We start from the raw sequence: 220,208 nt of genomic DNA, 5'->3' as shown, positions 1-220,208 counted from the left end.
GCCGGATGCGCTCTCGCATCGTGTTGAAGGCCCGCGCGGCGCGGCGCACCTCGACCGGGCCGTTCTCGGGAAGCGGCTGCGGCGTCTGGTCGAGGCTGAAGCGCTCGGCCGCCACAGCGAGATCGCGCAACGGCCGGGTCGCCCAGCGTAGTAGCAGGAGCGCGACGACGACGATGGCGACGGCGAAGCAGATCATGATCGCGGTCAGGCCCCAGTCGAGCTGCTGCGAGGCGCCGAGTGCGGAGGAGGAGAAGTTGACCCAGGAGCCGTCATCGAGCCGGACCGAGACCAGCATCATATGCCGGTAGGCATTGGCCTCGCCGGCGCCGAGCGCCCCGTCATCGGCGAAGCCGACCCGGAAGGATTCCGCCGCCAGTTCCGGAGCGAGCTCCTTGAGCCGTTGCTCCATCGCCCGGGTCCGCTCGGTCATCGGAGCGGTGCCGAGCACCAGGCTGATCTTGCTCCAGTGCACTTCGATGCTGGCGCTCGACAAATCATGCGCGACGCGGTCGCGTTCCGGCGCCTGCGGCAGGCTCGCGATCGCCCGCTTGATCGAGACGATGCGCTCGGCGAGGCCTCGGTCCTGGCCCGCCGTTGCGAGGTTCTCGACGCCGACGCGATAGGCCCAGTAGCCGAGCAGGTGGAAGGCGAGCAGCGCCGCGACCAGGATCAGGATGGCGCGGCTGGCGACGGTATCGGGCCAGAGCCGCTTGGCCAGGTTCGTCAAGCGGGCTGTCCTTGCTGATGGTTGACCTGTGAGGCGAACAGGTAGCCGGCGCCGCGGATCGTCTTGATCAACTGACCGCCACGAGCGTCGGCTTCGAGCTTGCGGCGCAGGCGGCTGATCTGGACATCGATCGTGCGGTCGAACGGGTTGTCGTTCACTCGCGTCTTGGCGAACTGCATCAGCGCTTCCCGCGACAGCACCCGATTGGCATGCTCGACGAAGGCGACCAGCAGGTCGAATTCGCCGGTCGAGAGGTCGATCAGGGTGCCGGATGGCGATAGCAGTTCGCGCCGTCGCAAATCCATGCGCCAGCCGTCGAAGGTCACGATCGCGCTCGCCTGCGTGACGGCCGCGCCGCGTCCAGCCCGCGCCCGGCGCAGCACCGCGCGGATCCGAGCCAGCAATTCGCGTGGGCTGAACGGCTTGGCGACGTAGTCGTCCGCTCCGCCTTCGAGGCCGCTGATGCGCTCGCTCTCCTCGGTCCGGGCGGTCAGCATCACGATCGGCACCTGCGAGGTCGCGCGCACGTCGCGGCAGAGCTCGACGCCGGAGCGCCCGGGCAGCATCAGGTCGAGGACGATCAGGTCGATGGCGCTGTGCGCCAGCGCCGCCATCATGGCGCGTCCGTCCGGCGCGCCGGTGACCTGGTAGCCATGCCGCTGCAGGAAGCGCGCGACGAGCAGCCTGATCTGCGGATCGTCGTCGACCACCAGGATATGGCCATGGTCGTCGATGGCCGTTACGGCGGGAGCCGGGTCCATCTCTGGCTGTGGTTCGGTCGGAATGTCCGTGCTCCCGCGAGCGGGCTCCTGCGATCTGGTCAGAAGAACATAGCGCGCTCGCGGCCCGGCTGCCCGCGCCGCTTTGAAACAATTTGTAACGGACGCCCGCGAAAGGCCGCTGCTACCCCTGTCGCATCGAAATAGGGGATGCCGAATCGTGACGTTCGTGAAGGTGCCGTTGCTGACGGCGGTCGGTCTGGCGCTGGGCGCCTGCTCCGCCACGGTCCCAGACCATCTGGCCCGGCCGGCCGATCCGAACGCCCGCGTTCCCACCGTCGCCTATCGCAGCGTGACGGCCGGCGCCGCCAGCTTCCGCCCGGCCGAGCCCAAGGACTGGCGCGAGCTCAACCGCCAGGTCGGGCCGAAATCATGATGTTGCCCTCCTATCCGACCGCTCTGCGCCTTCCGAATGGCCACCGCCTGCTGCGCTGGAGCTTGCTCGCCGGGACGACGATACTGCTCGGCGGCTGCGCCGGTTTCTCCGCCGATGGCGGCATGGCGCCGATCCAGGCCGCGACTTACGCCGAGATCGGCAAGGACGTCGTCAAGATCGGCGACGACAAGGTCGCGCTGACCGCGAAGACGCGGGTCGACCAGCTCCTGCGCAAGCCGCTGACGGCGGACAGCGCGGTTCAAGTTGCGCTGCTCAACAATCGCGGCCTGCAGGCCGCCTTCAACGAGCTCGGCATTGCCGAAGCGCAGATGGTCGCAGCCAGCCTGCCGCCCAATCCGCGCTTCGGCATCTCCAAGCTCTCCGGCCGCTTCGAGGTCGAGATCGAGCGCCAGATCGTCGGCAGCCTGCTCGCGCTGATCACCTTGCCGGCCAGGGCCGAGATTGCCGGCGACCGCTTCAAGACCGCACAGTTGCGGGCGGTCGAGGCGGTGCTGCAGCTCGCGGCCGACGCGCGCCGTCAATATTACCGTTCGGTCGCCGCCAATGCGCAGGTCGCCTTCTACCAGGAGGCCAAGAACTCCGCCGACGCGGCCTCCGAACTGTTCAAGCGGCTTGGCGAATCCGGCGGCGTCAACAAGATCGACCAGGCGCGCGAATTCGCCTTCGAGGCCGAATTGACGGTGCAACTCGCCCAGGCGCGCCAGCAGCAGCGCCAGGAGCGCGAGCGGCTAGTCCGCCAGCTTGGGCTCTGGGGCGACGGTCTCAAATTCAGGCTACCGGGCACCTTGCCGCCGCTGCCGCGGCTGCAATCTGTCAAGGCGATCGAGGCCGAGGCTCTGCGCAAGCGCGTCGATATCCAGATCGCTCGCGCCGAGCTCGACGCGCTGGCGAAGTCACTTGGCCTCGCCAATGCGACGCGCTTCGTCAACGACATCGACCTGCTCGGGCGCCGCACCTATGACCGCGGCCGCAGCATCGGCGCAGACGGGCATGTCGAGCGCGAGGCCAGCCGCAGCCGCACGCTGGAGCTGGAGATCGACATTCCGATCTATGATTTCGGCCAGTCCAAGGTCGCGCTCGCCGAGCAGACCTATATGCAGGCCGCCAACAGGCTGGCGGAGAAGGCGGTCAATGCCCGCTCCGAGGCGCGCGAGGCCTATACCGCCTACCGCGCCAATTACGACATCACCCGGCAGTACCAGAACAACGTCCTGCCGCTGCGCAAGATCATCCAGGAGCAGTCGCTGCTGCACTACAGCGGCATGCTCAACGACGTGACCGATCTCATCACCGATGCCCGCAACCGCATTCTCTCGAATGTCGCGGCGATCAATGCTCGCCGCGATTTCTGGCTCGCCCATACCGACTTCAAGCATGCGCTGATCGGTGGCGGCAGCGGAGGCGGAGGCGCGGCCACCGTCGCGGCTGCGGGCGGCGGCGATGCCGGCGGCGGCGGGCACTGAGCGGGCGGAAGGAGCGGAACAATGACCACGCTATCGCGCAGAGGCTTCATCGGCTCGTCCGGGCTCGTCTTGGCCGGAGCAACCGCAGTGTCGGGACGCACAGCCTTCGCCGCTGTGCCGGAGGCACCCACCATGGCCGAGGCGACGACGCAGGCGCCTCTGGTTCCGACGACAGGGCCGGATTACCAGCCGGTCGCGACCTTGAACGGCTGGTCGCTGCCCTGGCGCATGAACGGCGACTGGAAGGAGTTCCACCTCGTCGCCGAGCCGGTGGTGCGCGAATTCGCCCCCGGCATGAAAGGCTATCTCTGGGGCTATAATGGTCAGTCACCCGGCCCGACCATCGAGGCGGTCGAGGGCGACAAGGTCCGGATCTACGTCACCAACAAGCTGCCGGAGAGCACGGCGGTGCATTGGCACGGCCAGCGCCTGCCCAATGGCATGGACGGGGTCGGCGGATTGACTCAGCCGCATATCCCGCCGGGCAAGACCTTCGTCTACGAATTCCAGCTCCGGCGCTCGGGCACCTACATGTACCACCCGCATTCGGACGAGATGGTCCAGATGGCGATGGGCATGATGGGCTTCTTCGTCGTCCATCCGAAGGACCCGGCCTTCCGCCGCGTCGACCGCGATTTCGTCTTCCTGCTCAACGCCTTCGATATCGAGCCCGGCTCCTATGTGCCGCGGGTGGCCGAGATGACCGAGTTCAACATGTGGTGCTGGAACAGCCGCGTGTTCCCGGGCATCGACCCGCTCGTCGTGGGCAGGAACGACAAGGTCAGGATCCGCTTCGGCAACCTGACCATGACCAACCACCCGATCCACATGCATGGCTACGAGTTCAAGGTCTCGTGCACCGACGGCGGCTGGGTCGATCCGGCGGCGGCCTGGGACGAGGTCTCGATCGACTGCGCCGTCGGCCAGATGCGTGCCTTCGACTTCGTTGCGGACGAGCCGGGCGACTGGGCGATCCACTGCCACAAATCGCATCACACCATGAATGCGATGGGGCATTCGGTGAAGAACTATATCGGCGTGAACAAGAAGGACCTGGCCAAGCGCATCGCGAAAATCGCGCCGGGCTACATGCCGATGGGCTCGAACGGCATGGGCGAGATGGGCTCGATGGAGATGCCGCTGCCCGACAACACCCTGCCGATGATGACCGGCTTCGCCCAGTTCGGCCCGGTCGAGATGGGCGGCATGTTCTCGGTGGTCAAGGTCCGCGAGGGCCTGGCGAAGAACGACTACAAGGATCCCGGCTGGTTCAAGCACCCGGAAGGCACCGTCGCCTTCGAATACAAGGGCCAGAAGCTCGCCGAGGCGCCGCGAGGGGCTTCGCCGGACAGTGGCGTCGAGCCGACCGAATGGCGGGTCAAGGACCCGCGCAAGCCGAGCCTCGGGCCGGATGGCAAGCCGCGCCCGGCGACCAAGAAGTCGCATTCCAACCACTGAAGACGTTGACCTTCCAGCTGGAGAACTTCATGACGACAGCAGCATTCAAGCTCGCCGCAATCGCGGTCCTTTTCTCTGCCGGCGCCGCTCTGGCGGGCCCCGGTGGAGCCGGCCACGGCCATGGTGGCGAGACCGCCTATGGCAAGCCCGGCGACCCGAAGAAGCCGGCCCGCATCGTGCAGGTCGCGATGGCCGAGCGCGACGGCAAGATGTCCTTCATCCCCGACCGGATCGAGGTGCGCCGCGGCGAGCAGGTCCGCTTCCAGCTGCGCAATAATGGCGAGCTCGACCATGAACTCGTCCTGGCGACGCTCGAGGAGAACCTCAAGCACGCCGTCGAGATGCAGAAGAACCCCGACATGGAGCACGACGATCCGAACGCCAAGCGCCTCGCACCGAAGAAGACCGGCGAGATCGTCTGGGCCTTCACCAAGGTGGGCGAGTTCGACTTCTCCTGCCTGATCCCCGGTCACCGCGAAGCCGGCATGACCGGCAAGATCATCGTCAAGTAAGCCTCACGAAAGGAGCACCTATGCTCAGGACGGCAGCCACAATTGCACTTCTCCTCCTCGCTCTGCCGGCCGCGGCGCAGTCGGCCAGCGGCACGGTCACCAAGGTCGACGAGCCCCAGGGCAAGCTCACCATCAATCACGGCCCGATCAAGAACCTCGATATGGACGCCATGACCATGGTGTTCCGCGCCGGTGAGCCGGCCATGCTCAAGGGGCTGAAGGCGGGTACCAAGATCAAGTTCGACGCCGATCGCGTCAACGGCCAGATCACCGTCACCAAGCTCCAGAAGGCGAAGTGATCGATATTGTCTCAGTCCGGAATTATGCCTTGGCAGCCAACCGAGACGTGGCCCGGCGCATGAGATCGAGCAGGTGCAGGGCGGCGGGGGTCAAGGGCAGGTCGGCACGCTGGATCAGGACCAGCGGCGGCGCCGTCAGCTCTTCCCCGACCTTGATCGTGGTGAGGGCCTTCCCGGTCATCTCGAAGTGCTCCCATTGGGCCGGGACCATTGCCAGGAGGTCGCTGTTGGCGAGGCAGGTCAGCAAGGTCAGCGCCGACTGGCTGCGCACGGCCAGGCGCGGCGGCGGCAGGCCGTGGCGGGCGAAGAAGGCGTTGATCTCGTCGCTGGCATCGGCAGTGATCGATGTCGTGACCCAGTCCTGGCCGACGAGCTCGCGCAGCGAGGTCGCCGCAGCCAGCGGATGGCCGGCGCGGCAAAGCACTATGCGGCGATTATGGAACAGCACCTCCCGGCTCAGTTGCGGGACCGGCTGGGCGCCGCCATCGGGGCCGATGTAGAAGTCGACCGTGCCGTCGCGCAGGCGTTCTTCGAGCGTGGGGTAGAAGCCCTCGATGATATGCAGCCTGATATCGGGATAGCGCGCGCGGAACGGCCGCAAGCTCGGCGGCAGCAAGGCGAGATGCGCAGCGATCGACAGCCCGACCGTGACCGTGCCGGTGCCGGCGCCTCTTAGCTGCTCGACCTCTTCGCGTGTCCGCCTGATCTCGGTCAGGATCGACCTGGCGCGGGCGACGAAGGCCTCGCCCAGCGGCGTCGCGACCACGCCGCGGGCGCGGCGTTCGAACAGCGGTGCGCCGAGCTCGCGCTCCAACAGGGCGAGGCTACGCGTCAGGGCCGGCTGGGCGATCTGGAGATGCCGGGCCGCGGCCCGCATGCTGCCGCGTTCGGCGATCGCCACCACCTCCTCGAAATGATGCAGCTTCATCGCGCCAGTCCCGCAAGTCGGTCTAGCGATACCGGTTTGTTATCGCTCCTGCAATTTTGATATCTGTTCAGGTATCTATGCCGGCGTTAGCCATTCCTCACGAACAAAGCAGCGGCCGCCCCGGAGAGCCGGGAGACGGCCCTTTCGGGAGGAAGGCATGGAGATCATCAAGCCCGCATTCCATCACGTTACCTTCAAGACGAGCCGGCTCGCAGAGATGGTGGCGTGGTACGGCACGGTCGTCGGCGCCAGGCCGAACTTCCAGGACGCCAACAATGCCTGGACCACCAATGACGAGGCCAATCACCGCGTCGCCTTCCTCTCGGCGCCCGGGCTCGGCGACGATCCCGACAAGCGCAGCCATAACGGCATGCACCACAGTGCCTTCGAATATGAGAGCTTCACCGACCTGATGGCGTCCTATGCCCGCCTGCGCGACGAGGGCATCCAGCCGGCCTTCAGTCTCGACCACGGCATGACGATCTCGATCTACTACCGGGATCCCGAGGGCAATTTCGTCGAGCTCCAGTCCGACACCTATGGCGATTGGAAGCGGTCGAGCGAATGGATGCGCTCCTCGCCGGATTTCGCGGAGAACCCGATCGGCACCTTCTTCGATCCGGAACGGGTCTACCAGGATCACAAGGCGGGCAAGAGCTTCGACGACCTGCACGTCGCGATGCGCCGGGGCGACTACCAGCCTGCCGGCACGCCCGATCTCGGATTGCCGGCGTGACCGGCGCCGCGCAGATCGCGATTTCGGGGCTCGACCCGCGGGATCGCGCCGCGATCGAGCAGCTGATTCAGCGCCATGCCTGGCTGATCGATCATGGCAAGGCGGATCGGATCGGCGAGCTCTTCGCCGAGGATGCGGTGCTCTATGGCATCGGCCCCGACAAGATCGGCCGTGCCGCGATCGCCGAATGGGGCAGGCAGCGCGCCGCTTTGACCGAGCGCCGCTCGCGCCATCTCCAGAGCAACATCCTGATCGAGCCGCTCTCGCCGGAGACGGCTCGGGGCTGGGTCGCGCTGACGCTCTACCGCCATGACGGGCCGGGCGAAGGCCTGGCCATGCCGCTGCTGATCGCCGAATACGCCGACCATTACCGCAAGGCGCCGGACGGCGCCTGGCTCTTCGCCGAGCGGCGCCTCTCGGTGCTGTTCGGCGCCGCCTGACGACCCACGACAATCGCCTCGCTGCAGTGGCTGGAGGCGTCCGAAGAGGAGGAAGTCCATGCGTCTCGCCACCATCCTGAGGGGCGGCAAGCCCACTCTCGCCGCCTATCGCGGCACCGATCTGATTGACCTCGCCAAGGCCGGCTCAGGCCTGCCCGAGACCATGATCGCCTTCATTGAAGGTGGCACGGAGGCTCGCAGTGCCGTCGCCCGGGCGATCGACGCTGCACCGGCTGCTGCTGTGCTCGCCCCCGAAGCCGTGACCTTCCTGCCGGTCGTGCCGCGCCCCGGCAAGATCATCTGCGTCGGGCTGAACTATGCCGACCATTCGGCCGAGAGCGGCTTCAAGCAGCCGGACTATCCGACGCTGTTCGGGCGCTTCGCCACCAGCCTGATTGGTCACAAGGCGCCACTGATCCGCCCCAGCCTTTCCGACCAACTCGACTATGAAGGCGAGATCGCGGCCGTGATCGGCCAGCGCGCTAAGCATGTCCCCAAGGCGAGTGCGCTCGACCATGTCGCCGGCTACGCCGTCTTCAACGAGGGCTCGGTCCGCGACTACCAGTTCAAGGCGCCGCAATGGACCGTCGGCAAGAACTTCGACGGCACCGGCGCCTTCGGCCCGGCGCTGGTCACATCAGATGAGCTGCCGCCCGGCGCCCGCGGCCTCAGGATCGCGACCAGGCTCAATGGCGAGACCGTGCAGAGCGCCAGCACCGACGACATGGTCTTCGACGTCGCGACCTTGGTCTCGATCATCAGCGAGGCGATCACGCTGGAGCCCGGCGACGTCATCGTCACCGGCACGCCGGCGGGTGTCGGTGTGGCGCGCAAGCCGCAGCTCTTCATGAAGCCCGGCGATGTCTGCGAGGTCGAGGTCGAGGGCATCGGCCTCCTCGTCAACCCGGTCGCGCAGGAAGTGGCTAGGCGAGCCGCGGCGTGAAGATGAAGATGACGATGGCGGAGCGAGCATCGTGAGCAAGAGCGGCAACGACATCGACGTCCTGATCGCCGGCGCCGGGCCGGTCGGCCTCGCGGCCGCGATCGAGCTCGGCCAGCGCGGCGTCCGCTGCCTGGTGGTCGAGCGTAACGACCGCGTCGGCTATTCGCCGCGCGCCAAGACGACCAATGTCCGCACCCGCGAGCATTTGCGGCGCTGGGGCATTGCCGACAAGCTGCGCGAAGCCTCGCCGATCCCGCCGGACTATCCCTCCAACGTCGTCTTCGCGACGCGCATGAACGGCCCCGAGCTCGCCCGCTTCGCCAATGCGCTGAACGGTAGCCGCGCCCGCAACGACCTTTATTCGGAAGAGGCGCAATGGGTGCCGCAATATGTGCTGGAGGAGGTGCTGCGCCAGCACGCCTCCTCGCTGCCGGGCGTCACCGTCGCCTTCAACACTGAGCTGGCCTCCTTCGCCGATGACGGCCGCGGCGTCGTCTCGCAATTGAAGGATGTCGCGAGCGGCGCGGTGCGCGAGGTCGCCAGCGCCTACCTGATCGGCGCCGACGGCGCCCGCAGCGCAGTGCGCCAGGCCATCGGCGCGAAGATGCAGGGCGAGGGCGCCTTCTCGAAGAACTACAACATCATCTTCCGCGCGCCCGCGCTCGCCACCCGCCATGGCCATGGTCCGGCGATCATGTACTGGATGGTCAATGAGGAGGTGCCGTCGCTGCTCGGACCGATGGACAGCGAGGGTCTCTGGTTCTTCATGGCGACCAAGCTGCCCAACGACGTCGACCCGGCGAGCGTCGATCCGGTCGAGCTGATCCGCGCCGGCACCGGGCTCGCCGATCTCGAGATCGAGATCGTCGGCCTCGACCCCTGGGTGGCGCATCGCCTCGTCGCCGATCGCTACGAGAAGGGCCGTGTCTTCCTCGCTGGCGACGCCTGCCACCTGCATCCGCCCTTTGGCGGCTTCGGCATGAACATGGGCATTGGCGACGCCGTCGACCTCGGCTGGAAGCTGGCTGCCGTGCTGCAGGGCTGGGGTGGGCCGGAATTGCTCGCGAGCTACGCGTCCGAACGGCGGAAAGTGCATGAACGCACCATCGCCGAAGCGGTGATCAACTACGGCGCCGTCGGCAACCAGCTCGTCCGCCCGGGGCTCGAGCAGCCCGGCCCGCTCGGCGAGGCGACGCGGCGCGAGGTCGGCGAGATCATCGAGGCGACCAAGCTGCGCGAGTTCCGCACGCTCGGCATCGTGCTCGGCTCGCGCTATGAGGATTCGCCGATCATCGTCCCGGATGGCAGCGAGCCGCCGGTCGAGCACTTCATGCTCTATGTACCCTCGGCCCATCCCGGCTGCCTCGCACCGCATCTCTGGCTCGCCGACGGCTCGTCGCTCTACGATCATTTCGGGCTGGGCTTCACTTTGCTCGCGACATCCGGCGACGGCGCCGACGCTGCGCCGCTGACCGCCGCCGCCGCCCGACTCGGCCTGCCGCTGAAGCTGCTGTTGCCGGGCGATCAGCGCCTGCCGGCTCGCTATGGCGCGCGCCTCGCGCTGATCCGGCCGGACCAGCATGTCGCCTGGCGCGGCGACGCGCTTCCGGCCGATTGCGAGGCTTTGCTGGCCCAGGTGACGGGCGGGACGACGAAGGCAGCCACTGCACGGGTCCCAGCTACGGCGGCTTAACAATCAAAACAACAAACCGGGAGGAAGACATGAAACGGGGAATCATCGGTGCCTTGATCGGCGCCGCATTCGCGGTCTCGCTGGCGAGCCTCGGCGCCGCCGCGCAGACGGTCGAGCTCAAGGTCTCGCACTACCTGCCGCCCAACCACCAGATGCACAAGAACCTGGAAGCCTGGGGCGAAGAATTGTCGAAGCGCTCCGATGGCCGGCTCAAGCTCGCCATCTTCCCGGCGGCGCAGATGGGACCTATGCCGCGGCAATACGACCTCGCCCGCACCGGCGTCGCCGACATCGCCTTCTTCCTGCATGGCGCGCTGCCGGGCCGCTTCCCGCTGACCGAGATCTCGCATCTGCCCTATGCCTTCAACCGCGGCGAGGGCGCCGCCGCCAAGGCGCTCTCGACGGCCGAGGCCTCCGGCATCCTGACCGAGCTCTCCGGCAAGCTCGCCGCCGAGCACGAGGGCACCAAGCCGCTCTACTTCATCGCGACGCCGACGCTCAGCCTGTTCTTCAACAGGCCGGCGGTGAGGAGCCCTGCCGGCATGCGCGGCCTGCGCATGCGCCATAACGGCCCGATCGCCTCTGCGATTCTCGAAGCCTGGGGCGCGACGCCGGCTGCCGTGCCGCCGGCGGAACTGTCCGACTCGCTCGCCAAGGGCACGATCGCCGGCATGTTCTTCAACTACGAGGCGGCGAAGTCCTTCCAGATGGCCGAGAGCGTCAAGTCGGTGACGCAGCTCGATGCGGCCGCCGGCACCTTCGCGCTGGTGATGAACGCGGAAAAGTACAAATCCCTGCCTGACGACCTGCGCAAGCTGATCGACGAGACCACCGGCCCTGCGGCCGCCCGCAAGGTCGGCGCGATCTACGATGAGGCCGAGGATGACGGGAGAAAGTACCTGCGCGCCGCGAATGTCGAGATCCTCGAGCTGACGGGGCCGGAGCGCGCTGCCTTCGAGGAGTTGGCGAAGCCGATCACCGCTAGCTTCATCGCCAGGGCTGAGGCCAAGGGCGCCAAGGCGAAGCAGTTCTATGACGAGCTGCGCGCTGCCGTCGGTTCCGCGAAATGAGCTTCGGGAAGCCCCGCCGTTTCGACCCCGTACGCCTCCTGACCATCGCCGGTGCGCTTGCGCTCGCGGTGATGCTGCTCTGGACGATGGTCGACATCGGCGCCCGGATCGCCTTCAACAAGCCGCTGCACGGAACGCTCGACCTCGTCGAAGTCACGCTCGTGCTCGTCGCTTTCCTGGCCCTGCCGGAATGCTTCCGCCGCGACGAGCAGATCAAGGTCGATCTCTTCGACACGATGGTTCGCCCACGGACACTGGCGCTGATGCGGCTCGCCGGCGAGATCGCGACGCTCGCCTTCCTCGCCTTGCTGGCGGTGACGTTGATCCAGCCGCTCGCCGACGCCTATCGCTTCGGCGACCAGAAGCCTGACCTGCCGGTACCGGTCTTCCTGCTGCTGCTGGCGATCGAGCTCGCGCTGGTCGTCTCGGTCTTCGTCGTGCTCGGCCGCGCGATCGGGCAAATACGCGCCTTCGCGCGCGCGACCGACGCTGTCGCCTCTCCCCCCGCGGCGCTGCCCGGCAACAACGGGGCAGCGTCATGAGCGCGACCTCCATCGGCCTGATCGGCATGGCGACGCTCGTCGGCATGATCATGGCGCGCATTCCCGTCGCCGTGGCGCTCGGCCTCACCGGCTTCGTCGGCTATGCCGCGATCGACGGCTTCGCCAAAGCGCGCCTCGTCTTCGGTGCGGTGCCGCTCGAGCTCTCCTCGGCCTATACGCTCTCGGTGCTGCCGCTGTTCACGCTGATGGGCGCGCTGGCGACCATGGCCGGCCTGTCCGGCGACCTGTTCCGGGCGAGCAACGCCGTCTTCGCCGGCATGCGCGGCTCGCTCGCCATGGCAGCGGTCGGCGCCTCCGCCGCCTTCGGCGCGGTCTGTGGTTCATCGCTGGCGACCGCCGCGACGATGAGCCGGATCTCGATCCCGCAGATGCTGAAGGCCGGCTATTCGCCGGCGCTCGCCGCCGGCGTGGTCGCCGCTGGCGGTACGCTCGGTATCCTGATCCCGCCTTCGTTGATCCTGATGATCTACGGTATCATCGCCCAGCTCTCGATCATCAAGCTCTTCGCCGCCGCCCTGATCCCCGGCCTCGTGCTGACGGCGCTCTACCTGCTGACGGTCTGGATCTGGGTGCGCCTGCGGCCGCAGGCGGCGCCGAAGCTGCCGAGCGAGAGCAAGGCGCAGGCGCTGCGCCTCGTCCTCAACATCTGGGATGTGGCGGCGCTCTTCCTCGTTACCTTCGGTGGCATCTATCTTGGCTGGTTCAGCCCGACCGAGGCCGCCGCCGTCGGCGCCTTCGGCGCGCTGCTGCTCGGTCTGCTGCGCAGGGGCTTCGCCCGCGGCGACGTCGCGACCGCCTTCACCGAGACGACGCGGATCACCGCCAATCTCGTGCTGATCGTGCTGGGGTCGACGATCTTCTCCTATTTCGTCGTGCAGACCGGCATGGCACAATCGGTGGTCAAGGGGATCACGGCGCTCGGCTTGTCGCCGCTTGCCGTGATGCTGTTGCTGATCGCCTTCTACGTCTTCCTCGGCTGCTTCCTCGAAGGCATCGGCATGGTGCTGGTGACGGTGCCTGTGCTGCTGCCGCTGGTGTTGTCGACCGGCTATGATCCGATCTGGTTCGGCGTGCTGCTCGTCATCGTCGTCGAGATCGGGTTGATCCATCCGCCCGTCGGCATGAACCTCTTCGTGATCCGGACCCAGGCGCCTGAGATCAGCCTGGGCGAGATGTATCGCGGCGTGCTGCCTTTCCTGGTCGCGCCGTTCGTGCTGATCGCCATGCTGCTGGCCTGGCCGGATCTGGCACTGTGGTTGCCCCGGTCGCTGAATTAGCGCGCCTGAGATCAGCAACAACCCAGGAAACTGTGGCGCCTTCCCCAAGAACGGAAGCTGGTTCTTAGCCAGGACGCAGAGGTTTGCGTGTCATTCGAATGCGACGACGAGCAATTCGGCGCCACATACCGACGTCACGTTCTTGCTGCAGTCGTGACCACCTCGATCAAGGCACCTCCGCCGAGATCGGCGACACCGACTGTCGCCCGCGTCGGCATGTCGTCGCCGAAGAAGCCGGTCCAGGCGGCATCCATGTCCTTCTTCTGCGAGAGATCGGTGACGAAGATCTGCGCAGCCACGATCGCCTTGCGGTCGAGCCCGACCTCGCCGAGATAACCCTCGATCTTGGCCAGGATGCTCTGGGTCTGCGGGCCCATCGACTGGGTCGTGTCGTCGGCGATGACGCCGCCGACGAAGACGAGGCTGCCGGTCTCGACGATGCGGTTCTGGATCGGCGTGCGGATGGAACGCTTGATGGTCATGGCTTTTCTCCTGGGGTTGAAGTGGTCAGTGTGCCTGCTGCGTGAAACGGGCGATGCCGAGCCCATCGATCGGGACGTTGCTGGCGCCGGTCGCGATGATCTCGGCCATGACCGCGCCGGCCCCCGGCCCGAGCTGGAAGCCATGGGCCGAGAAGCCGAACTGGTGATAGACGCCCTCGTGCCTGGCACTTGGGCCGAAGATGGGAAGGTCGTCCGGCATGCGGGCTTCGATGCCGGCCCAGGCCCGTACGACCGGTACGCCGCGCATGATCGGAAACACGTCCCGGACCGTCCCGGCATTGGTCGCGAGCTTGCGCCAGTCGAGGATGGTGCGGTTCTCGTCGCGCAACGCCGTGCCGCTATAGCCGCCACCGATCAGCACGGTGCCATTGCCGAACTGCTTGAAGGAGAGTTTGCGGCTGCGCATGATCACCACCGGCTTGATGAAGGCCGGCATCGGCGTGGTGATCATCAGCATCGGCGCGATCACCTCGAGCGGCACCGGCTCGCCAAGATCCGCCGCGATGCGGTCGGCCCAGGCACCGGCGGCATTGACGATGCGAGGAGCGAGGAAATCACCGGCATCGGTGGCGACGCGCCAGCCTCCGCCGACCTGCGAGACCTTCTCGACCTTCACACCCTCGCGGATCACGGCACCTAGGCTCTCGGCCTTGCGTTTGAAGGCCTGCGTCGCCCGCAAGGGGATGGCTGCGCCGTCGCGGCGCGAGACCACGCCTCCGGGACATGTCTCCGAGACGGCGGGAACGAGCCGGCGCAGTTCCGTCGCGTCGATCAGTTCCTCGTGGTGGAAGCCGCGCAAAGTGAGGTCGTCGACACGCGCTCGGCAGTCCTCGAGATCAGCCTCTGTCTCGGCGACGAGCACCTGCCCATCACAGGTGAAGCCGCAATCGTCGTCGACCAGCTCGGCGATGCGGTGCCAGATTACCATCGAGGCGTTGGAGAGCGGGATCTCGGCGACATCGCGCGCGAGTTGGCGCACACCGCCGGCATTGACGCCCGAGGCATGGCGGCCAGCATGGTCCTTCTCGAGCAGGATCACCGACATGCCGCGCAAGGCGCAATGCAGCGCCGTCGAGCAGCCATGGATGCCGCCGCCAATGACGATCACGTCGGCGCTGCGGCGTTCGGCGCTCACCGCACGACCGCCTTCACCGCAGCTTCGCTCTGCGGCAAGGCTGCGAGTTCGGCCAATGTGACCGGCTTCACCGGCGGGCGCAGGCGGTAATAGCCGACCTCGGCCGGCGTCGTGCCGTTCGCCTCGGCGATCAGCTCGACCACCGTCGGCCCGCAGAGGCGGCCTTGGCATGGCCCCATGCCGCAGCGCAGGAAGGCCTTCATCTGGTTGGGGCCGGTCACGCCGAGCCTGATCGCAGTGTCCCGCACCTGGCCGGCGGTGACCTCCTCGCAGCGGCAGATGATCGTCTCGTCCCGCTGCGGGGCGAGGAATTGCGGCGCCGGCTTGTAGAGCAGATCGAGGAAGCGCCGGCCACGCAGGGCACGCGCCAGTTCGGTGTGCAAGGGGGCCGCCTGGCGATCGCGCTCGCGGGCATCGAGCCGGCCAAGCCTGTGCGCCACGCCGAGTGCCGCGACCTCGCCACGCAGCGCAGCGCTTTCGGCTCCGCCGATGCCGGCGCCGTCGCCCGCAATGGCGATCCCAGGCACGGATGAGCTCAGCCAATCATCGAGACGCGGCGTCCAGCAATGCTGGATACCATCAAAATCATGAGCGCAACCGGCGGCATTGGAGAGATTGACGCCCGGGATGACGCCGTGGTGCAGCAGCAGCGTGTCGCAGGCGATGGTCTCGGCGCCGCCGCCGCTTTCGACCTGGACCGCTGCGAGCCTGCCAGCCCCCTCGGCGGAGAGCCCGGTGACACCACCGACGAAGCGTAGCGAGCGCCGCGCCTTCGCCATCAGCCTCACCCCCTTGGCGAGATAGGGCGAGCGCAGGAAATCCGGCAGCGCGGCAGCGGCCTTCAGCCAGTTTCCGCGCGGCGTCGTGTCGAGCACGGCGACGATCTCGGCACCCGCCGCCGCAAGTTGCCCGGCGAGCAGATAGAGCAGCGGGCCGCAACCGGCGATCACGGTGCGTCCGGCCGGGACGATCGCGGCACTCTTCAGGGCGATCTGCGCCGCGCCGGCGGTCATCACCCCGGGCAAGGTCCAGCCGGGGATCGGGAACGGCCGCTCCTGGGCACCGGTCGCCAGGACGAGCTGCTTCGCGCCGATCAGCCGGGCGCGGCCGTCGAGCGACAGGCCGATCTCGAAAGCCTCGCCATCGGGCGCGGTTTCGTCCGGTCCGATCGACCAGAGCGTGCAGCGGGCGGCGTAGCTGGCTTGCGAACGCTCGAAGCGCGCGACGATCTCCGCGCCGCGCCAGTAATCGGCGCCGAGGACATCGCGATCGCTGACCGGCGTCGTTGTCACCGCGCGATAGATCTGGCCGCCCGGCGCCGGGTTCTCGTCGACGAGCAGCACGTTAACGCCCAGCTCGGCCGCGCGGGCAGCCGCCGACAAGCCGGCCGGTCCAGCGCCGACCACCACGAGATCGTAGCTTTCAGCGAGTTGGTCGATGGTGGCCACAGCCTTCATCCCTGCATCTCCTCGGGCTGGCGCCGGCCATGCTGGGTCTCGATGCGCATGCCGTCGCGCAGCGGCACGAGGCAGCCCTGCCGATTGCCGACGCCGTCGATCACGACGAGGCAATCGAAGCAGACGCCCATCAGGCAATAGGGCGCGCGGGGAACGCCCGAGACCGGCGTCTCACGGCAGGCCGTGACGCCGTTCGCCAGCAAGGACGCCGTGACGGTGTCGCCCTCGCGCCCGGTCAACGGCCTTCCATCGAAGGTGAAGCTGAGCCTGGCGCCAGCTTTGGCGTCACGCATGGACCGGAACATGGAACCTCCGTGCGGAAAAGCTCGCGACTGCCGCGGGCAGTTCGCCGGCGAGGATGGCGGGGGCGAGCGTCAGGACATGGTTGGCGGCGAGCGTCACACCGGAATGGCAGGTGACGACGAAGGCGCCGGGATGCTTCTCAGACTGCTCGTAGATCGGGAACCCGTCCGGGCTCATCACGCGCAGCGCCGACCAGGTGCGCACCACGTTGAGGCCGGCAAGACGCGGGAAGGTGCGCACGGCGCGCTCGGCCATCACCGAGATCACCGGCTGACCGACGATCGTGTCGAAGCCGCGATCCTCCTGGCTGTCGCCGATCATGACGCCGCCCTCGTCCGTCTGGCGGATCGTCCCCATCGGATGGTGCAGGAACGGGGCGGTCTTCTCGGTGACGATGATCTGGCCCTTGCTCGGCTTCACCGGCGCATCGAGCCCGACCATCGGCGCGAGCCGCGCATTGCCGAGGCCAGCGGCGAGCACGACCTTGGCCGCGGCAATCTCGCCCCAGGCGCCGCGGACACGAAAGCCGTCATCGCGGGGCTCGATCGCCTCGGCCGCGTGGTTCGGGCGGTAGTCGACGCCGTGCCGCGCGCTCGCCTCGCGCAGCGCCCGGAAGAGCTTGAGCGAGTTCACATGGCCGTCGAGGGGGCTGTAGAGCGCGCCGACGACGTCCTTGCCGATATCCGGCAACCGGCGCTTCGTCTCGGTGCGGCCGAGCACCTCATAGGGGAAGTCGGCCAGGCCCTCCTGATTGTGCAGGCGGCGCATCGCGGTGGTGCGCTTCTCCAGCTCTGCCTCGGACAGGCAGGGGACGAAGCCGCCGGGCTGGCTGTGGACGACATCGATGCCGGCCTCCTCCCTCAGAATTGCAGCGAGCCCATGCCAGTCCTGCGCCGAGCGGCGCGTCCACAGCGCGTATTCGGGCATGCCGAGGCCCTTGGACTGGACCCAGACCAGCGCGAAATTGCCGCGCGAGGCGCGGAAGGCGACATCGCCCTCGTCGAGAACGATGACCCGCGCGCCCGAGCGGGCAAGCCCGAGCGCGACGGCGGCGCCGACCACTCCGCCGCCGATGACGACGATGTCGCCTTCGTTCCGGTTTGCGTTGGTGGTCACGATCAGCCCTTCCCGGATCCGACGAAGAGGCGGTCGAGTCCGTAGAGCCGGTCGAGCGCGAAGAGCAGCCCGGCGGTCAGCACGATGAGGCAGGTGGAGACGGCCGCGATCAGCGGATCGATATTGTCCTGGATATAGAGGAACATCCGCACAGGCAGCGTGGTCGTGGCCGGCGAGGCGATGAACACCGTCATCGTGACCTCGTCGAAAGAGTTGATGGCGGCGAGCAGCCAGCCCGAGACGACACCGGGCAGGATCAGCGGCAACGTCACCCGCCGGAATACCGTCATCGTGTCGGCGCCGAGCGAGATCGCCGCATGCTCGATCCTGCGGTCGATGCCGTAGGAGGCGGCGAGCACGAGCCTGAGCGCGAAGGGCATGATGACGATGACATGGCTCAGCACGAGACCGGTGAAGGTGCCGGACAGGCCAAGCTGCGTTAAGAAGCGCAGGAAGGCGATGCCGAGCACGACATGCGGCACCATCAGGGGCGACATGAACAGCGCCGTGATCGCCTCGCGGCCGGCGAAGCGATAGCGCGCGATTGCCAGCGCCGCCGGCACGGCGAGCGCGATCGCCACGGTCGAGGACAGCGCCGCGAGCCAGAGCGAGGCATAGAAGGCGCGCAGGAACTCAGGGTAGCCGAGGATCGCCTTGAACCAGCGCAGGCTCGGCCCCCGCGTCGGCAGCGAGAGATAGCCCTCCGGCGTGAAGGCGACGACGCAGACGATCGCGAGTGGCGCCAGCATGAACACCACGAAGAGCGCGTGGAAGGCGAGCGCGAGGGGGCCATTGCGTCTCATACGCAGCCTCCTCTCACCCCGTCCTCCTCAGCCCTCATCCTGAGGAGCGCCGCAGGCGCGTCTCGAAGGATGTTCCAGATGGTTCCGGAGCCTCCTGGACCATCCTTCGAGACGCCATGTCTACCGACATGGCTCCTCAGGATGAGGGCTGAGGTCGGGAAGACGGCGGACATCACGAGGGGAGCGGGCACGAGCGTCATTCGAACACCTGTGCGTAGCGGCGCTCGATCAGCCGGTTCGAGCCGACGATGATCGCGACGAGCGCGACGAGCAACAGCATCGCCACCGCGGCGCCGAGCGGCCAGTTCAGCGTGTTGAGGAACTCGTCATAGGCCAGCGTCGCCGCGACCTTGAGCCGGCGCCCGCCGATGATCGCCGGCGAGGCGAAGGCGCTCGCTGCCAGGGCGAAGACGATGATCGAGCCCGAGAGGATGCCGGGCACGATCTGCGGCAGGATCACGCGCCGCCAGATCGTCCACCAGCCGGCCCCGAGCGACATCGCCGCATTCTCGATCTGCGGGTCGAGCTGCTGCAGCGAGGCCCAGACCGCGAGGATCATGAAGGGCATCAGGACATGGGCGAGCGCGATGACGACGCCGGTCTCGGTGAACATGAATTCGAGCGGCGCGCCGATCAGCCCGAGCGCGATCAGCCCCTGGTTGACGAGCCCGGTCGAGCCGAGCAGCAGCGCCCAGCCGAGCGTGCGCGCCACGACGGAGACCAGCAGCGGGCCGATCACCACCAGCATGCAGATGCTGCGCCAGCCCGGCGACATGCGATTGAGGATATAGGCCTCCGGCACGCCGATCAGGATCGTCGCGACCGTCACCAGGATGGCAATGCGGAATGTGCGCAGGAAGACTTCGAAGAAATAGGAATCGGTCGCGATCTCGACCCAGTTCTTCAGCGTGAACGTCGGGACGATGCCCTTGTACTGGCCCCAGTCGTAGAAGGAGAGCAGGGCCGTCATCCCGAGCGGGATGATGACGAGACCGAGGAAGACGAGCAGCCCCGGCGCGGCGAGCCAATAGGGCGCATTGCGTTCGCTGGCGACGAGACTCATGACGCCGCCCCGTCCCTGAGCAGCGCGGCATCGCCGGGCGCGAAGGAAGCCATGACGGTGTCGCCCTCCACCGGGACGTCGCCGCCGTCGTTGCTGCGCATCAGGATCAGCGGCCCGGCGGCGCTCTCGGCGTTCAAGAGCCAGTGTGCCCCCTGAAAGACGCGGCCCGTGATCCGCGCTGGAAAGCCGGAGGCGCCGGGCGGCGCGATGGCGAGACGCTCGGGCCGGACGGCGAGCGCGACCTCTCCGGCTTCCGCCCCGGGGATCGTGACGGCGAACCCGTCGATCACGACCCGATCACTGCCTTCGCAGCACCCCTTCAGCACATTGGTCTTGCCAAGGAAGTTGGCGACGAAGGCGCTGAGGGGGCGGCCATAGACCGCATCGGGCGCTCCGATCTGCTCGACCCGGCCCTGGTTCATCAGCACGATCCGGTCGGACAGGGCCATCGCCTCGTGCTGGTCATGGGTCACGAGGATGGTCGTGGTGCCGATCGTGCGCTGGATCTGGCGCAGCTCGCCCTGCATCTCCTCGCGCAGCTTGGCATCGAGATTGGAGAGCGGCTCGTCGAGCAGGAGCAGCGCCGGCTTGATGACGAGCGCTCGCGCCAGCGCGACACGTTGCTGCTGGCCGCCCGACATGCGCCGCGGATAGCGTTCGGCGAAGCCTTTCAGCCCGACGAGTTCCATTGCCTGCAGCGTCCGCTTCTCGCGTTCGTCCCTGGCGACGCCGCGCATCTCGAGCCCGAAGGCGATGTTCTCCGCCACGGTCATGTGCGGGAACAGCGCGTAGCTCTGGAAGACGATGCCGAGGCCACGCTTGTTGGGGGCGACGGCGGCGAGATCGCCGCCGTCGAGCAGGATGCGTCCGCGATCGACGGAGGCGAAGCCTGCGATCATCTGCAGGGTCGTGGTCTTGCCACAGCCGGAGGGGCCGAGCAGCGAGACGAACTCGCCGCGCTCCACGGTTAGGTCGAGCCCCTCCACGGCCGTGACGCTGCCATAGGACTTGCCCAATCCTTCGAGGACGAGATGCGACATGAGCCTGATCCGATCAGCCGGGGCAGCTCAGCGCTCGATCTCGCGATTCCAGCGGCGCGTCCATTCCTCGCGCTTGTCGTTGGCGACATCCCAGTCGACGGCTTTCAGCAGCTTGACCTGCTCGCCATAGGGCAAGCCTTTCTGCTGCTCGGGCGTCAGGCTGACCTTGGTGTTGGCCGGCCCCGACCCGCCGCCGACCGCCATGACGACCTGGACCGACGGCGTGAGCATGTATTGCAGGAAGGCGTTGGCTTCGGCGGCGTTCTTCGAGCCCTCGACCGGGCAGCCGGCGATGCCAAGCGCGTAGCCGCCTTCCTTCGGGTAGACGAACTCCGCCGGAAAGCCGGTATCGGCGAAGGACTTGACGCGGCCCGAGCCCCAGACGCCGATCACGGCCTGGCCGTTCTGGAAGAGCTCGGTCATCTTCGCCGGCGACGGCTCATAGGCGAGGACGTTGGCGTTGATCTCGTCCTTGATCGTCTTGAAACCGGCTTCGATCTTGGCCTCACCACCGCCGCCGAGCTGCGCGAAGGCGATCAGCGCGTGCAGGCCGTAGGTGTTGTTGATCGGCGGGATCACCAGCTTCTTGCGGAACCTGGCGTCCTTGAGGTCGGTCCAGGAGGTCGGCGCTGGCCACTTGTTCTCCTCGAAAACCTTCTTGTTGTAGAACAGGCCTGTCGCGACCATGCCGAGGCCGACCGCCTTGTTCGACTTGAACTTCATCACCGAAGCGACATCGGCATAGATCGCCGCATCGGTCAGCGTGCCGCAGAAGCCGAGCGAGATTGCCTGATAGGCCGGGCCGTCATCGACGATGATGACGTCGATCTGCTGATTGCCCTTCTGTGCCTGGAGCTTGGCGAGCGTGTCGGTCGAGTTGCCGGCGACATACTCGACCTTGACGTTAGCCTGCTTCTCGAAAGCCGGGATGACCTCCTTGCGCATGACCTGCTCGTAGGAGCCGCCATAGCCGGCGACATAGAGCGTTTTCTGCTGCGCGAATGCGGCGGAACCGCCGAGGGCGGTACTGGCGACGAGCGCAAATGTGATGGTCGATTTCATGGCTTCCCCTCCTCGTTTTCGAGTGATGCGCCAAGGTCGGGGGAAGTTTCGAACTGGTCAAATCGAATGATTCGAGTGATCCATACCGGAATGTTATGATTTGGACCGAGGCTTGAACCATGCTGAATCCGCGCCAGATCGAGGCTTTCCGCACGGTGATCGTCACCGGCGGCGTGACCGCCGCGGCTCACGCGCTGCACATCAGCCAGCCGGCGGTGACGCGACTGATCCACGACCTGCAATATGCGCTCGGACTGAAGCTGTTCGCGAAGCGCGGCACGCGACTCGTGCCGACCAACGAGGCCCTGTCGCTCTATCGCGAGGTCGAGCGCCAATTCGTCGGCCTCGACCGCATCGAACGGGCTGCAAAAAACCTGCGTGAGGGGCAGTCCGGGCGGCTGAGGATCGCAGCCCTGCCGACCTTCAATGTCGGCTTCCTGCCGCGCATCCTCGGCCGGTTCATGCTGGACAGACCGGGGCTGGAGACGGCCGTCTACGGCAGCATCTCGTCGCAGGTGGTCGAATGGGTCGCGAGCGGCTTTTGCGACGTCGGCTTCGCGCAGGGCCCGCTCGACTTCCCGAATATCGACGTGGACATGCTGGCGCCCGTGTCAGGCGTCGCGGTCCTGCCGGAAGGCCATCGCCTGACGGAGAAATCCGTGCTGGAGCCGCCCGATTTCATCGGGGAGCCCTTCGTCTCGCTCGAGCAGACGACGCCGATGCGGTATCGCATCGATGCGATTTTTACATCCGCCGGCATTACCCGGCAGACGCGCGTGGAAACGCCGCTCTCGATGATCGCCTGCGGGCTCGTTGCCGCCGGCGCGGGCGTGACGATCGTCGATCCGTTCACCGCTTTCGAATTCCGCGGCCGCGGCATCGTGGTGCGACCGTTTCGGCCCGCTGTCCTCTACGAGATCGGCGTGGTCTGGGCGAGCGGTCGTTTCAGGTCCGCCCTGGCGCTCGACTTCGTCGACGCAATGCGCACGGCCGTGGGTGAGCGGGCCGACGAAAGAGCCGCGGCGGCCGCCTGCTTCTCACCGGACGAATAGTCACACTCCAAGGGAAGATGCGCCAGTTGCGGATTCTCGCGGGCCGCCTTCGAGCGGACATTCAGGTCGCCCCATAGCGACGCCGAGATGCCGTCCCGAGAATTTTCTCCAATCCGTCGGAGCCAAGACGTCTTAGCTCAGCACCATCGTGCTGGGTGAGGCTGCCATGTCGACTGTTCCGATCATCATCGCCAATCGTGCCGACAGGTCCGGCGTTGGGCCGCTGTCCGAAACCGATCCGTTCGCTGCTGGCCGAGAGGTCGCCTGGAGCGGCGCGGAGAATCTGGCGGTGGGAAGCGTTGCGTTCTCCGGCGCAACGGACATCGCGGCTTTCCCGCACACGGAAATCCTCGTCGTGGCTGCCGGGCGCCTCGATCTGTCGGTCGAGGGCGGCGACGGCCGCACGATCCAGCCCGGCGAGAGCATCGTGATCGCGCGCGGCACGGCCTTGCGCGTCGAGGCTGCGCCAGGGACCCGCTGGGCCTTCTGCGCCAGCATCGGGGCCGCCTCCACCGCCCCTGGCATGACGGAACTGCCGGCAAACGCGCCGCTGTCGCCGTCGTCGTCGCCGCCGGCCGAATTCCTCGACGGGCCGGTGCCGCAATGCCGCAGCTTCAACGCCTTCACCGACGAGGCGTCGCGCCTGCGGGCCGGCATCTGGGATTCGACGCCCTATCGGCGCATCGCGCGCCCGCATCCCGTCAACGAGCTGATGCACATCCTCGTCGGCAGCGTCACGCTCACCGGCGAGGACGGGCGCCCGGTCCGGATCGGGGCGGGCGAGAGCGTGTTCGTTGCCCATGGCACGCTTTGCGCCTGGGACAGCGACGAGCATGTCGTCAAGGTCTATGTCGTCCAGGAGGTCGGAGCGTGAGCGCCCCGGGGCATGACGCCATGGCAGGAATCGCCAATGGCTGAGGTCGCAGCCCCGGAGGCGTTGACGCTGCGCGCGATCGGCATCGGCGACGCGGCGCTCGGCGCGGAGCTGTCGCGGCGCGTCGGCTGGCCGTATCGCCGCGAGGACTGGGAGTTCGCGATTGGACTCGGCCACGGTGTCGTCGGGGTACGAGACGGCAAACTCGTGGCCACGGCGCTGTGGTGGCCCTATGGCGACAGCCACGCGACGCTGGGGATGGTCATCGTCGCGCCCGAGGCGCAAGGGGGCGGCATCGGCCGGCGTCTCATGCAGGCCCTGCTCGTGCAGACCGAAGGGCGCTCGCTGATGCTCAATGCCACCGCCGCTGGTGAGCCGCTCTACACTCGTCTCGGATTCAGGCCCCATGGCGGCGTGCGTCAGCATCATGGGAACGTGTATTCCGTTGCCGCACCGGATCTCGCTGCGGGAGAGCAGCTGCGCCCCGGCAATACGGCCGATCTTCCCATTTTGGAGCATCTCGACCGTGCGGCGACCGGCCTGGAGCGCGGGCCGACCCTTGCGGCCCTGCTGGGATGTGGCGAGTGCCTGGTGTTGGAGAGGGCCGGCCAGCCCATCGGCTTCAGCATCCTGCGGGCATTCGGCCGTGGCCATGTGATCGGTCCGGTGGTGGCGACGGATGAAGCCGATGCGCGCACGCTGATCGCCTGCTGGCTGCATGGCCGGGCCGGCCAGTTCATCCGGGTCGATCTGCCGCTCGGCTCCGGGCTCGGCGATTGGCTGGCGCAGCATGGTCTTGCGCCGGCCGGAGACGTTGTCGCAATGGTGCGCGGTGATCTGCCGGCCGCGCCCGGCCCGGCGCGCCTCCACGCCCTGATCAACCAGGCGCTCGGCTGATGTCCGCGAGGTCGACACGATGACGCTGCTGTTGAAGTCCGATGCCGCCCGCGCCGAGGAATGGACGCGGCTGTTGGCGCAGAAGGCGCCCGAGCTGCCGTTCCGGATCTGGCCGGATATCGGCGACCCCGCCGATATCCGCTATCTCGCCGCCTGGCTTCCGCCCGACAACCTGCTCGACCAGTTTCCCAATCTCGAATTGCTGGTCTCCGTCGGCGCCGGTGTCGACCAGCTGAACCTGGCGGACATCCCGGCGCACCTGCCGATCGTGCGGATGATCGAGCCCGGCCTCGTCGACAGCATGGTCGAATACGTCACCATGTCTGTCCTGGCGCTGCATCGAGATCTCGTCCCCTACATCGCCGCGCAGCATGAACAGGCCTGGAAGCCGCTCCGGATCAGGCCGGCATCAGAGCGCCGCGTCGGCGTGCTCGGGCTCGGCATGCTCGGCAAGGCCTGTGCTCTGAAGCTCGCTGAATTCGGTTTCGGGGTCGCCGGCTGGAGCCGCTCGCGGCATGAGGTCGACGGGATCGTGACCTTCGCCGGCGATGAAGAGCTGCCGGACTTCCTCGCCCGCAGCGACATTCTGATCTGCCTGCTGCCTCTGACCGATGCGACGCGCGGCCTGCTCGGCGCCGAGCTCTTCGCCCGGCTGCCGCAAGGCGCGATGCTGGTCAATGCCGGCCGGGGCGGCCATCTCGACCAGGACGCCCTGCTGGCGGCGCTGGATAGCGGCCAGCTCGCAGCGGCGGTGCTGGACGTGTGCGAGCCGGAGCCGCTGCCGGCAGGGCATCCGCTCTGGAGCCATCCCAACGTCCTGCTCACGCCGCATATCGCCAGCCGCTCGCGCTCCGAGGCCTCGCTCGACATCGTCCTCGAGAACCTGCGGCGCCACCAGGCCGGCGAGCCCCTGATCGGCCTGATCGACCGCGATCGCGGCTACTGAAAAAAGAGGTCCTCCATGCCGATCGTTGCTCTCGAAGACCGCACCCTTTTCATCGGCCGCGCCCTGATCGGCGGCGAGTGGGTCGGCGCTGCCTCGGGCGAGGAATTGCCGGTGCGTGATCCGGCGACCGGCCTTCAGATCGGCACGATTCCGGCTTGCGGCGAGGCGGAGACCAATGCCGCCATCGCCGCAGCGCAGACCGCGTTCCCGGCCTGGAAGGCGCGGTCGGCGGCCGAGCGCGCGGCCCTGCTGGAGCGCTGGCACGACCTCTTGCTGGAACACCGCAAGGACCTCGCCCGCATCATGACGGCCGAGCAGGGCAAGCCGTTGGCGGAAGCCGAGGGCGAGGTGCTCTACGGCGCCGGCTTCATCAAGTGGTTCGCCGAGGAGGCGCGGCGCGTCTATGGCAGCACCGTGCCGGCGCCGACCGCCGACCGGCGCATTCTCGTGCTGAAGGAGCCCGTCGGCGTCTCCGCCGCGATCACGCCCTGGAACTTTCCCAATGCGATGATCACCCGCAAATGCGCGCCTGCGCTCGCCGCCGGCTGCACGATCGTGGTGAAGCCCTCGGAACTGACGCCCTATTCGGCGCTGGCGCTCGGCGTGCTGGCTGAGCGCGCCGGCTTCCCGCCCGGCGTGATCAACATCGTCACCGGCCTGCCGCAAGGTGTCGGCGCGGCCCTGACGCAGAACCCCGCGGTCCGCAAGCTCTCCTTCACCGGCTCGACCCGGGTCGGCGCGCTCTTGATGCGGCAATGCTCCGACACGCTGAAGCGGCTGAGCCTGGAACTCGGCGGCAATGCGCCCTTCATCGTCTTCGACGATGCCGATCTCGATGCAGCGGTGGCCGGCGCCATCGCCAGCAAGTTCCGCAATGCCGGCCAGACCTGCGTCTGCGCCAACCGCATCCTGGTGCAGGACGGTATCCACGATGCCTTCGCCGATCGCCTGGCTCAGGCGGTGGCGGCGATGCGGGTTGGCGACGGCCGGCAGGACGGCGTCACCATCGGGCCGCTGATCAATGCGGCGGCGGTCGAGAAGGTCCAGGCTCATCTCGACGATGCGCTCACGCTCGGCGCGACGCGGTTCGCCGGGGCACAGGGAGAGGTCGACGGGTCCCGCTTCGTCGTGCCGACGGTACTGACCGGCGCGACCACGCGGATGCGGCTGGCCAATGAGGAGACCTTCGGCCCGGTCGCGCCGCTGTTCCGCTTCAAGCACGAGGACGAGGCGATCGAGGTGGCCAACGGCACGCCCTATGGCCTCGCCGCCTATTTCTACACGGAGAATCTGAAACGCTCCTGGCGCGTCGGCGAGCGGCTCGAGTTCGGCATGGTCGGCCTCAATACCGGCTCGGTCTCGATGGAGGTGGCGCCGTTCGGCGGCATCAAGCAGTCCGGCATCGGCCGCGAGGGCGGCGCGACCGGCATCGAGGAGTATCTCGAGCTGAAGAGCTTCCACATCGGCGGGCTGGCGTCCGCCTGACCGGCGAGGCCGAAGCACGATCTGCCGATCGCACGTCCGAATTGGGCAGGGGATACCAAAGCGGCGCACCAAAGCCGCCGCACTCCCCGGCCGGCCGCTCCTAGCCTTCCTGATAGCGCCATCGCCGTCAGCGGAGGACGAAGCGGTCCATGTTCCAGTCTGTTTCCAGCCCTGCCGTCCGAGCGGCCGAGCCGCAGAGCCCCGGCATCCGGCGGGCGCTGGCCCATATCGAGCGGCACTTCGCCGAGGCCGTCTATCTCGGCGAGCTGGCGGCTGTGGCAGGCCTCAGCGTCTGCCGTTTTGTCACGGTCTTCCGTCGCCAGGTCGGGTTAACGCCGCACCGTTTCATCTGCCGGCGCCGGGTGCGCCACGCCACGGCGCTGCTCGCCGACGGTGTCCCGGCCGCGCAGGCCGCGCTCGAGGCCGGCTTTTTCGACCAGAGCCATCTCTCACGCCACTTCAAGAGCGTCTACGGCGTCACGCCTGGGCGTTATCTGCGCGAGCAGGTGCACTCCTCGCCGTTGCAGCCCGGCCGGATCAGCTATCCGGCGCGAGCTGCGTTCTCTCCCGTTTCCAGCTCCCGTCCCGCCTGAGGTCCCGTCATGAGCGTCAACTCCCTCGAAGCCCTCGATCGCCGCCATTGGGTCCATCCGGTCGCCAACTGGGCCGGCCACGAGAAGCGCGGCGTCACCGTCATGAAGTCGGCCAAGGGCGCCTTCATCACCGACATCGACGGTCACGAACTGATCGACGGCTTCGCCGGCCTCTGGTGCGTCAATGTCGGCTACGGCCATGACAGCATCGTCGAGGCGGCCGCCCGCCAGATGCGCGAGCTGCCCTATGCCACCGGCTATTTCAGCTTCGGCAGCGAGCCGACCATCCGGCTCGCAGCCAAGCTGGCCGAGCTCACCCCCGGCGATCTCGACCACATCTATTTTTCGCTGGGCGGCTCGGACGCGGTCGACAGCGCGCTCCGGCTGATCCGGTTCTACTACAACGTCACCGGCCGGCCGCAGAAGAGGAAGATCATCTCGCTGGAGCGCGGCTATCACGGTTCGAGCTCGACGGGCGCCGGCGTCACGGCGCTGCCGGCCTTCCATGCCGGCTTCGACCTGCCGGCAAAGGGCCAGCATTACATCGCCTCGCCCTACCCCTACCGCAACCCGACCGGAAGCGACGATGCGACGGTGATCGCGGCCAGCGTCGCCGCGCTGCGCGCCAAGGTCGAGAAACTCGGGGCCGACAATGTCGCGGCCTTCTTCTGTGAGCCGGTGCAGGGCTCGGGCGGCGTCGTCGTGCCGCCGAAGGGCTGGCTCAAGGCGATGCGCGAGACGGCCGCCGAGCTCGACATCCTCTTTGTTGCCGACGAGGTCATCACCGGCTTCGGCCGCACCGGTCCGATGTTCGCCTGCGAAGCCGAAGGCGTCGTGCCAGACATGATGACCATGGCCAAGGGGCTGACCTCGGGCTACGCGCCGCTCGGCGCGCTCGCCATCGGCGAGAAGGTCTATCGCGCCATCGCCGACAACGCCCCGGCCGGCGGACCGATCGGCCATGGCTACACCTATTCGGGCCATCCGGTCAGCGCAGCCGTGGCGCTCGAGGTGCTGCGCCTCTACGAGGAAGGTGGCATTCTCGCCAACGGCCAGCGCGTCGGGGCCTATTTCGAGGGGCGCCTGGCGACGCTCGCCGACCATCCGCTCGTCGGCGAGGTCCGGGCGCGCGGCCTGCTCGCCGGCATTGAGCTGGTCGCTGACAAGGTGACCAAGCAGAAGCTCCCGCGTGAAGCGAAACTGCCGGACCATCTCTTCGCCCGCGGCTACGCCAACGGCGTGATCTTCCGCGCCTTCGCCGACGACATCATCGGCCTCGCGCCCCCGCTCTGCTGCAGCGAGGCGGAGATCGATCTGATCGTGACGCGGCTGCGCAAGACGCTCGATGAGGTCCTGGCACTGCCGGAGGTGGCGGCGGAGTTGAAAACCGCAAAAGCGGCGTGATCCTTGCTTGGCCCGGACCGCATCAAACGACTAGTCTGATGCGGTCCGGGCGCGCTCTGCGGGCCCGGTTCCATAAGAGGCACCCAAGGCAAGAGGCCTTCGTCGTGACACCGGGCGTGCGGCTCGACCGCATCGACATGAAGATCCTGATCGAGCTGCAGAACAACGGCAGGATGACGAATGTCACCTTGGCCGATGCAGTGGGCCTATCGGCGAGCCCGTGCCTGCTGCGGGTCAAGCGGCTGGAACAGGCGGGATTCATCTCCGGCTACGGCGCGATCATCAACCTGCAGAAGCTCGGCGAGACGATCACCGTCTTCACCGAGATCACCCTGGCGGACCACACCAAGGAATACTTCATCCGCTTCGAGATGGCGCTCAGACGCGTCGACGAGGTGGTGGAGTGCCACATGGTCAGCGGTGGCTACGACTACCTCGTCAAGTTCGTCACGCGCGGGCTGACCCACTATCAGTCGCTGATCGAGACGCTGCTCGACCGCAATATCGGCATCTCCAAATACTTCAGCTACATCGTGATCAAGTCGCCGATCCAGAAGCCGGGCTATCCGCTGCCTGTGCTGTTCGACTTGTAAAGTTCAGCCCAGCGCCTGGGTGACCAGCCCGAAGGTCCGCGCCTTGCCGCGCGGGCCGTGATTGCGGCCCCTGACCATCGTGGTGACCGTGTCGAAGACGGTCATTCCGCAATCCTCGAGGAAGCCGCCGAACTTGCCCTGCTCCTGGGCGGTGTCGACGCGCAGGAACTGGCCGTCATGGGCGAGCACATGCGGCCGCACCAGCGCGATCGCGGCCTCGTCGCTCTCGGCGACGATCGGGCCGACGACATGGCCGCGGCCGAAGCGGCGGCAAAGCGCGAAGCCGACGAGCGCGCCGTCCCGCTCGATCACCGTCCCGGTTGCGAGCTTCATCAGCGCGGCGATCACGCGCGAGCGGTCGGCGCCGTAGGCGTCGGCGTCGAGCTGCGCGATCGCGTCGCTGTCCGCGGCGGTCACCGGCCGGACCTGGAATTCGTCGGGCGCAGAGCCCGGTTGAACCTGAGCGCGACCCTGATGCTGGAAGATGCGGCCGATCGGCTGGAAGTCGAGCGAGCGGTAGAGCCGGTAGCCGGCGCGGGTCGCGTTGAGCCTGAGGTCGCGCTCGCCGGCCTCTTCGAAGATCGTGTCCATCAGCCGCCGCCCGGCGCCCTGCATCTGCAGGCGCGGCGAGGTGATGACCATGCCGATCGTGGCGAAATGCGGTCCGTACGGCCACCACATCGCCGATGCCAGGGCCCGATCGATCGCGTCGCAGGCGACGAAGCCGTGGCCGACCTCCAGCACGAAGCGCCAGTCCTCCGGCCGATGCGGCCAGCTGACGCCGACGGAGAGCTGGTGCGCCTGGGAGATATCCGCTTCTGTCATCGGCCGGATGACGAGCTCGTAATCGAGCCGGCGCCGAGCCATACCGTGAGCCACCGCTATAGGCCTCGTTCCTCGAATGTGGGGCGACTATAGGCAGGCGGCGGGCCGCGGAGAACTGCAAAATTGTCCAATAACCTGCTGGGCGAGGCAGTATTCTCGACGAGCGGAGCCGGCTCATCCGCGAGGTGCGGTCCGTGCCGCCCTGTCCGGAGCGCTGAGGCCCTGTCTTCCATGAAACTCGAACCCTATTGGCTTGCGACGGCGCCGGTATTCACCGCCGGCTCCACGGCTCCGATCGCCGGCAAGGTCGACGTCGCCATTGTCGGCGGCGGCTTCACCGGCCTGTCGGCGGCGCTCGCTTTGGCGAAATCGGGGGCGACCGTCGCCGTTCTGGAGGCAGGGCGCGTCGTCGGCGAGGCGTCCGGTCGCAATGGCGGGCATTGCAACAACGGCCTCGCCCATGATCTCGGCGGGCTTGCCGCCAGCCTCGGCGAGGAGAGGGCGGTCGCGCTCTACCGGGCCTTCGACAGCGCGGTCGACACCGTCGAGGCGCTGGTTGCGCGCGAGGCGATCGACTGCGATTTCATCCGCACCGGCAAGGTCAAGCTCGCGGCCAAGCCGGAGCATTTCGCCAAGCTGGAGAAGAGTGCCGCCCTGCTGCAGCGCACGGTCGAGCCGGATCTGATCGTGGTGCCGCCGCACGAGATGCGCCGCGAGATCGGCTCGGACGGCTTCTTCGGCGGCCTCGTCTATCCACGCAGCGCCCATATGCACATGGGCCGCTTCGGCGTCGGCCTCGCCGAAGCCGCTGCGCGGCAGGGCGCGGCGATCCACGAGAACGCGCCGGTGACGGGGCTCGAGCGGCTGAATGGCCAGGCCCACCGCGTCGTCACCAGCCGTGGCACGCTGGAGGCCGGGCAGGTCCTGCTCGCGACCGGCGCCTCGCGCCGTGGCCCCTTCGCCTGGCTGAGGCGGCGGATCGTGCCGGTCGGCAGCTTCATCATCGCCACCGAGCCGCTCTCGCCAGAGCGCGCCGCGGCGATCATGCCGACGAGGCGGACGGCGACGACGACGAAGAACATCGGCAACTATTTCCGGCTCACCCCCGACAATCGGCTGATCTTCGGCGGGCGGGCGCGTTTCGCGCTGTCGAGCCCGGCATCGGACGCCAGGAGCGGCACGATCCTGAAGACACGGATGCTGGAGCTCTTCCCGGAGCTCGCCGGCACGCGCATCGACTATTGCTGGGGCGGGCTCGTCGACATGACGGCGGACCGGCTGCCGCGTGCCGGCGAGCGCGACGGCGTCTTCCATGCGCTCGGCTATAGCGGCCACGGCACCCAGATGTCGGTCCATATGGGGCAGGCGATGGCGAGAGTGATGGGCGGGGATACCAAGGCGAACCCCTTCGCCGGGCTCGACTGGCCGGCGGTGCCCGGCCATTTCGGCCCGCCCTGGTTCCTGCCCTTCGTCGGGATGTACTACCGCTACCAGGACTGGCGGCACTGAGCCCGCTCTGGAGCGCTACTCCGGCGGCCGCCTGACGCGGCCGTCTGCGCTTCCGGTGCTCACGGACAAAAAGTCCGTTCCGCTCCGGTTCTCGACGACCACGCCAGTCGACTCACCAGAGCGCGCTCCAAAGCGGTCTCTGGTGGCGCCGTCTACACCTCCTTCTTCTGTCCGCTCATGGCGAGCAGGACGAGCAGGAAGGAGGCGACGGTCAGGAGGGTCGAGATCGAGGCGATGGTCGGGTCGATCTCGTCGCGCAGCGCCGTGAACATGCGCTTGGTCAGGGTCTGGTACTGTCCGCCGGAGACGAACAGCGCGATGATCGTCTCGTCGATCGCCGAGATGAAGGCGAAGACGGCGCCGGCGAAGACGCTGGCCTTGATCTGCGGCAGGGTGACGGTCAGGAAGGCGCGCAGGCGGTTCATGCCGAGGCTGCGCGCCACCATCTCCTGCGTCTTGTCGAAGCTCTGCAGGCCGGCGACGACCGAGGTGATGACATAGGGCAGGCCGAGCATGACATTGGCCAGCACCAGCCCGCTCAGTGTCTGGATCAGGCCGAGCTTGGCGTAGACGAAGAAGATGCCGATCGCCACGATGATGATCGGCACGATCAGCGGCAGCATCAGCACCATATGCAGCGACCGCATCAGCCGGTTCTGCGCGTTGCTGATGGCATAGGCCGCCGCGGTGCCGAGCGGCGTCGCGATCAGCACGGTCAGCACGCCGAGCATGAGGCTCATCCGCGTGCCCTGCATCCAGTTCGGATTGCCGAAATACTCAGCGTACCAGCGCAGCGAGAGCGCCGGCGGCGGGAAGGTCAGGAAGCGCGTGCTCGAGAACGACATCGGCACGATGATCAGCACCGGCAGCATCAGGTAGATCAGGATCAGCCCGACGACGAGACCGAAGGCGAGGCGCGGCAGCAGCGAGGTCTTCATTTCTGCCCCAGCATCTTGTCGAGCGGGATGATGCGGCCGACCGCAGCGAAGATCACGAGCACGCAGGCGAGCAGCACGACGCCGACGGCGCTGGCCGCGCCCCATTGCGCGTAGAGCTCGACATTGCGGCTCACCACCATCGAGATCATCACGGTGCGCCCGCCGCCGAGCAGCTCGGGCGTGATGTAGAAGCCGAGCGTCAGCACGAAGACGAGGGTGAGCCCGGCGACGACGCCCGGCAGCGACAGCGGCAGGAAGATGCGCCGGAAGCTGTAGAGCGGGCCGCCGCCGAGGCTGGCGCCGGCGAGCATCAGCTCGCGCGGGATATTCTGCATGGTCGAATAGAGCGGCAGCACCATGAAGGGCAGCAGGATGTGCACGGTCGCGATCACCGTGCCGAGCTCGTTGTGGACCATCGCGAGCGGCTCCGTGATCAACCCGAAGCGTTCGAGCAGCTGGTTGGCGACGCCAGTACGCTGCAGCAGCACGAGCCAGGCATAGGCGCGCACAAGAACGCTGGTCCAGAACGGCAGCATCACGCAGGCCAGGATCAAGACGTTCCAGGGCCGCTTGGCGTGAGCCGCCGCATAGGCGACCGGATAACCGAGGAGCAGAGTGAGGAGCGTCACCATCAAGGCGATGCGGAAGGTCAGCGCGAAGCTGCGCCAATAGACCTCCTCGGTGAAGATGCGGCGGTAATGCTCGAGCGTGAAGCCGTTGTCGTAGACGGACTGGACTGCCAGCCAGCCGACCGGGATCACCACCAGCGCGACGATCACCATCACGGCGGGCGCCGCGAGCAGCGTCATCAGCGCCTGCTCGCGGCGCTGATGACGGAGGGATGGGTCGATCGCCTGGGTAGTCATGTGCTCCATCCTCGCCAGCCCGCCATGCGGGACCTGCCCCCTCTCCCCTTGCGGGAGAGGGCTGGGGTGAGGGGTCTCGCGACCTCGATCGCAAGGCGCCCTTCAACGGTCGAAAGACCGTCGGGACCTGCGCGACCCCTCATCCGACCCTGCGGGCCACCTTCTCCCGCAAGGGGAGAAGGAAAAAGCGACCTCACTTCTGCATGAACTGCAGCCAGCGCTTCTCGGCGGCTTCGCCGGCTGGCGAGGTCCACCAGGCATAAGACATCAGGGCCTGCACCTTGGCGTTCTCCGGCGCGCTCGGCAGCTCCTTGACTCGCGCCTCGGAGATGACCTTGGTGTCATAGGCCTTCGGGTTGGCCGGGCCGTAGTCGATATGCAGCGGCAGGTTGGCCTGGTGCACCGGATCGACCGCCTCATTGAGGAACTTGATCGCGGTCGGCAGGTTGGGCGCGCCCTTGAGCACGCAGAGCGATGTGCTCTGCAGGATGCCCTGATTGTAGGTATAGGTGACCTTGGCGCCTTCCTTCGCGAGGGCGCTGATGCGGCCATTCCAGGCCATCACCATGTCGACCTCGCCGTCGTTCAGCAGCTGCGCCGACTGGGCACCGGAGGTCCACCACACCGTGATGTTCGGCTTGATCTCCTCGAGCTTCTTGAAGGCGCGCTCGACATCAAGCGGGTAGAGCTTGTCCGGGGCGACGCCGTCAGCCATCAGCGCCGCCTCCAGCGTCGCCAGCGGGTGATTGCGCAGCGAGCGGCGGCCGGGGAATTTCTTCACGTCCCAGAAGTCGGCCCAGCTCTTGGGCGCGCTGGCGACATCCGGGAATTTCTTCAGGTTGTAGCCGAGCACGCTCGAATAGAACTCGTAAGCGACCGAATAATCGCTTCGATACTCGGCCGGCATCGCCGCTGCGTTCGGGATCTTGCTGAAGTCGAGCTTCTCGACGATGCCCTGCTCGCCGCCGCGCAGGCAGAAATTGGTGGCGACGTCGACGACGTCCCAGGTCGGCTTACCTGATGCGACCTGCGAGCGCATGATCGGCCAGGCGTCGGGCACGCTGTCCTGGTTGATGGTGATGCCGAGCTTCTTGGCGGCGGGATCGAGGATCGCGATGGTCTGCGCCTTCTGATAGGCGCCGCCCTGCGAGACGAACATGATCTGCTCCGCCGCCATGGCAGAACCGAGCAGCGCGAGGGAGAACCCTGCGACGGCGCAGGTCGTCCGGATCTTCAAGCTCATAGCCATGTCCTGTTCCCCTGTTGTTTTGGATCGGAGCTTCGAGGCCTACCGTCCGATCGCATCCAAAAACTGGTACCAGCCGGCGACCAGACGGACCGCCGGTTCTCGAAGCGGATAGAAGGGCACGGGCCGCATGCGGCCGATGTCGAGCAGCCCGACATCGGGGCGCTCGCCACGCGCGAAGGCGGCGAGGTAGCGCCCCATCAGGCTCGACATGGCGACGCCGGCGCCGTTGTAGCCCATGGCCGTCAGCACGCGGTCGTCGACGCGCCCGACATGCGGTACGGAATCGAGCGTCATCGCCACCAGCCCCGACCAGGAAAAGGCCAGCGGCACATCGGCCGCCTGCGGGAAGATGTCGATCATCGCCTTGTGCAAGGCATTGAAGGCGGCGGCGGAATCCGCCTTGCCGAAGGCGCCGCGCCCGCCGAAGACGATCCGGTCGTCGACCATGCGGAACCAGCGCATCATCCGCTTGCTCTCGGTATAGGTCCGGCCCGTCGGCATCACGCTGGCGGCGAGGCCCGGCGAGAGCCTGTCGGTCGCGATGATGGCGCTGCGGAACGGGATCAGGGTGCGCTGGAACGCGCGGGTCGCGGGCGTCAGATCGGAATAGCTGTTGGTCGCGATGATCGCCTGCTTCGCTCGCACCGTGCCCCGGGGCGTCTCGACCAGCACGCCGTCACGTTCGCGCTTGAGGCCGAGCGCCGGCGTGTGGCTGTGCACGGGGATGCCCTGCGCGGTCACGCTTCGCGCGAGGCCGCGCAGATAGTTGAGCGGGTGGATGCCGCCCGAGCCGGCATTGAGCACGCCGCCGACGAAGCCGGCGGAGCCCGTCTCCTCGCGCACCTGTCCGGCATCGAGCACGGTCATCGTGGTGTCGCCGAGTTCGGCGCGAAGCCACTGCGCTTCCTTCACCGCATAGGCCAGCGTTTCGTGGTTGTGTGCGGCCTTGACCTGGCCGGCGCGGGTCAATCCGGCATCGGCGATGCTGCAGGTATCGACCAACTTGGCGACGATATCGGTCGCCTCATGGGCGATATCGTACATTCTTTTCGCCATGTCCCGGCCATGGGCGGCGGCAATCGCCGGGAAGGACAGGCGGAACTTCGCGGTGACGACGCCGCCATTGCGGCCGCTCGCGCCCCACCCCGGTTCGTTGGCCTCGAGCACCAGCGGCGCAAGGCCGCTGGCGGCGAGATGATGGGCGGCCGAGAGCCCGGTATAGCCGGCGCCGATGATCACGACATCCGCCTGCGCATCGCCGGCGAGCGGCGGCAAGGCAGGCAGCGGCGCAGCCGTCGCCCGCCAGAGCGAGGGCGCGGCATCGAGGGCCTGCCAGGATGTCGGCGCGGCCATCATGCGGGTCAGGCCCGTTCCGCCTCGACCGCGTCGGCAAGCGCCTTCAGCGTCGGGAAATGGTAGTCTGGCTTCGTGATCTCCGGCACCGCCGGCGTGCCGCCGAAGCCGGTCTGGCCCTGGCGCCGCTCGATCCAGCAGGTGGCATAGCCGAGCGACTTGGCGACGCGGATGTCGTGGTACTGGCTCTGCGCGACGTGGAGAATCTCCTCCTGCTTGTAGCCGAAAGCCGATTGGCGGCCGCGGTTGAAGGCGAAGAAAAGCGGATCGGGCTTGGGATGGATCGCCTCGTCGGCGGTGATGCTGTCGTGGAACGGGTTGCCGAGCGTGTGCGAGTAGCAGGTGAAGCTCGGCCGGTCGGCATTGGTCATCGCCACCAGCCGGTAATGCCTGCGCAGCCGCGCCAGCGCCTGCGCCGAATCCGGGAAAGCGGGATGGCGCAGGATGGCGAGCTGGAAGGCATCGGCCGTGGCATCGTCATGCGGCAGGCCGAGTTCCCTGGCGAGGTGGATGTAGACGAGCTTCATCACCTCGCTGGAGCGCTCGTGATGCAGCTCGCGACCCTTGAGGTAGGGCGCGAAGATCTCGTCGTCGGTCAGCTTGGCGGCGGCCGGGCCGCCAAGGCGCCGGACCGCGCCGAGGACGCCGGCCTCGAAGTCGATCAGCGTGCCGACGACGTCGAATGTGAGAACCTTGAAATCGCTGAGGGCCATGGTCTGGTGTCTCTGCTGGGGAGGGGGTCAGGCGCCGGCTTTCGGCACGATGATCGTGTCCTGCGGGTGCAGGCTGAGGGCGAGGCGCCCCCCGACTGGCGGGATGCGGCGCGCGGCTTCGTAATGGCTGGGCTGGCGCAGGCTGAGCGCCGTGCCGTCGTCGAGTACCAGGAAGACGCGCAGGCTCTCGCCCTGGAAGACGACATCGGTGACGCGGGCTTCGAGCCGGTTGCGTTCCGGGCTGCCGGAACCGTCCTCGATCAGCAGCTTCTCGGTCTGGATCGCGAGCACGAGCTCGCCGTTCGGCGCGATCGGCCGGGCGCTCTTCAGCACCGTTCCGGCGAGCGAAACGCTGTCCGGCCCGGCGCGCTCGACCGGCAGCAGCGTCGCCTCGCCGATGAAGCTGGCGACGAAGGCGTTGGCGGGGTGGTCGTGCAGGCGCTCGGGCTTGTCGATCTGGACCAGCTTGCCGTCCTTCAGGATGGCGACCCGGTCGCTCATCGTCAGTGCCTCGCGCTGGTCGTGGGTGACATAGATGATCGTTGCGCCCAGCCGCTTGTGGAGCTGGCGCAGCTCGATCTGCATGTTCTCGCGCAACTGCTTGTCGAGCGCCGAGAGTGGCTCGTCCATCAGGATCAGGCGCGGCTCGAAGATCATGGCGCGGGCGAGCGCGACGCGCTGGCGCTGGCCGCCGGAGAGCTGACCGATGCCGCGCTCCTCGTAGCCGGCGAGGTCGACCATGGCGAGCGCGCCGCGGACCTTCTCGGCATAGGTCGATTTGGGCAGGCGCCGGGCCCGCAGAGGGAAGGCGACGTTCTCGCCGACGCTCATATGCGGGAACAGCGCGTAGTTCTGGAAGACGATGCCGATGTCGCGCTTGTGCGGCGGGGTATAGGTGACGTCGCGGCCACCGAGATGGACCGAGCCGCCGGAGGGCTGGATGAAGCCGCCGAGGATGCCGAGCAGGGTGGTCTTGCCCGAGCCGGACGGGCCGAGCAGCGAGACGAATTCCTGTGGGGCGATGTCGAGCGAGACGTCGTCGAGGGCGCGCACCGAGCCGTAATGCTTGCTCGCGGACCTGATCTCGACGCGTTCGCCGCCTATGTTGGCCATGGCATTCTCCCGTACGGATACAGCGACATCGCGGCACTGCGCAGGCAAAGACCGTTTTCGGGACGGGCCATAAGGTGATCTTATGTGAGCCGCACCGGCGCCGATGCCATCAGGCGGTGCGAGCCTCTGCCGGGCCGTCACCGCAAGCTGCATTCGATCGGCTCATGAAAGGGGATTTGGGGCCCCTGCCGCAATTGCCAAATAATCAGGGAAATCATAACCTCATGTAATGTCAGAACTGCGCCGCATGGTCTCGTCGAGCAATGCGCTCTTCGTCTTCGAGGCGGCGGCACGCAGCGGCAGTTTCACCCGCGCGGCCGAGGAGCTGAACGTCACGCAGCCGGCGGTCAGCCGCATGCTGTCGCGCTTCGAGAGCCATCTCGGCCTGCGCCTGTTCGAGCGCGGCCGGCAGGGTGCTGTGCTCACGCCGCAGGGCGAGGTGCTCTATCGCCGGGTGGCGGCCGGTTTCCGCAGCATCGAGGCCGGGCTCGTCGAGATCGAGCAACTGCGTGCGGGCAAGGAGATCGTGACGATCTCGGTCTCCTCCGCCTTCACCACGCATTGGCTGATGCCGCGCATGGACCGTTTCCAGAAGCGCTTCCCCGGCGTCGACCTGCGCTTCCAGATGATCGCCGGCTCGTTGCGCGGGCCGGTCGACAATGTCGATCTCGGCATGCGCTTCGTCGATGCCGGCGAAGCCGTGCCGGCCGAGGCGATGGTGGTGCGCGAGGTCATGCTGCCGGTCTGCAGTCCCGGCTATCGACAAAGCGAGCCGGAAGCGGGGGCGGTGGGCGATGGCAACACGATCATCAACCTGACCGATTCTGCGCTCGACTGGGCCGAGCACTACCCACCCTTCGCCACCGGCCGGTCGGGGCCGGTCAAGACGCTGAGCTTTTCAGACTATGCCGTGGTGGTACAGGCAGCGCTGCTCGGCCAGGGCGTCGCCTTCGGCTGGATCACGGTCGTGTCCCATGCGCTGATGTCGGGCGCGCTGGTGCCGGCCAGCGGCCGGCTGACACGAGGCGAGCGTGCTTGCGTGCTGCTGACGCCGCGCAACCGCCCGCCGAGCCCCGTCGTTGGCGAGATCCGGCACTGGATCGGCACCGAGCTCGAGGCCGAGATCGAGGCGATCGACGCGCTCCATTCCGGCCTCGGTCTGAGGCAGGCCTGCTACGGCTGAGCTGTGCGGACGCGCCTCAGCTCGCGATGTCGATCAGCACCGTCTTATGCCGCAGGTTTTGCTCGACCGCCTGCCGGCCGAGATCCTTGCCGATGCCGGAACTCTTGTAGCCGCCGGTCGGCAGGATGAAGTCGAGCGTGCGGTTGTAGCGGTTGACCCAGACGGTGCCGGCCTGCAGCCGGCGCACTGCGCGCAAGCCTCGGCCGAGATCGCGGGTATAGACGCCGGCGGCGAGGCCGTATTCGGGATGGTCGGCGAGGGCAAAGCCCTCTTCCTCGTCCGTGAAGGTCTGGATGGTGAGGACCGGCCCGAAGACCTCCTCGCGCACCGCCGCCGTCTCGGCACTGACATTGGCGATCAGCGTCGGCTGGTAGAAGGCACCGCAATGGCCGGCGATGCGGCCGCCGCCCATCAGGATGTCGGCGCCCTGATCGCGGCTATGCGCCAAGATGGCGTCGATGCGCCGGGCCTGCAGCTCGGAGATGATCGGAGCGAAGCTGCTTGCGGCCTTCCAGGTCGGACCGGGCGTGACGGATGAGAGCTTTGCGCGCAGCGCTGCGACCAACGCCTCGGCGACCTGCGCCTGCACGATCAGCCGCGAGCCGGCGACGCAGGCCTGCCCGGCGTTGGCCAAGAGAGAACCGGCGATGCAGGCGGCCGCCTTGTCGAGGTCGGCATCGGCGAAGACGAGCTGCGGGCTTTTTCCGCCGAGCTCAAGCGTGACCGGCTTGATGCCGCTTTCGGCGGCGGCCTTCATCACCGCGATGCCGGTGCGGGTCGAACCGGTGAAGGAGAGCTTGGCGATGCCGGGGTGGCGGCTGAGCGCGTCGCCCGTCACGGCGCCGGTGCCCTGAACGACGTTGAAGATGCCGGCCGGGATGCCGGCCTCGACCGCGAGCTCAGCCAGCCGCACCGTCGAGAACGGCGTCAGCTCAGAGGGTTTCAGGACGATGGCGTTGCCGGCGGCCAGCGCCGGCCCGGCCTTCCAGCTCGCCATGCTGAGCGGGAAATTCCACGGCGTGATCGCGCCGACCACACCATAGGGCTCCGAGACGATCATGCCGAGATGGTCGGCGCGCGTCGCCGCGACCTCGCCGCCGAGCTTGTCGGCCCATTCGGAGAAGAAGCGGATGCCGTCGGCGACGCTGGCGACGTCGCCGGTCACCGCCTGGGCGATCGGCCGGGTCGAGCCGAGCGCCTCCAGCCGGCCGAGCTCCTCGGCACGCTCCTCGATCAGGTCGGCCCAGCGTCGCATGGCGCGGGCCCGCTCGCGCGGTGGCCGTGTCGCCCAGCCGCTCGCCCGGACGGCGCGTGTCGCATCGCTCACAGCCCGGTCGACGGTCGCTGCATCCGCGACCGGCAACTCGGCATAGTCGACGCGGTCGGAGGGGCGGGCGACGGGGATGCGCTCGCCATTGCCGACATTGGCGCCGCCGATATAGTGGCCCGTGGCGAAGGCGACCGATTCAGGCGCGAAATCGGCCATGGTCTAGAGACCGACCAGGCCCGGCAGGCCGCCAATGTCCTTGATCTCGTGCGTGCTGTAGTAGGGGTTGGACGGCTCGTGGCCGCGATTGACGAAGACGCGGCGGGCGATCTTCATATCGTAGGCGGTCATCTGGTCGTAGCGGAAGCTCGACGAGCAGTGCATCACATCCTGCGGACCGCAGCCGAGCATGTCGAACATGTACTCGAAGGCGCGCATGCGCGGCTTGTAGGCCTGGGCTTCCTGCGCGGTGTAGGCGGCGTGAAAGGGCGCGCCGAGCCTGGCGACCGAATGCGGGATCAGATCCGTCATCGAGTTCGAGAGGATGACGAGCGGAATTTCCTTGGCGACCTTGGCGAGGCCGGCAGGCACGTCCGGATGCGGGCCCCAGCTCGGGATCTCGTCGATGATGCGCTGGGCGTCGGCCGGATCATAGGCGATGCCGAGGAGCTTGCAGGTCCGCTCCACCGCATTGCGGACGACGTCCTGATAGGGCTTCCACGGGCCGAGGACCTCGTCGAGGCGATAGTTCGAGAAGGCGTCGCAGAAGGCGTCCATCTGCTCAGGCACGAGCCGACCTGCATAAGCACGCCGGGCCGCCGGAGCCATCTCGAAATAGATCAGCGTACCGTAGCAGTCGAAGGTGATGAATTTCGGCCGGAAGCTGCTCATCGTCTCGCTTTCGATTATTGCGACGGCTGCCTGCCGCTCGGAAAAGGCTAGAGCGCGAGCGCGGGCACGGAGGCGGAATCGCATCGGCGCGACCAAAGATTCTGCCGATGAACGGGGATGCTTCGGCATGGATTGCTGCGCGTGCCGAGGCAGGATGGACAGGCCGGGCGCTCTCACCGCAGCTCGGCCAGCCCAACCTCGTTGCGAAATCTCATGACCGTCGAAACCGTCCTCGCCGACCTCGTCGGCTTTCCCTCCGTCTGCCGCACGCCGAACGGGGCGATCATCGAGCATGTCCGGGCCTATCTCGCCGGCCATGGCGTCGACAGCGTGATCGTGCCGGGGCCGGAGGGCGACCGCGCCAATCTGTTCGCCACGATCGGGCCGAAGGCCCCGGGCGGCATCATCCTCTCGGCGCATCTCGACGTGGTTCCGGCGCCGCCCGAAGGCTGGCTCGGCGACCCCTTCCGGCTGCGACGCGACGGCGAGCGGCTGATCGGGCGCGGTGCGGTCGATATGAAGGGCTTTGCGGCCTGCGTGCTGGCGAGCGTGCCGGCCCTCGTCGCGACGCCGCTGGCGCGGCCGGTGCACATCGCGCTGTCCTATGACGAGGAGGTCGGCTGCGTCGGCGTGCGCCACCTGATCGCCCGGCTGCCGGAGCTCGCCCCGCCGGTGCTCGGCTGCATCGTTGGCGAGCCGAGCGGGCTGAGGCCGGTGCTGGCTCACAAGGGCAAGATCGCTCAGCGCGTCACGGTGCACGGCAAGGCTGGGCATTCCTCACGCACCGATCTCGGCGACAATGCGATCCACTATGCGGCGGGCTTTATTGCCGCGATCCATGAGGAAGCGCTGCGCCATGGTCGGCAGGGGCCTTTCGCCGAGGCCTTCGCACCGCCCTATTCGACGATCCAGGTCGGTGTGATCAAGGGCGGCACCGGCATCAACATCGTGCCGGCGCAATGCGTGTTCGAGGTCGAGGCCCGTGCCATCGCCGGGCGGGAGCCCGCCGCGCTGCTCGGCTTCCTGCAAGGCGCCGCCGAGCGGATCCGGCGCGAAGCTGCCGCGACGGGGCACAAGGTCGATTTCAGCTTCGAGACCCTGAGCGACTACCCGCCGCTCGCGCTCCACGAGGCCGATCCGCTTGTCGCCTTCGCCGAGGCGGCCTCAGGCCAGGCGCGCCAGGCGGCCGTCAGCTACGGCACCGAGGCCGGCCTGTTCCAGCGGGCAGGCATCGCCGCGATCGTCTGCGGTCCCGGCGATGTCGACCGCGCCCACAAGCCGGAAGAGTACATCACCGACGCCGAGCTCGCTGGGGCTATGACGATGATCGCGCGCGTCGCCGAGCGTCTCTGCTGAGGCTCAGAACTCGCCGATCTCGCCGCGGGAGCCGTCGACGAGGCGGGAATGCCTGAACGGGCGTGGATCGACGATCGGCGTGTCGCCGGTCGCAAGGTCGGCGGCGAGATGGCCGGCGGCGGGGCCGAGGCCGAAGCCGTGGCCGCTGAAACCGGCCGCCAGCACGAAGCCGGAGAGGCCGGCGACCGGCGAGATCACCGGCACCGCATCGGGCGTGGAATCGATGTAAGCGCCCCAGCTTTCGCGCACGGCGATGGTCTTCAGCGGCGGGAAGATGGCGTGGGCGCGCTCGATCAGCGTGGTCATGGCGCGCCGGCTCGGTGCCGGGTCGAGCACACGGATCGCCTCGAAGGGCGTGATCTCGTCGAGCTCCCAGCTCCCGAACGCCTCCGGCCCCTTGAAGAAGGAGGTGCCGATGCCGAGCTCGACCGCCTTCAGCCGCTTGATGAACATCGGCAGGAATTCGCGGGCGTAGCGCAGGCCCTGCGGTGTGACCTCGAGCGTGCCCTTGCCGCTGATCGCGACCGTATAGCTGCCGTCGAGGCGACGGGTCAGCGCGATCTCGGGAGTGTAGAAGGCGTCGAGGAGCTCCGGCGCCGGCTCGGTCCGCAGGCTGGTCGCGCGAATGCTCGCCTGCGGGAAGGCGATGCCATGGCGGCGGCAGAAGGCGGAGGCCCAGGCGCCGCCGGCGAGGATTACCGCATTGGTGCGGATCGTGCCCTTCTCGGTGACGACGCCGGTGACGGCACCATTGGTGATGTCGAGCCCGCGTGCGGCGCAGCCTTGATGGACGCTGGCGCCGTTGCGGCGAGCGCCGTCGGCCATCAGCGGCGCTGCGAGCGCCGGCTCGGCCTTGCCGTCGGTGACGGAATGCAGCCCGCCGCGCCAGCTTTGCCCGCTGGCGGCGGTCATTGTCGCGGTTTCAGGTCCGGTGAGCATCGTGGTCTCGACGCCGAAGGCCTTGGCGGTCTCGCGCCAACGCTCCCATTGCGCCAGCTGCGCGGCGTCGTTGCTGGCATAGACCAGGCCGCAGCGACGAAAGCCACTGTCGCGGCCGAGCTCTTCGCTCAGCTTCTCCCAGAGCTCCATCGCGCGGATCGCGAGCGGCAGTTCGCGGGCGTCACGGTTCTGCTTGCGGCACCAGCCCCAGTTGCGGCTCGACTGCTCGCCGCCGACCACGCCCTTCTCGACCAGCGCTACCGAGCGGCCGCGCCGCGCCAGATAATAAGCCGCGGCAGCGCCGACGATGCCGCCGCCGATGACGACGACATCCGCTGCCGCGGGCAGCGCCGCGCTGCTGGCGATGCGTTCGATGGTCGGCGGCATGGAAGGCTCCGGAAAGCGCCGCGTTACAAGGCGGCGGGACTGCGTGGTCAGGGCAGGGCGCGCCTCACATCAGCCCGGGCTCGCCGAGGTCGGTCCCGTCGATGAGGCGGCTGTAGCGGTAGGGATGGGGATCGACGATCGGGCTGTCGCCGGTGACGATGTCGGCCGCGAGTCGCCCCGCCGCCGGTCCGATGCCGAAGCCGTGGCCGCTGAAGCCGGCAGAGACATGCAGGCCCGGCAGCTGGTCGATGGCCGAGATGACCGGCACCCAGTCGGGTGTGAAGTCGATCAGCCCGCCATATTTGTGCTTGATCTCGACATTGGCGAGTTGCGGGAAGATCTCGGCGAGCCGTTTCCTGGCGAAGGTGATCAATTCCTCCTGCGCTGGCGGATCGTAGGTCCGCATCCGCTCGAAGGGCGAGATCGAGTCATTGCTCCAGCGCATCAGCGCCTCGGGCCCGAAGAAGAAGGACTTGCCCGCGCGGATCGTCAGCAGTCTGTGGCGCTTCTTGAAGGTCTGCCAGAACGGCCTGGCATTGAGCATGCCGTGCGGCGAAAGCTCGAGCAGGCCGCGCCCGCTGATCCCGACCGTGTACCCGCCATCGACCCGGCGGCGGATGGTGAGATCCGGCGTCGAGATGCCGCCCGTGGTGATCTCCGGCGCCGGCCCGGTGAAGAACGAGGTCGACTTGATGCCGGCGAGCGGCATGCGGATGCCGTGATGCCGGGCGAACATCGCGGTCCAGACGCCGCCGGAGAGCAGCACCGCCGAGGTCCGGATCGTGCCCTTCTCGGTGACGACGCCGGAGACGCGCCCGGCCGCGGTTTCGAGACCACGCGCCGCGCAGTCCTGGTGGATGGTGACGCCGAGCCGGCGCGCAGCCTCGGCGATGGCCGGAACCGCCATGGCAGGCTCGGCTCGGCCATCAGTCGGCGAATGCACGCCGCCGACCCAGTCACCCTTGGCATGCGGCGCCAGGGCCCGGGCCTCCTCGGCGCTCAGCGTGCGCGTCTGCATCTGGTACTGGCGAGCCTTCTCGCCCCAGCCTTCCCAGGCATCAAGGTCGGACTGGCGGGTCGTCAGATAGGTCAGGCCGCTGCGGCGGAAGCCGACATCGTTGCCGACCTCTTCTGAAAGTCCGTTCCACATCTCGACCGCCCGCATCGCCAGCGGCAGCTCGCGCAGGTCGCGGTTCTGCTGGCGGCACCAGCCCCAGTTCCGGCTCGACTGCTCGCCGGCGAGGTAGCCCTTCTCGACCAGCGCCACCGAATGCCCCTTTTTCGCCAGATGGTAGGCGGCGGTGACGCCGGCGATGCCGCCGCCGATGACCACGATATCGGCCGCTGCGGGCAAGGCTTCGTCGCTTTGGACGCGGTTGACCGGGGGCGACATGGCGGCGTTGTCCTTGGGAGAGGTCGTGCTGGCGCGCAGACCGAAACGGGAGGCCGGTATTCAAGCCCGAACCATCTGGAACCCTATGCCAAAGGAAGGGCTGGATTCGGCAGATTCTTTTGGTTGTCCCGGCAAAGGACAGTGGCCATCGCCGGCCGCGCCCTGCCTATGATGGGGCCGGGCCGCCAATGCGACGGCCGATACGGTCAACCGCCAGGCAAAAGGCGGTGACCGTGCCACGGTCTCACAAGGGCCGTCGACAACAAGGGGATCGACGATGAACAAGCCGTCCACGAAGACGCCTGGCCTCGCTTTGCCTGCCCTGCATCGCCGCGAGGTCCTGGCGCTGGGCGCCGGCGGCATCCTTGCCGCGTCCGGCCTCGGCGCGCGCGCCCAGGGCAAGGCGCCCCCGCCCCCGCCCGCCAAGCCGAGCGGCCAGGTCGTGGTCGGTCTGTCGCAGGAGCCGACTGCCTTCAACCCGCTGATGCCCGGCATCGAGGTTGACGAGACCGTCTGGATGCAGGTGTTCAACACCATGTGGCTGGCCCAGCCCGACGGCTCGCTGGTTCCCGATCTCGCCGCCGAGGTGCCGAGCGAGGCCAATGGCGGCATCTCGGAAGGCGGCCTCGCCTGGAAGGTCAAGCTGCGCGAAGGCATCACCTGGCATGACGGAGCGCCCTTCACCGCCGAGGACGTCAAGTACACGCTCGAGCTGATCAATGCGCCGGGCTTCAAGGCGCGCACCCGCGTCGGCCACTCGCTGGTCAAGGACATCAAGGTCACCGGCCCGCTGGAAATCTCCTGGCGCATGGAGAAGGCCTATGCGCCCTATCTCGCGCTGCTCTCCAACACCTTCATCGTGCCCAAGCACATTCTGGAGAAGGCGGCCGACCCGAACACGGCGCCATTCAACGGCGCGCCGGTCGGCACGGGCCCGTTCAAATGGGGCACGCGCACGCCGGGCGACAACATCCAGCTCGTCGCCAACGAGAAATACCACGGCAAGGGGCCGTATCTGGAGAAGGCCGTACTGAAATACGTGCCCGATCAGACTGCGCTCTATGCCCAGTTCCGCACCGGCCAGGTCGACCTGATTATCGGCACCGGCATCCCGGCCAATTTCTACGCCGAGGCGGTCAAGCTGCCCGGCCGCAAGGTGGTGAAGATCCCGAGCGCCTCGCTCGAGGTGCTGATGCCGAATCTCGAGCACCCGGCCTTGTCCGACAAGGCGGTGCGCAAGGCGCTCTACGCCTCGATCAACAAGCAGGCGATCATCGACATCGTCTTCTACGGCCTGCACATCCCGACCGAATCCTTCATGCCGCAGGAATCCTGGGCCTACGATCCGAGCCTGCCGAAGCAGTCCTACGACCCGGCTCTCGCCGGCAAGATCCTCGACGATGCCGGCTGGAAGCGCTCCGGCTCGGGCGTGCGCATGAAGAATGGTGTGCCGCTCGAATTCGCGGTCTCGACCACGACGGGAGCGGCGCTGCGTGAGCAGTGCCAGCAGTTGATGCAGCAGGACTGGCAGCAGATCGGCATCAAGATGGCGATCAACAACATGCCCGCCGCCGTGATCTGGGGCGAGTTCTACACCCGCTCCAAGTTCCAGTCCCTGCTGGTCGGCACCGCCTTCCGCACGGTGATCGATCCCGATCCGGCGCATCGCTTCGGCTCGGACGCGATCCCGGCCAAGAGCGGCAACGGCGCCAACCAGATGCAGTGGCAGAACGCCGAGGCCGATGCCCTGATGAAGCAGGGCCAGGAGAGCTTCGATCCGGAGAAGCGCAAGGCGATCTACCGGAAGCTGCAGGTGCTGGTGCGCGAAGAATTGCCGATCCTGCCGATCTACCAGTACGCGCCGGTCGAGGGCTACAAGGAGGGGCTGATCGGCTACCAGCCCAACATCAACGCCAGGCAGAACACCTGGAACATGGGCCAGTGGTACTGGGCCAAGTGACGTGATGCGCGATCTGAACCGCGCCGGCATCAAGCCGGCGCTGGCCGGGGGCAGGGCGCCATGATCGCCTTTCTCCTGCGCCGGCTCGGGCAGTCGCTGCTGCTCTTGCTGATCGTCTCGGTGATCGGCTTCGCCATCCTGCATCTGGCTCCCGGCGGGCCGATGTCGCAGTTCGCCGCCGGCGGCGACATGACCCAGGCTGATCTCGACCGCATCGCGGAACAGCTCGGGCTCAACCGCCCGCTGCCGGTGCAATACATCGAATGGCTCTGGCGCATGCTGCGCGGCGACTGGGGCGTGTCCTATCGCGACCAGCAGCCGGTGCTGCACATCATCACCTCGCATCTGGGCGCGACGCTGGAGCTGATGCTGACCTCGACGCTGCTCGCCATGCTGATCGGCGCCTGGGTCGGCATTCTCGGCGCGATCCGGCGCTATTCGCTGTTCGACTCGCTCGCCACCGTCGGCGCCATGATTGCGCTCTCGATCCCGACCTTCTGGTTCGGCCTCGTCATCATCTATGTCTTCTCGGTCGGGCTCGGCTGGCTGCCCGCGGGCAACCGCTACACCATGGGCGACGGCTCGTTCCTCAACCAGGTGCACCACCTGATCGGGCCCTGCATCGTGCTGGCGCTGGTCTCGACCGCGGTGTGGAGCCGCTACATGCGCTCCTCCATGCTCGAGGTCGTGAACCAGGACTATATCCGCACCGCTCGCGCCAAGGGCGTGCCGGAGCGGCAGATCCTGATGCGCCATGCCCTGCGCAACGCGCTGCTGCCGATGATCACCATCACCGGCCTGCACGTACCGACGCTGCTCTCCGGCGCCCTGGTGACCGAAACGGTCTTCACCTGGCCCGGCATGGGCCGGCTCTTCCTCGATTCGATCAGCTATCGCGACTACCCCGTGGTCATGGGCATCCTGATGTTCACCGCCGTGCTCGTTCTGCTGGGGTCGCTGCTCGCCGATCTGCTCTACGGCGTCGCCGACCCGCGCATCTCGAGGAGCGGACGATGAGCGGCGTGCCCTTCACCAGCACCGCCGAGCCGGCGCTGCCGCCGGCGCCGGGCTTCTGGAACAGCCCGGGGCTGCGCCGCTTCCGACGGCACAAGCTCGCGGTCTTCGGCGCGGCGACGATCGTCTTCCTGACGCTCGCCTGCATCGTCGGCCCCTGGCTGCTGCCTTACACCGACACCTTCATCGACATCCGCAACCGCTTCGCGCCGCCCTTCGCCGGTCCGCATGTGCTCGGAACCGATCCGCTCGGCCGCGACATCCTCGCGCGCCTCCTGATGGCGGGGCGGATCTCGCTCGCAGTCGGCTTCTCGGCCATGGCGATCGCGATGGCGATCGGCATCGTCGTCGGCATGGTCGCCGGCTTCTACGAAGGGGCACTCGGCGCGGCACTGATGCGCTTCGTCGATGCGATGCTGTGCTTCCCGTCGATCTTCCTGCTGCTGGCGATCTCGGCGCTGATTTCGCCTTCGGTGCCGTCGATCATCCTTCTTATCGCGATGACCTCCTGGATGGAGGTCGCCCGCGTGGTCGAGGCGCAGATCCGCTCGCTGAAGACGCGCGAATTCGCGCAGGCGGCCGTCTCCTTCGGCGCGAGCAACCGGCGCATCATGGTCCGCGAGCTTCTGCCGAACGCGATCGCGCCGATCGTCGTCGCGGCGACGCTCAATGTCGCCCACGCCATCCTGGCCGAGAGTTACATCTCCTTCCTCGGTTTCGGCATCCAGCCGCCGACGCCGAGCTGGGGCAACATGCTGGAAAGTGCCCAAAGCTATCTCACCAGCGCGCCCTGGCTCGCCATCATTCCGGGCGCCGCCATCACGCTCGCCGTCACCAGCTTCAACTTCATCGGCGACGGCCTGCGCGACGCCCTCGATCCGAGGATGGAAGGCCAGTGACGGGAGAGCTCGCCGAGCTCTGGCGCTATCCGGTCAGCTCGATGGCCGGCGAGCAGCTGGCCCAGCTCCAGGTCGAGGCCGGCGGGGTCGCCGGCGACCGGATCTGGGGGCTGCTCGACGCCGCGACCGGGCGCATCGCCTCTCCCGGCCGCGAGAAGCACTTCATCGGCGTGCCACGCGCCCATGCCAAAGCCGTGGAGGAGGGCGTCGCCCTCTCGCTCGACGGCGAGCGCTGGGTGGGGCCGCAGGATACGCAGTTGCTGGAGAGCCTGTCGCGGACCTTCGGGTTCATGCCGGTGCTGAAGCCGTTCGATGCCGTTGGATCAGGCGGGTTCCGGCCGCGCTACGAGCATGCACCGATCCATCTCGTCACCAGCGCGGCGCTGCGCAGCCTCGAACGGGAGCTGCCCGGCAGCGTCATCGATGCTCGCCGCTTCCGGCCCAATCTCCTCGTCAATTGGCCCGATGGAACGGAGGCCATACCGGAGCATGGCTGGATCGGGCGTGAAATCAGGATCGGAGAGGTCGTGCTGCACGGGCGCGAGCCCTGCGGACGCTGCGGCTTCATCACGATCGCGCAGGAGGGCTTGCCTCAGGACGTCGAGATCCTGCGGACGGTGGTCAAGCGCCACGAACGCAATTTCGGGATCTATTGCGACGTGGTGACGCCGGGCGAGATCGCAGCAGGTGCAGCTGTTACCGTCGACTAGGCCAAACGGTTACTCGGCCGCCTGCGCGATTTCAGGGATATCCTGTCCAACCTCGGGAATCTGCGGATAATCCCGCCGAACGGCAACGAAGGCGGCGGCGACATCTCGTGCGCCGGAACCGTCCCGCATCACGGCGAAGAGCTTGGTCTTGGTGAAGAAGCGCCAATGCACCGGCAGACCCGCCAGCAGCCGTGTCAGCGCGGCGTAGTTGCGCTCCGTCCAGACCTGCTCGAAGGCATCCCGCTCCGGGCCGAAATGGAAGTGTGTCTGGTGGGCCCGCGTCCTCAGCTCTGCCCGCAACGCCGCCGTCGCATCGGGATCGACGGCGCCTCCCTCGATCACCACGCCATAGAGCGCCCGCGCCGCCTCAAGGCTGACATAGCCGCGCTCGACATCGAGCAGGACCCGCTCCGGCTCGCGCTCCAATGGCGAGCCGCGCCCGCCTCCGCCCGGCGAATGGATATGGATCACGTCGCCCGGCTCGGCGACGGCGATGTCGGTGTTGCCGAGAATGCGCTCGTTGGGACCGCCGGGATTGATGATGAAGTTCGAGGTCTCGGCCGAAAGCCCGCCGAGCGTGCCCCACGGCCGGAAATGCGAGCGGTCGCGGTTGCGCACGGTGATGCGCGAGTTCGGCGAGAACACCTTGAACTCCATCACTGTCGCGAGCCCGCCGCGCCAGCGCCCGGCGCCGCCTGAATCCGGTAGGAGCCCGTAGCGCATGAACCGGATCGGCACCTCGGTCTCGGTGATCTCGATCGGCGTGTTCTTGAGATAGGCGGCGTCGGCGCCCGAGCCGTTCGGTCCGTCGCGATGCGGCATGCCGCCACCACCGCCGACCACCGGGTTGATCGCCGCGATGACGCTGCGATGCGTCTTCTCGTCGGTGGTCATCACGTTGACGATCGAGCTCGAGCCGGCCGGCGCCGCCGGCAGGCGCTCGGGCGCGGCGAGGCTGAAGGCGCCGAAGATCAGGCTGCGCAGGCGTGCGCAGGTCAGGCTGCGCATGCCGACCGCAGCCGGGAACGACGGATTCAGCACCGTCCCTTCCGGCGCGATGCAGGTAAAGGGCCGGGTCAGGCCGGAATTGAGCAGGAGCTGCGGGTTCAGCGTGTAGAGTACGTAGTAGACGCCGACGAGCAGCAGCGTATGGCGCGGGTCGGAGCCGGTCGGCACGTTGAGCGAGGAGCCGAGCTGCGGGTCCGATCCCGTGAAGTCGAGGATCGCCTCGTCGCCCTTGATGGTCAGCGTCAGCGCCAGCCGGCAGGGATTGCCGTCGACACCGTCCTCGTCGGCATAATCGGAGAAGACGTACTCGCCATCGGGAATGGAACGCAGGATCTCGCGAGCCTGATGCTCGGCATAGTCCATCAGTCCGCCCAGCCCGTCCATGAAGCCCTTGGCGCCGAACTTGGCGACCATCGCCTGGATCTTGCGCTCGCCGGTGTTGAGCGCGCCGGCCAGCGCCTTGAGGTCGCCCATGTTGAGCGCGGGCTTGCGCACGTTCATCATCATGATGCGTAAAACGGTCTCGTCGAAGGCGCCGTCGCGCATCAGCGTCATCGGCGGGAAGCGGATGCCCTCCTGATGGATCTCGGTGAGCGAGCGCGACAGGCTCGCCGGCACGGCCCCGCCCATGTCGGTGTTGTGGACGTGGCCGCCGACGAAGCAGACGATTTCACCCTCATGGAAGATCGGCTTCCACAGATGCGTGTCGGGCGCGTGGGTGGCAAGATAGCCGCTATAGGGATCGTTGGTGAAGGCGATGTCGCCCGGGCGGTAATCCGGCACCATCTCGATGGCGCGGTTGTAGTTCATGCCCGGATACCAGGTCGCGCCCAGATCCATCGGCACGGCGACGACGCGCCCGCTGCGATCCATCACCATGACGGTGAAGTCCTCGGTCTCCTTGACGAAGGTGGAATGCGCCGTGCGGTAGAGCGTGTAGGCCATGTTCTCGGCCGCGGCCCGGCAATGATTGGCCAGGACCTGCAGGGTCACCTTGTCGACCATGATCAGGCTCCCTCGCGCAGGATGAGATGGAGGTTGAGGAAGGCGTCGACCTCAGCCTCGAAGCCGGCGGGTATGCAGATGGTGGTGTCTTCCTGCGCGACCACGGCCGGGCCGGAGAAATGCTGGCCGCAGCGCAGCGCCTCGCGGTGGAAGAGCGCGACCTCGCGCTCGGCGCCGTCGAGCCAGACCGTGATGGAGCGCGCCGGGATCGCCGCCTCGTCGACCGCTTCGCTCGCCGGGGCGAGCTCGGGCCGCGGCGTCGCGCCGGTGACGACGAGGCGCAGATTGACGATCTGGACCTCCGCCGCCTCGTCGTTGAAATCGTAGATGGCGAGGTGCTGGCGGTGGAAGGCGGCGCGGATCGCAGCGAGGTCACCCTCCGCGAGCCAGCCCTCCGAGAGCGGCACCTCGATCTCGAAGGATTGGCCATGATAGCGCATGTCGGCGCTCAGGCTTTCGACGACCGGCCCGGCGAAGCGCTGGTCCTCGCGGATCCAGGCGAGCCCGTCCTGCTTGAGACGCGCCAGCGCCGCGCGCAGCTGCGGCAGCGAAGCCGGCTCCGCCGCGGCGAAGAGGCTCTGGATGAAGTCGCCCTTCACATCGGCGATCAGCCCGCCCAACGCACTGACGACGCCGGGGCGGCGCGGCACCAGCACGCGTGGGATGCCGAGCTCGCGCGCCAGGAAGCAACCGAGCATCGGCCCGGCGCCGCCGAAGGGCATCAGCGCGAAGTCGCGCAGGTCGACGCCGTAGCGCGCGACGAGCTTGTTGACCTCGACGAACATCTCGGAGACGGCGATGGCGATGATCGCCTCGGCCGTCGCCTCTGCGCTGCGGCCGAGCAGGGCGGCGACCTCGCCGACGACCTTCTCGGCGAGGTCGCGACGCATGCCGATCTGGTCGTAGGCGAGGGCGGTGTGGCCGAGGAGGCCGCAGGTCGCCATCGCGTCGGTGACCGTGGCGCGGGTACCGCCGCGGCCATAGCAGGCGGGACCGGGCGTCGAGCCGGCGCTTTCGGGGCCGACCTTGAGCACGCCGAAGGCGTCGGCCCAGGCGATCGAGCCGCCGCCGGCGCCGATCGAGGTGACCGAGACGCTCGGCACATAGAGCGGGAAGTCGCCGACGACCTCGCCGGTGCCGAATTGCGGCTGGCCCTCGATGATCAGGGCAAGGTCGGCGCTGGTGCCGCCGATGTCGAGGGTGAGGATGTTCTTCGCGCCCGCCTGCTCGGCGAGATAGGCCGCCCCGATCACGCCAGAGGCCGTGCCCGAGAGCAGCATGTTGACGCAGGCGCGCTTGCCGGTCGCGGCGTTCATCACCCCGCCATTCGACTTGGTCAACATCGGACCGGCCGGCACGCCCCGCGAGGCGAGCGCTTCCTCGAGGGCTTCGAGATAGCCGCAGACGCGCGGGTGGACGTAGCCGTTCAGGATCGCGGTGGTGGTGCGCTCATATTCGCGGATAACCGGCCAGACCTCGCTGGTGGTGAAGACGAAGAGCTCCGGCGCCAGCCCGGCGATCAGCGCCCGCGCCTCCGTCTCGTGGACCGGGTTGCGGTAGGCATGCAGGAAGGAGACGATCACGCCATCGACGCCGCGGGCTCTGAGCTTGCTCACCGCATCCTCGAGGGCTTCGCGGTCGAGCGGTTCGGCGACGCTGCCGTCGGAGAGGACGCGCCCGCCGACGCCGAAGACGCGATCGCGTGGGATGAGCTGCTCGGGGCGGGTGCAGAACAGCGAGTACATCTCCGGCATGCGCAGGCGCGCCAGCTCGATCACGTCCTCGAAGCCGGCGGTGGTGACGAGACCGAGCCGACTGCCTTTGCGCTGGATGATGGTGTTGATGCCGACTGTGGTGCCGTGGACGAAGGAGATGATCTCCTCCGGCGCAACGGCATGGCGCTCGTTCAGTAGGTCGAGTCCGGCGAGGAGCTCGCGGCCTGGCGCATCGGGCGTGGTCAGGACCTTGATCGTCTCGACACGGCCGCTGCCGCTCTCCAGCGCGCAGAAATCGATGAAGGTGCCGCCGATGTCGACGCCGATACGCCAGCTCATGATGGGCCCATCCCAGGAAAGACGCGCCAGTCTTGGCGGGCACGCCCTGAGGGGTCCAACACCAAAACCACGGCGCCGGATAAGCCGGCCTTATGCCTCGGGCGCTTCGGGAGCGGGCCGGTCGAGGTCGAGCTGCTGGCAGGCCGTGCGAATGTGGTTGCGCAGCAGCTCGTGGCTGCGCGAGAGCGGCCGGCGCGTGCTGGTGAGCAGGCAGAGCGGCAAGGCGACATGCGGCCGGAACGGACGCGTCACCAGGCCGGGGAAATTGTGCCAGGGCAGGAGGCCGTCGACGACCGCGATGCCGAGCCCCTGCTGCACGAAGGCCAGCGCGATGATCGAGACGTCGATCTCCATCTCCGGCCGGAAAGGCAGGCCTTCCTTGGCCAGCGCATCCCGCAGCAATTGCCCAGGCAACGATTCGGCGCGGTAGGAGATCAGCGTCTCGCCATCGAGATCCTCGGCGCCGACAGAGTCGCGCTCGGCCAGCGGATGGTGGGTCGGCAGCACGCAGACCACGCGGGTGTAGCCGACGACCTCAGTCTCGATGAAGGGCGTCGGCTGGTCCATCATCGCGATGCCGAGCCCGGCCTGGTCGCGGTCGAGCATGGTGAGGATGACCTCGGCCGGCACGACATAGGAGCGCACGCGCGTGTTCGGATGGGCGGCGCGGAAATGGCGCAGTGCCTCCGGGACGAAGGAGAGGGACGGGGGCGCCGAGGCGGCGAGGCGCACGAGACCGGCCTTGCCATGGCGCAGGTCGCGCGTGCGCCGCCTGAGCATTTCGAGGTCGCCGAACAGGCGCTCGACTTCGGGGTAGATCTCCTCCGCTTCCGGTGTGGGGATCAGCCGGCCCTTGACCCGCAGGAACAGCTTGAAGCCGAGTTCGTCCTCGGTGTGCAGCAGGATCTGGCTGAGCGCCGGCTGCGAGACGTTGAGCGCCTCGGCGGCGCCGGTCAGCGTGCCGCAGCGCATGACCATGCGGAAGACTTCGATCTGGCGGGCACGCATGGCGCGATCCTAGAAGCTGGCGCAGCAGCTGTCAGCTGCCGCCGCTCTCGTTCGCGCTGGAACTTCGCGTCCCGTCACTGGTTCGGATTCTCAGGAGGATTTCGCCATGGCTCGATGCAATCAATGCGGAAATGACTACGATAAGACGTTCCAGGTCGTTTCGGACGGTCAAACCTACACATTCGACAGCTTCGAATGCGCGATCCAGAAACTCGCCCCGATATGTCCGCATTGCGGGTGCCGCGTCATAGGACACGGCGTCGAGCAGGATGAAATAATCTACTGCTGCGCCCATTGCGCCAAACAACAAGGCGCGAGCGCTTTAAGGGACCGGGTGTGAGTTGGCCCTGGACAGGCCGAGTTGCTGATCGGGCGCCGAAATCGCTGAACTCCCCCAGAGGATCTTCGCGAGAGGCGTCGGGATTGCATTCCTGGCTAGCGAAGACGCCAGCTTCGTGATCGGCGCCAATATGACGGCCCATGGCGGTGTTTTCCGCGTCAAACGGACAGCCAGTTTGACAACGCGGTTTCCCCCAATGGCTTCCGACTACGGCCCGGGCTTCTCCACCGGCGTATGATGACGATTTTCTTGGAACCGAAGCCCGCTGGGTCAGTTCCACCGAGAACTCCATCGCATCGGAGGAAGACGATGAGCACGATAGGCTTGGATGTCTTCGATCGATCGGCGCAGGCTACCCATATCTGGCTGAACGAGATCACCGATCAGATCGGGCCCGACCGCAAGCTGGCCTGGCACGTCCTCAGCGCGGTACTTCGCGTCCTGCGCGACAGGCTGCGGCCTGATGACGCCGCCCATCTCGCGGCGCAATTGCCGCTCTTCGTGCGCGGCGCATTTTACGATCAATACCGCCCCTCGCAGCAGCCACTGGCGCTGCGCACTCAGGACGAATTCGTGCAGCGCATTCAGGATTCGTTCGGCGATGTCAGGCCGGTCGATCCCGCAGCGGCGACGAGAGCCGTTTTTGCCGTGTTGCAGCACCATCTCGACCCCGGCGAGATCACCAAGGTGCGCCATGCACTGCCTGAAGGGATTCGCGCGCTTTGGCCGGAGCAGAAGAATGCCGGCGATGTTTCGGAAGAGAGGAGACTGAAGCAATGAAAGTATCGGATGTGATGACCAAGGGCGCCGAGATTGCTCGGCCGGACGAGACTTTGCAGCAGATCGCCCGCCGCATGGTGAGTGAGGACATCGGCTTCATGCCGGTCGGCGACGACGACCACCTGGTCGGCATGATCACCGATCGCGACATCGTCATCCGCGCCGTTGCCGAGGGACGCGACGCCCGGACGCCGGTGCGCGAGATCATGACGAAGGACATCAAATACTGCTTCGAAGACGAGGATATGGACCACGTCGTCCAGAACATGGGCGATATTCAGGTGCGGCGACTGCCCGTGGTCAACCGCGACAAGCGCCTCGTCGGCGTCGTCTCGCTCGCCGATGGCGCGCTGAAGGACAGTTCAGAGCAGGCAGGCATTGCGCTGTCCGGGATTGTCCTTCCTGCGCACGCCGCCTGAGAAGGAGCATGCGATCGTTGGCAGAAAGACGCATGAGCAGCAATTGCGCACATTGGAGCGCAAATCCGACGTTCCTGACGGCCGCCAGATGGAGGCACAGCTGAGCTCCGACGGCGAGCCTTATCGCAAACCGGCAGGCTCGGCACGCTCTGCTGAATTTCCGGTGAGTCGCGCAGGCATGAATCAGGAAAGCCGCGATCACAATAAGCATAATCATCGCGGCCAGCAGGGCCACAAGCCGCAGCGGCATCGCCCGGCAGAAGAAAAGTCCTGAGTCCTACGCCGCGACGCGCAAGCACATGCCCGTCATCGATGTGCTCGGCATCACCTTTGGCGAGAACGACCAATAGTTCCCCAGCCAGGGCTCGCCGAACGCGATGGAGCGTGAGTGCGGCCAACGGAGAACACGTCCCCTCGGATTCAAGTGGATGACCATCGTCTTTTCAGATCGACGCGAGGCCGGACGCCAGCTTGCCGGCAAGCTGACTCATTATGGTGGGCGCGATGACGTGATCGTGTTGGCACTGCCGCGGGGCGGCGTGCCGGTCGGCTATGAGGTCGCACGAGCCCTGAAGGCACCGCTCGACGTCTTCGTCGTGCGCAAGCTCGGCGTCCCCGGATACGAGGAACTGGCCATGGGGGCGATCGCAACCGGGAGCGTACGGGTCCTGAACGACGAGATCGTCAGCGCTCTCGCGCTTCCGCCACATGTCATCGACGCGGTCACCACCAAGGAGGAGAAAGAACTTGGTGTGTAGGAGCCCGCTTTACGGAGGCGCATATGGGCTTAGCTTCGACAGTGTTCCTGGACCGATTGCTGGAGCGATCCGCACGACAAGCGTCGTCGTTCCGACATGATCCCAACGATGATGCCCAGCCGTTCGAGACGGAACCCTGGGCTCTCCGGCGGCATCAAAGTGCCATTGGGCAGGAACTTGCGAGACCATGATCGGTTGAATGTTCGGGGGCTGTCGTCGATGGCTCCGACTATCGCGGGATGGCTGCCATGATCGAGACAGACGGCGAGGTATTTCGTTTATTCTCCGAGGATTACCAAAGCTATTCGCAGGAGGAGATGAGCCTGCAGGAATATCTTCTGGCGTGCCGAGAAGACAAGTTGATGTATGCATCCGCGGCCGAACGAATGGTCGATGCAATCGGCGCGCCGAAATTGTTCGATACGAGCCAGGACGAGCGCCTGGGACGAATATTCGCGAACAGGACCATCAAGATCTATCCCTCCTTCGCCGATTTCTTCGGCATGGAGGACACCATAGAGAGGATCGCCGGTTATTTCCGCTACGCATCGCAGGGCTTGGAGGAGCGCAAGCAGATCCTCTACCTCCTCGGTCCCGTCGGCGGTGGCAAGTCTTCTCTTGCTGAGCGGCTCAAGAAGCTGATGGAGGAGCGTCCGTTCTATACGCTCAAGGTCGGCGATCGGATCAGCCCGGTCTTCGAATCGCCGCTGGGCCTGTTTCGTCCTGACCGCATGGGCGATCTCTTCGAAGACAAGTACGGAATCGCGCGGCGGCGGCTGAACGGCCTGATCTCGCCATGGGCGGCGAAGCGGCTCGATGAGCTCTCGGGCGACATCTCAAAGTTCAGCGTCGTCAAGCTAACTCCCTCGCGGCTCCGTCAGATCGGCATCGCGAAGACCGAGCCAGGCGACGAGAACAACCAGGACATCTCGGCACTCGTCGGCAAGGTGGACATCCGTCAGCTCGAAAACTTCAGCCAGTCGGATCCGGATGCTTATTCCTACAGCGGCGGACTGAACCGGACGACGCAGGGGCTGCTCGAATTCGTCGAGATGTTCAAGGCGCCGATCAAGGTGCTGCATCCGCTGCTGACCGCGACGCAGGAAGGTAGCTACAACGGCACCGAGAACTTCGGAGCCTTTCCCTACCAGGGCATCATCCTGGCCCACTCCAACGAGTCGGAATGGCTCCAGTTCAAGAACAACAAGAACAATGAGGCATTCCTCGATCGCATCCTGGTGGTCAAGGTGCCCTATTGCCTGCGCGTCACCGAAGAGCGGCAGATCTACGAGAAGCTGCTGCGCGAAAGCGAACTGGCCGGCAGCCCCTGCGCGCCTGAAGTGCTCGACCTCCTCAGCCGGTTCTCGGTCTCGACCCGGCTGAGCGAATTCGAGAACTCGCCGCTCTATACGAAGATGCGCGTCTATGACGGCGAGAACCTCAAGGAGCTGGAGCCCAAGGCGAAGGCCATCCAGGAGTATCGCGACGCGGCCGGGGTCGACGAGGGCATGACCGGCGTCAGCACGCGCTTCGCCTTCAAGATCCTGTCGCAGACCTTCAACTACGATACCGAGGAGCTTGCCGCCGACCCCGTGCACCTGATGTACATCCTGGAGGGTGCGATCAAGCGCGAACAGTTTCCCAAGGAGACGGAGGCGGCTTATCTCGATTTCATCAAATCGGAGCTCGCGACGCGCTACGCCGAATTCATCGGGCACGAAATCCAGAAGGCCTATCTCGAATCCTATGGCGAATACGGCCAGAACCTGTTCGACCGCTACATCGCCTATGCCGACGCCTGGGTCGAGGATCAGGACTACAAGGATCCAGATACCGGCCAGCTCCTCAACCGGCAGGTCCTGGACAACGAATTGTCGCAGATCGAAAAGCCGGCCGGCATCGCCAACCCCAAGGATTTCCGCAACGAGGTCGTGAAGTTCACCTTGCGCGCCCGGGCCAGGAACAATGGCCGCAACCCGTCCTGGACCAGCTATGAAAAGCTCCGCGAGGTCATCGAAAAGCGGATGTTCGGGCAGGTCGAGGATCTGCTGCCCATCATCAGCTTCGGCTCGAAACAGGATAGCGTGACCGAGAAGCGGCACCAGGGGTTCGTGCAGCGCATGGTCGAACGTGGCTATACCGAGCGCCAGGTTCGGCGCCTGGTCGACTGGTACATGCGCGTCAACAAGGCGGGCTGAACGCGGCCGGAGCGCGCCATGCCGATCTTCATCGACCGCCGCCTGAACCCGAAGGACAAGAGCCTGGGCAACCGGCAGCGCTTCCTGCACCGCGTGCGGGCGGAGCTGAAGCGAAGCGTTCAGGAACAGATCCGGGCCGGCAGGATCGCCGATGTCGACGGCGAACATGCCGTTTCGATGCCTGCGAAGGGAACGGGCGAGCCAAGCTTCCGCAATGCGACGGACAGCGGCCGCCGCCAGCATGTCCTGCCCGGAAACAAGAAATTCGCACCGGGGGACCGGCTGCCGAAGCCGGGCCAGGGCGCCGGATCGGGATCGTCACCCAGCCTGCAGCCGTCCGAGGATGATTTCCACTTCGTGCTCTCGCGCGAGGAGGTGCTCGACCTGTTCTTCGAAGATCTCGAGCTCCCCGACATGGTCAAGCTCAATCTCAAGGAGATTCTCGCCTTCAAGCCGCGGCGGGCCGGATTCTCCGCGAGCGGGTCGCCGACCAACATCAACATCGCGCGCACCATGCGAAACAGCCATGGCCGCCGCATCGCCCTCCAGCGGCCAAAGCGTGAGGAGATCGACGCGATCCTCCGCGAGCTGGCCAGGATGGAAGTCGACGGACCCGCCGTCCGCGCCGACGTCGAAGCCTTGCGCGCCGAGCTCGACCGGCTGGAGCGCCGGCGCCGGGTGATCGCCTTCATCGATCCGGTCGATATCCGCTTCAACCGCTTCGAGGCACAGCCTCAGCCGAACGCGAACGCGGTCATGTTCTGCCTGATGGACGTATCCGGCTCGATGGGCGAACGCGAGAAGGACCTGGCCAAGCGCTTCTTCGTCCTGCTGCACCTGTTCCTGAAGCGGCGCTACGACCGCACGGACATCGTCTTCATCCGCCATACCCACATGGCGCAGGAGGTCGACGAGGAAACCTTCTTCTACAGCACGCAGAGCGGCGGCACCGTCGTGTCCACGGCGCTGGAGGAAATGCAGCGCATCATCGCGCAGCGCTACCCCAGCCGGGATTGGAACATCTATGCCGCGCAGGCCTCGGACGGCGACAATCTCGCTACGGATTCCGAGCGTTGCCTGAGCCTCATGGACGGGCAGATCATGCGCCAGTGCCAGTATTTCGCCTATGTCGAGATCATCGACGAGCGCGAGAGCGAGATCTTCGGCTCCACCGACAACGGCACCTCGCTGTGGCGATCCTATCTCGCAGTCAAGGACAGGTGGTCGAATTTCGACATGAGCCGCATCGCCCGGGCCGCCGACATCTACCCGGTCTTCCGGCAGCTCTTCACCCGTCAACAGGCGCAGCAGCGCAAGTGAGGGAAGCGTCGATGCAGAGGCAAGCCACGGAATCCGGTCTGCTGTTCTCCGGCTCGGATTGGAACTTCGGGACTTTGTCGCACGCCTACGACGTCATCGAGGCGGTCGCGAAGGAGGAACTGCGGCTCGATATCTACCCGGTGCAGATGGAGGTGATTTCCTCCGAGCAGATGCTCGACGCCTATTCGTCCATCGGCATGCCGCTGATGTATCGCCACTGGTCCTTCGGCAAGCACTTCCTCCACCAGGAACTGCTCTATCGCAAGGCCGGCCGCGGCCTGGCCTATGAGCTCGTCATCAACTCCGATCCCTGCATCGTCTACCTGATGGAAGAGAACACCATGGCCCTGCAGGCCCTGGTGACGGCGCATGCCGCCCTCGGCCACAACCACTTCTTCAAGAACAACTATCTGTTCCGGCAATGGACCGATGCCGGCGCGATCCTGGGGTATCTGGATTTCGCCAAGGGCTTCATCACCCGCTGCGAGGAAAAGCATGGCGTTGCGCCGGTGGAAGCGGTTCTCGACGCCGCCCATGCCCTGATGGAACAGGGCGTGTTCCGCTATCGCCGCCCTCCCAGGCTTTCTTCCGAGAAGCAACGCGAGGGGCTTCGCGAGCGGCTGGAATACGAGGAGCGTTCCTACAACGACCTGTGGCGCACGATTCCGCGCCCGCCGGACGACGGCAAGGACGACGAGAGCGACGACTCGATCGCCGAGCGGAAGCGGGCGCTCAATCTGCCCGAGGAGAACCTGCTCTATTTCCTCGAGAAGAACAGCCTGATCCTCGAGCCCTGGCAGCGCGAGATCCTGAGGATCGTCCGGGTCATCGCGCAGTATTTCTATCCCCAGCGGCAGACGCAGGTGATGAACGAGGGTTGCGCGACCTTCGTGCACTATACGGTCATGAATGCGCTGTTCGATCGAGGCCAGATCAGCGAAGGCGCCATGCTGGAGATTCTGCGCAACCACTCGAACGTCATTTTCCAGCCGGCCTTCGACGATCCTCGCTTTTCCGGCATCAACCCTTATGCGCTGGGGCTGGACATGATGCAGGATATCCAGCGTGTCGTGACCGAGCCCACGGCGGAGGATCGCGACTGGTTTCCCGAGATCGCGGGCAAGGGCGACTGGCGCACGATCCTGCTCGACGCCTGGGCCAACCATCGCGACGAATCCTTCATTCGCCAATTTCTCAGCCCAGCCCTGATCCGAAAATGGCGTATGTTCGTGCTCTCCGACGCGGCGGATGACTCCTTCTACGATGTCGCCTCGATCCACAATGAACGTGGCTATGAGCACATCCGCGCCGCCTTGGCCCAGAGATACGACATCGGCGCGAACCATTCGGATGTCCAGGTCGTGGATGTCGACCTGCTTGGCCAGCGGCACTTGCGCCTGCAGCACAAGGTCAATGACGGAATTGTTCTGGAAAGCGCCAGCTGCGATGCGACGCTGCGACATGTCCATGAGCTATGGGGCTATGAGGTCAGCCTGCAAGGCGTCGACACGCAGACGGGGGCCACAATCTTCGAACGGTCCAGCCGTCAGCTTACTGGATAGCTAGCTCATTTGCCGCTTTCGGACGGCAAGCCAGGCGAAGCGGGACCCGCTCGTTCCCTTGGCCGTGGCTGCTTTTCTGTTGGTTCTCGGCTGGGTCCTCGGCATCATCGCGCGATGATCGACCTGCGCAACATCGAGACCTTCTTCTGGGCGGCCGCGCTCGGCAGCCTGCGTGCCGCCTCGGAGAAGCTTGGCACCACCCAGCCCGCGATCTCGCAGCGGATCGCCTCGCTGGAAGCTGCGCTCGGTGTCCGCCTGTTCGAGCGCGATGCGCGCGGCGTTAAGCTCACGGCCAAGGGCCATGAACTGCTCGCCCATGCCGAACGGATGATGCAGGCGCGCCGCGACATGATGCAGGCCGCCCGCGACCAGACCACGATGAGCGGAACGTTGCGCATCGGCGTCGCCGAGACCATCGTCCAGACCTGGCTGCCCAAGCTGATCGAGGAGGTTCACGTCGCCTATCCGGCGCTCGTCCTCGAGATCGAAGTCGACAGCACGCATGTGCTGCAATCGCATCTGATGGCGCGCCAGATCGACCTCGCCTTCCTCCTCGGCCCGGTTTTGGAGGCGCGGGTGGAGAACCTGCCGCTCTGCACCTATCCGCTTGCCTGGGTCGTCAAGCCCGGCGCTGGGCTCGGCCCCGGCCCGGTCACGCTCGCCCGCATCGCCGGGCTCCCCATCATCACCTATCCCTCTAACAGCTCGCCCTACCGGCAGGTCCGCGACATGCTGATGCGCGCCGGCATCTCGACCCCGCGCATGTATGGCAGCGCCTCGCTCTCGATGGTGGTGCGCATGGTGCTCGACGGCATCGGCGCGGCCGTGATCACGCCGGTCTTTCTCGGCCGTGAACTGGCGCGCGGCGAATTGCAGATCCTCGAGGTCGAGGCCGATCCCTTGCCCGATCTCAGTTTCACTGCGAGCTGGATCGACGGCCCCGACAGCTATCCGTCCCGCATCATCGCGCGCATGGCGCAAACGGTCGCGCGGCAGGGCGCGGCGAGCGGGCAAGGGGTATAAATCTCGCTTATACCTCGGTTCCAAACATACGATTGGACAGCAACGCTCCCGATGTCCTGCAATGCCGATGCATAGACGGCTCCAAAGCCGCTGCAGAGGGGTCACGCGTTGAACGTTGCAGACATCGTCGTTCCGGCGCGCCTTGTCTTAGGCGCTGCTTTGATCGTCTCGGTCTGATCCGCCACAATGAGCGGAGCACCGAGCGGCAGCATCGGTCTGCTTGCGGAGCGGCGGGACGCTCTGCTGCATCGCGCGCGCGAGCAGGGGGCTGAGAGCGTCGCCGTCTTCGGCTTCGGCAGCGCTCTTGGCGCTGGTAGCGCCTCGCACGGGGCACTGCGCTTCCTCAGCGGCTGGGACGGGCATGAGAGCCTGTCGCTGCTGCTCATCACCGCCGATGGCGCGCTCCTGCTGGTGGGCAGCCCGTTCATGTTGCCGCTGGCGCGCGAGCTGCGGCCGGACCTCGCAGCCGAACATGTCCAGTCGCTCGACTGGGGCAAGGCGCTCGCGGCGCGGCTGAACGGCGACCGCATCGCGACGGTCGGCTTTGGCGAATTGCCCCGGCAAGTCGACGCCGCGCTGGCGCAGTATGGCTTTGCCGACGCCCCGTCCCTAGACGAGGCCGTGGCGCGGCTGCGCCTGGTCAAGGATGCGGCCGCCCTTCGTCAGCACCGCGCCGCCGCTGTCCTGTGCGACGAGCTCTTCAGCCGGCTCGGCGCTGAGCTGGCGCGGCGGCTTCCGGCCTGGGAAATCCAGCTCAATCTCGAAGCCGAGGCTCGCCGTCGCGGCGCCGACTATTGCCGGACCTGGCTGACCGTCGCACCCGCGGCTGACTATCCACGCTACTGGCCGGCGGAGGCCCGGCAGGTGCCCCAGCGTGGCGATCAGGTCCTGTTCGGCATCGCGCTGACGGTCGATGGCCATTGGGGCCACGGCATCCGGATGGGCAGCATCGGGCCGCAGAAGGCCGAGCATCGCGAGCTTGCCGGCCATGTCGAGGCGATGCTGCAAGCGGGGCTGTCCGCGCTGCGCCCGGGTCTGCCGCTGGCAGGCACCGAGCAGGCCATGGAGGCCGTGCTGGCCGAGCGCGTCGATGCTCGGCAGCGTGCGAGGCTCCGGCGTTTCCGCAACGGGCACGGGCTCGGCTTCTCCTATGAGGAGCCGCTGACCACGGCGGTCTTTCGCCAGCATTTCGATCCCGGCGCGCCGCCCGCCGCGGCGTCCGACCTCGTACTGGCGCCAGGCATGCTCTTCGAGCTGCACCCTAACCTGTTCATGCCCGCCCTCGGCGGCGCGGCGCTCGGCGAGATGGTCCTCGTCACGCCGGACAGCCCGGAATGCTTGCTTCGCTACCCCCGCGCCTGCCAGTCCTGGGACTAGGGCGCGGGGGAATCTCACCACCAACAACCAATGAGGGGAAAAACGATGAAAACTTTCATTCTTGCAGCTGGCCTGCTCGCGGCGACCGCCGCTACCGCGCAGGACCTGCCGAAGGCCAATCTCAAGGTCGTCGGCGGACTGAGCAACCTCACCGCCTACCAGGACTATGAGCAGCCCTTCTGGACCAAGACGATCCCGGAGAAGTCGAAGGGGCAGGTCACCGCCGACATCAAGGGCTTCAACGAAATGGGGTTGAAGGGCCCCGAGCTGCTGCGGCTGATGTCGCAGGGCGTGGTCGAGTTCGGCACTGCCACGCTGTCCTACTTCGCCAGCGACAACCCGATCAACGAGGCGATCGACCTTGCCGGCCTCGCGCCCGACGCCAAGACGGCGCGGACGATCACCGAGGCGTTCGAGCCGGTCTATGCCAAGTTCTATGGAGAGGGCTCGAAGGTCCGCTTGCTCGGCATCTCGCCCTATCCGGCGCAGGTGCTGTTCTGCAACGCCGAGATGAAGGGCCTCGCCGATCTCAAGGGCAAGAAGGTCCGTACCTCGAGCCGCACCCAGGCGGAGTTCGTCGAAGCCTTCGGCGGCTCGAGCGTGACGATGGCCTTCGGCGAGGTCGTGCCGGCCCTGCAGAACAAGGTCGTCGATTGCGCCATCACCGGCTCGCTCTCCGGCTATTCGGCCAAATGGTACGAGGTCTCGACCCATCTCCTGGCCCTGCCGATCAACTGGAACCAGCAGATCCACGCGGTCAACGAAGCCGCCTGGAACAAGATCGATCCGAAGGTCCGCGAGTTCCTCGCCAGCAACATCAAGACCCTGGTCGGCCAGATCTGGGACGCCGCCGCCCAGCAGACCCAGCAGGGCTATGACTGCAACACCGGCGCCGCGGCCTGCACGCTTCCGGTGAAGGGCAAGATGCAGCTCGTCGTTCCGGCCGACGCCGACAAGGCGCTGCTCAAGACCGTGCTGCAGGAGAAGGTGCTGCCGAAATGGGCGGCTCGCTGCTCGGCCGATTGCGTCGCCGGCTTCAACGCCACGATCGGCAAGGAACTCGGCCTGGCCGCCAAGAAGTAATGCCCCAACAGGAGGCCGGCTTGGACCGGCCTCCTCCCCAATTTCCTGGGAGCCGAGGATTCCATGACAAGCCCGCCCCCGCCTAATGCTCTGGCGGCGCTGATGCGCCATGCCGAGACCCTGTCGCGCGCTGCCGTCTGGTGCGCCGGCGCACTGACGATCGCGAGCGTCCTGCTGATCTCATTCGACGTGCTGGCCCGCAAGTTCCTCGGGTTCACCACCGGTGGCGCGGACGAGCTGTCGAGCTACGCCTTCGCCATCAGCACGAGCTGGTCGCTTGCCTTCGCGACCCTGCAACGGGCCAATGTCCGTGTCGACGTGCTCTACCAGTATTTTCCCGTGCGGCTGGCCGCGGTCTTCGACTGGGTCTCGCTGGTCGCACTCGGCGTCTTCATGGCGATGCTGACCTACTATGCCTATGACGTGGTCGGCGCCTCGCTCGCCCAGAGTTCGCGGGCCAACACGCCGCTGGCGACGCCGCTCGCGATCCCGCAAGGGCTGTGGTTTGCCGGCCTCTTCTTCATGTGCGTCATCCTCGCTCTGATGCTGCTGCGTGCCTCGATCGCGCTGGTGACCGGCGATATCGCGACCGTGAAGGCGATCGCCGGCGTGCGCTCGACTCAGGAGGAGGCCGAAGAGGAAGCCGCCGCCGGCGAGCGCATGGTCAAGGGAGAGACGGCATGATCGCCACGACCCTCATCCTCCTGCTCGTCCTGATTGGCCTGTCGATCCCGGTCGGCGCGGCACTCGGCGTGCTTGGCCTGATCCTCGACCCGCTCTATTCGATGCTGCCGCTGACGCGCGGCATCGGCGAGCTCGCCTGGAGCACCAACAACGAGTTCCTGCTCGTCGCGATCCCGCTCTTCATCCTGCTCGGCGAGATCCTGCTGCGCTCCGGCTTCGCCGAGCGCATGTACGGCGCGATGAGCTTGTGGCTCTCCTGGCTGCCAGGCGGGCTGATGCACGCCAATATCGGCGCCTCGGCCCTGTTCGCGGCGACCTCGGGATCGAGCGTCGCGACCGCCGCGACGGTCGGCACGGTCGCGCTGCCGCAGATCAAGCGCTACGGCTACAACGAGCCGCTCTTCCTCGGCAGCCTGGCGGCCGGCGGCACGCTCGGCATCCTGATCCCGCCCTCGATCAACCTCGTGCTCTACGGGGTGCTGACCAACTCCTCGGTGCCGAAGCTCTATCTCGCCGGCATCATCCCCGGCCTGCTGCTCGCCGGCCTGTTCATGCTCACGGTCATCATCGGCTGCGTGCTGAAGCCGGAATGGGGCGGGCGCCGCATCACCGCGAGCTGGGGCGAGCGCTTCGCCAGCCTGGCGCATCTCGCGCCGCCGCTCGGCATCTTCCTCCTCGTGGTCGGCTCGATCTATGCCGGCCTTGCCACGCCGACGGAGGCCGCCGCGCTCGGCGTCACCGGCGCGATGCTCCTTGCGGCCTGGTCGCGCCGCCTGACGCTCGCAATGCTGCGCGAAGCCGTCGAGGGCACGATGAAGGCGACCGCGATGATCATGCTGATCATCCTCGCCGCCGCCTTCCTGAACTTCGTGATGGCAGCGACCGGGATCACCGACGTGATCACCAATTCGATCAGGGGTCTCGGCCTGTCCCCGGTGCAGATGCTGGTCGTGGTCGTGGTCTTCTACCTGATCCTCGGCTGCTTCATGGAGACGCTCTCCATGATGATCACCACGATCCCGATCGTGGCGCCGATCATGATCGGGCTCGGCTATGATCCGATCTGGCTCGGCATTCTGATCATCGTCCTGGTCGAGGCTGCGCTGATCACGCCGCCGGTCGGCCTCAACCTCTTCGTGGTGCAGAGCCTGCGCAAGAGCGGCTCGATGAACGCCGTGATCGTCGGCAGCATGCCCTATGTCGGCGCGATGGCGGTGCTGATGCTGCTGCTCGCGCTGTTCCCGGACCTCGCGCTCTTCCTGCCCCGCGTCTTCGAATAGCCGCGGGCGCATCGCCTTCCCTTCAAAACAATCTGCAGGATGTCATGGAACTGAATTTCGTCGTCGAAGGCGGCGCCGCGCAGGCGCTCAAGGTCGACCTCACCGAGCTGGTCGTCGCCGGCTGGGCCGGGCGCGACCGTGCCGCGATCGAGCATCATATCGAGGAGCTCGCCGCCATCGGCGTGCCGCGCCCGAGCACCGTACCGCTCTATTATCGCGTCGCCGAGAACCTGGTGACGCAGGCCGACCGCATCCAGGTGCTCGGGGCTGAGAGCTCCGGCGAGGTCGAGACCTTCGTCTTCAGCGCAGGCGGCGAGATGTATGTCAGCCTCGCCTCCGACCATACCGACCGCAAGCTCGAGACGCTCGGCGTCGCGCTGTCCAAGCAGATCTGCGCCAAGCCTCTGGCGCGCTCGGCCTGGCGTTTCGCCGAGGTTGCCGGGCATTGGGACAAGATGATCATCCGCTCCCATATCGAGGAGAACGGCGCCCGGGTCCTCTACCAGGAGGGCCCGTTGGCCAGCCTGCGCCCGCCGCTCGAATTGATCGCAGGCTACACCGGCGGCGCGACGATCCTGCCGGAGGGGACCGGCATGATCTGCGGCACGGTCGGCGCGATCGGCGGCATCCGGCCGGCGCCATCCTTCGCCATGGAGCTGTTCGACCCCGTGCTCGGCCGCAGCATCACGCACAGCTATCGGATCGAGCCATTGCCGGAAATCGCCTGACCATGAGCCAGACGCTGATCGAACTGCAGGACGCTCTCGCGGCAGGGCGCACCACCTCCGTCGTCCTGACCGAGGACGCCCTGGCGCGGGCACAGGCGAGCGATGGTGAAGGCGCCCGCGTCTTCACCAGGCTCTATGCCGAGCGCGCGCTCAAGGCGGCGCACGCCTCCGACGCCCTGCGGCAGGCCGGCTTTACCCGCTCACCGGTCGAAGGCCTGCCGATCTCGATCAAGGACCTGTTCGACGTCGCCGGTGACGTCACCCTGGCCGGCAGCGTCGCGCTCGACGATGCGCCGCCGGCCCGGGCCAGCGCAACCGTGGTCGATCGCCTCGTCACTGCCGGCGCGATCATCGTCGGCCGCACGAACATGACCGAGTTCGCCTTTTCGGGGCTCGGTCTCAACCCGCATTGCGGCACGCCCCTGAACCCGTTCGATCGGGCTGCCGGGCGCATTCCCGGCGGTTCGTCCTCGGGCGCCGCCGTCTCGGTCAGCGACGGCATGGCGGCGGCCGCCATCGGCACGGACACCGGCGGCTCGGTCCGGATCCCTGCCGCCCTTTGCGGCTTCACTGGCTTCAAGCCGACCGCGCGGCGGGTGCCGCGCGACGGCGCCTTGCCGCTCTCCACCAGTCTCGATTCGATCGGCCCGATCGGGCGCAGCGTCGCCTGCTGCGCGCTGCTCGACGCCATCCTCTCCGGAACCAGCGAGAACCTGCTCGGCGAAGCGAACGTCGCCGGCATGCGGCTGGCCGTGCCGAAGACGATTGCGCTCGACGGCATGGATATGACGGTCGCGGCCAGCTTCGCGGCCGCGCTCGCCATCCTGTCGAAGGCCGGGGCGCAGGTCGGCGAGATCGCCATCCCGGAATTCGCACAGCTCGGCGCAATCAACGCCAAGGGGGGCCTGACCGCGGCCGAGGCCTGGCACTGGCACCGCGAACCGATCGCTCGCGCCGGCGACCGCTACGACCCGCGGGTGCGGGTACGGATCGAGCGCGGCCGGGAGATGTCGGCCGCCGACTATATCGATGTGGTGACGGCGCGCACCGCATGGATCAACGCAGTCGAGGCACGGGTCGCGCCATTTGATGCTCTGATCATGCCGACCGTGCCGGTCGTCGCTCCCAGGGTCGACGATCTGGCCGAGGACGCGGCTTACGGCGCCACCAATCTGCTGATCCTGCGCAATCCCGCCTTCATCAACTTCCTCGACGGCTGCGCGCTCAGCCTGCCGTGCCATCGCCCCGGCGAAGCCCCGGTCGGGCTGATGATCGCCGGTTCCGCCGGCCGCGATCGCGCGATCCTGTCGATCGGGCAGGCGGTGGAACGGACGCTACGCACAGCGAATGGGGCCTGAGGCCATGGCGAGCAACCTGTCCATCGCCGACCCTTACGAGGCGCGCCTGGCCGCACGCTCCGGCGCCCTCGACGGGCCGACGGCTAATGTCGCGCCCGGCTTCGTGCAGGCCAATCTGGCGATCCTGCCGCGCGAGCTGGCGTTCGAGTTCCTGCTGTTTTGCCAGCGCAACCCGAAGCCCTGCCCACTGATCGGGGTGTCCGAGATCGGCGACCCGATGCTGCCGGCGCTCGGGCGCGATCTCGACATCCGCAGCGACCTGCCGCGCTACCGGGTCTGGCGCGACGGCGAACTCATCGCGGAGCCTACGGATATCCGCGAATTCTGGCGCGACGATCTCGTCAGCTTCCTGATCGGCTGCTCGTTCTCGTTCGAGGAGGCGATGCTCGCCGCCGAACTGCCGGTGCGCCATATCGAGCAGGGCCGGAACGTGCCGATGTACCGCACCTCGATCGCGACGACACCGGCCGGCCGCTTCTCCGGCCCGCTGGTCGTGTCGATGCGCCCGCTGGCGCCGGCCGATGCGATCCGCGCGGTCCAGGTCACCGCCCGGTTCCCGTCGGTCCACGGTGCGCCGGTCCATCTCGGCGACCCGGCCGCTATCGGCATCCGGGACATCGCAGCGCCCGACTATGGCGACCCCGTCGAGATCAGGCCGGGCGAAATCCCGGTGTTCTGGGCGTGCGGCGTCACGCCGCAAGCCGTGATCGCCAATGTCCGCCCCGGATTCTGCATCACTCACGCGCCGGGGTACATGCTCGTCACCGACATCCGCAACGGCACGCTCGCGACGGGCTGAACCGCCGTTCGCGCAGGGATGAGCGATGCCGACTTCTTACGACAAGACCCGTTGAAGGAGGCGATCGCCCCTCTGATGAGGGGAGCTGTTGAAAAGCGGCTCAAGCAGCCACACCCCGGTTCAGGCGAAGATGAGATGGTCGCCGAGTAGAGCCGCGCTGAAGTTGCTGATGATGATACCACCCGAGCCGCCAAGGTGGTGGGTGCTGATCACGAGGCTGCTTCCGACGTCGGTGTAGGTAAGGCGTGCGGGGTGAATGCCCTCAAAGCGCAGATAATCGAAATTGCCGGCCGACGCGCCGAAGTCATTGATGACGTCGAAGACACCCGCCGGCGATGACCAGCCTCGACGGGTCGCGGTGACCGCGAAGTCACCACCATCCGCGATTTTTAGCGCCAGGATGCGAGCCAGCCGACATTGAGCGGTTTCCCAACAGCGGGCGCTGCCTCGGGGGTTGAGCGGCTGCATGATACACCGGCTTGTTTCGCGGCAGAACATGGTCGCCGACCTAGTCTGGAATCTCTCTAAATCATTGGGATTGCGTCTTTTTTTCGAAGTCGCTATGCGTGCTGCGCGCGGCTTCGGGGTCATGCTGAAGTCGTTGACTGACTGTTCATGGGACCGGCATCGGCGCAGTTGCGCCGGTTTCGGCCGCTGGTTTTCGCGCATGCAGGCCGGCGAAGTGCATGAGCGGGGTGAGGTTCGCGCCGATGAATGCCGCTGCCTTCGAGACATTGCATCGCGTCGAGGAGGGGCGCCTGCGGCGCTTCTTCATGCGTCGTCTGCACAACCGCGAGGATGCGGCGGATGCGACGCAGGAAACCTTCGTGCGCCTGCTCGACATCGCGCCGCGGACGGTGATCGAGAACCCGCAGGCCTATCTCTTCCAGATCGCAAAATCGGTGGCGCGGGCGAGCACGCAGCGGACGCGGCTCGACAATGCGCTGTTCCTCGTCGATGCGCAGGTCGAGGATCGTGCGGAGGAGGCGCCGGGCCCTGAGCGCATCGTCCAGAGCAGGCAGGCTCTCCTGATGATGGCTAAGGCGATCGAAGCGCTTCCGGCCCGCTGCCAGGAGGTCTTCATCCTGAGCCGCCTGCACGGCCTTGCCAACGGCGAGATCGCCCAGATGCTCGGCATCTCGCGCAACATGGTCGAGAAGCACATCATCAAGGCGCTGCTGCGCTGCCGCGACATCCGCAACGAGATTTTCTCCTGAGCCCAGGTCAGGAGCCGGCGGCTCCCGCACTCTACCTCGGATAGAAGCATTCGCAGGAGGCCACGCCGTGGTTGGTCGCGCGGCAGGAGCGGGCATGGCTGAACCGGACGATCGATCGCAGGAGGAGCGTCGCAGCGAAGAGGCGGCCGGATGGGTCGCGCGCCTGCAGTCGAGCGACGCGACGGCGGCCGATCGGGAGGGGTTCGCCGCCTGGTGCGCCCGCGATCCGAAGAACGCCGAGACTTATCAGGAGTTCTCCTCGCTCTGGGGTGAGCTCAAGGAGGCTCCCGTTCCCAAGGACCGCTTGCGGAAGCTGCGCGCCACACGCCGTGCGCGCCGCGCGGCAGGGCTAGGCGTGTTGTTGCTTGCCGCGGCCGGGCTCGGCGTTTCGCAGTCGGGGTGGGTCGATCGCCTGCAGGCCGATCACAGCACCGGCATCGGCGAGATCCGCAGCGTCGCCCTGCCGGACGGATCGCGGGCAGTCCTGAACACCGATACGGCGCTGCGCCTGCGCTTCGACGGCTCACGCCGCCAGGTCGAGCTTTTGCGTGGCGAGGCCTATTTCGAGGTCGCGCCGATGCCGGCCCGTCCCTTCGTCGCAGTCGGCGAGACGCTGGAAGCCACAGCGCTCGGCACCCGCTTTGCGATGCAGTTGTCGCATGACGGCCGCGGGCCCGATGTCGCCGTCGAAGAGGGCCGCGTCGCCGTGCGGAGCCGGGATGCGCAAGCCGAGTTGCGAGCCGGCGACGAAGCGACCCTCGGCAGCGACGGCCGGCTCGTCCTCTCCCGCCCCGATGTCGCGGAGCAGATCGCCTGGAAGGACGGCAAGCTCGTCTTTTCCGATCGTCCGCTGTCGGAGGTTCTGGCGACGCTGGGCCGCTATCGGAGGGGGCGCATCCTCGTTCTCGACGACCGCGCCGCCCGTCAGCGAATCTCAGGTGTCTTCGATGTCGCCGACACGGACGACGCCTTGGCGACGCTCGAGGCGAGCCTGCCGGTCAGCGTGACGCGCCTGACCGGGCTGATGGTGATCGTGCGCTCCCGCTGAAAAAAAGTTTCGTTCCCGAGGTCAGGAGAGTGGGCGCGCCGGGCTCTTACCCATCGAGGTGGCGCGCGAATGGCGCGGCCGGGCTGGTGCAAGAGGGTGACGATGGCGGCGGGTGGCGTGGTGCGCAAGGCTACATCTAGGATGCTGCGAGCCGTGGCGGTGAGCGTGTCGCTGGCGGCGATGACGGTCGCCTCCGCCGCTCCGGCCACTGCGCAACAGCGCCGGGCGATAGCGATTTCGGTGCCGGCCGGCCCGCTCGAACAGGCTCTGCTCACACTCGGCCGGCAAGCCGGCTTGCGCCTCGTCTTTCCGACGCCGCTGACGAAGGGCAAGACCACCTCCGGTGTCGCGGGTGAGATCACGCCGGAAGCCGCCGTCGCGGCTCTTCTGGCTGGCACGGGGCTGACCTATCGTTTCACGGCGCCAGGCAGTGTGACCATCGAGCGGCCTGGCGTCGCCGCCGCCTATTCGCAGGCGGGCGGACAGGTCTCGCTCGATACGATCGAGGTGCAGGGCGAGACGGCCTGGGGGCCGGTCAACGGCTATGTCGCGACACGCAGCGCCAGCGGCAGCAAGACCGACACGCCGCTGCTCGAGACGCCTCAATCGATCTCAATCGTCACCCGCGACCAGATCCGTGACACCAAGGCGCAATCCGTCGCGGAATCGCTGAGCTACACGCCCGGCGTCGTGACGCAATCGCCGATCTTCACGCGCATGGTCGACGATTTCACCGTGCGCGGCTTCAACGTCGCAAACGGCAATCTTGGCACCCTGCGCGACGGCATGAAGCTGCAATCCAACGTCTATGATGGCGGCCAGGAGCCCTATGGGCTCGAGCGCGTCGAGGTGCTGAAAGGCGCGGCCTCGGTGCTCTACGGCCAGCTCGGCCCCGGCGGCGTCATCAACGCGATCAGCAAGCGCCCGACCCCGACCCGCTTCGGCGAGGTCAACCTCGAATATGGCAGCTACCAGCGCCGGCAGATCTCGGCCGATCTCGGCGGCCCCCTCACCGCAGACGGCCAGTTCTCCTACCGGCTGACCGGCCTGCTGCGGAAATCGGAGACGAATGTCGACCATGTCGACGACGACAAGATCTACATCGCGCCGGCCCTGACCTGGGCGCCGACCGCGGCGACCTCGCTGACCCTGCTCGGCTACTATCAGCAGATCCGGACGCGTTTCGCGCCGCCGATGCCCTATGCCAACACGCGCTTCAACCAGATCCCGCGCGACCTCTTCATCGGCGAGCCGAGCTATGACCGCTATGACAGCGATCAATACGCGCTCGGCTACCTGTTCGAGCACAATTTCACCGACGCGCTGAAGCTGCGGCACAGCCTGCGCTACTTCCACGCCGATGTGGCCTGGGACTACTTGAGCTTCGGCGGGCTGAGGCCGAACGGGCGCACGCTCAACCGCGGCGTCAGCGACCGCGACGAGACCTCGACCGGCTTCACCACCGACACCTCGCTGGAGGCCAAGTTCGACACCGGCCCGGTCAAGCACACGCTGATCGCAGGCCTCGATGCCTATCGGCGCACCTACGATTCGCACCGGCGCGCCGGCACCGTCGGCCCGCTGCTCGACATCTACGCCCCGGTCTACGGCACCACATTTCCGACGCTGGGTGCGGTAGACAACGGCACCGACACGCTCGGCAACCAGTACGGCATCTATCTCCAGGACCAGATGAAGATCGCCGACAAATGGGTGCTGCTGCTCGGCGGCCGGCACGACTGGGCCGAATCCCGCACCCGCAGCTACGCCAACAACCGCGCGACGAAGTTCGACGACACCGCCTTCACCGGCCGCGCAGGACTGGTCTATCTCTTCGACAACGGCATCGCGCCCTATGTCAGCTTCAGCCAGTCCTTCCAGCCGCAGGTCCAGACCGACAGGCTCGGCAACCCCTTCAAGCCGACCGAAGGCGAGCAGTATGAGGCCGGCATCCGCTACCAACCGCCGGGCACGAACCTGCTGCTCAGCGCCTCGGTCTACGACCTCAAGCAGAAGAACGTGCTGACGCCGGACCCGGTCGCGCCCACCGCCTTTTCGGTCCAAACCGGCGAGGTGCGCTCGCGCGGTGTCGAGCTGGAGGCCAAGGTCAGCTTCGACGCGCTGAACCTCGCCGCCTCCTATTCCTACACCGACGCGCGCGTCACCAAGAGCAACAACCCGGCCGAACTCGACCAGCGCGTCGACCTCGTGCCCTATCACTCGTTCGCGCTCTGGGCCGACTACGACCTCTCAGGCCTCGGCCTGAAGGGGTTCAAGCTCGGCGGCGGCGTGCGCTATCTGAGCGGGGCGAACATCACCGGCTTCGCCTATGACGTGCCGGGCCGCACCATCGTCGACGCGATGATGAGCTACGACTTCGCGGCTGTCGCGCCCTCGCTCAAGGGCATGGTACTGCAGGTCTCGGCCAAGAACCTGTTCGACAAGCAGTACATCACCTGCTCAACCCCAACAGGCTGCCGCTACGGCGATCCGCGCACCGTCTCGGCCTCGCTCAGCTATCGCTGGTAAGCGCGGCGTGCTCTCCCGGCGCACACTCCTGGCGGCCGGCGCGGCGGCGTTCATGCCGGCCGCCGTCCTTGCGCGCGAGGGCGGCCCGCGCATCGTCTCGATGGACCTCTCCTTCACCGAGATGCTGCTGGCGCTGGGAGCGCAACCGACCGCCATCGCCAATGTGCCGCTCTACCAGCGGCTGGTCAGCATTCCGGTGGCGCCCGCCGATGCCGTCGATCTCGGGCCGCTGACCGAGCCGAACCTCGAATTGCTGCAGTATCTCAAGCCCGACCTGATCCTCGCCGCATCCTGGCAGGCCTCGGCACTGCAACCGCTCGAACGCATCGCGCCGGTGACCTGGCTGCCGACCTTCGCGCGCGGCCAGGGTCCGCTCGATTTCACGCGCGATCTCCTCGCGCGCATCGCCGGGCTCGCCCGCCGCGAAGCGCAGGCGGCGGAGCTGCAGCGCGACGCCGATGCGACACTGGCGGAGGCGACCGAGCGTTTGCGGACCCATGCCGGCCGCCCGGCCTATCTGCTTCGCTTCGCCGAGGACGGTCGGCGCACCGCGATCTTCGGCGATGCCAGCATGGTCGGCGACGTGCTCGTCCGGACAGGCCTGCGCAATGCCTATACCGGGCGCGCCAATATCTGGGGCACGGCCTCGATCGGGATCGAGCGGCTTGTCGAAGTGCCGGAGGCACTGATCATCCATTTCGAGCGCGGCGCCGAAACCGTGCGCGCGATGAAGCGGCTGGCCGAGAGCCCGATCTGGAATGCATTGCCGGCCGTGCGGGCTGGGCGCGTGCTCGGCATGCCGGTGATCTATCCCAATGGCGGCATGGTCTCGGCGACGCGCTTCGCCCGGCAACTCGCCGGCCTGCTCTCGGGGGCGGCGGCGTCGCATGGCTGACGTCAGCGTCGCGAGGCGGCTCTTGCTGGCCGCGGCCATGGCGGCTGGTGCGGTTGGCCTGTTCTGGCTCGCACTGGTGGGCGCTGCCCCGCCGGGGCAGCGCTGGATGGCGCTCTGGTCGCCGCTCGCAGACGATCTGCGCCAGCTCTTCGTGCACCACAGCATGATGCCGCGCCTGATCGTCGGCCTGCTCTGCGGCGCTGCGCTCGGGCTCGCCGGATCATTGTTCCAGCAGGTGCTGCGCAATCCGCTGGCGGAGTCAGGGACGCTCGGCGTCTTCGCCGGCGCCAAGCTCGCGCTGGCAGCTACGACGCTCTGGGCACCGGGCCTGTTCATCTACGGCTTCGAAGCTGTCGCCGTCATCGGCGGCGGCGCCTCCATGGCGCTGGTCATGCTGCTCGCCTGGCGCCAGCGCTTCGATCCCCTCGCGCTGATCCTCGCCGGCCTCGTCGTCACGATCTATCTCGGCGGCATCAACGCGATGCTGGCGCTGTTCCACCAGGAAGCGCTGCGCGATCTCTTCGTCTGGCAGGCCGGATCGCTGAACCAGAACAACTGGCTGGCCGTGCGGGCCTTGCTGCCCCTCTTCGTAGTCGCTGCCGGGCTCGCGGCCCTGCTGGTGCGGCCGCTGGCGGTCCTGGCGTTGCATGATGATGTCGCGCGCGCGATGGGTTTATCGCTGCCGCTGACCCGGCTTGCTGCCTTGAGCCTCGCGGTGCTGCTCTCGGCGCTCGTCGTCGCTCATGTCGGGGTGGTCGGCTTCATCGGCCTCGCCGGCCCGCTGCTGGCGCGCTTGGCGGGCGCGAGGCGATTAGGCTCCCGCCTGTTGTGGGGCACTGTCTTCGGCGCGCTGCTGCTCAGCCTTGCCGATCAGGCGCTGCAGGCGCTGGGTCCGGCACTCGACCTGCCGACCGGCACGATGACCTCGCTGCTCGGAGCGAGCCTCCTGCTCTGGATGCTGCCGCGGCTGCGCACCGGCCACGATCCGCGCGGGCGAAGCGAGCCGATCTCCATCCGGCTCGGGCGGCCATGGCTGCTGATCCTGTGCGCCCTGCCGGTGCTCGCCTTGAGCGTCTGGATGGCCTTGTCGCTGGCGCGCGTACCGGCGGGCTGGCACTGGAGCAGCTTCCCGGAATTGCCGCTCTACCTGCCATGGCGCGGGGCGCGCGTCGCCGGGGCGCTGGCAGCGGGGGCCCTCTTCGGCATGGCCGGCACGCTGCTCCAGCGCCTGACCGGAAACGCCATGGCGAGCCCGGAATTGCTCGGCATCTCGTCCGGCGCCGCACTCGGCCTGATCATGGTGCTCTTCGTCGCCGTGCAGCCGACGACGGCGCTGACCCTGGCGGCGGCGACGTCGGGAGCCTTCGCGGTGCTCGCGCTGATGCTCTGGCTCGGCCGGCGCACGGCCCTGTCGCCCGAGCATGTCCTCCTGACCGGTGTCGCATTGAGCACCCTGGTCTCGGCGTTGACGGCGACGCTGCTGGCGACTGGCGATCCGCGCATGATCGTCGTCCTCAACTGGATGGCGGGGTCGACCTATCGCGTCACGTCCGAGCAGGCGCTGATTGCTGCGGCGATGGTCGCGCTTCTCCTTGCGACATCGCCGCTGATGGCGCGCTGGCTGACCATCCTGCCGCTCGGCGAGAGCGCCTCGCGCTCGGTCGGCGTCCCGCTGGCGTGGTCGCGATTCGCCGTCCTGCTGGCGACTGCGGCGGGCACGGCGACGGGAACGCTGATCGTCGGCCCCTTGAGCTTCGTCGGGCTGATGGCGCCTCACGCCGTCCGCCTACTCGGCTTCCGCCAGGCGCTGCCGCAGCTCGTCGCGGCGGCGATCCTGGGCGCGGCGCTGATGGTATTGGCCGATCTCGCCGGCCGCATCGTTGCCTTCCCCTGGCAGATCCCGGCCGGGCTGGTCGCGACGTTTATCGGCGGCAGTTATTTCATCGCGCTGATGTGGAGGCAGAGATGATTCCCGCTTTCGCCCAGCTCTTCAGCGGAGACCTCGCCGTCTACGGCGAGCGGTTTGCATTGGCGAGCGATGTACCGCCATCCTCTCCCGGCAGCGATCTGGTTGATCCCGAGCGCCTGGCGGAGCTGCTGACCCGTTTCGGCAGCCGGCGCTATCCGGGGGCGGATCGACGGGCCGTGGCCTCGCTCTGGGCCAAGCAGCATTTCGCGACGCTGCTGCCGCCTTTCCTGGCGATCGCCCTGCTCGCCGAGCATGAGGTCGATGTCGGCATCGACGCGATAGGCTGCATCTTCTCCGACGAGGGCGTGACGCAATCGATCCATCTGCGCGACGCAGGCAAGCCCGCGGCCTCGGCAGATGCCTTCCAGCGTTTCCTGCCGCTCATGGATGGGCATCTCGTTCCGGTGATCACTGCGCTTGCGACCGTGAGCGGCGTCTCCCGCAAGGTGCTCTGGAGCAATGCGGGCAACATGTTCGACTTCATCGTCAGGCGTGTCGAGCAAGCGGTCGGTGCTCGGCCACCGGTGGCGGATGCGCTGACGCTGATGGCGACGAGGCGGTTGCCGGGCGGCAGGCCCAACCCGCTGTTCGACCCTGTCCGGTATCCCGATGATGGCGGCGGCCCGAAGCGCCTGCGGCGGGTTTGCTGCATCCGCTATCTCATCCCCGAGCTCGGCTATTGCTCGACCTGCCCGCTGCCGGAGGCGAGGCCATGACCTCGCCCGATCGCCTCGCCATGAGGCACGCCCTCGTCGAGTGACCTGAGGCCCTGATCCTTCTCCAGATTTGAGTAGAGCCCGTTGCTCAAGGAGATGGACGATGCCCCTCACGGTTCACGGAAGAGCAATTCCATTTTAGGGCCCCGGGGTCGGATGCCGAGCAATCTCGTATAAGCGACTCGTATTCCAGCGGTTTGATCGCTAGCTTAGTGGGTGTGAGTTGCGTAGCGATGAGGTGGTGTCATGCCGAACGCCGACGCCGTGATGATCTCGTCTTATGAACAGCGGAAGGCTGCTGTACTGCGAGCTGCACAGCTGATCTCATCCCCGAGGGGCTCGGACGGTGAGCGGGAATTCGAGATGCTGACCGAGGCTATAGCGGACTTCGATACTCGCCAGGAAGCTCTCGACTTCATTGAGATCCCGCCAGCTTTCATGCAGTTCCTTTCCAGCGGGCATCAGAGCCGGGGTTCAAGCAGCCGGCGCTGAGACGAAAAGGGCTGTTCGGTAGGCAGCGCGCTGGAGGGCGGTTCTGCGCCTTTTACTGAGGACGGCTGTGCCGCAGCGGTGGCGGCCATGACTGAAGGCTCAGATGCGGATGGGTCACAGGCGCCTTGTGAATTCTGGGGTCGGCTGTCGCAGCGTGAAACCCGGCCGGTGAACTGCGACGCGTGCTAATGGCGCTCTGTCGCCTCTCTCGATCCGAGCTGTCGGCGCCGTCCCTGAAGGCATCCCGGCACAATCCACGAACTTTCGGATGCGAAGACGGCGTGGACCACGCGTCCGCTTGTGGGCAGGTACCGAGTGTCGGCACCTGGCGTATTGCGACGCCGCTCCAGAAACCTGCAAAGCGAGCGAACTCGAAGACTATCGGAGCGCAGCGTTCCGTCCGTCGCCTGGCTGCTGAAACAGGACATGATCGGCCCGGGCGGACTGCTTCGCGCGGCTATGCTGCTGGAAGTGGGAATCAGCCGCGCGCTTGGCTGTTTTTCCGTCAGGTTTCCAAACGATGGGAGACAGACAATGCCACGCGGCGACAAGTCGAAATATACCGACAAGCAGGAACGTAAGGCCGATCATATTGCCGAAGGCTACGAGGAACGCGGCGTCTCCGAGAAGGAGGCCGAGCGTCGTGCCTGGGCGACGGTCAACAGGGACGATGGCGGCGGCAAGAAGTCGGGCTCGGGGCGCGGCAAGAATACGGGCCACCCCGCCGCTCACAAGGGAGGCCGGATGGGCGGAAAGGCGGCCGCGTCCCGCACGGTGGACGAGCGGTCCGCCTCGGCAAAGAAAGCTGCCGCCACACGCAAGCGCAACGCCGAGCATCGCGCGCACCACTAGTCCGCCCGTCGATGCGGCTTCGACGGCCGGCGCAGGCCGTCGATAGCGCAGCTATTTGCTGGAATAGGTCACCGCCTCGATCTTGTTCCCGTCGGGATCGAGGACGAAGGCGCCGTAATAATGCGCGTCATATTCCGGTCGGAGCCCTGGAGGGCCTGCGTCGCGCCCGCCATGAGCCAGCGCGATTTCATAAAATTGATCGACCATCGCCCGCCGCCCTGCTGCGAAGGCGATATGGACACCATTCCCCGGTGCCGCTGGCTTGCCGTCGACTGGTGTTTCGACGCTGAACAGGAATGCACCGGTGCCGTAATCGGCAGACTCCGCCGAACCGTTGAGCAGGCGCATCCCGATCACAGGCAACACAGCGTCGTAGAATACGCGCGCACGGGCGATGTCGTTCGTGCCGACGGAGAGATGATGGATCATTGCAGTGCCTCCACCGCGGATTCTTTCTGTTGGGGTTGGCGAGGGGCATGAACAGGATGAAGCCCGCCAGGATGGGGCGGAAAAAGACGCGGTATCCCTGGTCCGGACGATCCGAACCGCCTGCGGCAGAAAGCTGATCGTCGAACAGAGCGCCGCGGCGAAGCCATCGTGATCCAAGAGATTGTCATTCGGCCGCCCTCGCATGCTGGCCGGTGCCGACCTCTGTCAGCGGCGCAATCGCCGGACCGTTCAGCACGCTGCCGTCCGGCGCGAAGTGCGAGCCGTGACAGGGGCAATCCCAGCATTTCTCGAGACTGTTCCAGTGCAAGTGGCAGCCGAGGTGGGTGCAGACAGCCGATCGCTGATAGAGGGCGCCGTCTTCGCCGCGATAGGCCGCGATCTTGCTGAGACCATCGCGAACGATCGCGCCTTGCCCAGGCTCGAGCTCCTCAACGGATTCAAGTTCACCCGGCATGAGATACTGTGCCAGGTTGGTCGCCGCCGTGCTGTTTTCGGTGACGAAGGTGGCCGCCGCCCCGATCGGTTTGCGGCCGGGATCGTAGACGGCAGCATAGGGGTTGTCCCTGCCGTCGATCAGGTCGGGGATGATGAGGCTGGCAACAACCCCATGCGTCATGCCTTGGCCAGAATCGCCAGTGGTGACGAAGGTGCGTTCGCGCCCGGATTCACGCCCGATGAAGGCGCAATAATCGAGCGTGTCCATGACCTGGCCGGACCAACGATAAAGCTCCGGACCCAGCTCCGGCACCAGCACCCTGATCCACGATTCCAGTGCCGCGAAACGTGCCGGCGCGTCGTTGGCCTCGCCGGTCTTGTGGTCTTCGCCGCCGACGATGAGAACATCCTTGCCATCCGCGCCCGAGGTCAGCCGGACGTAGTGATAGGGATCTTCGGTATCCCAGTAGAGCGCGTCGGCCAGGGCTCCGCGTTCGATCTCGAAGCCCATGGCATAGGTGCGGTAGGGCGCCTGCTTGGTGTGCAAGGCGAAAAGATCATGGATCGGAGAGTTGGTGGCCACGACGACGTAGGACCCATCGACCATATGGCCGGATGTCAGACGAAGATGGACACCTCCTTGGTCTTCGGAAATCTCCTCTACCGCTGAGAACGCGTGCAGCCGCGCGCCCTTCTTCTCCAATGCCTCGGCAAGGCCGCGGAGGTATTTGAGCGGATGAAACGTGGCCTGGCCGGGGTAGCGCAGGAAGGCTCGGTCCTGCAGTGTCTCCAGCGGCAATCCCCTGCCGCGCTCGACCTTTACGCCGATCTCGCTGGCAGCCGAGACCTCGTCGTCAAGGACGGACGGCTCGCTGGCGGGATCGAGAAAGAGAATGCCATCCAGCCGGCGGAACTCGCAGTCGATATCGAGTTCCGCTTGAATTGCCTCGATCCGGTCGACGGCTGCGTTCTGGCTGGCTTGAAAACCGCTCGCCAGTTCTTGGCCTCGCATTGCAAGCAGTTCGGAAAGCGAGTCGTCGCAGGAGGGGGCCAGATGCGCGGTCGTCCTCGCCGTCATGCCGCCGGCGATCGGCCCGCGGTCCAAAACGATCACCGAGCGGCTGCGCAGCGCCAGCTCGTAGGCGATCGATAGACCTGCGATCCCCGCGCCAACGATCGCCACGTCCGCCTTGGTGCTCTCGGCAAGCGGAGCGGCATCGGAGACAACTTCGACATCCATCCAGACTGACCGGCTCTGTTCGCGCATCGCGTTCATCGGAAAGCCTCCTGTGGTTTTGAGCCTCCAACGCTTTTGCGGGCGATCAGTTCGAAGGATTCTAGAGTTAGACAGCAGGATCTGCCTAAGCGTCGCGTGCACAGTGAGATCGCCGAGCCGCCTCAACGCGCCGGGACGCGAAACGTTCGACGCCAGCAGCATGATGGGGAACCAGCGACCAGCCACGCGCATTGCCATGGTTGTCCCTCCCGGAGGATCGCCATGTATCGCTCGATCTGGACCCGCTACGGCTTCGCCTGGGTGACGGCCGGGTTCTTCCTGTTCAGCCTGGCCGGCCATTGGCTCTTCGGCTGGCTCGACTATGTCAGCGAGCAGAGCGCCCACGGACAGCCCATGGTCTTCTCCGGCTTCGCGATCCAGATCCTGCGCGAGACCTTCGAGAACTGGCAGTCCGAGTTCCTGCAATTGCTCTGGCAGGTCGGCGGCCTGGCGATCCTGCTCCATGTCGGCTCGCCGCAATCGAAGGAGGGCGACGACAGGCTCGAAGCCAAGATCGACGCCGTACTGCGCGCGGTCGATCGCGATGATGCCGACCGCCTGATCGAGGAGATCGATCGCGACTATGCCGGCCGTCACACCGACCACCGCTATGTCCGGGAGCACCAGCCTTGAAGCGGAACGACGATCGCGCTCCGGAACATCCCGCCATGCCACCCGTTCCCCGTTCCAACAGCCCGCGCGGCACGCGCCGGAACGGAGGATGCCCAGATGATGCATGTGGACCAGATTCGCGAAGGCCTGAAGGTGGTCGGCTCCGACCAGGGCCACGTCGGCACGGTCGATGCCCTCGTCGGCCAGTTGCTGAAGCTCAAGAAGAACGATCCGGCCTCGGGCGGAACCCACCACTACCTCGATATCGGCCTGATCGCCGACGTCGAGGGCGACACGATTGAGCTGCTGGTTACGGCGGACGACGCCAAGCAGCGCTGGTCGGACGAGAGCGACTAAGCGGAAGCTGAGGGGAACCTGTCCAAGCTCAGGATACGACCTTGGACAGGTCGCGCGGTTCGGCGTCGGGCGGATTGTCGCTGCCGTCCTCTCCGGCCTGCGGCCCGACCACCGGCATGCCGGCATCCATGATCGCTTCGGCTCGGCCCGCATCCTCGGGCTCCGCCTGAACGAGGACGAGCGCCGAGCCGTGCTCCAGTTCCTGTCCATGCCGGCTCGCCTGTTGCTCGGTGACGCCGGCATCCACCAGCGCCCCCAGGATGCCACCGGCCAAGGCGCCAGCCGCTGCCGAGGTCAGGAACCATCCCGCAGCAATGACGGGACCGACGCCCGGCAGGCTGAGCGCACCCATGCCGAGGACAAAGCCAGTCGCGGCCCCGGCCGCCCCACCGACGCCGGCGCCCGCGGCCGCGTTGTCGTCACCACCTTCCTGCCGGCCGACAAGGCCGATCCGGGCGGCGGGAATGCCTGCCTCCGACAAGCGGACAACGACGTTTCGGGCATCTTCGAAGCTCCGGTAGGAGCGGCTGATCGTCCGCAGCATGGCATCGACCCTTTCCGAGGAATCTCGATGTTCTCAGTCAACGATGTGTCTCCGCGGTGGTTCCTTGCTGGCTACGTCAGGAGCAAGCCGGGACGATGAGTACAACCAGCGTCGTCCAGCCGATCGCGAGCAGACTCAACCAGGCGAGCGCGCGGCCGGCGCGGGCCCGAAATCGCCCAGAGGCACTCCGCGGTTGCTCGGGTCTCAGGCGAAACCGGCCTACGATCCACAGCGCGGCCGTGAGCGCAGCGACAACGACAATCGCGCCATGCCAGCCAAACTCGCCCATGCGCGTGCAGACGAGCGATTCCGAGGTGTAGGCGACGACGAAGAAGGCAGCCCAGGCGGCCGGCCCGGCCAGCCAGCCGAATGAACGCCACGCCGCTTTTGCGGCACCGGTCATGACACGCCCACCAGTCGCGGGAATCCATGCGTCAGCGCGAGCCCGATCAGGCCTTGGCCGAGGCAATAGCTCCAGAGCAGAACGAGATTGTCGAAGACGACGCGGCGGACCTGATCGAGCTGACCTGTCAGAACACGGTAGATGGCGAAGCCGGCCATGACCACGATCGCAGCGGCGAGTTCAGCTTGCAGGACAGCATTGGCGTAGACCATCGCGGCATAGCCGCTCGCCTGCGGCCTGAGGCCCGACCGCCAGTGCGACCAGAGATCGAGGCCGAGCGCACCCAACAGCGCCGCGATGCCCGCCGCGACGAGGAGCGCAACGGCGCCGCGCAAGCGGTCGGCGCCAAGCAGGCGGTGCGCCGAAAACAGGCAACCAGCGCTCCCCACCATCAGCAGCAGGCTCGCCCAGACCCATCCGGCCGGCGGCAGGCTACCCCATTCCGCCCACTGCTGTGGCGCGACGGTCCAGAGGTAGAGATAGCCGAACAGATAGGAGAGATAGAGCGCGGCAGCGACCAGGATCAGCACTATCATCGCCCACCAGGAATGTGAATCCGGGCCGGAGACATAGGTCGGCAAACGGACCCTGCCGCCGACATCGACCGTACCGGCCGGCGGCGGGTCGCTGTCGCGCATCCAGACCAGCATCGAGACGACGGCTGCGACGCCGCACGCGAGTGCCAGCGCGATCGCCTTCACCGTCAGCAGCAGGAAGAAACCGGCCGTGAAGACGGCGGCGAGCACATGCACCCAGCCCGGCCCCGACAGGCGCAACAGATAGTCGGGCTTCGCCCCGATTGCCGAGGTGACGATGGTCTCGCGTGTCCCCGTCGCGGTGCCGGGAAGATAGTAGCGGCCGGCCTCGACATCGCGCGCCAGGTCCGGCTGGTCCCAGAGCGGATCGCGGCCAGTGACGAAGGGAATGCTGCGCGCCGCGAAGATATGGTTCGGCAGCCATTCAAGCGTGTTGGCTCGCCAGATGTCGCCGGCCGGCTCTGTGCTGGTCGGTCGCAGGTTTCGCGCGAGATCGATCAGGAAGACGAGCACGCCGAAGGCCAGGATGAAGGCACCGAGCGTGGAGACCAGGTTGAGCATGTCCCAGCCCATGCCCGCCGGATAGGTGTAGACGCGGCGCGGCATGCCGATCAACCCGGTCAGATGCATCGGCAGGAAGGCGATGTTGAAGCCGCCGAAGATCAGGCCGAACGCCCATGTGCCGAGCCGCTCCGACAGCGCCCGGCGGCTGAAGGCCGGTGCCCAGTAGTAGAAGGCGGCGAAGAGCGGGAAGACCATGCCGCCGAACAGCACGTAATGCAGATGGGCGACGACGAAATAGGTATCGTGCGCCTGCCGGTCGAATGGCACGAGCGCGACCATCACGCCGGTCAGGCCACCGAGCGTGAAGATGACGAGGAAGCCGATCACGAAGAGCGAGGCGACCGTCACTTTCAGGCGGCCCGCGGCGATCGTCGCGATCCAGGCGAAGACCTGGATGCCGCTCGGCACCGCCACCGCCATGCTCGCGGCCGAGAAGAATCCGAGCGAGCGCGCCGGGATGCCGGTGGTGAACATGTGGTGCACCCACAGGCCGAAGCTGAAGAAGCCGACCGCGATCAGCGCGACCACGATCAGCCGGTCGCCGACCAGCGAGGCGCCCGTCATCGTCGGCACGATCATCGAGACCATGCCGGCCGCCGGCAGGAAGATGATGTAGACCTCGGGATGGCCGAAGAACCAGAACAAATGCTGCCAGAGCAGCGGGTCGCCACCACGTGCCGCAATGAAAAAGGGCCAGTCGAAGGCGCGCTCGAGCTCGAGCAGGATCGTCGCCAGGATCACCGCCGGGAAGGCGAATACGACCATGAAGGCGAAGACCAGCATGGTCCAGGCGAAGATCGGCATGCGGGCCAGCGTCATGCCGGGCGCACGCGTTCGCAGCACGCCGACGATGATCTCGATCGCCCCGGCGATCGCCGAGATCTCGATGAAGCCGATGCCGAGCAGCCACCAGTCGGCACCGATATCGGGCGAATAGCGCACACCGGTCAGCGGCGGGTACATGAACCAGCCGCCCGACGGCGCGGTGCCGAAGAACAGCGTCGAGAAGAAGACCAGCCCGCCGACGAAATAGGCCCAGAAGGCAAAGGCCCCCAGCCGCGGAAACGGCAGATCACGCGCGCCAAGCATTTGCGGCAGCAAGAGCACGCCGACCGCCTCGACCGCAGGCACGGCGAAGAGGAACATCATCACCGTGCCGTGCATGGTGAAGATCTGGTTGTAGGTCTCCTGGCTGAGGAAGCCGTTGCCGGGCACCGCCAGCTGCAGCCGCATTAGCAAGCCGAGAATGCCGGCGAGCAGGAAGAACAGGACCGCCGTGCCGATGTAGAAGCCGCCGATCACCGTGTTGTTGACGGCGCTGAGGACACGCCAGCCCTTCGGGATCTCCCAGACTCGCTTCAGCGCCTTAAGCTCGCCTTCCGGCCGCGGCAGTGAGTTTGGCAGCGCCTCAGCCGTGCTCACGCATCCATTGTCGTTCGCGGTCATTTCAGGCTCGCGAGGTAGGCCGCGAGCGCGTCGAGCTCGGCCGGGGTGAAGATGCGGAAGGGCGGCATCAGATTGCCGGGCTTCAGGCTCTGCCCGTCGGCGATGAAACGGGCGAGGTTCCCGCGTCCAGCAGGGATGGTCGCTGCGGCGAGGAAGCGGCGCTCGCCGACGCGTGACAGATCGGGGCCGATCGTGCCTTCGGCGGCCGTGCCGCGCACGGCATGGCAGCCGCCGCACCCGGCCGCGAGGAAGAGCTCGGAGCCGCGCCGCGCGGCTTCGTCAGCGGGGATCGACGCCGCGCGCTGACCGGCCGAAAGCCAGGCGTCGAATTCGGCTTGCGGCAGCGCGACGATCTCCAGCGCCATCAGTGCGTGCGGCCCGCCGCAATATTCGGCGCATTGGCCGCGATAGACGCCAGGACGATCCGCCTTGAGCCGCAGCCGGTTGGTCCGGCCCGGGATCATGTCGAGCTTGCCGCCGAGGCTCGGCACCCAGAAGCTGTGGATCACATCGGCCGAGCGCAGTTCGAACTCGACCTCGACGCCGACCGGGATGCGGATCTCATTGGCTTCGGCGAAGGTGTTGCCATCGCGGTCGCGATAGCCGAGCCGCCACCACCATTGCTCGCCGGTGACCTCGATGCGCAGCGCCGGCCGCGCTTCGATCGCGAGGCTCTCGCGCATCAACCACAGGCCGTAGCCGAGCAGCGCCGTCAGCGTGATCACCGGAAAGGCGATGCCGCCGATCCGGATCGCCCTCTCCCCGGCGAGTGCGGCGCGCTGGCCGGCAGAGCCCCGGACGGCGAGCCAGAGCGCGCTTACGACGACGAGCATCACGACGCCGGCCCCGGCGAAGACGATGATGGCGAGCAGCGCGATGCGTTCCGCCTCCGATCCATGCGCCGCCATGACCGATTGCCGGTCGGTGCAGGCGGCGAGCACGGACGACGCAGCGGCCGTCAAGAGTATTGCAAGCGACCTCATCGCCGGGCCTGGGCCGGAGCCGGAAGCGGCAGGCTGGCGAAATAGGCGGCGGCATCGGCGACCTGCTGCGGCGTCAAGCGGCGCGCGATCGGAGCCATGACGATCCCGCCGGGCGTCCTGGCGTTGAAGCCCGTGCGCCAGGCGGCGAGCTGGCTCGCGAGATAGCGCGCCGGCTGGCCCGACAAGCGCGGGTAGGTCGGCAGCCCCGCATCGCCGTGGCAGGTCAGGCAGGCGGGTACCTGACGGTCCGCGTCGCCCTGCGCGGCGAGAACGGCGCCGCGCTCGACGGCGCTCTCATCCTGGATCGGTGCCTGAGGCAGATGAGTTGGCGCCGGCAGCCTTGCGTAGAAGGCGGCGAGGTCGCGGATCGCCTTGTCGTCGAGCTCGGCGGCGGCGACCTGCATGATACCGCTGTCGCGCTCGCGGCTGCGATAAGCTCGCAGGGCCGTCTCGAGCCTCTCGCGCGGCTGGCCGTGCAGCACGGGCACGAGCTCGCTGCGCGGCCCCTTCTCCAGTCCGTGACAGCGCGCGCAGGCCTCGACCGTATCGACCCGGTCCTCGCCGCTGACGATCTGGCGGGCGGTCTCCGGCCTGGGCTCGATCTCTCCCAGCGCCAGCGCCTTGTAGGCTTCGGCATCGAGCGAAGGCAGCCGACGCAGGAAAGCGACGAGAGCCCAGACCTCGTCATCGCGACCCTGCACCGGCCAGGCCGGCATACCCGTGTATTTGATGCCGTGACGGACGATCCAGAACAGCTGCTGGTCGGACCACTCCGCCAGCTTGCCGTCCAGTTCCGGCGGAGGCGGCAGCATCTTCAGGGCTGCAGCGCCAACAGGCGTGCCGGGCGAGCCGTGGCAGAAGGCGCAGCCGGCATGGAAATGGCCGGCGCCCAATCGAGCCAGATTCTCGTCAGCCAGATCGGGCGGCGTCAGCGCCGGAGCATGCGTCCGGACCGAACTTTCCATCCCGAAGCGCAGGAAGAAGTCGACGATGGCCCAGTGGCCGCTGCTGGCGGCGACGCTGTAAAGCCCGGACCAGGCAAAGAGTCCGATCGCTACGATGCCGGCCGCGGCGAAGGCGAACACCGCGCCGAGCAGGTGCCGCCAGCTCTGCACCAGCCAGTTGGCCGCTCTAGCGCGCGCCGGCAGCATGACGATCGGGCTCGTTGGCGATGCGGGACAGCAGGCGCGCCGCGACGACGACGCCGGCAGTGAGGTAGCTCAACGGGCAGGCGGTCACCATCAGCAGGCCGGCAAGCTGCTGGTCCTCCAGCGAGGATGGACCGCTGCTGCAGAAGGCCAGTGCCAATCCCGGAAGCCCGTAGAGATCGCGCGGTGCGAAGATCAGGAGCGCGCCGAGCAGACAGGCGAATTTGCCGGTGAGCAGCAGCCCGGCGATGGCTCGCCAGCCGCCCGCCCGTTCCGCGGCGATGATGGCGAGCCAGAAGGCCAGCGCGGCTGCGCCCAGGAACAAGAGCATTGTCGCCTGCAGCAGGCCGGATGCGGCGGCGGCTTGCTGCACGCCCGGCAGGTGCCAGGCCCAGAGCAGGAGAAGCTGGGAAACGGCGGCGAACCAGAGGGCCCGGACACCCAATGCGGGCATCCGCGCGGCCACCAGTAAGGCCACCAGCGGCGCAGCGACGTTCATCAGCACGAGATGATGGGTCATCTGCAGCGATAGCGGGCCCAGATCGCTGAGCGGCAGCACCAGGAGACCCGCGGCGCACACGACAGCCGCACTGACGAGCGGAGCGCTGCCCGGATCTGCGCGTTTCGTTTCCGTCATGCGCTTCCCCGCTGCGATGCCGTGAGGGGGCAACTGGCAGAGCTCCTCGCAGTTCCCTTTGACGCCGCGACGCGGACAAAAGCTCCGGGCTGGCGTTCGAGCGGTAGTGCCTCGCGCAGAACCCAATCATGGAGCCGGCCATGCCCTGGTCCCGTCTCGCCAAGATCGCCGCCGCAGTCGTCATTCTCGTTGATGGGCGGCTTTCTCGATGGAGCCGGCGAGGCGCGCGGCCGGCCTGTCGGCGTGCTTCCGGATTCGCGCGGCGGGCTGCTGGTCGCCGATGATGTTGGCAATGTGATCTGGCGCATGGTTCGCGGTTGATCGGCCGGTCGCTGGGCCGAGCTCCCGCCCCACGTCGCCTCTAGTCCACGAAGCGCACGAACACGCCCGGCTTCACCATCGCGGCGAGATGCTCGGCATCCCAGTTCGTCAGCCGAACGCAGCCATGCGAGGAGTTCTTGCTGACCCGCGACGGATCGGGCGTGCCATGGATGCCGAAGGTCGGTTTCGACAGAGCGATCCAGACCGTGCCGACGGGATTGTTTGGACCGGCCGGCAGGACGAGCTTCCTGGTATTGTTTCCCTGCTGGAAATTCTTGTCCGGATCGTAATGGTAGGTCGGGTTTCTGACGACCCGCTCGATCTGATATTCTCCCTCGGGCGATGGCGTCTCGCCCGAGCCGATCGTGGCGGGATAGCTCGCAAGGATCCGGTCACCCTCGCCATAGATGACAACCATGCCAGTGCTCTTGACGGCCTCGACACGTAGGGCGCTGCCTGGCGGGGTGGCCCGCGTCGCCGCGATGACGAAGATCGATCCGCCGGCCTTGCGAAGGCTTGTGCGAGGATTGAGGACGAGGAGCAGCCGCTCGCTCATGTGGAAGCGCTCGGCGAGCATTTCCCGTGCGCTCGTATAGGCCAGGCGCTTCAGGCGGGCCTGCCGGGCGTAGTCGCGCGGGATCCTCTTGGCGAAGCGGTGGGCGCTGTCCTTGGCGGAGATCTTGTATTCGACGACGATATCGCCGGTCGCATCGCCGCCAAGCGCCTGCCACGTCCTTGCATCCATAGTGTCGGCGTCGCCCAGCATCTCCTGCCGACGGAACTGGGCGATCGCCTTGCGGTAGTTTTCGCCGTCGAGGCCATCGATCAGGCCGGGCGAAATCCCGCGCCGACTGAGAAGGACCTGGGCTTTGACGATGGAGGGGGCCGGCTTGTTCGTTTTCTTGCGGAGATCGCGCGCCATGGTCGCCTTGTTCACCTCATCCGCGGTGAGTGCCGAGACCGGACCGGCGCCGAAAACCAGAGAGAGCGCCGCGACCAGCGTGAACAGCGGAGGGAATTTCATGAGCACCCGAGCTAGTTGCGCTGCATACCGCTACTAAGACCGCGGACTGCGCCGCTTGTTCCCGTTGGACGATGTGGAATGGGGACTGACCCAGCGGCCCGCTTGGTTCGTTTTTTGTTACAGATTGTTTCGACAAGGAACCGGCTGTCGCGTCCTCTCGTTCTCCGTCCATAAGCGGTCGGCAGGAACCAGCCATGGAGCACAAACACCAGCACGCGATGCGTGGAAACTACTTGCGGTTAGGCCTCGAACTCGCGATCGACTTCATCGTGATGTACCTGGTCATGTATACGATGATCGCGACGCTCGCGCATTTTCACCTCAACCTTAACAACGTCTACATGACCTTGATGATGCTGGCCCCCATGGCCGTCGTCATGCTGGTCTCGATGCGGTCGATGTTCCCGTCGCGGCGGATCAATCTCGCGATCTGCGTCGGCGCGATCGCCATCTTCCTCGTGAGCTTCATTGGCATGCGAACCCAGGCGGGCGTGGGCAATGCCGAATTCCTCCGTTCCATGATCCCGCACCATTCCGGCGCGGTCCTGATGTGCGAACAGGCCTCGGTCACCGATCCGGAGATCGTAGCGCTCTGTCGGAGCATCATCGAGTCCCAGCAGAAGGAAATCGCGCAGATGCAGGCGATCCTGCAGCGGTATTGAGATATCCGCGACCTGCCAGGCGCGCAGCCATCTGGCCTTTGCACGCCATAGCTTTCCTATTGCTGCGAGAGTTCGCGGATCCGGTGCAGATCAGCGACGAAAGCATCGAAGGCCTGTGCGCGAGCCTCGTCCCCAGGCAGCCGCAGCAGGAACGAGGGGTGGACGGTGATGAAGCCGCGGCGATCCCCGAACCGGGCTGCTCCGCGGTTTCGCGAGATCGGCAAAGCCTTGCCGGCCAGAGCCAGGACAGCGATCGCCCCGAGCGCGACGACGATATGCGGGTTCACGAAGGCGAGTTCCTTGTCGAGCCACCAGCGGTAATGCCTGACCTCACCGGCGGTCGGACGCTGGTGGATGCGCCGTTTGCCCCGCTCCACGAACTTGAAATGCTTCACGGCATTGGTGACGTAGCTTTCGCCCCGGTCGATGCCGGCCTCGCCGAGGGCGCGGTCGAGCAGGCGGCCGGCCGGTCCGACGAAGGGCCGGCCCTGTCGATCCTCCTGGTCCCCGGGTTGCTCGCCGACGAAGGCGATCGCCGCGCCTTCAGGCCCTTCCCCCAGCACCGCGCGGGTGGCGCCGGGAACAAGCGGGGCCGACGCCGCGATGACGGCGTTCAAAGCCTTCAGGTTCGGCACGTCCTGCAAGGCTCGCTCGGCCTCTTCCTCGGTGGGCGACATGGCACGCTCCGTCACATTGCCGAGGCAACGCGCCAGCCGCCCAAAGGATCATCGGTCGCGCAATGGAACTCCCGGCAGCAGGCGAGGTTGGCCTCAGATAAGGAGGCAGAGCTATGACGATGGGACAGAACGAGTTAGTTGGGACCGGCCAGGAACTGGCGCTCAGGATGGCCGAACAGTTTTCCGGGCATGACTGGGTGGCCGAGCTGGCGACACGTTCCGGAAAGAGCCGCGACTTCGTCGAATGGCACCTTCAGCAGGATATGGCACCACCGGAGGAGATCGCCTCGGCCGCCGCCCTCATGCTCGGTGCAGCACCTCAACCGGACGAACGCGGGCCGGAACGCAGTGGAGCGCTGCTCACGGAGGACGATCTGCCCTTCTCAGGTTTGCCCGGCAATCTGGGGAAGCTGCATCGGGACTGAGGCAGCGGATGGCGCGGAGCGCTATGCGAAACTTGGGACCGCCGCCGGCCCGCCGGCGACTATCGACTCATGCGGCCAGCTTGTTTGCGTCTGGCTTCCAGGCCAGGTTCAACAGCCGCATCAGCGCCGAGGCATCGGCCGGTGCATGGCGCTTGTCGGTATTGTCGAAGAACAGGAATACCTCGCGCGGTTGAGCGGGGGCGGCGTGCGGATCGCCGGCGAACTCGCCATCCTCCATCGGCTTGCCCTCGGCCCAGGCTTCGATTCGAGCTGCCCAGCGCTTCAGATCAGCCTTCTTGTAGCGCGAGCGGTATAGTTCGGCCGAGCCGTGCAGCCGGCAGTAGACGAAATCGGAGGTCAGATCCATCAGCCGGGGCCAGTCGACGGTGTCCGCGCAGACGAGCGCCACATCGTGCTGGGCGAGCAGGTCGATGAAGGCCGGATCGCGAAAGCTGTCATGGCGGATCTCGATAGCGTGACGGACCGCGCGCTTCGCGTCGGTGCGGAGCCAGGCCCGCCCTTCCAGACGCTCATCATGCCGACGCGCCAGAGCAGAGGCCGCCTGCGTGTCCTGCGGAAGAAGCCCGAGGAAATCCTTCATCAGGGCCGCATCGAAGCGGAAGCTCGGCGGAAACTGCCAGAGCAGCGGACCCAGCTTCGGTCCGAGCCGCAGCGGACCGGACGCGAAAAAGTTGGCGAGCGGCGTCTCGATGTCCCTGAGACGGCGCATATGGGTGATATAGCGCGAGCCCTTGACGGCGAAGACGAAGCCATCGGGCACAGCCTGCGCCCAGTGAGCGAAAGCATCCGGCTTCTGCAGTCCGTAGAAGGTGCCGTTGATCTCCAGCGCCGGGAACTGGCTGGCCGCAAAGGCGAGCTCGTTCTTCTGCACCAGACCCTCGGGGTAGAAATGCCCGCGCCAAGGCGCGTAGGTCCAACCCGAGACCCCGATACGGATCGCCGCCCGCCCGTCATGTCGCCGGCCGCTGCTCGCTCGCCTGCCCATCACCTGCCTCGATCGCAGTTCGCCATGTGCTCCCGGTCAAGCTGCCGCCGATCAAGAACACCATGTAACCAGATCGCCCAGAGGCATATGATGTTCCCAGCCGACCGTCATTCGGCTGGAAGCAGCGTCGGCGGATGCCTGCAATCAGCAGGTCCGGCATTCGAATGGTTTGATCTGCGCCTGGCCCTGCTGAACGACGATGAGTTCCATCGCTCCGTCGGGCTTGATCCGGATCACGCCGTCACCCAGGCATTCGTCGATGAAATAAGCAGGCAGCCCGGCACGCAGGGCCTTTTCGATTGATCGCTTCCGAAACTGCTTCAGCTTCTCATGGTACATGGCAAAGCTCCGTTGCACGATGAGGCACTGGCAACCTTCTAGCGGAGATGTTGGCCAAATTTCGGCTTCCAGCCTGCCATGCCGGTCACCCTGGCGAGGGCCGTTCAAACGGTCCTGAGCAGTCCTATTTCTGGCGCGGCTGGCGCAATTCGGCTCCGATCTCGTCACGGCGACCGGCTCGACGCTTCTGGACCGCTTCGGTCAGCGAGCGCGCGGCATTGCGCACTTCGTCCTGGACCGCCTGATCGGCGTCCAGCTCGTCATGACTGGTCGCGTAGGGTTTCCAGTAGCCGATATAGCGGTCGAGCTCGGCCAGCGGCCCGGCCGGCTCCAGATGCATGAACCTCAGCCAGTCCGAGATCGAGCGCCGCACATTCTCGGCGCCCTCGACATCGCCATGCACGACCACAGAGAAGAGCCTGCCGGCGAGGTGACGCGGATAGCCCCAACCCGCGAGCTCGAGCCCTTTCGCCTTCGCCGCATCCTTGCCGTGGGTAGCGGTCGGATCCGGGTTGCCACCATCGGCGCAGACCAGCCGGTCCATCATGAGCTTGAGCGGAGAAGAGACCTGGTACCAGTTTACCGGGCTGATCAGCATGATGCCATGCGCCGCGACCCACATCGGGTAGATCTCGTTCATCCAGTCATGGCTCTGGCCGAGCGAGTAGTTGGGATAGCAGGAACAGGGCCAGTGACAGAGCGGGGCGGCTGTCGAGAAGCAAGCCTTGCAGGGATGGATGTTGCGGCCGTATTCGGAGGCCAGCCGCGACAGATCGAGCAGTTCGCTCGAGAGACCAGCTTCCTCAGTGAACACAGACTGCGCCAGCTCGGCCAAGCGATAGCTCTTCGACATTTCGCCCGGGCAGGTGTGCTCGCTGCGCGACGAGGCGTTGACGATCAGAATACGCGGGGGAGCCGCCGGGTCGTCATGCCGGGACCTCGCCTTGTCGATCGCCGTCTTTGCCTCGAGCCAATCGACCGAGAGTTCATAGTCAGGATCGGCATAGCCGGCGCCCGCCTTTCGGGTCAGCGGGCTCTTGCGCGAATCCGCATAGGCCTGCCATGCGACGTCTGCAATCGAGGCCAGCTCTCGTCGGAGGCGATCAAACGCTGGGTCGGTAAACTGCTGCAAGAACCGACGCCTGAACAAGACCTCGTCCAGTCTCGGACTTGGCATTCCCTTGCGTGGCGCGGGGGCCGCGCTAGGCGCGGACATCGGAAGCTCGGATTTCGCCATGGAGGTTTTCCACTCCCTCGCGACAGATAAGCGATGATGCCGGGTTTCGGTTCCCCGAAGAGAGCGCCCACTACTACGCCGAAACCGTCCGGCGCGGCGCTACGGTGATGGTGTCAGAAGACCAGGCGCCAGCAGCCGAGGCCATCATGGATGGCGCAACCCCGATCGACCGCGACACCCGCCTGGCTGAATACCGTGAAGCCGGCTGGAGCCGTTTCGATGAACACGGCGCACCCTATCGCCCCGGCCCGCTCCAACTGGTGGGTATTAAACTGCTGCCCCGCTGGCATCGCCGGCGGGGCCAAAATCGGCTAAGGACAGGGAGTTTTCTCCGTCTGGGAATTAACCTGAAAAATCGACTGATGAGGCTCATTTTTGCAGCCGCCTCGTGATGGCTCGGATGGTGACGAACTGGGCTCTCAGCCAATGATTTTGAGCAATCATGCCGGAAGATCTGAATAATTTTCCGCGCCCGTCGAGCGTCGGTGTCCCACCCGTTTTCGACATTTGCTAATGCCGACAACAGGGCTGCTCTGGTACTCTCTATAGGAACCGGAACGACCGCTGAGCATTGAAGCGAGATGCCGCGATATTTCGTCGACAGCACAGATGGGCAATCGGCCTATGTCGATCGCGATGGCTTCGATGCCAGCGATAACCAGGCCGCTCGAAAGGCTGCCCTGGCTGGGCTGCCCGATATGGCGCGGGATTCGATTCCTGATGGAGACAACCAGCGCTATGCCGTCCGTGTCAGGAACAGCTGGGGCGACGTGATCTATAGCGCCACTCTTACGCTGGTGGGGTCCTGGACCGATGGCGCGACAGATCCTGTCGCGGGTGACTTTAAAGGCTCCGGTCGGCGCGGTGCCCACGCACCACCTGATCGAGGTGAAGATAAAGCTCGCTGAAGCCAGCGGCGCTCCGCAAACGCTCCCAATCGGGAATGTGCACGAACTTCCGCTTTCGCTTTATGAGCTGCTCGGAACCCAGGCGTTTGAGCACGCGATTGACGTGCACGAGTGACATGCCTGTGGCATCGGCGAGCTGCTCCTGCGTCATCGGCAAATCGTAGCCGTGGGCGTTTGCGAGGCCCGCAACCTCCAGCCTCCGCCCGAATTCGCAAAGCAGATGAGCGACCCGCGCGAAACCATCGCGCTTGCCAACGTTGACGACCCATTCGCGATAGATCGAAGCGTCGATCAGTGTATCGACCCACATCGCCATTCCGACCGTAGGATATGATAGTATAAGTTCGCGCATGGCGCTGCGGGGAATGAAAGCAATTTCGCATCGTGTCAAGGTCTGAACATTGTGATCCGCGATGTTCAGCAGTGAATCTTCCAAATCCAGGAAATCACCGTCCAGATGAAAGCTGATAATTTGTCGGCCTCCATCTTCGGTCATTTTGTGCCGCAGCGCGAACCCCTTCACAAGAACGCAAGATTGATCCGGGCGGTCACCTTCACGAATGAGATATACGCTAGGCTCGACTTTCTGAATTCTTGTTGGAAGTGCTAGAAGTGCTTTCCGGTCCGCATCGTCCAACGTTGCGCGCAATTCCAATTTGCGCAGCATCTGGGACAGAACATCTTTACGAGATTCAGGCATTTGCTCACCGCGCCGTTTGAGGGGGCGGGAGCTCTTAAAATCTCTCAGCCACTGGAGCCCAAAATAGCCCTCCAGCGATGGTTCGACTTTAACACATGATCACTTGTTAAAGCCATCAAATGATATGATGCAGAATGCCTTGCGGTCGCAGGGCAAAGCGTGATGCGCTTTTGTCGGGGTGGGCGGGCCCGATAGGGCCCGCCCTGAAGGCCTAGCTCTGGCCGCCTTTTCGACCGGCCTCGGAGGCGCGCTCCCGGTCCCGGGCGAAGTTCCCCGAACCGCCGCGTTCACCACCCTGCTGGCCGCGCTCATCAGCGCTCGCCGACTGCTGGCGATTGCCGCCACCACTGCTTTCGCCGCCCTTGCGGCCGGCTTCCGAGGCCAGTTCGTGGTCTTGCGAGAAACTGCGCTTCTCGGCGGGGACGCTCTGGCCGCCCTGCGAAGCGATGTCGCGCTGCTTGCCTTCGTCCATGGACGCAAAGCCTCGGCCTGACTGATTAGCCATATCGCAATCTCCATAGCTGCGTTTTTGGAAGCGTGGATGCTGCACATCCACTGACTCCCCAACGGCGGGACGAGGATGGATGTTCCGGCGAAAGGCCTATCGGCCGGGCTCCCCGGAAAATCACGGAACTATCGAGGAGATATAGATTTTTCGATTTGTTTTGCTGCCAAGCTTCATGGACGAGTTGCAGGCGGCGCAAAGCGAACGGCCGCCAGCTTGGCCGCTGGAAATCGCCTCACGGCAGGAACGGATGGAGGTGCTGCTGTATGGCGCGGCTCATGGTGACGTGATCGGCTTCGCTTACATGAAGGAGCGTCATCTTGCTGAGCCAGCCCATTCGAGCTTCCTCGAGACCCGCAATGATCGGCGCTTCACCGGACTTCCAGACGACCTATAACCTCGGCTTTTCTCAGCCTCTCCGGCTATTGCGTCGTCTGGGCCTGCGCCTGCAGGCTATCCACCTTGATCAGGATAGCCTGCAATTTGGCCAGGGTAAGGGGATCGAACATGAGGTCGACGTTGGTCGATCCCTCGATCGCCAGTTTGATGATTGTGCGTTCGGTCGGGTCTTCGCTGATGATCACATGGAGGACATCGAGCACCGTAGCCGAGGTGCTAGGCTTTCCGGGCATGGGCCATACTCCAACCATTCCTTCCTGCGCGCATCACGGCGACGCCTGACCGAGCCGAGCTTATGCGCAGCAGGCGCGCTCCATTTTAACTTTTGACATTGACGCAATCTCGAACGAAGCGCCGAGCTGGGAGGCTTGACGGTTCATTGATTGGCTTGGTCGGGTCACTGTACGGAGTGGTTCGAATGATCGGCAGGGAAGAGCGGGTGGAAACCATAGCTCGGGCCATGTGCCGAGCTGCCGGGCTGGATCCGGACGAAATCGTGGTCGACACCCCCAATAGTCAACGCAAGTCGATGCAGCCCGGTAAGGAACCGATCGAAGCCTGGCGACGCTACCAGTTGGCGGCAGAGAATTTCTGCGCTTTGAGCCGGGACCTCTGCGAAGCCGATCGCCGCGCGCGGTCTTAATCGGTCCCTCTGGAAAACATCGCTGCGCGGGGCATTTTGCTGACATCTACGGGTCCAAGGCCCGTCGGACCGGCTACGCCGGGCTGAGGCCGCTGACGATGTCGCGCGCCGTCATTCGTCACACCGACTGAGCGTTTGCCCTGTCGTTTCGATCTCGAACAGGCAATCGTCGATGACGCGCACCGGCGTTCCGTCCTCCAGTTCGTAATGCGTGATCCTCAGACCCGCGTAAGGACGCCAAGCGATGACGGTGAAGCGATTGCCGCCAACATCCTCACAGGATTCACGACGGAGCTCGCGACGGTGGGGAGGCCGTCGGCTGACCGTGCTGGCCAGACCGTGCCGCTTGTGCTGGGTTCGCATCGCGACCTCCAACGCCACATTTTCGATCAGACTCAACCAACCAGGCGATTGAGCTGTTCCAGTTCGAACAACTGCAGAGCCCTTGCTGAGCGTTGCGGACAAACTGAATATTTTTTCGGCTAAGGAACGCTTGCCCGCGACTGGCGTTGAGCTGCCAGTCCAGTTGGAATTGCGTGTGATGGCGCGCCACCGGTTCAGTCCTGCTGTGAGCGTAGAGACCGCGAGGCACGGCAAATGTTGTGCTGTGAACTCAGTCGAAAAAGCCGCGGAACAACTGCTCGAATGGCCGGAGCACGGGCCCGAATGGCGGCAGGCAATTGCAGCTTGCGCGGATGCGATGACGGGCGAGATGTCAGCCGCCGAAGCGCGCAGCGCGTTTCTCGACGCCGCAAAGGCCGCCGGTCGGCTGCTCCCCCATTAAACATCAAAGCAGCCCAGATTCGAAAGCGCAGCACGTCATTTAACTCTTGTTAAAGACGCCGGGCCAGCCCAGGCGCCTATTACCTTCCGGTCGTTTCCGTTGCCTTTCGGGAATGGCCGCCGAGAGCACAACCCGTGCAGCTCTCGCGATGCGGGAGGGCAACATGATCACCGGTAATGGTCGCCTGATGTTGCGCAGTGGGAGTGAGTTGGCTGTTAGCTATCAGTTCAGCAGCGATTACGATGACAGGCGCGCAGGGTACCTCTTCTGCGACTTGTCAGAGGTCGAGGTGGGTGCTTTCTGCAGTAGATTGGAACTCGCCTGCGAGGATGGCTCTGTCATTGTCCTCGCCGTGATGAACTTCAGCGAAAAACATCTTGGCGTGGTCGGGCGTGTCCTGACGCCGTCGGACGCCGAGGCCTGAGCAGAAGCTCGCGTCTTCGCTAGCGAGGAATGCAATCACGGCGGCGACTTCGGGACGGCCTTGGGCAGGCCGCGCGATTCGGTGTGGGGCGGACGGATCATCGCTGGCCCTCCTTTCCGGCCTGCGGCTGGACGCCGATCATCGGCATCCATCACCTGCTCCCAAGATGCCGCCTCAAGAGATCCGAACCCATCGCGAGCGCCGTTCGTAAGGCAGCATCGAGCAGAACGGGCGGCGGAAACGCGCCAAATTCGCAATGACAATCCATGCCTTCGCCTCCCTTCATGGCTGCGGCGATGCAGACGCGTCCTCGCGGATTGCCACGCTCGTCGGCGACGGGGCCGGTCACACCGGTGAGAGCCAGCGCAAGATCAGCAGGCGTGCTCGCAAGCACGCCGCCTGCCATCGCGCGCGCGACCGGTCCTGAAACCGCGGTGTGGGTCTCTATGAGATCAGCAGGGACACCCAGGAGCCCGGTCTTTGCAATCGGCATATAAGTCACGAAGCCGCCGATCAGAACGTCTCCCGCTCCTTCCGCCTTCGACAGGCAGTTGGCGAGCGTCCCCGCGCTGCAGGATTCGGCGACCGCAACCATGAGCCCGGCATGGCCTAGCTCCGTGATGAGCCGTTGGGCGAGGTCCTGAAGCTCGGGCAAGCCGGAACCGGGTAAGGCTTCGACCGAGCGGGAGCACCATGACAGCACCGGTTCTTTCATCGTCCTGATCCTTGGCCGGAGATGGACCGGACATGGAACGAGGGAGTCCTAACGCGGTTCCCTTCGCGAAATGGATATTGTGAACGAGGCATCTGGTGACCGGATCGTCGCGGCAAGCTCGAATGCTGTGGTCGCGGCTTATGAGAAGCGTATCGCGGAGCTGGAGCGGTGGAAGATCACTCTCGCTGAACACGAAGCACCTGGCGGCAAGGTCCAAGGCAGCTTCGAGCAGACATTGGAACTCGCACTGCGTTTTCTCGTAAGCTCCTATGATATTTGGGGAACTGGAAATCTGGACGTGCGACAAGCGGTCTTGAGACTGACGTTTGCCGAGCATCTGGCTTGGTGCCCGGATCAGGGTTCTAGAACCCTGCAAACCACCGTTCTGTTTAGGATTTTAGGTTGAGCTACCCGAAGCGGGTGGTGGCGGACAGGGCGGGATTCGAACCCGCGATACGGTTTCCCGTATACACACTTTCCAGGCGTGCGCCTTCAACCACTCGGCCACCTGTCCGGCGCGCCGCTTATGGCCTCCGCGCGCGCTTCTTTCAAGACCTAATGCCGCGCCCCGGCGAGGTTGCACGCAATTGTCCTTTGCCGTTGCAATGCATCGGGTGAGGGGACACATGCGGGTTGGCCGCGCCAGTGCCGGCCAGTGCGGGAATCGGGGGACGAATTGCGTTTTCTCGTCAGGATGTTCGGTTACCTTCTCGTCGCCGGAGGGTTTGTCGCCTTGCTCACCGATGGGGCGCGCTCGATCGCCAATTCGGTCCTGCGCTTCACGCCGCTCGGCGAGACCTTGCTGACGCTCATCGGCGAGCGTTTCCGCCTGCTGCAGCCTGCCGTCGAGCGCAATCTCCACCCCATGCTCTGGGACCCGGTGCTCGTGCATGTGCTGCAGATGCCGACCGCTGCAGCCGGTCTGCTGCTCGGCTTCCTGCTGCTCTGGCTCGGTGCTGCGCGCAAGCCCGAGATCGGTATCGTCACGCGACGGTGAAGCGGTCTCCGCGAGGCCGGCACCGGGGGGCCGTGTGGGCAACATCTGTATTCGCGTCCGTTCCCGGCACGGAAGCCGCCGAGCACTCGAAGGCATGGGCGTGCGCGGCAATGGAGGCCCAACCTCGCTTCGTTTGCCGCTTCAAAAGTTCCCGATCTGTTCTTGCAACCATAGCGCGTTTCCGCTAGCGTCATCGCGCGGGGCTGGGGTGGGCTTGGATGGTGACGCGGGTCGCGACGGTGGCGTTCGAGGGCATCGAGGCACGCGCCGTCGATGTCCAGGTTCAGGTCACGCCGGGCGGCGTCGCCTTCATTCTGGTCGGCCTGCCTGACAAGGCGGTCGGCGAGAGCAAGGAGCGGGTCCGTGCCGCGCTGATCGCCTCGGGGCTGGCGCTGCCGGCCAAGCGCATCACCGTCAACCTCGCCCCTGCCGACCTGCCGAAGGAAGGCAGTCATTACGATCTGCCGATCGCGCTCGGCGTCATGGCGGCGATCGGCGCGATCCCGGCCGATGCGCTGGCCGGCTACACCGTGCTCGGTGAGCTCGCCCTTGATGGCTCGATAACGCCTGTCGCCGGGGTGCTGCCGGCGGCGATCGCGGCCTATGCAAGAGGGCAGGGGCTGATCTGCCCGGCGGCGAGCGGCCCGGAAGCGGCCTGGGCGGCTGGTGATCTCGATATCCTCGCGCCGCGCTCGCTGATCCAGCTCGCCAATCATTTCAAGGGCACGCAGGTGATGGCACGCCCCGAGCCCGCCGTCGCCCGTCAAAGCGGGTTGCTGCCTGACTTACGCGAGATCAAGGGCCAGGAGAGCGCCAAGCGCGTGCTCGAGATCGCCGCCGCCGGCGGCCACAACCTCCTCATGAACGGACCTATTAATCCTCAGCGCGAGCAAGGACGCAAGCCCTCGTTTTCGTTGAGACGTTTGCCGCGCGCAAGGAATGAAGGCGCCGTACTTCATCCTGGAGGCGGTGCTTTCGTGTCGAAATCGTACTCGCTAAGGAGCTGGAATCCCGGCACCAGGAAGCGCCAAGCGGAGCTAGTGGCCCCTTCCTGACGTTCGGAACGTCCGCTTCACGGCAACTCACAGCGCATGAACTTGGCCCTGCGCCGCGGGCTCGGATGGTGTCACGCCTTCGGCGATGGCGACGCGATGACCACACTCACCCTCGGCCACAGCAACCGTTCTCGGTCACGGGCGTGCCGACCGCCGGGACCGCCCGCCTCGGTCGGGGCCGGCCGCAGACGGTACAAGCACGCTCCGGAGATCCGGAGCGCGCAATCCCGGGAGAGATTCTCAGGTGGCGAGCGTAGCAGCACAACCTTCGACCGCGCGTCGATCGGGCGAGGTCTGCCCGGGCATGGTGGCCCAGCCGCCGGCCTCGACGAACTGGCGCTGCTTGTAGCCGTCACCTAGAGCCTTGAGTTCGACGAGCTTCGCAGTCGCCTGCGGGGCCGCATTGAAGCGCTGGACGCAGATAGCCGACGCCAGTTCTCCTCTCGCGGCATCGCCTGCGGAGGTCGCGGCCATGCGCGAAGTTCCACCCGTCACCCAGCCGCCCCAGTTGAAGCCAACGATCATCGTGGCCGCTTCTGCGGCGATGCAGGCCCATACCAGGATCGTTTTCGAGGGCTGGTAGTTTTCGAAACTCTGGATGTCGCGCCGGCGCTCTGCATGGCCATTGGAAATTCTCGCTGTCGATTGCCGCCGGCGCGCTTTCCGTTCAGCCAGAATCGGCTGAACGACAAGAATTCGCGCCAATGCAATATGTTGGAGCATGATCCGCCCGGCCGGATGGCCGCGCGGCCCGGGTGCGGTTGTTCAGTATCCCATCGAGCCATTGCCCGCCGCGGCGGAGTCCGGCGTGGCTGCGGTTGCGATCATCGCTTCGGCGGTGATCAGAAGCGCCGCGATCGAGCCGGCATCCTGCAAGGCGGTCCGCACGACCTTGGCGGGATCGACGATCCCGGCTTCGAACATGTCGACATAGGCCTCCGTCTGCGCGTCGAAGCCCAGATTGTGATCCTTGCTGTCGATGAGCTTCCCCACGACGATCGAGCCTTCGACGCCGGCGTTCTCCGCGATCTGCCTGATCGGGGCTTCGAGCGCCCTGAGCACGATCGAGATGCCGGCCTTCACATCGGCATTGGCGCCCGTCAATGCGGCCAGCACGGTCCTGGCGCGCAGCAACGCGACGCCGCCTCCGGGAACGATGCCCTCTTCCACGGCCGCGCGGGTCGCGTTCAGGGCGTCGTCGACGCGGTCCTTCTTCTCCTTGACCTCGACCTCGGTCGCGCCGCCGACGCGGATCACCGCGACGCCGCCGGTGAGCTTGGCCAGGCGCTCCTGCAGCTTCTCGCGATCATAGTCCGAGGAGGTCTCCTCGATCTGCGCCTTGATCTGGCCGACGCGCACCGCGATCGCCGCCTTGTCGCCTGCGCCGTCGATGATGGTCGTCGTGTCCTTTTCAATCACCACCCGCTTGGTTCGCCCGAGCATGTCGAGCGTCACGTTCTCCAGCTTGATACCGAGATCCTCCGAGATCATCTGGCCGGCGGTCAGGATCGCGATATCCTCGAGCATGGCCTTGCGGCGGTCGCCGAAGCCTGGCGCCTTGACGGCCGCGACCTTGAGGCCGCCGCGGAGCTTGTTGACGACGAGGGTGGCGAGCGCCTCGCCTTCGACATCCTCCGAGATGATCAGGAGGGGCTTGCCGGTCTGCACGACGGCTTCGAGGATCGGCAGGATTGCCTGCAAACCGCCGAGCTTCTTCTCGTGGACAAGGATATAGGGATCCTCCAGCTCCACGCGCATCTTCTCGGCATTGGTGATGAAATAGGGGGAGAGATAGCCGCGGTCGAACTGCATGCCCTCGACGACGTCGAGCTCGGTCTCGGCGGTTTTGGCTTCCTCGACCGTGATGACACCGGCATTGCCGACCTTGTCCATCGCCTTGGCGATCATCTTGCCGACAGCGGCATCGCCATTGGCGGCGATGGTGCCGACCTGGGCGATTTCGCCGGACGTCTTGACCTTGCTGGCGCGTGTTCGGATTTCCTTGATCACGGCGGTCACAGCGAGGTCGATGCCGCGCTTCAGATCCATCGGGTTCATGCCGGCGGCGACGAGCTTGGCGCCCTCGCGCAGGATGGCAGCGGCGAGGACCGTCGCCGTCGTGGTGCCGTCGCCGGCCAGGTCGTTGGTCTTCGACGCCACCTCGCGCACCATCTGGGCGCCCATGTTCTCGAACTTGTCGGAAAGCTCGATCTCCTTGGCGACGGTGATGCCGTCCTTGGTGATGCGCGGCGCGCCGTAGGACCTGTCGATGATGACATTGCGGCCCTTGGGTCCGAGCGTGACCTTGACGGCATTGTTGAGCAGCTCGACGCCGCGCAGCATTCGATCGCGCGCATCGGTGGAGAATTTGATTTCCTTGGCAGACATGATGTTTGTCCAGTTCGGTCGTGCGGTTGCAGGGGTCGGAGGTCGGCCGGTCAGGCGGCTTTCTGCAGGTCCGCTCCCTTCGGCTCGACGATGCCCATGATGTCGGCCTCCTTCACGATCAGAAGGTCCTCGCCATTGATCTTGACCTCTGTGCCGGACCATTTGCCGAACAGCACGCGATCGCCGGCCTTGACGCTGAGCGGGAGCAACTTGCCGCTCTCGTCGCGATTGCCGGGGCCTGCGGCCACGACCTCGCCTTCCTGGGGCTTTTCCCTGGCGGTGTCAGGAATGATGATCCCGCCCCGGGATTCGAGATCGCCTTCCGCAGGTCGAATGACGACGCGGCCATGGAATGGACGGAATTCCATCGGGTTCTTTCTGCGGCCGGCGCAAGGGCGGCCACGCCATTCATATAGCCCCTTTGGCACTCGAATGACAGGAGTGCCAAAAATAATTCTCGAGCTTCCGAAAATTGTCGAAAATAAAACTGTCGCTACTTGACGTGTTTATGTCCATTGTATCTTGAGATTAACTCCCGGCCATGGTCTCGATGTCCGCAAATAAATCGCTTTTCTAGCTTGCGACATAATAAACTCGACCATGAGCCTTGTCTGAAAACCGATCATTCTCATGTGTGGGGCTGACGATTTGGCTAATTTGGCGTTCGCGGCACCCGATGGTCGCGGAGCTTCGATGATTGCCGGCTAGGCCAAAATCACCCAGTTCCGGACAGCGAATGCCTGGCGACGCTCAGGTGCCCCTTGCTCCGTTCGAGCCTGGAATGAATCGCGATGCCGACGACGGCACCGCGGTGGCCACAGTGCCGGTAGGCCTCTTCGACCACTGGGCGATCTTGCCCTTCGCGCCTCACTGCTGGCTCCGCCCCCCGAAGCCCGCTCTGGCGAAGGACCGAGCTTCGGGCGCTCCGACAAGCGCAACGCCCTGCGCCGCGCTTCCCCTCGACACGCTTGCCGTCGCGGGCCTTCGCCGACCGCTGCAGCGCCGTTCGACAACCCGTCGAGCTTGCTGGCTGAGCGAATCTGGAGCACGACATGGCCCTCGAACCGGCTCGCCTGCAGGTCATGCCCAAGCCCTGGGGCTCGACCGATCTCCTGCCCTGGAACAGGGCCGACCATGACGGCGCCGCTATCGGCGAAATCTGGTTCCAGCGCCGCGATCCGCATGCGCCCGAGCCCGTGCTGCTGCTCAAACTGCTATTCACGCGTGAAACGCTGTCGATCCAGGTGCATCCGGACGACGACGCTGCGCGCGCCATGGGGCTGCCGCGTGGCAAGACCGAAGCCTGGTACGTGCTTTCCGCCGAGCCGGGCGCCAGGGTCGGCGTCGGCCTGCAATCGGCGCTCACGGAGGCGCAGCTGCGGGCCGCGATCGCCGATGGTTCGATCGCCGAGCAGATCGGCTGGCGAAAGGCCGCCAAGGGAGACGTCATCTTCGTGCCGGCGGGAACGATCCACGCGATCGGCCCCGGCCTCGTACTCGCCGAAATCCAGCAGCGCAGCGATACGACCTTCCGCCTGTTCGACCACGGCCGCGACCGCGAGCTCCATATCGAGTCCGGCGTCGCCGCCGCCCATGCCGGGCCGGCCGCGGAGCAGGTGCCGCCGCAGCGGCTGAGCAATGCCAGAACCCTGCTTTTGGCGAGCCCGTTCTTCGCTCTCGAACGGTTCGAGCTGGCTCCGGGCTCGCTGTGGGATCTGCGAGCCGGGCCGGAGACCTGGCTGATCGTGATCGCCGGCGAGGGGCGGCTCGGTCCTTTGCGGATCGGCATCGGCGAGGGCTGTTTCATGCAGGCCGAGATCATGCGCATCGCCGCCGGGCAGGCCGGGCTGACCTGCCTGGTCGCCTACGATGCCACCATGCCGAGCAGCGACCTGCTCCGCCCCCTTGCCGCCAACGATGCGATCGCTCTCCCCGGCACCGCCGCTCGCCGGCGCCCGCTGCTCGCCGCGACGGCGGGTGCGCCAATTTCCTTTGCAGAGGCAAGACCATGAACCCGCCCCACCGTATCGCCTTCATCGGCAACTCGCTGCCGCGCCGCTGTGGCATCGCGACCTTCACCACGGACCTGCAGCAGGCGGTCGCCGCATCGGACCCCGATCTGGCAACCTCCATCGTGGCGATGAACGATGGCGACGGTTACAACTATCCAAGCACCGTCGGTTTCCAGATCTACGAAGACCGGATCCAGGATTATGCGCGCGCTGCCGATTTCCTGAATAACGGCCAGTTCGACGTCGTCTCGCTGCAGCACGAATTTGGCATCTTCGGCGGTGAAGCGGGTGTGCATGTCACAGGATTGCTGTCACGCCTGACGATGCCGGTCGTCACCACGCTCCACACCGTCTTGTCGGAGCCAAGCCCGGCACAGCGCAGCGTCATGGAGCGGATTGTCGATGCCTCCTCCCGGGTCGTCGTCATGGCCGAAAAAGGGCGCGACCTGCTGCGCACGATCTACCGGCTTCCCGCCGACAAGATCGAGGTGATCGCGCACGGCATTCCCGATTTCGCCTTTGTCGAACCGGACGATGCCAAGGCCAGGCACGGTTTCGCCGGCCGCTCGGTCATCCTGACCTTCGGCCTGCTGTCGCCCAACAAGGGCATCGAGGTGATGATCGATGCGATGCCGTCGATCCTGAGACGCCGGCCCGATGCCGTCTACGTCGTCCTGGGTGCAACGCACCCTCATCTCGTCCGCGAGCAGGGCGAAGCCTATCGCATCGGCTTGCAGAAGCGTGTCCACGAGCTCGGTATCGAGGATCATGTCGTCTTCCTCGACCAGTTCGTCGATCGCCAGACGCTGCTCGGCTTCATCTCCATGTGCGACGTCTACGTCACGCCTTATCTCAAAGAGGCGCAGATGACCTCGGGCACGCTGGCCTACAGCTTCGGGCTCGGAAAGGCGGTCGTCTCGACGCCCTATTGGCATGCCCAGGAACTGCTTGCCGACGGCCGCGGCGTCCTGGTGCCGTTCGGCGACATCGTCGCGACCGGCAACGAGATCGCAGCCTTGCTGACCGATGCCGAGCGGCGGCAGGCCATGCGCCGGCGCGCCTATGCCAGCAGCCGCTCGATGACCTGGGAGCAGACCGCAAAGCGCTATCTCGCCACCTTCGAGACGGCGCGCCGCGGCCGCGTGCTGAGCGTGGTCGCCGGACCGGCGCAGGCAAGGCCATTCCTCCAGCCTTCCGCGCCGCCGGAGCTGCGCACCGAGCATCTCCATTGCATGTGCGACGATACCGGCCTGTTCCAGCATGCGGTTCATTCCGTGCCCGATCGCACGCATGGCTACTGCGTCGACGATAATGCCCGCGCACTGTTGCTCTCCTGCGCTCTCGGCGGAGCCGGCGAGCAACGCTTGCCCGAGCCGCTGACGGCGCGCTTCGCGTCCTTCGTCCAGCACGCCTGGAATCCGCAGGCGCAGCGCTTCCGCAATTTCATGAGCTTCGATCGACGCTGGCTCGAGGAGGTCGGCTCGGAAGACAGCCACGGCCGCACGCTCTGGGCTCTCGGAGAGTGCGCGCGCAGCGACACCAGCCCATCGCGGCGGCGCTGGGCGACTGCGCTGTTCGCCGAAGCCCTGCCTGTGATGGAGAGCTTCAGCTCGCCCCGTGCCTGGAGTTTTGCGCTGCTCGGCCTGGACGCCTACTGCGCCGTGGTCGCGGCGCCGTCCTCGACCATCCGGCTGCGCTCCCTGCTGGCGGACCGCCTGCTTGGTCTGTTGTCGACGGTCGAGACGCCGGATTGGGTCTGGTTCGAGGAAGGTCTCTCCTACGATAACGCCCGGCTGCCCCAGGCACTGATCGCCACCGGGCTTTCGATGCAGGCTCCCGCCTATGTCGAGGCCGGCCTGCGCTCGCTGCGCTGGCTCGTCGAGGTGCAGAGCACACCTGCCGGCCTGTTCAGGCCGGTCGGCTCCGACAGCTTCAGCGACAGGCTCAGCCCGCCGAAGGCATTCGACCAACAACCGCTGGAAGCTACGGCAACCATCTCGGCCTGCCTCGCCGCCTGGCGCGCCGATGGCGACGTGCAATGGCGGGCGGAGGCGGTGCGCGCATTCGCCTGGTTCATGGGCGACAACGATCTGTCGACCCCGCTGGTCGATCTGGATACCGGCGCCTGTCGCGACGGCCTGCACCGCGATCGGCCCAATGAGAACCGCGGCGGCGAATCCGTGGTATCCTACCTTCTCAGCCTCGCCGAGATTCGCCAGCTGTCCCGCATGAGCGGGGACCGCCCGAAACTGGCGCCGCTTCGGGTCTTGCACGCCTGAGCCTTCGGCGATCCGCACAAACCGACTTGGGGGCGACGTGTCGCAAGCCACCTTCCTGAACCGGCAGGCCTTGCACCTGTACCCGGATCCCGCCCGGGTCGTGGTGCGCCGCTTCGGGCCCTCGCCCGATCCGCGCGACATGAACCCCACGGACAAGCTCCGTGCGAACCACATCGTCGCTCGTGTGATGGGACTGGACCATGAGGCGGCAGCAAGCCAACTCGCCGAGGTGCTGGAGAATTTCAACGGCCGGCACCGGAACCTGCTGGAGCGCTTCGAGGCGCGCGCCGACGAAATGGAGGAGGTGTTCACGGCCCATGGCGCGTTCACCAGGACGCAGCGTCAGCTCGTCGGGTCCTACTTCCTGCACGAGTATTCGTTCGAGGCTGCGGCACTCTTCAACCCGAGCATCGTTTTGCACCCCGACCAGTCCGGTGCTCCGCCAGGCGGGTGTCGCTTCGTTCTCAGCGTGCGCGCGGTCGGCGAGGGGCATATCTCGTCCCTGACCTTCCGATCGGGCACGGTCGCCGCCGACGGCGGCCTGAGCGTCGATCCGACCTCGCGCCTCGCGACGATCGCGACCTTCCGCAACCGCATGGTGCGGGTCGATGGCGACGACGTCGAGGTGGTGTTCTCGCCGGATGGCGACATCAGCGAGCGGGTGATCTTTCCGATCACGGCCTCGCAGTCGAATGGGATCGAGGATGCGCGCTTCGTCGCGTTCGACGAGGGCGGGCGAACCGTGTTCCGCGCGACCTACACGGCCTATAACGGCAGGGGGATACGCTCCGAGCTGATCGAGACCACCGACTTCCTGTCATTCCGGATGTCGCCGCTACGAGGCAGCGCTGCCGTGAACAAGGGGATGGCGTTGTTTCCGCGCAAGATCGGCGGCCGCTACGCCATGATCGCGCGGCAGGACAACGAGAACCTCTATCTCGTCTATTCGGACGATCTCCTGAACTGGGATGGCGGGGTCGCGATCCTGAAGCCGCAATATCCCTGGGAGTTCATTCAGATCGGGACCTGCGGTTCGCCGATCGAGCTCGATGAGGGCTGGCTGCTGTTCACCCATGGCGTCGGCCCGGTGCGGCGCTATGCGATCGGCGCCGTCCTTCTCGACAAGAAGGATCCGTCGAGGGTGCTTGCGCGCTCACGCGAACCTCTGGTCCGACCGGAGCCGTCCGAGCGCGAGGGTTACGTTCCCAACGTCGTCTATACCTGCGGCGCGATGCGCCATGGGGGGCAGATCGTCCTGCCCTACGCGGTCTCCGATACGTACTGCAATTTTGCGACGATCAGGATCGAGGCACTGCTGCAGGCCCTCGATCCCGTTGATGCGGACGAGATCCATGATCTGCGGCAAGCCGCCTCTCCGTGAAAAGGAATATGAAAATGACCGAACATCAGCCCGTGATCCAACGCTCGATCGCGCTTGGGGACGTGGTCCGGCTTTCCTTCGGCTTCGCCGATCAATCCGGTGCCGGCGAGTATGAAATCGTGCGGATCATGCCGACGCGGGCGAGCGGCGAGCGTGAATATCGCGTGCGCGGCGCCGATGGACATGAACGGGCCATCGGGCACGATCAGATTGTTTCGGACAGCCTGAAGTCGGTACGCAGCCCCGCCTGGTGATGCCCGCTACGAGGCTCATCTCATCCCCCAAGCCGACACCCTCTGGAGAAGACACTTGGCTGAGAACTCGAGATCCCGCGCGACGGCAGATGCTGCGTTCCTGAGGACACAAACCCAATCATTGACGTGTAATCGCGTCCTTTCCGAGACGGAGACCATCAATCAGGCGCGCGACGCCAACACGGCGCGCTTGAAAGCGCTCCGGCTACAGAAGGAAGCGGCTGAGCTTGCCGCTGCGGCATCCGCGCCACCGACGCCCAAGCGCAAACGGACTATTTGACCGGCTCGATCCCGCACCTTGAGCCCGCCGGATTGCGGGTTCCGACTAACGGAGTTCGCTTGGACATCGATGTCACGCAGAAGCGGGATGGAACAGCCTGGTTGCTGACCGATCTGCTCGGCCGCGACATGGGATATATCGAGGACAGAGCAGAGGGCGAGTTTATGATCTATCCGGCGGGCCAGGCACTGCACATGATGGAGGCCATGCGCCGGGGACCCTTCAAATCCCTCGATGATGCACTTGCCGAGATCGAGCGCTTTACGCGAGGCACCTGCAGGCGCCTGCCCGCAGATGACGGGCCTGTTGGCGATGACTGAGCAAAGTCAGTCGCCGCAGCGCCGGCGCCGGTCAAACCGGCTCAGGGTCAACACCCTCAATGCGCCGCTTGAGCGGCGTGTCATCCGGCAGGTCGATCAGCTTCGCCTTGCGCGAGGCCTTGGCCTGATCGGAGATCGGAAGCCCCGAGAGCGCTTCATCGATATGGCGGCCTGCCACCGAGCGCGCCTTCCGCTGCTGCCGCTTCCTGACGACATTACGAGGCGCGTCTGCGGGGAGCGACAACTCCATGTCGTGATCGAGCGGCGGTGTGGGCGGGATGGTCGTGGAAATGGTCATGACGAGCCAACCACCGCCGGAGCCCTTTTGTTCCAGCCTGCGGCGATAGGTTCCGCGCGGGGCCTGCTCGGCGAAGAGAGGGAGAGAATTCACGCTCGTGCCTCCTCCGGCTCTCATGCCTCGCGCTCGCATGCGCTGATGCGGCGATGACCGTGCCATGGTGGCAGAGTGGGGTGATCTACCAGATCTACCCGCGCTCGTTTCAGGACACTAACGGCGATGGGATCGGCGACCTCAAGGGCATCGCGCGGCGGTTGGGCTACCTCGCCGAGCTCGGCGTCGATACGATCTGGATTTCGCCGATCTATCCCTCGCCGATGGCCGATTTCGGCTACGACGTCTCCGATTATTGCGACGTCGATCCACGCTTCGGCACGCTCGCCGATTTCGACGATCTCCTGGTGCAGGCCCATGCGCGCGGGCTCAAGGTTCTGCTCGACTTCGTGCCGAACCACACCTCCGACCAGCATCCCTGGTTCATGGAGAGCCGCTCCTCGCGCAGCAATCCGAAACGGGGCTGGTATCTCTGGCGTGATCCTGCCCCCGGGGGCGGGCCGCCCAACAACTGGATCAGTGATTTCGGCGGCCCGGCCTGGGAATGGGATGAGGCCAGCGGCCAGTACTACTACCATGCCTTCCTGAAGCAGCAGCCGGACCTCAATTGGCGCAATCCAGCGGTGCGGGCGGCGATGCACGACGTGCTGCGCTTCTGGTTCGACCGCGGCATCGACGGCTTCCGCATCGACGTGCTCTGGCATCTGGTCAAGGCCGCCGACTTTCCTGACAACCCGCCGAACCCGGCGTATCGGCCTGCGCTCGGCGAGATGGACCGCCTGCTCCAGCTGCATTCGACCGACCAGCCCGAGGTTCATGGCATCGCAGCCGACATGCGCACGCTCGCGGACGCGTATGGCGCGGCGAGGCAAGGCGAGCGCCTGCTGATCGGCGAGATCTACCTGCCGGTCGAGCGGCTCATGCGTTATTACGGCGAGGATCGGGCCGGTGTGCACCTGCCCTTCAACTTCCAGCTCATCGAGGCGCCCTGGCAGGCAAGGTCGCTGGCCGAGCTCATCGCCGCTTACGAGGCGGCGCTGCCGCCCGGCAGTTGGCCGAACTGGGTGCTCGGCAATCATGATCGCCCGCGCGCCGCGAGCAGAGTCGGGGAAAGCCAGGCCCGGGTCGCAGCGATGCTGCTGCTCACGCTGCGGGGCACGCCCACCCTCTATTATGGCGACGAACTCGGCCTGAGTGATGTGCCGCTCCCGCCCGATCAGATTCAGGATCCGCGCGAGCTGCGCGAGCCGGGAAAGGGCCTCGGGCGCGATCCGGTCCGCACGCCGATGCCGTGGGACGACAGTGCGGACGCCGGCTTCAGCACGGCTCGGCCCTGGCTGCCGCTCAATGCCGACTGGCCGGAGCGAAACGTGGTGCGGCAGCTGGCCGAGCCCGGCTCGATGCTGGCGCTGCATCGCCGGCTGCTTGCGGTCCGGCGCGCCCATCCCGCCCTGGCGATCGGCGATTTCGCGCTGCTCGACGCCGAGGGCGACGTCCTGGCCTATGAGCGTCGGCATGGTGCGGACCGGCTGGTCGTGGCGCTCAATCTCGGGGCGCGGCCGCAGCGCCTGGCCGTGCCGGAATGGGCGTATGATTGCCGCCCCCTCCTCTCCACGCTTGCCGACGTAACGCCGGTTCAGGACGGCGCATTGCTGCTGCGGCCCGACGAGGGCGTGATCCTGACGCTCGCCGACTGACCACAGGGGGGACGAACGCTTGCGCATCGCCATGCTGGCGCCGATCTCCTGGCGCACGCCGCCGCGTCACTACGGTCCATGGGAGCTGGTGACGAGCCTGCTGACCGAGGCGCTGGTGGCGCGCGGCGTCGACGTCACCCTGTTCGCCACAAGGGACAGTCACACGGCTGGCACCTTGGCCGGTGTCTGCCCGGCGCCCTATTCCGAGGATCCGACGATCGACGCCAAGGTCTGGGAGCTGCTGCACGTCGCCCATGTCTTCGAGCGCGCCGGCGAGTTCGATCTCATCCACAACCAGGCCGATTTCGTGCCGCTTGCCTTCTCGCGCCTGGTCGATACGCCCGTGGTGACGACGATCCATGGCTTCTCTTCGCCACGCATTCTGCCGGCCTTCAAGGCCTATGAGGACAAGGTCCACTATGTCGCGATCAGCGCCGCCGACCGGCACCCCGATCTGCGCTATGCGGCGACGATCCACCACGGCATCCGGATCGAGGATTTCCCGTTCGATCCGGTCGGGAGCGACGACCTGCTCTTCTTCGGGCGCATCCACCCCGACAAGGGCGCGGCCGAGGCGATCGCGGCAGCGCGCAGAGCCTGCCGACGGCTGGTCATGGCCGGTATCGTCCAGGACCGCGGCTATCACGACGCGCAGGTCGCACCGGCGCTTGCCGGCGAGAGCGTCGTCTATCTCGGCCCCGTCGGCGGCAGCGCTCGCACGCATGCGCTCGGCTCGGCAAAGGCGCTGCTGCATCTGATCAACTTCGAGGAGCCGTTCGGATTATCGGTCATCGAGGCGCTTGCCTGCGGAACGCCCGTCATCGCCTCCCGGCGCGGCTCGATGCCCGAGTTGATCGAGCACGGCGTGACCGGTTTCCTGGTCGACAGCGTCGACGAAGCCGTGGCTGCGATCGCGCGCCTGGAAGAGATAGACCGTGCCGCCTGCCGGGCGGCGGTCGCGGCGCGCTTCACCGTCGAGCGCATGGCTGATCGCTATCTCGAGCTGTACCGGTCGATCTTGGGCTGAAATATCGGCTCTCGGCGCGGCGTCGGCTCCCACTGGCAGGCTTCGAATGCGGTTTATGACGGGGTCTGCCACAGCGCGACCGCTCGCTGCACAAGCGGGTGCGGATCGGCGAGAGCTGACGACCGCACAATCAATGTCCGGTTCCGGGCCGCATGCCAACTTCTGCTCATGGCGCGAGGCGGTGGGAGTTCGCCCTAGCGAGGCAGTACCGGGGGATCTCTGCCGCTGGCGTGCCCTTGCGTTGTCAACTTCTACGTGCAGACATGTGCGAGGGGGACCAGATGGCGGTGACTATCAGAGGGGGAAGTCTGCCTAGATTGCTATTGTGGCGGCTAACCATCTAGGTCAATTACGGTCTTTACGATGCAGAACCTCAATCGAACGCTCGATCGGCAATTCAAAATGCTTGTTCAATAGGGGGAAGCAACGATGATCGAACTCCACGCAGGGGACATTCTCTTTCAGGACATTGGTTGCGGCGCCATATGTGATGCAATCAATGGTGTAGCACCGGGCTATCGTAATGCCGAAATCAACCACTGCGGGATCATCTACGCATCCGATTCCGATCTTGTCGTGCTGGAGGCCATTTATCCGTACGTAAGGGAGACAGCGGTCGGAGATTTCATGAAACGCAGCGTTGATGATCGGCGACGCCCGCGGATCATGATTGGACGCACTTCCGAACTAATCCGGCCGCTTGTCCCGCCGGCGCTCGCGTTCTGTCGTTCCTGCGTTGGTCAGCCCTACGACGCGCTTTTTAGCAACGACGATACTAGCTTCTACTGTAGCGAGATCATTGTTGATGGCTTCCGGGCCGCCAATGGGGGAAGCCGGTGTTCCCGGAGAGGCCTATGAGTTTCCGCGATCCGGTCACGGGTGCGATTCTGCCGTTCTGGCAGCGGTACTATGATGCGCTGAAGGCGCCCATCCCGCAGGGCGCACCGGGGTCAAATCCTGGCACGCTGTCTACCGATCCTCATATTGCGATCATTGCTCAGCTCGGCGATCTGCGGGGCGCGCCGGTATAGAAATTGAACTGAGCCAATTACGGCAAACCTCGCCAAATACTTTCGAGCGCCGTCAGTTTAGGGGAGAGAGATGGCCATCGACGATTTGCCTCTCAATGAAGAGGCTCCGGTAAATGCAAGCGAGTTGATCAAACGGCTTCGTTTTTGGGCGGGGGTCATCGCTCTGGGCGCGGCTGTTCTTGGCATTGTTTCAGGAAGGGCGCTGGGTGAAGGCTCGCTATCTCTCATCGCGAGTGGATTATTGCTGGCTGCATCGGTGCCAGATTCCAACAGCAATACGCCCAAAGAAATATTAACACAAATAAGAAATGAATTTAATATTAGAATTATATTATCAGGCCTAGTGAAATTGGTCAGGTATTTTTTTCAATACGGCGACTCCCTTATTCGTTTCATGCTTATTGTAGCGGCGTTCGGTGGGACGACGTGGGTGATCAAGGCTGCTATCGGGCTAAATTACATTCCGGACTGGATTGATGTCTGGATCAAGCGCCTTGGCCCTGGCCTCGCTCTGGTTTCAATTGTTCTTTATCCTGCATATTTAATCAGTAAACGACTTTTTGTGCTGTCGAATCAAAAGCGAGGAATTGACGTACATTCCTACGAAGCGCTTTTTTACATAAACATAATGATATTGTGCTTTGCCATTATAACATTTTTTACTGGCTTTCCACTTGAATCATTCTCTGGAATATCGACAACTGGTAATCGTCCAGCGCAAGCATTTACGTGGAATAAACGCGAAATTATCATTATTCTCTCGATAAACGCGATATCATTCATCTGGGCTGTGTGTTTCGCTGCGTGCTTGCTTTCGAAATATTTTGAATGGTCCTGGCGTGACAAGCCAATGAAGAGATAAACATCGTTGAGTTTGTAAGTGCGTCGGCTAGCCTTAGCTTGATGATAACTTGAGATCAGCCTCCTGAAGCAGGAGGGCTGTTCGCGGATCGGTGGAGCGGTCGTGACAGGGGTCTCGAAGCAGCGAAGCGCAGCTTGCATGGTAGCGAGGAGGATCGTCGTGAGCCTGTTTCAATGGATTGCGGACCGCATCAGCAAGGAGACCATCCAGCCGACATCGGCCTGGATTCCGAAGAACCAGGATTTGACGCTTCGGTCCGGGGTGGAAGCTCGCGCCGACGAGCATTACGTCCGACTCTGGTTCAGCGAGCTGTTCCTCGAGAAGGACGCGGAATGGTTCACGACGCGCTTCCCGCTAGGCTATTCGCTGATCGCCCATACCTATGGCGACCAGCCTAAGCTGGAGCTGTCCAATGTCGCAGGCAAGACACGTTTTGATATTCCCCAGGTCGAGCAAGGCCGTTCGATCCTGCGCAATTATGCCATGACACCTCTTGTGCCGTTCCGTGGCGGCACCATTGAGCTGGATTGCGGGCTGGTCTCGATGAAGGCGGGAGATTTGCTCGAAAGCTTTGCCAAGACGGTCGGGGACATTGCAGGCAAACTGAATGTACCGCAGGTCGCGACAGTGGCGGGTATCGCGTCGTCGATCGCCTCGGGCGTGCAGGAACTGCTGGGGGCCGGCGCGGCACGCACCGTCCTCGTCGCTCACGACATGTTCAAGAAGAATTCGCTCACCTCGGGGTATCTCCTCCTCGCCAGCTGCCCCCTGAAAGAGATCGACTGCAGCAAGCTCTGGATGACCACCGACGGCGTGCGCTACGGCTCCGCCCAGGATCGGCTCGTTCCGCTCGATCCGCAGGACTATTTAGTCGTTCACGTCGAGTGTCTCACGGAACGGGACGATTTCCAGTCCTTCAGCGCGATCGGCAAGCCCCTTGACGACGCGATCAAGGCGAAACTCGGCGGGCGCGACGACGAGGCGAAGCTCTTGCTCGTCCAGGCCAAGGTCGCGGCGCTCACGAGTCCGGACCTAACCAAGTCCGATGCCAAGCGAGTCATCGCGGCGCTCGATCGCTATTACAAAGACAGCCTCGGCCTTCTTGCCGATCAGACGGAGGCTCTCCAGGACGAGACCGTCGACGGCGGTGCGGAAGCCCGATCCCATCTGGAGCGGGCGATACACAGCTTGCCCGCCGAAGCGGTGCGGGATCTGCCGGATCCGACCCTGCTGGGAATCCTGAAGTCCTGAAGCCCTGTCGCTTGTCGAGCAGCCGCAGGCGGCTGCTTCTTCGGGATAGGGTAGGCGTCGGGCAACAGCGCCCGATCGCCTTATCCGCTCCGGAGTGACGTAGCGGCGCAGCGATAAGCTGCGCCGGCAAAAGCCTCCCGCGAATTTGCGATCTTCTCGCCTTGCGTCGAAATTATTTGAACAAGAAATTTCAACGTAGAAGACTAAAGTTTTCGATCTTGCAACCTTAGGGAAAGCGGATAAAAATCCGAGATTGGAGCTGTAGGAAATCTTACCATCGGAGTCAGCCGTGTCCGATCGTCCCGATTTTTCCGCTTATCTGAAATCCGTATCGCCCGGCGGCGACCCACGCGCCCTGCTGGACATGATCGGTGCCGAAAAGCAGGCCGCAGCGACGGAAACGATGGACCTCGCTGGGGCCGTCGCCGCGGCTTATTCCGGCCAGGAGATGTCGGACGCTCAGATCTATGCCACCGAGGCATTGATCCATCCGGAGATCCGTCCGGTTTTCGACGTCCTGCAGGATAGCTACCAGCCGGTGACGCATCCGCTGTGGCTACATCTTAATGGGCAGGATTTGAAAACCCGCATCGAGACGGCGATCCGCGCCAGCGGCCGGATCGAACTCAAGACCGGTTCCGCCCGCTACGGAGGCACCGGCTTCGTCGTCGGCGACGGGCTGCTGATGACGAACCGCCATGTCGCGGAGTTGTTCGCGCTCGGCCTCGGCGACAAGGACATCGTCTTCAAGCCCGACTTCGACCCGGGCTTCGATCTCAAGCGCGAGCGCGACGGCAAAAGCCAGCGGCTGAAAGTCCGACATGTCCGTCTCATCCATCCTTATTGGGATTGCGCGGTGCTCGAGGTAGAGGGGCTGCCGAAGACCGCCGGCAAGCTCTGCCTTTCGGCCGAGCCGATCGCGGCCCTCGCCAACCGTGAGGTCGTGCTGGTCGGCTATCCGGCCCAGGACCCACGCAATCCGCTGGACGAGCAGGATGACCTGCTGGACGGGGTGTTTCGCATCAAGCGGCTGGCTCCCGGCAAGCTCTCGGCTCCGATGGGCGCGGCGAGCTTCGGCAAGCTGGTGATGGCGCTGGGGCATGACGCCTCCACGCTCGGCGGGAACTCGGGCTCGGCCCTGTTCGATTTTCGCAGCGGCAAGGTGCTGGGGCTGCATTTCGGCGGCGCCTACAAGATCCGCAACACAGCCGTCGCTGCCGCCGATCTGGCGGCGGATCTGCATATGCACGATGCAGGCGTCAATTTTGAAGGCGCTCGCCCTTCCGCAGCGCCGTCATGGTCCGGCTGGTGGCAGCGCAGCTTCGCAGGCGAAGCGCCGGCCGCCGAGGCGACGGCAACGAACGCTGTCGCGCGACCAGCGCAACCACAAGGCGTCGTCTCGTCCGTCGGCGGCGACGGCGCGGTGATCCTGACCATCCCCTTGCAGATCACGGTGCAGCTCGGCACGCAGGTGCTCGCAGGCGCCGCGGCGGGAGCGACCACGGAGGCGATGGCCGAACCCTGGCGCGACCGCGACTACAGCCACCGCAACGGATACAAGGCGAACTTCCTCGGCGATGCGAAAGAGCTCGCCGTGCCTCCTCCGGTCCCGCAGGATCCCGCCGTGCTGGCCCGCACCAAGACCGGCGAAGCGGCACTGATCTACCAGAACTTCAGCATCGCCATGCATGCCGAACGCCGGCTGGCGCTGTTCGTCGCGAGCAACGTCACCGGCGAGCCCGAACTGCGCCGGCCCGACCCGCAAGCCATCTATACCCGCAAGGCGCTGTCGGGGCTCGGTGAGTCCGATCAGGAACGCTGGTTTCTCGACGACCGGATGGAGGAGCGATTCCAGGTCCCCGACTATTTCTACACCCGTGACGGCGGCAATTTCGACAAGGGTCATATCGCACGGCGCGATGATGTCGCCTTCGGCAAGACCTTCGAGGACCTGCGGCGTGCCAATGGCGACAGCTACCACGTCACCAATTGTTCGCCACAGATCGAGGGCTTCAACCGCTCCGCCAGCGGCGAGGACAACTGGGGCGATTTCGAGAACGTCGTGCTGTCGCAGGCGCGCAGCGAGCGGCTCTGCGTCTTCGCCGGGCCGGTTCTCGACGCTGAGGATTCGTGGTTCCTCGGCAAGGCAGCGCCGCGCCAGAAGATGATGCTGCGTGTTCCGACCCGCTTCTGGAAGGTGGTCGTGGCGCGAGCCGAGGAGAAGTTGGCGGTCTACGCGCTGCTGCTGGAGCAGGATCTGTCGGACATGCAGAAAGCCGCCGCGCCGCAGGATGGCACCGAATTCGTCCTGCCCGAGGCGTTCGAGAAGTCGCTGGTGCGGCTCAAGCACATCGAAGGCTGGACCGGGCTCACCTTCGACAAGTCACTGCATGACGCCGACCAGTATTTCAGCGATCGCGGTGTCGCCGCGGCCGTGCTGGCCGGAGCTGTCCGGCGCAGCCGCAAGAAGAAGGCGACAGCCTGATGGACGAGGTCCTCAAGGGCGAGCTGCGTGAGCGTCTGAGAGAGCGGTTCACCAAGACCGATCTCATCGACACCCTGCTGCGGCGCGCGACCGGCATCAGGCTGTTCGACGAATACGCCACGGAGATGACGCCGAAGAACCAGGTCATCAAGATCCTCGTCGATGCCATGGCCGACGAGGGGACGCTGAACCTGTTCCTGAAACAGGTCTACGACGAGAGCAAGTTCAAGCCAGAACTGCGCAATTGGTTGCGCGACAATTTCCCCGGCATGGAATCCCTGCCCAGTTTCGCGTTTCAGGAGCACGGTCAAGCGGCTGGCTCGACCGCCGCCCTTCAGAGTGGACTGCAGAGATATGTCCAGCCCGGCCTTCCTCCCATGGACGTGTTTCCCTGGCTGGCTTCGGGAGCAGCCAATGGCGGCCGCGTCTGCCGCGTCGAACTCAACCGCAGCGGCATCGGGACCGGCTTCCTGATCGGGCGTGACCTCGTCCTGACCAACTGGCACGTCGTCAGGAAGCTGGTGCCCGGCAACAAGACCGACGATCTCGCTTGCCGGTTCGATTTCGCCGCGTCGCCGGGCGGCGGCGTCAGCGATGGCCAGCCGATAGACGTCGCCGAGGATGGCATCCTGGCCTGGAGCCCGGCGGCCGTGACCGAGATGCCGGAGGTGGCGGAATTGCCGCAGCTCGGCCCCGACACGCTCGACTACGCGTTGCTCAAGCTCGACGAGCCGATCGGAGACAAACGCGGTTGGTTCGATCTGTCCGGCGATGCGCCGAAAGTGGAGATCGGCCATCCGCTCATCATCATCCAGCATCCCTTCGCCGCCCCACTCAAGCTGGCGCTCGACACCAGGGCCGTGCTGGCGCCGATACCGCCCGGCTTGCGCCTGCGCTACGCCACGAACACCGAGCACGGCTCGTCCGGCTCACCCGTACTGACGCTGGACTGGCGGCTGGTCGCCCTGCATCACCTCGGCGATCCGACGCCGGGCAAGCCGGCGTTCAACGAAGGCATTCCCATCGGCCTGATCCGCGACGCGCTCCACGACCAGGGGCATGGCGCACTGATCGTGGCGCCCTAGGGGACGTGGCGTGGCGACACTGTCGGAAGCCCAGATCCTGCAGCTGCGTCCCCTCCTCATGCCCTATGGGCGCGAAAAGCTCGAAAGTCTCGTGCGCGAGGCCACCGGCGAGAGGCGGATCGACACGGCATCCCCCGTCATCGATGCCGAGGCGTTTCCGAAATACATTCTCGATGACGCGAGCGGCACGGGCTATATCGACGTCCTGCTGCGGCTCATGCTGAAGCGCCCGGATTGCTCCCCCGAACTGCGGGCGGCGGCGCTCGCGATCTTTCCGAATCTCGCGGTCACCGAAAGCCCGTTCCCGGCTCTCGTGGCCGCTGCCGTCGAGGCCATCAATCAGCACACCGACCAGTTCTCAGAGGCCGCGACGAAACAGGCCGCGGCAACCTTTGCGGCGGCCCTCGCGCAATTGACGCGGTATCGCGGATTGCATGCCGCGATCATGCGCGTGTCGAACGCCGAGGTGCCGCAGCTGGGCGGCGCCGACAACGAGGATCGCGAGATCTTCCTTCAGGACGTCGATCGTTCGCTGTCGGAGATCGAGCGGGCGCTCGGCGAAGCGCGGGCGGCGTTCAAGGAAACGGACATCGCCATGGTCCCGCAGACGGCGTGGCTGAGCGGCTTCGACCGGGCGCTGGAAACGCTGCGCGTGGCCCGCCTTGGCAAGGATGCCGGCGCTGTGCTGGACATCATCGACGATGTCGTCGGCCAGGCGGCCTTCATGCTCGGCTACTTCAACGGCGTCATCGCATCGACCTGGGGCCTCCTGCCGTTCGAGCCGCTGGGACAGGCGATGGCGCCGGCGCAGCAACCTGGGGCGCCGGAAGCGGCAGTCGGCACGGCGCCTCTCGATGAGCTGCGCGCTGCGCTGAAGGCCATCATCGAGGAACATGACAACTGGCAGCAGGCCTATCGTGGCCTCGTGCGGCTCGACCGCTGTCTCAGAGCCCCGCCGCGCAACGCCTTCGTCGCCTTCACTGGCGCCTGGAGCCAAACGCGCCGCCCACTGGACAAGCTGATCGACGATCCCCGGTCCCTGCCCTGGGCGCGGCAAGCGCGCGAGGCGCAAAAGAACCTGCAGGATATCCTCACCGAACTCACGCTGAGGCCTACGAGCGACGATGAATTGAGCTCCCGCGCCCGAGCCATGCTGAGAGGCCCGCTCGATGATCTCCGGCGCATTTGCCAGAATCGCTTCCTGCGCGTCGCGATAGACCTGAAGACGCGACTCGGCGAGACGGCCACGCTGCAGGATTCGCTCTCGAAGCTGGGAGCCCTGCCATGAGCGCTGCTGCCGGAACACAGGATATCTTTGTCGAGCTCTGCACCGAAGATGCCGAGCTGCGGCTCACCCAGAAAGACCAGAAAGAGAAGAAGCCGGACTGGGGGCAAGTCCAGACCTTCCTCGATCGCGTCGCGTTGAGCGGGGAGAATATCGGCGACGAGCGCCGGCGCCGTTCCTTGCAGGCGATGATCAACTACTGGTCCGGCGAGCTGATCACGCGCGGCAAGGTCGGGGACTATTGGACCGCTCCGGCGCTGGCGAAGCCAGCTGGTGGTACCGATGCGGCGCGGAACGCCGCTGCCCCGGAGACCGCACGCCCGCCCACTTCAGCTCCAGCATCGCCTCCGCCTCCGTCTCCGCCATCGCCGGAGCGGAGCAGTCCAGCGGCCGCCACTGCCGCCCCCCTGCCGGAACCGGGCCTGTCCACCGCACGTGCCATCGAGATCGCCGCCAAGGGCGCGATCGACACCGTGCTGGGCACGGTACGGACCAGGCTGGGCGGCGGCCCCGCGGCGCCCAGCCCGGACGATCGGCCGACGGAACACGCCAGGAAGTTGATCCAGATCGCGGCGACCGCACGACGGTGGCGGGCGAACCCCGATTCCGGCTGGCTCTTGTCCGGCAGCGCGCTGCTGGAAGCCGAACGCTTCGTGCAGGACGATGACGACATCAGGGCCCTTGTTGTCGCAAGCCGGGATAACGTCACAAAGACCCGTAGACTGCGCTACCTGGCCGCCGGCTTTGGTGCAGCGATCCTGATCGCGCTGGTCGCCATCGTCCATTCCTACTACCAGCTCGAATTGGCACAGCGCAGACTGGAGGAAACGATTGCGGACAGGAACGCGCTTACCCAAGGGCTGAAGGAGCAGATCGACAGCAACGAACGGCAAAGGCAGGAGATCGAGGCCGCGGCGCAGCGGCAGCGGGCGATCGATCGGGAGCGCCAGGCCCAGTTCGACACAGTCCAGAGCGCCCTGCGTACCATGGCCGACGTCGTCAGGCAGGCGACAACCGACGGCAGGATCGACGCCTCCGCGATTCCCTCGACGCTGAGCCCCTATCTCAACGAAGTGACCGTCAGCCTGCCCCTGCTGCCGCCGGGCATCACGCTCTCGGGCTATGATCCGGCTTTCCTTTCGGGCGACGCGGTCACGAAGCTGGCGACCGCCATACCGCTGCCGAGATCGCGCGACGGCTCCGCCGCGACGGAGGCGAAGTATCTGAACTACAGTTTGGTCATGGCGGGCGAAGCTCGGCGCATGCCGCGCGTCGCCGCCGTCAACATCAAGCGCTCGGCGCTGGTTGCCCTGCGGCGCTTCCCGGTCGCATTCCAGCTCGACCCGCGCATCCCCCAGGGCTTGCAGGCGCCGGCGCAATGGTTCGCGGGCAACGATCTCGACCTGGGAACGCTGGTGAATGCGCGCGAGATCGCCTGGGGCGAGGCCTTTCCCGCCGATGCCACCGCGGCGGGGCGACGCGCAGACGCGATGGTGTCCGCCTACACCAATGTGACGCTGCAATATGACAACTTCAATCGTGGTGTCTGGAGCCTGGTGGAAACCTATGCGCGCCAGAACTTCGCCTCCGCTGCCGACCGCGTCACCGTCTTCTCCGGCCCCGTCCTCGCCCCGAACGACCCGCCCGGTCCCAATGGCGGACTGATCCCGCGCACCTTCTGGAAGGTCATGGTTGCCCGCAAGCCGGACGACCCCACCACGTTGCTGGTCGAGGCCTATCTCATCTCGCAGTTCGGTCCGGATGGCGCCAAGGTTCCGCAGCAGACGCCCTTCGACAGGAGAACGTCGCGCGTCTCGCTGGCAGCGCTGGAGAACCTGACCGGACTCGATTTCGGCGAAGTCCTCCGGACGGCGGATTCGGCGGCGACCATCGTCGCCGTCCCGCTCGACCTGAACGCCGCGATCGCCTCTCTCGACAGGATCAAGGACCCGTCCCGGGATGTGCGCCTCGCCACGATGCAGACGCTGCTCGACACGATCCGCAGCGTGCAGGTCTCGCCGACCGAGATCGCTCCCCTCGTCAACGCGATCGTCACCATGGCGGGCGATGCGTCGTTCAAGGCATTGACGCCGCAAGTGCGCGTCAATGTCGTGACGCTGCTCGCCGCCATCCCCAAGAGCTGGTGGGACCGCCCCGACTGGCTCGGCCTGAAGGCCACGGCCCGCCGGGCCGCAGCCGATGCAGTTGCGACACTGGGAGGCTGCGCGAGCGCGGGCGACGCCTGCGCGCAGCTTGCGCTCGCCAAGGAGCGGCTCGATTGGGGAGCTGCCAGCAACCGCATCGTCTATCTGCAGTTCGCTGGAATGGAGCGGGGCGATGTCCAGGCGATGTCGGCGCGGCTGGCCCAGCTCGGCTGGACCCTGCCGGGCCAGGAGCGCACGCCGGCTGCGGCGAAGCTGAACGAGGTTCGCTATGCCGACACGCCGGACGACAGGCGCGCGGCCGAACTGCTTGCTGCCGATTATCGCGTGCTGACCGGCCGTCCCCTTCGGACAGCCCGCAATCCTGACGTCAAGCGCGGCATCACCGAACTCTGGATCAGCCAATAGGCATCACCTGGATATCCCGACCCCGATCGCGCCGCTCGGGACCGGAAGCAAGGTAACGGCAACGGGAGAATTTCGATGGATGCGGCAGTCGTCGTCGCGCAGCGCGCGAAACTCGCGGAGCGCCCGGGCGGGCGCACCATCGCCACGTTGCGCGACGGAGCGGAGGTCACCGTCCTGGGTGGCCCGGCGAGTTGGGTCGAGGTCGAGGCGCAAGGCTACCGCGGCGTGGTTTCGCGGCGTGCCCTGCGGCCTGTCTCCGAGCCGGCCCTCGCGCAGGACAGCACGGAAGCCCCTGTCTCGATGCCGCCGCCGGCGAACCCCTCCGACATCACGGTCTCGGGGAACAAGGTGCTGGGTCCGGGGGGCATCCGCTTCGGCACGCTCCACAAGCTCGGCCTTTACAATTACGGCGCGACCAGCCTGAAGATGTTCTTCGCTCAGGACCCCGTCGCTTTTCCCAGCCTGCCGGGAAGCGTGCTGCGCGTCATGCAGGCTGTGTCCGACAACGAGGGAAAAATCGAGGCCATCAACACCTGGGACAACGCCATCCTGTCCTGCAGCCTGTACCAGTGGACGACCGCGGCCGGGACGGCGGGCGGCGAACTGCCCTATGCACTCGGCTTTCTGAAGCAGGATACGCCGGCGGCCTTCGCCAGCTATTTCGGCAGCCTAGGCCTCGACGTGCAGGTCCAGCCCGGCGCGACGACCGGCTACTTCCTGCTCGACGGGCAACGCCTCGACACCGGCGATGAGAAGGCCGAGCTGCGCAAGCATATCTGGGCCTACCGGTTCTGGCGGGCGGCCCACGAGGTCTCGGTCAGGCGTGCCTATGTGAAGGCTGCGATCGCGCGCATCGGTCACTTCTATCATCGCGGCATCGCGCAACTCGGCAACTGGCCGCTCTCGGCGTTCGTCTCCTCGGAGGTCGGCGTCGCCCAGGTACTGGACCAGCACGTCAATCGCCCGGGTCATGTGCCCAAGACGCTTGTGACCGCGATCCAGCGCTTCGCCTCATCCGGCGGCAGCGCCGACCCGGGAGGATGGAAGGATGCCGACGAGCGCCGGGTCATCGCGCTCTATCTCGAGGAGCGGACCAAGACGTCGATGACCCATTCCGCAAAGCGCGCCGAAGCGATCGCAGCCCACGTCACATCCGGCGCGCTGTCGGACAAACGTGGCAGCTTCTCAGGCTGAGAGCCGCCTTCGCCCGAGGTCACCAGCGGCCGGAGCCCACGAGCCTCGCCCGGTTACAACATGGAGGTCGATATGGTCGCCAGGACGTCCAGGAAGAACATGCAGACCGCCGCTTCGGCGCAGGCCGCTTCACTGCTCGGCCAAGCAGTACGCGGCGCGGTTCCTAATCCGGCGCTGGTCGAATGGTTCTGGCCCAAGGTCGAGGCGGAAGTCCTCGCCTACGACGGCCATCGCCAGAGGGCTCTTTTCCCGGTGCTCGACGCCGAAGCCTTCGAGGAGAGCCTGCGCGGCCTGGGCAAATCTGCCCGCATCGCGATGTTGCAGGACGCCATGCTCATCGCCCGCGGCGCCGCAAACGGCGATGCCGGCCTCGAAGGCGCCTTCGCCGATCTGAAGACAGAGTGGAATGCGCTGTCGGCCTTCGTCAGAACCAATGTCGACGGCGGCTTTGCAGCCTGGCCCAGACTGCGCACCGCCATGTTCGCGACCTTCGGGAAGCCGAATGATCCGGAAGCAGCGATCCTGAGGATCAATGCCTACTATGCGAGGCTGACCGCCGCTCGCTTCCCGAAGCAGTCCTTCGCCAGCCCGGTGCATTCCGAGGTGAAGGCACGGCTCGATCGCGCCTCGCAGGTGCTCGCGGCCAATGGCCAGGCTGGTGCCGCGAATCTGATCAAGAAGGTCGGCGGCTTCAACATCCGCAGGAACGTTAACGACGCCAGCAAGCTCAGCCTGCACTCCTTCGGCTGGGCGATCGACGTCGATTGGGACTTCAACCCGAACATCAAGAAGCCGCAGCTGCCCCTCGAGTTCATCGAGGCGGTCACGGGTGTGGACCTGTTCGGCCCCGAAAGCCAGAGGCTGCGCGCGCCCCGTCCCTATGCGGACGCGATTCGCGATGTCGAGGTGATGCGCAAGGCCAACGACGCCTATGTCGCGGCCTTCGCCAGCGTCGACGCCTTCGCCATCGCGTTCCGGTCGGTGCTGACCGGCAAGTTCGCCGGCCGCGTCGACGCGGCCGGCATGGCGCAGCTCGAAGCCTTCGCGGCAGCCGGGGACAAGGCCAGGATGGCGGCCCTGCTGGCGGCCAGTGGCGTGACGCCCGCTGCCAAGGCGGATACCGCAGCCACCTTCCTCCTCAAGGCGATCAAGCTGCGCAAGGCGTCCGCGGCCGCCAACGTCAGGCCCGGCGCGCTCGGCTCGGCGGAAAGCGTCACGAGATGGGGGTTCTTTACCATGCCGCCGCCCTTCGTGGCCGCCCTCGTCGCCCGGGAAGGAGCCGGCCTGTTCTGGCTCGGAGCCGCGAACGGGACGAAGGACTTCATGCATTTCGAGCTTTTCCAGGCTGACCAGCCGACACTCGCATGATGAGTACCGCCTAGCTTACCACGCAACGAGCCACTCCGACCTACTATGCTCTTTGGTCCTGCCGGGCTCGTCCTAGGGTCAAGGCTTAACGTACCCAGCATGAGACGAGCGGCGAGGCAGAGCGAGGCCAGATAGTTCCTGGCAAGCTTCGTGTCGGGTTCCCTTCGCCCGCGTACTGTTCAGTCGGATCGCGCAAGAAACCAGGCCGGCCCAGTGAGAACGTCAGCTTTCAGGAAGGGCTCTAATGTCCGGAAATGGCGCTTCAGGGCTGTTGATCAGCTTTTGCTGATGTCAATTTCCCTTCCGGTTATGGATTGGTTCGTCACAAGAGAAAAAGTATCCGCCGGGCAATTTCGAATTTAAACGTGATAATTTAAATATATGTGGCTAGGTATTCTATAGAATTGGCGAATTCCATCCGGCGGACGCTTAATTCTCATGAACGGTCCGCCCGGTGCGGGCAAGTCGATGCTGGCGAGCCGTCTGCCGTCGATCCTGCCGCCGCTCGATCCGCGCGAATTGCTCGAGGTTTCGATGGTGCTCTCGGTCGCCGGCCATCTCGCCGACGGCGAATTAACCGACCGGCGTCCCTTCCGCGCGCCACACCATTCGGCCTCGATGGCGGCGCTCGTCGGCGGCGGCCTGCAAGCAAAGCCGGGCGAGATCTCGCTTGCCCACCACGGCGTGCTGTTCCTTGACGAATTGCCGGAATTCCAGGCACAGGCGCTCGATGCGCTGCGCCAGCCAATGGAGACCGGCGAAGTACTGATCTCGCGCGCCAACCACCGCGCCGTCTATCCCGCGAAGTTCCAGCTCGTCGCGGCGATGAACCCCTGCCGCTGCGGCAAGGCGACCGAGCCAGGCTATGCCTGTCGTCGCCAACCGAACGAGCGCTGCATGGCGGGCTACCAGGCCAAGATCTCGGGCCCGATGCTCGACCGGATCGACATCACCATCGAGGTGCCGGCACTGACGGCGGCAGACCTCATTCTGCCAGCTGCGCTTGAAGGCTCGGCCGAGGTCGCCGCCCGCGTCGCGGCGGCCCGCGCCCGCCAGTCGACGCGTTATGGCGCGCTTGGACTTCCGGGCGGTACCACCAATGCCCGCTGCCCGGCCGCGCTGCTCGATGAGGTGGCGCGGCCGGACGCATCCGGGCTCGCGCTCCTGCGCAGCGCCGCCGATGTGATGCGGCTGACGGCGCGCGGCTATCACCGCGTGCTCAAGGTCGCCCGCACGCTCGCCGATCTCGATGGCGAAGAGCAGCTCGGGCGCATCCATCTCGCCGAGGCGCTGTCCTATCGCTCGCGCATCGACCAGGCAGCGCAGGCGGCGTGATCGCCCCAATCCATGCTGAAAGGTTAACGAAACCATTCAAACCATTCCGCATCCTCGCGGATGGGGCGAACGCTTTCTCAAGAGGGTGGATGCTAGATGGGATGGCATGATCGAGCCGCTGTCCCCACTCGCCTTGCTGGCAGGCGCTGCCGTTGCCGTGGCCATAGCCTGCGCCTTCGTCGCTTTCCGGCTGCTGCGGGAGCGCCAGCAGGTCACGCGGCAGGCGAAGGCGTTGACGCGTGATGTCGAGAAGCTGAGCGACCGGCTCTGGGAACTTGCCGACAGCGAGGAGCGCTATCGCAGCCTGATCGAGGCGCAGGGCGATCTGATCGTGCGCCGCAGCGAGGGCCGGATCGTCTACGCCAATGCCGCCTATGCGGCGCTCATCGGCAAGAGCGAGGCCGAGGCTGTCGGCAGCAGCGAGCAGCCGCGCGTGCGCAGCGCCCGGCCCGTGCAGGCGTTGCCTGGTGGAGCCCGAGTCTTCGACGAATGCATCGAGACGGACGGCGGCGAGCGCTGGCTGTCCTGGGTCGAGACGGTCGTCCCGGTCGCTGCGGGGCAGACCGTGCTGCAGCGCGTCGGCCGCGAGATCAGCGGGCGCATCGCCGCCGAAACCGCCCTGGAGGAGGCGCGGAGCAAGGCCGAGGACGCGAGCGCCGCCAAGTCGCGCTTCCTGGCGACCGTCAGCCACGAGTTCCGCACCCCGCTCAACGGTATCCTCGGCATGGCCGATCTGCTCGGCGACACCAGGCTCGACCCGGAGCAGGCGACCTATGTCAAGGCGCTGCGGACATCCGGCGAGGCGCTGCTCGGCCTTGTCGACGACATCCTCGATTTCGCCAAGGTCGAGGCCGGCAAGCTCGAACTTGTTGATGCCCCGTTCGATCCTGCCGCGCTGATCGAGGACATCACCGAGTTGATGGCGCCGCGCGCCCAGGCCAAGGGCGTCGAGATCTCCGCATTGCTCGGATCGGACGTGCCGCAACGGCTCGTCGGCGACGCTGAGCGGCTGCGTCAGATCCTGCTCAATCTCGTCGGCAATGCTGTGAAATTCACCGATGACGGCGGCGTGGGCATCGAGGCGGATGCCGTCGGGGACGAGTTCATCGTCGCCATCGCCGATACCGGCCCGGGCATCCCGGCGGAACGGCTGGCGACGATCTTCGAGGAATTCGAGCAAGGCGGCCTGACCGGGCATCGCGAACAGGCCGGCACTGGCCTCGGCCTCGCCATCGCGCGTCGGCTCGCCCGCGCCATGGGCGGGGATGTCGAGGCGAATAACCGGGAAGGTGGCGGCGCGCTGTTCCGGCTGAGCGTGCCGTTGCGCGTCGACGAGACCACAGGTCCGCCCACCGCGTTGCCGGATTGGCAGGGCAGGCATATCCTGGTCGCATCGTCGGCGCCGTTCAGCGCCGCACATATCGCTGCCAGTATCGAGTGGACTGGAGCACAGGTCCGCCGGGCCGCTGATCACACGCAGGCCCTGGCCGCGCTGACCGGCGATTCGATCCTGTCCGCGGTACTGGTCGACAGCAATCTCCCGGGCGGCGAGGTCGCAGGGGTGGCGGCTGCGGCGCGGCGGGCCGGCGTCGCCGATGTCGTGATCATGCTGGCGCCGGCCGAGCGCCGCAGCTTTGGCTCGCCCTACGCCGCCGGCTTCAGCGGGTTCCTCGTCAAGCCGGTCCGGGCGCGCTCGCTGCAGGTTCGGCTCGATCCGGTGGAACGTTCGCAGACCGTCGCGGCTGCGGCGCCCGCGGCCGATCCTTCGATACAGCCGTCTGGCGCCGGCTTGCGGGTCCTCGTTGCCGAGGACAACGAGATCAACGCGTTGCTGCTGACGCGCACCCTGGAGAGGCTCGGCTGCACGGCGGTGTGGGCGCGCGATGGCGGTGAGGCTGTTCGCCTCGTCGAAGCGGCTTTCGGCGAGGCCGGGCAGGGCTTCGATCTCGTCCTTCTCGACATCCGCATGCCGGTCCAGGACGGCTTGGCTGTCGCGCGCCGGATTCGCGCCGTCGAGGCGGGGCTCGGTACCGCCCGGCTGCCGATTCTCGCTGTCACCGCCAATACCGCGGAGGAGGACCGCCAGCAGGCGCTTGCCGCCGGCATGGACGATTGCCTGGCTAAACCGCTCTCGCGCGAGCAGTTGCGTGGTTGGATCGACCATATTTCGCGCTTGCGAACGGCGCAGCTGCTCTCTGCCTGAACCCGGCTGTGCTTTACAGGCGGTTGGCTTCGTCATCGCACTGACGTAGTTTTGTCGCGATCCCGTAAGACGGTCGGCGCAGAGCTGTCATGCGCCGACCTGAGGCCGGAGAGGGCATACCGTCTATGACGCGCGACGTTTTTCAGGGGGCTCGTCAGCCGGCAAAGCAGAAGCTGGCCGGCCAGGCCCTGTTGCAGCGTTTCTCGCCCTCGAACTTGTTGGCTGCCGGCAAGCAGCTCGGCGGCTTCGGTTTTCCCGGTCCCGATGCCCTGTCCGGCACGCTCGGGCGCTCCGGCTCGCTCGAAGTCAGGCTGGCCCGCGGCCCGCGCGAGATCTGGCGGGCGCAGCGCCTGCGTTATCGAGTCTTTTATCAGGAGATGTCGGCCAAACCCGACGTGGTTTCGCGCATGTTCCGGCGGGACGCCGACCGATTCGACGCCGTCTGCGACCATCTCCTTGTCATCGACCATGCCGCGCGCGGCCGTTTCGGCGGCATCAAGCCCAAGGTGGTCGGCACCTACCGGCTGATGCGCGAGCAGGCCGTGGCGAAGCTCGGCGGCTTCTACACGCAATCCGAATTCGATATCGCACCGCTCCTGGCGCGCCATCCTGATCTGCGCTTCCTCGAGCTCGGCCGCTCCTGCGTGCTGAAGCCCTACCGCACCAAGAAGACGGTCGAGCTGCTCTGGCACGGCATCTGGGCCTATTGCCGGCATCATCGCATCGACGCGATGTTCGGCTGCGCCAGCTTCGACGGCGTCGACCCCGACATGCTGGCGCTGCCATTGAGCTTCATCCACCACCACGCCACGGCCCAGGGCGATTGGCGGGTCGTGGCTCAGCCTGAGCGCCAGATCGCGATGGATCGCCTGCCAGCCGGCATGATCGACGCCAAGCTCGCGCTGAAATGCCTGCCGCCGCTGGTGAAGGGCTATCTGCGCGTCGGCGCCCGCTTCGGTTCCGGCGCCGTGATCGACAGGCAGTTCGGCACTACCGATGTGCTGGTCATCCTGCCGGTGACCGCGATCGACCGGCGCTATATCGAGTATCTCGACGGCGACGCCGGCCGCTACGCCGCCTGATTCGCGGTCACGCGCTCGCTTCAGCGAGGTCGCGCAGCGCCTGCCGATAATCCGGATAACGGAAAGCATAGCCGAGTTCGCGCTTCACCAGCGCATTCGAGACCCGCTTGTTCTCCCCATAGAAGCTTGCTGCCATCGGCGAGAGTTTTGCCGGGTCGAACGGTGTTTCCGGCGGCGGTTCCAGCCTGGCCACCTCAGCCGCAAAGCTGACGACATCCTGCGGCGGCGCCGGCTCGTCATCGGTGACGTTGTAGACCGCGCCGGGACGCGGCTTCTCGAGCGAAGCCATCAGCACGCCGGCGATATCGTCGACATGGATGCGGTTGAAGACCTGGCCGGGCTTGATCAGGCGGTTGGCGGTGCCGGCCTGCAATTTGGTGATCGCATTGCGGCCGGGGCCATAGATGCCCGACAGGCGGAAGATCTGCACCGTCTTGCCGCTTTTCGCTCCGAAGGCGAGCCAGTCCTGCTCGATCTCCAATCGCTGGCGCGAACGCCGGCTGGTCGGCCGGCATTGCGCGCTCTCGTCGATCCAGGCGCCGCCATGGTCGCCATAGACGCCGATGGTCGAGAGATAGCCGATCCAGCGCAGGTTCTCGGCCGCCGCAAGCTTGTCGGCGAGCGCGCCGAGCACCGGGTCGCCGCTCTCGTCGGGCTGGGCCGAGACGAGGACCGCATCCGCCTCGGCTAGCACTTTGGCGAGCGGGGTCGATACAGCGAAGCCGCCGAAGACCAATGTGTGCAGCCCCTGCCGGCTGAGCTCACCGGCCTTCTCGGCCGAGCGCACCGTGCCGGTGACATCCCAGCCCTTCGCCTGGGCGGTGCGCGCAAAGAATCCGGCCGAGTAGCCGAGGCCGAAGATGACGAGCTTCATGCAGGTTCCAGTTCGTTCGGATCGAGACGGGCCCATTCGCCCCGGACATCGGGGTCGGTTTCCCACGCGAGCCTTGCCGGTGCGAGTTCAGCAGCGCGGGCAGGCGAAAGCCGCCCGAGCGCCCAGGTCGCCATCGCCCTGACCAGCGGCGAGGCATCGTCGAGCAGAGCTTCGGCGCTGGCGGCCAGTGCCGGGTTGCCGCTGTTGCCGATCGCGATCAGCACATTGCGGGTGAAGCGGTCGCGGCCGGTCCGCTTGACCGGCGTGCCGGCAAAGAGCGCGCGGAACGTGGCGTCGTCGAGCGCGGCGAGCTTCGCCAGCGGCAGCGCATCGAGCTCGTCCTTCAGCGCCAGGCGCGTCTCGTGCGCAGCCTCGGCGAACTTGTTCCAGGGGCAGACGGCGAGGCAGTCGTCGCAGCCGAAGATGCGATTTCCGATACCCTCGCGGAATTCAGGCTCGATATGGCCCTGATGCTCGATCGTGAGGTAAGCGATGCAGCGCCGCGAATCGAGCTGGTAGGGCGCCGGAAAGGCTTTGGTCGGGCAGATGTCGAGGCAGCGCGTGCACGAGCCGCAATGATCGCGCTCCGGCTCGTCAGGCGGCAGTTCGGCTGAGGTGTAGATCGCGCCGAGGAAAAGCCAGGCGCCATGCTGGCGCGAGACCAGTACGGTCTGCTTGCCCTGCCAACCGAGGCCGGCGGCCTGAGCGAGAGGCTTTTCCATCACCGGGGCGGTGTCGACGAAGACCTTGACCTCGGCTTCGCCGCGCGCCGCGAGCACGCCGGCGACGCTCTTCAGCTTGCCCTTGATCACGTCGTGATAATCGCGCCGGCGAGCATAAAGCGAGATCGCGCCGCGGTCGCGCTGCTCCAGGATGGCGAGCGGGTCGCCTTCACCGGCATAGCTCATGCCGAGCATGACGACCGAACGGGCGGCCGGCCACAGGGTCGCCGGGTCGGCGCGCTCCGCCGTGCGCTCGGTCAGCCAGGTCATCTCGCCGTGATGGCCAGCCTCGAGCCAGCCGGCGAGGCGCTGCGGCGCTTCGGGAATCGCATCGACGGGCGCGACGCGCATGACCACAAAGCCCTCGGCCTTGGCGCGAGCGGCGATCGCGGCCTTGAGCTTGTCGCCGCTCAGAAGTCCAGGTCGTCGTAATGGGCTGAGGGCGCCATTCCGGGAATCCGGTCGCTCAGCAGCGGCCGGAAGCTCGGTCTGGACTTGATCCTCGCATACCATGCGCGGGCGGCCTCATCCTCGTCCCAGGGCACATCGCCGAGATAGTCGACGCAAGACAGATGCGCCGCCGCGGCGAGATCGGCATAGCTCAGATTGTCGCCGGCGAGCCAGTTCCGTTTCGCCGTCAGCCAGGCGATGTAGCGCAGATGATAGCGCACATTGCCGCGCGCCGCGCGGATCGCGCTCATTTCCGGCGGGCCGCCGCCCTCGTCCCGGTTCATGAAGCGCTTCATCACCTTCTCCAGCACGAGCGGAGCGGTGATCTCCTCATTGAACTTGATGTTGAACCAGTCGAGCAGCCGGCGCACTTCGATCCGCCCGCCCGGCCCCTCCGGCAGCAGGCGCCGCTCGCCCAGCGCCAGTCCGCGTGTCTCGTCGAGATATTCGGCGATCGGCCCGGGACCCGGAATGACGAGCCCGCTATCCTCGCGCAGGACAGGGGTCGTTCCGGCCGGATTGAGCTCGAGGAATTCCCGCCGCCGTTCCCAGACGCGCTCCTCGACCAGCGCGGCGTCGAGGCCGAACTCGCCGAGCGCGAGCCGGATGAAACGCGAATGCGGGCAAAGCGGATAATGGTGAAGCGTGGCCATCGAACTGCTGGAAAGAGGGGAGGTTCGGCGGGGGTAGGCAGGCGCCTGATGCGGCGCAATAGAGCGCCCTCGTATAGGCCTGCCGGCTAAGCCTCACAACCCGGGGCCGGGAAAAGGGGCGGATTGCACGGGAATCCTTGCCGATCTGGTAACCAATTTGCAAAGACCGTACGCGATAGCATTAACGCGCGCGCCAAGCTTTTGTTGCGCCGCACCCGCAAGGCTCGGAAGGATCCCTCGCATGCATGACCTGATCGTCGCAGCCGTGCTCGGCGTGGTCGAGGGGCTGACCGAATTCCTGCCGGTGTCCTCGACCGGCCATCTGCTCCTGCTCGGGCATTTCCTCGGCTTCGAATCCAAGGGCAAGGCCTTCGAGATCCTGGTTCAGCTCGGTGCGATCCTGGCGATCCTGCTGGTCTATTTTCGCCGCCTGCTCGACATCGCGCTGCGCCTGCCGACCGACCCTTCCGCGCGGCGCTTCGTCATCGGCGTGCTCGTCGCCTTTCTGCCGGCGGCAGTGATCGGCGCATTGGCGCATGGCTTCATCAAGGGCGTGCTGTTCAACAGTCCATTTCTGATCTGCTGCACGCTGATCGCCGGCGGCCTCGTCCTGCTCGTTGTCGACGAGCTCGAACTCGAGGTGAAGCATCACGACGCGACGAAATTCCCGCTATCGATGTATCTCAAGATCGGTTTCATCCAGTGCCTCGCCATGGTGCCGGGTGTCTCGCGCTCCGGCTCGACCATTGTCGGCGCGATGCTGCTCGGCGCCGACAAGCGGGCCGCGGCCGAGTTCTCCTTCTTCCTGGCCATGCCGACCATGGCCGGCGCCTTCGCCTACGACCTGATGAAGAACTACAAGGAGCTGGCTGGGAGCGACATCGCGCTCATCGGCGTCGGCTTCGTCACCGCCTTCATCTCGGCGCTGATCGTGGTGCGCAGCTTCCTGGATTTCGTCTCGAAGCGCGGCTTCACACCCTTCGCCTGGTGGCGGATCATCGTCGGCTCGGCCGGTCTCGCCGGGCTCTGGGTCTTCGGCTGAGGATAGGCACGGAACCTCTACCGTCATTGCGAGGAGGCTTCAGCCGGCCAAGCAATCCAGGGAGACGTAGAGCGAGCCCTCCTGGATTGCTTCGCTACGCTCGCAATGACGGCGCGCGTCGTGTTCATGGATTCCGGGCTCGCCGCCCTGCGTCACCCCGAAGGACGGCGCAGGCTTACCCCGGCACCGGCCCGCGCCAGGTTCCGAGCAGCATCTCCAGGAAGCGCTCCGCCGCCGGCGCCAGCTTGACGCCGCGGCGCCTGACCACCCCGATGGTGCGTGAGACCTCGGGATCGCGGATTGGTCGCGTCACGATAATCGGATGGTTCTCGCCCGGCGTCGCCAGCTTCGGCAGCACCGAGATGCCTAAGCCCGCCTCGACCAGGCCGAGCGAGGTCGAGAGGTGCGTCACCTCGAAGGACCAGTCGAGCCGGACTCCGACCTTGACCAGCGCCGCGTCGAGGATGGCGCGATTGCCGCTGCTGCGGCTGACGGTGACCAGCGGGTGACCTTCGAGATCGCCCCAGTTCAGCGCTGATTTCGACGCCAGCGCATGGTCGTGCCGGCAGGCGAGTACGAACGGATCGTCCATCAGCGGCTCGAAGTTGAGCTCGGCATCGGAGCCACCGATCAGGTTGATACCGAACTCGACCTCGCCGCGCGCCACCGCTTCCAGCCCGTCATTGGCCGACAGGTCGAGGATGCGGAAGCGGATGTTGGGATACTGCGTCTGGAAGCGGGCGATCACCGAGGGCAGGAAGTAGAAGGCGGCGGTCGGCACGCAGGCGAGTGCGATCTGCCCGGCGCGGCGGCCGCCGAGATCGCGCATCGCGAAGATCGAGCTGTCGAACTCGTCGAGCATGCGCCGGACCAGCGGCAGCATCTCGCGCCCGACCATGGTCAGCGCCACCCGGCGCGTCGTCCGCTCCAGCAGGGCCGCGCCGACCGCGCTTTCCAGCCGCTGGATGCGCCGGCTGAGCGCCGGCTGGGACATGTTGAGTGCCTCGGCGGCGCGGTGGAAGCCGCCGAGCTCGACGACCGAAATGAAGGCGCGCAGATCGAGGGCTTCGAAATTGATGCTCATGACGCATTAATAGCGCCGATCTCTGCATTTCACAGCGATTATCCGATTTGAGAAGAGGAGGCATCGCCAACCTTGGGTGACGCCCTTGTCCGCTCCCTTCCAGCTTCCGCACGCCCAGGCCCTGCGCATCCCCTGCGTGCTGATGCGCGGCGGCACCTCGCGCGGCCCGTTCTTCCTGGCAAGCGATTTGCCCAGCGATCCGGCGGCCCGGAACCGTGTCCTGCTCGCCGCCATGGGCTCGCCGCATCTGCTTCAGCTCGACGGGCTCGGCGGCGGCAATTCGCTGACCAGCAAGGTCGCGATCGTCAGCCGCTCCAGCCGGCCGGATGCCGATGTCGATTATCTCTTCGCCCAGGTTGCGGTCGAGCGCGCCCATGTCGATCTCAGCCCGAATTGCGGCAACATGCTCTCCGCCGTCGGCCCCTTCGCCATCGAGGCCGGCCTGGTGCTGGCAGTCGACGGCGAGACGATCGTACGCATCCACAACCGCAACACCGGCGCGCTGATCGAGGCGGCCGTGCAGACGCCCGGCGGCGTCGTCGCTTATGACGGCTTGACCGCGATCGACGGCGTTGCCGGCACGGCAGCTCCGATCAGGCTGGGCTTCCTTCAAGCCGTCGGCTCGAAGACCGGCGCATTGCTACCGACCGGCCTCGCTCGCGAGGAGATCGACGGCGTTCCGGTGACGCTGATCGACTACGCCACGCCGATGCTGCTGCTGCGGGCCGCCGATCTTGGCCTCACTGGCGACGAGACGCCGGCGGAGCTCGATGCCAACACCGCGCTGCTGGCGCGGCTGGAACAGCTGCGCCGCGAAGCGGGTCGGCGCATGGGCCTCGGCGACGTTACCGGCCGCGTCATTCCCAAGGTCGGCGTGCTTTCGCCTGCGCGCCGCGGCGGCAGCCTGACCTCGCGCTATTTCACGCCGGATCGCTGCCATCGCAGCCATGCGGTCACCGGGGCGCTTTGCGTCGCCGCTGCGAGCCGCATCGCCGGCAGCGCCGCCGCCGAGATGCTCAGTCCAGAGACCGGCTCGTTGGTGACGATCGAGCACCCGAGCGGCGCCATCCAGGTCGACCTTTCGCTCGACGCCGCCGGTCAGGTGACGCGCGCGAGCCTGGTGCGCACCGCGCGCCGCATCTTCGAAGGAAACGTCATCGTCCCCGCAAGCACGATCCTCGCGCTTGCAGAGAGGGCGGAAACGGGAGGAGAACTGACCCATGACGATCACGCGCCGCCACCTCTGCAGCCTGCTGACGGCCGCCGCGGCCAGCGCCTGCCTGCCTGAGTTCGCGCAAGCCCAGGCCGCTTTCCCGGACCGGCCGATGAAGCTGCTGGTGCCCTACGCCGCCGGCGGCGGCACGGACGCGATTGCGCGCCTCGTCGCGCAGGGCGTCGGCGAGCGGCTCGGCCAGTCGCTGGTGGTCGAGAACAACGGCTCGGCCGGCGGCAACCTCGCCACCGCCCAGGCGGCGGCAGCCTCGCCGGACGGCTACACCGTGCTGATGGCCAACCAGGGCCCGATGGTGGTCAACCCGCATTTGTTCAAGAATGTCAGGGTCGATCCGCTCGCCGCCTTCGACCCGCTGACACTGATCTCGGCGGCGCCGCTCGTCGTGGTGGTCTCGCCGAACTCGCCGCACAAGACCTTGGCCGAGCTCGTCAGCCACGCCCAGAAGAACCCGGGCAAGCTGACCTATGGCTCGGCCGGCAACGGCTCCGCCAGCCATCTGGCGACGATCCTGCTCGCGCAGACTGCGCAGTTCGAGGCCGTGCACGTGCCCTATCGCGGCGCCGGGCCTGCGCTGACCGACCTGCTCGCCGGCAACAGCGATTTCATGATCACCACGGTGCCGTCGGTGCTCGGCCTGATCGAGGGCGGCAAGGTCAAGGCGCTGGCGGTGACCGGCAAGGCGCGCGCCAAGCTCTTTCCGGAAGTGCCGTCCGTGGCGGAGAGTGGCTGGGCGGATTACGAGGCGACGGCCTGGTACGGCTTCGTTGTGCCCAGGGGCACGCCGAAGGGCGTCGCCGCCAAGCTGCGCCAGGCGACGGTCGAGGCCATCAACAGCGAGCTCATCCGCGAGCGCCTGCAGAACGAAGGCGCCGAGCCGATCGGCAACAAGCCCGAGGAGTTCGCGGCGATGATGGAAGCGGAATCGCGCCGCTGGGCCGGGATCATCAAGCAGGCCCGCCTCGCCATCAACTGAGTGAGCCGGGCAAATTAAGCCCATAGCCCTCATCCTGAGGAGCGCTCGCAGAGCGCGTCTCGAAGGATGCTTCAGGAGGCTCAGGAGACAGCTGGATCATCCTTCGAGACGGCCGCTGACGCGGCCTCCTCAGGATGAGGGCTGTAAGATCAGATCACCCGCTTGTCGGGCGAATCGCAGAGATCGGCGACGACGCAAGCTTCGCAGGCCGGACGCAGCGCCTTGCAGGTGTAGCGTCCGTGCAGGATCAGCCAGTGATGCGCGTGCCGGCCGAATTCGGCCGGTACCGCCTTTTCCAGCCCGAGCTCGACCTGCAGCACGTTCTTGCCGGGCGCGATGCGCAGGCGGTTGGCGACGCGGAAGACATGAGTGTCGACCGCGTGCGTGATTTCGCCGAAGGCGATGTTGAGCACGACATTTGCGGTCTTGCGGCCGACGCCTGGCAGGCTCTCCAACGCTTCGCGCGCGATCGGGACCTCGCCCCCGAACTCCGAGATCAGCTTCTGGCTGAGCGCGATCACGTTCTTCGCCTTGTTGCGGTAGAGCCCGATCGTCTTGATCAGCTCGCGCACCTTGTCCTCGCCGAGGGCGAGCATCTTTTGCGGCGTGTCGGCGAGCTCGAACAGTTTTTTGGTCGCCTTGTTGACGCCGACATCGGTCGCCTGAGCCGAGAGCACCACGGCGACTAGGAGCGTGAAGGCGTTGACATAGTCGAGCTCGCCCTTCGGTTCGGGCCTCGCCTGCCGGAAACGGCTGAAGATCTCGTAGATATCGGCAGCGCTGCGCGGCTTCGGCAGCGTGCTTCGTGTCGGCGTCAGGCTGCGGCGTTTTTGGCTGTTCGGCACGGGCATCGCGGCGTTATAATCTGCGGATGACCTTGGGCAAGCCCGATTCAAAGGGTGGAGGCGAAGCGGCTGAGCGGCCGGTCTTCGACGCGACGATCACGCCGCATCGCTCGCTCGGTCAGGACGGTTTCCGCATCGTGATGACCCTGGTCTGCATGATCAGCGTAGCAGCCTCGATTCCTTTCGTGGTGCTCGGCGCCTGGCCGGTCGCCGGCTTCTTCGGTCTCGACGCTATCGCGCTGTTCATCGCCTTCAAGGTCAATTTCAACGCCGCACGGGCCTTCGAGCGCATCGTTGTGACCCCGCTCGAAGTGCTGCTGCGCAAGGTCTCTCATCACGGCCGCGAGAAGATCTGGCGCTCCAATCCCGCCTGGACCAGGCTCGAGCGTGAGGATGACGAGGATTACGGACTGCTCGCGCTTTCGCTGGTCGCGCGAGGCCAGCGAACCGTGGTCGCGTCCGCGCTCTCGCCACAGGAGCGCGAAGGTTTCGCGCAGGCGCTCGGCACCGCGCTCGCCAAGGCGAAGCGCGGCCCGGATTTCGAACCGGCCTGAGCATGGCCGCGACGATCATCCCGCTGATTGCGTGGGCGGTGGTTTTGATCACACTCGGCGCCACCTTGCGGGCCACGCTGCGCAAGTCTCGCGCAGGCTCAGTGGCTGAAATCAGTGACGGCGAGGCGAGGGTGCGCGCCTATGGCCTCGTCCTGCGTGACAAGCTCGATCGCGCCTTGTTCGGTCCGGCGTTGGCCGGTCAGGTCTGGGATCGCGTCATGGAACGCCCTGCCGGCGAGGGCCTGATCCATGAGTTCCACCGCGACTTCTGCGGCCACGGCCTGATCCGCACGCAAGCCGGCATCAAGCTTTGCGACATCCTGGACGGTCATCATCCAGGCGAGGCGATAGCGGAATGGCGCTCGCGCGAGGAATTCGTCGCCTTCTTCGCCGAGCAGTCCGACTATAGCTGCAGCGGCTGGGACGAGACCTCGCCGGTCTTCTTCACCAGCGACGAATGGCACCGCAACAACCAGCGCCTGACCCGCGAGAAGCTGCTGCGCTTCCTGGCGGGGCCGCTACCGGCCTGAGTCGCACTCAGTGCAACCGGGCCAGCCAGACGGTATGGCCGCCGCAATCGGGGTCCTCGACAACGTGCTCGACGACCGCGAAACCGTTCTCGTGCAGCAGGGCGCGATATTCGGCCGGGTCGAGGCTGGCATGATAAAGCGGCTCGCCCTCGAAGCTGCCGACCGCCTCGCCATGACTAGGACCGCTGGTGAAGAGCAGCGCCGCCCCATTGCTCGCATGGTTGCGGAAGAGCGGGAACATCCGGCGTTGGTCGTCAGGCGTCAGATGAAAAAACTGTCCCAGGCGATCAGCCCGTCGAAGCGTCGGCCGAGCGCGAGCGCGCGCATGTCGGCGACCTGCCAGACCTGCCGCGGGAAGCGCTCGCGGCAGAGCGCGATCAGCGGCTCAGATGAATCGATGCCGGTGACCGCGCAGCCGCGTTCGATCAGATGCCGGGCGATCGGCTCGCCCATGCCGCAGCCGATATCAAGAACTGACGGGTTTGCGGGCGGCAGCGACCGGAAGCGATCGAGCCAACGTGCCTCCGTCAGCTTTCGGCCGCGCTGCTGGTCATAGGCGGTGGCATGACGCTCATAGAGAGAGGCGATGGCATCGGCGGAACTGGTCATCCGCCAACTTCTACGCGCCATCGCTGGCGGAGACGAGCTTGTCAGCTTTCGGGTGGGAGACGCATGCTGACATGACTAGCTTCGTGAGCATGAGATTGAGATCGCGAGGATAGAAAGATGAACGCTCACTCCAGCTTCCGAACTGCAATGAAACCGATCACCGTCTCCAATGCAGTGCTCGCTCGCGCCACTGAGGCCATGCCTTCGGAGGCCGATTTTCCGTCGGCCGCGCCCGGCTCGGATTATGATACGGTGCGTCGCATCCTCTCCTACATCACCAACAACTGGCGCCAGCAGCCGACGATCGAGGCGATCGCCGATGCCGCCGGTGCGACCCCGACGGACGTGCACCACCTGTTCCGCCGCTGGTGCGGGCTGACGCCCAAGGCCTTCCTGCAGGCGATCACGCTCGACAACGCCAAGGGCCTGCTGGCCTCCTCCGCCAGCATCCTCGACACCAGTTTCGAGGTCGGCCTCTCCGGGCCGGGCCGCCTGCACGACCTCTTCGTCACCCATGAGGCGATGTCACCGGGCGAGTGGAAGGCCGGCGGCGAGGGCTTGCGGCTGTCCTATGGCTTCCACATCTCGCCCTTCGGCGAAGCGCTGATCGTGGTGACCGAGCGCGGGCTCGCCGGCCTCGGCTGGGTCTCGAACAGCCTCGATGGCGGCAAGGTGATCGGCGGCCGGGCCGAGGCGCTTGCCGACATGATGCGGCGCTGGCCGCATGCGGACTACCGCTTCGACCCGCAGGCGACGGCGCCCTATGCCAGCCGCATCTTCGAGCCGGGCAGCTGGTCGCCGCAGACGCCGCTGCGCGTCGTGCTGATCGGCACCGATTTCGAGGTCCGCGTCTGGGAGACGCTGCTGCGCATCCCCGTCGGCTGCGCCACGACCTATGGCGACGTCGCCGGTCATATCGGCAAGCCCTCGGCGGCCCGTGCGGTCGGCGCGGCGGTCGGCAAGAACCCGATCTCCTTCGTCGTTCCCTGCCATCGCGTGATCGGCAAGTCGGGCGCGCTCACCGGCTACCATTGGGGACTGACGCGCAAGCGCGCCATCCTCGGCTGGGAGGCTGGGCAGGTCGCGAGTGGTCAGGCGGCCTGAGGTAAAATCTACTGAGTGGCCGGAGCGGGCGCCGCCATAGGCGGGGGCGCCCGTCTCGCCGTGGCCGGGCGCGGCTTGGCCGTCTCGGGCTTCGGTTCGGGCAGGCCGAGCCGAGAACGGATCGAGGCGGCGCGTGCCTCGGTCACGCGAGCTCCGCAGAATCCATGCGAGCCTTCGCGCTGGAAGTCGCGGCAGATCTGCTCGCGCTCCGAGGAGAAACCCGCCTGCTCGCGAGCGATAGAGCGCTGCTCCGGCAGGTCGGCCTTGGCCGAGAGCGCGCGAAAGCCCTCTCGGACAGCCGTCTCGGCCTTGCTGCGCTCGCCGTCGATCTCCTTGGCGCGGGCGGGAAGCGTGCGCACATCCGGCCCCCAGACGCCGCGCGGATCGATGCGGCAGGCGGCAGCCTCGATCACGCAGGGCTGCTCGGGCCCGACCACCAGGAAAGCGCCCTCCAGCACGTCGAAGACGATCGGGCAGGCCGGGGCCTCGAGCTTGTAGCGCGCCAGTCCCGCCGGTTTGCCGAGCGAGGTCACGGGCACAGGCGCGTCGCCGAAGGAGATCGCGCATGGCTCTGTGAGGTTGCTGGACTGGAAGCCTTCGGCGCGCAATTTCAGGCCATAGCCACTGCCGGTCTTCTCCAGCGTTGCTTCGCCGAAACTGCCATTGCGGCGCAGTGGCTTGCCGAGGATCGAGTCTTCCCCGGGAATCCTGATCGCCGGCATGGTACGCGGGCGCGGCGTTGCCGGTCCGCTGATCGAGGCCGGCGCCGACTGCTGGGCACCGGGCGCGTTGAAGGGCTGCGCGCCGGGCAATTGCAGCGGCTGCGCCAGAGCCACGCCCACAAGGCCAAGCCAAGCCAGCGCTGCGCCAGCGGCGAGACGGTGGGCGGTCGGGCGGCGAGTCGTGGTCACGGCTGGTTCCGGTTGCGCAAGGTTCTTTTGCATGAATTGGCCGGGCTTGCTGCGCAAGAGCATGAAGGCAACACTTATCCAGAATGGTCAGCGCTGCGAATTCTGTGCAGGACACCGCTCAAAGCCGATTCTTAATCCGGCTCCGTGCCTTGCAAGCAGGGCGTCACCCTCCCTATATACGCCGCCAAGCGGTGGTTTTGTCGACCATCGAGGCCGGATTGCGCCAGGCACGAGCACCGACGTGCGAGCGCTGAAACGCAGGACCGGTCGATCTTTATTCTAACCGGCGGCCGAAACCGGGCCGGGGCCAAAGCCTCGTTCCGTCACTTCGCCGCCAGACGTGGATATCCCGGGTTCGTTCGCCGCGGAAGGTGGGGGCGATCCGGGGCCATGGGCCGGAGGACGGCGCCTCGTGCGCGGGCTTTCCGGCGATCTGCTAAATCGAAAGGGATCCCATCCATGGGTAAAGTCATCGGTATCGACCTCGGAACGACCAATTCCTGCGTTGCAGTGATGGAAGGGTCGACGCCCAAGGTCATCGAGAATTCGGAAGGCGCCCGCACCACGCCGTCCATCGTCGCCATCACGGATGACGGCGAGCGTCTGGTCGGCCAGCCGGCGAAGCGCCAGGCGGTGACCAATCCGGAGCGCACCTTTTTTGCCATCAAGCGCCTGATCGGGCGTACCTTCGACGATCCGATGACCAAGAAGGACATCGATCTCGTCCCCTACAAGATCAAGAAGGCCCCGTCCGGCGACGCCTGGGTCGAGGCCGACGGCAAGGATTACTCGCCCTCGCAGATCTCCGCCTTCACGCTGACGAAGATGAAGGAGACCGCGGAGGCCTATCTCGGCCAGCCGGTCACCCAGGCGGTCATCACCGTCCCGGCTTATTTCAACGACGCCCAGCGCCAGGCCACCAAGGATGCCGGCCGCATCGCCGGCCTCGAGGTGCTGCGCATCATCAACGAGCCGACTGCGGCCGCGCTCGCCTATGGCCTCGACAAGAAGCAGGCCGGCACCATCGCGGTCTACGACCTCGGCGGCGGCACCTTCGACGTCTCGGTCCTCGAGATCGGCGACGGCGTCTTCGAGGTGAAGTCGACCAATGGCGACACCTTCCTCGGCGGCGAGGACTTCGACATGCGCCTGGTCGAGTACCTGGCGGACGAGTTCAAGCGCGAGCAGGGCATCGACCTGAAGAAGGACAAGCTCGCTCTGCAGCGCCTGAAGGAAGCTGCCGAGAAGGCCAAGATCGAGCTCTCGACGACTGCGCAGACCGAGATCAACCTGCCCTACATCACGGCGGACGCCTCCGGTCCCAAGCACCTCGCCATCAAGCTTTCGCGCGCCAAGTTCGAGAGCCTGGTCGACGACCTGATCCAGCGCACCATCGAGCCCTGCCGCAAGGCGCTCAAGGATGCCGGACTGTCGGCTGGCCAGATCGACGAGGTCGTCCTGGTCGGCGGCATGACCCGCATGCCGAAGGTCCAGGAGGTGGTGAAGCAGTTCTTCGGCAAGGAGCCGCACAAGGGCGTCAACCCTGACGAGGTCGTCGCCATCGGCGCCGCGATCCAGGCCGGCGTGCTGCAGGGCGACGTCAAGGACGTGCTGCTGCTCGACGTGACCCCGCTGTCGCTCGGTATCGAGACGCTGGGTGGCGTGTTCACCCGCCTGATCGACCGCAACACCACGATCCCGACCAAGAAGAGCCAGGTCTTCTCGACCGCCGAGGACAATCAGGGCGCGGTGACGATCCGGGTCTTCCAGGGCGAGCGCGAGATGGCGGCCGACAACAAGATGCTCGGCCAGTTCGACCTGATGGGCATTCCGCCGGCTCCGCGCGGCATGCCGCAGATCGAGGTGACCTTCGACATCGACGCCAACGGCATCGTCTCGGTGACGGCGAAGGACAAGGCCACCAACAAGGAACAGCAGATCCGTATCCAGGCGTCTGGCGGCCTCTCCGAGGCCGAGATCCAGAAGATGGTGAAGGATGCCGAGGCGAACGCCGCCGACGACAAGAAGCGTCGTGAGCTGGTCGAGGCCAAGAACCAGGGCGAGAGCCTCGTGCACTCGACCGAGAAGTCGCTGAAGGATTATGGCGACAAGGTTTCGGAAGCCGACAGGGGCGCGATCGAGACCGCGCTCGAGGGCCTCAGGACTGCGCTGACCGGCGAGGACGTCGAGGCGATTTCCTCGCGCACCAACGAGCTGATGCAGGCGTCGATGAAGCTTGGCGAGGCGATGTATGCCGCCAGCCAGGCCGAAGCGAACGCTCCCGAGGGCGCCGCTGCCGAGGAGCCGAAGAAGGACGACGTCATCGACGCCGACTTCAAGGACGTCAGCGACGACAAGGGCGACAAGAAGAAGAGCGCCTGAAGCGCTTGCCATCGATCATGACGGATGGCCGGGCTTGACCCGGCCATTGCGTTAAGGCGATGGCGTCGGCGGGAGGTGACTCGCTGGCCCGCACGAAAGGTGCGGGACGGCGCAGGGGCAGCTGGTTGAATGTCGAAGCGCGACTATTACGAAATCCTCGGGGTCTCCCGGACTGCGACGGAGGTCGAGCTCAAGGGCTCGTTCCGCAAGCTCGCCATGCAGCACCACCCGGACAAGAATCCGGGCGACAAGCAGGCCGAGCTCAAGTTCAAGGAACTCAACGAGGCCTATCAGGTTCTCTCCGACGGCCAGAAGCGCGCAGCCTATGACCGCTATGGCCATCAGGCCTTCGAGAATGGCGGCGGCGGCGGTGGTCCGGCCGACATGTCGGACTTCATGTCCGACATCTTCGAATCCTTCTTCGGCGAAGGCCGGGGCCGCGGCCCGCGCGGGGCCAACTCCCGCGAGCGCGGTGCCGATTTGCGCTACAATCTCGAGATCGGCCTCGAAGACGCCTATGCCGGCAAGAACGAGACCATCCGGGTGCCGACCTCGGTCTCCTGCGAGGTCTGTTCCGGCACCGGCGCCAAGGCGGGCTCTAAGTCGCGCCAGTGCCCGACCTGCGGCGGCCATGGCCGCGTTCGCGCCAGCCAGGGCTTCTTCTCGGTCGAGCGCACCTGCCCGACCTGCGGCGGCCGCGGCGAGATCATCGACGATCCCTGCACCGGCTGCCAGGGCGCCGGCCGCGTCACGCGCGAGCGCACGCTCTCGGTCAACATCCCGGCCGGCGTCGAGGACGGCACCCGCATCCGCCTTGCCGGCGAGGGCGAGGCGGGCTTGCGCGGCGGCCCGGCGGGCGATCTCTACATTTTCCTCTCGATCAAGCCGCACGCGATCTTCCAGCGCGACGGCGCCGACCTGTTCTGCCGGGTGCCGATCGGCCTGACCTCGGCGGCGCTTGGCGGCGAGATCGAGGTGCCGACGCTGAATGGCGAAAAGGCCCGGGTGAAAATTCCGGAAGGCACCCAGACCGGCAAGCAGTTCCGTCTCAAGGCCAAGGGCATGAGCGTGTTGCGCTCGCGCGAAATGGGCGATCTCTACATCCAGGTCCTGGTCGAGACGCCGCAGAAGCTCACCGCCCGCCAGCGCGAACTGCTGATGGAATTCGAGCGCGAGAGCTCGGGCGCCACCCATCCCGAGACCGCCGGCTTCTTCGGCCGGGTCAAGGATTTCCTCGGCGGCCTCGGCGGCGCGGCCTGAGATAAAGAAACGGGCGCCTTGCGGCGCCCGCTTTTTTTCGGGGCCGACCTTGCGGTCAGGCCTTGTCGATCACCTTCTTGACGGCGTCCTTGGTCTTGCCGACCGCCTGCTGGGCTTCGCCCTTGCGCTCCTGCGCGATGCCCTCGGCTTGCAGCCCGGGCTTGTTCAGCGCCTTGCCGGCGGCCTGCTTGACGTTGCCGGCGGCTTCGTTGGCCATGCCCTTGATCTTGTCGGCGGTGCTGCCCATGGACGTTTTCCTCCTCGATCGATGCGTCATCGACGCTTTGGCGCCGGTCCGCAGGGAGAACGTCACGGCCGAGCTTTGGTTCCGGTCTCAGGCGGGCGAATTGACCGCTGCGATCGCCCGCAGCGCCCGGCCCGTCGCCTCGTCTGCCGGGAAGAAGGTCTCCAGCGCCAGCTCCGACAAGGTGACGTCGACCGGCGTGCCGAACACCGTCGTCGTCGAGATCAGCGAGAGCACCGCCTCGCCCAACTGCAACTGCAGCGGCACGACGATCGGCGGCTCTACCTCCTCCTGCGCTCTACCCTTGGTGGCCGGAACAGCGGGAACGGGGTAGCTCAGCAATTCAGTCAAGAGCTCCGCCAGCAGCGGATCGGCGGTGGCGCGGATCTGCTGGCGCAGCCGTGCGATTAGGTGGCCGCGCCATTCGGCGAGGTTGAGGATCGCCGGGGCGAGCCCGCGCGGATGCAGACTGAGCCTGAGCACATTGACCGGCGGGCGCAGCAGATCGGTGTCCTCGACCACTGCCAGCAGCGGCGCGATCATCCTGTTCGCCGCGAGCAGGGTCCAGTGCCGGTCGATCGCCACCGCCGGGTAGGGCTCGTGCCCCTTGAGCAGCATGTCGATCGCGCTGCGCGCCGCCTGCAGACCGGGGTCCTCCAGCGAACGTTCGAGATAGACCGGCGCATAACCGGCCGAAAGCAGGAGCGCGTTGCGCTCGCGCAAGGGCACGCCGAGGTGCTCGGCCAAGAGCAGGACCATGTCCCGGCTCGGCGCCGAACGGCCGCTTTCGATGAAGCTGAGATGCTTCTGCGAAATCTCGGCTTCGAGGGCGAGATCGAGCTGGCTGAGACGGCGCAACTGGCGCCAGTCGCGGATGAGATGCCCGATCACGGGCTGCCGGTGCTTGTTCATAGGCGCAAGCTAGCCGCAAGCCGGGGCGCCTTCCAATTACCTCCCGCTTAATCGACGGGCCGCTTAGGCTTCGTCAGCATGGCTTCCATCAGCAACGGCCCTGACGAGAACGGGCCCAATTGGAGAACAGCCATGGCCTTCATCCAGTCCTCGCGTTTCCTGCGTAATGCTCTCGCTCTCGACGCCGCCGCCTGCGCTGGCACCGGCCTGCTGCTCAGCCTCGGCGCCGGTGCGCTCTCCAGCCACCTCGGCTTCCCCGCCGAGTTCCTGCGCGGCGCCGGTCTCCTGCTCCTGCCTTGCGCCGCCGCGCTAGCCTTCTTCGCCAGCCGGGTGCGCCTGCCGCGGCTCGCGGTTTACGCCGTGATCGGCGTCAATATCCTCTGGGTCGCCGACAGTGTGCTGATCCTGGTCGCCGGCTGGTTCGCGCCGACCACGCTCGGCATCGCCTTCGTCCTGGCCCAAGCCGCGGCGGTCGCCGTCGTCACCGAGCTCGAAGTGATCGGCCTGAAGAAGTCGGTTTCAACGGAGGCCGAGGCGGTCATCTGAGGCCGCTACCTGACGAGATAGGGCGCGGGGAACCCTCTCCCGGGTGGGAGAGGGCAGGGTGAGGGACCGCCCGCAAACGTCAAGCCTCGGATACTGATATGGCTGACGCGTGCATCGCGCGACTTATCCTGCACTGTCTGGCCCTCACCCCTACCCCTCTCCCACACGGGAGAGGGGATCCCGCGTTCTATGAAGCTGCGTTGCGACAAGGCGCGTCTGTCACGCAACTGTCGCATGCGCTGACTAGCCGGAAGATCCGCCGCCTCGACGCCCCCGCGAGACAGGATCATCCGATGCGCAAGCCCTTCGCCCTCGCAGCTCTCGCGACGCTCCTGCTCGCCGGCATCGCCCTGGCTGAGCCGAATTTCAACCGCATCGCGACCTTCCAGGTGCCGCTGAACCTGCCGGCCGACCGTGACGCGAAAAAGAAGACGGTCGCGGAGATCATCACCGCCAACGAGGCCGGGACCCTGCTCGCCTATACCGACGCCGAGCAGAAGGCGATCGGCCTCATCGACATCAGCACGGCCAATGCCCCCAAGCCTGCCGGCTTCATTCCGGTCGGTGGCGAGCCGACCTCGGTCGTCATCCTCGGCGAGCGCGCCTTCGCGGTCGTCGTCTCGTCCGGCGACAACTTCAAGGAGCCGGCCGGGCATCTCGCCACCATCGACCTCAAGACGAAGCAGGTCACGGCGACATGCGAGCTCGGCGGCCAGCCCGACTCGATCACCCTGACCAAGGACAAGGGCAAGCTCGCCATCGTCATCGAGAACGAGCGCGACGAGAAGCTGAACAAGGGCGACCTGCCGCAGCTTCCCGCCGGCAATCTCACACTGATCGGCATCAAAGGCGGCGAGGCAGATTGCGCCTCGAAGCAGATCGTCGATCTCACCGGCATCGCCGCGGTCGAGCCGACTGATCCGGAGCCGGAATTCGTCGACGTCAATCAGGACGGCCTCGCCGTGGTGACGCTGCAGGAGAACAACCACCTTGCCGTGGTCGATACCAGGACCGGCAAGCTCGTCGCGCATTTCCCGGCCGGCACCGCCGATCTCAAGAACATCGACAAGACCCGCGACGGCCAGATCAAGCCGACCGAGGAACTGAAGAGCGTACCGCGCGAACCGGACGCGGTGCGCTGGCTCGACAATGACCGGTTCGTCACCGCCAATGAGGGCGACTGGAAAGGCGGTTCGCGCGGCTTCACCATTTTCCGCAAGGACGGCACGGTCGAGTTCGACTCAGGCAACATGGTCGACCATGTCGCGATCCGCCTCGGCCACTATCCGGAGCGCCGCTCCGCCGCCAAGGGCAGCGAGCCGGAGGGCATCGAGGTCGGCACTTACGGCGGTGACCGCCTGATCTTCGTCGGGCTCGAGCGCGCTTCGCTGGTCCTCGTCTTCAAGGACGAGGGAGCGGGCCGTGCGCCGCGCTTCCTGCAGGCTCTGCCGGGTGGCATCGCGCCGGAAGGCCTGCTCGCCATCCCGCAGCGCAATCTCTTCGTCAGCGCCTCAGAGGCCGATCTTGGCGAGAAGGGCGGGGCGCGTTCGGCCGTGACGATATACGAGCGCAGCGAGGCGCCGGCGGCCTATCCGACCATCGTCTCGGCCGATGTCGATGGCGCTCCGCTCGGCTGGGGCGCGCTGTCGGGCCTCGCCGCCCATCCCGAGCTGCCGGGCCGGCTCTTCAGCGTCACCGACAGCGCCTATACGCCCTCGCGCATCATCGAGATCGACGCGACGAAGAAGCCGGCGACGATCACCGGCGCGCTCACCGTGACCAAGGATGGCAAGCCCGCCTCCTACGATCTCGAAGCGATCGCGACGCGTCCGGGCGGCGGCTTCTGGCTGGCCTCGGAAGGCGCGCCGGAGCGCAAGGAGAAGCCGACGCAGAACCTGCTGCTGCGCGTCTCGGCCAAGGGCGAGGTCGAGGACGAGATCGCCCTGCCGGAGGATTTCGCCGCCAAGGCGATCAACCAGGGCTATGAGGGCGTCGCCGTCACCGGCACGGGCCAGGACGAGACGGTCTGGATCGCCGTCCAGCGCGAGTGGAAGGACGACCCCAAGGGCAAGGTCAAGCTCCTGACCTACAAGCCCTCCACCAAGAGCTGGGGCATCCTCTATTACCCGCTGACGGCTCCCGCTGCCGGCGCCTGGATGGGCCTGTCGGAGCTGGCCTATCTCGGCGACGAGACCTTCGCGGTGATCGAGCGCGACAACCAGTTCGGCGCCAAGGCGGTGAAGACGCTGGCGATCTTTTCGGTCAAGGGCCTGAAGCCGGCGCCGTTCGGCTCCTCCGAGATTCCGACCGTCGAGAAGAAGCTGCTGCGCGACCTGACGCCGGATCTGATGAAGCTCGGCGGTTACGGGCTCGACAAGGTCGAGGGCATGGCGGTCGACAAGGCCGGCGACCTCTTCGTCGTCACCGACAATGACGGCGTCGACGACTCCTCCGGCGAGACCCAGTTCTTCGCCTTCGGGACACTGGCGAAGTAAGGCTCGTTCCGTCCGTTTCCATCGGGGCTCGGGAGGGGCCGGCAGCAAGAAGGGGTGTGCCGCTTCCTGAAAAGCCGCGCAGGTTTTCCTTTTGTTCATCATCACGGGATTCGACCCGCGTCCCTGAGGACTTGATGTTGGAACACGGCGGACAGCCTTGTTACGCTTGAAGTCTCATGTCGTGATATGAGGGCACTCCCCTTGCGGCGTCAGATGGTCCTGCCTGTCGCGATCGGCCTTGCGCTTGGAGTGGGGCTGCTCCCGCTTACCGCCGCCTACTATCTTTCGCGGCAGCGAGCGGTTGCGGCGGAACAGGCCCATCTTGTCGACTATGCAGGCTGGACGCTGCAGCGAGCCGATCTTGTGCTCTCCAGGGCAAAGAACGCGCTCAGGCGATTGACCTTGGAAAGGCATGATCTCTGCTCGCCTGCACATATTGAACGCCTGCAGCTGATGACCGCGGATGTTCTCTCGGTCGAACTGATCGAAGCGATCAAAGACGATCGATTGTCCTGCGACAGCTGGGGCAAAATCGGGCCGGCGGCCGTGATCGAAACGGCCGGCACAAGTGTAGGCGATGGTTTTGAGTTGATCCCGGAGCCGGAGCACTTGCCATCGGGGCAGGCCCCATCCTCCGGCGTGATCATACTGAGATATGGCGCGTATCGGGCGCACATCAAGAAAGAGCGACTTGTCGATGTCCTGCACGATACGCCCATGACGCTGGGGGTTGCCACGCTTGATGGCAAGCTCGTCGCTCTTTCAGGGAGAGTTGATCCGAGTTTGGCGGCCCGACTCTCCCGTGAGGAGCTGAGCGGAGCGGCAGAGGCGCAGGTATACTCATCCGTAAAAGGGCAGTATTTTTATGTATTTGCTATTTCAGACAGGACTAACTTGGATTCGCGCGCAGACGCGGAGCTTCTGCGTCTGATCCCACTCGGGCTGGTCGTGTCAGGGGTGCTGATCGCAATCATTGGATGGGTTTCGCGCCAGAGGCTTTCCCTCGCCGGAGAGTTGGGAGTCGGTATCAAAAAACGCGAGTTTGTGGTGCATTATCAGCCCATCATCGAGCTTTCGACAGGACGTTGCGTCGGGGCCGAGGCATTGCTCCGTTGGCCGAGACCCGACGGGTCGTGGGTGAGGCCGGACCTGTTTATTCCAGTGGCCGAGCAGCATAATTTGATAGCTCAGATCACCGATATCATGATCGACCGCGTTATTGATGACACGCAGCAATTGTTGTCTGAAGATACTCAGGTCCATATCGCGATCAATATATCGTCTTCGGATATCGAGACCGGTCGTTTCTTGCCGGTTCTGGAGGAGAAGCTCCGCTTGTCGAATGTGCGCCCGCAGCAGATCTGGCTGGAGGCGACCGAGCGGGGCTTCATGAATGCCGACGCTGCGCGCCGGATTGTTCGAGCCGCGCGCGAAGCAGGGCATCAGATTGCGATCGATGATTTCGGGACCGGCTACTCCAGCTTGTCGCTGCTCGAAACATTGCCGCTCAATGTTCTGAAAATAGACCGGTCTTTTGTGAACGCCATCGGCCATGATGCAGCGCTCAGCGTCGTAACGCCCCACATCATCGCCATGGCGCATGGTCTTGGATTATCGATTGTTGCAGAAGGTGTAGAAACAAAGCAACAGGAAGATTATTTGCGCGGCGTCGGGGTTCAATATGCCCAGGGATGGCATTACGCGAAGGCCTTGCCAGTAAAGGAGTTCGTTGAATTCTATATGGGGTCCAATGCCGGGTGCGATGTTGCCGAACCCCGCGAAACCGGAAAGCCGGCGGGCGCTGGCCGCCGGCTTTCGTTTCGAGCGTCGAGCCCGGCCTGAGCCCGCTGTGACGTCGAGCCGGGCGTCCAGTGTCTACAGCCCGAGCTTCTTCTTCCGCTGACCGAGCGTGCGCAGGCGCAGCGCGTTGAGCTTGATGAAGCCGGCGGCGTCGCGGTGGTCATAGGCGACCGCGCCTTCCTCGAAGGTGACGAGGTCCTGGTCGTAGAGCGAGTAGGGGCTGGAGCGGCCGATGACGTGCACGCCTCCCTTGTACAGTTTCAAGCGCACTGTACCCGCCACGAACTCCTGGCTCTTGTCGATCAGCGCCTGCAGCATCTCGCGCTCCGGCGAGAACCAGAAGCCGTTATAGATCAGCTCGGCATATTGCGGCATGATCTGGTCCTTGAGATGGGCGGCGCCGCGGTCGAGCGTGATCGACTCGATGGCGCGGTGCGCGACGGCGAGGATCGTGCCGCCGGGCGTCTCGTACATGCCGCGGCTCTTCATGCCGACGAAGCGGTTCTCGACCAGGTCGAGCCGGCCGATGCCATTGTCGCGGCCGAGCTCGTTGAGCTTGGCTAGCAGCGTCGCCGGCGAGAGCTTGACGCCGTCGATCGCGGTCGCATCGCCCTTCTCGAAGTCGATCGAGATCACAGTTGGCTTGTCGGGGGCGTCCTCCGGCGAGATCGTGCGCGAATAGACGTAGTCAGGCACTTCCTGAGCCGGATCCTCCAGCACCTTGCCCTCCGAGGAGGCGTGCAGCAGGTTGGCGTCGACCGAGAATGGCGCCTCGCCGCGCTTGTCCTTGGCGATCGGGATCTGGTGCTGCTCGGCGAAGGCGATGAGTTGCTCGCGCGAGCGCAAATCCCATTCGCGCCAGGGCGCGATCACCTGGACGTCGGGCTTCAGCGCATAGGCAGTCAATTCGAAGCGGACCTGGTCGTTGCCCTTGCCGGTGGCGCCGTGCGAGATCGCGTCGGCGCCGACCTTCTCGGCGATCTCGATCAGCTTCTGGCCGATCAGCGGGCGGGCGATCGAGGTTCCCAGCAGGTAGACACCCTCATAGGCGGCATTCGCCCGGAACATCGGGAAGACGTAGTCGCGGACGAACTCCTCGCGCAGGTCCTCGATATAGATGTTCTCCGGCTTGATGCCGAGCAGCAGCGCCTTGTCGCGGGCCGGGCCGAGTTCTTCGCCCTGGCCGAGGTCGGCGGTGAAAGTCACGACCTCGCATTGATAGGTGGTCTGCAGCCACTTCAGGATGATCGAGGTGTCGAGCCCGCCGGAATAGGCGAGCACGACCTTGTTGACGCGCTTGTCGGCCATGGACTTCAGTTCCTGCAGTGGCGGCACGAAGGATCGTGCACAGTATGAGAATGCGGCTTTGCCGGCCGCATTTCGGACGTAACCGCGCACTATCGCAGGGTTCGGGGCGACGCAATCGGAACCTTCTGATCGATGAGGCGTCATCCGCTGATGGGTTGCCGCCCGCATTGCGGGCGGAACGATGCGTTTGCGGCCATTGTCGCTGTTGGTTGGGGGTCAGATGCCGAATCGTCCTGTTCTGGATTTCTGGTACGAGTTCGCATCGACCTATTCCTGCCTGAGTGCCCTGCGGATCGAAGAACTGGCCGATGCGGCCGGTGTCAGCCTGCGTTGGCGGCCCTTCCTGCTCGGGCCGATCTTCGCCGCCCAGGGCTGGACCACTTCGCCGTTCAACCTCTACCCCAACAAGGGCCGCTATATGTGGCGCGACGTGGCGCGACGTGCCGGCCGAGCTGGACTGGTCATCGTCAAGCCCGAGACTTTCCCGCAGAACTCGCTGATTGCAGCGCGGCTGGCGCTTGCGGGGCGCGAAGCCGGCTGGCTGCCGACCTTCTCCAAGGCGCTGTTCCGCTCCGAGTTCTGCGAGGGCCGCAACATCGCCGAAGAGGCGGTGCTGAGCGCGGCCCTTCGTGACGCCGGCGCCGATCCCACCACCGCCTTTTCCGCCTCGCGCAGCGAGGAGGTCAAGGGCCGGCTCAAGGCCGAGACCGAGCTCGCCAAGTCGCTCGGCATCTTCGGCGCGCCGACCTTCGTCACCGGCGACGGCGAGCTGTTCTGGGGCGATGACCGGCTGGAAGAAGCGCTGACCTGGGCGCGGGACGGTCGCTGACACGCTCGCGAACTCTTCAGGAGCGGTTGTTTGTCTTCCAGCAGGCCGTCGCGGCGCTCGCTTTCCAGACGCCGTTCGCCTTGCAGCCGGCGAGCGCGGGGTTGCAAACGCGCGCCACACAGGCGCTGGGATTGTTGCGGTTCTGGCAATTTTGGTCGCAACGCTGATAGATCTTCAAGCAGGATCGCTGCGTCGTCTGGCAGCCTTCCTGCGCGAGCGCAGGTCGTGGAAGCGCAATCGCGAGCGCCAATGCGATCAGTCCAAAAAAGCTTCGTATTGTCGCCTCCATTTCCTAACGACAAGCTACTGCCGGGGCGTCGCGAGTCCACAGTGCAAGAAGTCGGCTCAGGCCGGCGGCGCCGGGCGTGACCATGGCCCATGTGCGGCCGAGGTCTCGGCGATCTCGGGCAGCGTCTGGCGCTCACTGATCTTCGGTGGACCGGGTGTTGCCTGTGGCGGCAGGCGCCCGCCGGCGGTCTGCACCAGGGCCTGCACGCGCTTGGTGACGGAGGGGTGGGTCGAGAACAGATCGGCGAAATCGTCGGGGTCGTTCTCGAAGCACATGTCCATCACGCCTGACGGCACGTTGTCGATGTCGGCACGGCCGGAGATCTTCAGCAGCGCCGAGATCATCGCGTCCGGGTTCTTGGTCAGTTCGACCGCCCCGGCATCGGCGAGATATTCGCGAGCCCGCGACAGCGACAGCCGGATCAGCACGGCGAGCAGCCAGGCGACGGCAATCACCGCGAAGCCGAGGATAATGGCGACGCCGCTGCCTTTCTTGTCACCGTCCGAGGAGATGCGAACCCGCCCAAGATTGCGGAACACGACCTCGCCGACGAAGGAGATGATGCCGGCGATGACGACGGCGATCACCATCAGCCTGACGTCGCCATTGCGGATATGGGTCAACTCATGCGCGATCACCGCCTCGATCTCGGCGTCGTTGAGCTGCTCGATCAAGCCGGTGGTCAGCGTCACCGTGAACTGCTTGTCGTTGACGCCGCTGGCGAAGGCATTGAGCGCGTCGCTCTGGATGATGGCGAGCTTCGGCGTCACCATGCCGCGCGAGATGCAGAGATTTTCCAGCATCCGGTAGAGCTTGGGCTGCGCCTCCCGCGTCACGCCTTCGGCGCCTGAGACAGCCTCGATCAGCGCGACATTGACCCGAAAGCCGATCAGGACCCAGGCGGCGGTGCCGAGCGTGATGAAGGGCAGCCAGGCCCAGAAGCGCTGGCCGACGAAATTCAACACCGTACGTCCGCGCGGCACGCCGACATAGCCGTAGCCGACGAGCATCACGCCCCAGACGGTGAGATAGACCATCAGGAAGAGCCCGATGATCAGGGCGATCGACCGGGTCCGGTTGTTGCGCTGATGGGTGTAGAGCCCGAAGGCTTCCCCCGGCATCGCCGCAGCTCCGCTGTGACGCCTACAACAGGCGCGCTCAGAACTTCACGGTGGGTGCAATCTCGATCTGCGCCCGCGTCTCTTCGCCGACATCGAAGAATTCGCGTGGGCTAAAGCCCATCTGCGGCGCGAAGAACACGGCCGGGAAGGCCTGGATCGCCGCGTTGAACTCGCTGACCGCATTGTTGAAGAAGCGCCGCGCCGCCGCGAGCTTGTCCTCGACATTGCCGAGGTCCTGCTGCAGCTGCTGGAAGTTCGCGCTCGCCTTCAGGTCCGGATAGGCCTCGCCAAGTGCCAGCAGGCGGCCGACCGCGCCAGTCAGCTGCTGCTCGGCGACCGCCTGGTCGTGCGGTCCGGCTGCGGCCTGAGCCTGGTTGCGCGCCTTGATCACCGCGTCGAAGGTTTCCTTCTCGTGGCTGGCATAGCCCTTCACGGTCTCGACCAGGTTCGGGATCAGGTCGTGGCGCTGCTTCAATTGCACGTCGATATCGGCGAAGGCCTGGTTGACGCGCTGGCGCATCGCAACCAGCCCATTATAGGTCATGATCAGCCAGACCACGACGACGACGATCAGTCCAAGGACGACCCAACCCATGGTGTTCTCCTCCGGCACAGGCGATCTTGCGGCACAGGCGATCTCGCCGGCAACCTTGCATGAAGGGCGACGGTAGGGAAGCTGCCGCCGCTCGCAGCGAGCGCTTTGCGTCGGTCAGGCCGCCTTTCCGACGCTGCTTTTCGCGATCATCCTGACGGTTGCGATGACCGCGATCGCCGAAATCGCGGTCGCCAGCGAGAACAGCGCGCCATAGCCCAGCGTATCGGCGAGCTTGCCGGCCAGCATCGAGCCGGCGAGGTAGATCAGCAATTGCGCGCAGGCGAGGATGGTGAAGTCGGTTCCCGGCTGCTCCGAGGTCGTCACCGCCATGAACAGCGAATAGAGCGCGACGATCTCCATATAGCGGATCAGCGTCTGGAAGCCGGCGGCGCCGAACAATGGCCAGGCGCCGATTACGGCCCCGAATGCATGGCAGGCGAAGAGCAGGAAGCAGAGCGTGCGCATGCCGCCGAGCAGAGCGAGCACGAAGGCGATGCCCTGACGCTTGACCAGCCAGGCCGCGATCGCCGAGCCGGCGAGGCCGGCCGTCGTCGCCGATATCCCGGAGAGATAGCCGATCTGGTTCAAGGGCACGCCGGCATCGACGAGGTACGAGCCCTCCATCGCCTTCACCAGGCCCTCGCTCGCGCGGTAGATCAGCGCGATCCAGAGGATCTGGCGTGCTTCCGGTCGGCGCAGGAAGGCGCGGATCGAGGGGCGCTTCGCCGCCCCGGCCGGCGTCGGATCGCCCTCGCGCATCATCGCCGCCGCGACCAGCGGCAAGAGCGAGATCGCGGCGATGGTGACGAGCATGCCGGTCCAGCCGATATAGTGGTGCAGGACGAGGCCGAGCGTGCCGCCGATCACGACGCCGAAGGCGATCGAGCCGCCCTGGATGGCGTTGCCGAAGGCGCGGTCGGCCTCCGGCAGGTATTTCGCCGCATAGCCGTCGGTGGCGATGTCCTGCGTCGAGATCAAAAGCGAGGCGACAAAGCCGATCACGATGATCTTGCCGACATCGAGCGGCCCGACCGCGATCAGCGCGAGCATGCACAGGATCGTCCCGGTCTGGGTGATGAAGACCCAGCCGGCCCGGTGCGCCCGGGCGAACGGCCTGATCCGGTCGATCCACGGCGCCCAGGTGAATTTGATCACCAGCGGCAAGAGCAGGATGCTCATATAGCCGATGGAAGTGCGCGATACGCCGGCCTCGCGCATGATCGGCGGCAGCGCCGCGACGAAGAGGTAGGACGGGATCGCCTGCGCGAGATACAAGCCCCCGAGCACGGCGAAGAGCCGATAGCGCGCGGCGTTGCCGGCTGGCGCAGCGCCGATGGTCGCCTCGCTCGTGCTCATGCCGCTCTCCTGTGCTTCAGCAGGAAGGCGCGGGCCGCGGCCTCGTCGGTCTCCAGGCTGATCGGAAACGGCCAGAGCCGGCGAAAGACGTCGGCCATCGCTTCGGTCGCGCCCGGGCGCACGATGGCGCAGGCGCCGCAGAGCGCGCCGAACTGCGCCCGCGTCCGCTTGAACCAGAGTGCCTGCTCGCGCTCGCCGGCCTGGGACAGCTTGCCGCCGCCACCGAAGATGGTGAGCAGCAGGAAAGGCTCCTCGCGCCGGCCGAGCTCGGCGAGCGCGTCGAGATAGGCGCGCTCGTCATCGGCGGCATAGGGCGGCGCGAAGCGCAGGGTGGCGATACCGTCGGCGTCGCTGTCGAGGCTGACCATGGAACTCACAATCTGCTTGAACCCCTCAGCCCTCATCCTGAGGAGCGCTCCGCGGGAGCGCGTCTCGAAGGATGCTCCAGCTGGTTCAGGAGCCTCCTGGAGGATCCTTCGAGACGCCGCTGATGCGGCTCCTCAGGATGAGGGCTGGGAATTTCATGCACTCAGAAGGTCTTGCGGAAGCCGAGCGTCACGGTGCGACCCCAGGCATAGTTGGCGAGGTTACGCACCGAGGTCGCGGTTGGGTTTTGGTAGTTGCGGTCGAACAGGTTGTTGACCGCGACATAGGCTTCGCCCTCGAGCACCGGGGCGGTGAAGGCGATGTTCATGGTGGCGGCACCCTTCAGCTTGTTACGGGTGCCGCGCAGATCGGTCGCGACGTCGCGATCGGAGAAGGCCTCGCCCTCGAGCCTGAGCTGCATGCCGTTGCTGAAGCGGTAGCTGCCATAGAGCATGCCGCGATAAGGCGAGCCGATGCGGTTGTTCGGCAGGGCGCTGTCGAGCTTGCGGTCGCCATTGGTGTCGTAGCGACCCTCGCGATAGGCCAGCACCGTGCCGATGGTGAACTGCTCGGTGACGGCGACGTCGCCGGTCGCCTCGACGCCCCAGATCCGCTCCTTCTGCTGCGAGATCGTGTTGCTCGCCTGGTCGAAGGTCACGCCCTTGCCGGAGGTGCTGATGAAGCCGGTCAGCGAGCCCTTGAAGATGCCGTGGCTGCCGCGGATGCCAAGCTCGTAGCTGTTCACGATCTGCGCTTCGGGCGCGATCGAGGCATAGCTGACATTGCGCCGGTTGGCCGGCAGGCAGTTCGGGTTGGCGACCGGGCAGGCGAAGGCGGTGGAGATGCCGGCGCGGCGGGTGAAGGCGCCGACATCCGGCAGTGCGAAGCCCTGCGAGAAGCCGCCGAAGATCTCGCTGCTCTCGGAGAGCTTGACCGTCGCGCCGAGATTGCCGGTCCAGGCCTTGTAGTCGAAATTGCCGCCGGTGACGTTGAGCGCCGGCAGCACGAAGCTCTGGAAACCCTGGGCGTTGTTGGCGGCCACCGCGGCATAGGCGGCCGGGCGGACATAGTCGCTGACATCCAGCGAGGAATACTCGTAGCGCAGGCCGCCGCGCAGGGTGATGCGCTCGCCGATCGGGATCTGAAGCTGGCCGAAGGCGGCGCTCGTCGTCTGCTTCAGCGGGGTGAACACGTCCTGGCCATTGGTCAGGGTCTGCCAGGTCTTCTCATGGCTGAGATCGCCGCCCCAGGTGAACTTGGCGCCGGGCAGCAGCCGGTCGAGCGGAGTGTCGATCGTCAGATTCACGCCGCCGCGCTGCGAATAGAGCGTGGTCTGGTTGTCCGGGCTCGTCGGTGAAGCCGGGTTGAAGGAGTAGTAGACCTGCGAATTATAGGGGTAGGAGAAGGTCGAGAAATTGAAGCGCTTCTTGATGTCGTTGTAGTAGCCGAGCAGGCTGAGCTTGCCGAGCGCGAAGTCGCTGTCGCTGTAGCGCAGCGAGACCGACTTGGTGTCCTCGATGACGTTCTCGCCGGTGTAGAGCTTGGTCCGGTCCGGGCGGGCGAAGGGCGCGGCGTAGTTGGTCAGGTATTTCGGATCCTGGTCGAAGGCGATCAGCGAGCCCTGCAGTTCGATGCGCTTGCTGGCGTCAAAATCATAGCCGAGCTTGGCGAGCAGGTTGCCGGCCTTGTAGCGGTCGCCGCCGCCCTGGCCGAGCAGGCCATCCGAGGGCAGCTGGCGGCCGGCGCCGTCATAGGTGCGGCCGGCGCCGCGGGCGCTGCCGGAGATCAGGTAATCGACGCCGTCAGGAATCTTGCCGGAGACGGTGACCGAGGCCTCCGGCGCCAGCGAGCGGCCGAGAGCCTGGGTGAAGCCGCGCACGGCTGTGTTGACCGTCACCCGCGGCTTGCTGCCGTCGGCCGCCTTCTTGGTGATGAAGTTGACCGTGCCGCCGGTCGCGCCGGCGCCGTAGAGGCTGGAGGCACCGGCGACCATCTCGATGCGCTCGACCGTGTTGAGGTCGATCAGCGCAAGGATGCGCGAGACGTCGCGCAGCGGCGTGTTCATCGGCACGCCGTCGATCAGCACCAAAAGGTCACGGCCGCGATAGTTTTCCGAGGCGCTCGACACGGTCTGTGTCGCCATCGAATAGCCGGGCACCAGCTTGCCGAGCGCGGCCGCAGCGTTCGGGCTGAACTTCAGCTGCTCCTCGATTTGCGCCCGGTCGAGCACCTGGATCGATTGCGGCGTCTCGGCCGTGCTGCGCTCGGTGCGGGCGGCCGTGACCGTGATCGTGTCGAGGTCGATCACGGGCGAGGCCGTCGACTGCGCCATCGCCGCCGAGGCGCAAAGCAGAGTCGGCAGGCTGATGGCGAGGAAATCGCGCTTGCTCATGAAGACACCTGTCGTCGTCGGTCCGGATCGCCGTCTGTGCACGAGAGTATCGCTCGCCGTCGCTCGATCTGAAGTTGTGGTGCCGTTTCGATCTTAGTTTAGAACTAGAATAAACTAGTTTTATTCATTGATCTCCGCGGCGAATGGATCGCTCTGCGTTGTGTTCTTGCGATCTCTAAAGTTATATCTAAAGCGTCATCTTGGACGTGCGCGAACGCGCTATGGGACAAAAGCGAACTCCAATGCGGGACGAGGCGCCTGTGGCCGCGATGTCACGGTCTGTGAGCCCCACGGTAATCGAGGCTGAGACTTTCGCGCCGTTCTGGCTGGTCTCGGGCGAGGCCGCGCCGGATGAAATCCGGACGATGGCGCTCAGGATTTTCGGCCACGTGCCTGATGGCGACGATATCCGCGCCGATGCCGTCCTGCCTTTCGCCGCCCGCAGCGTGCTGACCACGCGGCCCAATATCGGGCTGATGTCCTGCTTTGCTCCGGTGACGCCCTGGACCTGGCCCGTGCGCCGGGGTGGGCAGGAGGCGCGCTACATTCTGGTCCGGCCCTCCGATGGCCGCTGCGTGATCGAGCAGGAGGGGCGCCGCGTCTCGCTGCGGGCGCGCGATGCTGCGGTCGTCGACCTCGCGCAGGAGACGCGCTTCACCCTGGTCGAGCTCGGCCGTATCGACCTGATCGCGCTCGACGCTGCCCGCCTGCCGCCGCTGACGCAGCTTGCTCCCGACGAACTGACGCAGGCCATCCCGCGCGGCAATCGCGGCCTGCAGGTTTTGGCGCATTACGGCGCGCTGCTGCTGCGCGGCCTGTTCCCGCTCAATTCGGCGCCGCTGCGCGATCTCGCGATAGGCCATGTCCACGACCTGATCGGCGTGATGCTGGCCGATCGCAGCGCGCCGCCGGCCACCGCTACGCCTCGGCGCGGCGGGCGGCTCGCCGCGATCAAGGCCGATATCGAGACCAGGCTGGAGCGGCGCGAGCTCTCGATCGACATGATCGCCGGGATCTACGGCGTGACCCCGCGCGCCATCCAGAAATCGTTCGGCGCCGAGGGGCGCACCTTCTCGGACTATGTGATGGAGCGCCGGCTCGAGCGCGCCTGGCTCAAGCTGATGTCGGCCGAGGACGACACCATCTCGATCAGCAGCGTCGCCTTCGAGGTTGGCTTCGGCGACCTCTCCTATTTCAACCGCAGCTTCCGCAAGCGCTTCGGCCGCTCGCCCTCGCAGGTCAGGGCGGGCTGACGCGTTCCGTCAGCCGAAGGTGAAGGCGTAGGCGCGTGCGCCGGGGTCGAGAAACTCGATGCTGAAGTCGCGCGGTTTCACCGGCCCGTCCTGGCGGACCAGCTGGTAGAGCCGCTCGTCGCTGATCGTGCCGTAGCCATCGGCGTCGACATCGGCGCCATGGGCGCTGCCGGGGGCGGCACCGTCGATGGTGACGCGGAAGCGGACCGGCGGGCTGCCGGGCAGGCGACCCATCACCAGATGCAGGTCGCGGGCTTGGAAGCGATGATTGATCCGCCCACCCGGCTGCTGCAATGCCGCGAACTCGCCTGCGACGGTCCAGGTACCGGACAGGCTCCACTGGTTGAGGCGCGGCGAGGTGGCCGCCTCGTAGGCGGCCGGCGCATCGGCCCTGATCCCGCCCGGCGAGGCGAAGCCATTGGTGCGGGCATGGCCGAGATAGGTCTCGGGCGAGCGCAGATTGGCGAAATCGGGCGCTCCTTGCGCGCCCTCGCCCGAAACCTTGGCGATGCCGGGCTCGACCGTGCTGCCGGCCTCGGCGAGCAGCGACTGAATCACTCGCTCGGAGGCGGCATAATCGCCCTCGCCGAACTCTTGATGGCGGGTGCGGCCCCGCGCGTCGATGAAATAGCGCGCCGGCCAGGCCCGATTGTTGAAGGCGCGCCAGACCGCATAGTCGTTGTCGATCGCGACCGGATAGCTCACGCCGAGCGCGGCGACGGCCTTGCGCACATTGGCCGGATCCTTCTCGAAGGCGAATTCCGGTGTGTGCACGCCGACCACGACGAGGCCGCGATCCCGGTACTTCTCGGCCCAGGCCCGGACGTAAGGCAGCGTGCGCAGGCAGTTGATGCAGGAATAGGTCCAGAAGTTCACCAGCACGACCTTGCCGCGCACGCTCTCGGCGGTGAGCGGCTCGCGGTCGAGCCATTGCTTTGCGCCGAACAGCGGCTTGGAGGCCGGCTGTGCCTGCGCGGTTGTGACGAGGCTCGGGGCAGCTGGCATGGCGATATCGAGGAGGCGTTGCTCGATCGCAGCCGTGGTCGGCGCCGACAGGCGGGTGAGGACGCTGGTGTCGATGCCGAAGGCGATCGCGATCGTGCTCGCGACCACTGCGAGGCCGAGGCCGCGCCTCACGGGGTCGAGCAGAGCGCCGGGGCGCCGGGCGTGCTTCAGCAGCCGGTTGCCCAGCAGCAGGACGGCGGCCAGTGCCGTCGCCGCGCCGGCGGCATAGGCGAACAGCAGGAGCGCAGTGGTCAGGCTCGGCCCGCCGAGAGCGGCGCCCGCCAGGATCAGGCCGAGTACCGGTCCGGCGCACGGCGTCCACAACAGGCCGGTGGCGGCGCCGAGCAGGGCGGAGGACGCGGGCCGCATATCGGTGCGGCCGTTCGCGCCCGCGCTGCGTGTCAGCCTTTCGCCGAGCCTGGTCAGCGGGGCGGCGAGACGTTCGGCCAGAGCCGGGAACAGCAAGGCGAGCCCGAACAGGGCGACAAGGCCGAGGGCGATAGTGCGGCCATGTTGATTGAGCGCGATCGCCCAATTGCCGGCGACCGCCGCGAGACTCGCGATAGCGGCGAAAGCCAGCGCCATGCCGAGCAGCATCGGCAAGGTGCTGCTGCGGAAAGGCTGGCCGGCGCGCGTCAGGACGAAGGGCAAGACCGGCAGGATGCAGGGGCTGGCGATGGTCAGGACGCCGGCGAGATAGGCCAGAACGAAGGTCATGGGTTGTTTCCGCGGCAGGGCTGATTGTCAGGAGCGGGCTGCGCCGCGCCGTGGCGGAGCGTTCGACGTCGCGATCGGGCTTGGGCCGTAGCTGCGCGGGCCGGTGAAGGCGCTGCAGGCCATCGCAAAGCTCGCGGCTGCCGCCAACATTGCCGCTAAAAGCAGGCGCCACGGTGCCGGAACGGGTTCCGCTTGCGCATGAGCGGGCGCCTCGGCGGTCGATGGTTCGAAGTGCGGCATCGTAGGCACCATTTAGCTATCGAACGATTAGATCGCTCGATAAGTAAATAGTGTCAAAGCGCCGTTCAATCGCTTGAAAACAAATCGTGCATCAAATATCTGTGAGCGATCCTTTTCCGGGGAGGCGCCGTGACGAGCAGTTCAGGACAGGCGGGTCAGCAAGCGGGCGCCGACAGGCTGCCGGGCCTCGACGAATTTCTCTGCTTTGCGGTCTATTCGACCAATCTCGCCTTCAACCGCGTCTACAAGCCGCTGCTCGACGAGCTCGGGCTGACCTACCCGCAATATATCGCGCTGGTCGCCCTCTATGAGGAAGCGAACCAGACCGTCGGCAGCCTCGGCGACAAGCTCTTCCTCGATTCCAGCACGCTGACCCCGCTGCTGAAGCGGCTCGAGATGATGGGCGTCGTGACGCGTCAGCGCGACCCGCAGGACGAGCGGCAGGTCCGCATCAATCTGACGGCGCAGGGCCGCGCCCTTCGCGAGCGGGGCAGGGCGGTCAGGGTCAGCATGCAGCGCGCCACCGGGCTCGCCCCTGAGGAGCAGCGCCATCTGCGTGAGGAGATGGTGCGGCTGCGCGGCAATCTCGTCGCAGCCGAGTACGGAAGCCGGTCCTGAAACGGCTACCAGATCAGGCCGCGACTGCGGCCAATCCGAGCGCAGGCTGGACCTCGGCGAGGATCTCGTAGGAGCGCTTGCGCGCGCCGTGGTCGAAGATCGCCGAAGCGACGATCAGTTCGTCGGCCTTGGTCTTCTCGATGAAGGCCTGCAGCTGCGCCTGCACGCTCTCGCGCGAGCCGACGAAGGAGCAGGCCAGCATCCGCTGCGCCTGCGCCTTCTCCGGGCCGGACCAGTAGTCCTCGATGTCGTCGATCGGCTTGGGCAACAGGCCGCGCCGGCCGCGCAGCATGTCGGCGAAGCGCTGCTGCACCGAGGTGAAGAGATGCTGCGCCTCCGCATCGGTCTCGGCGGCGATGACGTTGCAGCCGACCATGGCGTAGGGCTTGTCGAGTTGCGTCGAAGGCTGGAAGCGCTCGCGATAAACGGCGAGGGCATCCATCAGCGCATCCGGTGAGAAATGCGAAGCGAAGGCATAGGGCAGGCCGAGCACGGCGGCGAGCTGCGAGCCGAACAGGCTGGAGCCGAGGATCCAGAGCGGGACATTGGTATTGGTGCCCGGCACGGCCTGGACCACCTGGTCCGGCTGCAATGGCCCGAGCAGCGCCTGCAGTTCGAGGACATCCTGCGGGAAGCGCTCGGAGGCGTCGGCCTCGCGCCGGAGCGCCCGCCAGGTGCGCTGGTCGGTGCCGGGCGCGCGGCCGAGTCCGAGGTCGATGCGGCCAGGATAGAGCGTCTCCAGCGTGCCGAATTGCTCGGCGATGACCAATGGCGAATGGTTCGGCAGCATGATCCCGCCGGCGCCGACGCGGATCGTCCTGGTGCCTTCGGCGACATAGCCGATCGCGACCGAGGTCGCAGCGCTGGCGATGCCGGTCATGTTGTGATGCTCGGCCAGCCAGAAGCGGGTGTAGCCGAGTTTTTCGGCATGGCGGGCGAGGTCGCGGCTGTTGTGGAGGGCGTTTGCCGCGGTCGAGCCTTCGGCGATGAAGGCGAGGTCGAGGATGGAAAGCGGGAACATTGGGTTTTTCCCTTGCATCGCGCCGGCTCGCGGCCGGGCTTCGCGGGGAAGATCGGCAGCCTTAAAGCAGGTCGCAAGGGTGCTTCGTGCATGCGCGATCGGCATTTGGCGAGGCGCTGCTCGGTATGCTCGCCTTTGTCGTCCGGGCGATAGCAGGATTCCGGTTGCGCAACTTGCAACTGGCGGCAGAAATCGCTAGGTCAGCCTCGTCCGAAGGGCCGTGATCGATCACAGCCGGGGGCGGCCGATCGGCCTGCTCCCGTTTCGTGTTTGAAAAAGCGGGCCTTTTGATGCGGATCGGCCCCTGCGGCCAGGCGCCGCCGTCCTGAGGGATGGCAAGCTCCGTGAGCGGAGCACCGCGTGGATCGATCCGGCGTGCAACACCAACCCAATCGGCGCCATGCCGGACACCCGCGGGATACGCGGCCGGCGTTCAGGAGCATTTATGTCAGCTGTCGAAAGCTATCACTCGGGTCGCGAGGATTTCGCCGCCCTGCTCGAGGAATCGTTCACCCGTAACGAGGCCCTCGAAGGTACCGTCATCAAGGGCAAGGTCGTTGCCATTGAGAAGGACATGGCGATCATCGACGTCGGTCTGAAGACCGAAGGTCGCGTCGCGCTCAAGGAATTCACCGGCCCGGGCCGGGAAGAAGAGCTCAAGGTCGGCGACGAGGTCGAGGTTTATCTCGACCGGATCGAGAACGCGCTCGGCGAAGCCGTGATCTCGCGCGACAAGGCTCGCCGCGAAGAGAGCTGGGTCAAGCTCGAGAAGGCGTTCGAGGCCCGCGAGAAGGTCATGGGCAACATCTTCAACACGGTCAAGGGTGGCTACACCGTCGATCTCGACGGCGCCGTCGCCTTCCTGCCGCGTTCGCAGGTGGACATCCGCCCGATCCGCGACGTCGGCCCGCTGATGGGTCAGCCGCAGCCCTTCGAGATCCTCAAGATGGATCGTCGCCGTGGCAATATCGTCGTCTCGCGCCGCACCGTGCTCGAAGAGACCCGCGCCGAGGCGCGCTCCGAGCTCGTCGCCTCGCTCGAAGAGGGCCAGGTTATCGACGGCGTCGTGAAGAACATCACCGAATACGGTGCGTTCGTCGACCTCGGCGGCATTGACGGCCTGCTGCACGTGACCGACATGGCCTGGCGCCGCGTCAACCATCCGTCCGAGGTCGTGACCATCGGCCAGACGGTCAAGGTCAAGATCATCAAGATCAACCAGGAGACGCACCGCATCTCGCTGGGCATCAAGCAGCTGCTGGCCGATCCGTGGGATGGCATCGCCGCCCGCTACCCGGTCGGTACCCGCCTGAAGGGGCGCGTCACCAACATCACGGACTACGGCGCGTTCGTCGAAGTGGAGCCGGGCATCGAAGGCCTGATCCACGTCTCCGAGATGTCCTGGACCAAGAAGAACGTCCACCCCGGCAAGATCGTCTCGACCTCGCAGGAAGTCGACGTCGCGATCCTCGAGGTCGATCAGGTCAAGCGCCGCATCTCGCTCGGTCTCAAGCAGACCCTCCGCAATCCGTGGGAGGTCTTCGCCGAGCAGCATCCGTCGGGTGCAGTGGTCGAGGGCGAGGTCAAGAACAAGACCGAGTTCGGCCTGTTCCTCGGCCTCGAGGGCGACATCGACGGCATGATCCATCTGTCGGACCTGGACTGGAACCGTCCGGGCGAGCAGGTGATCGAGGAGTACAAGAAGGGCGACATGCTCCAGGCGGTTGTTCTCGATGTCGACGTCGAGAAGGAGCGCATCTCGCTCGGCCTGAAGCAGCTCGGCGGCGATCCCTTCGTGGATGCCGGCGAGTTCAAGAAGGGCCAGGTCGTGACCTGCGAGATCGTCGACGTCAAGGAAGGCGGTCTTGACGTCAAGATCTCCGGCACGGACATGACGACCTTCATCAAGCGCGCCGAAATCGCGCGCGAGCGTGCCGAGCAGCGCCCCGAGCGCTTCGCGGCCGGCGAGAAAGTCGACGCCCGCGTCATCCTCTTCGACAAGAAGGCCCGCAAGATCCAGGTCTCGATCAAGGCTCTGGAAATGGCCGAGGAGAAGGAAGCGATGGCGCAGTACGGCTCTGCCGACTCCGGCGCCTCGCTTGGCGACATCCTCGGCGCTGCCCTCAAAAAGGCTGGCACCGACAAGAAGTGATCATCAGGCCGCGTCTCGCGGCCTGACCATTCCATCGGCCCGCGCGGAGAAATCCGCGCGGGCTTTTGTTTCGCCACTCACGTCTTTCCGGGGCGCGGCGAAGCCGCGAGCCCGGAACCCATGAACACGGCGTTTGCCGGGTTCGCTGTGACCGACGAGCCTTTTCGATCAGGCTCGCTGTTCATGGGTTCCGGGCTCTTCGCTGCGCGAAGCCCCGGAAAGACGGCGGTGGCTCGGCGCATGAGGAACAGGGCAATGGACGACGCAGCGATCGGGATCGATTTCGGCACCACCAACAGCGTGGTCGCGCTTGCACGTCCTGATGGTTCGGTGACGACCCGCAGCTTCGCGACGAAGCAGGGCGCGGTCGATGCCTATCGCTCGGCCCTGATGTTCTGGCGGGAGGGCAGGCCGCCCAACAGCCACGTCACCCATGTCAGCGGCCCCGACGCGCTCGACATGGCGCTCGGCATGACGACCGAGCACCGTTTCCTGCAATCGCTGAAGACGTATCTGTCGAGCCGCGCCTTTCAGGAGACGCGCCTGTTCGGCAAGCTCTTCCGGCTCGAGGACCTGATCGCGGTCTTCCTGAAGGACCTCTCCGCCGGTCTCGACGATCTCGGCGAACGCGCCGTCCTCTCCGGCCGTCCGGTCGTCTTCGCTGGCGATCGTCCTGACGAGGCGCTGGCGCTCTCGCGCCTCTCGGCAGCCTACGGCAAGGCCGGCATGCCGACAGTGGATTTCGCCTATGAGCCGCTCGGCGCGGCCTACTGGTACGCCCGCGAGCTCAAGACCCCGCAGACCATGCTCGTCGCCGATTTCGGCGGTGGCACCAGCGACTTCTCGGTGATGCGGTTCGAGCCTGGTGGTGCGGGCCGGCTGCAGGCGGTTCCGCTCTCCCATGCCGGCGTCGGCATCGCCGGCGACAGCTTCGACTACCGCATCATCGAGCATGCGGTCTCGCCGTTGCTCGGCAAGGGCTCGGATTATCTTTCCTTCGGCAAGCGCCTGCCGATTCCGGCGCATTACCACGCCGCCTTCGCGCAATGGCACCGGCTCTCGCTGATGAAGAGCCGCGAGACCATGGCCGAGCTCAAGGCGCTGATCCGCGACGCGGTCGAGCCGGAAAGGCTCGAGGATCTGATGACGGTGATCGAATACGATCTCGGCTACGAGCTCTACCGCGCCGTCTCGGCGACCAAGATCGCGCTCTCCGCGCAGGAGGAGGCGCAGCTCACCTTCGATCAGATGGGCGTGCGTATCGACCGCACCGTGACGCGGGTCCTGTTCGAGCGCTGGATCGCCGAGGATGTCGCGGCGATCGAGGGGGCGCTCGACGAGGCGCTGTCGGCCGCCGGGGTCGAAGCGGGTCGGATCGAGGCGGTGTTCATGACCGGTGGCACCTCCTATGTCCCGGCGGTGCGGGCGCTGTTCGACCGCCGCTTCAGCCCGCAGCGCATCCATATCGGCGACGCCTTCCGCTCGGTCGCGAGCGGGCTCGCTTTGCTCGCGCTCGATCGGCAGCGGGCGCTGGCCGCAGCCTGAGGCGCCTCCTGGCCCTCGCCGAGGCAATTCGCCTTGCCCCTCCCGCATGGCGGAGCTACATCACAGAGCCCCGCTAGAGCCCGATCCGATCAGCTTGCTCCGCACGGCAATCGGTAAAACGGTCTCTATCTGAATATGACAGAGGGATTCATCGATCGGGTTGTTGCGCCCTGGTCGAATCCGACTCTAACCGGAGCCGCCGAGATGTCGTCCGATGCCGATCTGCTCGCCGATCGCCGCAGCCTGCGGCGTAAGCTCTCGCTCTGGCGGTTGCTTGCGCTTGCCGGTGTCGTCGTTCTGGCCATCGCCGGCGCACTCGCCTGGAGCGGGCGCCTGCCGGGCAGCACCGCGCAGGCGCATATCGCCCGCGTCACCATTTCCGGCTTCATCTCCGGCGATCGCCGTACGCTCGATCTGATCAAGTCGCTGGAGGACAGTCGCGCCAGCGCCGTGCTGCTGAGCATCGACAGCCCTGGCGGCACCGTGACCGGCTCGGAAGCGCTGTACGAGGCGGTTCGCCGGCTCGCCGCGAAGAAGCCCGTCGTCGCGGTGGTCGACGGGCTCGCTGCGTCCGGCGGCTATATCGTCGCTCTCGGCGGCGAGCGCATCGTCGCGCGCCAGACCTCTCCCGTCGGCTCGATCGGCGTGATTGCCCAGATTCCCAATGTCGCCAGGATGCTCGACACGATCGGCGTCAAGTTCGAGATCACCCGCTCGAGCCCGTTGAAGGCCGCTCCGAGCGGCCTCGAGCCGACCTCGCCCGAGGCGGCGGCCGAGACGGCGCGCGTCGTCGCGGATAACTACGACTGGTTCAAGCGGCTGGTCGGCGAGCGCCGTAAGCTCGCCGAGGCGGAAGTCGCCAAGGTTGCGGACGGACGTGTCCATTCCGGCCGCCAGGCGGTTACGCTCAAGCTCGTCGACGAGCTTGGCGGCGAGACTGAGGCGATTGCCTGGCTCGAGCGCGAGAAGGGCGTCGGCAAGTCGCTGCCGGTGCGGGACTGGCGCCGCCGCAGCGAATCCTCGTCTTACGGCCTGTGGAGCGCTGGCGAAGCGCTGGCGCGTGCGGCGGGCCTGGAGCCCGTTGCGGCGCTGCTCGCGCGCGCAGCCGAAATCCCGGTCGGACTGCGGCTTGACGCGCCCTTGGCGCTCTGGCAGCCTGCCGTCGAAAAGTGACGATGTTACAAGCGGTTATATTGGGCCCATGATAAAATCAGAACTCGTCCAGCGCATCGCCGAGCGCAACACTCACCTCTATCAGCGCGACATCGAGAACATTGTCGGCTCGATCCTCGACGAGATCGTCAAGGCGCTGGCGCGCGGCGATCGTGTCGAGCTGCGCGGCTTCGGCGCTTTCTCGACCAAGGAACGCGCCGCCCGTGTCGGCCGCAATCCGCGCACCGGCGACTCCGTCAAGGTCGATCAGAAGTTCGTACCGGTCTTCAAGACCGGTAAGGAGCTGCGCTTGCGACTGAACGGCAAGGGCGGCTGAGCCGGCCGGAGGAGCGGAATGAAAGCTTTCTTCAAGGCGCTGGTGCTCGTTCCGATCGCGCTTCTCGTGGTGCTGTTCTCGGTGGCGAACCGCGCCCCCGTCCGGGTCTCGCTCGATCCGATCAGCCGTGACGCTCCGACATTCGCCTTCGATCTGCCGCTCTTCGCCGTGGTCCTCGCCGCCATCGCCATCGGCATCCTGATCGGCGGTTTCGCCTCCTGGCTGGCACAGGGCAAGCACCGCAAGGCTGCCAGGGTCAACCGACGCGAGGCCGAAAAGCTGCGTGGCGAGGCACAGTCGCTGCGCGCCGCGGTGCCGGATTCGGCGCTGCCGGCACTGACCAACCGCATCTGAAGCTGCGGCCATGCGCTTCTTCTCTGCGGCCGAGATCGACGGCCTGCTCAACTTCCCCGCCCTGATCGATGCGCTCGCCGATGCCTTCCGCGGCGATATCGTCACGCCGGTGCGCCATCACCACGAGATCGAGCGGCCGGACGCAGCAGCGACCCTGCTGCTGATGCCGGCCTGGACGGCGCCGGAGGTAAATCCGGCGTTTCTCGGCACCAAGGTGGTCACGGTGTTCCCGGGCAATGCTGCGCTGAGCCAGCCGAGCGTGATGGGCACTTACCTGCTGATGGATGGCGCTTCCGGCGCGCCGCTCGCGGCATTGGATGGCGCACGGCTGACGCTCTGGCGCACCGCCGCGGCATCCGCGCTCGCTTCGCGCATGCTGGAGCGCCCGGATACGAAGCGCATGCTGATGGTGGGCGCCGGTGCGCTCTCGTCCTTTCTGGTCAAGGCGCATCGCAGCGTACGCGCCTTCGAGGACATCGCGATCTGGGCGCGTCGCCCGGAGGCGGCCGCCGAAGTGGTTGCCGAACTGGCGCGGGATGGCATCGAAGCGCGTGTCGCCGAGAACCTGGAAGCCGAGGCGCGGCAGGCCGACCTGATCTCCTGTGCGACGCTGTCACGCGAGCCATTGATCCAGGGCCGCTGGCTGAAGCGCACCGCCCATCTCGATCTGGTCGGCGCCTTCAACCTCTCGATGCGCGAGGCAGACGACGAGGCGCTGCAGCGCGCCCATGTCTTCGTCGATACACAGGCCGCGCTGCATGAAGGCGGCGATGTCGCCGTCGCGATCAAGGCGGGCGCCTACACGGCCGAGCAGGTCTCCGGAACACTGGCCGGTCTCTGCCGCGGTGAGTACGATGCCGCGGCCGAGCGCGATGACGTGACCCTGTTCAAATCGGTCGGCACCGCGCTCGAGGATCTCGCGGCAGCCATGCTGGTCTGGAAGCTGGCGAGCTGAAGCGCAGGGCTGGGCCCTGCGCTCGCCGCGACATCAGACCCTGACGACCGGGCCGCCGAGCGCTCCGAGCAGCCAAAGCACGATCACGATCACCAGCACGAGGCCGACCACGCCACCAAGCCCGGCGCCGCCATAGCTGCGATGTCCGTAATACCCGCCGCCACCGAGCAGGATGATGAGCAGGATGATGATCAGGAGTGTGGACATGGTTCGCGCCCTTCTTCCGTCCGCCGACCTCGTCGACGATCGACGGGCGAGCGTTCAAAGAACGTCGGGCGCGAATGGTAGGTTCCCGGTCACTCAGCCTTGATGCCGGCCTCGCGGATCAGATCACCCCAGCGCTTCATCTCGGCCTGCAGGAAAGTGGCGAGCTCCGCCGGCTTGTTGCCGACCGGTTCGGCAGCGAGCAGATCCATCTTGGAGCGCACGTTCGGGTCGGCGATAGCCTTGCTGGTGTCGGCCTGAACCTTGTCGATGATCGCCTGCGGCGTCTTCGCCGGAGCAAACAGGGCGAACCAGGACGAGACATCGAAGCCCGGGACCGTCTCGGCGATCGGAGCGAACTCCTGCGCCGTCGGGGAGCGCTTGGCCGTGGTGATTCCCAGCCCGCGGATCGAGCCGGCACGCACATGCGGCAGCGCCTGGGTGATGTTGTCGAAGATCAGGTCGATGCGTCCGCCGATCAGGTCCTGCGTCGCCTGCGCCGTGCCGCGATAGGGCACATGCACCATCTTCGTGCCTGAGAGCTTCTGGAAAAGCTCTCCGGAGAGGTGCACCGAGGTCCCGATCCCCGAGGAGCCGTAAGTCAGCTTGCCGGGATTGGCCTTGGCGTAGGCGATGAGCTCGGCCACGCTTTGCACGGGCAGGTGCTTTCCGACGACCAACAGGTTCGGCACCATCGCGACCGTGGTGATGGGCGCGAGATCCTTGACCGGATCGTAGTTCAGCTTGGCATAGAGGTATTGGTTGGTCGCAAGGCCGACCGAGACGATCAGCAGCGTGTCACCATTGGGCTCCGCCTTGGCGACGGCATCGGTCCCGAGATTGCCGCCCGCGCCCGCCCGGTTCTCCACGACGAAATGGGTACCCCAGCTCTGGCCGAGCCTGTCGGCGACGAGCCGGGCGAGCACATCGGTCGCACCGGCCGGCGGGAAGGGGACGACCAGCTTGAGCGTGCGCCCCTGCGGCCAGGCACCCTGGGCCTGGCCGGCGCCTGGCGGCAAGGCGAGCGTGGCGCCGAGGCCGCCGAGCAATGTGCGGCGGTCGAGGGTGAAACAGCTCATCGTCAGGTATCTCCTCCACTTGTGGTCGCCGGAGGGCTTGCCACCCGTGCTTCGGCACTGCCGACGCTGCCGGCTCTCCTTCCCGCTGTCCAGCCCATTGATCGGGCACCAGCTTGACCTGAGCGCGAGCAGCCTGCGATTCTGCGTCTATGCTGTTCGCTCGTAGTTTCGCCTGCCTGATTCTCCTGCCGATACTGATCGCAGCCGGAGCGGCACACGCCCAGTCTACCGCCGAGGCGGAGGCGAAGACCCGCGCCGCCAATATCGCGGCTTACCCCGATGCCGCCCGTGCCCTGTTCGGCCAGAAGACCGCACCCGCCGCGCTGCGGGCGCGCGCCATCGGCTCCTATGCCCGCGGCTGCCTGGCGGGTGCGACCGCGCTACCGGTCGACGGCGAGAACTGGCAGGTGATGCGGCTCGCCCGCAACCGCAATTGGGGCCATCCAGAGCTGATCTCGTTCCTCGAGCGCTTCGCGCGCGAAGTGCCGAAGATCACCGGCTGGAGCGGGCTGCTCGTCGGCGACATCTCGCAGGCGCGCGGCGGGCCGATGCTGACCGGCCATGCCTCGCACCAGATCGGGCTCGACGCCGATGTCTGGTTGACGCCGATGCCGAAAAAGCGCGTCGACAGCGACGATCGCGAGAACATGGCCGCGACCAACATGGCCCGCCCCGACTGGCGCGACATCGAGCCGAAGAACTGGACGCCGGCGCATAGCCGCCTGATCAAGGCCGCCGCCAGCGAGCCCAGGGTCGAGCGCATCTTCGTCAACCCGGCGCTCAAGGTGGCGCTCTGCCGCGAGGCCGGCTCGGATCGGGCCTGGCTGGGCAAGGTTCGGCCGATGTGGGGGCACAACTACCATTTCCATATCCGGATGAGCTGCCCGCCCGGCGTCGAGGGGTGCGCCGGCCAGGAGCCGCCCAATTTCGGCGATGGCTGCGGCGAGGAGCTCTCTGGCTGGGTCGAGCGCCAGCACCAGGCGATCTTCAATCCGCCCAAGCCGAAGCCGGGCCCCAAGCCAAAGCCCAAGCCGCCGATGTCGCTCGACGCCCTGCCGGCCGAGTGCCGGCAGGTGCTGGTGTCGCGCTAGGGGACGCTCGTCATGCTCGGGCTTGACCCGAGCATCTCGGGGCGGAGGAGGCTCCGGACAGCGCCTTCTCATCATGAGATTCTCGGGTCTGCGCGGAGTTTATCCTTGGGCCGACCGAAGGTCGGACCCGAGCGCTCCGCTCCGGATCGCCGCCGCCTTTACCGCCGGAGTCCCGTCGGCTGGCCGGGCCGATAGGCGAACGGGTCGTTGCGCGGGTTGATCGGCGGTTCGGGCTCGCCCGACTGCGCACCATCGATGATGCCATTGCCCTCGTCGTCGCCCACGATCAGTTCCTCGGTCGGCGGCACCGAGCCCGGCAGCTGCAAGGGACCGCGCATCTCGCTCGGCGCGGGCTGCGGCTGGTAGCGTGGGCTCGCCTGCTGCGGCGCCTCTTCGAGATAGCGCCGCTGGCCGTCTAGCCCGCCTTGACCCGAGCGATGGGCGACGGAATAGCCGCCGTCGACTGCTCCCGGCGGGCGCAGGCCCGTGCTCGGCTGGCGCAGCAGCCCACCCGAGCCGCCCGCCACCATCGGCGGCGGCAGCGTCTCGCGCATCCCCGGCTGCTGCTGTTGCAACGCCATGCGGTCCGGCCGCGCCGGATCCGGCGGCGGCAGGTTGTAGTTGGGCTCGTATTTGATCACCGGCTTGCAGATGTGCCGGCCCTTGGAATGGCGCGCCAGGTCGATGTGGAAATGATCGTAGTGGAAGGCGTCGGCGCCGGGGCCGAGCACCGTCGAGAAATGCTCGCAGGCCCCGACGAAGATCTCACGCAGGAAGGCCTGCTCCTCGGGCGAGCCGCGCCAGCCATCCTTGACGGTGACGACGCGATTATCGTTCAGCCGGAAGGAGAAGACGTCGACGGCATTGCCGAAGGCGTGCTCGGAGGTGCGGCTGGTGCCGGAGCCGTTGTTCATGGCGCGGCAGGAATAGGAGCCGGCACGGATCTCGATCACCTGCGCGCCGAGCACGTTCATCGCCGCCGGCTGCACCACCTCGGTGAACCATTTGTCGGTAGTCGCGACCACGGGGCAGGCCAGCGTCGCATTGCTGGTCAGCGCGACGCTGCCATTGGCGAAGGCGGCGACCTTCAGCGGCTTCTCCATGCCGCAGGTGCCGGGCCCATCGATCGCCTTCTCGCGCAGGCTGACATAGGCCGAGAGCTGCACCTGGCGCGAGGCCAGGCACTGGGCTTCGGCCTGGTCGCGCCAGGCGGCGCGCTGCGGCTTCTGGAACTTGCCGCAACCGGCAAGGCCGACGCCGATGACGCCGAGCGCGAGGAGGGTGAGATGAACGCGACGCATGACAGATCAAATGCGAGGCGTTGGGTGAACGGTTTATTGACCGGCTGCGTCCTGGAAGTCACGGACGGATTAACTTTGCCGATGGCGTTAAGCGGCCGTTAACGCAGCTCCGCGGGTCGGCGCCGCTCTTAACCTTCACATTTCGGATTTGCTTTGACGGTTCGGCGGCACTGCAAGCTCTGTGCGGTTGCGCCGCCTGGATCACCGCCCCAAGTTACGCCCCAACGTCATGGCCTCGCGCCATTGACGTCCCGCCTATGGGGCGAGCCGGCAACGCCGGTCCCAAGCCCGCCATCCGAGGAATTTCCCCGATGTCCGATCTCTCCGCATTTCCGATCACGTTGCGCTGGCCGGCCCAGCATCCCGACCGGCTGCAGCTCTATTCGCTGCCGACGCCCAATGGCGTGAAGGTCTCGATCATGCTGGAGGAAACCGGCATCCCCTACGAGCCGCACACCATCGACATCGGCAAGAACGAGACCTGGACGCCGGAATTCCTTTCGCTCAACCCGAACGGCAAGATCCCGTCGATCCTCGATCCCGATGGTCCCGGCGGCAAGCCCTTCGCGCTGTTCGAGTCCGGCGCGATCCTGGTCTATCTCGCCGACAAGGCGGGCAAATTCCTGCCGACCGATCCTGCCCGCCGTTACGAGACCCTGCAATGGGTCTTCTTCCAGATGGCGGCGATCGGCCCGATGTTCGGCCAGCTCGGCTTCTTCCACAAGTTCGCCGGCCGCGAATACGAGGACAAGCGCCCGCGCGACCGCTACGCCAATGAGAGCAAGCGCCTGCTCGGGGTGCTCGAGACCAGGCTCGCCGGCCGCGACTGGCTGATGGGCGACGAGTACACCATCGCCGACATCGCGACGCTCGGCTGGGTCCGCAATCTCGTCGGCTTCTACGGCGCCGGCGAGCTGGTCGAATACGACAGGCTCAAGCTGGTGCCGGCCTGGCTCGAGCGTGGGCTTGCTCGTCCCGCCGTGCAGCGCGGTCTGGAGATTCCGAAGCGGCCGGGTTGAGGACTACTACTCGTCATTGCGAGAAGCGCAGCGACGAAGCAATCCAGAGGACGTAGAGCTCTGCCGCCCCTGGATTGCTTCGCTTCGCTCGCAATGACGGTTGGGGCCTTCAATACTTGATCACCCCAAACCGCCTGAACGCATCGTGGATGCGGTCGGCATAGGTGTTGAAGCTCGGATAGTCGCCGAGATGGGCCGGGCGCGGGCGCGGCAGCTCGATCCTGATCTCGTCGACGACCCGCCCCGGCGTCGGCGACATCACCAGCACCCGGTCGGAGAGGCCGATCGCCTCGTCGATCGAATGGGTGATGAAGACGACGGTCTTGGCCGTCTCCAGCCAGAGCATTTCGAGGTCGTGCCGGATCTGCGTGCGGGTGATCGCGTCGAGTGCGCCGAAGGGCTCATCCATCATCAGCACCGACGGGTTGTGGATCAGCGCGCGGGCGATCGAGACGCGCTGGCGCATACCGCCGGAGAGCTGTTTCGGATAGCGGTCGGCGGCATGGCTGATGCCGAGCTTGGCGAAGAGTTCGAGCGCTCGTTCCTTCGCCGGCGCCAGCGGCAGGCCGCGGATCTCGGCCTGCAGCATGACGTTCTCCAGCGCCGTCCGAAACTCCAGCAGCAGATGGTCCTGGAAGACGATGCCGATATCGGTCAGCGGCTCGTTCAACGGCTTGCCGTTGATCAGCAATTCCCCGCCGCTGGTCGGAATCAGCCCGGCCGCCATCAGCATGAACGTGCTCTTGCCGCAGCCGGAAGGGCCGATCAGGCTGACGAACTCGCCGCTCCTGATGTCGAGCGTCAGCCCGTCGACGGCCGTGAAGCCGCCGAAGCTCTTGACGATCCCGCGCCCCTGGATCGAGGCGGCGGGAGAGGCGGCTGCTGCAGTCATGCCTTATCCTCGCCGACTACGAGCAGGCCGGCGCCGAGGCCGGCAGCAGCTCGGTCGTGTAGTAGTCGGTGATCGGCTTGTCCTTGGGCAGGCCGAGATACTGCGTCAGCAGGTCGAAGCTCACGCTCCAGTTCTTCTCCGGCACCTTGCCGAGCGAGGCGGCTCCGGGTGCGCAGAGCAGCTTGTTGACCACGTCGAACTGCGCCAGCACCTGCGCCTTCTTCACGGAAGGGAATTGCGCGACGACGGCGTCGGCCGCCGCATCCGGGTTCTTGCGGGCGGCGTCCCAGCCCTGCAGGCTCGCCTCGATGAACTTCCTGTAGAGCTCGGCATCGGCCTTGATCCTGTCGTCGCGGGCGATGATCGACAGGCCCACGGTCGGCACACCGACATCGCGGTAGAAGAGGTCGCGGACCTTGAAGCCGCGTTCGCGGATCTGCACCGAGTGGAAGTCGGCGCCGCCGAGGATGGCGTCGACCTTCTTCTCCAGCAGCGCGCCGACGAAGGCGCCGGGATCGATGTTGATGACGTCGACCTTGCCCTTGTCGATGCCGTTGCTGGCGAGGATGGCATCGAGCAGCGTCGTCTGCGCCGTGCCGGGCTGGACCGCGAGCTTCTTGCCGACGAGGTCCTTGGGCGAGGCGATGCCGCTCTCTTCCAGCGCGATGATGGCAAAGCCATTGGTCTGCAGCACGGGGGCAATGATCTTCACCGGCGCGCCCTTGGTGCGCAGCTGCATCGCGGCCGGAGCGTCGGCGAAGCCGACATCGGTCTGCCCGGTCGCAACCATCTGCGCCGTGGTGCCCGAGCCCTTGCCTTCCTCGATCGTCAGGTTGATCCCGGCCTTCTCGTAGAGGCCCATCTGCTTGGCCATCATGAAGCCGGCATTGGGCGCAGCCGCAAGGAAGTTCAGCGTGATCTTCATCGGCTTGCCGCCGGCCTGGGCGAGCGCGCCGCTCGTGCCGAGCGCCAGCATGGCGGCGGCGGTGAGCAATGTCCTTCTCAGCATGGTCGTTCTCCCTGTGGTTCCGGTTTGCCCGGATTGGCGGTCGTGTCTTTGGTCTTCAGCCCTTGCGTTGCCAGGGCATCAGCAGCACTTCGAGCCCGTCGACGAGATAGCTGAACAGGATGCCGACGACGCTGAGCGCCACCAGGCAGGCGAAGATCAGCGGCATGTCGAGGAAGCTCGTGCCGCGCAGCAGGAGGTAGCCGAGGCCGGCATTGGCGCCGACGAACTCGCCGACGATCGCCCCCGTCGCCGCGAACACGGCCGAGACCTTGAGGCCGGAGAAGATATAGGTCAGCGCTGCCGGCACCCGGACATAGCGGAAGGTCTGCCAGGCCGAGGCGCCCATCGAGCGCGTCAGGTAGAGCACGCGCTCGTCCAGCGCGCGAAAGCCCGTCATGCTCGCGACCAGCGTCGGGAAGAAGCAGAGCAGGAAGGTCAGCAGCACCTTCGGGAACAGGCCGAAGCCGAACCAGACTACGAAGAGCGGCGCGATCGCGATCTTCGGCACCAGCTGGAAGAAGACGATGACCGGGTAGATCGCCTTCTCCAGCAGCTTCACCGAGACGATGACGTAGCCGAGCGGGATCGAGACCACCGCCGCCATCAGGAAGCCGAGCACGATCTCGTTCGCAGTCACCAGCGTGTGCTGGAAGATCAGTGCCCGGTCGAGCCAGAGCCGCTCGAAGAAGGCGCTCGGCACGGGCAGGATGTATTCGGGGATGCCGGCCATCGGCACCAGGAGCTGCCAGGCGACGAGCAATACGGCGAAGCTCGCCAGGGGCCAGGCGATGGCCGATACCCAGGCGGCGGTCTTGCCGGAGGCCTGCGGCACGGTCCCTGTCGTGGCGCTGGTTGCGCTGTCGCTGCTCATGCTTTTGTCTCTGTCGGCATCGTTTGCCCGGATGCCCCTGTCGAAACCGTTGGCAGGGCACCGATCTGTCGCCGCCTGAGCGGCCAGATCGCCGCCATGTCCCGTGCGGCGGTGGCGAGAGCCGCTGCGATTTCGTCGCGATGCGCCTCCTGCATGCGCGGCAACGGCCCGGCGACGCTGAGCGTGCCTGCAATCGGCGCCCCCGCATCTGGCCCGGCACGGAAGGTCGTCGCCATGGCGACCGTGCCGATCTCGCCCTCCTCGACGGCGAGCGCGAAGCCTCGGTTTCGCGTCTCCGCGAGATGCTGGCGCAAGGCGTCGACGTCACCGAGTGCGTTCGGGCCGGAGCGCCCTTGCGCATCGAAGCCGCGCGCGCAGACGATACGCAGCGCCTCCGCCTCCGGCAGCGAGGCGAGCCAGGCCTTGCCGGTCGCGGTGGCGTGCAGGACGATGCCCATTCCCATCGGCGGCTCGTAGCGCAGGCCGGCGGTCGCGCCCTGGGCGCGGGCGATCCAGGTCAGGCTCTCGCCCTCGATGACAGCGAGGCGGCAATATTCGCGGGTGGCGCGGGCAAGCTGGTCGAGCACGATCTGGCCGGCATCGGGCAAGCCACGCAGGTCGAGATTGCGGAAGGCCAGCTGCGACAGTTTCAGCGTCAGCCCATAGGCACCCGATTGTGCATCCTGAGTGACGAAGCCGCGCTCGGCGAGGGTCGCCAGCAGTCGGTGGGTCGCGCTGACCGGCAGGTCCAGTCGCTCGGCGAGCACGGTCAGGTCAGCGCCATCGGCCTCGCCCGCCAGCGCCTCCAGCAGTTTGAATGCACGCTCGACCGCCGCGATCGTCACCCGTCTCCGCCCTCATTTTGACTAAGATTGGAAATCGTTTCCAATTTGGATTTCATTTTCGTATAGAGATGGGGCGAGGCCAAGTCAACGCGCCTCGCAGGGTGAGCCCATGGAGGAACGATGAGCCTGGCAGGTGAGGGGGCGGTCGCGATCTGGCACGATATCGCACCGGAGGGCAGGGCAGATTTCTATGCCTGGCATGGCGAGGAGCACATGCCGGAGCGGGTCGGCATTCCCGGCTTCCTGCGCGGGCGCCGCTATGTCGCGATCGACGCCGACCTCGAATTCTTCAACCTCTATGAGGCGCAGACGGTCGAGGTCCTGAAGGGCCAGGATTATACGGCCAGGGTCAATGCGCCGACGCCGTGGACGGTGTCGGCCGTGAAGCACTTCCGCTCGGTGGCGCGCGCGATCTGCCGCGTCTCCCACACTAGCGGTCCGGCCCAGGGCGGGCTGATCGCGACCTTTCGCTACGACGTGCCTGATAACATCGCGTCGGCCCACAAGGCGGCGCTGTTGCGCGGATTGGTGCCGGATCTGCTCGCAACCCGCGGGGTCGCCGCCGTGCACCTGCTGGCGGCGGATGCCGAGGCGAGCGGCATTGCCACTGCCGAGCAGAAGGTGCGCGGCATCGCCAACGCCGTGCCGCGCTGGGTGCTGCTGGTCGAAGGCTGGGGCGACGAGGCCGAGTTCGTCGCGTTGGCGCGCGATCAACTCGCGGCCGAGGAGTTGCAGGCTCTCGGCGGCGAAGGGCCGTTCACGCTTGGCCTCTACCGTCACCAGATCACCCGGACCAAGACCTCCTGGAGTGCCGGCTGATGAGCGTGCGTCATGATCTCTCCGGCCGGCATGCGATCGTCACTGGTGGCGCCGGTGGGCTCGGCCGCGGCATCGCGCAGGCCCTGATCGCGGCGGGCGCAAGTGTCGAGCTCTGGGATCAGGATGCCGACGGCTTGGCCAAAGCCATCGCCGAGCTCGGGCGCCGCACCAGCCAGCGCCAGCTCGATATCCGCGACGTCAACGCGGTCGAGGCTTCTGCCGATGCCACCGTCGCCGCCCATGGCCGGATCGACATCCTGATCAACAATGCCGGCGTGCTGGGCGAAGTGAAACCGATCTGGGAGACGACGCCGGAGAACTTCCAGCGCGTGCTGCAGGTCAATCTGTTCGGGGCCTATCTGGTCACCCGCGCCGTCGTCGGCCGGATGCTGCGCCAGGAGCCGCGGCGCTCGCCGGACGGTCACCCGCTGCGCGGCCATGTCGTCAACATCGCCTCGATCCAGGGCAAGGAGGGCATGGCGCAGGCTGCCGCCTATTCCGCCTCGAAGGCTGGGCTGATCGCGCTGACCAAGAGTGTCGCCAAGGAGGTGGCGAAGGAGGGCATCATCGTCACGGCGGTGACGCCGGCCGCGGCCGAGACCGCCATGGCCAAGGAGATTTCGGCCGAGCGGCGCGCCGACATCATGTCGCGCATCCCGATGGGGCGTTTCGTCGAGGTGCCGGAGGTGGCACGCATGGTGCTCTGGCTATCCTCCGACGACTGTTCCTTCTCGACCGGCGGGATCTTCGACCTGTCGGGCGGTCGCGCCACCTACTGAGCGCCGCGCCGCGCGAGGCGCATGCCCCGTCTGCAAGGTCCCGTTCCTGGCTTCCTTCCGACGCCGGGCTTGTGCCAGCATGGCCGCATCGGCCGTTTGGCTGCGGATTCCAGGGACAAGTTCATGCTTTCGGTTCGCGATATCGCTCGCCGCGTCGCCAATGGCGCGCTGTCGGCCCAGGCCGCCCTTGCCGACAGCGAGCGACGAATCGACGAGCGGGACGCGGACCTGCGCGTCTTCGCGGCCCGCCCCGAGAGCCTCTCGGCTGGTGAGGGTCCGCTTGCCGGCATTGCCGTCGGCGTCAAGGACATCATCGATACCGCCGACCTGCCGACCGGCATGGGCTCGTCGATCTATGACGGCCATCAGCCCAAGGCCGATGCGCCGATCGTGATGGCACTGAAGGCGGCAGGCGCGACCGTCGCCGGCAAGACCCAGACCACGGCCTTCGCCTTCCTCGACCCAGCCCCGACCCGGAACCCGCATGATCCCTCTGCCAGCCCGGGTGGCTCCTCGGCAGGTTCGGCGGCCGCCGTCGCTGCCAGCCTCGTCCCGCTCGCTATCGGCACCCAGACCGGCGGCTCGGTGATCCGTCCGGCCGCCTATTGCGGCGTCGCCGCGATCAAGCCGTCCTACGGACTTTTGCCGACGGTCGGGGTCAAGCCCTTCTCCTGGTCGCTCGATACGCTCGGCCTGATGGCGGCCAGTGCCGACGATCTCGGCTTTGCCTTGGCGGCGCTGACAGGCCGCGCCGATCTCGATGCGCCCGAAGCGGAACTGGAGGGACTGAAGCTCGGCCTCTGCCGCCAGGAGTTCACCGACAAGCCCGAGCCGTCCTGCGAGGGTGCGTTGCAGCGCATCGCCGATTTCGCCCGCAAAGGCGGCGCAACCGTCCTCGACATTGCGATGCCCGCCGAGCTTGCCGAGACCTTCCACGCCCACGGCCCGCTGCAGAACTGGGAGGCGACGCAGGCGCTCGCCTGGGAATATGCCAATCATCCCGAGGAGCTGCCACCGAAGCTGCGCGCCTATCTCGACGAGGCCCGCGCCACCACGCCGCAGGAATACGACGCGGCGCGCGGCGCCTCCCGGCGCGGGCGTCATGCGGCCGAGCGCTGGTTCGGCGAGGTTGATCTGGTGCTCACCTATGCGGCGCCGGGCGAGGCACCGGAGACTCTCGCTTCGACCGGCGATTCCAAGTTCAACCGGCTCTGGACCCTGCTCGGCACGCCTTGCCTCACTGTGCCGCTGATGCGTGGCCCGCGCGGCCTTCCGGTCTCCTTTCAACTCGTCGGACGCTTCGGTGACGATGCGAAAGTCATCGCTGTGGCACGTGCGCTCGAGCGCCTGATCCTGATGCCGGCATGACGACAACTGGGCTAAATCTGGGCGCTGGTCCCGCCTGGGACAATATTGCGCTGCAACAACTCCGGCTCGATTGTGGCAATGGTGATTTATACTGCTCTTTGGAATACTAAAAAGCGTCCGCGAAAAGGTCTTGTTCGGAACTGTCCACAAAGCAGTTCAATGCTTTAACCACTGATTAAGAATGCTTCTCTGGTACGGCGCTCGCTGCGGCGGCGTTGCCACTTGCGGCCGCTGCCGTTTCTGCTAGCTTCCATGTCAGGTCAATGACAAAGGAGGGTTCCCATGAACCTCGCGCTAAGTCTCGACCGGTTGGCCATGGGTGCGGCATTTGCGCTGGTTCTGGCGATCGTGATCGGAGCGTTCTGACGGAGAAGTCAGTCTCAAGTCGAAAGACCGTTAAGTCGTTTGAGAAGCGTCGCCGGAGAGGCCCGGCGGCGCTTTTCCTTTGGCGTTCAGCCGGGCAACGATCCCGGCGTCATTCCGGGGCACCGCGCAGCGGTGAGCCCGGAACCCATGAACACTGATGGCGGCATGGTGGGCACGGACGCGACTGCGCTTTTTCCGGCAAACTCGCGGTCATGGATCCCGGGCTCAGATCTGCGGCCTGCCCTGGAGTGACGGAGAGGTTCTGCTCAGCTCTCCGGGCAGGGGTTCTCGGTCACTTCCCACGACATCATGTTGATGACGCGGCCGCAGTGTGCGAGGCGGCGGCCCATGGTGGTGCGGATGCAGGCCATGCTGCCCTCGGCGATCTTCTTGCCGTCGTTCCAGCAGAAGCAATAGGGCTCCGGAGCCTGCGCCAAGCGCGGCTTGTCGAGGGCCGTCGCGCGCTCCTGCGCGAGGGCAGGGGTTTGGAGCAGTAGCGCGCCTGTCGCAAAGAGCGCCCAGAAGGGCAGCGCCGCTGCGCTTGGGTAGGGTAGCCTCCGAGGCGATCGGATCATGGCTCGCTCCCGTCGTTCGCCTAAAGGCTAACGTGGCGGAAACCATAGCATGGCAGCACCGAACCCCCAATGGTGGGATAGTCGGCTCAGCAGCGCTGATCCCCGCAGGCTCACCTTGCGAAAGTCGTACGACCCGACCATATTCCGGGTTCAGAGAGCCAATCCGGCTCCGGGAGGAACCATGTCTCTGATTTCGCTCGCCCGTCGTGGCCGTGCAATCGCCCTTATCACCGGCGCGCTTCTGCTGGTGCCGATCATCGCCGAGGCCGCTCCGGGCGGTCGTAGCATGGGCAACCGCGGCTCGCGCAGCCAGTCGCAGGTCGCGCCGACACCGACCGCGCCCGGCTCCTCGTTCCAGCGTAGCCCGACGCAGGCGCCCGGCCCGACGGCCGCCGCCCCGGCTGCAGGCGCAGCGGGTGCCGCCGCGCAGGCGGCTCGCCCGTCCATGGCGCGCAGCCTGATGATGGGCGTCGCCGGCGGCCTGCTCGGTGCCGGCCTGTTCGGCCTGCTCTCGGGCGCCGGCTTCGGTGGCCTTGCCGGCATGCTCGGCCTGCTCTTCCAGGTAGCCCTGATCGGTGGCCTGATCTGGCTGGCGCTGCGCCTGTTCCGCCGCCGCAGCGAGCCGCAGCTCGCCAGCGCCGGTGGCCCGCTCGGCCGCGAGGCCTATCAGCCGCAGGCTGCCCCGGCTATGGCCGGTGGTCTCGGCGGCGGCGCTGCCGCCGCAGCGGTGGCCAAGCCGGTCGAGTTCGAGCTGGTTGGAGCCGACTACGGCGCCTTCGAGCGCCTGCTCTCCGAGGTGCAGTCGTCCATCTCCGATGAGAATATCACGCGCTTGCGTCAGATCGCGACGCCGGAAATCTCCGGTGCGCTGGAGGAGGAGTTCGCCGAGAACGCCCGCAAGGGCCTGATCGAGCGCGCTGCCGAGGTCAAGCTGCTGCAGGGCGATCTCGCCGAATCCTGGCGCGAGGATGGCTACGACTACGCGACCGTCGCGATGCGCTTCAGCCTGCTCACCGCCATGGTCGAGCGCAATGGCGGCAAGGTCGTCGAGGGCCACGCCACGATCCCGCGCGAGGTCACCGAGCACTGGACCTTCGTGCGCTCGCGCGGCGGCGAGTGGAAGGTCGCGGGGATCCAGCCGGTCGAATAGGCCAGCTATCACACCCGAAATCTGCACGGCCGGGCTTTGCCCGGCCGTTTTTCGTTTCAGCGTGAAGCGAAGCGGCTTATAGGCATGCGCTGCCCGGCCTGCGCCGGTCTGGATACTGACTGGAGCGTTTCACCATGAGCGACATGCGTCTCGTCGTCGTCGGCGCCGCCGGCCGGATGGGCCGCACGCTGGTCAAAGCAATCCACGATACACCCGGCTGCGTGCTCTCCGCTGCGATCGAGCGGCCGGGCTCTCCGGCACTTGGCCAGGACGCCGCCGTGCTCGCCGGGCTGCCTGCCGGCGGCGTACTGGTCGGCGACGATGCGCTCGCCGCCTTCGTCGAGGCCGAGGGCGTGCTCGATTTCACCACTCCGGACGCCACCGTGGCCTTCGCCGGCCTCGCCGCCCAGGCCCGGATCGTCCATATCGCCGGCACCACCGGCATGGAGCCGCAGCATCTGGCGAAGCTCGAGGCGGCGGCGCGCCATGCCGCCGTCATCCGCTCCGGCAATATGAGCCTCGGCGTCAACCTGCTGGCGGCTCTGGTCCGCAAGGTCGCAGCGACGCTCGGCACCGACTGGGACATCGAGATCGTCGAGATGCATCACCGCATGAAGGTCGATGCGCCCTCGGGCACCGCCGTGCTACTCGGCGAGGCCGTGGCGCAGGGGCGTGCCGTCGATCTCGCCGAGTCCCGCGTCGCGGTACGCGACGGCCAGGTCGGCGCCCGCCTGCCCGGCACGATCGGCTTTGCCGCGCTGCGCGGCGGCACCGTCGTCGGCGACCACAAGGTGATCTTCGCTGGCGCCGGCGAGCGGCTTGAGCTCGCCCATGTCGCCGAGGATCGCAGCCTGTTCGCGCAGGGCGCGGTCAAGGCGGCGCTCTGGGGCCGCGGCCGCAAGCCCGGGCTCTATTCGATGGCCGACGTGCTCGGCCTCGACAAGTTCTGACGCGTTCGATGACAGTGCTCGCCGTCGCGCCGGGCGTGACGCACTGGCCGGGTTATCTCGACACGGCCGAGCAGGCGGCGCTGGTCGCCGAATTGCGCGAGGCGGCGCGGCAGGCACCGTTCTACACGCCGCGCATGCCGAAGACGGGAAAACCGTTCTCCGTCAAAATGACCAATTGCGGCGCGCTCGGCTGGGTCTCGGACGAACGCGGCTATCGCTACCAGCCGCTGCATCCCGAGACTGGAGCGGCCTGGCCGCCGATCCCGGCCCGGCTGCTGCGTGCCTGGCAGGACCTCGCAGGCTATCCGCATCCGCCCGAGGCGTGCCTCGTCAATTTCTACGAGCCAAGCGCGAAGATGGGCCTGCATCAGGACCGCGACGAGCAGGATTTTGACGCGCCGGTACTGTCGCTCTCGCTCGGCGACACCGCGATCTTCCGTATCGGCGGCACCAGCCGCAGCGGCAAGACGGTCTCGCTGAAGCTGGCCTCCGGCGATGCGCTCGCCTTCGGCGGCGAGGCGCGTCTCGCCTATCACGGCATCGACCGCATCCTCGCGGGATCGTCGAGCCTGCTGCCGCAGGCGGGGCGGATCAATCTGACCTTGCGGCGGGTGACGAAGCCGTCAGCCTGACGGAGGCGGCGTGTCGTCGCCGGGCAGCCTCGGGAACGACCAGCCGAGCAGGATCGAGCCAGCGCGCAGGCCGAAGCCGGCGGCGAGACCGCCCAGCATGACGAGCCTGGCATCGAGGCCGATCTGTGCGAGCACGGCCGTCGTGGCGGCGCCGGCTGCCGCGGCGGTGACATAGAAATCGCGGCTCCACAGCACCATCGGCCGGTCGCCGGCGAGGATATCGCGAATGATGCCGCCGAAGGTCGCGGTCATCGCGCCGAGGGCGATCGCCGAGGCGATCGGAACGCCCGATGCGAGCCCCTTCTGCGCCCCGATCACGGCAAAGAGCGCAAGCCCCGCCGCGTCAGCCCAGATCAGCAGGCGCTTGGCGCCCCAGCCGTCGAGCATTCCCGGCTTGCAATAGGCGATGGTCCAGGCCGCCAGGGCGACGGCCGTGCACAGCATCACGTCGGATGGCGCCTCGATCCAGAAGACGCGCCGGTCGAGCAGGAGGTCCCGCAAGGTGCCGCCACCGACGCCGGTGACGGTGGCGAGCAGGATGAAGCCGAACGGGTCCATCCGCTTGCGGGCGGCGACGAGCGCCCCGGTCAGGGCGAAGACGACGACGCCCGCGGCTTCGAGCACCCGTCAGTTCGCAGGCTTGTCGCCGGCATCTGCGGCGGGGTTGTCCGAGCCGTTGGCGGCGGGCTTCGGCGCGCCGGCCGAAACCCCGACTAGCGCCGGGCGCAGCACCCGCTCGCCGATCTTGTAGCCCGTCTGCACGACCTTCGAGACGAGCCCCTTGGCGATAGCCGCATCGGGCGCCTCGAACATGGCCTGGTGCAGGTTCGGGTCGAACTTCTCGCCCTGCGGATCGATCTTGCGCACGCCATGACGCTCGAGCGTCTTCAGCAGCTCGCGCTCGGTCAGTTCGACACCTTCGATCAATGCTTTCAGGGCATTGTCGGTGGCAGCCTGGGCCGTCTCCGGCACGCTCTCGAGTGCGCGGCGCAGATTGTCGGCCGAGCCGAGCAGGTCGCGGGCGAAGCTGGTCACCGCATAGGCCTTGGCGTCGGCGATCTCGCGCTCGGTGCGCCGGCGCAGGTTCTCCATCTCGGCGAGGGTGCGCAGCAGCTTGTCCTTGAGGTCGTCGCGCTCGGCCTCGGCCGTGGCGAGCGGGTCGGGTGTCTGCGTCTCGACCGCCTCGGTCTCTGCCGTATCCTGGCTCTCGGTTTCCGGCTTCGGATCGTCTTTCGCAGGGTTCTGCGTCATTCCATCATCCCAATCGTTGATCGTCATGGATCATTGCGGCGTAACCTCGGGGCACACCGGCTTCGTCGCCGATATCGGGCTTCGGCAGGGCGAAATCAAGCGCGGGCCATGGCCTTGACCTTGCCAGGCGCCGGCTTGTCGGGCTCCTGGCTGAACACGGCGAGTAGCGCCTGGCGGATCAGCAGCTGCCGGGCCGTCGAGATGATCTTCGCTCCCGTGAGGTCGGTGACGTAGAAGACGTCGACCGCCTTCTCGCCGAAGGTCGCGATATGGGCCGAGGCGATGTTGAGGTTGAGCTTCCCGATCGCTGTGGTGAGATCGTAGAGCAGGCCCGGCCGGTCGAGGCCCGAGACCTCCAGCACGGTGTGCCGCGACGACAGGACATTGTCGATGATCACCTCGGGCGCAACCTGGAAGGTCCCGCCGCGCGGTGGTGGCGCGCGGCGCTGGGCGACGAGGTCGGCGATCTTGATCTCGCCCTTGAGCGCGCGCTCGATCGCCGCCGCGATCCGCTCGGCCCGGCGCAGTTCGTCGTCGTCGCGCTCGAAGGCGCGCGAGACGAAGATCGTGTCGAGCACCAGCCCGTCGGTGGTGGTGAATATCTGCGCGTCGACGATGTTGCCGCCGGCCGCCGCGCAGGCACCGGTGACGATGGCGAGCAGACGCGGATGGTCGGGCGCCAGCACGGTGAGCTCGGTCACGCCGCGGAACTGGTCGGTCTCGACCCTCGTCGCGGTGGTACGGCCGGCGATCTCGGCCTCGCGCAGGAAGCGGGCGTGCTGCTCCTGCCGCTCGGGTTCGACCTTGAGCCAGTAGGCCGGGTAGTGCCGAGCGAGATAGGCGTCCCGCTCCTCCGCCGTCCAGTCGGCGAGCCGTGCCTCCAGCGCCTCCTGCTTGCGCTCGACCCTGGCCTTGCGCTCGATGCCGGAATGGCCGCCGGCGAGCACGATCTCGGTCTCGTAATAGAGCGTGCGCAGCAATTGCCCCTTCCAGCCGTTCCAGACGCCGGGGCCGACGGCCTTGATGTCGGCGACAGTCAGGACGAGCAGCAGCTTCAGCCGCTCCAGGCTCTGCACGATCGCGGCGAAGCTCTCGATCGTCTTGGGGTCGCCGAGATCGCGGCTCTGGGCGACGGTCGACATCACCAGATGATTCTCGATCAGCCAGACCACTGTTTCCGTCTGTGCATCGGTGAGGCCGAGCCGCGGGCAGAGCTTGCGGGCGATGCGGGCGCCGGCGAGCGAGTGATCCTCCGGCCGGCCCTTGGCGATGTCGTGCAGGAACAACGCGACATAGAGCGCACGTCGGTTGGTGATCGTCGCGAAGATCGAGTTCGCAAGCGGGTGCTCGGCTTCGAGCGCGCCGGCGTCGATCTCGGCGAGGATGCCGATCGAGCGGAGCAGGTGCTCGTCGACCGTGTAGTGATGATACATGTTGAACTGCATCATCGCGACGATGCGGCCGAAATCCGGGATGAAGCGACCGAGCAGGCCGGACTCGTTCATCCGCCGCAGCACGGCTTCCGGCGAGCGGCGCGCCGTCAGGATCTCCAGGAAGATGCGGTTGGCCTCGCGGTCCTGCCGCAACTGCGGCGTGACCAGCCTGAGTGATTGGGTCACCAGCCGGCTGGTGTCGGGGTGGATGGCGAGGTCGTCGCGGCTGGCGATCTCGTAGAGCCTGAGCAGATTGACCGGGTCGCGCTTGAAGGCCTCGTCGTCGATAACGGCGAGGCGCTGGCCCTGCAGCGTGAAGTCGGGGTGGCCGAGAGCGCGCACGCGCCGGCGCTTGGTGAAGGTGCCGATCAGGCTTGTCAGGCTGGCGCGCGGCTTCTGCTGGCGTGCCTCGAGTGCGGCGCAGACGATGGCGGTGAGGTCGCCGACATCCTTGGCGACGAGGAAATAGGCCTTCATGAAGCGCTCGACCGGGGCCTGGCCGCTGCGGCCGGCATAGCCGATCGCCGCCGCGACCTGGCGCTGCAGGTCGAAGGAAAGCCGCTCCTCGGCCCGCCCGGTGATGAAGTGCATCCAGCAGCGCACCCGCCAGAGGAATTCCTCGGAACGCTGGAACATTGCGAATTCGCGCGCGTCGAACAGTCCGGCCTCGACCAGCTCAGCGGAATCGTCGACGCGGTAGGAGTATTTGGCGATCCAGAACAGTGTGTTGAGGTCGCGCAGGCCGCCCTTGCCGTCCTTGACATTGGGCTCGACCAGATAGCGCGACGAGCCGGCACGGGCGACGCGGGTCTCGCGCTCGGCGAGCTTGGCCTCGGTGAAGGCACCGGCCGTGCCCTCCGCGATTTCTGCGCCATAACGTCGGACGAGATCGGCGAACAGCGCCGCATCGCCGCAGATCAGCCGCGCTTCCAAGAGCGCGGTGCGGATCGTCATGTCGGCCCGGCCCTCGCGGATGCAGTCGTCGACCGAGCGCACGGAATGGCCAACCTTCAGCTTCAGGTCCCAGAGCGGATAGAGCATCGCCTCGACCACGCTCTCGCCCCAGGCCGTCTGCTTGTCGGGGAAGAGGAAGAGCAGGTCGACATCCGAGCCCGGCGCCAGCGTGCCGCGGCCATAACCACCGACGGCGACGACGGCGATGCGCTCGCCGGCGGAGGGGTTCTCGACCGGATAGAAATGCCGCGTCGCCCCCGCATGCAGGCTGGCGACGACGCTGTCCATCACGCTGGACAGCCGCTTGGCGCAGGACAGGCCGTTGCGGGTGCGGGCCAGGATTTCCCGTGCCGACTGGCGTCCTTCTTCGAGATTGTCGCGCAGGGCACTGATCAGCGTGCTTCGCAGGCTGTCGCGATCCCCTTTGTCGAACGGCCGCGCCAGCCTGCTGACCGCGGCGATGGGGTTGTCGATGAACTCGGCGAGGCGGGGCGCTGGCTTGTCGGGGGAGGGCGGCACTGAACAGGGCTCTTTGGCGCTTTCGGCGGAAGCGGCGATGAACGATCCCTAGCATGAATGGCCGGGGGGACGAAAACGTCAATTAAACATCTAGTTCTGTAAAAATAATGATCTTACGTAGGTAATCGTCTTGTTTGACAAACAGAACGTGTGAACCTAAAAATAGGACACGCGCCGATTTGAGCCAGCAGCTTGCGGGCGCGAAACAAGTGCAGCTAAAGCGGGGGCGCCGGAGGCAACAGCCTCCACCCCTTCGCGCAAAGTCTTCGAAGGGGAACGCTATGCCGATCATCTCAGCTTTGACCCGCCGCGCCGTGCTCGTCGGCCTTGCCGCAGCCTCGCTCGCCTGCGGCAGCGCCATGGCGCAGGCGCCCAAGGAGATCCGCGTCGACTACGCCACCTACAACCCCGTCAGCCTGGTGCTGAAGGAGCGCGGCATCCTCGAAAAGGCGCTTGAAGCCGACGGCATCAAGGTGCGCTGGGTGCTCTCGGCCGGCTCGAACAAGGCGCTCGAATTCCTCAATGCCGGCTCGCTCGATTTCGGCTCGACCGCCGGCGCCGCCGCGCTGATCGGCAAGATCAACGGCAACCCGATCAAGTCGATCTATGTCTATTCGCGTCCCGAATGGACGGCGCTGGTCACCGGCGCCAAGAGCGAGGTCACCAAGGTCGCCGATCTCAAGGGCAAGCGCGTCGCTGTCACCCGCGGCACTGATCCGCACATCTTCCTGGTCCGCTCGCTCGCCGAAGCCGGCCTGACCGAGAAGGACGTCAAGCTCGTGCTGCTGCAGCACGCCGACGGTCGGCTCGCGCTCGAACGCGGCGATGTCGAGGCCTGGGCCGGGCTCGACCCGATGATGGCCGCCGCCGAGGTCGAGGCCGGCGCCAAGCTCTTCCACCGCAAGGCCGCCGACAACACCTGGGGCGTCCTCAATGTCCGCGAGGAGTTCGCCGAGAAGAACCCGGAGCTCGTCCGCAAGGTGCTCAAGGCCTATGAGGAGGCGCGCGCCATCGCACTCGCCAACCCGGCCGAAGTGAGAAAGGCGCTGGTCGAGGCGACCAAGCTTTCCGACGCGGTGATCGAACGCCAGCTGACCCGGACCGAGCTGACCCACAGCACGATCGGTCCGGATCAGACGCAGACGATCCTTGCCGCCGGCCTGGCCTTGCAGCAGGCCGGTGTCCTGCCCGCCAGCGCCGACGTCAGGGCGAGCGTCGACGCGCTGATCGACAAGCGCTTTGCCGCGACCAACTGAAGCGGGCATGATCCCGTCGCAATGAGTTCGATCGAGATCGCAGAAGCCATCGACGGGAAGCCGGCCGCGCCGCCTGCGCGGCCGGCTTCCCGTGTCGGCCTGCGGCTTGCCGGTTTCCTGCTGCCGGTCGTCCTGGCGATCATCTGGGAAATCCTGGTCCGGGCCGGTCTCGCCAATGGCCGGCTGATGCCGCCGCCCAGCGTGGTCGGCAGAACGCTCTGGCAGCTCACCGCCAGCGGCGAGCTCTGGACCCATGCCGCGGCGACGCTCTGGCGCGTCGCCGCCGGCTTCGGCATCGGCGCTGCCGTCGGCACCGCGCTCGGCGCCCTGACCGGCGCCCTGCCGCTAGCGCGCGGCCTGCTCGACCCGACCTTGCAGGCCTTGCGCGCCATCCCCTCGATCGCCTGGGTGCCGCTCTTCATCCTCTGGTTCGGCATCTTCGAGGCTTCGAAGGTGGCCTTGATCGCCGTCGGCGTCTTCTTTCCGGTCTATCTCGGTGTTGCCGCCGCGATCCTCTCGATCGACCGCAAGATCGTCGAGGTCGGCCGCGTCTTCCGCCTCGGACGGCTCGCCATGGTCCGGCGCGTTTTGCTGCCGGCGATCCTGCCCGACTGGTTCACGGCATTGCGCGGCGGCCTCGGCCTCGGCTTCATGTTCGTCGTCGCCGCCGAAATCATGGGCGCCAGCGAGGGCCTCGGCTATCTCCTCGTCGATGGCCAGCAGCTCGGCCGGCCCGACACGATCATCGCCGCGATCATCGCCTTCGCCGTGCTTGGCAAGCTCGCCGACGGATTGCTGCTCGCCATCACCCGCCCCTTCCTCGCCTGGCAGGACACCGTCAGGGACAGGCTCTGAGGCGCGATGCTCACCTTCGATCACCTCTCCAAGACCTATGCCGACGGCACCCGCGCGCTTGCCGGCATCGACATCTCCGTCGCCGACGGTGAGATCCTGGCCTTGGTCGGCGGCTCCGGCTGCGGCAAGACCACACTGCTGCGGCTCGTGGCCGGGCTCGACCGCCCGAGCGAGGGCCGCATCCTGCTCGACGACGCCGTCATCACCGAGCCTCGGGCCGATGTCGGCGTGATCTTCCAGGAACCGCGCCTGCTACCCTGGCTCTCGGTCGCCGACAATGCCGGCTTCGGCCTCAGCCACCTACCTGCCGCGGAACGCAACCGTCTCGTCACCGGGGCGCTCGCCCGCGTCGGCCTTGCCGGCTACGAGGCGCGCTGGCCACGCGAGCTTTCCGGCGGTCAGCAGCAGCGTGTCGCCATCGCCCGGGCGCTCGTCACCCGGCCGAAGCTCCTGCTCATGGACGAGCCCTTCTCGGCGCTTGATGCGACAACCCGCGCCAGCCTGCACGGCCATCTCCTTGCGCTCTGGGAGGAGAGCCGGCCGATCGTGGTGATGGTCACCCATGATGTCGAGGAAGCGGTTACGCTGGCCGACCGCATCGTGGTGATGCAGCCGCGGCCGGGCCGCATCTTCGACGAGCTCGACAACCCGCTGACCCGCCCGCGCGACCGGCTCTCGCCGGCCTTCGAGGCGATCAAGCGCGAGGCATTGCGCACGCTCGACCGCTCGCTCACCGACAGCGAGCCGCGCCAGCACAAGACGGCGGAGAGCGCCGGCATGTGGTGGTGAGCCCCGCGGCGCGGAACAAGCCTGGCCGCGCCGGGTTCACCTCGCATGATCGACCACACTGGAATCGTCGTCACCGACCTCGCCAGGGCACGCCGCTTCTACGACGCGATCGCCTGGCCGCTCGGCCTCGCCACCGCCTCCAACAGTCCGGAATCCTTCCTGTTCGGGCGCAGCGCCGAGGAGCCTATCCCCTATCTCTGGATCGGCACCACCCGCCCGTCCTATTGGGTGGAAGGCTCGCGTGCCGGGCTGAACCAGGCCCATATCGCCTTCATCGCGCCGGACAAGGCAGCGGTGGATGCCTTCTACGAGGCCGCGCTTTCGGCTGGCGGCCGGGACAACGGGGCGCCCGGCCCGCGCGAGGGCGCTGGCGATTATTACGGCGCCTTCGTGCTCGATCCTGACGGCAACAATATCGAGGCTTGCGTGCGCGGCGGCGCGGCGCGCTAGGTTTTGACGGAACCACGCCGTCATTCCGGGGCGACCCGATGGGTCGAGCCCGGAACCCATAACCACTGCCCAATCAGGACGAAGCGGATCGCGTGAAGCTATTCTCGGCAACGTCGGAGGTTATGGGTTCCGGGCTCTTGGCTGATGCCAAGCCCCGGAAAGACGGTTCGGTTCCGTCAAAACGAAGCACGACGCTCCAACTCCTCTCGCCCATCGTTTGACAAAACGGACGCTCAGACCGTATGAAAGGACATACGCGCCGATTTGAGCCTCAGCTTGCGGGCGCGAAACAAATGCAGCTAAAGCGCGGGAACGAAGAGATGGCCTGATGCCGTTGACGCTCCCTCCGCCTTGTCTTGGAAGGAGCCAATTGATGTCGGCCGTTCTTCACAGCCTCTCCCGCTCTGCCGAACACGCTCTGCCACGCCCGGCGGCGGGCCAGATTGTGGCGCTGCTCGGCGCCTCCATCGAGGTTCGCTCTGCGGCGTTGCGTGGATTTGCGGGTCTCGCATCCGATGATGGGGCGGTGCCAACTCCCGAGATCGGGCTATTCTGCGCCCGGCCGCGCTTCTTCCCCTGGCTCAACCTCACCGAGAACCTGGCCTTCGCTTTGCCGAAGGCGACGCCGTTCGAGCGCGAGGGCCTGATCGCCAATGTTCTGGTTCGCGTCGGCCTCGCCACGCAGGCGGCGCAGCGACCAGGGACGCTATCCCCTGAGGAATTGCTGCGGCTCGCCATCGCCCGCCTCTTGCTGGTCAGGCCACGGTTGCTCCTGATCGACGAGCCCTTCGCGGCGCTCGACGCCGAGGCGCGTGAGCGGCTGGCCGCCTTCCTGCCCGAGCTTTCTACGCAGGGGCGCCCGGCCGTCGTCATTGCGACCGGCTCCGTCGACGAGGCCGTGCGTCTGGCCGACCGCATCCTCGTCCTGCCGCAAGGAGCGGGGCCAATCGCCTTCAGTCTCGACAATCTGCTGAGCCGTCCGCGCGACGAGCGCTCCGTCGGCTTCGTCGCGCTGCGCCGCGAATTGCGCCGGGCGCTCGAAAAGGAAAGCCGCCATGCCGTGCCGGACGTAGAGGCGGCGGCCTGAAGCGGCTACAAGGCCCCCGACCGCTTCACAGGGATCACGATCATGGACGTCACCGCGCTGCGCTCCCTCCAGGCACCGCTTAAGGACAAGTACCGCGAGGCGCCGGACGCGGCGGTGATCACGCTGAAGGCCAGGGGCGAGCTCGACGACCAGCACATCGCCTGCAAGGTCGAGACCGGCCGGGCGATCGCGCTTGCCGGCCTGCATCCCGCGACCGGCGGCTCCGGCGCCGAGCTCTGCTCCGGCGACATGCTGCTCGAGGCGCTCGTCGCCTGCGCCGGCGTGACGCTGAAGGCGGTCGCGACCGCGCTCGAGATCGAGCTGAAGAAGGGCACGGTCCGGGCCGAGGGCGATCTCGATTTCCGTGGCACGCTCGGCGTCGCCAAGGACGCTGCGGTCGGCTTCAAGGCGATCCGCCTCTCCTTCGACGTCGAGACCGACGCGCCGCAGGAGAAGCTCGATACGCTGCTCAAGCTGACCGAGCGCTATTGCGTCGTCTTCCAGACCCTGAACGTGAAGCCGGAGCTGTCGGCGGCGCTGGTGAAGGCGTGAGCGCGAGGCCCGGAGCAGTCTGGGCTGATCGTCTGGCCCGGAGTAGATCCGCCAAGGGGGAGCTGACGCTAAATGAATGAATGCCAGGAGAGGCTTTCGACCGCTGCCTTGTGCTTATCTATGGTACATTTAGGCAAGGTTGCGTCGCACTGGAATTCGATTGTCCAACGTTCATATGCTAGGTAGCCCCAGTTCCACGTCCCGCGCTCGCAGAACCAGGAATCGTGCTTGCCATCGAGCATCGAACGTTGGCAGGAAAAACCATTATCTTCGATGAACTGGACGACATTTTCGAATTGTTTTCCGACTCTTAGTAGGGAAGCGACTTCCCCTGTGAGATCGGTATTCCAACTGTCGTGCCAAGCAGTACGAAAGATCTGATCCAGTGAGCCTTGCTTGCCGTCGACGGCCGCGATGGTCGCCAAGACGCCAACAAGGCTTCCAGCACAAAGCGCGATCAGAGTTTTCCGGCTACCACTCAAAGCCTCTCTCCGCAGTTACTGCTGCAGCAAATCGCACAAGCCCAAGTTGTCCGCAACGGAATCTCGGTTGCGCCGCGCAGCGCAGCTAACGCCCGCTTTGGGCGGCTGTCGACGGCAACATCTTCCCGGGCGCTGACCTCTACAGCGACAGCCATGGGGATAAACGAAAGAACAATCCCCGCCCCCAAAACCTCCCATATTCTCGACCCACCTCATCCCCGAGGGGCGGCCAACCGGAGGCATGTCGTTTGGCGGGATGGGGGCGGCGCCTGCGGGCGAGGGTTGCGCCTCGCTCCCGGGAGGCTTCGGGAACCGACCTGGGGACATTACGATCCCTGCGCGAGGAGCTCGCTAGATGAAGCGGCGGCGTCAGCCGCCGCGACGGCTCGAGGATGCGACAACCCGCTGAGGGGAACTGGCATCCGGGAGCCTCGCGGCGAGCCCGCCACCGGCTTCGCAGAAGCGCGGCCCGGGGTCCTTAAAATCGCCGATTGGCGGAGCGCCACGGGGCGTGCGGATGGTGGCTCAATCCATCCGCGCCGCTTCCTGGCTCAATGGAAGCGGACCACTACCACCAACGCCTCGCGGCGCTCCGCTGCCCCTCATCAGACGAAGCGCCCGCAGGATCAGCTTGCGGGCGGGAAATTCGCGCGAGTTCAAGCAAGGCGCGGGGAACCCTTCTCCCGTGTGGGAGAAGGGCAGGGATGAGGGCCTGCCCTATCAGAATGAGGAGGCAGCGATGCCGTCGCGCCTTCTGAGGAAAGGGCAGGCCCTCATCCGGCGCTTCGCGCCACCTTCTCCCATCCGGGAGAAGGTTGGGTCGCGCTTCCGGCACCTAACGCCCTCAACCGCCTACTCCGCCGCCTTCAGCCCCTTGGCGAAAGGCAGCGCCGGCTCGGCCGGGCGGGCGTCGTCGAATTCGAGCGCGCCGATCCTCTCGGCCCGGCCGGTGACCTTGCCGGCCGAGGTCTTGATCTGGCTGACGTCGTCCTGTGCCTGGCGGAAATGGTTGTCGAGCTTGTCGACGCGGTCGCCGAGCCGGCGGACGTCGTCGAGCAGCTTGCCGACCTCCGACTGGATCACCTGCGCCTCCTCGCGCATGCGGGCATCGCGCACCAGCGACTGCATCAGCTGGATCGCCAGCGCCAGCAGCGAGGGCGAGACGATCATCACCCGCGCTCGGTGCGCCTTCTGGATCACGTCGTCGAAATGCTCGTGCAAATCGGCATAGATCGATTCCGACGGCACGAAGAGCAGCGCCATGTCCTGCGTCTCGCCCGGCAGGAAATAGCGCTCGGCGATGTCCTTGACGTGCTGGCCGACATCGCCGCGCACTCGCGCCGAGGCCTGCTTTTTCGCCTCGTCGCCGCGCGCCTCGCGCAGCATGGTGAAGCTCTCCAGCGGGAACTTGGCGTCGATGACGAGGCCGCGCCCGTCGCCCGGCAAGGTGACGAGGCAGTCCGGCCGCTTGCCGCTCGAGAGTGTCGGCTGGAACGAAAAGAACGCCGCTGGCAGCCCGTCGCGGATGATCGCTTCCATCCGGCCCTGGCCATAGGCGCCGCGCGCCTGCTTGTTGGAGAGCACGTCCTTCAGCGTCACCACCTCGCCGGTGAGCTCGGTCAGGTTCTTCTGGGCGCTGTCGATGACGGCGAGCCGTTCCTGCAATTTGCCGAGACTCTCACTGGTCTGGCGGACATTCTGCTCAAGGCCGGCGCCGACCTGCTGGCGCAACCCGTCCATCCGGTCGGCCATGATGCGGGCGAGGTCGCCCTGCCGGGTCGAGAGGATCTCGGCCATGGTCTGCATGCGGCCGGTGAGCTCGGCCTGCAGCCGGTTCATCTCGGCGACCTTGTCGTCCATCTCGCGGGCACGCTCGGCCGCCATCGCCGCTTCCATTTCGCGCCGATGCGAGCCGCGCCAGGACGAGACCAGCGCCAGCGTCAGCAGGATGAGCGTCAGCCCGGCAAAGCCGAAGGCGGCCTCGGCCCAGCTCACCGGCCGCTCGAGCAGGACGAAAGCGATCTGGTTCATCGTAGAAGCCTACACGATTCGCGTGGCAATTCTAGAACGAAAGCGGAACAGTTTGACCGCTTCCCCACAAGAGCTTATGTCGCCGCAACTCCCGATAATCGTTTCAGAGCGCCCTATGGCTATCCGTCCTCTCGTCATCCTGCCCGACTCGATGCTGCGCAAGGTTTCCGCGCCGATCGGCGACATCACGCCGGAGATCCGCAAGCTCGCGCAGGACATGCTGGATACGATGTACGACGCGCCGGGAATCGGGCTCGCCGCGATCCAGATCGGCGAGCCGGTCCGCCTTGTCACCCTCGACGTCTCGAAGAAGGCGGAAGAGGGCGAGGAGCAGGCGCGCGAGCCGATGGTCTTCGTCAATCCGGAGGTGACGTGGAGTTCGGAGGAACTCAGCACCTATGAGGAGGGCTGCCTCTCGATCCCCGAATATTACGAGGAGGTCGAGCGGCCGTCGCGGGTCAAGGTCAGCTATCGCGATCTCGACGGCAAGGTGCAGGAGATCGAGGCCGACGGCCTGCTTGCCACCTGCCTGCAGCATGAGATCGACCATCTCAACGGCGTGCTCTTCATCGATTATCTGTCGCGGCTGAAGCGGGAGCGCGTGACCAAGCGCTTCGCCAAGGCGGCGAAACGGGACAGCGCCGCTTAAGATCGGGCGACGAAACACGCACGTCTCCGGACAAGCCGCGTGAGCGGCGCCATTCCGGAATCCATCGTAAAATGCCGGAGCCCTTCGATGGATTCCGGGCCTTCGCTTCGCTACGCCCGGAATGACGGGCCCGTTTTGGGGTAAAGTCCGCGTATGAGCTTGCGCGTCATCTTCATGGGCACGCCGGATTTCGCCGTGCCCACCTTGACCGAGATCATCGGCCAGGGCCACGAGGTCGTTTCCGTCTATACCCGTGCCCCGGCGCCGGCCGGGCGCGGCATGGAGCTCAGACCCTCGCCGGTCCAGGTCACGGCCGAGCGCTTCGGCATCCCGGTGTTCTCGCCGAAGACGCTGAAGAACGCCGAGGCCGCCGAGGTCATGGCCTCGCACCAGGCCGATGTCGCCGTCGTCGTCGCCTATGGCCTGATCCTGCCGAAGGCGATCCTGGAGGTGCCGGAGCTCGGCTGCCTCAACCTGCATGCTTCGCTGCTGCCGCGCTGGCGCGGCGCCGCGCCGATCCAGCGCGCCATCATGGCCGGCGATACCGAGACCGGTGTCTGCGTGATGAAGATGGAGGAGGGGCTCGATACGGGGCCTGTCGCCATGGTCGAGACGCTGGCGATCGACGGCAACGCCACCGCCGGCGAGATGCATGACCGGCTCGCCGGCCTCGGCGCCGACCTGATGGTCCGGGCGCTTCCGGCGCTCGGGCGCGGGGCCTTACGCTTCACGCCGCAGCCCGAAGAGGGCGTGACCTATGCCAGCAAGATCGGCAATGACGAGGCAAAGCTGAGCTGGAACCGGCCGGCGCAGCAGGTCCACGATGTCGTGCGCGGGCTTTCGCCTTTCCCGGGCGCCTTCGTCGAGGTCGATCTCGGCAAGGGGCCGGAGCGGTTGAAGTTGCTGCGCACCGCCCGCGCCGGCGGCGCGGCCGAGCCGGGCACGCTGCTCGACGACGAGGGCACGGTTGCCTGCGCCGTCGGGGCGGTGAAGCTGATCCAGGTCCAGCGCGCCGGCAAGGGGCCGATGAGCGCCCAGGAGTTCCTGCGGGGGGCGCGGCTCTCGGCCGGCGCGAAGCTCTAGAGCTATGCCGCGCTACAAGCTCGTCATCGAATATGACGGCACGCCCTTTTCAGGTTGGCAGCGCCAGCTCAACGGACCGTCCGTGCAGCAAAGCGTCGAGGAGGCGGTCGAGGCCTTCTGCGGCCACGCCGTGCGCCTGCATTGCGCCGGGCGTACCGATGCCGGCGTCCACGCCACCCATCAGGTCGCCCATGTCGATCTCGACAAGGACTGGCGCACCGATGTCGTGCGCGACGCCAGCAATGCCCGGCTGAAGCGCCTGCCGGTGGCGGTGCTGAGCGCCGAGGCGGTGCCGGATACGTTCGACGCCCGCATCTCGGCGACGCGCCGCTATTACATCTACCGCATCCTCGACCGGCGGGCGCAACCCGCCCTCGATGCCAACCGCGTCTGGCATGTCCCGGTCAGGCTCGATCACGAGGCGATGGACCGTGCCGCCAAGGCGTTGCTCGGCCATCACGACTTCACCACCTTCCGCGCCGCCGAATGCCAGGCCAATGGCCCGATGCGCACGCTCGACCGCTTCGACTGCCGGCGCGAGGGGGCCGAGATCGTGGCTTATGTCCATGCCCGCTCCTTCCTGCATCATCAGGTCCGCTCCATGGTCGGCTGCCTGAAGATGGTCGGCATGGGGCGTTGGCCGGAAGCCAAGGTCGGCAAGGTGCTGGCGGCGCGCGACCGCTCGCAATGCGCGGCGCTGGCGCCGCCCTGCGGGCTCTATTTGGCGGGTGTCGATTACTGAGCCTGGATCAGAACCAGGCCAGCCCGAAGGTCTGGATGACGGCATAATCCGCCAGCAGGCTGGCACAGGCGATCGCTCCGGCGACACCGCTCTCAGGCCCGAAGGCGGCGCGCGCCACGCAATAGCGCAGCCGCAGCACGATCGTCGCGAAGGCGAGGGCCTGGAAGGTCGCTATGCCCGGATTGGACCAGCCCAGCGCGAAGACTGTCGCCGGCACCGCCATCAGCGCAGCCGACAGGATGGCCGACCAGTTCCAGATGATGATGAAGCCGGTGAAGCGCGGGTTGTGGACCAGGTTCGGTGCGATTCCGACCAGCAGCGCCGGCACGGTGAGCACCGCCAGCATCTCGGCGGTGACGACTGCGGCGAGGAGCCCGGGCGCATCGAAGAGTCCGCCACTGTTCGACAGGCCGGCAAGGGTCCGCTCGGCCGCCAGCACCGGGATCATCGACGGAATGGTCAGGATGAGCGCGAGATAGGAGCGCCAGAAGCCGTCACGGCTCAGGTCGAGATCGGGCAGGGTCCTGGCATCAGCTGTGAGCAGGCGCCAGGAGGCGAGCAGGGAACGCGTCACATCGTCGGCAGCCAGCCTCATGGCTCAACCCTCCGGACGTCACGGCATTAGACTTTCGTCTAACTGTGATCGCTTGGCGAGGTTCCGTCAAGATTGCAGTGGCGTGGCGAAATAGGTGGTCAGCAGCCGGTGCGTGATGCGCTCCAGCGTCGTGAGATCGGCGGTGGCGACCCGTTCGTCGATCTGGTGCATGGTCTGGCCGACAACGCCGTATTCGACCACCGGGCAGTAGTTCTTGATGAAGCGGGCATCCGAGGTGCCGCCGGTCGTCGACAGCGCCGGGCGCTTGCCGGTCTCGGCTTCGACTGCATCCGCGACCATGGCGACGAATGGCCCGGGCTGGGTCAGGAAGGCGACGGCATTGGTCGGCTCGAAAGTGATCTCGTAGCGCACGGTATTGCCGGCCGCCTCGCGCAGTCGTCGCTCGATCTCCGCGGCCAGTGTTTCCGGCGTCCAGAGATCGTTGAAGCGGATGTTGAACACGGCCCTGGCTTGCGACGGGATCACGTTCGTCGCGGGATTGCCGACATCGAGCGTCGTTACCTCGAGATTGCTCGGGTCGAAATGCTCGGTACCGGCGTCGAGTGGCGTCGCATCCAACGCGGCCAGCAGCCGGACCATGCGGCGGATCGGGTTCTGGGCCAGATGCGGATAGCCGACATGGCCCTGCACGCCCTGGACGCTGAGCTTGCCGGTCAGCGAGCCGCGTCGGCCGATCTTGATCATGTCGCTCATCGCAGCCGGATTGGTCGGCTCGCCGAGCAGGCAATGGCTGAAGCGCTCGCCGCGCTGATCGGCCCAGGCCAGCAGCTTGACCGTGCCGTTGACGGCCGGACCCTCTTCATCGCCGGTGACGAGGAAGGCGATCGAGCCTGGCGCATCCGGGTTCTCGCGGCGATAGCGGATCGCGGCCGCGACCATGGCGGCGAGCCCGCCCTTCATGTCGCAGGCGCCGCGGCCATAGAGCACATCATCGACGATCTCGGCTGCGAAGGGGGCATGCGTCCAGGCGGCAAGATCTCCCGGCGGCACGACATCGGTATGGCCGGCGATGACGAGGACCGGTCCCTCGCTGCCGATGCGGGCATAGAGGTTCTCGATATCCGGCATGCCGGGCTCGGAGAAGACCGGGCGCTCGACGCGGAAGCCCTCGGCGCTCAGCACGGCGCCGAGCAGCGCGAGCGCGCCGCCCTCTGCCGGGGTTACCGAGGGGCAGCGCACCAGAGCCTGGGTGAGGGCGATCGGATCGGCGGGATCGAAGTCGAGGAGGGCGGGCGCGTTCGGGCTCATGATGCCCGTTTAGCAGCCCCTTCTTGCTCCGCAAGCGCCGCATCGGGCTCCACACCCGGCATCAGGCCGAGATCGACCAGTGCGACCAGCCAGGCCATCGTCGAGATCGCGACCAGCGAAGGGGCCCAAGCATAGCCGAGCAGGGGCTGCAATTCCCGTGGCAGGACGATGGTGCAGACCAGCAAGATGCCGAAGAGCGACGAGCCGCCTCGGTCGGTGGCGCGTTTCGCGGCCAGTGCTGACCAGGGAAACAGGGCGAAGGTGTTGGCGAAAACGACGATCATCGCCGCGCTGTGCTTGTCGGTCAGGCGCGGTGCTCCCCACTGGATTGCGAGGAGGCAGAACGCGAGCACGATGCTGCCGAGCCAGAACTGGCGCAGACCGATGCGGCCGTCGAGATCGGTGAAGAGGCGGATTGCGGACATGCGTCAGGCTCCGATCCCGTATCCTTGCATGCCTGGGCGCTCGAATGAAGCATATGCTTAATAGAAGGTTAACGCCGTCGAACCGCTTGTATTGCCAGAGAAAATGCTTGAATGCGGGCGGGCACGCCGCTAGCTGCGGAGCGCCCGCCGAGTTTCGGAAAGGCCGTCCGGCCGATGGGCGAGCGAAAAATGTTCGGGCGGCGCGCCGCGTCGCCAAGCGAGGTTTCCAGGATGACCATTCGTCTGCATCGCGGCGATCTGCCTGATGGGTTCCAGCCGGGGCCGATCCTGGCGATCGACACCGAGACCCTGGGTCTCAACCCGCAGCGCGACCGGCTCTGCGTGGTGCAGCTCTCGCGCGGCGACGGCACCGCCGACATCGTGCAGATTCCGAAAGGCGCGCCGGCGCCGGTCAATCTCTGCCGCGTCCTCGCCGACCCCGGCGTGCTGAAGCTCTTCCACTTCGCCCGCTTCGACATCGCCGCGCTGGAAAAGGCGTTCGGGGTCGTCACCACGCCGGTCTACTGCACCAAGATCGCCTCCAAGCTGGTGCGCACCTATACCGACCGGCACGGTTTGAAGGACCTGGTGCGGGAGCTGCTCGGCGTCGACTTGTCCAAGCAGCAGCAATCCTCCGATTGGGGCGCCGAGACGTTGACCGAAGCGCAACTCGGCTATGCCGCTGCCGACGTGCTGCATCTTCATGCCTTGAAAGCGAAGCTCGACGTGATGCTGGAGCGCGAGGGGCGCGCGCATCTCGCCAAGGCCTGCTTCGATTTCCTGCCGACGCGCGCCGAGCTCGATCTCGCTGGCTGGCCCGAGGTCGACATCTTCGCACATACGTAAAGTTGAGTTATTTGAACTAAGCTAGTCGCCGAGCGGCTGCCGAACCGGTTGCGCGCCCTTGTTGGGACGCGCCAGTTCGACATGAAAAAGCCGCTGGCGGCTGGCAATTGGCGGGCATGACCTTGGCGATCACGACCCCTGAGACGCGGAGCCCGGCGGCGATCCGGGCGAAGATGCGGCAGAGCGCCTTCCGGGCGGCGCGCCGGCATTCTGTGCTTGTGCGTCTGCTGCGGCGGCTGATCCCGGTTGGAGCCGTGGTCGCGGTGGTGGGCCTGATCATCGTCCCCTTCCTCAACCCGCTGCGTCAGGTCGGTGATATCTCTCTGGGCGGAATCAGCCTGTCCGGCGGCAAGGTCGTGATGGAGGCGCCGAAGCTCGCCGGCTATCGCAAGGACAACAGCCCCTATGAGGTCACGGCCGACTCGGCCTTGCAGGACGTGCGCAATCCGACGCAGATCGAGTTGATCAAGATGACGGCCCGCGTGCTGATGAAGGACGAGGGCTGGATCAACATCAATGCCCTGAGCGGCCTTTTCGACCAGCAGAAGGAGAAGCTGAAGCTGGTCGACGATGTGAAGATCCGCACCGAGTCGGGCTACGATATCCGCATGCGCACCGCCGATGTCGATTTTAAGGGCGGAACCGTTAATTCGCGCGAGCCGGTCAAGGTCAATCTCGGCACGACCACGATCGACGCCGACACGCTCGACGTGAAGGACAACGGTGCGCTGATAACCTTCGAAGGCCGCGTGCATGTCCTGATCGAGAACGCGCCGGCGCGCAGCCTGGCAGGGCCCGAGCGCGAAGGCAGCACACCCAACCTCGAAGCGCTTCGCTCCGCCGGCAAGCCGTGAGATCATCGTACCAAGCCATGCAGGCCAACAACAGGTCACCGATGAAACCCTTCTTTATCGCCCTCGCTGCCCTGATCGTGCCGGCTCTGTCCGTCGCCGCTCAGGCTCAGCAGCCGCCCGCGCGGTCTGGCTCGACCCCTGCGGCAGCGCCTGCCGCTACGAGCGCTGCACCTGCCAAGCCGGCCAAGCCGCGCGGCGGCGCTCCGGGCTCGCCCTTCGGCGGCATGGGCGGCGACAGCAAGGAGCCGATCAAGATCGATGCGAACAAGCTCGACGTGCTCGACAAGGACAACAAGGCGGTCTTCTCCGGCAATGTCGTTGCCGTGCAGGGCGAGACCACCGTGCGTTGCTCGGTGATGACGGTGTTCTACGAAGGCCGCGGCCAGGGCGGCACGCCGAAGCCGGCTCAGCCGGCCGCGCAGGGCCAGGGTCAGGGCAATGATGGCGCGATCAAGCGCATCGAATGCACTGGCCCTGTGACCGTCGTCTCGAAGACCCAGGCCGCGACCTCGGACAACGCGGTCTTCGACCGCGCCAACAACAAAGTGATCATGACCGGCAATGTCGCGTTGAACGACGGGCCGAACATCACGCGGGGCGACCAGCTCGTCTACGATACGCAGACCGGCGTCGCCAACGTGACTTCGAAGGGCCGCGTGCAAGGCTTCTTCGTGCCGAACTCGGGCGAGGCCGGCAAGGACAACAAGGCGGGCGCCAAGCCGGCGACCGCGCCAACCAACTGAATTCCTTTGCGGCTGGGGCGGCCGCAGGAAGGCGTTGCCAGTTCGGCGCGCCTCGCATACCAGAGCGGACCCATGTCGAACGCCAGCAGCTCGCGCTTTCTCCAGTGACGGTATCCATCTCTCCGCCTCCCGAGGCTGCCGAGCAGGTGCAGCCCAATGTGACGCGGCCGGCCCCTGCGCCGGCGGCGCGCGCCGGCTTGTTCTCCAGGCTCTTCGGCAAGGGCAAGGACAAGCCCGCGGCTGAAGAGGATGTGCAGCCTGGTCGCATCGCGAGCGCTGTCGGCGGCAGCGGCATCCTGGCCGTCAGCGGCCTGCGCAAGACCTATGGTGCCCGCAATGTCGTGAGCGAGGCCTCGCTCTATGTCCGCAACGGCGAGGCGGTCGGCCTGCTGGGACCGAACGGCGCTGGCAAGACCACGATCTTCTACATGATCACCGGGCTGGTCAGCGCCGATATGGGCGTGATCTCGCTCGAAGGGAACGATATCACGACCCTGCCGATGTACCAGCGCGCCCGGCTCGGCATCGGCTATCTGCCGCAGGAGGCCTCGATCTTCCGCGGCCTCTCGGTCGAGGACAATATCCGGGCGGTGCTGGAGGTGGTCGAGCCGAACCGCAAGAAGCGCGAGCGCGAGCTCGACAAGCTGCTCGACGAGTTCAACATCGCCCGCCTGCGCAAGGCGCCTTCGATCGCGCTTTCGGGCGGCGAGCGGCGGCGTTGCGAGATCGCCCGCGCACTCGCCGGCCGTCCCTCCTTCATCCTGCTCGACGAGCCCTTTGCCGGCATCGATCCGATCGCGGTCGGCGACATCCAGGAACTGGTGCGGCAATTGACCGATCGCGGCATCGGCGTGCTGATCACCGATCACAATGTCCGCGAGACGCTTGGCCTGGTCGACCGTGCCTACATCATTCATTCCGGCCGCGTGCTGACCGAAGGCTCGCCGGCCGAGATCATCGCCAATGCCGATGTCCGCCGCGTTTATCTTGGCGAGGACTTCCGGCTCTGAGCGGAATCGGCGGGCGCTCCGCCTGCCGATGTTGCAGCGCATTAACTTCCCGGAGCGAAAGCCCCGAAGAGCTTTGACGCCGCCGCGGCCTCCGGCTAGTCTGGTTGACAGGCAAGAACCGTGCCGAATTGCCGCAGGCTGAGGAGTCGGGATCGCGATGGCGATGATGCCACGCATGGAGCTGCGCCAGGGCCAGTCCCTGGTGATGACGCCGCAATTGCTGCAGGCGATCAAGCTGCTCCAGCTCTCCCATCTCGAACTGCAGAGCTTTGTCGAGGGCGAGCTCGAACGCAATCCGCTGCTCGAGCGCAGTGACGAGGCTCCGGAGCCGGGTTCGCTGAACGGTGCGGGTGAAAGCCCGCTCGCCGTTGACGCGGAAACCTATGCTCGCGCCGAGAGCCTCAACACCCAGGAGGGCATGGAGGGCAGGCTCGGCACCGGGCTCGACAACGTCTTCCAGAACGAACAACCACAGGCGGCGCGGTTCGAGACGCAAGGGGCCGACAGCTTGCCGATCATCGGCGGGAGCTATGGTGGTTCCGGCGGCTCTTTCGAGGACGGGCCAGACGGCTTCGAGAGTGGCCTGACCAGGGAGATCTCGCTGCACGGTCACCTCAGCGCCCAGCTCGATCTCGCGATCACCGCGCCGGCGGAGCGGCTGATCGGCAGCCACATCATCGATGGCGTCGACGATTCCGGCTATCTGACCGAGTCGCTGCCCGATATCGCCGAGCGCCTCGGCGTCGGCCTCGCCAGGGTCGAGGCGGTGCTCGCCGTGGTCCAGGGCTTCGATCCCAGCGGTATCGCCGCCCGCAACGTCGGCGAGTGCCTTGCGATCCAGCTGCGCGATCGCAACCGCTACGATCCGGCCATGCAGGCCCTGATCGCCAACCTGCCTCTGGTCGCCAAGCGCGACTATGCCGCCCTCAAGCGGATCTGCGGCGTCGACGACGAGGATATCGCCGACATGGTCGCCGAGATCAGGCGGCTCGATCCCAAGCCCGGGCGCGCCTTTGGCGGCTCGGCGGCCGAGACGGTGGTGCCGGATGTCTTCATCCGCGCCGCGCCGGACGGGTCCTGGCTGGTCGATCTCAATCCCGACACACTGCCGCGCGTGCTGGTCAACCAGACCTATCATGCCCGTGTCTCGAAGGCGGTGCGCAACGATGCGGATAAGGCCTTCATCGCCGAATGCCTGCAGACGGCGAATTGGCTGACGCGCTCGCTCGAACAGCGCGCCCGCACCATCCTGAAGGTCGCCAGCGAGATCGTGCGCCAGCAGGACGGCTTCTTCGCTCATGGTGTCGAGCATTTGCGCCCGCTCAACCTGAAGACGGTCGCCGATGCGATCGGCATGCATGAATCGACCGTCTCGCGCGTCACCTCGAACAAATATCTCGCCTGCTCGCGCGGCGTCTTCGAGATGAAGTACTTCTTTTCCGCCGCGATCGCCGCAACCGGCTATGGCGAGGCGCATTCGGCCGAGGCCGTGCGCCACCGCATCAAGCAGATGATCGACGACGAGCCGCCGAGGGATGTGCTCTCGGACGACGCGATCGTGACGAAGCTGAAGGATAACGGCATCGACATCGCCCGCCGAACCGTAGCGAAGTACCGGGAATCACTGCGCATTCCATCCTCGATGGAGCGGCGCCGCGAAAAAGCGGCGATGGCGTTCGCCGGGCGCTGAGCCCTCGGGCGCTCGCCGCCGCCCCTGTTTGGCCGGCATCGCGTCGCGGCGGCTGCCGGAAGTCACGTGTCTCCTGCCATGCCGTCTATGCAGCTCACCCCGTCGATGCATTGACAACCTCGGGGGCCCGTCCTTACCTCCTCAGGATGGTCGGCTACTGACCATGGCGACAAGAAGGGGAAGCACTCCATGAGCTTGCGAATCTCCGGCAAGAATCTCGATGTCGGCGAGGCCCTGCGCGGGCAGGCCGAAACCAGGGTCGCCGCGGCGTTGGGCAAGTACTATGAGGGCGGCTACCAGGGCCACGTCACCGTCGGCAAGGACGGCACCGCCTTCAAGACCGATGGCGTCCTGCATCTCTCCTCCGGTATCACGCTCGAAGCCTCCGCCACCGCGCACGATCCCTATGCCAGCCTCGACAAGATGGCCGAGCGCATCGAGAAGCGGCTGCGCCGCTACAAGCGAAGGCTGAAAGATCGCGCGGCGGCCGCCAACGGACGCGAGCCAGGACTGGAAATCCCCAGCTATGTGATCGCCGCCCCCGATGAGGATATCGAGGAGCACGAGGCCGATCACGCCGGCGAGAACCCGGTGATCGTGGCGGAATCGACCAAATCCCTGCACCAGATGACGGTCGGCGACGCGGTTGCCGAGCTCGACCTGACCGGCGCGCCTGTGGTTATCTTCCGCCATGCTGGCAATGGCCGCATGAACGTCGTATACCGCCGCCGTGACGGTAATATCGGCTGGATCGATCCGCCGGCTTCTCTTTCTTGAAGTCCCGCCGCTGATGGGGTTCAGGCGCCGGCCGGGATGCCGGTGGCGTCTGCATTCCGGCACGGGACATGCATGGATTGGCCTATGACGCTGACCGATCTTCTCCGACCCGACGCGGTGATCTCGCCGCTGCGCGCCAACAGCAAGAAACAGGCCCTGCAGGAATTGGCGCAGCACGCTGCCCTGCTGACCGGCCTGCCCGAGCGCGAACTCTTCGAAGCCCTGCTGCAGCGCGAGCGCCTCGGCTCGACCGGGATCGGCGACGGCATCGCGATTCCGCACGGCCGCATGGCCGGCATCGATCGGCTCGTCGGCCTGTTCGCCCGCGCCGAGAAGGCGATCGACTTCGAAGCGCTGGACGGTCAGCCGGTCGACATCGTCTTCGTTCTGATCGCCCCGGAAGGGGCGGGGGCCGACCACCTCAAGGCGCTGGCCCGCGTCGCGCGCGTGCTGCGCAACCAGGCGGTTCTGGAACAGGTGCGCCATGCGCATGACCCGGCCGCGATCTATGCCATCCTGGCGGAAACGGCAGCCAAGGCGGCCTGAGAGCGGACGGAAACGGGTCCGCGCGAGCTGGCCGCTTCCCTGGAATGATCTCAATCTAGGCTTGGAGGCCTTGGCCCGAGCGGCTATGACGCGGCCGACGTCGCGAGCGCCGCGCGTTCTGCGCATGGCGCCGCTCAACCGCCGGAGCACAGCCCGATGGCCTATACCCATGTCGATCTCTTCCCGCTCGGTGAGGACAAGACGCCCTATCGCTCGCTCGGCAGCGACGGGGTCACGGTCGAGACGATCGGCGGGCGCGAGATCCTGAGCGTCTCGCGCGAGGCGATCAAGCGGCTCTCCGAGCAGGCTTTCATCGACATCAACCACCTGCTTCGGCCCGGCCATCTCGCCCAGCTCGCCAAGATCCTCGACGATCCCGAGGCGACCTCGAACGACCGCTTCGTCGCCTACGACCTGCTCAAGAACGCCAATATCGCGGCCGGCGGCGTGCTGCCGATGTGCCAGGACACCGGCACGGCGATCATCATGGGCAAGAAGGGCCGCAAGGTCTGGACCGAAGGTGAAGACGAGGCGGCGCTCGGCGAAGGCGTCCATGACGCCTATCTCAAGCGCAATCTGCGCTATTCGCAGGTCGCAGCCCTCTCCATGTTCGAGGAGAAGAACACCGCCACCAACCTGCCGGCGCAGATCGACATCTATGCCGAGGGTGAGGACGCCTACAAATTCCTCTTCGTTGCCAAGGGCGGCGGCTCGGCCAACAAGACCTTCCTCTTCCAGGCGACGCCCTCGCTCCTGACCAGGGACCGGATGATGGCGTTCCTGAAGGAGAAGATCCTGACGCTCGGCACCGCCGCCTGCCCGCCCTACCATCTCGCCATCGTCATCGGCGGCACCTCGGCCGAGCAGAACCTCAAGACGGTCAAGCTCGCCTCGACCAAATATCTCGACGCTCTGCCGACCCAGGGCTCCGCCAGCGGCCATGCCTTCCGCGATCTCGAGATGGAGGAGGAGGTCCACAAGCTGACGCAGGCGCTCGGCGTCGGCGCCCAGTTCGGCGGCAAGTATTTCTGCCATGACGTGCGCGTCATCCGCCTGCCGCGTCATGGCGCCTCGCTGCCGATCGGGCTCGGCGTCTCCTGCTCGGCCGACCGCCAGGCCAAGGGCAAGATCACCAAAGACGGCATCTTCCTCGAGGCGCTCGAGACCGATCCGTCGAAATACCTGCCCGAGATCGACGAGGCCAAGCTCGGCGGTGATGTCGTCAAGGTCGACCTCAACCGGCCGATGAGCGAGATTCTCGCCACATTGACGCAATACCCGGTGAAAACCCGGCTCTCGCTGAGCGGGACGATCATCGTCGCGCGCGACTCGGCCCATGCCAAGATCCGCGAGCGGCTGGAGAACGGCCAGGGCATGCCGGACTATCTGAAGAACCACCCGGTCTATTATGCCGGCCCGGCCAAGACACCGGAGGGCTTCGCCTCGGGCTCCTTCGGCCCGACCACGGCAGGCCGGATGGATTCCTTCGTCGACCAGTTCCAGTCCTTCGGCGGCTCGATGGTGATGCTCGCCAAGGGCAATCGCTCGGCGCAGGTCCGCGAGGCCTGCAAGGCCCATGGCGGCTTCTATCTCGGCTCGATCGGTGGCCCGGCAGCGCGCCTCGCCCAGGACTGCATCCGCAAGGTCGAGGTGCTGGAATATCCCGAGCTCGGCATGGAGGCGGTCTGGCGCATCGAGGTCGTGGATTTCCCGGCCTTCATCGTCATCGATGACAAGGGCAACGACTTCTTCAAGGAGCTGAATCTCGGATGATATCGATGCCGTCATTCCGGGGCGCTGCGCAGCAGCGAGCCCGGAACCCAGAGCCGATATCCTTGCATGTTGAAGCGCGACGCTTGCGCTCCATTCTGATCGGGCTGCGACTCTGGATTCCGGGCTCGCCCCTGCGGGGCGCCCCGGAAAGACGGACGAGGGTCGCCGTTGTCGCGGCGCTGATCTTCATCGCAGCCATCCCTGCACTGGCACAGCCGCGTCCCGTTCCGGCGACGTGCACGCGCGATCTGTTCCAGAACGAGGCAGCGATGCGCCAGCGGCAATATCGCATGCAGCAGGTCGCCACGGCCGATCAGGCGACGCAGTGTGTGGCCTGGCGCGACCATGTCGCGTTCATGCAGAAGGCCCGTTCCGTCTTCGCCACCTGCCAGAGCGGACGGCAGCGCGAGGAGAACGTGGGCCAGATGGACCAGTCGCTGGCCGACTACCGGGTGTTGCTTGCCAATCGCTGCGGGGGCCGCTGACTGGCGTTGCTTCTATCGGATCTCTGGCGGCTGGCCGAGCTGCACCTTGAAGAAGGCGAGCACGCTGGCGTTGAACTCGGCATGGAAAGCGGCCCGGTCGAAACCGGGCTGATCGCTGCAGAGCTCGCCGGCCGATTGGGCCAACTCGGCCGGGCAGGGCGGCAGGAAGGAGAAATGCTGCGAGCCGGGCACGACGTGGAAATCGGGCTTCGTCGGCAGCCAACCTGCTATGTCTGCGACACTGGCCGGAGTGACACCGTCGCCGCCGCGCTCGGAACCCCAGAGTTGAACCGGCACCCGCACGTTCTTGAAGCTCCCTGCTGTAAAGAAGACGCTGAGCGGATCGACGATGACCGCCGCCTTGATGCGCGGATCATGGCTGAGTTCCGGAAGCTCTCCCTTGTGGACCTGCGCGCAGAGCGGGTCGCTCTTGCCCTCGCAGAGCCTGAGGCGCTTGCCAAACTGTGGATTGGCGCCGATGGCGACGAGCCCGGTATAGCCGCCGCGGGAAAAGCCGAAGAAGCCGACGCGCTCGGCATCGATCCTTGCCGCATCGGGCCATGAGCCGAGCATGTAATCGACCGCGCGCTTGATGTCGGCCGGCCGCTCGACGAAGACCGAGAACTCGCGCGTACGGCTCTGATCCAGGCTGGTGTCGCCGGGATGATTGATCGCGACGACGATGAATCCGGCGTCGGCCAGAACCTCCGCCGTATCGCGATGCCCGAGGAAGCTTCCGGTCCTGCCGTGCGAGATCACGATGAGCGGGCGCTTCTCACCGGCGAGCGGGCAATTCATGCTGACGGACATGGCGAAAGGCCCAAGCCGTATTTCGCTTTTTGGCTGGGTGCATGGATACCAGACTGCTCCCTTGAGCGGCTGGGGTCCTCCATCGGCGGGGATTTCGACGGGCTTGAATCCGGCAGCTTGCGCCAGCGAGGCAACAAGCCAAAACGCTAGGCAGGACAAGAGACGATGGAGATTCATAGCGTGCTCGCGCTGCGGATGGGGATCAGGAGGTCGGTGCGCAGCGCGGCGGGTGCTATGCCGCGTGATGACGTATCGAGATAGTGCTCCAGCGTGGGCCGATCATCCGGCTCGTAGCCGCTGCCCGGCATCCATCTTGTGTAGAGCGCCTGCGCCGCGGCGTTGATACGGGTGTACGGACCCACCAGCCGCTGCACGGCATAGCGCCCACCGGGGATCTCGAGCATTTCGACGCCGGAGTCCTCTGGCCAAGGATCGGGCGAGGCGACGGCGGCATAGTATCTGAAGCGGTCGGCGTATTGGGGATCGCCGAAGGAGGCGCCCCATTTCTCGGTGATGGTGCGTGTCCCGGCGCGGAGGCGCAGCTGACGGTGCGTGTGAGGAATAGTGGCGAACGATCCCCTATGTCGCAGCGCATGCAGCCATTGCGGTGGTCGTTCGACGATTGCGACAGTCGGCATGGCTTCGTTGTCGCTGTCGATGCTGGCCGTCCCGTCGATAGTAAGAATTGCCCGCTCCATCTGTTGCCGGAATGCGCGCGGCGACAACCCCGTGAACTGGCGAAAGGCGCGGCTGAAGGCCTGCGGGCTGTCATAGCCGACCGCCAATGCGACTTGCGTGATGCTTTCATTCGAGCCGGTCAGGAGACGGGTCGCGAGGGCCAGTCGGACGCGGCGGACCGTGGCGACCGTCGTCTCACCAACCACGCCGGCATAGACGCGGTGAAAATGGAAAGGCGAGAAATTGGCGAGGCGTGCGAGATCGTCGAGACGAAAGTCAGCCGTCGGATCAGCGACGATGGCAGCAACCGCGCGAGCCGCGCGGGCGCGATAATCCTGTTCTGTTCGATCGCTGGCCATCGAGAACAGCCTGCCCCATCTGTAACTCGGAAACTTAGCTGCTTTTGCTAAAGTGTCCGGATGCGGGACCGGCCCGTTTCCTCATATGCATCCCGATTCACCTCATGGATGTGAATACCGCAATCCCTTCACCCTCGAAACGCAGCGTGGTGATGGGTTTGGGCAAGGCGGCATTTGAGGTATGGCAGTCGCATCGCGCCCTGCCGTGTTGCACAGCCGGGTTTCTGATGTGAGCGGCCACGGGATGATGGATGACTAGCGATACGACTTCCCCGCTCGGCATCGCCGTCGTGCCGGTGACGCCCTTCCAGCAGAACTGCTCGATCGTCTGGTGCACGCGCACCAAGGAGGCCGCGGTCGTCGATCCCGGCGGCGACGTCGAGCGCATCCGCGGTGCGCTGAAGGAGCTAGGCGTCACCCCGGTCGCGATCTGGCTGACCCACGGCCATATCGACCATGCCGGCGGCGCGACCGAGCTCGCCGGCGTCTTGAACCTGCCGATCATCGGACCGCACGAGGCCGACAGGTTCCTGCTCGACGCGCTGCCGCAGCAGGGGCTGATGTTCGAGATGCGCGGCGTGCAGGCGGTGACGCCGACGCGCTGGCTCGCCGAGGGCGATACCGTCTCGGTCGGCGATGTCAGCTTCTCGGTGCAGCATGTGCCGGGGCACACGCCCGGCCACGTCACCTTGTTCGAGAAGGACCTGCGCTTCCTGCTTGCCGGCGACACGATCTTCGCCGGCTCGGTCGGCCGTACTGATTTCCCTTATGGCAACCACAAGGACCTGATCGGCGGGATCAAGGGCAAGCTGCTGCCGCTCGGCGACGACGTCCAGTTCCTGCCCGGCCATGGCCCGGCCAGCACGCTCGGCGAGGAGCGTAAGACCAATCCGTTCCTGCAGGGATAGCGGGAAGCCGCGCACCAATTGGAAACCGCGCCGATGGCGAAATTTCCGTGCTTCGCACTGGCAGCAGCGTTGGTGCTGGGCGCATGCAACCCTGCGGATACCGAGCTGAAGATTCTTGCCACGAAAAAATTCCGTGCTCCCGAAAGCACCGGGCGCATCCATTGCTTTACGCCACAGCATTACAGCCTCGGCGAAATCGCCAAGATCGATCGGGCAGCTTACGAAAGAGCCAGCAGGTTGATTCCGCCTGAGATCATGGCGGCCCGTAACGTCGACGATGATTACTCAATCGTGACGGTGATCGATGGCTTGGGAATCTATATCCGCTATTTCGGCTACAGAACCTTACCAGCCGAACACCCGGTCTGCTGGTAACTGCCGAAAGCTCTGAAGAGGGACGCTGCCCAGAAACGCTAACGGCCATGTCCGGAAGAGCGCGCGTACATCCGGCGTCGCTGTCTTCGGGTTCATGGCCGTCTTCAACGGAACGGAGGGCAGTGGAACGCCCTCGACATCACCGTGACGCCGATATGGGATTATGATCCTGCCATTTCAAGGGGCGGTTCCATGAAAGTCGGATCGCTTGCTTAGGCGCCTGACCGCGTTGCCGGTTTCGCGGCCCATGCGATAGTCGCGGCATGTGGGAGATTCTCTCGGCCTATTGGCCGCATATCCTCGGCGTCGTCTCGCTGGCGCTGACCGTGGTAGCGGCGAGCCATGCCGCGATGACCAAGGACGAGGTGCGCGCCGCCATCGGCTGGGTCGGCGTCATCGTCCTCTCGCCGATCATCGGGCCGCTGATCTATGCGGTGGGGGGCATCAACCGCATCCGCCGTGCCGCGATCGTCTCGCAGCGCAAGCCGAAGCTCGGCGCCGATCCGCTGGCGCAGACATTCGAAGTCTCGAACGCTGGCGTCGCCCGCGATTTCGGCCGCCGCTTCGCCGCGCTGAAGACCCTGGGCGACAAGGCGACGCGCCGCCATCTCAAATCAGGCAATGCGATTGCGGTGCTCAGGACTGGCGATGAGGCCTATGCGGCGATGGCAGAGGCGATCGTAGCGGCCGAGCGCGCGATCATCCTCGAAACCTATATCTTTGACCGCGATCCGCTCGGCCTGCGCATTGCCGACGCGCTGATCGCGGCCGTCCGGCGCGGCATCGACGTGCGCGTGCTGATCGATGCCGTCGGCGCGCGCTATTCGGTGCCGAGCATCGTCAGCCATCTGCAAAAGAACGGCGTGCCGACCGAGGTCTTCAACGGCAACATCATCATCGGCCTCAGGCTGCCCTATGCGAACCTGCGCACCCACCGCAAGCTGCTGATCGTCGACGGGCGGGTCGCTTTCGCCGGCGGCATGAACATCCGCCAGGGCTTCACCTCCGAATTCGCCGGCGACGCGGCCGCGCACGATACGCACTTCCGCGTAGAGGGGCCGGTCGTCGAGGATCTGTTCGCCATCGCGGCCGAGGATTGGCGCTTCGCCTCGGGCGAGGAGCTCGCCGGCGAGGTCTGGGCGATCACGCCGGAGGCGGCTCCGCACGGTCCGCCCGTCCTGATGCGCGCGGTGGCGTCAGGGCCGGATGCCAGCCTGGAGACCAATCATAAGCTGCTGATCGGCGCCTTCTCGGTGGCGCGGACCTCGATCCGGATCATGTCGCCCTATTTCCTGCCGGATCGCGAACTGATCAGCGCGCTGGTCACCGCCGCAAGGCGCGGTGTCGCCATCGACATCGTCGTGCCCGACGTCAACAATCTCGTCCTGGTCGACCGCGCCATGCGGGCGCAGTTCGACCAGGTGCTGAAGGATGGCTGCCGGGTCTGGCGCGCCACCGGCTCGTTCGACCACTCCAAGCTGCTCGCGGTCGATGGCGCCTGGGCTTATGTCGGCTCGTCCAATCTCGATGCACGCTCGCTGCGGCTGAACTTCGAGATCGACCTCGAAGTGCTCGATGCCGATTTCGCTGCTGGTATCGAACAGCGCATCGATGCCGCGATCACCAGGGCACGACCGGTCACGCTGAAGGGGCTGCGGTCACGGCCCTTCCCCTTGCGCCTGCTCGACCGGATGCTCTGGCTCTGGTCGCCCTATCTGTGAGGCTGGCGGCGGAGGAAAGCTCCTTCGTCATTCCGGGACAGGCCAACGGCCTGAGCCCGGAATCCAGAACCGACGTGCCTGCTCGCTAAAGCGAAGCGGCCGGCAGCCTTGCCTGGATAGGGCATAGGTTCTGAATTCCGGGCTCGCTGCTGCGCAGCGCCCCGGAATGACGGCGTGGCGCCTCAGGCGTCGAACACGCCCTTGAGGAAGTCCTGCTTGCCGACCTGGAAGCCGTTCTCACGCAGGATGTCGTAAGCGGTCGTGGCGTGGAAATAGAAGTTCGGCACGGCAAAGCGGGTGAGGTAGTCGGCGCCCTTCATCGTCACGGTCGCAGACGGGCCGCGCGGGAAGGTCACGTCCTTGTCGAGGCCGGCGTCGAGCGCCGCCTTGTCGACCGAGGCGATGAAGTCGAGCGTCCTCGCGATCCGCGCCTTCAGCTCGTCAAAGCTCTTCTCCTCGTCGGGAAAGCGCGGATTCTCGGCTCCGCTCACCCGGGCGGCCGCGTTCTTGGCGAAATCCGACATCAGCTGGATCTGGCGGGTGAAGGACAGCATGTCCGGGGCGAGCCGGCTCGACAGCAGCACTTCCGGCTGGATCTTGCGCTCGGACGCCTCAGCGCCTGCCTTGTCGAGGATCGCGTCGAGCGCCTTCAGGGTCTGGATGAAGCCCGGGAAGACGGCGGCGTAGGCGGAAAGCGGCATGGTGGCTCCTCGGCGAACGAAAACGGGCCCGGAAGGGGCCCGCTGCGTTCGTCGATATAAGCCTTTCCCCGCCGATGTCAGCGGGCGCCGGCGTCAGTCCTTGGCGCGCTCGACATAGGCCCCGGTCTCGGTCATCACGACGATGCGGGTGCCGGGGCCGATATGCGGCGGCACGGCGGTGCGCACGCCATTGGTCAGGATCGCCGGCTTGTAGGAGGACGAGGCGGTCTGGCCCTTGGTCACCGGCTCGGTCTCGGCGACCTCGCAGGTGACGCGCTGCGGCAGCTCGATCGCGACGGCCCGGTCCTCGAATACCGAGAGCGAGACCTTCATGCCTTCCTGGAGGTAGGGCGCCATGTCGCCGACGACGCCGCCGTCGACCGGGATCTGGTCAAAGGTCTCGGGGTTCATGAAGACGTACTGCTCGCCGTCCTGGTAGAGATAGGTGAAATCGCGATCCTCGACATAGGCGCGCTCGACCTGCTCGGTCGTCTTGTAGCGCTGGGTCATCTTCACGCCGTCGGAGATGCGGCGCATGTCGATCTGCGTCGTCGGCGTGCCCTTGCCCGGGAAGAAGCTCTCGGCCGAGATGACCGTGCAGAGATGCCCGTCGAGCTCGAGGACGTTGCCCTTGCGGACGGAGGAGGCGATGACCTTGACCACGTGAATGTCCTTGATGCTGCCCACGCGGGGCGCGAATTCGTTGCCGCGCAACTACCGCATCACGCGGTGAAACGGAAGCGCGGTGTCCAAAATCATGTCGTGGACCATTGACATTCGAGCTGCGTAGATACAATTAAATCTGTGAAGCTCGAATTCGATCCCGACAAGAATGAACGCAACATCCGCCAGCGCGGGCTGCCGTTCATGCTGATGGATGAGTTCGCGTGGGAAACGGCGCAGACGCATGAGGATCGCCGCTTTCCATATCCCGAGCGGCGCTTCGTTTCGCTGGGGCTGATTGAAGATCGCCTCTTTGTCGTCTGCTTCACGCCAATACCCGGCGGTATTCGCGTGATCAGCTTTCGGAAGGCAAATGCGAGGGAGGTGAAGCGTTATGAGCAGGAAGCCGACTGACATCGATCCAGCCCTCGCGCCGC

At 66.2% G+C, this 220,208-nt stretch carries 216 protein-coding genes, 1 tRNA gene and 4 pseudogenes (2 of these 221 running past the window's edge); 134 read left to right on the top strand and 87 right to left on the bottom strand.

Annotated elements, in window-relative coordinates; translation table 11 throughout:
• A protein-coding gene (locus ACSQ24_RS23040) for an ATP-binding protein (RefSeq protein ID WP_436096936.1) crosses the window boundary here: on the bottom strand, nucleotides 1–727 show its 5' portion. The gene continues 665 nt to the left of window position 1, outside the view; the window shows 727 of its 1,392 coding nt (coding positions 1–727); its start codon is at nucleotides 725–727; the stop codon falls past the left edge of the window.
• Entirely contained in the window at nucleotides 724–1,488 is a 765-nt protein-coding gene (locus ACSQ24_RS23035; RefSeq protein ID WP_436096935.1) for a response regulator, read from the bottom strand. Before ACSQ24_RS23035 ends, ACSQ24_RS23040 begins: the two co-directional genes overlap by 4 nt.
• Before the next feature lie 178 nt (nucleotides 1,489–1,666).
• Here ACSQ24_RS23035 and ACSQ24_RS23030 point away from each other — a divergent pair, with 178 nt between their 5' ends.
• Genes ACSQ24_RS23030 through ACSQ24_RS23010 form a run of 5 tightly spaced genes read left to right on the top strand, consistent with a single transcriptional unit; the run spans nucleotide 1,667 to nucleotide 5,635 of the window.
• Nucleotides 1,667–1,882, top strand: coding sequence for a hypothetical protein (locus ACSQ24_RS23030; RefSeq protein WP_436096934.1), 216 nt, complete (start codon nucleotides 1,667–1,669; stop codon nucleotides 1,880–1,882).
• Nucleotides 1,882–3,366, top strand: coding sequence for a TolC family protein (locus tag ACSQ24_RS23025; RefSeq protein WP_436096933.1), 1,485 nt, complete (start codon nucleotides 1,882–1,884; stop codon nucleotides 3,364–3,366). The genes ACSQ24_RS23030 and ACSQ24_RS23025 overlap by 1 nt, the downstream gene beginning before the upstream one ends.
• A gap of 21 nt (nucleotides 3,367–3,387) precedes the next feature.
• Nucleotides 3,388–4,824: a multicopper oxidase family protein gene (locus ACSQ24_RS23020; protein WP_436096932.1), complete on the top strand. Its 1,437-nt coding sequence runs from the start codon at nucleotides 3,388–3,390 to the stop codon at nucleotides 4,822–4,824.
• A 29-nt stretch (nucleotides 4,825–4,853) separates the two neighbouring features.
• Nucleotides 4,854–5,336: a cupredoxin domain-containing protein gene (locus tag ACSQ24_RS23015; RefSeq protein ID WP_436096931.1), complete on the top strand. Its 483-nt coding sequence runs from the start codon at nucleotides 4,854–4,856 to the stop codon at nucleotides 5,334–5,336.
• Nucleotides 5,337–5,356: 20 nt separating this feature from the next.
• The gene (locus tag ACSQ24_RS23010) at nucleotides 5,357–5,635 is read left to right on the top strand and encodes a copper-binding protein (protein ID WP_436096930.1); all 279 of its coding nucleotides are present in this window, start codon (nucleotides 5,357–5,359) and stop codon (nucleotides 5,633–5,635) included.
• Nucleotides 5,636–5,657: 22 nt separating this feature from the next.
• Here the strand turns inward: ACSQ24_RS23010 and ACSQ24_RS23005 are convergent, their stop codons facing one another.
• Entirely contained in the window at nucleotides 5,658–6,563 is a 906-nt protein-coding gene (locus ACSQ24_RS23005; RefSeq protein ID WP_436096929.1) for a LysR substrate-binding domain-containing protein, read from the bottom strand.
• A 157-nt stretch (nucleotides 6,564–6,720) separates the two neighbouring features.
• Here ACSQ24_RS23005 and ACSQ24_RS23000 point away from each other — a divergent pair, with 157 nt between their 5' ends.
• From ACSQ24_RS23000 to ACSQ24_RS22970, 7 genes are read left to right on the top strand one after another with little or no spacing between them, the layout of a single operon-like run.
• On the top strand, nucleotides 6,721–7,299 hold the full coding sequence (locus tag ACSQ24_RS23000) for a VOC family protein (protein ID WP_436096928.1): 579 nt from the start codon (nucleotides 6,721–6,723) through the stop codon (nucleotides 7,297–7,299).
• Nucleotides 7,296–7,739: a nuclear transport factor 2 family protein gene (locus ACSQ24_RS22995; protein WP_436096927.1), complete on the top strand. Its 444-nt coding sequence runs from the start codon at nucleotides 7,296–7,298 to the stop codon at nucleotides 7,737–7,739. The genes ACSQ24_RS23000 and ACSQ24_RS22995 overlap by 4 nt, the downstream gene beginning before the upstream one ends.
• A 58-nt stretch (nucleotides 7,740–7,797) precedes the next feature.
• Nucleotides 7,798–8,682 carry a fumarylacetoacetate hydrolase family protein gene (locus tag ACSQ24_RS22990; RefSeq protein WP_436096926.1) on the top strand — a complete coding sequence of 295 codons (885 nt, stop codon included), beginning with the start codon at nucleotides 7,798–7,800 and terminating at the stop codon, nucleotides 8,680–8,682.
• 31 nt (nucleotides 8,683–8,713) lie between these two features.
• Nucleotides 8,714–10,375, top strand: coding sequence for an FAD-dependent monooxygenase (locus tag ACSQ24_RS22985; protein WP_436096925.1), 1,662 nt, complete (start codon nucleotides 8,714–8,716; stop codon nucleotides 10,373–10,375).
• 29 nt (nucleotides 10,376–10,404) lie between these two features.
• A complete protein-coding gene (locus ACSQ24_RS22980; RefSeq protein WP_436096924.1) occupies nucleotides 10,405–11,445 on the top strand; it encodes a TRAP transporter substrate-binding protein in 1,041 nt (346 codons plus the stop codon).
• A complete protein-coding gene (locus ACSQ24_RS22975; RefSeq protein ID WP_436096923.1) occupies nucleotides 11,442–11,987 on the top strand; it encodes a TRAP transporter small permease in 546 nt (181 codons plus the stop codon). The genes ACSQ24_RS22980 and ACSQ24_RS22975 overlap by 4 nt, the downstream gene beginning before the upstream one ends.
• Complete coding sequence (locus ACSQ24_RS22970) at nucleotides 11,984–13,285, top strand: TRAP transporter large permease (RefSeq protein ID WP_436096922.1); 1,302 nt, start codon at nucleotides 11,984–11,986, stop codon at nucleotides 13,283–13,285. Before ACSQ24_RS22975 ends, ACSQ24_RS22970 begins: the two co-directional genes overlap by 4 nt.
• A 134-nt stretch (nucleotides 13,286–13,419) precedes the next feature.
• Here ACSQ24_RS22970 and ACSQ24_RS22965 read toward each other — a convergent pair whose 3' ends face one another.
• From ACSQ24_RS22965 to ACSQ24_RS22925, 9 genes are all read right to left on the bottom strand, one after another.
• The gene (locus ACSQ24_RS22965) at nucleotides 13,420–13,767 is read right to left on the bottom strand and encodes a Rid family hydrolase (protein WP_436096921.1); all 348 of its coding nucleotides are present in this window, start codon (nucleotides 13,765–13,767) and stop codon (nucleotides 13,420–13,422) included.
• Nucleotides 13,768–13,792: 25 nt separating this feature from the next.
• Nucleotides 13,793–14,923 (bottom strand): NAD(P)/FAD-dependent oxidoreductase, encoded by a 1,131-nt coding sequence (locus tag ACSQ24_RS22960; RefSeq protein ID WP_436096920.1) that lies wholly within the window; start codon nucleotides 14,921–14,923, stop codon nucleotides 13,793–13,795.
• Complete coding sequence (locus tag ACSQ24_RS22955; protein ID WP_436096919.1) at nucleotides 14,920–16,380, bottom strand: FAD-dependent oxidoreductase; 1,461 nt, start codon at nucleotides 16,378–16,380, stop codon at nucleotides 14,920–14,922. The genes ACSQ24_RS22960 and ACSQ24_RS22955 overlap by 4 nt, the downstream gene beginning before the upstream one ends.
• Complete coding sequence (locus tag ACSQ24_RS22950; protein ID WP_436096918.1) at nucleotides 16,377–16,685, bottom strand: (2Fe-2S)-binding protein; 309 nt, start codon at nucleotides 16,683–16,685, stop codon at nucleotides 16,377–16,379. The genes ACSQ24_RS22955 and ACSQ24_RS22950 overlap by 4 nt, the downstream gene beginning before the upstream one ends.
• Nucleotides 16,666–17,799 (bottom strand): NAD(P)/FAD-dependent oxidoreductase, encoded by a 1,134-nt coding sequence (locus ACSQ24_RS22945; RefSeq protein WP_436096917.1) that lies wholly within the window; start codon nucleotides 17,797–17,799, stop codon nucleotides 16,666–16,668. The genes ACSQ24_RS22950 and ACSQ24_RS22945 overlap by 20 nt, the downstream gene beginning before the upstream one ends.
• 2 nt (nucleotides 17,800–17,801) lie before the next feature.
• Nucleotides 17,802–18,602 carry an ABC transporter permease gene (locus tag ACSQ24_RS22940; RefSeq protein ID WP_436096916.1) on the bottom strand — a complete coding sequence of 267 codons (801 nt, stop codon included), beginning with the start codon at nucleotides 18,600–18,602 and terminating at the stop codon, nucleotides 17,802–17,804.
• A 196-nt stretch (nucleotides 18,603–18,798) separates the two neighbouring features.
• Nucleotides 18,799–19,665 (bottom strand): ABC transporter permease, encoded by an 867-nt coding sequence (locus tag ACSQ24_RS22935; RefSeq protein ID WP_436096915.1) that lies wholly within the window; start codon nucleotides 19,663–19,665, stop codon nucleotides 18,799–18,801.
• Nucleotides 19,662–20,705, bottom strand: a complete 1,044-nt coding sequence (locus ACSQ24_RS22930; RefSeq protein ID WP_436096914.1) for an ABC transporter ATP-binding protein — start codon at nucleotides 20,703–20,705, stop codon at nucleotides 19,662–19,664. Before ACSQ24_RS22930 ends, ACSQ24_RS22935 begins: the two co-directional genes overlap by 4 nt.
• Nucleotides 20,706–20,732: 27 nt before the next feature.
• On the bottom strand, nucleotides 20,733–21,767 hold the full coding sequence (locus ACSQ24_RS22925; RefSeq protein WP_436096913.1) for an ABC transporter substrate-binding protein: 1,035 nt from the start codon (nucleotides 21,765–21,767) through the stop codon (nucleotides 20,733–20,735).
• A gap of 119 nt (nucleotides 21,768–21,886) precedes the next feature.
• Here ACSQ24_RS22925 and ACSQ24_RS22920 point away from each other — a divergent pair, with 119 nt between their 5' ends.
• The 8 genes from ACSQ24_RS22920 (at nucleotide 21,887) to ACSQ24_RS22885 (ending at nucleotide 29,611) form a co-directional block, all read left to right on the top strand.
• The gene (locus ACSQ24_RS22920; protein WP_436096912.1) at nucleotides 21,887–22,819 is read left to right on the top strand and encodes a LysR substrate-binding domain-containing protein; all 933 of its coding nucleotides are present in this window, start codon (nucleotides 21,887–21,889) and stop codon (nucleotides 22,817–22,819) included.
• A 166-nt stretch (nucleotides 22,820–22,985) separates the two neighbouring features.
• Complete coding sequence (locus tag ACSQ24_RS22915; RefSeq protein ID WP_436096911.1) at nucleotides 22,986–23,693, top strand: cupin domain-containing protein; 708 nt, start codon at nucleotides 22,986–22,988, stop codon at nucleotides 23,691–23,693.
• Nucleotides 23,694–23,729: 36 nt separating this feature from the next.
• Nucleotides 23,730–24,590 (top strand): GNAT family N-acetyltransferase, encoded by an 861-nt coding sequence (locus tag ACSQ24_RS22910; RefSeq protein WP_436096910.1) that lies wholly within the window; start codon nucleotides 23,730–23,732, stop codon nucleotides 24,588–24,590.
• A 19-nt stretch (nucleotides 24,591–24,609) separates the two neighbouring features.
• Nucleotides 24,610–25,536 (top strand): 2-hydroxyacid dehydrogenase, encoded by a 927-nt coding sequence (locus ACSQ24_RS22905; protein WP_436096909.1) that lies wholly within the window; start codon nucleotides 24,610–24,612, stop codon nucleotides 25,534–25,536.
• A 15-nt stretch (nucleotides 25,537–25,551) separates the two neighbouring features.
• A complete protein-coding gene (locus ACSQ24_RS22900) occupies nucleotides 25,552–27,021 on the top strand; it encodes an NAD-dependent succinate-semialdehyde dehydrogenase (protein WP_436096908.1) in 1,470 nt (489 codons plus the stop codon).
• Between the two features lie 149 nt (nucleotides 27,022–27,170).
• Nucleotides 27,171–27,614 (top strand): helix-turn-helix domain-containing protein, encoded by a 444-nt coding sequence (locus tag ACSQ24_RS22895; protein WP_436096907.1) that lies wholly within the window; start codon nucleotides 27,171–27,173, stop codon nucleotides 27,612–27,614.
• A 9-nt stretch (nucleotides 27,615–27,623) separates the two neighbouring features.
• Entirely contained in the window at nucleotides 27,624–29,018 is a 1,395-nt protein-coding gene (locus ACSQ24_RS22890; protein WP_436096906.1) for an aminotransferase class III-fold pyridoxal phosphate-dependent enzyme, read from the top strand.
• A 116-nt stretch (nucleotides 29,019–29,134) separates the two neighbouring features.
• Nucleotides 29,135–29,611: an Lrp/AsnC family transcriptional regulator gene (locus tag ACSQ24_RS22885; protein WP_436097952.1), complete on the top strand. Its 477-nt coding sequence runs from the start codon at nucleotides 29,135–29,137 to the stop codon at nucleotides 29,609–29,611.
• Nucleotides 29,612–29,614: 3 nt separating this feature from the next.
• Here the strand turns inward: ACSQ24_RS22885 and ACSQ24_RS22880 are convergent, their stop codons facing one another.
• Nucleotides 29,615–30,478, bottom strand: a complete 864-nt coding sequence (locus ACSQ24_RS22880) for a GNAT family N-acetyltransferase (protein WP_436096905.1) — start codon at nucleotides 30,476–30,478, stop codon at nucleotides 29,615–29,617.
• Between the two features lie 189 nt (nucleotides 30,479–30,667).
• On the opposite strand from ACSQ24_RS22880, the gene ACSQ24_RS22875 reads away from it, so the two are divergent.
• Nucleotides 30,668–31,945: an NAD(P)/FAD-dependent oxidoreductase gene (locus tag ACSQ24_RS22875; RefSeq protein ID WP_436096904.1), complete on the top strand. Its 1,278-nt coding sequence runs from the start codon at nucleotides 30,668–30,670 to the stop codon at nucleotides 31,943–31,945.
• Nucleotides 31,946–32,097: 152 nt separating this feature from the next.
• On the opposite strand, the gene ACSQ24_RS22870 is transcribed toward ACSQ24_RS22875, so the two are convergent.
• The 6 genes from ACSQ24_RS22870 to ACSQ24_RS22845 form a co-directional block, all read right to left on the bottom strand.
• Complete coding sequence (locus ACSQ24_RS22870; protein WP_436096903.1) at nucleotides 32,098–32,883, bottom strand: ABC transporter permease; 786 nt, start codon at nucleotides 32,881–32,883, stop codon at nucleotides 32,098–32,100.
• Entirely contained in the window at nucleotides 32,880–33,749 is an 870-nt protein-coding gene (locus tag ACSQ24_RS22865) for an ABC transporter permease (protein WP_436096902.1), read from the bottom strand. Before ACSQ24_RS22865 ends, ACSQ24_RS22870 begins: the two co-directional genes overlap by 4 nt.
• 193 nt (nucleotides 33,750–33,942) lie before the next feature.
• Nucleotides 33,943–34,926 (bottom strand): ABC transporter substrate-binding protein, encoded by a 984-nt coding sequence (locus ACSQ24_RS22860; RefSeq protein ID WP_436097951.1) that lies wholly within the window; start codon nucleotides 34,924–34,926, stop codon nucleotides 33,943–33,945.
• A 111-nt stretch (nucleotides 34,927–35,037) separates the two neighbouring features.
• Complete coding sequence (locus tag ACSQ24_RS22855) at nucleotides 35,038–36,351, bottom strand: NAD(P)/FAD-dependent oxidoreductase (protein WP_436096901.1); 1,314 nt, start codon at nucleotides 36,349–36,351, stop codon at nucleotides 35,038–35,040.
• An 8-nt stretch (nucleotides 36,352–36,359) separates the two neighbouring features.
• Nucleotides 36,360–37,064 (bottom strand): HAD-IA family hydrolase, encoded by a 705-nt coding sequence (locus ACSQ24_RS22850; protein WP_436096900.1) that lies wholly within the window; start codon nucleotides 37,062–37,064, stop codon nucleotides 36,360–36,362.
• A 27-nt stretch (nucleotides 37,065–37,091) separates the two neighbouring features.
• Nucleotides 37,092–38,177 carry an ABC transporter ATP-binding protein gene (locus tag ACSQ24_RS22845; RefSeq protein WP_436096899.1) on the bottom strand — a complete coding sequence of 362 codons (1,086 nt, stop codon included), beginning with the start codon at nucleotides 38,175–38,177 and terminating at the stop codon, nucleotides 37,092–37,094.
• 229 nt (nucleotides 38,178–38,406) lie between these two features.
• On the opposite strand from ACSQ24_RS22845, the gene ACSQ24_RS22840 reads away from it, so the two are divergent.
• Nucleotides 38,407–39,360 carry a LysR family transcriptional regulator gene (locus ACSQ24_RS22840; protein WP_436096898.1) on the top strand — a complete coding sequence of 318 codons (954 nt, stop codon included), beginning with the start codon at nucleotides 38,407–38,409 and terminating at the stop codon, nucleotides 39,358–39,360.
• A gap of 16 nt (nucleotides 39,361–39,376) precedes the next feature.
• Here the strand turns inward: ACSQ24_RS22840 and ACSQ24_RS22835 are convergent, their stop codons facing one another.
• Both ACSQ24_RS22835 and ACSQ24_RS22830 read right to left on the bottom strand, forming a co-directional pair.
• Nucleotides 39,377–40,846, bottom strand: a complete 1,470-nt coding sequence (locus tag ACSQ24_RS22835; RefSeq protein WP_436096897.1) for an aldehyde dehydrogenase family protein — start codon at nucleotides 40,844–40,846, stop codon at nucleotides 39,377–39,379.
• Nucleotides 40,847–40,849: 3 nt separating this feature from the next.
• Entirely contained in the window at nucleotides 40,850–41,518 is a 669-nt protein-coding gene (locus tag ACSQ24_RS22830) for a haloacid dehalogenase type II (protein WP_436096896.1), read from the bottom strand.
• A 213-nt stretch (nucleotides 41,519–41,731) separates the two neighbouring features.
• Here ACSQ24_RS22830 and argE point away from each other — a divergent pair, with 213 nt between their 5' ends.
• Nucleotides 41,732–42,874, top strand: a complete 1,143-nt coding sequence (gene argE, locus ACSQ24_RS22825; RefSeq protein ID WP_436096895.1) for an acetylornithine deacetylase — start codon at nucleotides 41,732–41,734, stop codon at nucleotides 42,872–42,874.
• Nucleotides 42,875–42,877: 3 nt separating this feature from the next.
• On the opposite strand, the gene ACSQ24_RS22820 is transcribed toward argE, so the two are convergent.
• On the bottom strand, nucleotides 42,878–44,200 hold the full coding sequence (locus ACSQ24_RS22820) for an NAD(P)/FAD-dependent oxidoreductase (protein ID WP_436096894.1): 1,323 nt from the start codon (nucleotides 44,198–44,200) through the stop codon (nucleotides 42,878–42,880).
• A gap of 64 nt (nucleotides 44,201–44,264) precedes the next feature.
• Entirely contained in the window at nucleotides 44,265–45,593 is a 1,329-nt protein-coding gene (locus tag ACSQ24_RS22815; RefSeq protein WP_436096893.1) for an NAD(P)/FAD-dependent oxidoreductase, read from the bottom strand.
• Between the two features lie 277 nt (nucleotides 45,594–45,870).
• Here ACSQ24_RS22815 and ACSQ24_RS22810 point away from each other — a divergent pair, with 277 nt between their 5' ends.
• From ACSQ24_RS22810 to ACSQ24_RS22795, 4 genes are read left to right on the top strand one after another with little or no spacing between them, the layout of a single operon-like run.
• Nucleotides 45,871–47,553, top strand: coding sequence for a peptide ABC transporter substrate-binding protein (locus ACSQ24_RS22810; RefSeq protein ID WP_436096892.1), 1,683 nt, complete (start codon nucleotides 45,871–45,873; stop codon nucleotides 47,551–47,553).
• Between the two features lie 60 nt (nucleotides 47,554–47,613).
• A complete protein-coding gene (locus tag ACSQ24_RS22805) occupies nucleotides 47,614–48,570 on the top strand; it encodes an ABC transporter permease (RefSeq protein ID WP_436096891.1) in 957 nt (318 codons plus the stop codon).
• Nucleotides 48,567–49,466: an ABC transporter permease gene (locus ACSQ24_RS22800; protein ID WP_436096890.1), complete on the top strand. Its 900-nt coding sequence runs from the start codon at nucleotides 48,567–48,569 to the stop codon at nucleotides 49,464–49,466. The genes ACSQ24_RS22805 and ACSQ24_RS22800 overlap by 4 nt, the downstream gene beginning before the upstream one ends.
• Nucleotides 49,463–50,176, top strand: a complete 714-nt coding sequence (locus ACSQ24_RS22795; protein ID WP_436096889.1) for an MOSC domain-containing protein — start codon at nucleotides 49,463–49,465, stop codon at nucleotides 50,174–50,176. The genes ACSQ24_RS22800 and ACSQ24_RS22795 overlap by 4 nt, the downstream gene beginning before the upstream one ends.
• 9 nt (nucleotides 50,177–50,185) lie before the next feature.
• Here the strand turns inward: ACSQ24_RS22795 and ACSQ24_RS22790 are convergent, their stop codons facing one another.
• From ACSQ24_RS22790 to ACSQ24_RS22780, 3 genes are all read right to left on the bottom strand, one after another.
• On the bottom strand, nucleotides 50,186–52,189 hold the full coding sequence (locus ACSQ24_RS22790) for a hydantoinase B/oxoprolinase family protein (RefSeq protein WP_436096888.1): 2,004 nt from the start codon (nucleotides 52,187–52,189) through the stop codon (nucleotides 50,186–50,188).
• Nucleotides 52,190–52,191: 2 nt separating this feature from the next.
• Nucleotides 52,192–54,243: a hydantoinase/oxoprolinase family protein gene (locus ACSQ24_RS22785; RefSeq protein WP_436096887.1), complete on the bottom strand. Its 2,052-nt coding sequence runs from the start codon at nucleotides 54,241–54,243 to the stop codon at nucleotides 52,192–52,194.
• A 90-nt stretch (nucleotides 54,244–54,333) separates the two neighbouring features.
• Complete coding sequence (locus ACSQ24_RS22780) at nucleotides 54,334–55,251, bottom strand: LysR family transcriptional regulator (RefSeq protein ID WP_436096886.1); 918 nt, start codon at nucleotides 55,249–55,251, stop codon at nucleotides 54,334–54,336.
• Nucleotides 55,252–55,900: 649 nt separating this feature from the next.
• Here ACSQ24_RS22780 and ACSQ24_RS22775 point away from each other — a divergent pair.
• The 15 genes from ACSQ24_RS22775 to ACSQ24_RS22705 all read left to right on the top strand — a co-directional run bounded on the left by ACSQ24_RS22775 (nucleotide 55,901) and on the right by ACSQ24_RS22705 (nucleotide 70,960).
• Complete coding sequence (locus ACSQ24_RS22775; protein ID WP_436096885.1) at nucleotides 55,901–56,371, top strand: DUF2267 domain-containing protein; 471 nt, start codon at nucleotides 55,901–55,903, stop codon at nucleotides 56,369–56,371.
• Complete coding sequence (locus ACSQ24_RS22770) at nucleotides 56,368–56,790, top strand: CBS domain-containing protein (protein WP_436096884.1); 423 nt, start codon at nucleotides 56,368–56,370, stop codon at nucleotides 56,788–56,790. The genes ACSQ24_RS22775 and ACSQ24_RS22770 overlap by 4 nt, the downstream gene beginning before the upstream one ends.
• Nucleotides 56,765–57,064 (top strand): hypothetical protein, encoded by a 300-nt coding sequence (locus ACSQ24_RS22765; protein ID WP_436096883.1) that lies wholly within the window; start codon nucleotides 56,765–56,767, stop codon nucleotides 57,062–57,064. The genes ACSQ24_RS22770 and ACSQ24_RS22765 overlap by 26 nt, the downstream gene beginning before the upstream one ends.
• Before the next feature lie 154 nt (nucleotides 57,065–57,218).
• Nucleotides 57,219–57,548 (top strand): phosphoribosyltransferase, encoded by a 330-nt coding sequence (locus tag ACSQ24_RS22760; RefSeq protein WP_436096882.1) that lies wholly within the window; start codon nucleotides 57,219–57,221, stop codon nucleotides 57,546–57,548.
• A gap of 248 nt (nucleotides 57,549–57,796) precedes the next feature.
• Nucleotides 57,797–59,746, top strand: a complete 1,950-nt coding sequence (locus ACSQ24_RS22755; RefSeq protein WP_436096881.1) for a PrkA family serine protein kinase — start codon at nucleotides 57,797–57,799, stop codon at nucleotides 59,744–59,746.
• A gap of 18 nt (nucleotides 59,747–59,764) precedes the next feature.
• Complete coding sequence (locus tag ACSQ24_RS22750) at nucleotides 59,765–61,066, top strand: YeaH/YhbH family protein (RefSeq protein ID WP_436096880.1); 1,302 nt, start codon at nucleotides 59,765–59,767, stop codon at nucleotides 61,064–61,066.
• Between the two features lie 11 nt (nucleotides 61,067–61,077).
• A complete protein-coding gene (locus tag ACSQ24_RS22745) occupies nucleotides 61,078–62,628 on the top strand; it encodes a SpoVR family protein (protein ID WP_436096879.1) in 1,551 nt (516 codons plus the stop codon).
• Between the two features lie 114 nt (nucleotides 62,629–62,742).
• Complete coding sequence (locus ACSQ24_RS22740; RefSeq protein ID WP_436096878.1) at nucleotides 62,743–63,651, top strand: LysR family transcriptional regulator; 909 nt, start codon at nucleotides 62,743–62,745, stop codon at nucleotides 63,649–63,651.
• A gap of 186 nt (nucleotides 63,652–63,837) precedes the next feature.
• Nucleotides 63,838–65,028, top strand: coding sequence for a M24 family metallopeptidase (locus ACSQ24_RS22735; protein ID WP_436096877.1), 1,191 nt, complete (start codon nucleotides 63,838–63,840; stop codon nucleotides 65,026–65,028).
• Nucleotides 65,029–65,073: 45 nt separating this feature from the next.
• Nucleotides 65,074–66,111: a TRAP transporter substrate-binding protein gene (locus ACSQ24_RS22730; RefSeq protein ID WP_436096876.1), complete on the top strand. Its 1,038-nt coding sequence runs from the start codon at nucleotides 65,074–65,076 to the stop codon at nucleotides 66,109–66,111.
• A gap of 63 nt (nucleotides 66,112–66,174) precedes the next feature.
• On the top strand, nucleotides 66,175–66,795 hold the full coding sequence (locus ACSQ24_RS22725; protein WP_436096875.1) for a TRAP transporter small permease subunit: 621 nt from the start codon (nucleotides 66,175–66,177) through the stop codon (nucleotides 66,793–66,795).
• Nucleotides 66,792–68,075, top strand: coding sequence for a TRAP transporter large permease (locus ACSQ24_RS22720; RefSeq protein ID WP_436096874.1), 1,284 nt, complete (start codon nucleotides 66,792–66,794; stop codon nucleotides 68,073–68,075). The genes ACSQ24_RS22725 and ACSQ24_RS22720 overlap by 4 nt, the downstream gene beginning before the upstream one ends.
• Nucleotides 68,076–68,119: 44 nt before the next feature.
• Nucleotides 68,120–68,803: a DUF2848 domain-containing protein gene (locus ACSQ24_RS22715; RefSeq protein WP_436096873.1), complete on the top strand. Its 684-nt coding sequence runs from the start codon at nucleotides 68,120–68,122 to the stop codon at nucleotides 68,801–68,803.
• 2 nt (nucleotides 68,804–68,805) lie between these two features.
• Nucleotides 68,806–70,161 (top strand): amidase, encoded by a 1,356-nt coding sequence (locus ACSQ24_RS22710; protein WP_436096872.1) that lies wholly within the window; start codon nucleotides 68,806–68,808, stop codon nucleotides 70,159–70,161.
• Complete coding sequence (locus ACSQ24_RS22705) at nucleotides 70,151–70,960, top strand: putative hydro-lyase (RefSeq protein WP_436096871.1); 810 nt, start codon at nucleotides 70,151–70,153, stop codon at nucleotides 70,958–70,960. The genes ACSQ24_RS22710 and ACSQ24_RS22705 overlap by 11 nt, the downstream gene beginning before the upstream one ends.
• A gap of 120 nt (nucleotides 70,961–71,080) precedes the next feature.
• Here the strand turns inward: ACSQ24_RS22705 and ACSQ24_RS22700 are convergent, their stop codons facing one another.
• Entirely contained in the window at nucleotides 71,081–71,428 is a 348-nt protein-coding gene (locus ACSQ24_RS22700) for a hypothetical protein (RefSeq protein ID WP_436096870.1), read from the bottom strand.
• A 242-nt stretch (nucleotides 71,429–71,670) separates the two neighbouring features.
• Between ACSQ24_RS22700 and ACSQ24_RS22695 the strand changes: the two genes are divergently transcribed.
• The 8 genes from ACSQ24_RS22695 (at nucleotide 71,671) to ACSQ24_RS22660 (ending at nucleotide 80,678) form a co-directional block, all read left to right on the top strand.
• Nucleotides 71,671–72,177: an RNA polymerase sigma factor gene (locus tag ACSQ24_RS22695; RefSeq protein WP_436097950.1), complete on the top strand. Its 507-nt coding sequence runs from the start codon at nucleotides 71,671–71,673 to the stop codon at nucleotides 72,175–72,177.
• Nucleotides 72,178–72,271: 94 nt separating this feature from the next.
• A complete protein-coding gene (locus ACSQ24_RS22690) occupies nucleotides 72,272–73,225 on the top strand; it encodes a FecR family protein (protein WP_436096869.1) in 954 nt (317 codons plus the stop codon).
• A 153-nt stretch (nucleotides 73,226–73,378) separates the two neighbouring features.
• Entirely contained in the window at nucleotides 73,379–75,754 is a 2,376-nt protein-coding gene (locus ACSQ24_RS22685) for a TonB-dependent siderophore receptor (protein ID WP_436096868.1), read from the top strand.
• Nucleotides 75,755–75,806: 52 nt separating this feature from the next.
• Nucleotides 75,807–76,649 carry an ABC transporter substrate-binding protein gene (locus ACSQ24_RS22680; protein WP_436096867.1) on the top strand — a complete coding sequence of 281 codons (843 nt, stop codon included), beginning with the start codon at nucleotides 75,807–75,809 and terminating at the stop codon, nucleotides 76,647–76,649.
• Complete coding sequence (fhuB, locus tag ACSQ24_RS22675; RefSeq protein ID WP_436096866.1) at nucleotides 76,642–78,618, top strand: Fe(3+)-hydroxamate ABC transporter permease FhuB; 1,977 nt, start codon at nucleotides 76,642–76,644, stop codon at nucleotides 78,616–78,618. Before ACSQ24_RS22680 ends, fhuB begins: the two co-directional genes overlap by 8 nt.
• Nucleotides 78,615–79,334 carry a siderophore-iron reductase FhuF gene (fhuF, locus tag ACSQ24_RS22670; protein ID WP_436096865.1) on the top strand — a complete coding sequence of 240 codons (720 nt, stop codon included), beginning with the start codon at nucleotides 78,615–78,617 and terminating at the stop codon, nucleotides 79,332–79,334. Before fhuB ends, fhuF begins: the two co-directional genes overlap by 4 nt.
• A gap of 246 nt (nucleotides 79,335–79,580) precedes the next feature.
• A complete protein-coding gene (locus tag ACSQ24_RS22665) occupies nucleotides 79,581–79,826 on the top strand; it encodes a hypothetical protein (RefSeq protein ID WP_436096864.1) in 246 nt (81 codons plus the stop codon).
• 534 nt (nucleotides 79,827–80,360) lie between these two features.
• A complete protein-coding gene (locus ACSQ24_RS22660) occupies nucleotides 80,361–80,678 on the top strand; it encodes a plasmid stabilization protein (protein WP_436096863.1) in 318 nt (105 codons plus the stop codon).
• Nucleotides 80,679–80,729: 51 nt separating this feature from the next.
• Here the strand turns inward: ACSQ24_RS22660 and ACSQ24_RS22655 are convergent, their stop codons facing one another.
• Nucleotides 80,730–81,107, bottom strand: a complete 378-nt coding sequence (locus ACSQ24_RS22655) for a VOC family protein (RefSeq protein ID WP_436096862.1) — start codon at nucleotides 81,105–81,107, stop codon at nucleotides 80,730–80,732.
• A 184-nt stretch (nucleotides 81,108–81,291) separates the two neighbouring features.
• Nucleotides 81,292–82,839, bottom strand: a complete 1,548-nt coding sequence (locus tag ACSQ24_RS22650; protein WP_436097949.1) for an FAD-dependent oxidoreductase — start codon at nucleotides 82,837–82,839, stop codon at nucleotides 81,292–81,294.
• A gap of 222 nt (nucleotides 82,840–83,061) precedes the next feature.
• On the opposite strand from ACSQ24_RS22650, the gene ACSQ24_RS22645 reads away from it, so the two are divergent.
• Both ACSQ24_RS22645 and ACSQ24_RS22640 read left to right on the top strand, forming a co-directional pair.
• Entirely contained in the window at nucleotides 83,062–83,472 is a 411-nt protein-coding gene (locus ACSQ24_RS22645) for a DUF6766 family protein (protein ID WP_436096861.1), read from the top strand.
• Between the two features lie 96 nt (nucleotides 83,473–83,568).
• Nucleotides 83,569–83,808, top strand: coding sequence for a DUF2171 domain-containing protein (locus ACSQ24_RS22640; RefSeq protein WP_436096860.1), 240 nt, complete (start codon nucleotides 83,569–83,571; stop codon nucleotides 83,806–83,808).
• A 28-nt stretch (nucleotides 83,809–83,836) separates the two neighbouring features.
• Here ACSQ24_RS22640 and ACSQ24_RS22635 read toward each other — a convergent pair whose 3' ends face one another.
• The 7 genes from ACSQ24_RS22635 to ACSQ24_RS22605 form a co-directional block, all read right to left on the bottom strand.
• Nucleotides 83,837–84,352, bottom strand: coding sequence for a hypothetical protein (locus tag ACSQ24_RS22635; RefSeq protein WP_436096859.1), 516 nt, complete (start codon nucleotides 84,350–84,352; stop codon nucleotides 83,837–83,839).
• Between the two features lie 76 nt (nucleotides 84,353–84,428).
• On the bottom strand, nucleotides 84,429–84,755 hold the full coding sequence (locus ACSQ24_RS22630; protein WP_436096858.1) for a hypothetical protein: 327 nt from the start codon (nucleotides 84,753–84,755) through the stop codon (nucleotides 84,429–84,431).
• Nucleotides 84,752–87,277, bottom strand: a complete 2,526-nt coding sequence (locus ACSQ24_RS22625) for a cbb3-type cytochrome c oxidase subunit I (protein ID WP_436096857.1) — start codon at nucleotides 87,275–87,277, stop codon at nucleotides 84,752–84,754. Before ACSQ24_RS22625 ends, ACSQ24_RS22630 begins: the two co-directional genes overlap by 4 nt.
• A gap of 20 nt (nucleotides 87,278–87,297) precedes the next feature.
• Complete coding sequence (gene coxB / locus ACSQ24_RS22620; RefSeq protein WP_436096856.1) at nucleotides 87,298–88,263, bottom strand: cytochrome c oxidase subunit II; 966 nt, start codon at nucleotides 88,261–88,263, stop codon at nucleotides 87,298–87,300.
• A 17-nt stretch (nucleotides 88,264–88,280) separates the two neighbouring features.
• Nucleotides 88,281–89,435: a c-type cytochrome gene (locus tag ACSQ24_RS22615; RefSeq protein WP_436096855.1), complete on the bottom strand. Its 1,155-nt coding sequence runs from the start codon at nucleotides 89,433–89,435 to the stop codon at nucleotides 88,281–88,283.
• Nucleotides 89,416–90,069: a cytochrome c oxidase assembly protein gene (locus ACSQ24_RS22610; protein WP_436096854.1), complete on the bottom strand. Its 654-nt coding sequence runs from the start codon at nucleotides 90,067–90,069 to the stop codon at nucleotides 89,416–89,418. The genes ACSQ24_RS22615 and ACSQ24_RS22610 overlap by 20 nt, the downstream gene beginning before the upstream one ends.
• 361 nt (nucleotides 90,070–90,430) lie before the next feature.
• A complete protein-coding gene (locus tag ACSQ24_RS22605; RefSeq protein WP_436096853.1) occupies nucleotides 90,431–91,414 on the bottom strand; it encodes a L,D-transpeptidase family protein in 984 nt (327 codons plus the stop codon).
• Between the two features lie 293 nt (nucleotides 91,415–91,707).
• Here ACSQ24_RS22605 and ACSQ24_RS22600 point away from each other — a divergent pair, with 293 nt between their 5' ends.
• Nucleotides 91,708–92,076, top strand: coding sequence for a DUF305 domain-containing protein (locus ACSQ24_RS22600; RefSeq protein ID WP_436096852.1), 369 nt, complete (start codon nucleotides 91,708–91,710; stop codon nucleotides 92,074–92,076).
• 56 nt (nucleotides 92,077–92,132) lie between these two features.
• Here the strand turns inward: ACSQ24_RS22600 and ACSQ24_RS22595 are convergent.
• Nucleotides 92,133–92,747, bottom strand: a pseudogene (locus tag ACSQ24_RS22595) (UdgX family uracil-DNA binding protein); the annotation flags it as partial.
• A gap of 119 nt (nucleotides 92,748–92,866) precedes the next feature.
• Here ACSQ24_RS22595 and ACSQ24_RS22590 point away from each other — a divergent pair.
• On the top strand, nucleotides 92,867–93,178 hold the full coding sequence (locus ACSQ24_RS22590; RefSeq protein WP_436096851.1) for a hypothetical protein: 312 nt from the start codon (nucleotides 92,867–92,869) through the stop codon (nucleotides 93,176–93,178).
• A 67-nt stretch (nucleotides 93,179–93,245) separates the two neighbouring features.
• Here the strand turns inward: ACSQ24_RS22590 and ACSQ24_RS22585 are convergent, their stop codons facing one another.
• The 3 genes from ACSQ24_RS22585 to ACSQ24_RS22575 form a co-directional block, all read right to left on the bottom strand.
• Entirely contained in the window at nucleotides 93,246–94,184 is a 939-nt protein-coding gene (locus ACSQ24_RS22585) for a DUF72 domain-containing protein (protein WP_436096850.1), read from the bottom strand.
• A gap of 144 nt (nucleotides 94,185–94,328) precedes the next feature.
• Nucleotides 94,329–94,523, bottom strand: a complete 195-nt coding sequence (locus tag ACSQ24_RS22580) for a hypothetical protein (protein WP_436096849.1) — start codon at nucleotides 94,521–94,523, stop codon at nucleotides 94,329–94,331.
• 124 nt (nucleotides 94,524–94,647) lie between these two features.
• Nucleotides 94,648–95,739 carry a flavodoxin family protein gene (locus ACSQ24_RS22575; RefSeq protein ID WP_436096848.1) on the bottom strand — a complete coding sequence of 364 codons (1,092 nt, stop codon included), beginning with the start codon at nucleotides 95,737–95,739 and terminating at the stop codon, nucleotides 94,648–94,650.
• 128 nt (nucleotides 95,740–95,867) lie between these two features.
• On the opposite strand from ACSQ24_RS22575, the gene ACSQ24_RS22570 reads away from it, so the two are divergent.
• Together ACSQ24_RS22570 and ACSQ24_RS22565 are read left to right on the top strand one after the other, a co-directional pair.
• Nucleotides 95,868–96,152, top strand: coding sequence for a hypothetical protein (locus ACSQ24_RS22570; RefSeq protein ID WP_436096847.1), 285 nt, complete (start codon nucleotides 95,868–95,870; stop codon nucleotides 96,150–96,152).
• Between the two features lie 189 nt (nucleotides 96,153–96,341).
• The gene (locus tag ACSQ24_RS22565; protein WP_436096846.1) at nucleotides 96,342–96,668 is read left to right on the top strand and encodes a DUF6894 family protein; all 327 of its coding nucleotides are present in this window, start codon (nucleotides 96,342–96,344) and stop codon (nucleotides 96,666–96,668) included.
• On the opposite strand, the gene ACSQ24_RS22560 is transcribed toward ACSQ24_RS22565, so the two are convergent.
• Entirely contained in the window at nucleotides 96,604–97,368 is a 765-nt protein-coding gene (locus ACSQ24_RS22560; RefSeq protein WP_436096845.1) for a Crp/Fnr family transcriptional regulator, read from the bottom strand. The two genes, ACSQ24_RS22565 and ACSQ24_RS22560, sit on opposite strands and share 65 nt — an antisense overlap.
• 211 nt (nucleotides 97,369–97,579) lie before the next feature.
• Nucleotides 97,580–97,840, bottom strand: a complete 261-nt coding sequence (locus tag ACSQ24_RS22555) for a general stress protein (protein WP_436096844.1) — start codon at nucleotides 97,838–97,840, stop codon at nucleotides 97,580–97,582.
• A gap of 208 nt (nucleotides 97,841–98,048) precedes the next feature.
• Here ACSQ24_RS22555 and ACSQ24_RS22550 point away from each other — a divergent pair, with 208 nt between their 5' ends.
• On the top strand, nucleotides 98,049–98,270 hold the full coding sequence (locus tag ACSQ24_RS22550) for a hypothetical protein (RefSeq protein ID WP_436096843.1): 222 nt from the start codon (nucleotides 98,049–98,051) through the stop codon (nucleotides 98,268–98,270).
• Between the two features lie 25 nt (nucleotides 98,271–98,295).
• Here the strand turns inward: ACSQ24_RS22550 and ACSQ24_RS22545 are convergent, their stop codons facing one another.
• Entirely contained in the window at nucleotides 98,296–98,505 is a 210-nt protein-coding gene (locus ACSQ24_RS22545; RefSeq protein ID WP_436096842.1) for a hypothetical protein, read from the bottom strand.
• A gap of 185 nt (nucleotides 98,506–98,690) precedes the next feature.
• On the opposite strand from ACSQ24_RS22545, the gene ACSQ24_RS22540 reads away from it, so the two are divergent.
• The gene (locus tag ACSQ24_RS22540) at nucleotides 98,691–98,915 is read left to right on the top strand and encodes a hypothetical protein (protein WP_436096841.1); all 225 of its coding nucleotides are present in this window, start codon (nucleotides 98,691–98,693) and stop codon (nucleotides 98,913–98,915) included.
• A 111-nt stretch (nucleotides 98,916–99,026) separates the two neighbouring features.
• On the opposite strand, the gene ACSQ24_RS22535 is transcribed toward ACSQ24_RS22540, so the two are convergent.
• Complete coding sequence (locus tag ACSQ24_RS22535; RefSeq protein ID WP_436096840.1) at nucleotides 99,027–99,314, bottom strand: hypothetical protein; 288 nt, start codon at nucleotides 99,312–99,314, stop codon at nucleotides 99,027–99,029.
• A gap of 46 nt (nucleotides 99,315–99,360) precedes the next feature.
• Here ACSQ24_RS22535 and ACSQ24_RS22530 point away from each other — a divergent pair, with 46 nt between their 5' ends.
• Nucleotides 99,361–99,699 carry a DUF982 domain-containing protein gene (locus ACSQ24_RS22530; RefSeq protein ID WP_436096839.1) on the top strand — a complete coding sequence of 113 codons (339 nt, stop codon included), beginning with the start codon at nucleotides 99,361–99,363 and terminating at the stop codon, nucleotides 99,697–99,699.
• A 163-nt stretch (nucleotides 99,700–99,862) separates the two neighbouring features.
• Nucleotides 99,863–100,123, top strand: coding sequence for a hypothetical protein (locus tag ACSQ24_RS22525; protein ID WP_436096838.1), 261 nt, complete (start codon nucleotides 99,863–99,865; stop codon nucleotides 100,121–100,123).
• Between the two features lie 151 nt (nucleotides 100,124–100,274).
• Here the strand turns inward: ACSQ24_RS22525 and ACSQ24_RS22520 are convergent, their stop codons facing one another.
• Entirely contained in the window at nucleotides 100,275–100,838 is a 564-nt protein-coding gene (locus ACSQ24_RS22520; RefSeq protein WP_436096837.1) for a CinA family protein, read from the bottom strand.
• Nucleotides 100,839–100,908: 70 nt separating this feature from the next.
• On the opposite strand from ACSQ24_RS22520, the gene ACSQ24_RS22515 reads away from it, so the two are divergent.
• Nucleotides 100,909–101,244, top strand: coding sequence for a hypothetical protein (locus tag ACSQ24_RS22515; protein WP_436096836.1), 336 nt, complete (start codon nucleotides 100,909–100,911; stop codon nucleotides 101,242–101,244).
• Between the two features lie 18 nt (nucleotides 101,245–101,262).
• Here ACSQ24_RS22515 and ACSQ24_RS22510 read toward each other — a convergent pair.
• Nucleotides 101,263–101,352, bottom strand: a tRNA-Ser gene (locus ACSQ24_RS22510).
• A 219-nt stretch (nucleotides 101,353–101,571) separates the two neighbouring features.
• On the opposite strand from ACSQ24_RS22510, the gene ACSQ24_RS22505 reads away from it, so the two are divergent.
• Both ACSQ24_RS22505 and ACSQ24_RS22500 read left to right on the top strand, forming a co-directional pair.
• Nucleotides 101,572–101,835 carry a hypothetical protein gene (locus ACSQ24_RS22505; RefSeq protein WP_436096835.1) on the top strand — a complete coding sequence of 88 codons (264 nt, stop codon included), beginning with the start codon at nucleotides 101,572–101,574 and terminating at the stop codon, nucleotides 101,833–101,835.
• 218 nt (nucleotides 101,836–102,053) lie between these two features.
• A pseudogene (locus ACSQ24_RS22500) lies at nucleotides 102,054–102,711 on the top strand (magnesium chelatase domain-containing protein); the annotation flags it as partial.
• Nucleotides 102,712–103,130: 419 nt separating this feature from the next.
• On the opposite strand, the gene ACSQ24_RS22495 reads toward ACSQ24_RS22500, so the two are convergent.
• From ACSQ24_RS22495 to ACSQ24_RS22485, 3 genes are read right to left on the bottom strand one after another with little or no spacing between them, the layout of a single operon-like run.
• Entirely contained in the window at nucleotides 103,131–103,613 is a 483-nt protein-coding gene (locus tag ACSQ24_RS22495) for a hypothetical protein (protein WP_436096834.1), read from the bottom strand.
• Nucleotides 103,614–103,655: 42 nt separating this feature from the next.
• Nucleotides 103,656–105,278: a chaperonin GroEL gene (gene groL, locus ACSQ24_RS22490; protein WP_436096833.1), complete on the bottom strand. Its 1,623-nt coding sequence runs from the start codon at nucleotides 105,276–105,278 to the stop codon at nucleotides 103,656–103,658.
• A gap of 50 nt (nucleotides 105,279–105,328) precedes the next feature.
• Complete coding sequence (locus ACSQ24_RS22485; RefSeq protein WP_436096832.1) at nucleotides 105,329–105,646, bottom strand: co-chaperone GroES; 318 nt, start codon at nucleotides 105,644–105,646, stop codon at nucleotides 105,329–105,331.
• A 684-nt stretch (nucleotides 105,647–106,330) separates the two neighbouring features.
• On the opposite strand from ACSQ24_RS22485, the gene ACSQ24_RS22480 reads away from it, so the two are divergent.
• From ACSQ24_RS22480 to ACSQ24_RS22460, 5 genes are all read left to right on the top strand, one after another.
• Complete coding sequence (locus ACSQ24_RS22480; RefSeq protein WP_436096831.1) at nucleotides 106,331–107,290, top strand: class I mannose-6-phosphate isomerase; 960 nt, start codon at nucleotides 106,331–106,333, stop codon at nucleotides 107,288–107,290.
• Complete coding sequence (locus tag ACSQ24_RS22475; protein ID WP_436096830.1) at nucleotides 107,287–109,569, top strand: glycosyltransferase family 4 protein; 2,283 nt, start codon at nucleotides 107,287–107,289, stop codon at nucleotides 109,567–109,569. The genes ACSQ24_RS22480 and ACSQ24_RS22475 overlap by 4 nt, the downstream gene beginning before the upstream one ends.
• Before the next feature lie 37 nt (nucleotides 109,570–109,606).
• Entirely contained in the window at nucleotides 109,607–110,950 is a 1,344-nt protein-coding gene (locus tag ACSQ24_RS22470; RefSeq protein ID WP_436096829.1) for a glycoside hydrolase family 130 protein, read from the top strand.
• Nucleotides 110,951–110,964: 14 nt separating this feature from the next.
• Complete coding sequence (locus ACSQ24_RS22465; RefSeq protein ID WP_436096828.1) at nucleotides 110,965–111,204, top strand: hypothetical protein; 240 nt, start codon at nucleotides 110,965–110,967, stop codon at nucleotides 111,202–111,204.
• A 339-nt stretch (nucleotides 111,205–111,543) separates the two neighbouring features.
• A complete protein-coding gene (locus tag ACSQ24_RS22460) occupies nucleotides 111,544–111,804 on the top strand; it encodes a hypothetical protein (protein ID WP_436096827.1) in 261 nt (86 codons plus the stop codon).
• Between the two features lie 31 nt (nucleotides 111,805–111,835).
• Here ACSQ24_RS22460 and ACSQ24_RS22455 read toward each other — a convergent pair whose 3' ends face one another.
• A complete protein-coding gene (locus tag ACSQ24_RS22455; RefSeq protein ID WP_436096826.1) occupies nucleotides 111,836–112,102 on the bottom strand; it encodes a hypothetical protein in 267 nt (88 codons plus the stop codon).
• A gap of 146 nt (nucleotides 112,103–112,248) precedes the next feature.
• On the opposite strand from ACSQ24_RS22455, the gene ACSQ24_RS22450 reads away from it, so the two are divergent.
• From ACSQ24_RS22450 to ACSQ24_RS22380, 15 genes and pseudogenes are all read left to right on the top strand, one after another.
• On the top strand, nucleotides 112,249–113,853 hold the full coding sequence (locus ACSQ24_RS22450) for an alpha-amylase family glycosyl hydrolase (RefSeq protein ID WP_436096825.1): 1,605 nt from the start codon (nucleotides 112,249–112,251) through the stop codon (nucleotides 113,851–113,853).
• A gap of 19 nt (nucleotides 113,854–113,872) precedes the next feature.
• Nucleotides 113,873–114,880, top strand: coding sequence for a glycosyltransferase family 4 protein (locus tag ACSQ24_RS22445; RefSeq protein WP_436096824.1), 1,008 nt, complete (start codon nucleotides 113,873–113,875; stop codon nucleotides 114,878–114,880).
• A 429-nt stretch (nucleotides 114,881–115,309) separates the two neighbouring features.
• Complete coding sequence (locus tag ACSQ24_RS22440; RefSeq protein WP_436096823.1) at nucleotides 115,310–115,738, top strand: YiiX/YebB-like N1pC/P60 family cysteine hydrolase; 429 nt, start codon at nucleotides 115,310–115,312, stop codon at nucleotides 115,736–115,738.
• The gene (locus ACSQ24_RS22435) at nucleotides 115,735–115,911 is read left to right on the top strand and encodes a hypothetical protein (protein WP_436096822.1); all 177 of its coding nucleotides are present in this window, start codon (nucleotides 115,735–115,737) and stop codon (nucleotides 115,909–115,911) included. Before ACSQ24_RS22440 ends, ACSQ24_RS22435 begins: the two co-directional genes overlap by 4 nt.
• Before the next feature lie 70 nt (nucleotides 115,912–115,981).
• Nucleotides 115,982–116,773 (top strand): hypothetical protein, encoded by a 792-nt coding sequence (locus tag ACSQ24_RS22430; RefSeq protein ID WP_436096821.1) that lies wholly within the window; start codon nucleotides 115,982–115,984, stop codon nucleotides 116,771–116,773.
• A 159-nt stretch (nucleotides 116,774–116,932) separates the two neighbouring features.
• Complete coding sequence (locus tag ACSQ24_RS22425) at nucleotides 116,933–118,024, top strand: hypothetical protein (protein ID WP_436096820.1); 1,092 nt, start codon at nucleotides 116,933–116,935, stop codon at nucleotides 118,022–118,024.
• 289 nt (nucleotides 118,025–118,313) lie between these two features.
• Entirely contained in the window at nucleotides 118,314–120,509 is a 2,196-nt protein-coding gene (locus ACSQ24_RS22420) for a DNA/RNA non-specific endonuclease (protein ID WP_436096819.1), read from the top strand.
• On the top strand, nucleotides 120,509–121,594 hold the full coding sequence (locus ACSQ24_RS22415; RefSeq protein WP_436096818.1) for a trypsin-like serine peptidase: 1,086 nt from the start codon (nucleotides 120,509–120,511) through the stop codon (nucleotides 121,592–121,594). The genes ACSQ24_RS22420 and ACSQ24_RS22415 overlap by 1 nt, the downstream gene beginning before the upstream one ends.
• A 10-nt stretch (nucleotides 121,595–121,604) precedes the next feature.
• Nucleotides 121,605–122,882, top strand: a complete 1,278-nt coding sequence (locus ACSQ24_RS22410) for a hypothetical protein (protein WP_436096817.1) — start codon at nucleotides 121,605–121,607, stop codon at nucleotides 122,880–122,882.
• Nucleotides 122,879–125,449, top strand: a complete 2,571-nt coding sequence (locus tag ACSQ24_RS22405) for a DNA/RNA non-specific endonuclease (protein ID WP_436096816.1) — start codon at nucleotides 122,879–122,881, stop codon at nucleotides 125,447–125,449. Before ACSQ24_RS22410 ends, ACSQ24_RS22405 begins: the two co-directional genes overlap by 4 nt.
• Nucleotides 125,450–125,524: 75 nt before the next feature.
• The gene (locus ACSQ24_RS22400; protein ID WP_436096815.1) at nucleotides 125,525–126,643 is read left to right on the top strand and encodes a hypothetical protein; all 1,119 of its coding nucleotides are present in this window, start codon (nucleotides 125,525–125,527) and stop codon (nucleotides 126,641–126,643) included.
• Between the two features lie 72 nt (nucleotides 126,644–126,715).
• A complete protein-coding gene (locus ACSQ24_RS22395) occupies nucleotides 126,716–128,011 on the top strand; it encodes a hypothetical protein (protein WP_436096814.1) in 1,296 nt (431 codons plus the stop codon).
• A 417-nt stretch (nucleotides 128,012–128,428) separates the two neighbouring features.
• A pseudogene (locus tag ACSQ24_RS22390) lies at nucleotides 128,429–129,346 on the top strand (YifB family Mg chelatase-like AAA ATPase); the annotation flags it as partial.
• A 106-nt stretch (nucleotides 129,347–129,452) separates the two neighbouring features.
• Entirely contained in the window at nucleotides 129,453–131,549 is a 2,097-nt protein-coding gene (locus tag ACSQ24_RS22385) for a response regulator (protein ID WP_436096813.1), read from the top strand.
• A gap of 125 nt (nucleotides 131,550–131,674) precedes the next feature.
• Entirely contained in the window at nucleotides 131,675–132,631 is a 957-nt protein-coding gene (locus ACSQ24_RS22380) for a GNAT family N-acetyltransferase (protein ID WP_436096812.1), read from the top strand.
• A 7-nt stretch (nucleotides 132,632–132,638) separates the two neighbouring features.
• Here the strand turns inward: ACSQ24_RS22380 and ACSQ24_RS22375 are convergent, their stop codons facing one another.
• Genes ACSQ24_RS22375 through ACSQ24_RS22365 form a run of 3 tightly spaced genes read right to left on the bottom strand, consistent with a single transcriptional unit; the run spans nucleotide 132,639 to nucleotide 135,330 of the window.
• A complete protein-coding gene (locus ACSQ24_RS22375; protein ID WP_436096811.1) occupies nucleotides 132,639–133,505 on the bottom strand; it encodes an SDR family oxidoreductase in 867 nt (288 codons plus the stop codon).
• The gene (gene queG, locus ACSQ24_RS22370) at nucleotides 133,502–134,740 is read right to left on the bottom strand and encodes a tRNA epoxyqueuosine(34) reductase QueG (RefSeq protein ID WP_436096810.1); all 1,239 of its coding nucleotides are present in this window, start codon (nucleotides 134,738–134,740) and stop codon (nucleotides 133,502–133,504) included. Before queG ends, ACSQ24_RS22375 begins: the two co-directional genes overlap by 4 nt.
• Nucleotides 134,638–135,330 (bottom strand): glutathione S-transferase family protein, encoded by a 693-nt coding sequence (locus tag ACSQ24_RS22365; protein ID WP_436096809.1) that lies wholly within the window; start codon nucleotides 135,328–135,330, stop codon nucleotides 134,638–134,640. Before ACSQ24_RS22365 ends, queG begins: the two co-directional genes overlap by 103 nt.
• A 241-nt stretch (nucleotides 135,331–135,571) precedes the next feature.
• Here ACSQ24_RS22365 and ACSQ24_RS22360 point away from each other — a divergent pair, with 241 nt between their 5' ends.
• Nucleotides 135,572–136,372 (top strand): undecaprenyl-diphosphate phosphatase, encoded by an 801-nt coding sequence (locus ACSQ24_RS22360; RefSeq protein ID WP_436096808.1) that lies wholly within the window; start codon nucleotides 135,572–135,574, stop codon nucleotides 136,370–136,372.
• A gap of 175 nt (nucleotides 136,373–136,547) precedes the next feature.
• On the opposite strand, the gene ACSQ24_RS22355 is transcribed toward ACSQ24_RS22360, so the two are convergent.
• Nucleotides 136,548–137,456, bottom strand: coding sequence for a LysR substrate-binding domain-containing protein (locus ACSQ24_RS22355; RefSeq protein ID WP_436096807.1), 909 nt, complete (start codon nucleotides 137,454–137,456; stop codon nucleotides 136,548–136,550).
• A gap of 85 nt (nucleotides 137,457–137,541) precedes the next feature.
• Between ACSQ24_RS22355 and ACSQ24_RS22350 the strand changes: the two genes are divergently transcribed.
• Together ACSQ24_RS22350 and ACSQ24_RS22345 are read left to right on the top strand one after the other, a co-directional pair.
• Nucleotides 137,542–138,744, top strand: coding sequence for a 4-oxalomesaconate tautomerase (locus ACSQ24_RS22350; RefSeq protein WP_436096806.1), 1,203 nt, complete (start codon nucleotides 137,542–137,544; stop codon nucleotides 138,742–138,744).
• On the top strand, nucleotides 138,677–139,663 hold the full coding sequence (locus ACSQ24_RS22345; protein WP_436096805.1) for a Bug family tripartite tricarboxylate transporter substrate binding protein: 987 nt from the start codon (nucleotides 138,677–138,679) through the stop codon (nucleotides 139,661–139,663). Before ACSQ24_RS22350 ends, ACSQ24_RS22345 begins: the two co-directional genes overlap by 68 nt.
• Before the next feature lie 149 nt (nucleotides 139,664–139,812).
• On the opposite strand, the gene nth is transcribed toward ACSQ24_RS22345, so the two are convergent.
• Complete coding sequence (gene nth, locus ACSQ24_RS22340; RefSeq protein WP_436096804.1) at nucleotides 139,813–140,514, bottom strand: endonuclease III; 702 nt, start codon at nucleotides 140,512–140,514, stop codon at nucleotides 139,813–139,815.
• Between the two features lie 20 nt (nucleotides 140,515–140,534).
• Between nth and ACSQ24_RS22335 the strand changes: the two genes are divergently transcribed.
• Nucleotides 140,535–141,062 (top strand): DUF2244 domain-containing protein, encoded by a 528-nt coding sequence (locus tag ACSQ24_RS22335; RefSeq protein WP_436096803.1) that lies wholly within the window; start codon nucleotides 140,535–140,537, stop codon nucleotides 141,060–141,062.
• A 2-nt stretch (nucleotides 141,063–141,064) separates the two neighbouring features.
• Nucleotides 141,065–141,592: a hypothetical protein gene (locus ACSQ24_RS22330; protein ID WP_436096802.1), complete on the top strand. Its 528-nt coding sequence runs from the start codon at nucleotides 141,065–141,067 to the stop codon at nucleotides 141,590–141,592.
• Between the two features lie 7 nt (nucleotides 141,593–141,599).
• Here ACSQ24_RS22330 and ACSQ24_RS22325 read toward each other — a convergent pair.
• Nucleotides 141,600–142,201: pseudogene (locus ACSQ24_RS22325) on the bottom strand (class I SAM-dependent DNA methyltransferase).
• A 198-nt stretch (nucleotides 142,202–142,399) separates the two neighbouring features.
• Between ACSQ24_RS22325 and ACSQ24_RS22320 the strand changes: the two are divergent.
• Nucleotides 142,400–143,305: a methylated-DNA--[protein]-cysteine S-methyltransferase gene (locus tag ACSQ24_RS22320; RefSeq protein ID WP_436097948.1), complete on the top strand. Its 906-nt coding sequence runs from the start codon at nucleotides 142,400–142,402 to the stop codon at nucleotides 143,303–143,305.
• Nucleotides 143,306–143,313: 8 nt separating this feature from the next.
• Here the strand turns inward: ACSQ24_RS22320 and ACSQ24_RS22315 are convergent, their stop codons facing one another.
• Nucleotides 143,314–144,216, bottom strand: coding sequence for a hypothetical protein (locus tag ACSQ24_RS22315; RefSeq protein ID WP_436096801.1), 903 nt, complete (start codon nucleotides 144,214–144,216; stop codon nucleotides 143,314–143,316).
• A 459-nt stretch (nucleotides 144,217–144,675) separates the two neighbouring features.
• Between ACSQ24_RS22315 and dnaK the strand changes: the two genes are divergently transcribed.
• Complete coding sequence (gene dnaK / locus ACSQ24_RS22310; RefSeq protein ID WP_436096800.1) at nucleotides 144,676–146,598, top strand: molecular chaperone DnaK; 1,923 nt, start codon at nucleotides 144,676–144,678, stop codon at nucleotides 146,596–146,598.
• Nucleotides 146,599–146,727: 129 nt separating this feature from the next.
• A complete protein-coding gene (gene dnaJ / locus ACSQ24_RS22305; protein ID WP_436096799.1) occupies nucleotides 146,728–147,858 on the top strand; it encodes a molecular chaperone DnaJ in 1,131 nt (376 codons plus the stop codon).
• Nucleotides 147,859–147,913: 55 nt separating this feature from the next.
• Here the strand turns inward: dnaJ and ACSQ24_RS22300 are convergent, their stop codons facing one another.
• Nucleotides 147,914–148,105, bottom strand: a complete 192-nt coding sequence (locus ACSQ24_RS22300) for a CsbD family protein (RefSeq protein WP_110490147.1) — start codon at nucleotides 148,103–148,105, stop codon at nucleotides 147,914–147,916.
• 87 nt (nucleotides 148,106–148,192) lie between these two features.
• Nucleotides 148,193–149,014 carry a helix-turn-helix domain-containing protein gene (locus ACSQ24_RS22295; protein WP_436096798.1) on the bottom strand — a complete coding sequence of 274 codons (822 nt, stop codon included), beginning with the start codon at nucleotides 149,012–149,014 and terminating at the stop codon, nucleotides 148,193–148,195.
• A gap of 132 nt (nucleotides 149,015–149,146) precedes the next feature.
• Here ACSQ24_RS22295 and ACSQ24_RS22290 point away from each other — a divergent pair, with 132 nt between their 5' ends.
• The 3 genes from ACSQ24_RS22290 (at nucleotide 149,147) to ACSQ24_RS22280 (ending at nucleotide 153,897) form a co-directional block, all read left to right on the top strand.
• Nucleotides 149,147–149,560, top strand: coding sequence for a hypothetical protein (locus ACSQ24_RS22290; RefSeq protein ID WP_436096797.1), 414 nt, complete (start codon nucleotides 149,147–149,149; stop codon nucleotides 149,558–149,560).
• Between the two features lie 293 nt (nucleotides 149,561–149,853).
• Nucleotides 149,854–152,055, top strand: coding sequence for an esterase-like activity of phytase family protein (locus ACSQ24_RS22285; RefSeq protein ID WP_436096796.1), 2,202 nt, complete (start codon nucleotides 149,854–149,856; stop codon nucleotides 152,053–152,055).
• Between the two features lie 213 nt (nucleotides 152,056–152,268).
• Nucleotides 152,269–153,897 (top strand): EAL domain-containing protein, encoded by a 1,629-nt coding sequence (locus tag ACSQ24_RS22280; protein ID WP_436096795.1) that lies wholly within the window; start codon nucleotides 152,269–152,271, stop codon nucleotides 153,895–153,897.
• 33 nt (nucleotides 153,898–153,930) lie between these two features.
• On the opposite strand, the gene ACSQ24_RS22275 is transcribed toward ACSQ24_RS22280, so the two are convergent.
• On the bottom strand, nucleotides 153,931–155,163 hold the full coding sequence (locus ACSQ24_RS22275; protein ID WP_436096794.1) for an argininosuccinate synthase: 1,233 nt from the start codon (nucleotides 155,161–155,163) through the stop codon (nucleotides 153,931–153,933).
• A 220-nt stretch (nucleotides 155,164–155,383) separates the two neighbouring features.
• Here ACSQ24_RS22275 and ACSQ24_RS22270 point away from each other — a divergent pair, with 220 nt between their 5' ends.
• On the top strand, nucleotides 155,384–155,992 hold the full coding sequence (locus tag ACSQ24_RS22270) for a 2-hydroxychromene-2-carboxylate isomerase (protein ID WP_436096793.1): 609 nt from the start codon (nucleotides 155,384–155,386) through the stop codon (nucleotides 155,990–155,992).
• A 345-nt stretch (nucleotides 155,993–156,337) separates the two neighbouring features.
• On the opposite strand, the gene ACSQ24_RS22265 is transcribed toward ACSQ24_RS22270, so the two are convergent.
• The 5 genes from ACSQ24_RS22265 to ACSQ24_RS22245 all read right to left on the bottom strand — a co-directional run bounded on the left by ACSQ24_RS22265 (nucleotide 156,338) and on the right by ACSQ24_RS22245 (nucleotide 162,111).
• The gene (locus tag ACSQ24_RS22265) at nucleotides 156,338–157,402 is read right to left on the bottom strand and encodes a M48 family metallopeptidase (protein ID WP_436096792.1); all 1,065 of its coding nucleotides are present in this window, start codon (nucleotides 157,400–157,402) and stop codon (nucleotides 156,338–156,340) included.
• A 37-nt stretch (nucleotides 157,403–157,439) separates the two neighbouring features.
• A complete protein-coding gene (locus ACSQ24_RS22260; protein WP_436096791.1) occupies nucleotides 157,440–157,997 on the bottom strand; it encodes a LemA family protein in 558 nt (185 codons plus the stop codon).
• A gap of 114 nt (nucleotides 157,998–158,111) precedes the next feature.
• Nucleotides 158,112–159,353 carry an MFS transporter gene (locus ACSQ24_RS22255; RefSeq protein WP_436096790.1) on the bottom strand — a complete coding sequence of 414 codons (1,242 nt, stop codon included), beginning with the start codon at nucleotides 159,351–159,353 and terminating at the stop codon, nucleotides 158,112–158,114.
• A complete protein-coding gene (locus ACSQ24_RS22250) occupies nucleotides 159,350–159,721 on the bottom strand; it encodes a hypothetical protein (RefSeq protein WP_436096789.1) in 372 nt (123 codons plus the stop codon). Before ACSQ24_RS22250 ends, ACSQ24_RS22255 begins: the two co-directional genes overlap by 4 nt.
• Nucleotides 159,722–159,882: 161 nt before the next feature.
• Nucleotides 159,883–162,111, bottom strand: a complete 2,229-nt coding sequence (locus ACSQ24_RS22245) for a TonB-dependent receptor (RefSeq protein WP_436096788.1) — start codon at nucleotides 162,109–162,111, stop codon at nucleotides 159,883–159,885.
• A 281-nt stretch (nucleotides 162,112–162,392) separates the two neighbouring features.
• On the opposite strand from ACSQ24_RS22245, the gene ACSQ24_RS22240 reads away from it, so the two are divergent.
• Nucleotides 162,393–163,364 carry an AraC family transcriptional regulator gene (locus ACSQ24_RS22240; RefSeq protein ID WP_436096787.1) on the top strand — a complete coding sequence of 324 codons (972 nt, stop codon included), beginning with the start codon at nucleotides 162,393–162,395 and terminating at the stop codon, nucleotides 163,362–163,364.
• A 9-nt stretch (nucleotides 163,365–163,373) separates the two neighbouring features.
• On the opposite strand, the gene ACSQ24_RS22235 is transcribed toward ACSQ24_RS22240, so the two are convergent.
• On the bottom strand, nucleotides 163,374–165,086 hold the full coding sequence (locus tag ACSQ24_RS22235) for a cytochrome c biogenesis protein DipZ (RefSeq protein WP_436096786.1): 1,713 nt from the start codon (nucleotides 165,084–165,086) through the stop codon (nucleotides 163,374–163,376).
• Nucleotides 165,087–165,455: 369 nt separating this feature from the next.
• On the opposite strand from ACSQ24_RS22235, the gene ACSQ24_RS22230 reads away from it, so the two are divergent.
• Nucleotides 165,456–165,944: a MarR family winged helix-turn-helix transcriptional regulator gene (locus tag ACSQ24_RS22230; protein WP_436096785.1), complete on the top strand. Its 489-nt coding sequence runs from the start codon at nucleotides 165,456–165,458 to the stop codon at nucleotides 165,942–165,944.
• Nucleotides 165,945–165,957: 13 nt separating this feature from the next.
• Here ACSQ24_RS22230 and ACSQ24_RS22225 read toward each other — a convergent pair whose 3' ends face one another.
• Nucleotides 165,958–166,965: an LLM class flavin-dependent oxidoreductase gene (locus ACSQ24_RS22225; protein ID WP_436096784.1), complete on the bottom strand. Its 1,008-nt coding sequence runs from the start codon at nucleotides 166,963–166,965 to the stop codon at nucleotides 165,958–165,960.
• Between the two features lie 445 nt (nucleotides 166,966–167,410).
• On the opposite strand from ACSQ24_RS22225, the gene rpsA reads away from it, so the two are divergent.
• The 6 genes from rpsA to ACSQ24_RS22195 all read left to right on the top strand — a co-directional run bounded on the left by rpsA (nucleotide 167,411) and on the right by ACSQ24_RS22195 (nucleotide 173,460).
• Nucleotides 167,411–169,117 (top strand): 30S ribosomal protein S1, encoded by a 1,707-nt coding sequence (gene rpsA, locus ACSQ24_RS22220; protein WP_436096783.1) that lies wholly within the window; start codon nucleotides 167,411–167,413, stop codon nucleotides 169,115–169,117.
• A 255-nt stretch (nucleotides 169,118–169,372) separates the two neighbouring features.
• On the top strand, nucleotides 169,373–170,662 hold the full coding sequence (locus tag ACSQ24_RS22215) for an Hsp70 family protein (protein ID WP_436096782.1): 1,290 nt from the start codon (nucleotides 169,373–169,375) through the stop codon (nucleotides 170,660–170,662).
• Nucleotides 170,663–170,866: 204 nt separating this feature from the next.
• The gene (gene sppA / locus ACSQ24_RS22210) at nucleotides 170,867–171,835 is read left to right on the top strand and encodes a signal peptide peptidase SppA (RefSeq protein WP_436096781.1); all 969 of its coding nucleotides are present in this window, start codon (nucleotides 170,867–170,869) and stop codon (nucleotides 171,833–171,835) included.
• 28 nt (nucleotides 171,836–171,863) lie between these two features.
• Nucleotides 171,864–172,151: an integration host factor subunit beta gene (ihfB, locus tag ACSQ24_RS22205; RefSeq protein ID WP_436096780.1), complete on the top strand. Its 288-nt coding sequence runs from the start codon at nucleotides 171,864–171,866 to the stop codon at nucleotides 172,149–172,151.
• Between the two features lie 18 nt (nucleotides 172,152–172,169).
• A complete protein-coding gene (locus tag ACSQ24_RS22200) occupies nucleotides 172,170–172,505 on the top strand; it encodes a LapA family protein (protein ID WP_436096779.1) in 336 nt (111 codons plus the stop codon).
• 10 nt (nucleotides 172,506–172,515) lie between these two features.
• Nucleotides 172,516–173,460, top strand: a complete 945-nt coding sequence (locus ACSQ24_RS22195) for an ornithine cyclodeaminase family protein (RefSeq protein WP_436096778.1) — start codon at nucleotides 172,516–172,518, stop codon at nucleotides 173,458–173,460.
• A gap of 33 nt (nucleotides 173,461–173,493) precedes the next feature.
• Here the strand turns inward: ACSQ24_RS22195 and ACSQ24_RS22190 are convergent, their stop codons facing one another.
• A complete protein-coding gene (locus ACSQ24_RS22190) occupies nucleotides 173,494–173,667 on the bottom strand; it encodes a DUF3309 family protein (protein WP_436096777.1) in 174 nt (57 codons plus the stop codon).
• An 89-nt stretch (nucleotides 173,668–173,756) separates the two neighbouring features.
• Entirely contained in the window at nucleotides 173,757–174,743 is a 987-nt protein-coding gene (locus ACSQ24_RS22185; protein ID WP_436096776.1) for a Bug family tripartite tricarboxylate transporter substrate binding protein, read from the bottom strand.
• Nucleotides 174,744–174,892: 149 nt separating this feature from the next.
• Here ACSQ24_RS22185 and mepA point away from each other — a divergent pair, with 149 nt between their 5' ends.
• On the top strand, nucleotides 174,893–175,834 hold the full coding sequence (mepA, locus tag ACSQ24_RS22180) for a penicillin-insensitive murein endopeptidase (RefSeq protein ID WP_436096775.1): 942 nt from the start codon (nucleotides 174,893–174,895) through the stop codon (nucleotides 175,832–175,834).
• A gap of 158 nt (nucleotides 175,835–175,992) precedes the next feature.
• On the opposite strand, the gene ACSQ24_RS22175 is transcribed toward mepA, so the two are convergent.
• Nucleotides 175,993–177,135 (bottom strand): extensin-like domain-containing protein, encoded by a 1,143-nt coding sequence (locus ACSQ24_RS22175; protein WP_436096774.1) that lies wholly within the window; start codon nucleotides 177,133–177,135, stop codon nucleotides 175,993–175,995.
• Between the two features lie 311 nt (nucleotides 177,136–177,446).
• On the opposite strand from ACSQ24_RS22175, the gene ACSQ24_RS22170 reads away from it, so the two are divergent.
• The gene (locus ACSQ24_RS22170; protein WP_436096773.1) at nucleotides 177,447–178,154 is read left to right on the top strand and encodes a glutathione S-transferase N-terminal domain-containing protein; all 708 of its coding nucleotides are present in this window, start codon (nucleotides 177,447–177,449) and stop codon (nucleotides 178,152–178,154) included.
• 109 nt (nucleotides 178,155–178,263) lie between these two features.
• Here ACSQ24_RS22170 and ACSQ24_RS22165 read toward each other — a convergent pair whose 3' ends face one another.
• The 4 genes from ACSQ24_RS22165 to ACSQ24_RS22150 are packed head-to-tail and all read right to left on the bottom strand — an operon-like array spanning nucleotide 178,264 to nucleotide 181,771.
• A complete protein-coding gene (locus ACSQ24_RS22165; protein ID WP_436096772.1) occupies nucleotides 178,264–179,046 on the bottom strand; it encodes an ABC transporter ATP-binding protein in 783 nt (260 codons plus the stop codon).
• Nucleotides 179,047–179,062: 16 nt separating this feature from the next.
• Nucleotides 179,063–180,055 (bottom strand): ABC transporter substrate-binding protein, encoded by a 993-nt coding sequence (locus tag ACSQ24_RS22160; protein WP_436096771.1) that lies wholly within the window; start codon nucleotides 180,053–180,055, stop codon nucleotides 179,063–179,065.
• Between the two features lie 55 nt (nucleotides 180,056–180,110).
• On the bottom strand, nucleotides 180,111–180,926 hold the full coding sequence (locus ACSQ24_RS22155) for an ABC transporter permease (protein ID WP_436096770.1): 816 nt from the start codon (nucleotides 180,924–180,926) through the stop codon (nucleotides 180,111–180,113).
• On the bottom strand, nucleotides 180,923–181,771 hold the full coding sequence (locus ACSQ24_RS22150) for an IclR family transcriptional regulator (RefSeq protein WP_436096769.1): 849 nt from the start codon (nucleotides 181,769–181,771) through the stop codon (nucleotides 180,923–180,925). The genes ACSQ24_RS22155 and ACSQ24_RS22150 overlap by 4 nt, the downstream gene beginning before the upstream one ends.
• Nucleotides 181,772–181,891: 120 nt before the next feature.
• Here ACSQ24_RS22150 and ACSQ24_RS22145 point away from each other — a divergent pair, with 120 nt between their 5' ends.
• From ACSQ24_RS22145 to ACSQ24_RS22135, 3 genes are all read left to right on the top strand, one after another.
• Nucleotides 181,892–182,590 (top strand): hypothetical protein, encoded by a 699-nt coding sequence (locus ACSQ24_RS22145; protein ID WP_436096768.1) that lies wholly within the window; start codon nucleotides 181,892–181,894, stop codon nucleotides 182,588–182,590.
• The gene (locus tag ACSQ24_RS22140; protein WP_436096767.1) at nucleotides 182,590–183,369 is read left to right on the top strand and encodes an SDR family NAD(P)-dependent oxidoreductase; all 780 of its coding nucleotides are present in this window, start codon (nucleotides 182,590–182,592) and stop codon (nucleotides 183,367–183,369) included. Before ACSQ24_RS22145 ends, ACSQ24_RS22140 begins: the two co-directional genes overlap by 1 nt.
• 123 nt (nucleotides 183,370–183,492) lie before the next feature.
• Nucleotides 183,493–184,737 (top strand): amidase, encoded by a 1,245-nt coding sequence (locus ACSQ24_RS22135; protein WP_436096766.1) that lies wholly within the window; start codon nucleotides 183,493–183,495, stop codon nucleotides 184,735–184,737.
• A gap of 632 nt (nucleotides 184,738–185,369) precedes the next feature.
• On the opposite strand, the gene ACSQ24_RS22130 is transcribed toward ACSQ24_RS22135, so the two are convergent.
• Entirely contained in the window at nucleotides 185,370–185,678 is a 309-nt protein-coding gene (locus ACSQ24_RS22130; RefSeq protein WP_436096765.1) for a hypothetical protein, read from the bottom strand.
• 181 nt (nucleotides 185,679–185,859) lie between these two features.
• Here ACSQ24_RS22130 and ACSQ24_RS22125 point away from each other — a divergent pair, with 181 nt between their 5' ends.
• The 3 genes from ACSQ24_RS22125 to ACSQ24_RS22115 all read left to right on the top strand — a co-directional run bounded on the left by ACSQ24_RS22125 (nucleotide 185,860) and on the right by ACSQ24_RS22115 (nucleotide 188,410).
• Nucleotides 185,860–186,828 (top strand): TIM44-like domain-containing protein, encoded by a 969-nt coding sequence (locus tag ACSQ24_RS22125; protein WP_436096764.1) that lies wholly within the window; start codon nucleotides 185,860–185,862, stop codon nucleotides 186,826–186,828.
• A 143-nt stretch (nucleotides 186,829–186,971) separates the two neighbouring features.
• Complete coding sequence (gene dapB, locus ACSQ24_RS22120; RefSeq protein WP_436097947.1) at nucleotides 186,972–187,778, top strand: 4-hydroxy-tetrahydrodipicolinate reductase; 807 nt, start codon at nucleotides 186,972–186,974, stop codon at nucleotides 187,776–187,778.
• A gap of 8 nt (nucleotides 187,779–187,786) precedes the next feature.
• Nucleotides 187,787–188,410 (top strand): alpha-ketoglutarate-dependent dioxygenase AlkB family protein, encoded by a 624-nt coding sequence (locus ACSQ24_RS22115; RefSeq protein WP_436096763.1) that lies wholly within the window; start codon nucleotides 187,787–187,789, stop codon nucleotides 188,408–188,410.
• On the opposite strand, the gene ACSQ24_RS22110 is transcribed toward ACSQ24_RS22115, so the two are convergent.
• From ACSQ24_RS22110 to ACSQ24_RS22100, 3 genes are all read right to left on the bottom strand, one after another.
• Complete coding sequence (locus ACSQ24_RS22110; protein ID WP_436096762.1) at nucleotides 188,402–189,034, bottom strand: trimeric intracellular cation channel family protein; 633 nt, start codon at nucleotides 189,032–189,034, stop codon at nucleotides 188,402–188,404. The two genes, ACSQ24_RS22115 and ACSQ24_RS22110, sit on opposite strands and share 9 nt — an antisense overlap.
• A gap of 3 nt (nucleotides 189,035–189,037) precedes the next feature.
• Nucleotides 189,038–189,688 carry a nucleotide exchange factor GrpE gene (grpE, locus tag ACSQ24_RS22105; RefSeq protein WP_436096761.1) on the bottom strand — a complete coding sequence of 217 codons (651 nt, stop codon included), beginning with the start codon at nucleotides 189,686–189,688 and terminating at the stop codon, nucleotides 189,038–189,040.
• Nucleotides 189,689–189,756: 68 nt separating this feature from the next.
• On the bottom strand, nucleotides 189,757–192,522 hold the full coding sequence (locus tag ACSQ24_RS22100) for a [protein-PII] uridylyltransferase (protein ID WP_436097946.1): 2,766 nt from the start codon (nucleotides 192,520–192,522) through the stop codon (nucleotides 189,757–189,759).
• 335 nt (nucleotides 192,523–192,857) lie between these two features.
• Here ACSQ24_RS22100 and ACSQ24_RS22095 point away from each other — a divergent pair, with 335 nt between their 5' ends.
• From ACSQ24_RS22095 to ACSQ24_RS22070, 6 genes are all read left to right on the top strand, one after another.
• Nucleotides 192,858–193,823: an aliphatic sulfonate ABC transporter substrate-binding protein gene (locus ACSQ24_RS22095; RefSeq protein WP_436097945.1), complete on the top strand. Its 966-nt coding sequence runs from the start codon at nucleotides 192,858–192,860 to the stop codon at nucleotides 193,821–193,823.
• Between the two features lie 21 nt (nucleotides 193,824–193,844).
• Nucleotides 193,845–194,678, top strand: coding sequence for an ABC transporter permease (locus tag ACSQ24_RS22090; RefSeq protein ID WP_436096760.1), 834 nt, complete (start codon nucleotides 193,845–193,847; stop codon nucleotides 194,676–194,678).
• 6 nt (nucleotides 194,679–194,684) lie between these two features.
• Nucleotides 194,685–195,467, top strand: coding sequence for an ABC transporter ATP-binding protein (locus ACSQ24_RS22085; RefSeq protein WP_436096759.1), 783 nt, complete (start codon nucleotides 194,685–194,687; stop codon nucleotides 195,465–195,467).
• Nucleotides 195,468–195,512: 45 nt separating this feature from the next.
• Entirely contained in the window at nucleotides 195,513–195,917 is a 405-nt protein-coding gene (locus tag ACSQ24_RS22080; protein ID WP_436096758.1) for a VOC family protein, read from the top strand.
• Between the two features lie 373 nt (nucleotides 195,918–196,290).
• Nucleotides 196,291–197,004, top strand: coding sequence for an ATP-binding cassette domain-containing protein (locus ACSQ24_RS22075; protein WP_436096757.1), 714 nt, complete (start codon nucleotides 196,291–196,293; stop codon nucleotides 197,002–197,004).
• A 42-nt stretch (nucleotides 197,005–197,046) separates the two neighbouring features.
• Nucleotides 197,047–197,556 carry an OsmC family protein gene (locus ACSQ24_RS22070; RefSeq protein ID WP_436096756.1) on the top strand — a complete coding sequence of 170 codons (510 nt, stop codon included), beginning with the start codon at nucleotides 197,047–197,049 and terminating at the stop codon, nucleotides 197,554–197,556.
• Nucleotides 197,557–197,624: 68 nt separating this feature from the next.
• Here ACSQ24_RS22070 and ACSQ24_RS22065 read toward each other — a convergent pair whose 3' ends face one another.
• Both ACSQ24_RS22065 and ACSQ24_RS22060 read right to left on the bottom strand, forming a co-directional pair.
• A complete protein-coding gene (locus ACSQ24_RS22065) occupies nucleotides 197,625–198,038 on the bottom strand; it encodes a hypothetical protein (protein WP_436096755.1) in 414 nt (137 codons plus the stop codon).
• Nucleotides 198,039–198,890: 852 nt separating this feature from the next.
• Nucleotides 198,891–200,069, bottom strand: coding sequence for a DNA recombination protein RmuC (locus ACSQ24_RS22060; protein WP_436096754.1), 1,179 nt, complete (start codon nucleotides 200,067–200,069; stop codon nucleotides 198,891–198,893).
• 115 nt (nucleotides 200,070–200,184) lie between these two features.
• On the opposite strand from ACSQ24_RS22060, the gene def reads away from it, so the two are divergent.
• The 3 genes from def (at nucleotide 200,185) to truA (ending at nucleotide 202,543) form a co-directional block, all read left to right on the top strand.
• Nucleotides 200,185–200,718: a peptide deformylase gene (gene def, locus ACSQ24_RS22055; RefSeq protein ID WP_436096753.1), complete on the top strand. Its 534-nt coding sequence runs from the start codon at nucleotides 200,185–200,187 to the stop codon at nucleotides 200,716–200,718.
• 153 nt (nucleotides 200,719–200,871) lie between these two features.
• A complete protein-coding gene (gene fmt, locus ACSQ24_RS22050) occupies nucleotides 200,872–201,801 on the top strand; it encodes a methionyl-tRNA formyltransferase (RefSeq protein ID WP_436096752.1) in 930 nt (309 codons plus the stop codon).
• A 4-nt stretch (nucleotides 201,802–201,805) separates the two neighbouring features.
• Nucleotides 201,806–202,543: a tRNA pseudouridine(38-40) synthase TruA gene (truA, locus tag ACSQ24_RS22045; RefSeq protein ID WP_436096751.1), complete on the top strand. Its 738-nt coding sequence runs from the start codon at nucleotides 201,806–201,808 to the stop codon at nucleotides 202,541–202,543.
• A gap of 7 nt (nucleotides 202,544–202,550) precedes the next feature.
• On the opposite strand, the gene ACSQ24_RS22040 is transcribed toward truA, so the two are convergent.
• The 3 genes from ACSQ24_RS22040 to ACSQ24_RS22030 all read right to left on the bottom strand — a co-directional run bounded on the left by ACSQ24_RS22040 (nucleotide 202,551) and on the right by ACSQ24_RS22030 (nucleotide 204,832).
• The gene (locus ACSQ24_RS22040; RefSeq protein WP_436096750.1) at nucleotides 202,551–203,138 is read right to left on the bottom strand and encodes a hypothetical protein; all 588 of its coding nucleotides are present in this window, start codon (nucleotides 203,136–203,138) and stop codon (nucleotides 202,551–202,553) included.
• Nucleotides 203,139–203,204: 66 nt separating this feature from the next.
• Nucleotides 203,205–204,407, bottom strand: a complete 1,203-nt coding sequence (gene dapE / locus ACSQ24_RS22035) for a succinyl-diaminopimelate desuccinylase (protein WP_436096749.1) — start codon at nucleotides 204,405–204,407, stop codon at nucleotides 203,205–203,207.
• Complete coding sequence (locus ACSQ24_RS22030) at nucleotides 204,404–204,832, bottom strand: DUF805 domain-containing protein (RefSeq protein ID WP_436096748.1); 429 nt, start codon at nucleotides 204,830–204,832, stop codon at nucleotides 204,404–204,406. The genes dapE and ACSQ24_RS22030 overlap by 4 nt, the downstream gene beginning before the upstream one ends.
• Before the next feature lie 231 nt (nucleotides 204,833–205,063).
• Here ACSQ24_RS22030 and ACSQ24_RS22025 point away from each other — a divergent pair, with 231 nt between their 5' ends.
• From ACSQ24_RS22025 to ACSQ24_RS21985, 9 genes are all read left to right on the top strand, one after another.
• Complete coding sequence (locus ACSQ24_RS22025) at nucleotides 205,064–205,678, top strand: ribonuclease D (RefSeq protein ID WP_436096747.1); 615 nt, start codon at nucleotides 205,064–205,066, stop codon at nucleotides 205,676–205,678.
• A 116-nt stretch (nucleotides 205,679–205,794) separates the two neighbouring features.
• Complete coding sequence (lptC, locus tag ACSQ24_RS22020) at nucleotides 205,795–206,532, top strand: LPS export ABC transporter periplasmic protein LptC (protein WP_436096746.1); 738 nt, start codon at nucleotides 205,795–205,797, stop codon at nucleotides 206,530–206,532.
• Nucleotides 206,533–206,573: 41 nt separating this feature from the next.
• Nucleotides 206,574–207,275: an LptA/OstA family protein gene (locus tag ACSQ24_RS22015; RefSeq protein ID WP_436096745.1), complete on the top strand. Its 702-nt coding sequence runs from the start codon at nucleotides 206,574–206,576 to the stop codon at nucleotides 207,273–207,275.
• Between the two features lie 146 nt (nucleotides 207,276–207,421).
• Nucleotides 207,422–208,285 (top strand): LPS export ABC transporter ATP-binding protein, encoded by an 864-nt coding sequence (gene lptB / locus ACSQ24_RS22010; protein WP_436097944.1) that lies wholly within the window; start codon nucleotides 207,422–207,424, stop codon nucleotides 208,283–208,285.
• Nucleotides 208,286–208,442: 157 nt separating this feature from the next.
• Nucleotides 208,443–209,975, top strand: coding sequence for an RNA polymerase factor sigma-54 (rpoN, locus tag ACSQ24_RS22005; RefSeq protein WP_436096744.1), 1,533 nt, complete (start codon nucleotides 208,443–208,445; stop codon nucleotides 209,973–209,975).
• A 189-nt stretch (nucleotides 209,976–210,164) separates the two neighbouring features.
• Entirely contained in the window at nucleotides 210,165–210,752 is a 588-nt protein-coding gene (gene hpf, locus ACSQ24_RS22000; RefSeq protein ID WP_436096743.1) for a ribosome hibernation-promoting factor, HPF/YfiA family, read from the top strand.
• Nucleotides 210,753–210,836: 84 nt separating this feature from the next.
• A complete protein-coding gene (gene ptsN / locus ACSQ24_RS21995; RefSeq protein WP_126113772.1) occupies nucleotides 210,837–211,298 on the top strand; it encodes a PTS IIA-like nitrogen regulatory protein PtsN in 462 nt (153 codons plus the stop codon).
• A 156-nt stretch (nucleotides 211,299–211,454) separates the two neighbouring features.
• Complete coding sequence (locus ACSQ24_RS21990) at nucleotides 211,455–213,071, top strand: fumarate hydratase (RefSeq protein ID WP_436096742.1); 1,617 nt, start codon at nucleotides 211,455–211,457, stop codon at nucleotides 213,069–213,071.
• Between the two features lie 83 nt (nucleotides 213,072–213,154).
• Complete coding sequence (locus tag ACSQ24_RS21985) at nucleotides 213,155–213,556, top strand: hypothetical protein (RefSeq protein WP_436096741.1); 402 nt, start codon at nucleotides 213,155–213,157, stop codon at nucleotides 213,554–213,556.
• Between the two features lie 12 nt (nucleotides 213,557–213,568).
• Here ACSQ24_RS21985 and ACSQ24_RS21980 read toward each other — a convergent pair whose 3' ends face one another.
• Together ACSQ24_RS21980 and ACSQ24_RS21975 are read right to left on the bottom strand one after the other, a co-directional pair.
• Nucleotides 213,569–214,366 (bottom strand): alpha/beta hydrolase family protein, encoded by a 798-nt coding sequence (locus tag ACSQ24_RS21980; RefSeq protein WP_436096740.1) that lies wholly within the window; start codon nucleotides 214,364–214,366, stop codon nucleotides 213,569–213,571.
• A 173-nt stretch (nucleotides 214,367–214,539) separates the two neighbouring features.
• Nucleotides 214,540–215,403: an AraC family transcriptional regulator gene (locus ACSQ24_RS21975; RefSeq protein WP_436096739.1), complete on the bottom strand. Its 864-nt coding sequence runs from the start codon at nucleotides 215,401–215,403 to the stop codon at nucleotides 214,540–214,542.
• 251 nt (nucleotides 215,404–215,654) lie between these two features.
• Between ACSQ24_RS21975 and ACSQ24_RS21970 the strand changes: the two genes are divergently transcribed.
• The 3 genes from ACSQ24_RS21970 to ACSQ24_RS21960 all read left to right on the top strand — a co-directional run bounded on the left by ACSQ24_RS21970 (nucleotide 215,655) and on the right by ACSQ24_RS21960 (nucleotide 218,407).
• The gene (locus tag ACSQ24_RS21970) at nucleotides 215,655–216,311 is read left to right on the top strand and encodes an MBL fold metallo-hydrolase (RefSeq protein WP_436096738.1); all 657 of its coding nucleotides are present in this window, start codon (nucleotides 215,655–215,657) and stop codon (nucleotides 216,309–216,311) included.
• Nucleotides 216,312–216,344: 33 nt separating this feature from the next.
• Nucleotides 216,345–216,686, top strand: coding sequence for a hypothetical protein (locus ACSQ24_RS21965; protein ID WP_436096737.1), 342 nt, complete (start codon nucleotides 216,345–216,347; stop codon nucleotides 216,684–216,686).
• Between the two features lie 263 nt (nucleotides 216,687–216,949).
• Nucleotides 216,950–218,407 (top strand): phospholipase D-like domain-containing protein, encoded by a 1,458-nt coding sequence (locus ACSQ24_RS21960; RefSeq protein WP_436096736.1) that lies wholly within the window; start codon nucleotides 216,950–216,952, stop codon nucleotides 218,405–218,407.
• A 182-nt stretch (nucleotides 218,408–218,589) separates the two neighbouring features.
• On the opposite strand, the gene ACSQ24_RS21955 is transcribed toward ACSQ24_RS21960, so the two are convergent.
• Together ACSQ24_RS21955 and efp are read right to left on the bottom strand one after the other, a co-directional pair.
• On the bottom strand, nucleotides 218,590–219,108 hold the full coding sequence (locus tag ACSQ24_RS21955; protein WP_436096735.1) for a DUF1993 domain-containing protein: 519 nt from the start codon (nucleotides 219,106–219,108) through the stop codon (nucleotides 218,590–218,592).
• 93 nt (nucleotides 219,109–219,201) lie between these two features.
• A complete protein-coding gene (gene efp / locus ACSQ24_RS21950) occupies nucleotides 219,202–219,771 on the bottom strand; it encodes an elongation factor P (protein WP_436096734.1) in 570 nt (189 codons plus the stop codon).
• A 141-nt stretch (nucleotides 219,772–219,912) separates the two neighbouring features.
• On the opposite strand from efp, the gene ACSQ24_RS21945 reads away from it, so the two are divergent.
• Nucleotides 219,913–220,185 carry a BrnT family toxin gene (locus tag ACSQ24_RS21945; protein ID WP_436096733.1) on the top strand — a complete coding sequence of 91 codons (273 nt, stop codon included), beginning with the start codon at nucleotides 219,913–219,915 and terminating at the stop codon, nucleotides 220,183–220,185.
• Nucleotides 220,166–220,208, top strand: partial view of a BrnA antitoxin family protein gene (locus ACSQ24_RS21940; protein ID WP_436096732.1) — the 5' portion only. The gene runs 275 nt beyond the window's last position; only the first 43 of its 318 coding nucleotides appear in the window; the start codon lies at nucleotides 220,166–220,168; its stop codon lies beyond the right edge, outside the window. The genes ACSQ24_RS21945 and ACSQ24_RS21940 overlap by 20 nt, the downstream gene beginning before the upstream one ends.

The organism is Allobosea sp. LjRoot237 (assembly GCF_964253285.1).
Classification (GTDB): Bacteria; Pseudomonadota; Alphaproteobacteria; order Rhizobiales; family Beijerinckiaceae; genus Allobosea.
This window is presented reverse-complemented; position numbering and strand designations above follow the sequence as displayed.

What these genes read in the sequence shown, in the direction of transcription:
- ACSQ24_RS22075 (WP_436096757.1), top strand. Translation starts at nt 196,291, where the DNA reads ATGTCGGCCGTTCTTCACAGCCTCTCCCGCTCTGCCGAACACGCTCTG.
- ACSQ24_RS22455 (WP_436096826.1), bottom strand. Translation starts at nt 112,102, where the DNA reads ATGACCATTTCCACGACCATCCCGCCCACACCGCCGCTCGATCACGAC.
- dapB (WP_436097947.1), top strand. Translation starts at nt 186,972, where the DNA reads ATGCGTCTCGTCGTCGTCGGCGCCGCCGGCCGGATGGGCCGCACGCTG.
- ACSQ24_RS22700 (WP_436096870.1), bottom strand. Translation starts at nt 71,428, where the DNA reads ATGCAGCCGCTCAACCCCCGAGGCAGCGCCCGCTGTTGGGAAACCGCT.
- ACSQ24_RS22615 (WP_436096855.1), bottom strand. Translation starts at nt 89,435, where the DNA reads ATGCTGCCGGCGCGCGCTAGAGCGGCCAACTGGCTGGTGCAGAGCTGG.
- ACSQ24_RS22295 (WP_436096798.1), bottom strand. Translation starts at nt 149,014, where the DNA reads ATGAACAAGCACCGGCAGCCCGTGATCGGGCATCTCATCCGCGACTGG.
- ACSQ24_RS22965 (WP_436096921.1), bottom strand. Translation starts at nt 13,767, where the DNA reads ATGACCATCAAGCGTTCCATCCGCACGCCGATCCAGAACCGCATCGTC.
- ACSQ24_RS22385 (WP_436096813.1), top strand. Translation starts at nt 129,453, where the DNA reads ATGATCGAGCCGCTGTCCCCACTCGCCTTGCTGGCAGGCGCTGCCGTT.
- ACSQ24_RS22030 (WP_436096748.1), bottom strand. Translation starts at nt 204,832, where the DNA reads ATGTCCGCAATCCGCCTCTTCACCGATCTCGACGGCCGCATCGGTCTG.
- ACSQ24_RS22090 (WP_436096760.1), top strand. Translation starts at nt 193,845, where the DNA reads ATGAGTTCGATCGAGATCGCAGAAGCCATCGACGGGAAGCCGGCCGCG.
- truA (WP_436096751.1), top strand. Translation starts at nt 201,806, where the DNA reads ATGCCGCGCTACAAGCTCGTCATCGAATATGACGGCACGCCCTTTTCA.
- ACSQ24_RS22320 (WP_436097948.1), top strand. Translation starts at nt 142,400, where the DNA reads ATGCCTTCGGAGGCCGATTTTCCGTCGGCCGCGCCCGGCTCGGATTAT.
- ACSQ24_RS23015 (WP_436096931.1), top strand. Translation starts at nt 4,854, where the DNA reads ATGACGACAGCAGCATTCAAGCTCGCCGCAATCGCGGTCCTTTTCTCT.
- ACSQ24_RS22465 (WP_436096828.1), top strand. Translation starts at nt 110,965, where the DNA reads ATGACCGAACATCAGCCCGTGATCCAACGCTCGATCGCGCTTGGGGAC.
- ACSQ24_RS22695 (WP_436097950.1), top strand. Translation starts at nt 71,671, where the DNA reads ATGAATGCCGCTGCCTTCGAGACATTGCATCGCGTCGAGGAGGGGCGC.
- ACSQ24_RS22040 (WP_436096750.1), bottom strand. Translation starts at nt 203,138, where the DNA reads ATGAGGCTGGCTGCCGACGATGTGACGCGTTCCCTGCTCGCCTCCTGG.
- ihfB (WP_436096780.1), top strand. Translation starts at nt 171,864, where the DNA reads ATGATAAAATCAGAACTCGTCCAGCGCATCGCCGAGCGCAACACTCAC.
- ACSQ24_RS22835 (WP_436096897.1), bottom strand. Translation starts at nt 40,846, where the DNA reads ATGGCCGATTTCGCGCCTGAATCGGTCGCCTTCGCCACGGGCCACTAT.
- ACSQ24_RS22710 (WP_436096872.1), top strand. Translation starts at nt 68,806, where the DNA reads ATGAGCCAGACGCTGATCGAACTGCAGGACGCTCTCGCGGCAGGGCGC.
- ACSQ24_RS22495 (WP_436096834.1), bottom strand. Translation starts at nt 103,613, where the DNA reads ATGCTCCAACATATTGCATTGGCGCGAATTCTTGTCGTTCAGCCGATT.
- ACSQ24_RS22080 (WP_436096758.1), top strand. Translation starts at nt 195,513, where the DNA reads ATGATCGACCACACTGGAATCGTCGTCACCGACCTCGCCAGGGCACGC.
- hpf (WP_436096743.1), top strand. Translation starts at nt 210,165, where the DNA reads ATGAGCTTGCGAATCTCCGGCAAGAATCTCGATGTCGGCGAGGCCCTG.
- ACSQ24_RS22555 (WP_436096844.1), bottom strand. Translation starts at nt 97,840, where the DNA reads ATGGACGAAGGCAAGCAGCGCGACATCGCTTCGCAGGGCGGCCAGAGC.
- ACSQ24_RS22830 (WP_436096896.1), bottom strand. Translation starts at nt 41,518, where the DNA reads ATGAGCAGCTTCCGGCCGAAATTCATCACCTTCGACTGCTACGGTACG.
- ACSQ24_RS22745 (WP_436096879.1), top strand. Translation starts at nt 61,078, where the DNA reads ATGCAGAGGCAAGCCACGGAATCCGGTCTGCTGTTCTCCGGCTCGGAT.
- ACSQ24_RS23010 (WP_436096930.1), top strand. Translation starts at nt 5,357, where the DNA reads ATGCTCAGGACGGCAGCCACAATTGCACTTCTCCTCCTCGCTCTGCCG.
- ACSQ24_RS22775 (WP_436096885.1), top strand. Translation starts at nt 55,901, where the DNA reads ATGAGCACGATAGGCTTGGATGTCTTCGATCGATCGGCGCAGGCTACC.
- ACSQ24_RS22935 (WP_436096915.1), bottom strand. Translation starts at nt 19,665, where the DNA reads ATGAGTCTCGTCGCCAGCGAACGCAATGCGCCCTATTGGCTCGCCGCG.
- ACSQ24_RS22820 (WP_436096894.1), bottom strand. Translation starts at nt 44,200, where the DNA reads ATGCCGCCGACCATCGAACGCATCGCCAGCAGCGCGGCGCTGCCCGCG.
- ACSQ24_RS22645 (WP_436096861.1), top strand. Translation starts at nt 83,062, where the DNA reads ATGTATCGCTCGATCTGGACCCGCTACGGCTTCGCCTGGGTGACGGCC.
- ACSQ24_RS22545 (WP_436096842.1), bottom strand. Translation starts at nt 98,505, where the DNA reads ATGCCCGGAAAGCCTAGCACCTCGGCTACGGTGCTCGATGTCCTCCAT.
- ACSQ24_RS22480 (WP_436096831.1), top strand. Translation starts at nt 106,331, where the DNA reads ATGGCCCTCGAACCGGCTCGCCTGCAGGTCATGCCCAAGCCCTGGGGC.
- ACSQ24_RS22750 (WP_436096880.1), top strand. Translation starts at nt 59,765, where the DNA reads ATGCCGATCTTCATCGACCGCCGCCTGAACCCGAAGGACAAGAGCCTG.
- ACSQ24_RS22115 (WP_436096763.1), top strand. Translation starts at nt 187,787, where the DNA reads ATGACAGTGCTCGCCGTCGCGCCGGGCGTGACGCACTGGCCGGGTTAT.
- ACSQ24_RS22640 (WP_436096860.1), top strand. Translation starts at nt 83,569, where the DNA reads ATGATGCATGTGGACCAGATTCGCGAAGGCCTGAAGGTGGTCGGCTCC.
- ACSQ24_RS22920 (WP_436096912.1), top strand. Translation starts at nt 21,887, where the DNA reads ATGCTGAATCCGCGCCAGATCGAGGCTTTCCGCACGGTGATCGTCACC.
- ACSQ24_RS22130 (WP_436096765.1), bottom strand. Translation starts at nt 185,678, where the DNA reads ATGATCCGATCGCCTCGGAGGCTACCCTACCCAAGCGCAGCGGCGCTG.
- ACSQ24_RS22955 (WP_436096919.1), bottom strand. Translation starts at nt 16,380, where the DNA reads ATGAAGGCTGTGGCCACCATCGACCAACTCGCTGAAAGCTACGATCTC.
- ACSQ24_RS22335 (WP_436096803.1), top strand. Translation starts at nt 140,535, where the DNA reads ATGACCTTGGGCAAGCCCGATTCAAAGGGTGGAGGCGAAGCGGCTGAG.
- ACSQ24_RS22280 (WP_436096795.1), top strand. Translation starts at nt 152,269, where the DNA reads ATGGTCCTGCCTGTCGCGATCGGCCTTGCGCTTGGAGTGGGGCTGCTC.
- ACSQ24_RS22660 (WP_436096863.1), top strand. Translation starts at nt 80,361, where the DNA reads ATGCCACGCGGCGACAAGTCGAAATATACCGACAAGCAGGAACGTAAG.
- fmt (WP_436096752.1), top strand. Translation starts at nt 200,872, where the DNA reads ATGAGCTTGCGCGTCATCTTCATGGGCACGCCGGATTTCGCCGTGCCC.
- ACSQ24_RS22580 (WP_436096849.1), bottom strand. Translation starts at nt 94,523, where the DNA reads ATGTACCATGAGAAGCTGAAGCAGTTTCGGAAGCGATCAATCGAAAAG.
- ACSQ24_RS22365 (WP_436096809.1), bottom strand. Translation starts at nt 135,330, where the DNA reads ATGGCCACGCTTCACCATTATCCGCTTTGCCCGCATTCGCGTTTCATC.
- ACSQ24_RS22805 (WP_436096891.1), top strand. Translation starts at nt 47,614, where the DNA reads ATGATCGCCTTTCTCCTGCGCCGGCTCGGGCAGTCGCTGCTGCTCTTG.
- ACSQ24_RS22265 (WP_436096792.1), bottom strand. Translation starts at nt 157,402, where the DNA reads ATGCCGGGGGAAGCCTTCGGGCTCTACACCCATCAGCGCAACAACCGG.
- ACSQ24_RS22525 (WP_436096838.1), top strand. Translation starts at nt 99,863, where the DNA reads ATGATCACCGGTAATGGTCGCCTGATGTTGCGCAGTGGGAGTGAGTTG.
- ACSQ24_RS22140 (WP_436096767.1), top strand. Translation starts at nt 182,590, where the DNA reads ATGAGCGTGCGTCATGATCTCTCCGGCCGGCATGCGATCGTCACTGGT.
- ACSQ24_RS22950 (WP_436096918.1), bottom strand. Translation starts at nt 16,685, where the DNA reads ATGTTCCGGTCCATGCGTGACGCCAAAGCTGGCGCCAGGCTCAGCTTC.
- ACSQ24_RS22380 (WP_436096812.1), top strand. Translation starts at nt 131,675, where the DNA reads ATGACGCGCGACGTTTTTCAGGGGGCTCGTCAGCCGGCAAAGCAGAAG.
- ACSQ24_RS22875 (WP_436096904.1), top strand. Translation starts at nt 30,668, where the DNA reads ATGAAACTCGAACCCTATTGGCTTGCGACGGCGCCGGTATTCACCGCC.
- ACSQ24_RS22910 (WP_436096910.1), top strand. Translation starts at nt 23,730, where the DNA reads ATGGCTGAGGTCGCAGCCCCGGAGGCGTTGACGCTGCGCGCGATCGGC.
- ACSQ24_RS21965 (WP_436096737.1), top strand. Translation starts at nt 216,345, where the DNA reads ATGGCGAAATTTCCGTGCTTCGCACTGGCAGCAGCGTTGGTGCTGGGC.
- ACSQ24_RS22730 (WP_436096876.1), top strand. Translation starts at nt 65,074, where the DNA reads ATGAAAACTTTCATTCTTGCAGCTGGCCTGCTCGCGGCGACCGCCGCT.
- ACSQ24_RS22770 (WP_436096884.1), top strand. Translation starts at nt 56,368, where the DNA reads ATGAAAGTATCGGATGTGATGACCAAGGGCGCCGAGATTGCTCGGCCG.
- ACSQ24_RS22270 (WP_436096793.1), top strand. Translation starts at nt 155,384, where the DNA reads ATGCCGAATCGTCCTGTTCTGGATTTCTGGTACGAGTTCGCATCGACC.
- ACSQ24_RS22235 (WP_436096786.1), bottom strand. Translation starts at nt 165,086, where the DNA reads ATGACCTTCGTTCTGGCCTATCTCGCCGGCGTCCTGACCATCGCCAGC.
- ACSQ24_RS22430 (WP_436096821.1), top strand. Translation starts at nt 115,982, where the DNA reads ATGGCCATCGACGATTTGCCTCTCAATGAAGAGGCTCCGGTAAATGCA.
- ACSQ24_RS22070 (WP_436096756.1), top strand. Translation starts at nt 197,047, where the DNA reads ATGGACGTCACCGCGCTGCGCTCCCTCCAGGCACCGCTTAAGGACAAG.
- ptsN (WP_126113772.1), top strand. Translation starts at nt 210,837, where the DNA reads ATGACGCTGACCGATCTTCTCCGACCCGACGCGGTGATCTCGCCGCTG.
- ACSQ24_RS22375 (WP_436096811.1), bottom strand. Translation starts at nt 133,505, where the DNA reads ATGAAGCTCGTCATCTTCGGCCTCGGCTACTCGGCCGGATTCTTTGCG.
- ACSQ24_RS22925 (WP_436096913.1), bottom strand. Translation starts at nt 21,767, where the DNA reads ATGAAATCGACCATCACATTTGCGCTCGTCGCCAGTACCGCCCTCGGC.
- ACSQ24_RS22900 (WP_436096908.1), top strand. Translation starts at nt 25,552, where the DNA reads ATGCCGATCGTTGCTCTCGAAGACCGCACCCTTTTCATCGGCCGCGCC.
- def (WP_436096753.1), top strand. Translation starts at nt 200,185, where the DNA reads ATGGCTATCCGTCCTCTCGTCATCCTGCCCGACTCGATGCTGCGCAAG.
- fhuB (WP_436096866.1), top strand. Translation starts at nt 76,642, where the DNA reads ATGGCTGACGTCAGCGTCGCGAGGCGGCTCTTGCTGGCCGCGGCCATG.
- ACSQ24_RS22740 (WP_436096878.1), top strand. Translation starts at nt 62,743, where the DNA reads ATGATCGACCTGCGCAACATCGAGACCTTCTTCTGGGCGGCCGCGCTC.
- ACSQ24_RS22780 (WP_436096886.1), bottom strand. Translation starts at nt 55,251, where the DNA reads ATGCGTGCCCGCCAGATCGAAGTCTTCCGCATGGTCATGCGCTGCGGC.
- ACSQ24_RS22195 (WP_436096778.1), top strand. Translation starts at nt 172,516, where the DNA reads ATGCGCTTCTTCTCTGCGGCCGAGATCGACGGCCTGCTCAACTTCCCC.
- ACSQ24_RS22250 (WP_436096789.1), bottom strand. Translation starts at nt 159,721, where the DNA reads ATGGTCAGCCTCGACAGCGACGCCGACGGTATCGCCACCCTGCGCTTC.
- ACSQ24_RS22060 (WP_436096754.1), bottom strand. Translation starts at nt 200,069, where the DNA reads ATGAACCAGATCGCTTTCGTCCTGCTCGAGCGGCCGGTGAGCTGGGCC.
- ACSQ24_RS22690 (WP_436096869.1), top strand. Translation starts at nt 72,272, where the DNA reads ATGGCTGAACCGGACGATCGATCGCAGGAGGAGCGTCGCAGCGAAGAG.
- fhuF (WP_436096865.1), top strand. Translation starts at nt 78,615, where the DNA reads ATGATTCCCGCTTTCGCCCAGCTCTTCAGCGGAGACCTCGCCGTCTAC.
- ACSQ24_RS21990 (WP_436096742.1), top strand. Translation starts at nt 211,455, where the DNA reads ATGGCCTATACCCATGTCGATCTCTTCCCGCTCGGTGAGGACAAGACG.
- ACSQ24_RS22810 (WP_436096892.1), top strand. Translation starts at nt 45,871, where the DNA reads ATGAACAAGCCGTCCACGAAGACGCCTGGCCTCGCTTTGCCTGCCCTG.
- ACSQ24_RS22860 (WP_436097951.1), bottom strand. Translation starts at nt 34,926, where the DNA reads ATGGCGGCGGAGCAGATCATGTTCGTCTCGCAGGGCGGCGCCTATCAG.
- ACSQ24_RS22845 (WP_436096899.1), bottom strand. Translation starts at nt 38,177, where the DNA reads ATGGCCAACATAGGCGGCGAACGCGTCGAGATCAGGTCCGCGAGCAAG.
- ACSQ24_RS22975 (WP_436096923.1), top strand. Translation starts at nt 11,442, where the DNA reads ATGAGCTTCGGGAAGCCCCGCCGTTTCGACCCCGTACGCCTCCTGACC.
- ACSQ24_RS22880 (WP_436096905.1), bottom strand. Translation starts at nt 30,478, where the DNA reads ATGGCTCGGCGCCGGCTCGATTACGAGCTCGTCATCCGGCCGATGACA.
- ACSQ24_RS22260 (WP_436096791.1), bottom strand. Translation starts at nt 157,997, where the DNA reads ATGGGTTGGGTCGTCCTTGGACTGATCGTCGTCGTCGTGGTCTGGCTG.
- ACSQ24_RS22605 (WP_436096853.1), bottom strand. Translation starts at nt 91,414, where the DNA reads ATGAAATTCCCTCCGCTGTTCACGCTGGTCGCGGCGCTCTCTCTGGTT.
- ACSQ24_RS22015 (WP_436096745.1), top strand. Translation starts at nt 206,574, where the DNA reads ATGAAACCCTTCTTTATCGCCCTCGCTGCCCTGATCGTGCCGGCTCTG.
- ACSQ24_RS22865 (WP_436096902.1), bottom strand. Translation starts at nt 33,749, where the DNA reads ATGACTACCCAGGCGATCGACCCATCCCTCCGTCATCAGCGCCGCGAG.
- ACSQ24_RS22300 (WP_110490147.1), bottom strand. Translation starts at nt 148,105, where the DNA reads ATGGGCAGCACCGCCGACAAGATCAAGGGCATGGCCAACGAAGCCGCC.
- ACSQ24_RS22345 (WP_436096805.1), top strand. Translation starts at nt 138,677, where the DNA reads ATGACGATCACGCGCCGCCACCTCTGCAGCCTGCTGACGGCCGCCGCG.
- ACSQ24_RS22255 (WP_436096790.1), bottom strand. Translation starts at nt 159,353, where the DNA reads ATGAGCACGAGCGAGGCGACCATCGGCGCTGCGCCAGCCGGCAACGCC.
- ACSQ24_RS22135 (WP_436096766.1), top strand. Translation starts at nt 183,493, where the DNA reads ATGCTTTCGGTTCGCGATATCGCTCGCCGCGTCGCCAATGGCGCGCTG.
- ACSQ24_RS22940 (WP_436096916.1), bottom strand. Translation starts at nt 18,602, where the DNA reads ATGAGACGCAATGGCCCCCTCGCGCTCGCCTTCCACGCGCTCTTCGTG.
- ACSQ24_RS22085 (WP_436096759.1), top strand. Translation starts at nt 194,685, where the DNA reads ATGCTCACCTTCGATCACCTCTCCAAGACCTATGCCGACGGCACCCGC.
- ACSQ24_RS22475 (WP_436096830.1), top strand. Translation starts at nt 107,287, where the DNA reads ATGAACCCGCCCCACCGTATCGCCTTCATCGGCAACTCGCTGCCGCGC.
- ACSQ24_RS22840 (WP_436096898.1), top strand. Translation starts at nt 38,407, where the DNA reads ATGTCAGAACTGCGCCGCATGGTCTCGTCGAGCAATGCGCTCTTCGTC.
- ACSQ24_RS21975 (WP_436096739.1), bottom strand. Translation starts at nt 215,403, where the DNA reads ATGGCCAGCGATCGAACAGAACAGGATTATCGCGCCCGCGCGGCTCGC.
- ACSQ24_RS22400 (WP_436096815.1), top strand. Translation starts at nt 125,525, where the DNA reads ATGGATGCGGCAGTCGTCGTCGCGCAGCGCGCGAAACTCGCGGAGCGC.
- ACSQ24_RS22790 (WP_436096888.1), bottom strand. Translation starts at nt 52,189, where the DNA reads ATGGTCGACAAGGTGACCCTGCAGGTCCTGGCCAATCATTGCCGGGCC.
- ACSQ24_RS22575 (WP_436096848.1), bottom strand. Translation starts at nt 95,739, where the DNA reads ATGTCCGCGCCTAGCGCGGCCCCCGCGCCACGCAAGGGAATGCCAAGT.
- ACSQ24_RS22890 (WP_436096906.1), top strand. Translation starts at nt 27,624, where the DNA reads ATGAGCGTCAACTCCCTCGAAGCCCTCGATCGCCGCCATTGGGTCCAT.
- ACSQ24_RS21980 (WP_436096740.1), bottom strand. Translation starts at nt 214,366, where the DNA reads ATGTCCGTCAGCATGAATTGCCCGCTCGCCGGTGAGAAGCGCCCGCTC.
- ACSQ24_RS22990 (WP_436096926.1), top strand. Translation starts at nt 7,798, where the DNA reads ATGCGTCTCGCCACCATCCTGAGGGGCGGCAAGCCCACTCTCGCCGCC.
- rpsA (WP_436096783.1), top strand. Translation starts at nt 167,411, where the DNA reads ATGTCAGCTGTCGAAAGCTATCACTCGGGTCGCGAGGATTTCGCCGCC.
- ACSQ24_RS23025 (WP_436096933.1), top strand. Translation starts at nt 1,882, where the DNA reads ATGTTGCCCTCCTATCCGACCGCTCTGCGCCTTCCGAATGGCCACCGC.
- ACSQ24_RS22570 (WP_436096847.1), top strand. Translation starts at nt 95,868, where the DNA reads ATGGTGTCAGAAGACCAGGCGCCAGCAGCCGAGGCCATCATGGATGGC.
- ACSQ24_RS22915 (WP_436096911.1), top strand. Translation starts at nt 22,986, where the DNA reads ATGTCGACTGTTCCGATCATCATCGCCAATCGTGCCGACAGGTCCGGC.
- ACSQ24_RS22850 (WP_436096900.1), bottom strand. Translation starts at nt 37,064, where the DNA reads ATGGCCCTCAGCGATTTCAAGGTTCTCACATTCGACGTCGTCGGCACG.
- sppA (WP_436096781.1), top strand. Translation starts at nt 170,867, where the DNA reads ATGTCGTCCGATGCCGATCTGCTCGCCGATCGCCGCAGCCTGCGGCGT.
- ACSQ24_RS22650 (WP_436097949.1), bottom strand. Translation starts at nt 82,839, where the DNA reads ATGAACGCGATGCGCGAACAGAGCCGGTCAGTCTGGATGGATGTCGAA.
- ACSQ24_RS22565 (WP_436096846.1), top strand. Translation starts at nt 96,342, where the DNA reads ATGCCGCGATATTTCGTCGACAGCACAGATGGGCAATCGGCCTATGTC.
- ACSQ24_RS22125 (WP_436096764.1), top strand. Translation starts at nt 185,860, where the DNA reads ATGTCTCTGATTTCGCTCGCCCGTCGTGGCCGTGCAATCGCCCTTATC.
- ACSQ24_RS22905 (WP_436096909.1), top strand. Translation starts at nt 24,610, where the DNA reads ATGACGCTGCTGTTGAAGTCCGATGCCGCCCGCGCCGAGGAATGGACG.
- ACSQ24_RS22600 (WP_436096852.1), top strand. Translation starts at nt 91,708, where the DNA reads ATGATCGCGACGCTCGCGCATTTTCACCTCAACCTTAACAACGTCTAC.
- ACSQ24_RS22215 (WP_436096782.1), top strand. Translation starts at nt 169,373, where the DNA reads ATGGACGACGCAGCGATCGGGATCGATTTCGGCACCACCAACAGCGTG.
- ACSQ24_RS22185 (WP_436096776.1), bottom strand. Translation starts at nt 174,743, where the DNA reads ATGAGCTGTTTCACCCTCGACCGCCGCACATTGCTCGGCGGCCTCGGC.
- ACSQ24_RS22870 (WP_436096903.1), bottom strand. Translation starts at nt 32,883, where the DNA reads ATGAAGACCTCGCTGCTGCCGCGCCTCGCCTTCGGTCTCGTCGTCGGG.
- ACSQ24_RS23000 (WP_436096928.1), top strand. Translation starts at nt 6,721, where the DNA reads ATGGAGATCATCAAGCCCGCATTCCATCACGTTACCTTCAAGACGAGC.
- ACSQ24_RS22290 (WP_436096797.1), top strand. Translation starts at nt 149,147, where the DNA reads ATGGCCTTCATCCAGTCCTCGCGTTTCCTGCGTAATGCTCTCGCTCTC.
- ACSQ24_RS22485 (WP_436096832.1), bottom strand. Translation starts at nt 105,646, where the DNA reads ATGGAATTCCGTCCATTCCATGGCCGCGTCGTCATTCGACCTGCGGAA.
- ACSQ24_RS22590 (WP_436096851.1), top strand. Translation starts at nt 92,867, where the DNA reads ATGACGATGGGACAGAACGAGTTAGTTGGGACCGGCCAGGAACTGGCG.
- ACSQ24_RS22970 (WP_436096922.1), top strand. Translation starts at nt 11,984, where the DNA reads ATGAGCGCGACCTCCATCGGCCTGATCGGCATGGCGACGCTCGTCGGC.
- ACSQ24_RS22175 (WP_436096774.1), bottom strand. Translation starts at nt 177,135, where the DNA reads ATGCGTCGCGTTCATCTCACCCTCCTCGCGCTCGGCGTCATCGGCGTC.
- ACSQ24_RS22560 (WP_436096845.1), bottom strand. Translation starts at nt 97,368, where the DNA reads ATGCCTGAATCTCGTAAAGATGTTCTGTCCCAGATGCTGCGCAAATTG.
- ACSQ24_RS22585 (WP_436096850.1), bottom strand. Translation starts at nt 94,184, where the DNA reads ATGGGCAGGCGAGCGAGCAGCGGCCGGCGACATGACGGGCGGGCGGCG.
- ACSQ24_RS22145 (WP_436096768.1), top strand. Translation starts at nt 181,892, where the DNA reads ATGAGCCTGGCAGGTGAGGGGGCGGTCGCGATCTGGCACGATATCGCA.
- ACSQ24_RS22665 (WP_436096864.1), top strand. Translation starts at nt 79,581, where the DNA reads ATGCCGAACGCCGACGCCGTGATGATCTCGTCTTATGAACAGCGGAAG.
- ACSQ24_RS22715 (WP_436096873.1), top strand. Translation starts at nt 68,120, where the DNA reads ATGGAACTGAATTTCGTCGTCGAAGGCGGCGCCGCGCAGGCGCTCAAG.
- ACSQ24_RS22550 (WP_436096843.1), top strand. Translation starts at nt 98,049, where the DNA reads ATGGACGAGTTGCAGGCGGCGCAAAGCGAACGGCCGCCAGCTTGGCCG.
- ACSQ24_RS22200 (WP_436096779.1), top strand. Translation starts at nt 172,170, where the DNA reads ATGAAAGCTTTCTTCAAGGCGCTGGTGCTCGTTCCGATCGCGCTTCTC.
- ACSQ24_RS22520 (WP_436096837.1), bottom strand. Translation starts at nt 100,838, where the DNA reads ATGAAAGAACCGGTGCTGTCATGGTGCTCCCGCTCGGTCGAAGCCTTA.
- ACSQ24_RS22785 (WP_436096887.1), bottom strand. Translation starts at nt 54,243, where the DNA reads ATGAGCTGGCGTATCGGCGTCGACATCGGCGGCACCTTCATCGATTTC.
- groL (WP_436096833.1), bottom strand. Translation starts at nt 105,278, where the DNA reads ATGTCTGCCAAGGAAATCAAATTCTCCACCGATGCGCGCGATCGAATG.
- ACSQ24_RS23020 (WP_436096932.1), top strand. Translation starts at nt 3,388, where the DNA reads ATGACCACGCTATCGCGCAGAGGCTTCATCGGCTCGTCCGGGCTCGTC.
- ACSQ24_RS22440 (WP_436096823.1), top strand. Translation starts at nt 115,310, where the DNA reads ATGATCGAACTCCACGCAGGGGACATTCTCTTTCAGGACATTGGTTGC.
- ACSQ24_RS22025 (WP_436096747.1), top strand. Translation starts at nt 205,064, where the DNA reads ATGACCATTCGTCTGCATCGCGGCGATCTGCCTGATGGGTTCCAGCCG.
- ACSQ24_RS22635 (WP_436096859.1), bottom strand. Translation starts at nt 84,352, where the DNA reads ATGCTGCGGACGATCAGCCGCTCCTACCGGAGCTTCGAAGATGCCCGA.
- ACSQ24_RS22680 (WP_436096867.1), top strand. Translation starts at nt 75,807, where the DNA reads ATGCCGGCCGCCGTCCTTGCGCGCGAGGGCGGCCCGCGCATCGTCTCG.
- dnaJ (WP_436096799.1), top strand. Translation starts at nt 146,728, where the DNA reads ATGTCGAAGCGCGACTATTACGAAATCCTCGGGGTCTCCCGGACTGCG.
- ACSQ24_RS22725 (WP_436096875.1), top strand. Translation starts at nt 66,175, where the DNA reads ATGACAAGCCCGCCCCCGCCTAATGCTCTGGCGGCGCTGATGCGCCAT.
- queG (WP_436096810.1), bottom strand. Translation starts at nt 134,740, where the DNA reads ATGGTATGCGAGGATCAAGTCCAGACCGAGCTTCCGGCCGCTGCTGAG.
- nth (WP_436096804.1), bottom strand. Translation starts at nt 140,514, where the DNA reads ATGCCCGTGCCGAACAGCCAAAAACGCCGCAGCCTGACGCCGACACGA.
- ACSQ24_RS22405 (WP_436096816.1), top strand. Translation starts at nt 122,879, where the DNA reads ATGAGCGCTGCTGCCGGAACACAGGATATCTTTGTCGAGCTCTGCACC.
- mepA (WP_436096775.1), top strand. Translation starts at nt 174,893, where the DNA reads ATGCTGTTCGCTCGTAGTTTCGCCTGCCTGATTCTCCTGCCGATACTG.
- ACSQ24_RS22610 (WP_436096854.1), bottom strand. Translation starts at nt 90,069, where the DNA reads ATGACGGAAACGAAACGCGCAGATCCGGGCAGCGCTCCGCTCGTCAGT.
- ACSQ24_RS22165 (WP_436096772.1), bottom strand. Translation starts at nt 179,046, where the DNA reads ATGACTGCAGCAGCCGCCTCTCCCGCCGCCTCGATCCAGGGGCGCGGG.
- grpE (WP_436096761.1), bottom strand. Translation starts at nt 189,688, where the DNA reads ATGACGATCAACGATTGGGATGATGGAATGACGCAGAACCCTGCGAAA.
- ACSQ24_RS22285 (WP_436096796.1), top strand. Translation starts at nt 149,854, where the DNA reads ATGCGCAAGCCCTTCGCCCTCGCAGCTCTCGCGACGCTCCTGCTCGCC.
- ACSQ24_RS22720 (WP_436096874.1), top strand. Translation starts at nt 66,792, where the DNA reads ATGATCGCCACGACCCTCATCCTCCTGCTCGTCCTGATTGGCCTGTCG.
- ACSQ24_RS22225 (WP_436096784.1), bottom strand. Translation starts at nt 166,965, where the DNA reads ATGTTCCCGCTTTCCATCCTCGACCTCGCCTTCATCGCCGAAGGCTCG.
- argE (WP_436096895.1), top strand. Translation starts at nt 41,732, where the DNA reads ATGACCGTCGAAACCGTCCTCGCCGACCTCGTCGGCTTTCCCTCCGTC.
- ACSQ24_RS22980 (WP_436096924.1), top strand. Translation starts at nt 10,405, where the DNA reads ATGAAACGGGGAATCATCGGTGCCTTGATCGGCGCCGCATTCGCGGTC.
- ACSQ24_RS22160 (WP_436096771.1), bottom strand. Translation starts at nt 180,055, where the DNA reads ATGCTGAGAAGGACATTGCTCACCGCCGCCGCCATGCTGGCGCTCGGC.
- ACSQ24_RS22190 (WP_436096777.1), bottom strand. Translation starts at nt 173,667, where the DNA reads ATGTCCACACTCCTGATCATCATCCTGCTCATCATCCTGCTCGGTGGC.
- ACSQ24_RS22275 (WP_436096794.1), bottom strand. Translation starts at nt 155,163, where the DNA reads ATGGCCGACAAGCGCGTCAACAAGGTCGTGCTCGCCTATTCCGGCGGG.
- ACSQ24_RS22630 (WP_436096858.1), bottom strand. Translation starts at nt 84,755, where the DNA reads ATGACCGGTGCCGCAAAAGCGGCGTGGCGTTCATTCGGCTGGCTGGCC.
- ACSQ24_RS22395 (WP_436096814.1), top strand. Translation starts at nt 126,716, where the DNA reads ATGGTCGCCAGGACGTCCAGGAAGAACATGCAGACCGCCGCTTCGGCG.
- ACSQ24_RS22355 (WP_436096807.1), bottom strand. Translation starts at nt 137,456, where the DNA reads ATGAGCATCAATTTCGAAGCCCTCGATCTGCGCGCCTTCATTTCGGTC.
- ACSQ24_RS22800 (WP_436096890.1), top strand. Translation starts at nt 48,567, where the DNA reads ATGAGCGGCGTGCCCTTCACCAGCACCGCCGAGCCGGCGCTGCCGCCG.
- ACSQ24_RS22760 (WP_436096882.1), top strand. Translation starts at nt 57,219, where the DNA reads ATGACCATCGTCTTTTCAGATCGACGCGAGGCCGGACGCCAGCTTGCC.
- ACSQ24_RS22735 (WP_436096877.1), top strand. Translation starts at nt 63,838, where the DNA reads ATGAGCGGAGCACCGAGCGGCAGCATCGGTCTGCTTGCGGAGCGGCGG.
- ACSQ24_RS22155 (WP_436096770.1), bottom strand. Translation starts at nt 180,926, where the DNA reads ATGAGCAGCGACAGCGCAACCAGCGCCACGACAGGGACCGTGCCGCAG.
- ACSQ24_RS21970 (WP_436096738.1), top strand. Translation starts at nt 215,655, where the DNA reads ATGACTAGCGATACGACTTCCCCGCTCGGCATCGCCGTCGTGCCGGTG.
- lptC (WP_436096746.1), top strand. Translation starts at nt 205,795, where the DNA reads ATGACCTTGGCGATCACGACCCCTGAGACGCGGAGCCCGGCGGCGATC.
- ACSQ24_RS22855 (WP_436096901.1), bottom strand. Translation starts at nt 36,351, where the DNA reads ATGGCCGCGCCGACATCCTGGCAGGCCCTCGATGCCGCGCCCTCGCTC.
- ACSQ24_RS22360 (WP_436096808.1), top strand. Translation starts at nt 135,572, where the DNA reads ATGCATGACCTGATCGTCGCAGCCGTGCTCGGCGTGGTCGAGGGGCTG.
- rpoN (WP_436096744.1), top strand. Translation starts at nt 208,443, where the DNA reads ATGGCGATGATGCCACGCATGGAGCTGCGCCAGGGCCAGTCCCTGGTG.
- ACSQ24_RS22415 (WP_436096818.1), top strand. Translation starts at nt 120,509, where the DNA reads ATGGACGAGGTCCTCAAGGGCGAGCTGCGTGAGCGTCTGAGAGAGCGG.
- ACSQ24_RS22245 (WP_436096788.1), bottom strand. Translation starts at nt 162,111, where the DNA reads ATGAGCAAGCGCGATTTCCTCGCCATCAGCCTGCCGACTCTGCTTTGC.
- ACSQ24_RS22540 (WP_436096841.1), top strand. Translation starts at nt 98,691, where the DNA reads ATGATCGGCAGGGAAGAGCGGGTGGAAACCATAGCTCGGGCCATGTGC.
- ACSQ24_RS22895 (WP_436096907.1), top strand. Translation starts at nt 27,171, where the DNA reads ATGTTCCAGTCTGTTTCCAGCCCTGCCGTCCGAGCGGCCGAGCCGCAG.
- ACSQ24_RS22705 (WP_436096871.1), top strand. Translation starts at nt 70,151, where the DNA reads ATGGGGCCTGAGGCCATGGCGAGCAACCTGTCCATCGCCGACCCTTAC.
- ACSQ24_RS22330 (WP_436096802.1), top strand. Translation starts at nt 141,065, where the DNA reads ATGGCCGCGACGATCATCCCGCTGATTGCGTGGGCGGTGGTTTTGATC.
- ACSQ24_RS22450 (WP_436096825.1), top strand. Translation starts at nt 112,249, where the DNA reads ATGACCGTGCCATGGTGGCAGAGTGGGGTGATCTACCAGATCTACCCG.
- ACSQ24_RS23035 (WP_436096935.1), bottom strand. Translation starts at nt 1,488, where the DNA reads ATGGACCCGGCTCCCGCCGTAACGGCCATCGACGACCATGGCCATATC.
- ACSQ24_RS22170 (WP_436096773.1), top strand. Translation starts at nt 177,447, where the DNA reads ATGTCCGATCTCTCCGCATTTCCGATCACGTTGCGCTGGCCGGCCCAG.
- ACSQ24_RS22515 (WP_436096836.1), top strand. Translation starts at nt 100,909, where the DNA reads ATGGATATTGTGAACGAGGCATCTGGTGACCGGATCGTCGCGGCAAGC.
- ACSQ24_RS23005 (WP_436096929.1), bottom strand. Translation starts at nt 6,563, where the DNA reads ATGAAGCTGCATCATTTCGAGGAGGTGGTGGCGATCGCCGAACGCGGC.
- ACSQ24_RS22930 (WP_436096914.1), bottom strand. Translation starts at nt 20,705, where the DNA reads ATGTCGCATCTCGTCCTCGAAGGATTGGGCAAGTCCTATGGCAGCGTC.
- ACSQ24_RS22435 (WP_436096822.1), top strand. Translation starts at nt 115,735, where the DNA reads ATGAGTTTCCGCGATCCGGTCACGGGTGCGATTCTGCCGTTCTGGCAG.
- ACSQ24_RS22655 (WP_436096862.1), bottom strand. Translation starts at nt 81,107, where the DNA reads ATGATCCATCATCTCTCCGTCGGCACGAACGACATCGCCCGTGCGCGC.
- ACSQ24_RS22815 (WP_436096893.1), bottom strand. Translation starts at nt 45,593, where the DNA reads ATGTCGCCCCCGGTCAACCGCGTCCAAAGCGACGAAGCCTTGCCCGCA.
- ACSQ24_RS22755 (WP_436096881.1), top strand. Translation starts at nt 57,797, where the DNA reads ATGATCGAGACAGACGGCGAGGTATTTCGTTTATTCTCCGAGGATTAC.
- ACSQ24_RS21955 (WP_436096735.1), bottom strand. Translation starts at nt 219,108, where the DNA reads ATGCCGCTTTCCGCCTACGCCGCCGTCTTCCCGGGCTTCATCCAGACC.
- dapE (WP_436096749.1), bottom strand. Translation starts at nt 204,407, where the DNA reads ATGAGCCCGAACGCGCCCGCCCTCCTCGACTTCGATCCCGCCGATCCG.
- dnaK (WP_436096800.1), top strand. Translation starts at nt 144,676, where the DNA reads ATGGGTAAAGTCATCGGTATCGACCTCGGAACGACCAATTCCTGCGTT.
- ACSQ24_RS21960 (WP_436096736.1), top strand. Translation starts at nt 216,950, where the DNA reads ATGTGGGAGATTCTCTCGGCCTATTGGCCGCATATCCTCGGCGTCGTC.